Here is a 222,007-nt window from a genome sequence, read left to right on the forward strand (position 1 = left end):
GTCCGTGCGGCTTGAAGCGAGGCACTCAGTGTTGGTCGTCGTGTTTTTCCGGGGCCGGGCTGCCAGCCTGGATACGCTTGAAGATTTCTTCGCGGTGCACCTGAACATCTTTCGGTGCATCGATGCCAATCCTCACCTGCATCCCTTTGACGCCCAGAATGGTGACTTTGATGTCATCGTTGATGACGATGCTTTCGCCAACCTTACGGGTGAGTATCAGCATGTAATTCTCCTTGGTGATGTAGAAATCCGCTTGGCCAGGTGCCATAGCGGTGGGAGCCTGTCCCTCTTCCTCTCATTAAAGACGCTTTCGGCGGATATTAATTCCCCGTAAGACAAATTCTGTTGTGTGTCTTTAGTTGCAGGTGCCGATTTAAACGCGCCTGGCGTGTCGGCGGAGGTGGTCGGTGGCAAGGATAGGGCGCTTCGGCCTTTATGGGAAATTTCTCTGCATGATTGGGTAGATAGTCGGGGTCAATCATCATCGGTGTTTTCAAGGGCCTGGAGAAACAACAGCAACGCCACTTCTTCGGTGTCCAGCCCTTTGCGTACGCGGCGCCCTGGCAGGGCGGCCAGGCGGCCCAATGCGTAATGCTCGAGCACGGCGGGATGAATGTAGCAGCGCCTGCACACTGCCGGTGTGTTGCCCAAGCGCTCGGCAACCTGCTTGACGATGGTTGCAACCTGGCGCTTGGCTTCGGTTTCCGGCTCCCAGGCCAAGGGCCTGAGAAGGCTCAGCGCCAGGCTGCTGCCCGCCCAGGTGCGGTAGTCCTTTGCAGTAAAATCGGCGCCGGTCAGTTGCTGGAGAAACTGATTGACCTCGCTGGAGCCCACGCTGTGCCGCTGGCCGTCCTCGTCCAGGTACTGGAACAGCGCCTGCCCGGGCAACTCCATGCAGCGCTTGAGCAGGTTGGCCAGGCGCCGGTCGCGCAGGGTGACGTTGTGTTCCACCCCACGCTTGCCGCGGAACTGGAAGCGGATGGTACTGCCCTCGACCTTCACATGCCGGTTGCGCAGGGTGGTCAGGCCATAGGACTTGTTGTCACGCAGGTAGCGTTGGTTGCCGATGCGGATCAGCGTGTGGTCCAGCAGGCTGACCACCAGCGCCATGACTTTTTCCCGGTCCAGACCAGGGCGCGCCAGGTGAGCTTCCAGCTGCGCACGCAGCTTGGGCAAGGCCTGGGCAAAGGCCAGCATGCGCCCGTACTTGTGCTGGTCGCGCAGTTCACGCCACTGGGCGTGATAGCGGTACTGCTTGCGGCCGCGGGCATCGAGCCCGGTGGCTTGCAGGTGACCTTGCGGGTCGGCGCAAATCCACACATCGGTGTAGGCCGGCGGGATCACCAGGGCGGCAATGCGCGCCAGGGTGTCGCTGTCGCGCACGCGTTGGCCTTGCGCATCAAGGTAGATGAAGCGGTCGCGCCAGCGGCGCCGGGTCAGGCCAGGCTGGCTGTCTTCAACGTAATGCAGGCTGGGCGGCAGGGTGCAGTCGAGCATTGCGGTGGGCCTCGATCAGGTTTCTGATCAATGGACAACGGCCGCACGGCCGATGCTCAGCCCAACAGCGCGACCGATTTGATCTGTGCGTACAAGGCCTGGCCCGGGTGCAGGCCAAGCTGGTCTGCCGAGAAGCGGGTGATGCGTGCCAGCAAGGCGTTGCCCCCGACGTCCAGGCTGACCAGCACATGTGCCGGGTTGTCCGCCGGGCGTGTTTCACGCACCCGTACCGCCAGCCGGTTGAGGATGCTCGAGGCGCTGTCTGCCGCCAGCGTCAAGCTCACATCGCGAGCCTGCACCTTTACCCGCAAGGTGCTGCCCATGCTGTGCGCAGGGTGGGCGATGCGCAGCAACGGTGCGTCGCCACCGGGCAGGCGCAGGTCGAGCAGGTCGTAACAAGGGTCGTGGCCGACCACTATGCCCTCGAACACAACGCCGGCATCCTCGCCCTGGGCCAGCGACAGGTCCAGCCGTGCAAGCGTCTCGCCAATCGGCCCGCTGGCCATGGCCTTGCCTTGCTCCAGCAATACCAGGTGGTCGGCCAGCCGCGCCACTTCGTCCTGGGCATGGCTTACATACACCAGCGGGATATCCAGCTCGTCGTGCAGGCGCTCGAGGTAAGGCAGGATTTCCCATTTGCGTGGCCCGTCGAGGGCGGCGAGTGGCTCATCCATCAACAGCAGGCGCGGGCTGCTGAGCAGCGCCCTGGCGATACCGACGCGCTGGGCCTCGCCGCCGGACAAGGTAGCCGGCCGGCGTTCGAGCAGGTGGCCGATGCCCAGCAACTGGCAGGCCTGGTCGAGGCTGACCTTGCGCGCGCCTGGCGCAATCCGCCGCCAGCCGAACTCCAGGTTGCCACGCACAGAAAGGTGCGCAAACAGGCTGGCCTCCTGAAACACGTAGCCCACCGGGCGCAGGTGCGGTGCCTGGAAATAGCCACGCGCACTGTCCTCCCACACCTCGCCATTGACTTCGACGTAGGCGCTGCCAGCCCGCTCCAGCCCGGCCAGGCAGCGCAGGCAGGAGGTTTTGCCCGAGCCTGAATGGCCGAACAATGCGCTGATGCCGCGGCCGGGTAACTGCAGGTCGACATCCAGGGTGAAGTCGTCGCGCGCCAGTTTCAGGCGCGCCACAATTGATCCAGTCATTTCAGCTCCAGCCAGCCTTGTCGCGGCGCCCGGCGTACAGCAGGAGCAGCACCAGGAACGAGAACACCAGCATGGCACCGGCCAGCCAGTGGGCTTGAGAATATTCCATGGCCTCGACGTGATCGAAGATTTGCACCGAAACCACGCGGGTCTTGTCGGGGATATTGCCACCGATCATCAGCACCACGCCGAATTCACCCACGGTATGGGCGAAGCCGAGGATGCTGGCGGTGACGAAGCCGGGGCGTGCCAGCGGCAGCACCACATGGACGAATGTGTCCCACGGGCTGGCGCGCAGGGTGGCGGCGACTTCCAGCGGGCGCTGGCCGATCGCGCCGAAAGCATTCTGCAGGGGCTGTACCACGAACGGCATGGAGTACACCGTCGATCCGATCACCAGGCCGGTGAAGCTGAACACCACGCTGCCCAGGCCCAATGCCTGGGTAGCCTGGCCCAGCCAGCCGTGCGGGCCAAGGGCGATCAGCAGGTAAAAGCCGATCACCGTAGGGGGCAGCACCAGCGGCAACGCCACCACTGCGCCCACCGGCCCGCGCAGCCAGGAGCGCGTGCGCGCCAGCCACCAGGCGATGGGGGTGCCGATGACCAGCAGAATCAAGGTGGTCAGGCTGGCCAGTTTGACGGTCAGCCAGATTGCACCCAGGTCACCGGCGTCCAGTGGCATCAGAGTTCATAGCCGTAAGATTTGATCACAGCAGCGGCTTTCGGGCCTTTGAGGTATTCCACCAGGGCTTTGGCAGCCGCGTTGTCCTTGCCTTTATTGAGGATCACGGCGTCCTGGCGGATGGGGTCGTGCAGGTTGGATGGCACGATCCAGGCCGAGCCGTTGGTTACCTTGCCGTCCTTGTAGATCTGCGACAGGGCAACGAAGCCCAGCTCGGCGTTGCCGGTGGAAACGAACTGGAAGGCCTGGGTGATGTTCTGGCCTTCCACGATCTTGCCCTTGGTGGCTTCGGTCAGTTTCAGCTTGTCCAGTACCTGCGTGGCGGCAAGGCCGTAAGGGGCGGCTTTAGGGTTGGCGATGGACAGGTGCTTGAAGTCGTTCCTCTTCAGGACTTCGCCCTTGGCATCTACGTAGCCTGCTTTGGCCGACCACAGGGCCAAGGTGCCGATGGCGTAGGTGAAGCGCGAACCGGGGACGATTTCCTTTTCATCTTCAAGCTTCTTCGGGGTGCTGTCGTCAGCGGCAAGGAACACCTCGAACGGGGCGCCGTTCTTGATCTGCGCGTAGAACTGCCCGGTGGCGCCGTAGGCTGCGACCAGCGTGTGGCCGGTGTCTTTCTCGAAGTCTTTGGCAATGGCCTGGATCGGCGCGGTGAAGTTGGCGGCGACCGCGACCTGCACCTCGTCGGCCCAGGCGCTGTTGAGGGAAATCAGGCTGACGAAGGCGGTGGTGGCCAGGTGGGGCAGACGGATGCGCATGAACACAGCTCCTTGAGGTTATCGTTATAGCGCCAACTATATAGCGATAGGCCATTGGCCGGGAAGGGGCTGCACAGGCTGGATCTTTTCAGCGCGTTATAAGCGCCAATGCGCTAGCGGCAATCTCTTCGGTCAGCTGCTGTGCAGGGGCATGCTTGCCCAGCCGCAACGCCTGGCCCGACCACAAATTGCTGTAGTCGCTAATGCCCTGTGGGTCAGTGATTGCCCGCAGCGGCATCAGCGCACCGCCGGCCAGCGGGAAGCGCGGTGCCAGCTCACTCATTGGCCCAAGATCCCGCATGATGCGGTTATTGATACCGCGTGCCGGCCGCCCGGTGAACAGGTTGGTCAGGGCTGTATCGCTGGCCGATGCGCTGTCCAGCGCATGGCGGTGGGCTGAAGATACCTTGGCCTCGGGGCAGAACAGGTAAGCGGTGCCGATCTGCACGGCGCTGGCACCCAGGGCCAGCGCCGCGACCAGGCCGCGATGGTCGGCGATGCCGCCTGCGGCGATCACCGGCAGGCCCACCGCGTCGGCGATTTGCGGTACCAGGGCAAACGTGCCGATCTGGCTGGTGATGTCTTCGCTTAGGAACATGCCGCGATGGCCGCCGGCCTCATAGCCCATTGCAATGATTGCGTCGCAGCCGTTGGCCTCGAGCCACAGTGCTTCCTCCACCGTGGTGGCGCTGGACAGCACCTTGGCACCGGTGGCCTTTACCCGTTGCAGCAATGCCGCCTCTGGCAGGCCAAAGTGAAAGCTCACCACCTCTGGGCGCAATTGCTCGACCAGCTGGCAGCTTTGCTCATCGAAAGGTGCGCGGTTGGAGACGGGGGTGGGGGCCTGGAAGTCGGCGCCGACTTCGTCGTAATAGGGCTTGAGCGCCTGTTTCCACCGCGCGTCGCGGTCGCTGTCCGGGGCGGGCGGCTGGTGGCAGAAGAAATTCAGGTTCAGCGGGCGGCCCGGGCAAGCGCTGCGAAAGGCGGCGATCTCGCCACGCACCTGATCGCCGGTGAGCATGGCGCAGGGCAGGGCGCCAAGGCCCCCGGCGGTGGCCACGGCGATGGCCATGGCCGAACCGCTGGCCCCGGCCATGGGCGCCTGGAGGATGGGCAACTCGATGCCCAGCAGATCGAGGATACGACGGTCGGGCCAGTTGCTCATGCAGTTCTCCTGGGCGCGCAGCCTTACAGTGCCTTGCTCACCTGAATGTCGCTGATCTTGTCGGCGTCGTCGCCGTGGATCTTGCGCAAGGCATCGAGGGCCTGCTCTTGCGAGGCGTCGGGCATGACGGCGAAATCCCAGCGGCGCTCGCCGTCGAGCTTGTATTTGATGACGTACTTGATGTTCTGGGTCATGGCAGTCTTATCTGAGTTTCGACGACGAGCGACGGATGATCTTGATCTTGTGGCTCAAGGTTGGCTTGCGCGTTACCGAGATCGGGCGGGTGGTCACGGTGTCGATGGTGATGTTCCAGAAACCGGTGCTGGGTACCGTGATCTTGGCCGGGAAGTCAACGAACTGGCCGCCGTGGTAGGTGTGGCGACCGCCATTTTTGAAGCTGCGGAAGTTGGCGTCGTTCATCAGGCGGATGTTGCAGCGCTGAGAACACTCGATGACGACGATGTCGTCCTCGTTGAGGTGCTCGCGCTGGTGTACGAATTTCATGGAGTGCTCCACAAGGTCTGGTTCTGCAAACGCAAACGATAACACGATGTCGGGTTTCGCTGCCGCGCCTGATGGCAAGGGGCTAGATAAATCTGCCAGTTCACGGAGCAAAATGGCCTGGCGGTGGTCCTATGCATTCTTGACAGCTGAGGTGCGGCAAATGAAGTGGATGGTAGCGGCGTTGTCCCTGGCGCTGGGTGGATGTGTCAGCGTTTCGGAGCTTGAGCAGTCGCATGAAACGCTGGATGTGATCTCTGGCAAGACGCCGCGCGAGTATGCCGACTGCGTCAAGAATGAACTGGCCGATACCCGCGACCCGCTGGTCGAAGAACAGCGTGACGACGGGCTGCGCCTGATCGTGCCGCAAAAGCTGACAGCTGGCGCCGGGCCGGCGGCACTGGTGGACATCGACAAGCGCGGCAGCGGCAGCAGCATCAAGCTGCACGAGCGCCTGAACAACTTCCCCCTGCGCCTGGGTGATGTACGCACGGCGGCGACCAAATGCATCTCCGGCAGTTGATCTGGCGCAAGTAAAACGCGGTTAACAGGCCTTTTGCCATCCCTTGGTCGGGGTTGGCGTTGTTGCGAATTGCCTTACACGGCTAGTATCCATTTGCTTATGTTTTTTAAGCCTAAGCTTATAACAAAAGAAATGGAGATTCGTGATGATCCTGTTGAGTCGAGTCGTGATCGGCAGCGCGCTGATCCTGGCCTGGCCCATCGCGCACGCCGCTGATGGCCAGAAGATTTTTACCCAGGGCGGGAGCAACCCCGCCGCCATGGCTTGCCTTGGCTGCCATGGCCCGGATGGCAAAGGTATCGCCGCCGCTGGCTTCCCGCGCCTGGCGGGCTTGCCGGCCGGCTACCTGAGCAAACAATTGCATGACTGGCGCACGGGCAGCCGCAAGCAGCCGGTCATGGAACCGCTGGCCAAAGCGCTGACAGACGACGAAATCATGGCGGTCAGCAGCTACCTGGCCAGCCTGCCGGGCGACCCTGCACCCAATCTGCGTCGTCAGCAGATCGCCAACGACCCCACCACGCGCCTGGCCCTGTACGGTGATTGGAGCCGGCAAATACCCGGTTGTGTGCAGTGCCATGGCCCAGGTGGCAGCGGTGTCGGTGAGCACTTTCCACCGCTGGCTGGGCAGCCTGCCAGTTACCTGGTGGCACAGCTCAACGGCTGGCGCGACGGTAGCCGCAGCAACGACCCCAACCAGCTGATGGTCGGTGTGGCCAAGGCCATGACCGACGATGAAGTCGTGGCGATCGCCGACTACTTCGCCAACCCCGCCAGCCCGGAGGTCAAGCCATGAAAGCCTGGATGCCGACTTTGCTGCTGTTAGCGGTGGGCAGTGCCCTCGCTGCGCCCATCACCATGGAAGACCAGTCGCAATTGACCGTTCCGCCCGCCCAGGCCCCGGCGCAATTCGCCCCGCCGGCCGAAGGCGAACTGCCGGACAACGCCTTCGGCAAGCTGGTTCGCGAAGGCCATGCGTTGTTCGTCGATACCCGCCGCTTGATGCCGGACGCTGTGGGCAACGGCATGAACTGCAGCAACTGCCACCTGGACCAGGGGCGCCTGGCCCATTCTGCGCCGATGTGGGGTGCTTACCCGATGTACCCGGCTTATCGCAAGAAAAACGACAAGGTCAACACCTATGCCGACCGCATTCAGGGCTGCTTCCAGTTCAGCATGAACGGCAAGCCGCCAGCGGCCGATAGCCCGCAGATGACGGCGCTGTCGGCATACGCCTACTGGCTGTCGACCAAGGCGCCTACAGGCGTGGAGCTTGCCGGGCGCGGGTACCCCGACGTGCCTCAGCCGCAGGGTGGCTATGACTTCAAGCGTGGCCAACAGGTTTACCGCGAACAGTGCGCCATTTGCCACGGCGACAAGGGTGAAGGCCAGAAAGTAGCCGGTGAATATGTGATGCCGCCGTTGTGGGGCAAGGATTCCTACAATTGGGGCGCCGGTATGCACCGTATCAACACGGCGGCTTCCTTCATCAAGCACAACATGCCGCTGGGCAAGTCGGGCAGCTTGAGTGACCAACAGGCCTGGGATGTGGCGGCCTGGATCAACCGCCATGAGCGTCCGCAAGACCCTCGGCTGGTGGAGGGCTCGGTCGAGAAGACCCGGTTGAAGTTCCATGCCAATGACGGGGTCAACCTGTATGGGCAGAAGGTCGAGGGTGTGGTGATCGGGCAGGGGACGGGTGGTTGACGGTGCATGCCGACAGTCGTCGAGGGTCGTAATATTTACGAACCCTCGGAACTATCTACACTGGGTTATCTCTATGATCCCATTGGTCGTCTGCAGGCGGGGCATTGTAAGGTGTCTTCCGCCTGATTAGACTGCGCCGAATTCCACAGTGTCTGCCTTATTTTAAGGACGTATATGATCAAGAAATGCTTGTTCCCGGCAGCCGGTTACGGCACTCGCTTCCTGCCTGCTACCAAAGCCATGCCCAAGGAAATGCTGCCGGTGGTCAACAAGCCACTGATCCAGTATGGCGTTGAAGAGGCCCTGGACGCTGGCCTGAACGAGATTTCCATCGTCACCGGCCGTGGCAAGCGCGCCCTGGAAGACCACTTCGACATCAGCTACGAGCTGGAAAACCAGATCAAGGGCACCGACAAGGAAAAATACCTGGTCGGTATCCGCCGCCTGCTGAACGAGTGCTCGTTCTCCTACACCCGCCAGACCGAAATGAAAGGCCTGGGCCACGCCATCCTGACCGGCCAGCCGCTGATCGGTGACGAGCCGTTCGCCGTGGTGCTGGCGGACGACCTGTGTGTCAACCCTGAAGGCGACGGCGTACTGACCCAGATGGTCAAGCTGTACAACCAGTTCCGCTGCTCGATCATCGCCATCCAGGAAGTCGACCCGCAGGAAACCAACAAATACGGCGTCATCGCCGGCGACATGATCCGCGACGACATCTTCCGTGTGACCAACATGGTCGAGAAACCCGCCCCGGAAGACGCCCCGTCGAACCTGGCGATCATTGGCCGTTACATCCTCACCCCGGACATCTTCGACATCATCCGCAACACCCCGCCGGGCAAAGGTGGCGAGATCCAGATCACCGACGCCCTGATGCAGCAGGCGCAGAACGGCTGCGTGATTGCCTACAAGTTCAAAGGCCAGCGCTTCGACTGCGGCGGCGCCGAAGGGTACATCGACGCGACCAACTTCTGCTTCGAAAACTACTACAAGACCGGCAAGGCGTACTGAATCGCCTCCGCAGGTCGACAAGCCACCCTTCGGGGTGGCTTTTTTGTTTGTGGCGGCCAACGGCGGTATGCTGAGCGCCAGCCAAGGAGACTGAATACATGGCCTACGATTTTGATCTGTTCGTGATTGGCGCCGGTTCCGGCGGTGTGCGCGCGGCGCGCTTTGCTGCGGGCTTTGGCGCGAAGGTGGCGGTAGCCGAAAGCCGCTACCTGGGCGGTACCTGCGTCAACGTTGGCTGCGTGCCGAAAAAGCTGCTGGTGTATGGCGCCCACGTTGCCGATGAGCTGGAGCAAGCCGCAGGCTTCGGCTGGACCCTGGAAGAGGGCCATTTCGATTGGGGCACCCTGATCGCCAACAAGAACCGCGAGATCGAGCGCCTCAACGGCATCTATCGCAACCTGCTGGTCAACAGCGGTGTGACCTTGCTGCAAGGCCATGCGCGCATCACCGGTGCCAACGAAGTGGAAGTGGAAGGCCAGCGCTACAGCGCCAGGCACATCCTCATCGCGACCGGCGGCTGGCCACAGGTGCCGGACATTCCGGGCAAGGAACTGGCCATCACCTCCAACGAAGCGTTCTACCTCAAGCAGCTGCCCCGCCGCGTGCTGGTAGTGGGCGGTGGGTACATCGCGGTGGAGTTTGCCGGCATTTTCCAGGGCCTGGGCGCCGACACCACGCTGCTGTATCGCGGCGACCTGTTCTTGCGCGGGTTCGACGGTTCGGTGCGGATCCACCTGAAGGAAGAACTGCAAAAGCGTGGCCTGGACCTGCAGTTCAACGCTGACATCCAGCGTATCGACAAGCTCGAAGACGGCAGCCTCAAGGCCACCCTCAAGGACGGCCGCGAGCTGCTTGCCGACTGCGTGTTCTACGCCACCGGCCGGCGCCCGATGCTCGACAATCTGGGCTTGGAGAACACCGGCGTGGAGCTTGACCCACGGGGCTTCATCCGCGTCGACGAGCAGTACCAGACCACCGCGCCGTCGATCCTCGCCATCGGCGACGTAATCGGCCGGGTGCAGCTCACCCCTGTTGCCCTGGCCGAAGGCATGGCGGTTGCACGTCGCCTGTTCAAACCCGAGCAGTACCGCCCGGTGGATTACCAGAACATCCCAACGGCGGTGTTCAGCCAGCCACCGATCGGCACCGTGGGCCTGACCGAGGAACAGGCGCTGGAGGCCGGGCACAAGGTGCAGATCTTCGAAAGCCGCTTCCGCGCCATGAAGCTCACCCTCACCGATATTCAGGAAAAGACCCTGATGAAGCTGGTGGTGGATGCCGAAACCGACAAAGTACTCGGCTGCCATATGGTCGGCCCTGACGCCGGCGAGATCATTCAGGGCCTGGGTATCGCGCTGAAAGCAGGCGCCACCAAGCAGCAGTTCGACGACACGATCGGCGTGCACCCGACGGCCGCCGAAGAGTTCGTCACCATGCGCACCGTTACGCGTTAAACCTCACCGGCCCTATCGCCGGCAAGCCGGCTCCCACAGGTATTGCACAAGTCCATGGGCCTGCGCTGTACCTGTGGGAGCTGGCTTGCCGGCGATGGGGCCAATGAATCCAGCGCAATCCTTTGCTCAGCCCAATCCCTTCTATTAATAAACCCTGCTTATAGCCAAAACCAATCGCAAGCATGAGCTTTGCCAATGAGCCTTCAGCGCAATGATTAGTTAGGATTCTATCCATCAACTGATTCCAACCCCATGAAGGAGCGTCTCTCATGCCTATCATCAACAGCCAGGTCAAACCGTTCAACGCCACCGCCTTCCACAACGGCGAATTCGTTCAGGTAAGCGAAGCCGACCTGAAAGGCAAGTGGTCTGTCGTGTTCTTCTACCCGGCCGACTTCACCTTCGTTTGCCCGACCGAGCTGGGTGACCTTGCTGACAACTACGCCGAGTTCCAGAAGCTGGGCGTGGAAATCTACGGCGTGTCCACCGACACCCACTTCACCCACAAAGCCTGGCACGACACTTCGGAAACCATCGGCAAGATCAAGTACCCGCTGATCGGTGACCCAACCCACGTCATCTCGCGCAACTTCGACGTGCTGATCGAAGAAGCCGGCCTGGCCGATCGCGGTACCTTCGTGATCAACCCGGAAGGCCAGATCAAGATCGTCGAAATCAACGACGGTGGTGTCGGCCGTGATGCCAGCGAGCTGCTGCGCAAGGTCAAAGCTGCCCAGTACGTTGCCGCTCACCCAGGCGAAGTCTGCCCGGCCAAGTGGAAAGAAGGCGAAGCCACTCTGGCGCCATCGCTGGACCTGGTCGGCAAGATCTAAGGCCATGCGTCAATCGTGGGCGGTGAGCAGCCGCCAAAGCTGACCTTCTCACTGCCCCGCCAAACGCCCGGGCGCTACTGCCTGGGCGTTTTTGTATCCGAAGTTTGAATAAGGAATCGCCCGTATGTTGGACGCCACGCTTAAATCGCAACTGAAAACCTACCTGGAGCGGGTCACCCAGCCGATCGAGATCGTAGCTTCCCTCGACGACGGCGCGAAGTCCCGCGAATTACACGACCTGCTGGTGGAAATCGCCGGCCTGTCGAACCTCATTACCCTGAGCGTGGACGGCACCGACAGCCGTCGCCCTTCGTTCTCGCTCAATCGCCCGGGGGCGGACATCAGCCTGCGGTTTGCCGGCATCCCCATGGGCCACGAATTCACCTCCCTGGTGCTGGCGCTGCTGCAAGTCGGCGGCCATCCGTCCAAGGCCAGTGCCGAAGTGATCGAACAGATCCAGGCGCTGGAAGGCGAGTTCACCTTCGAAACCTACTTCTCGCTGTCGTGCCAGAACTGCCCGGACGTGGTGCAAGCGCTGAACCTGATGGCGGTGCTCAACCCTAACGTGCGCCACGTGGCCATCGATGGTGCGCTGTTCCAGGATGAAGTCGAGTCGCGCAAGGTCATGGCGGTACCGAGCATCTACCTGAACGGTGAAGTGTTCGGCCAGGGCCGCATGGGTCTGGAAGAAATCCTCGGCAAGATCGACACCAGCGCTGGCGCCCGTCAGGCCGAGAAGATCAACGCCAAGGACGCCTTCGACGTGCTGGTGGTCGGCGGTGGCCCGGCCGGTGCATCGGCGGCCATCTATGCCGCGCGCAAAGGCATCCGCACCGGTGTCGCCGCCGAGCGCTTTGGCGGCCAGGTGCTCGATACCCTGGCCATCGAGAACTTCATCTCGGTGCAGGAAACCGAAGGGCCGAAGCTGGCCACAGCGCTGGAAGAGCACGTCAAGCAGTACGACGTCGACATCATGAACCTGCAGCGCGGCGAAGCGCTGATCCCGGCCACCGACGGCGGCCTGCATGAAGTGCGCCTCGCCGGCGGCGCCTCGCTCAAGGCCAAGACCGTGATCCTCGCCACCGGTGCCCGCTGGCGCGAAATGAACGTGCCAGGCGAGCAGGAGTACCGTTCCCGTGGCGTGGCCTACTGCCCGCACTGCGACGGCCCGCTGTTCAAGGGCAAGCGCGTGGCGGTAATCGGTGGCGGCAACTCGGGCGTGGAAGCGGCCATCGACCTGGCCGGCATCGTCGCCCAGGTGACGCTCATCGAGTTCGACAGCCAGCTGCGCGCCGACGCCGTGCTGCAGCGCAAGTTGCACAGCCTGCCGAACGTCAAGGTGATCACCAGTGCGCTGACCACTGAAGTGCTGGGCAACGGCGAAAAAGTCACCGGCCTGCGCTACAAGGACCGCACCAGCGACGAGCTGCATGACCTGGCGCTGGAAGGCATCTTCGTGCAGATCGGCCTGCTGCCGAACACCGATTGGCTCAAGGGTACGGTCGAGTTGTCACCGCGTGGCGAGATCATCGTCGACGCCAAGGGCGCGACCAATGTGCCGGGCGTGTTCGCGGCGGGTGATGTGACCACGGTGCCGTACAAGCAGATCGTCATCGCCGTGGGCGAGGGCGCCAAGGCCTCGCTGTCGGCCTTCGACCACCTCATCCGCACCTCGGCACCGGCGTAAGCTGCGTAAGCTGGACCGGCCTCATCGCGGGCAAGCCCGCTCCTACAGGTACCGTATCGTACGTGTAGGAGCGGGCTTGCCCGCGATGAGGCCGGTCATGCCCGCCCAATTCCGAAGGTGTCTATGATGAGTGCAGACACCCTCAGGAATCTCACCCATGACCCTGATCAGCCGCGAACCCTGGTGGCTAGTGCCGCCAAAGCCCGGGCAGAAAGAGCAGGACCTGCACTGGGGCTACCTGGAAATCTACGCCGACGGGCGCACCGTGTTCGTCGACCAGCGCCCCAGTGAGCGGGAACTGGCCGAACGCAAAAGCTGCCGCAACTTTCCCGAACCGGATCACTGAGTGGCCTAGCCTTCGAGCTCGGCCAGGCGCGCCTCCAGTGCTGCAATGCGTGCTTCCAGGGCTTCGATCCGCTCTTCCGAGACGCTGGCGCCACTGCTGCGTGCGCCACCTTCCTGCTGGCGCGCGGCAAGAATCGCCTCGATTTCAGCCGGGTCGCCCAGCGCGTGGGTATAGCGGTCTTCACGCTGGCCGGCCTGGCGCGGCAGGTGCAAGGCCAGCCCGCGGGAGATCAGGCGTTCGAGCTGGTGCTGGATCTGTTCGGTGTCGTCGAAATCGTGCAGGCGGTTGCTGCGGGTCAGCAGTTCGTTGAGGGTCTGTGGCCCGCGCAGGAACATCAGGCCCATCAGTATCAGTTGTGCCGGTACCAGCTCCAGGGCTTTGTCTACGCGCTGTTCCCAGCGGTCGGCGCGGCTGCCCATCTGCAGCCGCGTCATGTCCTGGCCCTCGAGGGCACGCAGAGCCTGCCCGACTTGGCCTTGGGTGAGGTTCATGACCGGCTCGCGGCTGGTCTTCTGGTTGCAGGCCAGCAGCAGGGCATTGAGGGTCAGCGGGTAGCTCTCAGGGCTGGTGGCCTGTTTTTCGATCAGCGAGCCGAGAATACGGATCTCGATAGCGGTGAAGCGGCCTTCGTCTGTGGTTTGGTCTTCTGACATGGCCCTGTCTCATTGCGAGGAAAAGGCCACTAGCGTAGGTAAAGCCGCCGTTCAAGGCAATCGGGACCGCGTTGCGGCCCCAATATATTCAAGCGCTACGCCGCTCTTCAGCCTCGCACGCCGCCGCCGTGAACAGCACATCGGTCGACGAATTCAGTGCAGTCTCTGCCGAATCCTGCAATACGCCGATGATGAAGCCCACGGCCACCACCTGCATGGCGATTTCGCTGGGAATGCCGAACAGGCTGCACGCCAGCGGAATCAGCAGCAGCGAGCCACCGGCCACACCCGATGCACCGCAGGCGCACACAGCCGCCACCACACTCAGCAGCACGGCCGTCGGCAGGTCGACCGGGATGCCCAGCGTGTGCACCGCGGCCAGGGTCAGCACGGTGATGGTGATGGCGGCGCCGGCCATGTTGATGGTCGCACCCAACGGAATCGACACCGAGTAGGTGTCCTCATGCAGCCCCAAACGCTCCGACAGCGCCAGGTTGACCGGAATGTTGGCGGCCGAACTGCGGGTGAAGAAGGCCGTGATACCGCTCTCGCGCAAGCACAGCAAGGTGAGTGGGTAAGGGTTGCGGCGAATCTTCCAGAACACGATCAGCGGGTTCATCACCAGTGCCACGAACAGCATGCAGCCGATCAGCACCCCCAGCAGGTGCAGATAACCCAGCAGGGCATCCAGGCCAGACTGGGCGAGGGTAGAGCTGACCAGGCCGAAGATGCCCAGCGGGGCGAAACGGATGACCACCCGCACCAGCAGGGTGACGCCATTGGACAGGTCGTCGACCATGGTGCGGGTGGTTTCGCTGGCGTGGCGCAGGGCCACGCCCAGGCCAATGGCCCAGGTCAGCACGCCGATGAAGTTGGCATTGACCAACGCGCTGACCGGGTTATCGACGGCGCTCAGCAGCAGGTTCTGCATCACTTCGACGATACCGCCCGGCGCACTCAGCGAAGCTTCACCTGTGCTCAGGGCCAGCGGTGAAGGGAACAGCATGCTGGCGACCACGGCTACCACTGCGGCTGCGAAGGTGCTCAGCAGGTACAGAAAGAGAATCGGGCGGATGTGGGTTTGCTGGCCGTGGCGATGGTTGGCGATCGAAGCCATGACCAGCACGAACACCAGCACCGGTGCTACCGCTTTCAGGGCGCTGACGAACACCTTGCCGAGGAACGCCAGGTCGCGGGCGATGGCCGGCGCCAGCAGGGCCAGGGCGATGCCGGCGATCAGGCCGATGACGATCTGGCTCACCAGGCTGGTGCGGTTGAGGATGCGCAGGATGGGGGACATGTGCAGCGGTATCTCGGTGTCTTCTAAAGCGCGCGACTTTACCATGTCACCAGTGAAACAACTCTTTTCTCGCACCTTCGGTAATGGCCACGATCCCGGGATGCTTGACCTTGCGCTCCACTGAAATGGCATAGAACGACTCATGCACGGCTTCGGTCTGGCCGATCAGCTCCACTGCATACTGGCGGCACACTTCCTCTGCAATCACGCTCGGGGCGACGAAAATGCCGCTGCCCGACTGGCCGAACGCCTGCATCAGGGCGCTGTCGTCGAACTCGCCGACGATTCGCGGCTGCACCTGCTGATCGCCCAGCCAGCGCAGCAGGCGGCTGCGTACCACGGTCTCCTGGCCGGGGATCAGCAACGGCGCATCGTGCAGGCAGGCGGGGAAGGCACCGGCATGGCGCTGCGCCAGGGCCTTCGTGGCGAAAAAACTCAGGCCGCATTCGCCGAGCTTCTGGCTGTAGCCCTTGATGTCCAGGTGGCTGGGCATCGGGCTGTCGGAAATCACCAGGTCCAGGCGCTGAATGGCAAGGTCGGCCAGCAACCGTTCCAGTTTGTCTTCCCGGCAGTTGATGCGCAGCACGTCGTCCAGCTCCATGGTGGGGGCGAGCAGGCGGTAGACGATCGACTTGGGCACCACGTCGGCCACGCCAACGCGGAACAGGATCTGCTCCTGCGGGCCTGCGCGCAGCATGGCCTCCAGCTCACCGCCAAGCTGGAACATCTGCTCGGCATAGGCCAAGGTTTGCCGGCCGGTCTCGGTCAGCTCCAACTGGCGGCCGACCCGCTGGAACAGCTCCAGGCCATAGGTCTGCTCAAACAGGCTGATCTGGCCGCTGATGGTTTGCGGGGTCAGGTTGAGCTGCTCACTGGCGCGGGCAATGCTGCCGGTCTTGGCCACGGCCCAGAAGTAATGCAGCTGACGGTAGTTGAGCATCGACGCGTTCTCGATTCGTAAAAACCGAAGTATAACCCCTGAAAATACGAATTTTCCTGATGTATCGGCGTCTTTAGAATTCGACCCCATCAGGCGCATTGCGCGCCGTCGGGATATCGACAAGCGAGGACCCCATGCTGCAATTCAAATCCATCGGCACGCCACTGGTGCTAGCCTTGGCCCTGTTCACCCTGGCCGGTTGCGACCAGGCCGAGAAATCCGCCCAGCAGATGTTGGACCAGGCGGCCAAATCGGCCAAGCAAGCCATCGATGACACCAACAAGGCGGCGCAGAACGCGTTGAGCGACGCCATCGGCACCGAAGGGCAGAAGCCCGAGGGTGACGACCAGCAAGACAAGACCCAGGACATCTGACCCAGAACCGTTGCAGGACTGAAAAATGGAATATCTGCTGGAACTCGCCGCAAGCCCCACCGCCTGGGTCGCCCTTGCCACGTTGGTGGCGATGGAAGTCGTACTGGGCATCGATAACCTGATCTTCATCTCGATCCTGACCAACAAGTTGCCGGTCGAATACCGCTCCAAGGCGCGCCGTATCGGTATCAGCGTGGCCTTGGTCATGCGCCTGGCGTTGCTCAGCACGGTGGCCTGGATCGTTCAGTTGACCGACCCGGTGTTCGAGGTGTTCGGTAATGCCTTCTCCTGGAAGGACGTGATCCTGATTGCCGGTGGCCTGTTCCTGCTGTGGAAGGCAACCAAGGAAATCCACGAGAGTGTCGACCCGCACGGCGCCAAGGAAGAGGCCAAGGTGTCCTCCACGGTTACCTTGGGCTTCGCTGCAGCGATCTTCCAGATCCTGCTGCTGGACATCGTGTTCTCGGTCGACAGCATCATCACCGCCGTGGGCATGACCGAGCACCTGCCGATCATGATCATCGCCGTGATCGCCGCCGTGATCGTGATGATGGTGGCCGCCGACCCGCTGGCCAACTTCATCAACGACAACCCGACCGTGGTGATGTTGGCCCTGGGCTTCCTGATCATGATCGGCATGACGCTGATCGCCGAAGGTTTCGGTGCCCACGTGCCGAAGGGTTATGTGTATGCGGCGATGGCCTTCTCGACCGTGATCGAGATCCTCAACATTCTGTCGCGCCGGGCACGGATGAAGCGCGAAGCTGCCGAAGGTTGATGCAGGGCGGGGGCGCATAGCGCCCCATTCGCCGGCAAGCCGGCTTCCACAAGTACCGTACTGTTATTGAAGCAGTGCAGTACCTGTGGAAGCCGGCTTGCCGGCGACTGAGTTTAAAGATCTGAGAATCAATGCACCCCGGCATGCCGCCGTGCACGGCTGACCGGCCTTGGTTTGGGCGCAACCTGCGGTGGCAGGGGATGCTGTGAATGACGCCGTACGATACGCAGAACACCCCATAACATGGCGGCTGCAACGCTAAGCCACATACCCACCAGCATGAGAATTGCCATTGTCAGGCTCATGTGTGCCTCCTTCTCTCGGGCTGGCCCACGGCTCGCCCTCCAGACACTGCTTTAGTCTAGCTCCGGCTGTGTGACGTTCAATTGATCTAAGGTCTATTGCTTGGTTCGTTTGGTTCCAAGCCAGCGCCGGGCTATACCCGGGCGGCGCCGCACCCTATCATCGTTGGCCAGAGCCAGGCGCTGCCAGCCTGGCGCCAGAACAAGCGAGTGTCCATGGAGCAAATTTCCTTCAAGTCTTTGGCTGCCGGCCCACGGCGGCTCATGCTTGCCTGCCTGCTGGCGGCGACCGTGGCCGGTTGCGCGAGCACGCCACCCGCCACGCTCAAGGGCTTGCCACAGCGGGTGGAGATCAGCAGCGTGCCGTTCTACCGCGGCAATGCCAACCACAGCGGCGCCATGGCCCTGGCGGCACTGCTCTCGCAGCAGGGCGCGCCGATCACCCCAGGGCTGCTGGACAAACCGTTGAACCTGCCACAGGGCGCCGAGGCGCTGGGCACCAGCATCCCCCGCGTGGCCCGCGATTACGGCATGGTGGTCTACCCGCTGGACAAACAGCTTGATGCCTTGTTGACACAAGTGGCCGCTGGCAACCCGGTGCTGCTGCGTTATGAGGAAGGTTCGGCGTGGTGGAGTGAGCCGCGCTATGCGCTGCTGATCGGCTATGACCACTACAAGCAGCGGGTGCTGCTGCGCTCCGGCATGCACCGGCGGCAAATGATGGCCTTTGACGATTTCGCTTCGGCGTGGGCGCAGGAGGGGAGTTGGGCGGTACTGGTGCAGCCGCCGCGGCAACTGCCAGCCCAGGTGGACCGGCAGCGCTGGCTGCAGGCTGCCGACGAACTGGCCCGGGCGGGCCAGGAAGTGGCGGCAAAGCAGGCAGTGACCAGCCTGGGCCGGTAGCCCTGCCAGCGCCGGCCCTCATGCGGGCCGGCGCTGTTTGCATCAGAAGCCCAGGCGATCGCGCAGGCTGTAGTACCAGGCACCGATGGCGCTGAACGGCACACGCAGCATCTGGCCACCCGGGAACGGGTAGTGCGGCAGGCCGGCGAACGCGTCGAAACGTTCGGCCTGGCCGCGCAGCGCTTCGGCCAACACCTTGCCTGCCAGGTGGGTGTAGGTGACACCGTGGCCCGAGCAACCCTGCGAGTAATAGATGTTGTCGCCGATGCGGCCAACCTGAGGCAGGCGCGACAGGGTCAGCAGGAAGTTGCCGGTCCAGGCGTAGTCGATCTTCACGTCCTTCAGTTGCGGGAAGGCCTTGAGCATCTTCGGGCGGATGATCGCTTCGATGTTGGCCGGGTCGCGTGCACCGTACACCACGCCACCGCCGAAGATCAGGCGCTTGTCGCTGGTCAGGCGGTAGTAGTCGAGCAGGTAGTTGCAGTCCTCGACGCAATAGTCCTGCGGCAGCAGGGTGCGGGCCAGTTCTTCGCTCAGCGGCTCGGTGGTGATCACCTGGGTGCCGCATGGCATCGACTTGGAAGCCAGCTCTGGCACCAGGTTGCCCAGGTAGGCGTTGCCGGCGACGATGATGAACTTGGCGCGCACCTTGCCCTGCGGGGTATGCACGACCGGGTTGGCGCCACGCTCGATGCGGATGGCCGGGGTCTGCTCATAAATGATGCCGCCCAGCGACTCGACCGCGGCAGCTTCGCCCAGGGCCAGGTTCAGCGGGTGGATGTGGCCACCGCTCATGTCCAGCATGCCGCCGATGTAGCTGTCGCAGGCAACCACTTCACGGATGCGCTTCTGGTCCATCAGCTCCAGCTGGTTGTGGCCGAAGCGTTCCCACAGGCGCTTTTGCGATTCCAGGTGGCCCATTTGCTTGGACGTGAGCGCTGCAAACACACCGCCGTCTTTCAGGTCGCACTGGATGTTGTACTTGGCAACGCGCTCACGGATGATGCGGCCGCCTTCAAAGGCCATGTGGCCCAGCAGTTGCGCCTGCTTTGGGCCGACGGTGCGTTCGATGACGTCGATGTCGCGGCTATAGCTGTTGACGATCTGGCCGCCGTTGCGGCCCGACGCGCCAAAGCCGACCTTGGCCGCTTCGACGATGCTCACCTTGAAGCCGTTTTCCAGCAGGAACAGTGCGCTGGACAGGCCGGTGTAGCCGGCGCCGATGATGCACACATCGGTTTCCACCTCACCCTGCAGCGCCGGACGTGGCGGCACCGGGTTGGCCGAGGCGGCGTAGTAGGACTGGGGGTAGGGGGTATTGGCCATGCTCGAGAAACCTCGTGTTTTATATTTTTAACGAATGTACCGATGCTATCAATAATAATAAACACCCGCTAGTCGTCCGTTGAAAATCCTTTACCGGCCCCTGGCTGGCCCTTCTCTATAAAGGGGTTAAGATTCAGTGGGTTAGCGCGAAAAAAAGTGTTGACACCGGTTTTGGAATGCGTAGAATGCGCACCACACGACAGGCACATAGCTCAGTTGGTTAGAGCACCACCTTGACATGGTGGGGGTCGTTGGTTCGAGTCCAATTGTGCCTACCAAACTTCAGAAGGGGCGATCCGAAAGGGTCGCCCTTTTTGCATTCTGCGCGTCGCCAAAGCGCTGCGCTGCAGAAGCGGCAGGGTTCTGAAAGTTTTTGATTTTTTTGAAAAAAAACGCTTTACAGGTGTGCTTTCGATGACTAATATGCGCACCACACGACAGGCACATAGCTCAGTTGGTTAGAGCACCACCTTGACATGGTGGGGGTCGTTGGTTCGAGTCCAATTGTGCCTACCAAACATCAGAAAGGGCGATCCGAAGGGATCGCCCTTTTTGCATTTGCGCGCTCGGCGGCCGGGCGGTATGTAGCAAGGTGTAACGTATGGTCGCGGTTCGGGCCAGGGGCCGCCATGCTAGAATCCGCCGCTTCGAAACTGGAGGTACACGCGTGCGCAAACTGGCAGTGGTAATGGCAGTGCTGGCCCTGGCGGGCTGTGAGAACGAGGTCGAGGGTGTGCACAAGCAGGTTGCCGAGCACCTGCCTAACCCGAAAACCGCCAAGTTCGGCAACGTGCGGATCGACACCAAGGGCACCATCTGTGGCCAGGTGCGTGGCAAGGACGCTGCCGGGCAGTACGAGGCCTACCGCAGCTATGTGGCCGTCAAGCGCGACGATGGCCAGTACGACATCATTGTCGACGACAGCGGCAACAACCTGCGTATCCGTGAGCTGTGCGGCGGCGCCGACCTGCAGCGCCGTGCCGAGGCCCTGGCCGATCAGCCAGCCCCGCAAGGCTGGGATGTCGAAGTGATTCAGGGCGCCAACATGGGCGCACTGACCGACATGACCGCACGCCTGATCGAGAAGGGCATTCCATCTTCGGTCGATTACCGCAACGGCAAGCCAGTGGTGCTGTTGGGGCCATTCCCCACCAAAGAAGAAGCCGAGGCGCGCAAGGCCGAGGTCATGGCCAAGCTGGGCACCGATTCGGTGGTGATTCAGCACGGTGTGGAGCGCTAGTCCCTTAGCGGCTTTCCTACAAGCGAAAAGGCCGGTTCAGACGCCCTGTCATCTACAGGCTGACCCGGCTATGCTTGCCTTGGGAGATGGCTGAACGGGGAGGGCCTCATGTCTACACTGGAACGGGCCATCGTTGTGGCCGCCAGGGCGCATGAAGGGCAATACGACAAGGGTGGCGCAGCTTATATCCTGCATCCATTGCGGGTGATGATGCGGGTTGCCACGCCGGAGCAGCGGATTGTCGCTGTGCTTCATGACGTGATCGAAGACACACCACTTACACTTTCGGACCTCGCCCGTGAGGGCTTCACGTTGAAGATCCTTGCCGCCTTGCTGGCCTTGAGCCGGCGTGAAGGCGAGAGCTACGAGGATTTCGTCGTCCGCGTGGGGGATGACCCGCTGGCCCGTACCGTGAAAATGGCGGACCTTGCGGACAACAGTGACCTTACGCGCATTGCCAGCCCAGGCCCGGCCGATCTGGCGCGCCTGGCCCGTTACCGCCAGGCCAGCGCCTACCTGCAGGCGCTGGCCTAGGCCTTAGCCGCAGGCCTTGAGGTCTACCGGCCCGACAAAGTCATTGCCGCGCCCCATCACGCACGCCACCTGCTGGTTGCGCTGCCGCTCCCAGACCTGTGGCGGGTAGGTCTTGTTCCAGGCGTTGAACAGCTGCTGGTCCTGTTTGGACAGGCGCAGGTTGTACTGCTTGCTCATGTAGAAGTAAGTGCGCGCGATCATGCCGCGAATCGACGGGCGCGGCATGACCTTCTTGGCCTTGAAGTCGACCTGAGTCAGGCAGCTGCCATATTGGCCCTGTTGCACCGGCAGCCAGCCGAAGCTGAAGTTGCTGCGGTCGCCGTTGACCTCGCCGATGCTGGGCACCAGGTTGTGCAGGTCGGCTTCGGCGCGCTTGTACACGGCATCATGGCGCGAGCACTGCTTGCGACCACCCTCCTGCCAGCACTGGCGCTGATGGCCTATCTGCCACGCCGGCACGATGTGTTCCCACTCGATGCGCGCAGCACGCTGGGCATTCTTGCGTGGCGCATAGCCGCAGGATGCCAGGTCGACCTTGTTGCCCTTGTATTTGCAGCCGCAATAGAACTCCGTCGATTGCGGTGCGTAGAGCTTCCAGGCGACCTTCTTGGCTTCCTGGAAGGTGCGCGGCGCATCGGCGTGGGCGAGGGGGGTAAGCAGCAGCAGGCAGGCACTTGCGAAAAGCGAAACTCTCATGCGCGGTCAGTCTTCCTTCGGCACCGTCCAGAAAATCTGCACGCCGCCATCGTCGCGGTGGGCGATCGTGACGTTATCGTTTTCGGCGATTTCCTCGAGCAGGGTTTCCCAATCGTCAGGGGACTCCTGTTCCAGGCGAAAGATCAGGGCGGCGCGGCTGCGCTGAGCGGTGGGGCCGTTGATGATTTTCTGGATGCGCATACCCAGTTGTTCATAACTGCTCGGCGTTGCGGAGGCGGTACTGGCCACGGTGCTTTTCCTTGTTTTGCTGTATGCGCATACAGTATTTCACTGTAAGGCATTTCGCAACTGGGTGTGAGGTGAAAAGCTCGCACAAGTAAGTATGCTCACAAGAAAGGCCGGCGCACCCAGCGCACCGGCCTTTTCAGACTGCGATCAGTACTCCCAGAAAATCCGCTGCAGCTCTTTGCTGTCCTGGGTCTTGGTCATTGCCACCATCGCCAGGATGCGTGCCTTTTGCGGGTTCAGGTCATGGGCCACGACCCAGTCGTTCTTGTCATCCGGCTGTTCGGCGTTACGCAGCACAAAGCCGCCTTGGTTGACATGCGAAGAGCGAATGATCTGCACGCCGTTCTTGCGCAGCTCCTGCAGCGCAGGCACTACCCGCGACGACACCGAGCCATTGCCGGTGCCGGCATGGATGATCGCCTTCGCGCCGTTTTGTGCCAGTGCCTTGTAGGCGGTATCAGTCACATTGCCGTAGCCATAGGCGATGTCCACCTGGGGCAAGCTGCTGATCTGCTTGATGTCGAACTCCGACTGGGTGGTATGGCGCTTGGCCGGCAGGCGGAACCAGTACGATTTACCTTCCACCACCATGCCCATCGGGCCCCAGGCGCTCTTGAACGCTTCGGTCTTGATGTTGACCGACTTGCTCACGTCACGGCCGGACTGGATCTCGTCGTTCATGGTTACCAGGACGCCCTTGCCGCGCGACTGCTTGTCGCCGGCCACGGCTACGGCGTTGTACAGGTTGAGCATGCCGTCAGCGGACATTGCGGTGCCTGGGCGCATGGAGCCCACTACCACGATCGGCTTGTCGGTCTTTTCTACCAGGTTGAGGAAGTAGGCGGTCTCTTCCAGGGTGTCGGTGCCGTGGGTGATGACGATGCCGTCGACGTCGTTGCTGTCGGCCAGCTCGGCGACGCGCTTGCCCAGCTTGAGCAGGTCATCATTGGTGATGCTTTCGGAGGCGATCTGCATCACCTGCTCACCGCGCACGTTGGCGATGTCGGCCAGTTCCGGCACGCCGGCAATCAGTTTGTCGATGCCGAGTTTAGCGGCCTGGTAGGTGGCGCTGTTGGCAGCGCTGGCGCCGGCGCCGGCAATGGTGCCACCGGTGGCGAGGATGACCACGTTGGCCAGCTTCTGCTGGGTTTCGACCTCTTTCGCCGAAGCAGGGGTTGGCAGGATCAGCAGCAGCGCCAGGGCGCTGGGGGCGAAAGTCTTCAGTGCAGCATTCATAATTATTCTTCTCTCTTCCTAATGAGATTTTGCTGTGTCGCACAGAGGGCAAGGCAGGTTTCGTACCATCCGCTGTACCAACCCCTGATTGCGCGCCGACACCAATGCCTGTAGGAGCGGGCTTGCCCGCGATTGGGCCGCATAGCGGCCCCATACGTTCGCTCCACCGAACAAGCATAGGAAAAACCGTTCGGTTTTTCGGATAAATCTCGGATAATCTTCGCCAAGAGCGACTAGCACCCTGCAGCGAAACGGATTTGACAAAAGCACGTCCTGTTTCCATAGTTAGCCAACGCAAACGTTTGCGATCCGATAAAAACCACAAGATTCGGAGTCATCTCCCATGAAACTGCCGTTCCCCGGTCGTCTGCTGGCGCTCGCCGTCATTTCGTCGCTGTCACTCGCCCTGCCTTTGTCTGCTGCCCATGCAGAAGAAAAACCCAAGGTCGCCCTGGTCATGAAGTCGTTGGCCAACGAATTTTTCCGCACCATGGAAGACGGCGCCAAGGCCTACCAGAAAGACCACGCCAACGATTTCGACCTGGTTGCCAATGGCATCAAGGACGAGACCGACACCGGCAACCAGATCCGCATCGTTGAACAGATGATCGCCACAGGTGCCAAGGCCCTGATCATCGCGCCGGCCGATTCCAAAGCGCTGGTGCCTGTCATCAAGAAGGCCATGGACGCTGGTATCACGGTGGTCAACATCGACAACCGCCTTGACCCCGACGTGCTCAAGAGCAAAAACATCAGCGTACCCTTCGTAGGCCCCGACAACCGCAAGGGCGCGCGCCTGGTGGGTGATTACCTGGCCAAGCAGAAGCTCAAGGCCGGTGACCAGGTCGGCATCATCGAAGGTGTGCCGACCACCACCAACGCCCAGCAGCGTACCGCAGGGTTCAAGGACGCCATGGAGGCGGCGCAGATGAAGATCGTTTCGGTGCAGTCCGGCAACTGGGAAATTGACAAGGGCAACGCCGTCGCCGCCTCGATGCTCAACGAATACCCCGACCTCAAGGCCCTGCTGGCCGGCAACGACAGCATGGCCCTGGGCGCTGTGTCGGCCGTGCGCGCCGCTGGCAAGACCGGTCAGGTGCAAGTGGTGGGCTACGACAACATCAATGCCATCAAACCGATGCTCAAGGATGGCCGCGTGCTCGCCACCCTCGACCAGGCTGCCAGCCAGCAGGCGGTGTATGGCATCCAGGCGGCGCTGAAGATGCTCAAGGGCGAGAAGCCGGACGTGGACGCCGACAACGTCATCCAGACCCCGGTCGAACTCATCACCAAGCCTTGACGGCCAGGAGACATGGCCATGCCTGTAACGGCCAATGAAGTACTGCTCGCCGCCAACGGCCTGGGTAAAAGCTACGCGCAACCGGTGCTGGGCGATGTCAGCCTGGCCCTGCGCGCCGGTGAAGTACTGGCCCTGACCGGGGAGAACGGCGCGGGCAAGAGCACGCTTTCCAAGCTGATCAGCGGCCTGGAAACGCCTACCACCGGGCACATGAGCTTCCGCGGCCAAGCCTACGCGCCTGGCAGCCGCAGCGAGGCCGAACGCCTGGGTGTGCGTATGGTCATGCAGGAGCTCAACCTGCTGCCGACCCTGACCGTCGCCGAAAACCTGTTTCTCGATAACCTGCCCAGCCGCTTTGGCTGGGTCAACCAGAAGCGCCTGCGCCAGCTGGCCACGGCCGCCATGGCCCAGGTTGGCCTCGATGCCATCGACCCGGACACCCCGGTTGGCGAGCTGGGCATTGGCCACCAGCAGATGGTCGAGATCGCCCGCAACCTGATCGGCGACTGCCATGTACTGATCTTCGACGAACCCACGGCCATGCTCACCGCCCGCGAGGTGGAGCTGCTGTTCACCCAGATCGAACGCCTGCGCCAGCGCGGCGTGGCCATCGTCTACATTTCCCATCGCCTCGAAGAGCTCCAGCGCGTGGCCCAGCGCATCGTGGTGCTGCGCGACGGCAAGCTGGTGTGCGACGAGCCGATACAGCGTTACAGCAGCAACGAGCTGGTCAACCTGATGGTCGGCCGCGAACTGGGCGAGCACATCGACCTGGGCCGCCGGCAGATTGGCGCGCCATTGCTCAAGGTCGACCGGTTGTGCCGCGGCGATAAAGTGCGCGACGTGTCGCTGCAGGTCAGGGCAGGGGAGATCTTCGGCATCTCCGGGTTGATCGGCGCCGGGCGCACCGAGCTGCTGCGGCTGATTTTCGGTGCGGACCGCGCCGACAGCGGCAGCATCGAAATCGGCCAGCCGCTGGTAAAGGTGGCCATCGATTCGCCCAAGGCAGCGGTCAAGGCCGGTATTGCCCTGATCACCGAGGACCGCAAGGGCGAAGGCTTGCTGCTGTCGCAGTCGATCAGTGCCAACATCGCCCTGGGCAACCTCGCTGCGCTGTCCCGCGTCGGGGTGGTCGATGGCGAAGCGGAAAGGGCCTTGGCCGAACGCCAGATCAACGCCATGCGTATCCGCAGCGCCAATGCCGCGCAAACGGTCGGCGAGCTGTCCGGCGGCAACCAGCAAAAGGTGGTGATCGGCCGCTGGCTGGAGCGCGACTGCCAAGTGCTGCTGTTCGATGAGCCAACCCGCGGCATCGACGTCGGCGCCAAGTTCGACATCTATGGCCTGCTGGCCGAACTTGCGCGCCAGGGCAAGGCCCTGGTGGTGGTGTCCAGCGACCTGCGCGAGCTGATGCTGATCTGCGACCGCATTGCCGTACTGTCCGCCGGCCGCCTGATCGACACCTTCGAGCGTGACCACTGGAGCCAGGACCAGCTCCTCGCCGCCGCGTTCGCCGGCTACCAGAAACGTGATGCCTTGCTGCACGACGCAGCCCCCAGGATGGATGCATGAAAACCACACCTCTCGACACCCCGGCCGCCACACCTGCGCGCCGCAGCGGCACCTACTTCGGCATCGGTACCTACCTGGGCCTGGCGGGCGCCTTGCTGGCCATGATCGTGCTGTTCTCGCTGCTCAGCAGCCACTTCTGGTCGTACGCGACGTTCAGCACCATCGCCAACCAGATCCCCGACCTGATGGTGCTGGCGGTGGGCATGACCTTCGTGCTGATCATTGGCGGCATCGACCTGTCGGTCGGCTCGGTGCTGGCGCTGGCCGCCTCCACGGTCAGCGTGGCGATCCTTGGCTGGGGCTGGGGCGTGCTGCCCGCTGCCTTGCTTGGCATGGCCATCGCCGCACTGGCTGGCAGCATCACCGGCGCGGTCACCGTGGCCTGGCGCATCCCGTCGTTCATCGTTTCGCTCGGTGTGCTGGAGATGGCCCGCGGCCTGGCCTACCAGTTCACCGACTCGCGCACTGCCTACATCGGTGATGCCTACGCCTGGTTCTCCAACCCGATCGCCTTCGGCATTTCGCCGGCGTTCATCATCGCCCTGCTGGTGATCATCCTCGCCCAGCTGGTGCTGACCCGCACCGTGTTCGGCCGCTACCTGATCGGCATCGGCACCAACGAAGAAGCCGTGCGCCTGGCCGGCATCGACCCACGCCCTTACAAGGTGCTGGTGTTCGCCCTGATGGGCCTGCTGGCAGGCCTGGCCGCGCTGTTCCAGATCTCGCGCCTTGAAGCGGCTGACCCCAACGCAGGCTCCGGCATGGAGCTGCAGGTGATCGCCGCCGTGGTCATCGGCGGCACCAGCCTGATGGGCGGGCGCGGGTCGGTGATCAGCACCTTCTTCGGCGTGCTGATCATTTCGGTGCTGGCCGCAGGCCTTGCGCAGATCGGCGCATCGGAACCCACAAAACGCATTATCACCGGGGCGGTCATCGTCATCGCCGTGGTGCTCGACACCTACCGTAGCCGGCGTGCAGGCCGGCGGAACTGATAAAAACATGGCAACCATCAAAGACGTCGCGGCACTCGCGGGTATTTCCTACACCACGGTGTCCCATGTACTGAACAAGACCCGCCCGGTCAGCGAACAGGTGCGGCTGAAAGTCGAAGCGGCCATCGTCGAGCTCGATTATGTGCCCAGCGCCGTGGCCCGCTCGCTCAAGGCGCGCACCACCGCCACCATCGGCTTGCTGGTGCCCAACAGCGTCAACCCGTACTTCGCCGAGCTGGCGCGGGGTATCGAGGACGCCTGTGAGCGCAACGGCTACTGCGTGATCTTGTGCAATTCCGACGACAACCCGCAGAAGCAGCGCAGCTACCTGCGCGTGCTGCTGGAAAAGCGCATCGACGGCCTGGTGGTTGCCTCGGTGGGCGAGGACAGCGACCTGCTGCAAAGCCTGGCCGGGGTGCGTACGCCGATGGTCATCGTCGACCGCGAACTGGAGGGCGTCGACGCCGACCTGGTGCGCATCGATCACGAGCACGGCGCGTATCTGGCCACCCAGCACCTGCTGCAGCTTGGCCACCGCGATATCGCCTATATCGGCGGCCCCGCCGAAACCGGCGTGAGCCAGCTGCGCCTGGCCGGCTTCCACCGCGCCATGGCCGAAGCGCAGGTGGCTGTAGAGGGCGATCACGTTCTGCACTGCGACTTCACCAGCCCTGGCGGCCATAGGGCGGCTGCGCAGCTGCTCGACGGCAAGCGGCCCACGGCGATCTTCGCCGGTAACGACATGATTGGCTTCGGCGTGTTGCGTGCCGCCGCCGAGCGCAACATCAGCGTGCCCGGCGAACTGTCGGTGATCGGTTTTGACGATATCGAGCTGAGCCGCTACGTGTACCCGCCGCTGACCACCGTGGGCCAGTCGATCCGTGAGCTTGGCGAAAGCGCTGCGGCGCTGCTGCTGTCGCGCATCAGCACGCCCCGGCGTGATGCCGCCGAGCAGCGCATCGTCGCCCCGCGCATCGTGCTGCGCGAATCCACCGGGCCACGCCCGGACCTGTTCAACGATTACCGCTAAGGAATGTTCATGAGTGCCAAGGTAGTAGTGGTTGGTAGCCTCAACATGGACCTGGTGGCCCGCGCCGAGCGGCTGCCACGTGCGGGAGAAACACTGGCCGGCGAAAGCTTTTTCACAGTGCCCGGCGGCAAGGGCGCCAACCAGGCCGTGGCCGTGGCGCGCTTGGGCGCTGATGTGGCGATGGTGGGTAACGTGGGGGATGACGCCTACGGCGAGCAGCTGCGCAAGGCCTTGGAGGTGGAAGGCATCGATTGCCAGGCGGTGGGCGTATGCGCAGGTGTTTCCAGTGGCGTGGCGCTGATTACCGTGGATGCCGCCAGCCAGAACTGCATCGTCATCATCCCGGGCGGAAACGGCCAGCTCGCGCCGGCTTGCGTGCAGCGTTTCGATGCATTGCTGCAGGCGGCAGAGGTGATTATCTGCCAGTTGGAAGTGCCAGCCGATACAGTGGCGTGGGCCCTCGCCCGGGGGCGTGAACTGGGCAAGACAGTCATTCTCAACCCAGCGCCGGCCACCGGCCCGCTGCCGGCGCAATGGTTCGCTCACATCGACTACCTCATCCCCAACGAGAGCGAAGCCGAAGCACTGACGGGCCATCCGGTCAACGACCTGGCCAGCGCCGGCCGTGCCGCTGAGCGCCTGCTGCAGCTGGGTGCCGGCAAGGTAATCGTCACGCTGGGTGCCCAGGGCGCGCTGTTCGTCAGCCGCGATGGCAGCCGGCATTTCCCGGCGCCACAGGTAAAGGCGCTGGACACCACAGCGGCGGGCGACACCTTCGTCGGCGGCTTCGCGGCAGCGCTGGTGCGGGGCTTGGAAGAGGGCGAAGCGATCACCTTTGGCCAGCGCGCCGCCGCGCTGTCCGTGACCCGCGCCGGTGCCCAGCCATCGATCCCGACCCTGGCGGAGCTGACCCCATGAAAAAGACCGCGCTGTTGAATATCGCGTTGTCGCGGACCATCGCCGGTTTGGGCCATGGCGACATTCTGGTCATCGGCGATGCCGGGCTGCCGGTGCCGCCAGGTGTGGAGATGATCGATCTTGCGTTGACCCCGGGCATCCCCGATTTCGCCAGCGTGCTGCGCGCCGTGCTCAGCGAAATGCAGGTGGAGCGGCATGTGCTGGCCGAAGAGATGCAAAAGGTGGTGCCGCCCGCGCTGGTCGAGATCGAGCGGCTGCGCGGCAAGCTGGGCAAGCGTGAATGGCTGAGCCACGAGGCATTCAAAGAGCTGTCACGCAGCGCCCGTGCCGTGGTGCGTACCGGCGAATGCCAGCCCTACAGCAATATTGCCCTGATTTCCGGGGTGACTTTCTAGAGCCGAGGGCTGCCGCCCTCGATCGCCGGCAAGCCAGCTCCTACAGGTGCACCGCTACCGGCAGGCCTGTACCGCACCTGTAGGAGCCGGCTTGCCGGCGATGGGCCGCAACGCGGCCCCAATGGATCCACAACCAAGGCAACAGGAGTGCCCCATGCTCAAACCCCTGCTACAAGGACTCACCCTCATGGCCGCAGCCGCCACCACCACGCTCCAGGCCGCCCCGCGTGAGCTGATCATCGACACCGACCCTGGCGCCGACGATGTGGTCGCCTTGTTCCTGGCCATGGCCTCGCCGGACGAACTCAACATACGCGCCATCACCACCGTCGCCGGCAACGTGCGCCTGGACAAGACCTCGCGCAACGCCCGCCTGGCCCGCGAATGGGCCGGCCGCGAAGACATCCCGGTATACGCCGGGGCAGGGCGCCCGTTGGTGCGCGCGCCCATCTACGCAGCCGAAGTACACGGTGAGGAAGGCTTGACCGGCGTCCCCGTGCATGAGCCGAAACAGCCCCTGGCCCAAGGCAACGCCGTGCAATACCTGGTCGACACCCTGGGCGCCGCCAAACCGAACAGCGTCACCATCGCCATGCTCGGCCCACAGACCAACCTGGCCCTGGCCCTCATCCAGCGCCCGGAAATCGCCAAAGGCATCAAGGAAGTCGTAGTGATGGGTGGTGCGCACTTCAACGGTGGCAACATCACCCCGGCAGCGGAGTTCAACCTCTACGCCGACCCGCATGCCGCCGAAGTCGTGCTGGCCAGCGGCGTGCCGCTGACCTACCTGCCGCTGGACGTCACCCACAAGCTGTTGACCAGCGACGCCCGCCTCAAGCAGTTGGCAGCCGTGAACAACCAGGCCAGCAAGCGGGTGGTGGATATCCTGAATGCGTACATCAAGCACGACATGGCGCTGTACGGCCTGCCCGGTGGCCCGGTGCATGACGCCAGCGTCATCGCTTACCTGCTCAAGCCCGAGCTGTTCAGTGGCAAGCGTATCCACATGAGCGTCGACAGCCGCGAAGGCCCGACCTTCGGGCAGACCGTCGCCGACTGGTACGGCGTGCTCAAGCAGCCGGCCAATGTCACGTGGGTAGGCGAGGGGGACGCACAGGGCTTTTTCGACCTGCTCAGCGCGCGCCTGGCTCGACTGCAATAGCGGGGTGCGGCGCGTAGCGCTCGAATACCTGGTCGATGAAACTGCGCGCCGCCTCGCTGCCGCGGTCGCGCACCAGCAGGTCCATGGCGATCAAAAGCAGTTCTTCTGGCGTGCTGGGGCTATAGGCGCTCTGGCCCTCGTCCCATTTGACCTTGATATCGGCGTCGATGTGGTGGTTCATGAAAGGCTCTCGTGTGCGGCCCGGGGCGGAGGGGCGAACACCTGACCCTGGTGTTCGAAGCAGGCATTATGCCTTCACTTCTTAAAGTAAATCATGACTTTGCGTCAATGGGTGTGCGACTTAAGCATAAAAAAACCTGCGAAGCTAACCAGGCATCAGGGCCTACTCGCAAAATCCAGTCACGATTGGCTTGCGCCTGTGCCGGCCAGTTCAGGCAGACTTGAGCGGTTTTGCAACGAATTCATGCGGGAAGTGTCCGATCAAGGCAGTTCCCAGATCGATTTTAGGAGGATTCATGTTCCGTACCCGTGCTTCCCTGGCAACCTTGCTGGTCGCTGCTGTGCTGGCTGGTTGCAGCACTGGTGGCAAATCTGATGGTGGCAGCGCCGCGGCGGCGCCCGCTGGCAATGACGGCCGCTGCGAGGCCAGTGGCGCCGATTTTGCCATCGGCAAGCAGGGCAGTGCCGACCTGCTCGAGCAGGCGCGCAAGGCCAGTGGCTCGCAGATGGCGCGTATCCTCAAGCCGCACGACGTGGTAACCCTGGAATACCGCTCGGAGCGCTTGAACCTGAACGTGAATGAGCAGGGTGTAGTGACGCGCGTCAACTGCGGTTGATCGTTAATCTGCGCCCATAAAAAAACCCGCCACCAGGGCGGGTTTTTTTACAGCTTCCGAATTACTCCGGACGAACCTGTGCAGCCTGCATGCCCTTCTGGCCGCGCTCGGCGACGAAGGAAACTTGCTGACCTTCTTTCAGGCTCTTGAAGCCGTCAGATTCGATGGCCTTGAAGTGAACGAACAGGTCGTCGCCGCCGCCTTGTGGGGTGATGAAGCCGAAGCCTTTCTCATCATTGAACCATTTGACGGTGCCGGTTTGGCGATTGGACATGGGATGAATCTCCAGAAACTTGATATTTTTCGAAGTGCCACAGACGCCTGAGCTGCCTGGCACAGGTGACATCATAGTCTAATTCTGCGGATCTAGCGCCTTTTACATTCGATAGATGATGATCTAGCGCAAATAAAGGCGCACAACCCCCGGTTTCAGGGCCTCAGCTATTTTGGTTTGCAGCTTTGCTGCACCACGGTCTGGGCCTTTTGCATCAGTTTGGCGTCAACGCCGTCCTTGCTGTCGAGGTCTTCGATCTCCTTATCGGTAAAATTCTTTTTGATGGCCTGTGCGCCACAGCTGCAGTGTTTTTGCGCGGTCGCGGCGTCGACGCCTTGAGCGCCCGCCACTTGCTGGCATTGAGCCATGTAGGCACCCTCCTTGCCGGCAGGGAAGTTGCCAGCGGTCGCAGCCACAGGCAGCAGCAGGGCGCCAGCGGCCGCCAGGGCCAGAAGAGACTGAACTCGCATAACCGGTTACTCCTTGGGTCAAGGTCTCAACAAGAGTAGGTTGCTTCCCAAAGTCTGATCGGAATTTTTCCGCGTAAGTTCACCGCCAGCATGTAATTTCCAAATATTTCTGCGCCCGGGTGCAACCCGCGTGCTAGCATGCCCGGCTTGCACCTGCACTGTTGCAGCGTGCAGCTATCTTTTTACTTTCCAGTCACTCAGGTCCCCCTGGCAAGCCGAAAGGCTTCTGCCACTGTGAGGCAGGCTTCTCTATAAAGAAGGCAGGTCGGATCTTGTACTGGCTCATCCCAACCCACGTGACCTTTGGTAGGGGTCACCACTAGGAGAGGAGGCGCCATGCCCATTATTACTCTTCCCGATGGCAGTCAACGCGCGTTTGATCACGCGGTATCCGTAGCCGATGTTGCCGCTTCGATCGGCGCCGGCCTGGCCAAGGCCACCCTGGCCGGCAAGGTCGATGGCAAACTGGTCGATGCCTGCGACCTGATCACCCACGACGCCAAGCTGCAGATCATCACCCCTAAAGATGAAGAGGGACTGGAGATCATCCGTCACTCGTGCGCCCACCTGATCGGCCATGCGGTGAAGCAGCTGTACCCGACCGCCAAGATGGTGATCGGCCCGGTGATCGACGAAGGCTTCTATTACGACATCGCCTACGAGCGTCCTTTCACGCCTGACGACCTGGCGGCCATCGAAAAGCGCATGCAGCAGCTGATCGAGAAGGACTACGACGTCGTCAAGAAGATGACCCCGCGCGCCGAAGTCATCGATGTGTTCCAGAGCCGTGGCGAAGACTACAAGCTGCGCCTGGTCGAGGACATGCCCGACGAGCAGGCCATGGGCCTGTACTACCACGAAGAATACGTCGACATGTGCCGCGGTCCGCACGTGCCGAACACGCGTTTCCTGAAGGCATTCAAGCTGACCAAGCTGTCCGGCGCCTACTGGCGCGGCGATGCCAAGAACGAGCAGCTGCAGCGTGTGTATGGCACCGCCTGGGCTGACAAGAAGCAGCTGGCCGCCTACATCCAGCGCATCGAAGAAGCCGAAAAGCGCGACCACCGCAAGATCGGCAAGCAGCTCGACCTGTTCCACCTGCAGGAAGAAGCCCCGGGCATGGTGTTCTGGCATGCCAACGGCTGGACCGTGTACCAGGTGCTCGAGCAGTACATGCGTCAGGTCCAGCGCGAAAACGGCTACTCGGAAATCAAGACCCCGCAGGTCGTCGACCGTATCCTCTGGGAGCGTTCCGGCCACTGGTCCAACTACGCCGAGAACATGTTCACCACCTCGTCGGAAAGCCGCGATTTTGCGGTAAAACCGATGAACTGCCCGTGCCACGTGCAGGTGTTCAACCAGGGCCTGAAGTCGTACCGCGACCTGCCGCTGCGCCTGGCCGAATTCGGTGCCTGCCACCGTAACGAGCCATCCGGCGCCCTGCACGGCATCATGCGTGTACGTGGCTTCGTGCAGGACGACGCGCACATCTTCTGCACCGAAGATCAGGTGAAGAAAGAAGCCGCCGACTTCATCAAGCTGACCCTGGACGTGTACAAGGACTTCGGTTTCACCGACGTCGCCATGAAGCTGTCGACCCGCCCGGCCAAGCGCGTGGGCTCTGAAGAGCTGTGGGACCGTGCCGAAGGTGCACTGGCCGACGCCCTGAACGAATCCGGCCTGGAGTGGGAATACCAGCCAGGCGAGGGCGCGTTCTACGGCCCGAAGATCGAGTTCACCCTGCGCGACTGCCTCGGCCGTAACTGGCAGTGCGGTACCCTGCAGTACGACCCGAACCTGCCAGAGCGCCTGGACGCCAGCTACATTGCCGAAGACAACGCGCGCAAGCGCCCGGTAATGCTGCACCGCGCCATCCTCGGCTCGTTCGAACGCTTCATCGGCATGCTCATCGAACACTACGCGGGCGTGTTCCCGGCGTGGCTGGCACCGACCCAGGCGGTGATCATGAATATCACCGACAAACAGGCCGATTTCGCCCTTGAGGTTGAGAAATCTCTGAACGGTAGCGGTTTCCGTGCCAAGTCGGACTTGAGAAATGAGAAGATCGGCTTTAAAATCCGCGAGCATACTTTGCTCAAGGTCCCGTATCTTTTGGTTATAGGGGACCGCGAAGTCGAAACGCAAACCGTCGCTGTGCGTACTCGCGAAGGCGCAGACCTGGGCTCCATGCCCGTCGCCCAATTCGCTGAGCTTCTGACACAAGCGGTTTCCCGGCGTGGTCGCCAAGAATCGGAGTAATGACTATTAAGCGTGAAATGAGAAACGATAAGCGTGCTGTACCGAAGGCCCCGATCAACGAGAATATCTCGGCCCGCGAGGTTCGGTTAATTGGCGCAGACGGCGAGCAGGTTGGCATCGTCTCGATTGATGAAGCGCTGCGTATCGCTGATGAAGCGAAGCTGGATCTGGTAGAAATCTCTGCAGACGCGGTACCACCGGTCTGCAAGGTCATGGACTACGGCAAGCACCTCTTCGAAAAGAAGAAGCAGGCTAACGAAGCCAAGAAAAACCAGAAGCAGATCCAGATCAAAGAAATCAAGTTTCGTCCAGGGACGGAGGATGGGGATTACCAGGTAAAACTACGCAACCTGGTACGTTTCCTTACCGATGGGGACAAGGCCAAGATCTCTCTGAGATTCCGTGGTCGTGAGATGGCCCACCAGGAGCTGGGCATGGAGCTGTTGAAGCGGGTCGAAGCTGACCTCGCCGAATACGGCACCGTTGAGCAGCATCCTAAGATGGAAGGACGCCAGCTTATGATGGTCATCGCCCCCAAGAAAAAGAAGTAATCTCCCGGGCACGGCAGGCCTGATGATTATGTGTAATTTTATCGAATGCGGAGTTCCAACATGCCAAAAATGAAAACCAAGAGCGGTGCTGCGAAGCGTTTCCTGAAAACGGCAACCGGCTTCAAGCACAAGCACGCTTTCAAGAGCCACATCCTGACCAAAATGTCGACCAAGCGTAAGCGTCAACTGCGTGGTAGCAGCCTGCTGCACCCGTCCGACGTCGCAAAAGTCGCGCGCATGCTGCGCGTTCGTTAATTCTGGTCAAAGATAGAGGAAGTTACTCATGGCTCGTGTAAAGCGCGGCGTTATCGCTCGTAAGCGTCACAAAAAAATTCTGAAACTGGCTAAAGGTTACTACGGTGCACGCTCGCGCGTATTCCGCGTAGCCAAGCAGGCAGTCATCAAGGCAGGCCAATACGCCTACCGCGACCGTCGCCAGAAGAAGCGTCAGTTCCGCGCACTGTGGATCGCTCGTATCAACGCCGGTGCCCGCACCAACGGTCTGTCTTACAGCCGTCTGATTGCTGGCCTGAAAAAGGCGTCGATCGAAATCGACCGTAAGGTTCTGGCTGACCTGGCAGTGAACGAAAAAGCGGCGTTTGCTGCAATTGTCGAGAAAGCTAAAGCCGTTCTGGCTTAAGTACCCACGACAATCATCCGGCGGCGCGTTGTGCTGCCGGGTGTAAAACGTCATCGATAGGGGAAGAGCCTTCAAAGCTCTTCCCCTATTTTCGTATCTGGAGTCTGTACATGGAAAACCTGGACGCGCTGGTCTCCCAAGCCCTTGAGGCAGTGGAGCGCGCTGAAGACATCAATGCCCTGGAACAGATCCGGGTTCAGTATCTCGGCAAGAAAGGCGAACTGACCCAGGTGATGAAGACCCTGGGCAACCTGCCAGCCGAAGAGCGGCCGAAAGTCGGCGCGCTGATCAACGACGCCAAAGAGCGCGTCACCGAAGTGCTCAACGCACGCAAGGCAGGCTTTGAAGAGGCCGAGCTCAGCGCTCGCCTGGCCGCCGAATGCATTGATGTGACCTTGCCAGGCCGTGGCCAGACCACCGGTGGCCTGCACCCGATCACCCGTACTCTCGAGCGCATCGAGCAGTTCTTCACCCACATCGGCTACGGCATTGCCGAAGGCCCAGAGGTCGAAGACGACTACCACAACTTCGAAGCGCTCAACATCCCAGGCCACCACCCGGCCCGGGCGATGCACGATACCTTCTACTTCAATGCCAACATGCTGCTGCGCACCCACACCTCGCCGGTGCAGGTGCGGACCATGGAGTCCACCCAGCCGCCCATCCGCATTGTCTGCCCAGGCCGTGTATACCGCTGCGACTCGGATATCACCCACTCGCCAATGTTCCACCAGGTCGAAGGCCTGCTGATCGACCGTGATATCAACTTTGCCGACCTCAAGGGCACCATCGAAGAATTCCTGCGCGTGTTCTTCGAAAAAGAACTGGAAGTGCGCTTCCGCCCATCGTTCTTCCCCTTCACCGAGCCGTCCGCCGAAGTCGATATCCAGTGCGTGATGTGCTCCGGCAAAGGCTGCCGCGTGTGCAAGCAGACCGGCTGGCTGGAAGTGCTGGGCTGCGGCATGGTGCACCCGGACGTGCTGCGCATGTCTGGCATCGACCCGGAAGAGTTCCAGGGCTTCGCCTTCGGCATGGGCGCCGAGCGCCTGGCCATGCTGCGCTATGGCGTCAACGATTTGCGTCTGTTCTTCGACAACGACCTGCGGTTCTTAGCCCAATTCCGCTAGGCCCAATCGACGCAACTTCTAGGAGAACAGCATGAAATTCAGTGAACAGTGGCTGCGCGGTTGGGTAAACCCGCAAGTCTCCCGTGACGAACTGGTTGCCCGCCTGTCCATGGCCGGCCTCGAAGTCGACAGCGTAACCCCTGCTGCCGGCCAGTTCAGCGGCATCGTCGTTGGCGAAATCCTCGCCACCGAACAACACCCGGACGCCGACAAGCTGCGCGTCTGCCAGGTGAGCAGCGGCCAGGAAACCTTCCAGGTGGTGTGCGGCGCCCCCAATGCGCGCCCGGGCATCAAAATCCCGTTCGCCATGATCGGCGCCGAACTGCCTGGCGACTTCAAGATCAAGAAAGCCAAACTGCGCGGCGTCGAGTCTTTCGGCATGCTGTGCTCGGCGGCTGAGCTGCAGATCAGCGAAGAAAACGACGGCCTGCTGGAGCTGGCCGCCGACGCCCCGGTTGGCGAAGACATTCGCAAGTACCTGAGCCTGGACGACGCCAGCATCGAGATCGGCCTGACCCCGAACCGCGGTGACTGCCTGTCCCTGGCTGGCCTGGCCCGCGATGTCAGCGCCCTGTACAACGTCCCGGTCACCCGCCCGGTGGTCCCGGCCGTAGCGCCTGCCCATGACGAAGTGCGCCCGGTCGAAGTTTCTGCCCCGGCCGTGTGCCCACGTTACCTGGGCCGGGTCATCCGCAACGTCGACCTCAGCAAGCCGACCCCGCTGTGGATGGTCGAGCGCCTGCGCCGCAGCGACGTGCGCAGCATCGACGCCGCCGTCGACATCACCAACTACGTGATGCTCGAACTCGGCCAGCCGATGCACGCCTTCGACCTCGCCGAAATCAACGGCGGCATCCGCGTGCGCATGGCTGAAGAGGGCGAGAAACTCGTCCTGCTCGACGGCCAGGAAGTGGCCCTGCGTGCCGACACCCTGGTCATCGCCGACCACACCCGCGCCCTGGCCATTGCTGGCGTGATGGGTGGCGAGCACAGCGGCGTCAACACCGAAAAAACCCGCGACCTGTTCCTCGAAAGCGCCTTCTTCGAGCCGATCGCCGTTGCCGGCAAGGCCCGCTCCTACGGCCTGCACACCGATGCCTCGCACCGCTACGAGCGCGGCGTCGACTCGCAGCTGGCCCGCGAAGCCATGGAGCGCGCCACCGCGCTGGTCCTCGAGATCGTCGGCGGCGAAGCCGGCCCCATCGTCGAAGCCGTCAGCCAGCAGCACCTGCCGCAAGTCGCCCCGGTGACCCTGCGCGCCGAACGCATCACCCAGATGCTCGGCATGGAACTGGACGCCGCCCAGGTCGAGCAGATGCTCAATGCCCTGGAGCTGACCACCACAGCAGACGGGGCAGGGCAGTGGACCGTCAAGGTTCCAAGCCACCGCTTCGACATCAGCCTGGAAGTCGACCTGATCGAAGAGCTGGCCCGCCTGTACGGCTACAACAGCCTGCCGGTCCGCTACCCGCAGGCGCGCCTGGCCCCCACCGCCAAGCCAGAAACCCGCGGCGAGCTGCCCAACCTGCGCCGCCTGCTGGTCGCGCGCGGCTACCAGGAAGCCATCACCTACAGTTTCATCGACCCGAAGCTGTTCGAACTGTTCAGCCCAGGCGTAGAGCCGCTGCTGCTGGCCAACCCGATCTCCAGCGACATGGCCGCCATGCGCGCCTCGCTGTGGCCGGGCCTGGTCAAAGCCATGCAGCACAACCTCAACCGCCAGCAAGACCGCGTGCGCCTGTTCGAAAGCGGCCTGCGCTTCGTCGGCCAGCTCGGCGACCTGAAGCAGCAGCCAATGATCGCCGGTGTCGTCACCGGCAGCCGCCTGCCAGAAGGCTGGGCGAACGGTCGCGACAGCATCGACTTCTTCGATGTGAAAGCTGACGTGGAAGCCCTGCTGGGCTACTCCGGCGCCCTGAGCGACTTCACCTTTACCGCCGGCAAACACCCAGCCCTGCACCCCGGCCAGACCGCTGTGATCCAGCGCGACGGCAAGGATGTCGGCTACCTCGGTGCCCTTCACCCAGAGGTCGCCAAGGCCCTGGACCTGGACCGCCCGGTGTTCGTCTTCGAGCTGGTGCTCGCTGAGGTGGTCGAAGGCCGCCTGCCGAAATTCAGCGAACTCTCCAAGTTCCCGGAAACCCGTCGTGACCTGGCGTTGATCGCAGGACGTGATGTCGCTTCTAACGCGGTGCTTGAAGTAATTCGTGACAATGCAGGCGAATGGCTCACAGACCTCAGGCTGTTTGACGTCTACCAAGGTAAAGGTATTGATCCTGATAGAAAAAGCCTGGCCGTCGGCTTGACCTGGCAGCATCCATCGCGCACTCTTAACGACGATGAGGTGAACACTACCCTGCAAAACATCCTCACCTCGCTCGAACAAAGGTTGAACACCACGTTAAGGAAATAACGGCATGGGTGCTCTGACGAAAGCTGAGATGGCCGAAAGGCTGTACGAGGAGCTGGGGCTTAACAAGCGTGAGGCCAAGGAGTTGGTCGAGCTGTTTTTTGAAGAAATTCGGCACGCACTTGAAGAGAACGAGCAGGTCAAGTTGTCCGGTTTCGGCAACTTCGACCTTCGCGACAAACGCCAGCGGCCGGGCCGCAACCCCAAAACCGGGGAAGAGATCCCGATCACCGCTCGCCGCGTCGTCACCTTTCGTCCAGGGCAGAAGTTGAAGGCCCGGGTTGAGGCCTATGCTGGAACCAAGCCATAACGACGAACTGCCCCCCATACCGGGCAAACGCTACTTCACCATTGGTGAAGTCAGCGAGTTGTGTGCCGTAAAGCCACACGTGCTGCGGTACTGGGAGCAGGAGTTCCCGCAGTTGAACCCTGTGAAGCGGCGGGGCAATCGGCGGTATTACCAGCGCCAGGACGTGCTGATGATCCGCCAGATCCGCGCGCTACTGTATGACCAGGGGTTCACCATTGGCGGGGCGCGGTTGCGGCTCTCCAGTGATGAGGTGAAGGATGAGTCAAGCCAGTACAAGCAGCTGATTCGGCAGATGATTGTCGAGTTGGAGGATGTGTTGGTGGTGTTGAAGAAGTAGGCTTTTCCGATGAGTGGAATTTTTTGAAAAAAAAGGTTCCATTTATCAAAAGGTTAGGGTACATTCTTCAACGTTCTCGGCAACATTGAGAACATGCTTCAAAGCCCAGTCGGGGCGTAGCGCAGCCCGGTAGCGCACTTGCATGGGGTGCAAGGGGTCGAGTGTTCGAATCACTCCGTCCCGACCATTATTTAAACGATTAAGCCACCTTCGGGTGGCTTTTTTGTTTCTTGGATTGAGCAATTTCGAAGGCGTGCTATTTAACAGCTAAATCAGAGACGCGCGGTGATTATTGCTTCTGCAATGCCGTATAGGCAGGAAGAGGGTTGCTGCAGAGGGGCTGGCCAAGCAGTGAGTCATCAGGAAATCTCCTAGATCCGAGTTGTTCTCTTGTTATTTATCTGTAGGAAATTTCCTTTTTTTTGATAGGCTTTTGCCATCAAGTAAAGAGGAAAATGTGATGCCCACCGTAATCGCCGAGAACGATACATCGCAGTGGGAGGACCAAACAGGCGCTGTCTACCATTTTCCCAAGCGCTACCTACGCTGGCTCGGTGAGGGAACCGAGGTGATCTACTACAAAGGGCGGATTACGGACAAATCTTTTGCCGCAGTCCGCCTCAGTCCCCGCCCGCATTATTTTGGTAAGGCACGCATCGGCAAGGTCTACGCCGACTCGAAAAGTGACAAGGGAGACCTTTATGCACTTATCGAAAACTTCACGCCGTTTGAAGGCGCAGTCCCCTCAAAAATTGGGGGAGCGTATCTGGAAACCATACCCGCCAGTCGCGTGAAAAACTATTGGCGTGACGGAGTTCGGCCCATTTCCCAAGCGGACTTCGACGCCATCTTAAACCACGCGATGCTTCCCGACGAGGGTCATTCAGCAGTTTCGGATATTGAAGGCGATCCATTCATCTTTGAGTCGGCCAATGAGGGCAGCAAGTCCAGCTACTTTGGAACTCGCTACGAGCGCCGCAAAGACCTGAGGATGAAGGCCATCGCCATCCACGGGCTTGACTGCAAGGGATGTGGGTTTGATTTCGAACAGGCGTACGGCGAACACGCCAAAGGCTTCATTCACGTTCATCATGTGGTACCGATTTCTGAGTTCGGTGGCGAGAAAGCTGTGAACCCTGAAACGGACCTCGTCACGTTATGCGCTAACTGTCACGCGGTTGTCCATCGTAAGCGGGACATGACTCTCAGCATGGCTGAGCTTAAAGGAATGGTGCGCGGGCGATGGGTATTCAGCTACTAAGTGCACACCCACGACTAGCGATAGTTATCAGGCAACCCAGCGCTACAGCGGTTTATCCAGCAACCCAACCCCACACAACTGCATCTACCCCTTGCAGCAGCGGCCGGCGGTGGAGGCCTACTCCCAACCGCCGGCAATAAGGACGGTTACTCCACGCTACAAACCCAGCGATGGTTATGCCGGTATGGCGCTCTGGTAAATGCGACGTCTGTTACAAGGGTCATGCCGCGCTCTTGAAGGGCTTCGGTCAGTTGAGCGAGTGTCTCTGCTTCGATAGTCATTGCTGTTACCTCGTCAGATTTACTGCGTTCATAATTCCTGACCGGTTGGGCAACCGCGGGATTCAATTTTTTTGATCGCGGCTTCGATCTACGCGGCTACTCGTGGGACAGTGAGAGCGCGCTCACGATGCAGATTGAGCCGTCGTCTGCTGCAGTGGCGTCGGTGTAATCAACCTGGTTGTAGACGCCGCCATGGAAGTTCAGCAGCGATGAGCGCCACGAACTGTCCATGTGTAGGCTGCCGGACGATCCGGCCTTGCCATTGCAACTGGCGGTCACGGTCAAGGCACCCGAGGCGAGCACGCGGAGGGTGACGGTGAACTTCGCACCCAGGGGCACGCCTTTGAGCAGCGTGGTGTTGACCGGGGTGGACTGGTTGAACGTTTCGCGGAACCCCAGGGTGATGTTGCCTTTGCTCCAGAAGACCTTCACTGGCGGGCTGTCATCGTCCTTCACGTGCAGTTGCGAGATCACCACTTTCTGCGCGGAGTTGACTTTGGTCAGCGTCATTTCCTGCATGTTGATGTGCTCGGCTGCGCTGGCCAGTAACCAGTAGTTGGGCTCTTTCCATTCGCAGCGCGTGCGGTGGGTGCTTTTACTCGACGCGCCTTTGGTTGGCGCCGAAAACTGGACCGAGCCATCGGCCAGGGCAGTCACCACGTCTAGGTAACGTGCGAGCGCTTCGGCCCCGCTGAGCTCGAGGGCTACGGGGTTGGTAGGTGAAGTGGCCACAGGGGTCGTGATCGTTAGATTGCTGATGTTCACGGTCATGGGTAGGTCTCCTGACGATAAAAATCCTGGTCAGTGCATGCGCCTGCTCGTGCCGGGGTAAAGCCTTTGGATTTCAGGGCAAGCGCTCGCGAATACTTTAGACAGTGCACCGTCAGCGTCAATCAACCCAGCGCCACAGCGGCTCGTCTAATAGCCCAACCCCGCTAAGCTGGGTCTGGCCCTGAATCTTCTCCAGCTCCAGCACATCGCACCCGTCACACGCTGACAGCGCCTCAATCAACGGGGCGCTGTGCGATACCACCCAAACCTGGCTACGTTGCGAGGCGCGTATGATCAGCCGCGCCAACGCAGGCAGCAGGTCAGCATGCAAACTGGTTTCCGGCTCGTTAAGCACCATCAGCGACGGCGGCCGTGGCGTCAGCAGTGCGGCCATCAACAACAGGTAACGCAAGGTGCCATCCGACAGCTCCGCACCACCCAACGGCCGCAACAGCCCATGCTGATGCAGGCGTACGCTGAACAACCCACCCGGCGGCGCATCGATCTCCAGGCGGCTACCCGAGAACGCGTCATCCAGTGCTGCTACGAGGTCTTCAACTTCGCCAATCTCGATGATGGTCTGCAACGCCGAGGCAAGGTTGCGGCCATCGTGATGCAGCACTGGCGAGCGCGTGCCCAACTGCGGTTGGCGACAGGGCGCGTCGCGGTCGATGCGAAAGTGATCGTAGAACCGCCAGCTGTTGATGAACGCGCGCAGCTCGCCGATCTCCGGTGCCTGGCGGGGCCGGCCGACGATGTTGAAAAAGCTCTCGCAACTATCGGCATGCTGATCCAGCACCGTCCAGCTGTTGCCCTCTCGGGCACGAACCATCGCGTTTTTACGTTCAACCAACAGGGACGCTGGCCGGTACGCACCGGCGCCCCAGATGGCTTCGGTTTTGATCTCGGGGTCGAGCATGAACGCGGTGGGATAGGGCAGGGGAATCGGCAGGCCGAGGGAGATAGCAAAGCCGAAATCTTCTGTGGCGAAGCCGAGGCGCAAGCGTTTGGCTTCGCTTGGGTGCTGGCCTTGGATGGGCACTTCGCCGCGTTTCATGCGGGCGCTGGCCTGGGGGCCGGCCCACCAGGTCGAATCCAGGCCGCCTTCGCGGGCGAGCGCTTCGATCACGCCGCCTTGGGCGGTTTCGGCGAGCAGGCGCAGGGCCTTGTAGAGGTTGGATTTGCCGCTGCCGTTGGCACCCGTCACCAGGTTGAGTTGGCCTAACGGCAGCACGAGGTGGTTGATCGAGCGGTAGTTGCCGATGGCGAGGGTGGTGAGCATGTGGTGCGTCCCAGCTTGAACTGAGTGGCCGATTGTGGCGGAACTGGGGCTCGCTTACTACCGATCAAGATGACTTCGGCAGTGGGGGGCGGTCGCCTTCGAGCTGGTCCAACAGGGCGCGAACCATCGTGTTCAGGTGATGGGACGCGGCGACCATGCGCTGGTCGCCTAGCATGACGCCCGTGTGGTTGAGATGGCGGGCACAGTCCATCAGTTTTGTGGCTTGGGCTTTGGCTACCGTGCCAGGTGTTCCCGGGATGACGGTGAACAGGGGTTGGCTTAGCCCGTAGCGGTGGTCTGGATTGCCTGGATTTGCGCTGGTTGGGAGGGTGTCATTTGGCATGGATGCCTTCTCTCAGGGGCTTGAGTTGCTGGGGCCGCTGTGCGGCCCTTCGCGGGCAAGCCCGCTCCTACAATGACGGTGCTGGCCCGCGAGGGTCGTTACCGTTCAGGTTTTCATCATGCCCAGTTCAGCATCGTCGAGCAGGGCCTTGGCCAGGGCGCAGAGGTAGTGGGAGGCCCACAGCAACTGCGGTTTGTCTTCCATCAGGCCGTCGATGGACAGGTCGCGGGCGTAGCCCATCAGTTCGGAGGCTTGTTCGCGGGCGTTCTGGCAGGGGATGCCGGGTTCGATGCGGAACAAAGGGTGGGTGTGGTTTTCACCTTGGTAGAAGGTGGTTTTGCCGACGGTGAAGTGGGTTTCTTCGGTGGCCATTGATTGATCTCCCTGAAGTTGTAGATGCCTGGGCTGACCGCTGGAAGTGGCAGGCCAGGCAGATCATGCTGCGGGCTAGTGCATTGGCTGCGGGGCGGCTGGTTTTTGTATTTGAACCAGCGCGGACTCGAGCAATTTGCGCAGTGTTTCCAGCTCGTGCATTGAGGCCATGATCAACAAGGACACGGGGGATCTGGGCTGCATCAGCATCGCCTGCTGGGCAACGACTTCCGCGCAGAGTGCGTAGTCGGCGGCCATTATCAGCGTGTCTTCGAGGGAGTGGAGATAGTGGGGTGGATCGGGAACGATCTTCAGCATGGTGTGGCTCCTGTCGTAGTGGAGCAACCACCAACCGCGGCTAAACGAATGGGTGGCAGCTGTACGCGGGTTAGCCGACCGGGACGTCAGGCACCCGGCGCACCCGAAGGTGCCCCACGCACAGCCGCCATAAAGGCGCTAATGCCGATTGCTCGGTATTGCACGGCTGTTGTGTCCGACGATTTTTTGGGCGGCTAACCCAGTCGTTGAGTGACAACGACGGGCCGACACTAAAGTCCACTTTTAGCGGGTGCAACGAAAAACAGGCGTCGGCAGTATCTTTGGGAAATGCCCTACAAGAAAGGGGTCTAATCTGATTTTCTTAGCCGGTGGCTGTAACAGGATATTAGGGAAATTCAACGCGCGGTTGAGCATGTCCCAGCTTGAACTGAGTGGCCGATTGTGGCGGAACCGGGGCTCGCTTACTACCGATCAGATGACTTCGGCAGTGGGGGACGGCCGCCTTCGAGCTGGTCCAACAGGGCACGAACCATCGTGTTCAGGAGATGGGACGCGGCGACCATGCGCTGGTCGCCTAGCATGACGCCCGTGTGGTTGAGATGGCGGGCACAGTCCATCAGTTTTGTGGCTTGGGCTTTGGCTACCGTGCCAGGTGTTCCCGGGATGACGGTGAACAGGGGTTGGCTTAGCCCGTAGCGGTGGTCTGGATTGCCTGGATTTGCGCTGGTTGGGAGGGTGTCATTTGGCATGGATGCCTTCTCTCAGGGGCTTGAGTTGCTGGGGCCGCTGTGCGGCCCTTCGCGGGCAAGCCCGCTCCTACAATGACGGTGCTGGCCCGCGAGGGTCGTTACCGTTCAGGTTTTCATCATGCCCAGTTCAGCATCGTCGAGCAGGGCCTTGGCCAGGGCGCAGAGGTAGTGGGAGGCCCACAGCAACTGCGGTTTGTCTTCCATCAGGCCGTCGATGGACAGGTCGCGGGCGTAGCCCATCAGTTCGGAGGCTTGTTCGCGGGCGTTCTGGCAGGGGATGCCGGGTTCGATGCGGAACAAAGGGTGGGTGTGGTTTTCACCTTGGTAGAAGGTGGTTTTGCCGACGGTGAAGTGGGTTTCTTCGGTGGCCATTGATTGATCTCCCTGAAGTTGTAGATGCCTGGGCTGACCGCTGGAAGTGGCAGGCCAGGCAGATCATGCTGCGGGCTAGTGCATTGGCTGCGGGGCGGCTGGTTTTTGTATTTGAACCAGCGCGGACTCGAGCAATTTGCGCAGTGTTTCCAGCTCGTGCATTGAGGCCATGATCAACAAGGACACGGGGGATCTGGGCTGCATCAGTATCGCCTGCTGGGCAACGACTTCCGCGCAGAGTGCGTAGTCGGCGGCCATTATCAGCGTGTCTTCGAGGGAGTGGAGATTGTGGGGTGGATCGGGGACTACTTTCAGCATAAACCCTCTCAGTGCCGTCAAGGGCTGCCGCACTCCCGCTGTCAAACGGAAGGGTGGCAGCTGTTCGTGGGTTGACAGACCGAGGGCACTGAGAATCCCGGCGCACACAAAGGTGCCCCACGTACAGCTGCCATAACTGGCATTGCACATGCACTCAGTGACTCACGGTCTGTCAAAACCGTATCGCTGATTAGTAGCGATTGGCCGAGACTATGATTCACGTTTTGCGGGTGCAACGAAAAACAGGCGTCGGCAGTATCTTTGGGAAATGCCCTACAAGAAAGGGGCTTAATCTGATTTTCTTAGCCGTTGGCTGTAACAGTGGATTACTGCTTCGTAACTCCCAATAATTTTGCTATAACTTCGGGCCCCTCAATGGACTGAGCCTGATGATGTTTCGCGAATCCCTTCTTCTCATTGCCACCGCTGTCCTCCTGACGGCCTGTGGCGACGATGCTACCCGCTATGCAGTCTCCGATGAGCACTGCCAACCCGACTACCTGAAGACACTACCTGCCGATGGCGCGCGGGATTCGCTGGTCGAAAAGTGCATGGCTCGATAGCGGGTCAACTTGCTCCAACCGCAAGACATGGAAGCGGCCACCCTACGTGGTCCTTTTACTAATGGACGTTTTGAAGACAGAGGTCTCTATGCTCGCCAAGAAAATGCTGTTCGCAGGTCTGATCGCCACGCTCGCCGGGTGCGGGACGATTGGTAACAATGTCGTTTCGGATGCAGAACTTGCCCGCAAGGCCGCCTTTGCCCTGGATACCACGGCCGACCAGGTCACCATTTCCGATCGCTCCGGCGAAGTCTCCGGCGCCATCAACTTCGTTGCCGCTACCCGTGGCCGCAAGCACCAGTGCTATATCACCACAGTGATGGGCGCAGTGAGCTCCAGCGCCATCTGCTCGGGTGCCAATTCGGTAAACAGTGCCAACGCCGGTTCCAGTGCCGGTAACAGCAACTGCAATGCGCTGCAGAGTGCCGCTGGGCAATGCCGCTGAACTGACGCTCTCGCCAGCTCTGCACGAGGGCTGGCGGGAGAACGCGTGAGTGTGAATCTTTTTTTGTCCGCTGGGTCAAGTAATGAGTCCCTTCCGTCCGAGAGGTTCTCATGCACGCTTACACCGTACGTTATGTACTCAACGGCACTCCCTCCATTCACACCTTCGAACTCAAGCAGCCCAGCCTTGCCCTTCACGAGGCGGCGCTCCACTTGATGGTGCTGCACTTCGGCGATGGCGAGAACAGCCTGGTCATGCCGCCTGCCGATGCGGCCCCTGAAGAAATCCTGGCCCAAGCCGAGGTGCTCGGTTTGTCACAGATCGAGGTGGGCTGATCCTTTCCGTCGTCACAGGCGTTGGGTCCGCTTGGCAAAGCAGGCCCGCGTCTTCAGACTGGTGTGCGCAGTGCATCCCCTCGGCATGATGGCCAGCTGATTCGCTCTCGGCTGCGGTTGGAAACTCATAACTAAGGAAGGTCATGGCCTACCCGAGATGCATTAAATCGCTCAGCCTGTTGCTAGCCGCGACCACGCTAGCCGCCTGCGTCCCCTGGAAGCGCGAGCGCGCCGCCTACGCCGACCTGTGCCAATCCGAATTCCAGTTCAAAGTCCCCGGCCCCAAAGGCGAAAGCACCCTCTACCTGGAAACCTACCTCTACGACCACGCCGCCCTATGGGGCGAGAAGCGGTACGAACAAGCCCTGTACGTTCAATACCCGGGCGAGAAATACCCACGCCCCGAGTTCTACGTCCAGCTCATCGCCTACAACACAGACCGCCAACGCCCTTCAACCAACTCCAGCGGTGGCGAGCCGCCAATCCCGATCGTCTACGACAGTCGCCAGGCCTACATCACCTTCGAAGACGGCTCCCGCCTGAACGCGCGGCCCGAGCTTTACCTGGGCATCAACGAAACCTACGACTTTCCGGTCGTGTACGCACCGGCCGCACGCCCATCGCCTTACGACATCAACAGCGACGAAGTACACCGCAACATCCCCAAGATGACCAACAACAAGCGCTACGGCTCTGCCTATGTGATTTTCCAGACCGACAAGTTCGATGCCGATTCCAAATGGACCATCCACCTGGGCGCGCTCGAGGTGCAAGGCCAGAAGCTACCGATACCACCGCTGGAACTCTGCTACCACCCCGTGAAGAAGTGGATGGGTATCGAGCCTTTGATGCGGCCATGAGCTGATGGAATGTCCCAAAAATGACGATTGAAGCCTTCGCCCCGTACCAGCATCTTGCCGCCGAGCTGCTGAAGCATCTGCCAAGCGGGCAGCAGGACGGCTCCCACGACCTGTCCCACATCCATCGCGTATGGGTCAACGCTCAGCGAATCCGACAGGTAGAGGGCGGCGACCTTGAAGTGCTGTTCGCGGCCACGGTGCTGCACGATTGCGTGGCCGTGGAGAAGGATTCGCCGCTTCGCGGGCAGGCATCGACGCTGTCGGCAGAAAAGGCCGCTTCAGTCCTGGCTGCCATGGGCTGGCCCGTGCGGCGTATCGAGCAGGTGGCGCATGCGGTCAAAACCCACAGCTATTCGGCTGGCTTCGAGCCTTTGACGCTGGAGGCCAGAATTCTGCAAGACAGCGACCGCCTCGATGCAATCGGGGCGGTGGGTATCGCCCGGTGCTTCTATGTGGCGGGGCGCATGGGTTCGTCGCTGTACGATTGCACCAACCCCAGCGCGCAGGGCAGGGCGTATCAGGACACAACCTTCGCCATCGAGCACTTTCATACCAAGCTGCTGCAGCTTGCGTCAGGGTTCCAGACCGGCGAAGGGGCGCGGCTTGCGGCCTTACGCCATGCGAGGCTCCAAGCGTATCTCGACGATTTCATGGATGAGGTCGGTACGCTCGGCAATCTCGCTTGAACTGCCCAACAACAGGTGTGCCTAACGAACATCACCCAGAGGGCAGCACCATGACCGAGCAGAAAGACGACCCCAAACAAAGCCAGGTACCGGCGCATTCCACGGAAGAGGAAAAGGCCAAGCTCAAGGACAGGAACAAGGACGGCATCCCGCCGGGCGCCGAGTGAAGCTCGCACCCTGAACCCTAAGCGCAACTGGAGAACGATCATGGCAATCGATCACAATGGCCCCGATGCCCCTTACCCCGGCCCCGCCGAGGGCGCACCCGATACTGGCGCAGGCCACGGCTCGGGGCTGGAGCAAGCCGAGTCCGAACCCAAGCAAGGCGTTGGTGAGAAATGGTCGCAGAACCGGCCCGAAGACTGGAACCCGCCACCTGGCAACCCCGGGTCGGATCAGGATGCCCAGGTCGAGCGGGATAACGGCACCGCGCGCACAGACGAGGACAAACTGCAGCAGCGCGGGAGCAGGGAAGGCGAAGTGCCGCTGCCTGCCGACGACCAGTCGCCGGTAGATGAAGAGATGAGGGATGTGGACGCCAACAATTCGGTCTCCAGCGAGCACCCGAAATCCCGCTGAGCAACGAGGGATGCAGCGATGAACATCGAGCAAACCGTAGCAGGTGGCAGCGACCGCGACATGCCCCCTTCACCCGACCCGGCAGTGGACCCTGACCACCCCACGGTCCCTGATCCGGATGACGATCCGCTGATGAATGAGGAAGAGGGCGGCGACCGGCAGGGGGCTGATGATGACGCACAAACGGTCAGGCAAAGCGTCGAGCAACCTTACGATTATCAGCCGCCGGGTAACAAATAAAGAGTTCGGTGATGGGCCTGTGGAAGCGGCCTTGTGTCGCGAAAGGGCTGCTCCCACACACATACACACGCACATCCACAAAGCCTCATCCAGCTCAAAGCGCTTGAGTCATCCGATTGAACGTTTCAGCACCCCACGCCGTCGGTACTTCCAAGTCTTTCGCATTTGGAGGCAATCCCCATGAAGTACCGCGCACTCGGCAACACCGGCCTGCTCGTTTCCGAACTGGTCATCGGCACCGTCCCATTCGGTGGGCGGGGGGCGTTCGAAAAGACCGGTAGCGTCGATGTCACCCAAGCCAGGCGCATGTTCGACATGGCCTTCGACGCCGGGGTGAACCTGGTCGACACCGCAGACCTTTACTCACAGGGCCTGGCCGAGGAAATCGTCGGCCAGGCCCTGGGCCAGCGGCGCGATTCGATCATCCTGGCCAGCAAGGCGCGCAGCCCGATGGGCGACAACCCCAACGACAGCGGCGCCTCGCGCTACCACCTGGTCCGCGCCTGCGAAGCCAGCCTCAAGCGCCTGGGCACTGACCATATCGACCTCTACCAGATCCACAACTGGGACGGCATCACGCCGGTGGAAGAAACGCTGTCGGCCCTGGACAACCTGGTGCAAAGCGGCAAAATCCGCTACTTCGGCAGCTCCAACTACACCGCCTGGCAAATGATGAAAACCCTCGGCAGCGCCCAGCTCAACGGCTGGCAGCAACCCGTTTCCCAGCAGATCTACTACACCCCTGAAGCCCGCGAGGCCGAGTACGAGCTGCTGCCCATGGCGCTGGACCAGGGCTTCGCCACCCTGGTGTGGGGGCCGTTGGGGGAGGGGTTGTTGACCGGCAAGGTGCGGCGCGGGCACAAGACGCCGGCCGGTACGCGTCAGGGCAATGACTGGCCAGAGCCCTACGTGCACGACAAAGAGCGTGCGTACGACATCATCGAAGCGCTGATCGAGGTTGGCCAGCGCCACGGCTGTTCGCCGGCGCGGGTGTGCCTGGCCTGGCTCAAGGACCGGCCGGGCATTACCAGTGTGATCACCGCCGGGCGCACGGTAGAGCAGTTGCAAGACAACCTGCAGGCGGTGGAGCTGGTGCTGACGGCTGAAGACCAGCAGCAGATCGAGCGGGTGACGCGGATTGCGCCCCAGTACCCGTACTGGCACCGGATTGCGGCGGGCATGGACCGGATCGACCCGGCAGAGGCGCCGTTCATCGAGCTGCACCGGCAGACGATGAAGCTGCAATCGGAGTAAAAGTCTGAAGCGGCGGGGCGGCGCTTGTCATTCAAGGCTGCCCCGTGCCCGCCGTATCAGGCACCGCCGCGGAAACAGCTCACGCCCCATGCCGTAAGCTTGAACGGCAGATGAAAGTGCTCCCGGGTATCGCCAATGCCAAATCGGTAAATCAGCTCGTCCATGAAAGGCATGTCGGGCAGTGCAGTACCCCGCGCCCGATAAAACGCCGCTACCTGAAGGCGCACCTCGTAAACACCCACAGCAAACCGCTCGCTGAGCTCATCCAGTTGCGGCAGCAGCCCGCGCTCGTCCACGTAACCTTCAAGCATGGGCGCTTGCCCGACCGCGCCGATACTCACCGCCATACCCTGCGCCACGCGCCCGCTGGCAATATCGACGACATGGATCGAAACACCCCCGTTCATTTCCAGAACCCGTCATGCGCGGTGGCCGCCTCGTCCTCAAGCATCGGGCCGTGCACGCACACATCCCGCTGGCCACGGGCAAACACCTCGCGGCACGGCAGGGAGAATGTCGGGTTCTCCGGATGCGCGCCGGTCAAGCCCAGCAGCGTGTGTTCCGACAGCGCGTACACCACGCGGCCGATGCCAGTCCAATAGACGGCGCCGGCACACATGCAGCAAGGCTCGGCACTGGTATAGAGCGTGCACTCGGCCAGCGCCTCCGGCGGCAGCGCTTTGGCGGCCAGGGCGGCGGCGACCAGTTCGGCGTGCTGGGTGGGGTCGCCTTCGGGTGGCATGGAGTTGTTGCCGGCGCTGGCGATCACCCGGCCGCTGGCATCGGCGACGATCGCCGCAAAAGGGTGTCGCCCGCGTTCGCGGGATTGCTCCGACAGGCGAATCGACTGGCGCAGCAGGTCCAGGTCGAGGGCGCTAACGCCGCTGGCAGCAGGCTGGTTGGAAGTAGTCATGACGGCTCCTTGGGTAGGCAGGTGGTAAGCGCGCCGTTGGGCGCGCAGCAAAACGGGTCACTTGGCCACGCTGGCATTGGCGGCGTGCGGGCCAGTGGCCTTGTCGTTGTTGAGCAGCAGGTTGAGGGTGATGGCGGCGATGGCGCCGAGGAAGATGCCGCTTTCCAGCACCAGCTTCAGCGGGCCGCTCAGGTGGTGGAACAGCGCGGGGAACGACATCGGCAACACACCGATACTCACCGACACGGCGACGATGATGCCGTTGCGGGTGCCTTCGAAGCGCACGCGTGACAGCTCCTGGATGCCCGCCACGGTGGTCATGCCGAACATGACGATGGCGCAGCCGCCCAGCACCGGCGTGGGCACGGCGGCGATCAGTGCGCCGAGTTTCGGGAACAGGCCCATCAACACCATGATCGCGCCAGCGGCGGCCACCACGAAGCGGCTCTTGACGTTGGAAAGGGCGATCAGCCCGGTGTTCTGGGTGAAGGCGTTGTACGGGAAGCTGTTGAACAGGCCGCCGAGCATGGTCGAAAACCCGTCGGCGCGGAACGCGTTGCCGAGCGTGGCCTGGTCGGTGGGCTTGCCAACCAGTTTGCCGATGGCCAGGCAGTTGCCGGTGGTCTCGGCCATGATCACCAGCATCGCCAGCAGCATGATCAGGATCGGTACGCTGGAGAACTGCGGCGCACCAAAGGCCATCGGCGGGCTGAGTTCGAACCACGCGGCTTGGCCGACGTTGCCGAAGTGCGTCATGCCGAAGGCCGCCGCCAGCAGGCTGCCGCACACCAGGCCGATCAGTACGCTGAGGTTGCCGATGAAGCCTGAAAAGCGTGCGTACACCACCAGCGTGATGGCCACGGTCGCCATGCCCAGCAGCAAGTTGGCGGGCTTGCCGAAGTCCGGCGCGTCCGGGTTGCCGCCACCCAGCCAGATGGCTGCTGCGGGCATCAGCGAGATGCCGATGATGGTGATCAGGCTGCCGATTACCACGGGCGGAAAGAACCGCAGCAGCCGGCTGAACAAGGGGGCGATGGCGATGGTGATGGCCCCCGCGGCGATCACTGCGCCAAACACCTCCTGCAGGCCGAACTGCTTGCCGATCATGATCATCGGCGCCAAAGCGATGAACGAGCAGCCCTGAATCAACGGCAGCCGCGCGCCGAAGCGCCAGAAGCCGAGGGTCTGGATCAGTGTGGCGATGCCGGAGGTGAACAGGTTGGCGTTGATCAGCGTGACGACCTGCGCCTGGGTCAGGCCCAGCGCGCCGCCGAGGATGAGCGGGACGGCGACGGCGCCGGCATACATCACCAGCACGTGCTGCAGGCCAAAGGTGAACAGCTGCCGCAGCGGTAGCACTTCGTCCACAGCGTGGACCGGGGTGGGGCTCATGGCGAGAATCTCCTGTAGGTGCGGCTCTTTTCGTTGTTTTCGGCGCCTGGAGTGACACGCAGTGCAGAGAGGCACGGGCAGCTGCCAGCGTTGTCGAGGGTGATAATCCTGCGAAACAAGCGATGGAACAAATGAGTAACCATCGTTAGCATCGATGGTTCACGTCACCATGCGGGGTTGGAGATGCGCTTTTCGCTGGAGCAATTGCAGGTGTTCGTCGCAGCGGTGCAGGCGGGGTCATTTTCCGCCGCAGCCAGGCGGCTGGGGCGTACTCAGTCGACGGTCAGTGCGGCGATCAGCAACCTGGAGGCGGACCTGGGCGTGGAGCTGTTCGACCGCAGCAGCCGCATCCCCGCATTGACTGCGGCTGGCCATAAATTGTTGTTGCGGGCGGAAGGTATTCTTGAGCGTTGCTATGCCCTGGAGGGCAGCGCCGACAGCTTGGCGGAACAGGCGGAACCCGCGCTCACGCTGGCCATCGAGGTGCCTTACGGCTCGCTGATCCCGGCGCTGAAAGCGTTTGACGAGGCCTTCCCTTTTGTCGACCTGCTGATTCGCCACCCCGTGCACGGCGATGTGAGCGAAATGGTGCACAAGGGCGAGGCAGACCTGGGCATCGCTTTTTCCCAGCCGGGTTACCCGCCGACGCTGGCCTTCCAGCAGTTGGGCAAGCTGATCATGGCCCACGTCTGCCACGCCAGGCATCCATTGGCGCAGCTACAAACCTGCCCCTTCGCCGCCCTGCATGCCCACCGCCGCCTGGCGTTCTTCGGCCACGCCCAAAAGCTGCCCAGCAGCGAATACCTGCGCGCCGCGCAGGTGTGGCAGGCCGAGAGTTACCTGGCGCTGGTGGAGATGGTGCGCGGTGGCTTGGGCTGGGCGACGTTGCCGCGGCAGTTGGTGCAGCGCGAGCTTGATTCGGGGGAGCTCATCGAGCTGCAGCTGGAGGCCTATCCGCATACTGACTGGCTGGTGGGCGTGGACCTGCTGTGGCACCAGAAGCGCCGACCGGGCAGGGCGGCGCAGTGGTTGCGGGACTGCCTGCGGCAAACCAAGGTGTACGAGCTGGACCGGCGAGGTATGCCTACCACGCTGTAGGCCGCGCTTTATGTCTTCGCTGTCGTCTATATTTCAACGTACATCGCATATCGCAAGGGATGCTCGTATGGCCAACTTCAAAGCGTTGATTGCGCTATTCACGTCGGCTGCCCTGATAGTGGCGTCTGGTACTGCCTTGGCCGACCCAGGTAACGGCAAGGGCAATGACAAAGGGCAGGGGCAGGGCAAGGGCCAGGCTCAGCACGGCCATGGGCAAGGTAATGCGGGGGGTAAAAAGTCCGGTTCTGGCGATGCGGATTGGCATGGCGGGCCGTCCATCGATCGGGGGGATGTGCTCGGTATCCTCGGCGGTCACCGCAGCTACTGGAGCCCAGGCCCCGCCTTGCCACCTGGTATCCAGAAAAACCTGGCGCGGGGTAAGCCACTGCCACCCGGTATCGCCAAGAAGCTCGATGGCCGGCTGCTGGGGCAACTGCCTCACTATGACGGCTACGAGTGGATGCAGGCCGGGGTGGACCTGATACTCGTGGCAGTTGCGACCGGGATCATCTACGAGGTCGTCAATGGGGCGTTCGATTGAGGCGCCCAGATTGTAAAGTGTTGGAAAAGCTCCCACAGGCTGGCCGTCAGCGCATCTAGAATCCGCGCGCTGCCCAACCTGGCGTCAGGCAGGCAGCCGATCTTGCCTTTGGAGTTTTTCGATGAAGTTGAAACACGTTGCCCGCGCAGCCCTTGTCGCGGCTTTGGTATCTACCCTGTCGGGTTGCTGGATGTTCATGCCGCCGGGCGGCGGTGGCGGTGGTGGTGGGCACGGCGGTGGCCATGGCGGCTTTGGCATGGGTGGCCACGGCGGCGGCCCTCGCTGATTTCCGACCTTCAGCCTGTGTAATCGTGCAAAGGAGAATGGGCGCAATGCGTTGCTGACTGTGTGGGAGCCGGCTTGCCGGCGATGCAGGCGCCGCAGTGTTTGGCACCGGCTTCGCCGGTGATCGCTGGCAAGCCAGCTCCCACAGTGATTGCGCAGGCTATGCTGTTGTTTTACAAGCTCCCGCTGGCGCTGGTGCTGCTCACCGGCCTGGCTGGCTGCAAGGAAAGCGCCTGAAGCCTGCTACGGAGCGGGCTTGCCCGCACCAGCCGCCACCAGCCCCAGTTTCACCACCCGCTCCTTGTGGGCCCGGTTCGCCACCCCAAACGGCACATGCACCATCGGCAAATCCCCTGCGGCCGACATCAGGTGGCTGCGCTGGTCATCGAAGAACATGTGCGGCTTGAGAATCGACAGCACCCGGTCCTTCTCCATCCCGCCCAGGAAGAACGACTCATCCGGCGAAACGCCCCAGTTCTTCAACGTCGTCACCACCCGCTCATGGGACGGTGCATTCCGCGCGGTGACGATGGCAATCCGCAGAATGCGCTTGTAGTCCGGGTCTTGCGCCAGCTTGCGATCCTCCAACTGGCGAATCAGCGACAGCTTGCGATAAAGGTCTGCCAGCGGCCCCGGCTGGTGCGGGATGGCCTTGTGCGCATGCTCATGGGCCTGAAATTCATTCAGGTCCTGGCGCTGCTTGTACACGCTCTCTGCCTCGTCATCGGCAATTACCCCATCGAAGTCGAAGGCCACGCGCAGTTCGGTGTCGATCTCGTCATCGTAGATCTTGCTCGGCAATACAAGGCCTGCGGGGTAGTCCGCGTCAATGGCGCGCTGCACGTCGCCTTCGTGGGCGCTGAGGAACAGTGACGCGTTGAATGCGGGAATGTACTCGTAGGGCGAACGGCCGGACATGAACGCCGCGCGGCTGATGTCCAGGCCGTAATGGTCGATCGAGCGGAACACCCGCAGGCCGGTCTCGGGTGAGTTGCGCGAGAGCAGCACCACTTCCACCGGCAGCTGCTCCGGGAAGGCCTTGTTGATGCTCAGGAAGCGGCGGATGAAGGGGAAGGCGACGCCCTTGGGAAAGGGCACATCGAGGTTGGCTTCCTGGTGCAGGCGGTAGGCTTCTACACCATCGGTCTGGTAGATGTCGTCGGACACGGTCAGGTCGAACAAGGCGCTGGAGGCGACGCCGACGACGAGTTTCTGTTCGATGGGGTAGGGCATGGGCGGCTTCCCTGAGTAAGTGGGGCTTAGCAAAACACAGCTGCAAGGCAAAAGCGACGTGGCCAGACCGCAAGCCGCAAGCTTTTGTTGATGGCCTATTGCCTTTAAACTTGAGGCAGGCCATTTACAGTCCTGAAGCTCTCCCCGCAGGGCTTGGGGCCCACCAGGCTCTGCCAGAAAAGGAAGTTAAACGTACACCTCAACGGGCGAAAAGTGAGGTGGCGATTATTTCGAAAACTGCCCTCAGCAGGCAGGTAAACCACAATGATACAAGGAAAGTCCATGCAATCCGGTGATGCCCAGCTTCATAAGTTCGGTGAGGTGCTTGAGCAATACAGCTTCTCAATTCCAGATTACCAACGAGGGTACTCGTGGGGGGAAGTGCAGTGGGAAGCCCTTTGGCGAGACATGAAGAACGTCGCTGGCAGCGGCGCTGAGCAACATTTCACGGGCATGATGCTACTTCGTAAAGGCGCCCTAAAGAGGGGCGTTCAGCTGGCCGAGGTGGTCGACGGTCAGCAGCGGCTACTAACAGTGATGTTGCTCGCCAATGCCCTGCGTGTGCGGACGGGGGCAAAACCTACGCGCTATGCATTGTGCTTCCAGGATAACAAGGAGTTCCAGGCATACTTTGATTTCTATGTATTGTGTGATGCACGGGCAGAGGCGCAGTTGACGCGTGAGCCCTCCAGTTACGCGCTAAATCTGAAGTCGGCATCGGAGTACTTCAACAGGGCAGTCGGTGAGCTGTCGAAGGAAGAAGCTGCGCACCTGCTCGATGTGCTGCTCGGTAAGTTTTGCCTGTTCATCCTGGCGGTGTCGCCGTCGTTTGATATTCATGTGGCTTTTGAAACGCTCAATAACCGCGGGCGGCTTCTTTCCAAGATGGAGCTGCTGAAGAACAGGCTTATCTACCTCACCACGGTCGTTGCCCAGCCGGGTGATGATGCGGAGGCGCTCCGTCATCAAATTCACCGCGCTTGGAAAGGGGTTTATCGGGCGCTGGGGCGCAGCGATAAAACCCAGCACCAGGATGATGAGTTCCTCATGGCCCACTCAACCGCTTATTTCAAACGTAAGCGTGACGCGAACTGGCTGGAAACGGTGTTGTTTCATGAAGTGTTTGCCCCCGGTGTCAAACAGACGACGTTTGGGTTTATCCGTAAGTACATCCACAGCTTGGAGTGTGCGGCGATCTGGTGGTCGCATATTCATGCGCCCGCACTTATGCCGCCGGCCCATCAGCAGCAATTAAGCCGGCTTGAGCATTGCGGCTTCGCATTTTTCAAACCGTTGATTTTGTCGGCGTATTTGCGCGCCTCTGCGAATGTGCTGGGAGCCACGAGCGCGCCGCAGGAGCATGCTCAATCGTTATCCTCCGTGGAAAAGCTGCTCGGGGAAGTAGAGCGGTTCGTCGTGGTAATCTTGAGGTTGTCGGGGGGCAGGGCAACATTGGGGAGAGCCGACATGGAGTCCGCAGCCTACACGCTGTTGGAGCCTGGCAGGGACGGTTTTCTGGTAGAAGAATATGGCATGGACGAACTGGATGATCATGCTGCAATTGACCTGGTAGCGCGATTGGTCAGAGCGTGGGTCAGTAACGACGAAACAGCGCAAGGGGGTTACGATGACGACGATTTCCCATGGCTGGGCTTGTTCAGTCACTCGGAGCTTCAAACCAATATTGATCGCCGCTTCCAGAACGGGGACGGCTTTTATAAATGGGACTTCACACGTTTAGCGCTCTATGAGTACGAGGCCAGCTTCCATAATAATGGCAACAACCCGTTGAAACTGGCGTGGTCCGATTTCCATTTTGATGAAACCGTTGAACACATCTTTCCGCAAAATCCCTCGGGGCAGGGCGAGGCATACTGGGGGCAGAGGTTCTATGTGGATGGCCGTTCCGATGTGAATAAGCGCATCACAAAAGCACTGCAAAACTCACTCGGTAATTTGCTGCTTTTGTCTCGTAGCGCGAACGGTGCGGCTTCCAATGAGGCCTATACCATCAAGTTGGGGCGAACGGAGAAAGGCAAGCGGTCACGGTATGAAAACTGCAGTTATTCTGCCACTGAGGTTGCCCAGGTCTTTCGAGAGTGGGACGCGCAGAATATCGCCGTCCGCGGTGTGGCGCTGTTGAAGTTCGTTGAAAAGCGCTGGGATATTAAATTGTCAACCACGCCTGATGATTTGAAGAGTTACCTGGCGCTGTGTTTTGGTCAGCAAGCACAGGCCATACGGGAGGGCAAGGCCGGCGCGTTTTCTACGAGAAGCCTGAAGCCCAGCCTTTCGGCCAAGCGGGTGAGTGTGAGAGCGTGATTCTCGCTTGTGGAAAACCTTGAGCGTTCACGCACGAAGTGAAAGTTCGTTATTGCTTTGATCTTGCTAAAGCAAGCTTGCCCTCGCGGGCAAGCTTGCTGAGCACGGCGTTAAGTGCAATGGGATTGAAGGGCCTCGCACACCTCAAGGTTAAGCTTCACAAACACATCCCATTCATAGGTGCGCGAATAATGCAGCTCATACTGCCGATCAACCCGACAGATCTCTGGCCTGTCGGCGTAAATCGCGCAGCGCTTGCTCGCCACGTCATGATGCCTGCACGTACCGTCCCCCCGGTCGAGAAAGCGCGTTTCCTCGGCGAGGTGTACATTTCGGCAGCACAGCCCGCACTGGTTACAGGGGAAAGGCTGCATCGCCTAAACCAGCGACGCTAGCCATTTGCGAGAGCTTGCACTATTGCCCATTTCGAAGGGCAGTTCGATATTGCGTTTGGCCACTTCTTCTTTCAGCACGCTGCCACGCTGAAGTTCGCTGTTGCAGGCGGCCAGCGTCAGGGAGAACTCCAGCAACTCGTCTGCATCCAGGTTGAATTCGAGCTGGCTGAGCTCGGTCAGGTAACGGTCCAGTTCCGCATTCACCGACTCGAAGTGTTTAACCACTCCGGCATGGGGCATGATCGACTCGATGAAAGCCCACAGCTTCAGCGCCAAAGGGCTGTGCAGCAGGAAGTAGTTCAGGCCCAGCGTGACCACACCGGTGATTAACGCACTGGCGAACGCTACCAGTTCACCCCCGAACGGGAAGCTGCACAGCGGTAGTAATTGCGCATGCACCATGGTCCCCACGACGGTGGCGGCCCCTAAGGACATCAAACTGGTAACGGCCTTGCACAGGTCAACGAAGGCCAGTTTCTCAGGGTTGAAGATCATCAGTTTTACGGCCTGGACCAACTGGCTCCAGACTTCGCGGATAATCTTGATCGCCATAACCTTGGTGGTGGCGAACACATTGAACAGTGTGGCAGTGGCGCTGGCCATGACGCCTGCGAAAACACCGTCCTTGAAACCGACGAGAAAGTCCGTGAAACGGGCTTTCACGCGTTCCCAGATGCCTTTGAGGGTAGCGTTGACGCTGTCGATGAAGGCTTCGAAGTCGAACTTGTGCTTGATCTTCTCAAGCAATACCGGCACCTGTGTGCGTAATTCGAACCAGACCTCGGCCAACACCAGGCCAAGCATCTGGCGAGTACCCATTTTCAGTCCTGCATCCAGCGATGCAGACGCACTCTGCTTCCAGAATTTGCTGCTGGTGTAGTAAGTGCGGTTGATCTGCTCGTTGTAGGGGGCCCTGGCAGCCTCGTCGCGTTTACGCATCTCTTCAGGGTCGATGGCCTTCAAGGCTTCGATCTTGTTCTCGTCTTTGCGAATCTGGTCTTCCAGTACGCGCGCATTATGCTGCTGTTGTGGGGTGTCACGCGGCAGTGAGGCCAAGCGTGCCCGATCTTTCACCAATTTGGTTTCGCTCTTGTTAATGAGCGTGGGCAGTTGGTTCAAGTAGTCGTTGATTGGCGTTTGGCCTTTGGACTTGTTGACGCTCTCGTGTGTCGTTTGCAGGTTACTGCTCTGGTTGGCCAGTTCAACACCGCTCAGGCCGGCTAGCACACGGCCTGCATCGTCATCAATTTCCTTGGCGCTGATAACGTGATCGAGGTTGCGCTTTTGCGCTGTGCTCAAGGTTGTATTGCGGTATGGGTCGTGAAGCTCGCCAGCCTGGTGGGTGGCCTTGTCCCGTCGGCCCGTGTCGATGTAGTTCTGATGCTGATGGTATGGATCCGGATTGTAGTCGCCGCGTTGTTCATAGCGCTGCTGCTCTTGCTCAGTCGCCCAAACGCCGTTGCGGGCATTGTGAACAGTGTCCACATTCCCGCCGTGTTTGTCCTGAAACAAGAGAAAGTCCAGGCCAAAGCTGGTGGTCAAGCTATTGACTACGGTCTTTTCGAGCTCTTCAGCCCAGGGATAGTCTCGCGCTGCTGCGTGCATATTCGGATCCATGAAAAACGGATGGAAGAGGAGGGGAAGGTGGCCCTTCCCCTTGAAGCATCAAGCCGCTTCGACTTTCGAAGCTTCTGCGCCGGCATTGACCATCACTTTGTCGAGTTCGCTCTCGTTGAGAATCATCGAGCCGTCGCTGTCCAGTTCCATGGTCGGTACGCCTTCTTTGTTTTTGGCGACCTCTCCGTTGACCTTCTTGAGCTTGAAGATCGGGGTGGTGATGACGTTCACCAGGATGCTGGCCAGGGCGTAGCCGTTTTCGATGGTGCTTACGATCGAGTCGTTGAATTTAGCCAGCTCTGCTTGAGCGTCGACGTTGCGACCTTTGAGGTCTTGAAGGAAGGCGTCGATATCTTTGAGGTTGTCGAAGTACTGGTTGAACTGGGCATAAATGGACATCAACGAGCGGCGGATCTTGCGTACATAGTGTTCGGTTTCACCGAGCAACTCAGTGGCTTGGGTGAGTTTGCCGATGGCAGCCGTTACTTCCTGGTCAGCCTTGTGGGCATTCTTCAGTGCTTCCTCGCCATGGCTGTTGTACGCCCAGCCAGCAATGGCCAGGACCGGTGCAGCCACCGCAGCGCCGAGGATGGCGGTGCCGCCCGCCATGCCCAGGCCGCCCGTGGCCAACGAACCACCGCCAATGGCTGCAAGGGTAGCGTTGGTGGCAGCGACGCCTGCCAGCGACGAGATCGCAGTGCCGGTCGACGCTGCGCCCAAGGCCATCACGCCGCCGTAGACGGCGAAGCCAGCCGCAGCGCCTGCGGTGCCAGCACTGGCCACGGTACCCAGTACACCCACCGCAGTGAAGCTGTAGTTATCAACCTTCTGCAGGTTGTGCTTTGGAATATTGACTTCCAGTTTGTGCTGGCGGCCGGTATTCATCTGCTGCAGCAGTTTGTCGGCAAGGACCTTGAACTCGGCAAAGCTCTGACCGATTTCGAGTTCTTTTTTACCCAGATTATCGAGTGCGGACGTGGTCTTGGTTTCCTGTTCCTCAAAGACGTCCTTCTTCGCCTCGTAGCGATCTTGGGCAGCTTTGACAATATCGTCGGCTTCCGAATGACGTTGATACCCGTCGTAGCCTTTTTTGGCACCGTAGGCTGCGGTAACCAGGGCGGCGGCACCGAGGATGAGAGGAAGCGGCATGGCAATGTCCTTTTGGTAGGTTCGATAACTATCGATGACTGAGTGCAGCTTAATAACGGTAAAGGGGTAATGGGTCAGGCCGGACAAGGTTCAAGGTAGAACGCATGCATTGAACGCAAGCGCTGACGGATCTCATCGACCCAGACTTGCGGGGCGTGCACACGGATGTTGTCGTTGAGCCCGAAGATCCACCACAGCGTCTCGCGGTCTAACGGCACCTTGGCGTGCAATCTTTTCCAGTCTTGGGAGGGAAGGTCGCTCAAGACTTGGTCATGGCTCAGTGGTGTCTCGCGCAGCAGGGTGGCAATCTGGGGATCGACATCGGCGACCAGTTCCACCTGCGCATTGGCTTGGCGCAAGTTGAACACGCCGCTGGCGATGTATTCGTCGACATCAAAGGCACTGTGCAACTCGGCAGGCTCGTCCATCACTTCAATGTGCTGAATGCGATGCAGCGCAAACTGGCGCAGGTCGCTGTAGTTACCCACTGTCGCGATCAAGTAGCTGATTGCATGGCGCGAAACCAGCCCTGCAGGGTGCAGGCGGAACTGCTTGATGGCCTCTTTGCTGCGGCTTCGATAGCTCACCTGAAGTTGTCGACGCTCAAGTAGCGCACGGGAAACGTCTGCCCAGACTTGAGGCGATAAAGAGGCCGGAAGCAAGGTTTTGCCGTTGGGAAGTGCGCGTACGCGCCGAGCCCAATCGGCCAACCCGTTGCCGCCCACCCCATGCAGATAATTACGGGCACGGCGGAATTGTGGCCCTAGTTGGTCCAGAACAGTTTGAGGCAGCAAGGCATTGAGATGGTTTTCCGACAGGTAAAGCGCTAATGCCGTGGGGGCGTCCATGTCTTGCAGTTGCAAGGGGGCATTGCGAGTAAAACTCCAGCGGAAGGGTGTCTCGCTGCTGTCACACACTAAAGAGAAGGGGATGGAGAGCCGATTCAAGTCACGTTGAATTGAGCGAAGCGTCACTGAGAAACCGCGATCGCGCAGTTTTTCCAGCAGCGTTGTTGTAGCGATGCGCTGTGGCTCTGTCGGAATAAGCCGAAGCAGGGCGAACAGTCTTAGCAGCGTGTCCTTCGCTTGTGACATGAAAAACGACCTTGTTTTTGATTACCGGGTTACCCGGTACGACGTCTGGCGGTGCGAATCGTACCGTTGAATGGTGGCGTTATGCTAGTGATTGATGGCGGTTTAATGGCGCCAGCTCACTGCCGCTGCTGTTTCTCGCGCTTAAGTTCGCTGTACTCCCGGTACCACTCATATCCTTTTTTGAGCACAACGGCGAAGCCGATTACGGCAAACAGGTTTTTCATCAGGTGCTTCTCTTGGGCTGTGCGAGCAGTTTTGGCCATGAGGGCGTCAATCTGTGTCGCTTGCAGTGGGTCGCAATTACCGCTGCCAATACGGCTGTCAAAGCGCAGCAGGGGGCTGCAGAGCAGTGAGGCCCTTACGGGCCTCATGGCGGGGAGGGAGAGGGAGCTGCTGGGTTGATGCTCGCTTAAGTCATTCTTTGGTAGCGGTGCAACCCTTACTCATAAAGCCAAGGTTTCAGCGCTTCCAGGTTCTTCACCACAATCTGCTGCGCGGACGCCTTGGGCTCCAGCTTGTTCGGGTCGATCTGATACCGTTGCAGCACATACCCGACCAACGCACATCGTGTCGGGATCACCAGCTCTCCACCTTCCATGCCAAAGTCGATCTCAATGATTGCCTTCTGCGCAGGCTTGAGCCGCGAATCCGGTTCGATGACCACATCCACCCGCGTATTCCAGTCGTCGTCGGCATCGATCAGGTTCTCGCTCATGCGCTCGAACTCGGGCTCGCCCCTGAACCGGCTCAACACGAAGTCCCGGTATTTACGGTTCTTCTCGCAGTAAGCCCGCACATGCCAGCGCATGCCGGTGTAGACCAGCGTGTGCGGCGAGATCAGGCGTGTTTCCGGCACTGGGTTGGCCAGCGACACATACTCGATGGATATCACTTCACCGTTGCGGCATGCCTTGAGCAGCGGGCGTAGCACGGCGGGGCGGATGGTCCGGTCCGGCACCTCCAGCACCTTGGTATGGGCATAGGCCAGCGCCAAACCTTCGACATGCGGTGCCCGCGAGTGCGTCTGGTTCAGCAGCTGCAAATAGGCATTGGCGCTGTCATCGATGAACAGTGGCGTGAAGTGCTTGCCGGGTACATAACCTTTCAGCTGCTTGTCATATGTAAGGTTTTTAGGCGCATGCTCGCTGATGTAGGTGTTGATGTCCTTGGAGGCTTGCTGGCGGCTGATGCCGAAGCTCTGCATCAGGTGCCCCGTGGTCAGGCGGCCTTCCCACCAGGCGACGGTTTCGATCAAACGATAGCGAAGTGCCAGGTCCCAGCGGACCTGGTTGATTTGCTGGGTGCGTTTCATGGCCCGTCCATGTGCGTGATTTGTTTACCTGTACAAGTCTACAATCTATACGTGTAAAAAATCACTACATATCCTTTGGCTGTCTTCGCAACAAACTGACCTGGCTAAAAGGATTGAACATGACTACGACGGATATGATCTCGGCAGCGGCGCTTTTGATGATGGTGGTGATTGCAGTGCTGCTTTTGGTCCAGTACCTCAAGCTGCAGGAAGTGTGGACAACCATCGTCAATTGCCGCTCGGCCCTGCGTTGGGCGCGCATTCAAGAGTCCGAAAACAGGGAGCTTCGCTCGGCGCTGCGTGCGGAGAAGGCGCACGTGAGCCAGCTCCAGCGCAAGGTGAGTGTGCTGCAAGAGCTGCTGCCTGAAGGCAAGTAGACACAGGCGTTTTATTCCACCGCGCAGTCGGGGTCGGCAACGTGCGCAGGTTCAGTCGTTGCCTACATCACGTTGATTTTGCCATCCAGATTGCATTCGCGGTCACCTCCACCCATCCCATCGGGGAAAAATGCCGAGAGATCATAAGGCAGCAGCACTGTATCCAGTGCCAACGAGAAGGGCACGTCTACCAGGCCTATCCAGGCGCCTTCGTTGCGGATGGCGAAATTCCAGCCAAAACGCGTGCCCGGATACACACAGCGCTCGCCATCAAGGTGGGTCAACAGGCTCCAGCAGCCGCTCAGCATCAGTGCCAACGCCAGCACTAAGCCTCTGGCAATCCATCGCATCATAGGTCGAACTTCCGTTTCATCGTTTTGGTCATCCTGTCGGCGTCCTTGACGGCCGGCAGTGTACCTTACCGGTCGCTGATCTGAATCAACCCCGTCCACCAATCCACCACTATGCTGAAGCCTTCAACCCACGCTCAATCAGGTCAACAAGGAGGCCTCCATGAAAGCTGCAGTTGTTGCCAAAGGGCAGCGCGTCGACGTGGTGGAAAAGACCCTGCGCCCGCTCGCGCACGGCGAAGCGCTGTTGAAGATGCAGTGCTGTGGCGTGTGCCACACCGACCTGCACGTCAAGAACGGCGATTTCGGTGACAAGACCGGCGTGATCCTCGGCCACGAGGGCATTGGCGTGGTCGTGGAAGTGGGGCCGGGCGTCACCTCGCTCAAGCCGGGGGACCGGGCCAGTGTGGCGTGGTTTTTCCAGGGCTGCGGGCATTGCGAATATTGCAACAGCGGTAACGAAACGCTGTGCCGCGAGGTGAAGAACTCCGGGTACACCGTCGACGGCGGCATGGCCGAGGCCTGCATCGTGGTGGCCGACTACGCGGTAAAAGTGCCGGACGGGCTCGACTCGGCGGCGGCCAGCAGCATCACCTGCGCGGGTGTGACCACCTACAAGGCGGTGAAGTCGTCGAACATCCGGCCTGGGCAGTGGATTGCCATCTATGGCCTCGGCGGCCTGGGCAACCTGGCGCTGCAGTATGCGAAAAATGTGTTCAACGCGCGGGTCATCGCGATTGATGTCAATGATGAGCAGCTGGCGTTCGCCAATGAAATGGGCGCCGACCTGGTGGTCAATGCGCGCACTGAAGATGTGGCCAAAGTGATCCAGGCTAAAACCGGTGGCGCACATGCTGCCGTGGTAACGGCGGTGTCGAAAAGCGCCTTCAACTCGGCGGTCGATGCGCTGCGTGCCGGTGGCCGGTTGGTGGCTGTCGGCTTGCCGCCAGAGGCCATGAGCCTGGACATTCCACGCCTGGTACTCGACGGCATCGAGGTGGTCGGCTCGCTGGTCGGTACCCGGCAGGATCTGGCGGAGGCCTTCGAGTTTGCGGCGCAAGGCAAGGTGGTGCCGAAAGTGACACTGCGGCCGATCGAAGACATCAACGACATCTTCGAGGAAATGCTTGAAGGGAAGATCAAGGGCCGCATGGTGATCAACTTCGCGGATTGAGGTAGCGGCACCCCCCTCAACACTCGTGTGGGAGCGGGCTTGCCCCGCGAAGGGGCCCGGCCAGGCACTGGTGGTGTATGGCCAGGGCTTCGCCCTGGTTCGCGGGGCAAGCCCGCTCCCACAAAATCAGCACTGAGCCCGCGCAGATAGTGTGGGAGCCGGCTTGCCGGCGATCACCGGTGGAGCCGGTGCCATCCAATGAGGCACCTCCTTCGCCGGCAAGCTGGCGCCCACAAAGCGAAAGCCCAGCCTACTGCGCCTGCCCGCGGTCCAGCGCCTGCGCCACGGCATTCACGAACACCGCCTGCTCGTCATACAGCGAGCTCGGCGTTTCGGCATTCTTCCAGGTCGACCACTGCACCACCACCAGATGCTCGGCGGGGTTGATGGCAATGGTCTGGCCGAAGATCCCCAACGCCCAGAACGTCTGGTCGCTGTGCGCCGTTTTCTTCGGCTCGGCCTTGGCATCCGGCGCGGGCGCGTTGTACCACCACTGGTAGCCGTATTGCCCGTTCGGCGCTGCGGCGGTCACCGAGCCTTTGGCCTGGGTCCAGTGGGTAGAGCGCGCAATCCAGTCATCCGGCAACAGCTTCTCACCGCCCGGCAACTGGCCGCCGCTCAGCACGAACTGGCCGAACCGGCCCCAGTCGCGCAGGGTAGCGTTGAAACCGTGGCCGCCCATGTCGACCTTGCCGGGCACTAGCGCGTGCCACACGCCGTCCTGTTGCATGGCATAGCGGCTCCAGACTTGCTTCTCCAGGTACTGGGCGATGGTCTGGCCGGTGGCGTTTTCCAGCACGCGGCCCACCAGCCAGGCGCCACCCGTGTTGTACGACCAGACCTCGCCAGGCTTGACCCCCGGCTTGCGCTTCACCGAGCGCACCAGGTTGAGTACGCACTGGTACGGGTCGGGCTTTGCTTCGCACTGGGTCATGTGCGAGAAGTCGGAATCCTTCGACGCGTAGTTCTCGTCCCAGACCACCCCGGAGGTGTGTTGCATGAGCTGGTGCAGGGTCACGTCTGCCCAGGCACTGCCTTTGAGTTCGGGGACGTACTGGGTAATCTTGTCGTCCACCGACTTGATCTTGCCTTCCTTGATGGCCACGCCCACCAGCACGCTGACCACCGACTTGGCCACCGAGCGTGAGGTCCACAACGTCTGCGCGGTATTGCCTTGCGCATAATGCTCATAGGCCACCTTGCCATCCTTGAGCACCAGCAGGCCGGTCACGCTTTGGTTATGCAGGTAGTCGGCCAGGCCTTGGGGCTTGCCATCCAGGGTGTAGCGCACGTCGGCGAGCTTGTGGTCGGCTTCGGGCAGCGGGTAGGGCTTGGCGCCGTGGGTGGCGAAGACGTCACCGCCGTACAGGCGGTAGGTGTTGCGAAAACCGACCACGCGGGTGGCCTGGTCCCAGGTGAGCATGTCCTTGGCGGCGGGCAGCACCTTGTCGAAGGGTTGCGGGCACGCCTGCAGCCCGGGCACGCCGCACGGCCCCTTGGCGTCGTCGGCATGCACCGCGCCGGTCATGGCGGCCAGCACGGACAACACGGTGAAGGATCGTTTTATTGTTGGTATCGCCAGCATGGGCGGCTCCTCGTTGGGCGTGGAAGTACGCCTTGCGAGTGTCGAGAACTTGCGGCACGCGGAAAAGCACAATAAATTTTCAGCCACTATTAAAAAAACTGACAGCCCAAGGACGTTCAACCATGACGATTGACCGGCTGCCACCGCTGAATGCGGTGCGCGCCTTCGAAGCGGCTGCGCGTTTGGGCAGTTACGTGGCGGCGGCCCGCGCGTTGCACGTCACCCAGCCAGCGATTGGTCGGCATGTGAAAATCCTCGAAGACTGGCTGGGCGTGCGCCTGCTCGACCGTTCGCCGCGTGGCGTCAGCCTGACCCAGGACGGTGCGCACTATTACCAGGCGGTGGCCGAGTCGCTGCAGCTGCTGGCAGACGCCGGCATGCGCTGCGGGCGGCGCAGTGCCGAGCGCTGGTTGCGCATCATGTGTGTGCCGGCGTTCGCGTCGCGCTGGCTGACGCCACGGATAGAAGCGCTGCGTGCACTGCGCCCGGAACTGAAGATTGCCATTGAACCCAACGCCACTTTCACCAGCGTCGATGCCCGCCAGGCCGACCTTGGGATTGCCTATGGCCTGCCTGGGGAGTTGGCCGGCGTGCGCGAGGTGTTGATCCGCCCGCAAGTGTTTGCCGTGTGTTCCCCAAACTACCGGGCGCAGTTGCCCGCGCAACTGTCCGTTCGCGACTTGCCCCGCTGCAAGCTCATCCATGTCGACGACGGCAACTGGTGGAGCAGCTGGTTTGCCGCCCAGGGCATTCGGGTGAGGGCCAAGGCCGATACTTCGCACATGAGCAATGACATCGTGCTGAACCTGGCGCAAAGCGGGCACGGGATTGCCTTGGCCACCGACGTGCTGGTCGGGCGCGAATTGGCGGCGGGGAGCCTGGTGCGCTGTGTGGAGCAGGGCGTACCGCTGGAGAGTTACCAGGTGCTCGCACCTTCGCCAATGCTGGGTGAGGATGCGTTGTGGTTCATCGAATGGCTGAGGGCGAGCCTGCGCGAGGCTTACCCCGCAGCTGTGGTATGAGGCAATTGTCACCAGGTGATTGGCTGGCCATCCCACGCCCAGAAGCTGCCACTGTCCGCCGGCCCATGGCGGGCAATCTGTTCAAGGATGCACTGCGCGGCAAAGGCAGGCTCGAACAGTTGTTCAGCGGGCACGTTCGCCTGAAACGGCTGCGACAGGCCGGTATCGGTGGTGCCGGGGTGAAGTAACAGCACCGTGGACGCTGGGTTGAGGCGTTTGAGCTCGATGCTCGCGGTGTGCAGCAACTGGTTCAGCGCCGCTTTGCTGGCGCGGTAGCTGTACCAGCCGCCCAGGCGATTGTCACCGATCGAACCCACGCGCGCTGAAAGGGCGGCGAAGGTGCAAGGTTGCTTGCGCAACAATGGCAGCAGGTGTTTGAGCAACAGGACCGGCGCGAAGGCGTTGGTGGCGAAGCTGGCCTGCAGGCTTGCCAGATCAAGTTGCGCCAGGGCCTTTTCCGCTTTGGCGCCGCCCTGCTGCAGAATCCCCAAGGTGCAGATCACCCAATCAAGGTGGGTACAGTGTCGGCCAACTTCCTGCGCAAGCGCGGCGAGCGACGGTTCGCTGCGGGCGTCGCAATCCAGCCGAATCAGGCGCTCGCCATGGGTCGAGGCGAGGGCTGCCAGCGACGCCTCGCCGCTGGCCTGGCGCGATACCGCCCACACCTGCCCCACGTCGGCACGGGCAAGCAGCTGCGTACAGAGCGCCAAGCCGATGCCCTGGCTGGCACCACAGATGAGTACATTCAGCGCCATGGCGCTGTGCCTACTCGCGCTCGAGCCGCTTGAGCAGCGCCTTGGCCACACCCTCCGAGGAGGCAGGGTTCTGCCCGGTGATCAAGTGGCCGTCCTCCACCACGTAGCTTGCCCAGTCTGCAGCCTTGGAATACTCGCCGCCTTTGCTCTTGAGCATGTCTTCGACCAGAAACGGCACCACCTGGGTAAGCCCGACGGCGTCTTCCTCGCTGTTGGCGAACCCGGTCACCTGCTTACCCTTGACCACGGGGTGGCCGTCCGGTGCGTTGACGTGCTTGAACACGCCCGGTGCATGGCAGACGGCGGCAATCGGCTTGTTGGAGGCGTAAAAGGCTTCCAGCAGCGTTTTGGAATCCTTGTCCTCGGCCAGGTCCCACAGCGGCCCATGGCCACCGGGGTAGAACACGGCGTCGAAGTTGTAAGGGTCGATTTCGCTCAGCGGCACTGTGTCGGCCAGCGCCATTTGCCCTTCGGTGTCGGTGCGAAAACGCCGGGTGGCGTCGGTCTGCGCGTCGTCCTCGTCGCTCTTTGGGTCCAGGGGTGGCTGGCCGCCCTTTGGCGAGGCCAGGGTGACGTCGGCGTTGGCGTCGATGAACACATAGTAGGGAGCGGCGAACTCTTCCAGCCAGAAGCCGGTTTTTTTGCCGGTATCACCCAACTGATCGTGGGATGTCAGCACCATCAGGATCTTTTTCATCAGAGCCAGTCCTCCAAGCGTGAATGGGCAGCGCGCCGTTCGCCCTGCATTACTGTGGGAGGCCGCAGCAGGGCAGACGTTCCCTGCGCGGGGTATTTCAGGTGGACTATCAACGCTGCCGCGTGGCCATGTGTCATGCCAGCACCAGCGGCCACCCCTGGTGATTGGCAACCATGAAGTCCACGAACACCCGCACGCGTGCCGGCATTGCTGGGCCGCCGACGAACACGGCGTGGATCGGCTCCCGGTCGCCGGGGTTGTAAGCCTCCAGCAGCGGCACCAGTTCGCCGCTTCGCAGCTCGTCGGCCACGGTGAAGGTACCGATCCGCGCAATGCCGGCCCCCACCTTGGCCATTTGCGCCAGCGCCTCGCCGCTGCTGCACTCGATGTTGCCGGCCACCTTTAGCGAAAACGCCTGCCCCTCGCGAACGAACGGCCATTCGGACACCGCACGGCGGAAGTTGAAACGCAGGCAGTTGTGCCGGGCCAGGTCTTCAGGTTGCTGGGGGGCACCGCAGCGTTCGAGGTACGCGGGCGAGGCGACGATGACTTCGCCGGTGTCGCCAATGAAGCGAGCACTCAGCGAGCTGTCCGGCAGATGGCCGAAGCGCAAGGCGACATCGGCCTGGCCGCCGAGAATGTCGGTGACCTCGTCACTCAGCGTCAGGTCGACCAGCACTTGCGGGTACAGGGCGCTGAACGCGGCCACTAGCGGCACCACGGTCTGCCTGCCGTGGCCAAGCGCGGCGCTGACCCTCAGCCGGCCCCGGGGCACGCCTTGGTCGGTGATGGCTTCTTCGACTTCGACCAGGTCGGCCAGGATGCGCCGTGCCCCGTGCAGGTAGGCGTCGCCCTCGGCGGTCAGGGTGATCGCCCGGGTGGTGCGCAACAGCAGGCGCGTGCCCAGGCGTTGCTCGGTGCGGGCGATGATGCGGCTGACGGCCGACGGTGTCAGGCCGAGTACACGCGCGGCTGCCGACAGGCTGCCTTCGTCCACCACCTTGGCAAATACCTCCATCTCGCCGGAGCGGCCGTTGTAGTCCATTTGTGCCTCTTGCGCAAAGGTGGTTGCCAGAAAAGCGGTCTAGTGCTTTGAAAGCTCGAATCGTAGCATTCCACGCACAGATTAGGAGCTTTGCCATGCGTATCAATCCACCTCTCGTCGCACTCTCCGTCGGTGCCTTCGGCATCGGCGTCACCGAGTTCGCACCCATGGGCATGTTGCCCAGTATCGCCGCCGACCTCGGCGTATCGATCCCCGCTGCGGGGCTGCTCGTCAGCGCCTACGCCATTGGCGTGCTGATCGGCGCTCCGCTGATGACTTTGGCCACCGGCAAGATCCCGCGGCGGTATCTGCTGATCGGGCTGATGGCGATTTTCACCTTGGGCAACCTGATGTCGGCGCTGGCCACCGATTACCAGAGCCTGCTGATCGCCCGCGTGGTCACATCGCTCAACCATGGCGCGTTCTTTGGCGTCGGCTCTATCGTCGCGGCCAGCCTGGTGGCGCCGGAAAAACGCGCCGGGGCCGTGGCGGCAATGTTCATGGGGCTGACACTGGCCACCATTGGCGGCGTGCCGATGGCGACCTGGTTCGGCGAGCTGATGGGCTGGCGTACCGCGTTCTGGGGCATTGCCGGCCTTGGCCTGGTGACGATGGTGGCGCTGTGGTTTGCCTTGCCCAACCTGAAACTGCCTGCCAGCGATGGCGCGCTGGCCGAAATCCGCGTGCTGGCCCGCGGGCCTGTGCTGTCGGCGCTGGCGCTGACGGTGGTGGGCTCCAGTGCGATGTTCACGGTGTTCACCTATATCGCGCCTATCCTGCACAGCGAGGCCGGCGCCTCGACCACCTTCATCACGGCCATGCTGGTGCTGTTCGGTGTCGGCCTGACCTTGGGCAACGTGTGGGGTGGCAAGGCAGCGGACCGTTCGGTCGACCGCACCTTGATCGTCTCGCTGGCGGTGCTGATTGCAGTGTTGCTGGTGTTCCCGCTGGTGCTGGGCTGGCCGCTGCCGACTGCCGTGGCGATCCTGGTCTGGGGCGCGGCCAGCTTCGCCCTGGTGCCGCCGCTGCAGATGCGTGTGATGGAAGCCGCCAAGGACGCGCCTAACCTGGCGTCGGCGGTGAACATCGGTGCGTTCAACCTGGGCAATGCCATCGGGGCTGCATTGGGTGGTGCGGTGATCAATGCGGGGTTGGGTTATCCGGCGATTGCCGTCGCAGGGGCGACGATGGCGGGGCTGGGGCTGCTGATGACGGTGGCCTGGCGTGCACGGCCGCAAACGCTGGCGAACCAGCTGTCATAGGTCTTCACAAACCTTACAGAGGTAGCAGAGGACATTGTGGGAGCCGGCTTGCCGGCGATGCAGGCACCGCGGTGCATGGCACCGGCCTTGCCGGTGATCGCCGGCAAGCCGGCTCCCACAGAGGTCCCGTCTAGGTTGCAGAACCGTGTTTGTGCCTCGGTGCCAAGTAGCCCGCCGCACACTTGAGCGCAAACCCCAGCACAACCGCTACCCCCGCACTGACGAATATCGTCTCGCGCCCCGCGCTCTGCTGCTGCACTGCCACGAACGCAGGCGCCAATGCTGCCGCGCCCATCTGCAGAATACTCACCCAGGGTGTCAGCGTGCCCTTCGGGTCGTTGGTGGCTATCGCCCCCATGTAATACGTCAGCGCCAGCACCCAGCCAAAGTTCATCAGGAACAACGCCCCGCACAGCTGCTCTGCTTCATGGGAATAGCGTGCCAGCAGCACGATCGACAGCAGCACCAGCAGCGAGCCGAAACCGATCATCGGCCCCCGCCTTACCCGTGCCCCCAGCAGGCTCGGCAGCGCGCCGCCAGGCAGGCCACCGAGTATTCCCAAGCCGAAGGCCCAGCCCACATCCACCGGCCCGATCCCACGCTCACGCGCCAGTTGGTCGACAAACCCCCAGATGCAATAGATGGCCAGCTGCAGGCATAGCATCCCCAGCAACGCATAGCGCCCGAGCAGTGCCGAGCCGCCACCGCACTGTGCCAGCTGCTGCGGCGCCTGGTGATGCAGCCGGGAGGGGATCACCAGCGCAGCCGCGGCAATCAGCACGAACCAAAAGCCAATGGAGGCGATCGCCCCGCGGTTGCCAATCAGCGCTGCCAACTGCGGCATGCACGTGGCGTACAGCGCGAACACTGCCGTCTGGATCAGCAGCGACAGCCCGTACGAGCGATCCTGCCCGGGCATGCGCCCCAGCCCACTGATCGCCCCTGCGTACAACAGCCCAGCGGCCATGCCGCAGGCCAGGCGGCAGACGATCAGCGCCGTCAGCGAATCCAGCGCGCCGCTCAGCAAGTTCAGTGCGCCAGCCACCAGTGCGGCGGCAAGGTACAGGCCGCGGCCAGGGCACCGCCGCCCCACCACAGGCAGCAGCAAGCTGCCCAGCAAGGTGCCGGCCATTTCGACGGAAAGAATCCAGCCTTGCTGGCTTAGGTTCAGGTTCAGCCGCTCGCTCACCAGGCCGATGAAGATCGGTTGCACGCCAATGATGATCAGCGCCGTGGCGGCGATGTAAATCAGGGCGGCACGCAGAAGCAGGGTGTTTTTATTGTTGTGCATTGGAGGGTCCCGGGTGCAGCAAGGTGTGCGGCCCGCAGGCCGCGGCGGTCAGGTCAGGCGTGGGGAAGGGTGCCTGCGTCGTGGGTAATGCGGCCGTTCATCAGCGTCAGCGCCACCTCGGTCTTGCCGATCTGGTAGCGGTCCAGCTCGAACAAGTCCTGCTCGAGGATGATGATGTCCGCCCGCTTGCCCTCGGTGATCGAGCCGATCTCCTTTTCCAGGCCCAGTTGATAGGCACCGTTGAGGGTATAGGCGGCAATCAGCTGCGGAATGCTCAGGCGTTCGTCGGCATCGGGCATCACCGGCGCACCGGGCTCGCCGCTGAGCTGGCGGGTGTGGCCCGACTCGATATGCTCCACGGGTTTGTGCTGGCAGCGGCACTGGCACACCAGCCCGTCCATGCCGATGGACACGGTCACGCCCTGGTCGATGAAACTGCGGAACTTGTACATCGAGGCCCAGCGCTTGAAACCGTACGATTGCTGAATGGCCTCGGCATAGGCATCGACCACGCCCCATTGCAGCTGGGTGTTGGCCATGACACCGATGCGGCGAAAGCGCGGGATGTCGTCGGGGTGAGTGAGGAAGGCGTGAGTGATGACGTGGCGGCGGTCGCGCGGCGGGTTGCAGGCAAAGGTGCGCTCGAACACGTCCAGGGCCATGCGCACGGCGGCATCACCCACCGCGTGCACCATCACGTCGATGCCGTTGGCGTCGGCGTTGCGCACATGGTTTTCGAACACGGCTTGCGGCATGGTCGTCGAGCCGCAGCTGTGCGGTTTGTCGCAATAGGGTTCCAGCAGGTAGGCGGTGTGGTTCAGTTCGGTGCCATCGAGCATCAGCTTGAGGGTCTGTGCCTTGACCAGCGGCGAGGCATAGCGGGCGCGCAGGTCCTGCAGGCAGGCAACCGGGTCATCCTCGGTGCCCGTGTTGATGTAGCTGCCCACCACACGCAGTTTCAGGCGCTGCTCGCGCTCCAGTTGCTGCAGGGTTTCGTAGAGCAGGGCTTGGTCGCCGGCGGGGTCGAGAAAGCCTGCATCGAACACGGTGGTGATGCCAGCCGCCACCAGCTTTTCTTGCCAGAACGGGATGGAGCGCAGGTACAGGTCGATGCCTGTGGGCAGGTAACCGGCTTCGCTCAGGCGCTGCATCAGCAACGAATAGGCAGCGCAATCGATGATGATGCCGGTGGGCTCGCCCGTCACCTGGTCTTTCTCGAACCAGCTGGCGCCTTCTTCAACTGGCGGGGTGTCGCGGTCGATGCCGGCGGCTTTCAGGGCGAAGGTGTTGACCCACATGGTGTGGTAATCGGTGGACAACAGGCACACCGGCTTGTCCGGGCAGATTTCGTCCAGCACTTCGCGGCGCAGCCATTCGGCGGGCATCAGCGGCTGGATCCAGCCCATGCCGGTGATGGCCTTCTCGGTCGGGTTGGCCTCGACATAACGCTTGAGCAGGGCCAGCACTTCGCGCGGGTCTTCATGGTTGACCAGCGCCTGGAAAGCGAAGGCGGTGCTCGAGAAGTGCCAGTGCGACTCGACGAAGCCCGGCAGCACCAGCTTGCCGTCGGCATCTACCAGCCGTGTGGCGGGGCCGGCGTGGGCCATGACACTGGCGTGGTCGCCCACGCAGACGATGCGTTCACCGTGCACCGCCACGGCGTTGGCCCAGGGCCGGTGCGGGTCGACGGTATAGATGCGGGCGTTATGGATGATGAGGTCTGCAGCGGTGCGCATGGCGGCTCCCTGGGTCAAAATGCCGCGCTAGTTTTGCGTCGATAAAAAGTTTTAGTCAATAAAATATTTTTACGAATATGGCGATGTTGTATGCTGGCCATCCCGACCGGTTCGGTTCGACAAAGGTAGTGACGTGAGCGGATTACGCGAACAGCAAAAGGCCCAGCGCCGGGAAACCATCAGCCGTACTGCGCTTGGCCTGTTCGAGGCGCAGGGCTACCAGACCACCACCATGGAACAGATCGCCCGCCTGGCCGCGGTGTCGGTGCCCACGGTGTTTGCCTACTTCGGCAGCAAGCAGGAGATCCTCCTGGAAAAGCTGCGCGAAGCCGACCACCGCGCCGTCACCCAGGCCCGCCGCCGCTTGCCCGAGTTCGAGGATGCGCTGGATGCCTTGTGCTGTTACGAGGAGCACCTCACCGACTATGCGTTCGCGGTGCTACCTGCACCGCTGTGGCGCGAGATGCTGCCGCCCTTGTTGCCGCTGCTGGGCGGTGAGCAGCGCGATCTGCCTGCAGCGTACAAGCGGGTCAACGACGCGCTGGTCGATGAGCTTAAGCATTTGCTGCAAGACTTGTGCGACAGCGGCAAGCTGCGGGCGGACCTGGATGTGGGCTATGCGGCGTTCCTGATCAACGACTACGGGCATCTGCAGCTGCTGCGCCTGTGCAACTGCCAGACGCTGGACATGCCCTCGCACCGCGCGCAGGTGCGCAGGTTCATGGCCATGCTGCTGGCCGGCATGCGTGGTTGAGAGCACCTTCATGGCACTGACCCTACGGCCTGAAGCCACTCCGGAGCAGGTGTAGACTTGTCGCCCTCCCTTCGTCGATAAGGACATCGTCATGCAGCCCGACAAGGCCTGTGCAGTGGTTCTTTCAAGCACTACACCCCCCAGAATCCTTCTGTTTCGCCATCCCCAGGCGGGGGTGCAACTGGTCAAAGGCAGCCTGCAACCGGGCGAAGCACCGAGTGCGGCCGCGCTGCGGGAGCTGCGCGAGGAGTCAGGCATCAGCACCGCTGTGATCAAGCGGGATCTGGGTAACTGGGAGGCGGGTTATCAAGGGCAGGTGTGGTCGTTGCAATTGTGTGAAACCGACGAGGCTTTACCTGAGCAGTGGTCGCATCAGACGCTCGATGATCATGGCCATGTGTTCTCGTTTTTCTGGGCGTTTTTCGATGAGTTGCCTTATGCAGATTGCCACCCGGTGTATCAGCGCGCATTGGCCCATTTGGACCGGATCCTGCCCATGTACGGCTACACGTTGTTGATGCCGCAGCCGGCCGATGTCGACGCGCTGCTGGATTTCCTGCCTCTTCTGTACCCAGGCGAAATACCTATCAAGACCTACACCGTAGAGGGCAGCAACACTTGGCCGACCTATGCGGCTGTGGTTGACGACTTTTATCGCGAAGCGGGCAAGGCATGCTGGACCCAATCCGATTATCGGCGCGGTGGCACTGAAGGCCTGCTGAGCAACCCCTCTGCCATCGAGCAGGCCAGCCTGGCCGAGATCCAGCGCATGCTGACCTACTGCGTGAGGGGCGAGCGCTTTTGCGATGGGCACTGGGGGGCAATGATCGAGCAGGGCCACGTGTTGCACATACTGAATCGACTGAAGCGCCTGAGCGAACGTCCCTAAATCCGCGTCTCGGCGGCGGCCAGTGCCCGACGGTATCCAGGCACAAACCTCTTGGATTTGAGTGCCTGCGTAAAATAGAATCACTAGCATTTACGCCATTGCAGGGTATTCCCATGAGCGACGCCGCGACGCCCCCGGAGCACAGCCTGCCCGCCCTGTACCGTGATCACCGTGGCTGGCTGGAAGCCTGGCTGCGCCGGCGCATGGGCAATGCCTGGGATGCGGCCGACCTGAGCCAGGACACCTTCCTCAAAGTGCTGGCCAGCGCCCAGCCGCTGGCAGAAATCCGCGAACCGCGCGCCTACTTGCTGACGGTAGGCAAGCGCCTGCTGAGCAACTTCCACAAGCGTCGGAGCCTGGAGCAGGCCTACCTGGACGCCTTGGCGCAACTCCCCGAACACAGCCTGCCGTCGCCGGAGCAGCGCTGGATACTGCTGGAAACCCTGCAAGCACTCGACGAATTGCTCGATGGCCTCCAGGCCCCGGTACGCAAGGCGTTCCTCTGGAGCCAGCTGGAAGGCCTGACCTACCGCGAAATTGCCGAGCGCCTAGACATTTGCGAACGCACCGTAAAACGCTACATGGCGCAGGCCTACGAGCACTGCCTGCTGGCGCAGCTGTAATGGCTGCACCTTGCGTAGAGGCCCGCGAAGTGGTGCGTGCCGCAGCGCGCTGGCTGGCGCTGCTGGAGTCGGGCGATGCCACTGAGGGCGACCTCCAGCGCCTGGCGCAATGGCGCGCCAGCAGCAGCCTTAACGAAAGCGCCTGGCAAAAGGCCCAGTTGCTGCGCCAGCGCTTCGCTCAGCTGCCGGGCGAACTGGCAATGGCGACGCTGGACCGCCCGGATGCCGGGCGCCGTGCCCTGCTCAAGCAGGCGCTTGGGGTGGCCGCAGTGGTCCCGGCCGCCTGGTTGCTTGGCCGGCAGGTGCCGTTGGAGGCGTGGGCTGCCGACGTGCACACTGCTGTGGGTGAGCGCAGGCGATTGCTGTTGAACGATGGCACCGCCTTGCAGTTGAACACCGACAGTGCAGTCAACATCGATCTGGCTGCACGAAGGCTGACGCTGGTACGCGGCGAGGTTGCTATCACGGTTCCCACCGGCGTCAGCATGATGGTGCAGGTGCCCTTTGGCCGCGTTGCCGTCAGCGCTGGCGAGGCCTGTATTCGCCTGTTCGATCAGGCCTGCCAGGTTGCGGTGATCCACGGCACGGCCAGCTTGCAACCGCTGCGCGGGGTAGCCTTGGCGTTGCAGGCAGGGCAGCAGGCCAGCCTGCAAGCCACAGGCGTTGGCACTGTAACGGTGCTGGATGATCTGCTGCTGGGCTGGCGTGACGGTGTGCTAAGGCTGGACGACCGGCCATTGGGCGACCTGCTGCGCGAATTGCGCAGGTACCGCGCCGGTGTGCTGCGTTGGCAGCCGGCGCTGGAAACCCTGCGCGTTACCGGCACCTTCCGCCTCGACGACACCGACCGCGTGCTGGCATTGCTGGCTGCCAGCCTGCCACTGGAGGTGCATGCACGTACCCGTTACTGGGTTACGCTAGCGGCGCGAGAAAATCGCGCGTGAGGCTGTCCCCTTTTTCCTACTCGCCGGTCATCAGCAGTAGGAAACAATAACGGGAGCCTCGTTCGATGCCTGCAGTACTGCCTTGCCGCCCACGCCCATGGATGCACCTCGGGTTCACCCTGAGCCTGCTGTTGAGCTCACCCGCCTGGGCCGATGACCTTGCCCGGCGCGCCTACCAAGTGCCCGCGGGCAGCCTGGGCGCCGCGTTAACCCGCTTTGCCGACCAGGCAGGTGTTAGCCTCTCGCTGGACCCGGCGTTGCTCAACGGCCGGCAGAGTCAGGGGCTGTCTGGCAGCTACAGCGTGGCCGAAGGCTTCCTGCAGTTATTGCAGGGCAGTGGCCTGCAACTGCAGCAGGTAGGCGAGGGCGCTTACACCCTGGTACCTGCACCGCAGGGCGGCGATGCGCTGGAACTCGCGCCCACCAGCATCGTGGGGGGAGCTGTGGCTGGCGGCGACGCTCAGCCCTATGCCGGCGGCCAGGTGGCACGCCGAGGCGCGCAAGGCCTGCTCGGTTCGCGCGACTTCATGGACACGCCGTTCAGCATCACCACCTACACCAGCGAACTGGTGAAGAACCAGCAGGCGCGCACCCTGGGCGACCTGATTGCCAGCGACCCGTCGGTGCGCGCCACCAACCCGGCAGGTGGGCGTTTCGAGCAGTTCACCATTCGCGGCTTCAGCCTGTTCAACAGCGATGTGGCCTACAACGGCCTGTACGGCATCCTGCCGACGTATTCCATCGACATGGAAATGGCCGACCGGGTCGACATCATCAAAGGCCCGAGCCAGCTGATCAATGGCATCTCGCCCCGTGGCAGCGTGGGCGGCGGCATCAACGTGGTGCCCAAGCGCGCGGGCGAGATGGCCATCACCGAGTTCACCGGCAGCTATGCCTCGAACAGCCAGGCGGGCGGCGCGGTGGATATTGGCCGGCGCTTTGGCGAAGGCGACCGGTTCGGCGTGCGCTTCAACGGGGTGAAGCAGGCGGGCGATACCGAGTGGGACCACCAGCGCGTCGAGCGCGAAATGGCCGTGCTAGGCCTGGACTTTCGCGGTGAGCGCCTGCGCCTTTCGGCCGACCTTGGCCACACCGAACGCGACACCGATGCGCCGCAGGAACGGGTGCTGGTCAGCGCCAATGCCAAGGTCCCGACCGCCGACGACGTGCGTCACAACTACGCCCAGGCCTGGAGCCAGTCGCGCACCAACGACACCTTCGGTGCGCTGAATGCCGAGTACGACATCAGCGATTCATTGCTGGCGTATGGTGCGGTCGGTGCGCGAAAGAGCAACCATGATTTCCTGCGGCATAACGTATCGATCATCAACGATGCCGGCGACTTCACCGTGCAGCCGCGTGACTTCACCCGCGATGAATCGGTGCGCACCGCCATGGCCGGGCTGCGCAACTGGTTCCGCACCGGCCCGGTCAGCCATGAGCTGAACCTGTCGGCCAGCTACTTCTACATGGACTTCGAAAACGGCGGCGCGCGCTATGCCTCCGCGCCCAGCAACCTCTACGACCCGGTCGCGACACCCACGCCAGGCACGCCCACGCGCATCGACCCCAAGGTGTATACGGAAAACCGCTTCAGCGGGCTGGCGCTGGCCGACACCCTTGGGTTTTTCGACGACCGCCTATTGCTGACACTCGGAGCCCGCTGGCAGCGGGTGCAGGTAGATGACTGGAGCGACGGCGTCAAAGGTGACACCGCTTATGACGAGGAGAAGGTTTCGCCTTCGGGCGGTGCGCTGCTCAAGGTGACCGACCAGCTGTCGCTGTACGCCAACTACATGGAGGGCCTGAGCCAGGGCAAGATCGCCCCGTCGACCTCGGTCAACGAAGACCAGATCTTCCCGCCGTTCACCAGCCGCCAGGTCGAGGTCGGGGCCAAGTACGACCTGGGCCGGGTCGCCTTCACCGCCAGCGCCTTTCGCATTCGCCAGCCCGCCTACGAGACCAACGCCCAATCACGGGTGTTCGGCCCCAACGGCAAGCGCGACAACCGCGGCATCGAGCTCAGCGTATTCGGCGAACCCCTCAAAGGCGTTCGCCTGCTGGGTGGGCTGATGTATATCGACAGCGAGCTGACCAACACCGTGGGCGGCACCTTTGACGGCAACCGTGCACCGGCGACGCCTGAGTACAACGTCAACCTTGGCGCCGAATGGGATGTACCCGGGCTGGCCGGGCTGACCTTGACCGCGCGCGGCATTCACTCCAGCTCGCAGTACCTTGACCAGGGCAACAGCAAGCAGATTGACGGCTGGGAGCGCTTCGACCTCGGCGCGCGGTATGCCTTCAAGGTCGATGCCACCCAGGTCACCCTGCGTGCCAGTGTCGAGAACGTGCTGGATGAGCGCTACTGGGCATCAGCCGGAGCCTCGGATGACAGCGAGCCGGGGCTGACGCTGTCCACGCCCCGGACCTGGCTGCTGTCGGCGACCCTGGGCTTTTGACCTGAAAGCGGTCGCAATCACCCGCGCCTTGTCTGGCACTGCGCAGATACCGGTTTTACGACTGCTGCGCAGCCGATCGCAGGCAAGCCAGCTCCTACAGGGCAAAGCGTACGGCGTACCATCGCGTCCGTGCAGCACAACCCCCCGACCTGGCTGCTGTCGGCGACCCTGGGCTTTTGACCAAAGTCTGAAAGTGATCGCAATCCCTGTAGGAGCTGGCTTGCCTGCGATCGGCTGCGAAGCAGTCGTAAATGCTGCATCCGCGCCTTGTCTGGCACAGCGCGGATACCGGCTTTACGACTGCTACGCAGCCGATCGCAGGCAAGCCAGCTCCTACAGACAAACCCTAAGGTGTACCATTGCGTCCGTGCAGCACAAACCCTGGCCGGTCCGTCAGGCGCTTGAAATATTCACTGACCGCCGGCAACGGCGGGTGCTCGAAGGGCGTTTCGAACCAGCGGTTGACCGACAGCCCGATGGGGATGTCCGCCAGGGTGAAGCGGTCCCCGGCGACGTAGGCGCCGGTTGCGGCCAACTGCTGGTCGAGGATGCCCATGTACCGCGACCAGTCGGCGCACCCTGCGGCGAGCGCCTGGGCGTCCTGATGCGCAGGCGAATGCCGTACCAGCGACATGAACGCGTAGCTCCATGACCGGTTCAGGTCCGAGGCCTGCCAGTCGATCCACTGATCCACGCGAGCCCTGGCTTTCGCCTCGGTCGGGTACACCGCCGCATCGCTGTAACGCGTGGCCAGGTAGCGGATGATGGTGTTGGATTCCCACAGCGTGAAGTCGCCGTCCTGAATCACCGGGACCATGGCGTTGGGGTTCAACGCCAGGAACTGCGGGGCGTCGGTCGCCTGAAAGCCCGTGCCCCAGTCTTCGCGTTCAAAAGGGATATCGAATTCGCTGCAGGCCCACAGGACCTTGCGCACGTTGATGGAAGACGCCCTGCCCAATATCCGTAACATGCTGTCAGTCCTTTACCGGGAAGCGCCGATCGTCAACCACGGCCCTTCCTCGGTCAAGCGCAAAAACAGCGGTCAGTAACGCACCTCCACCCCCACGTACGCCCCGACCCCGTCGCCCGGCCAGAAGGCCGCCGTGTCCTGCCCGCCTGCGTTGTACACCGGCGTGATGGCCGTCACATAGGCCTTGTTGGCGAGGTTCTTCAGGTCCAGCGAGACCTTCCAGTTACCCTTGGGCGCTTCATAGCCCAGGTTCGCCCCCCAGATGGTGTAGGACGGGGCGTACAGGCTGTTGGCGTAGTCCGCTGCGGTGCGCGACGCCGACTGCACATTCACCCCGGTGTACCAGCCACTATGGTCCTGGTATTGCAGCTCGCCCTGGTAGATATGCTTGGGCACGCCCGGTAGCTGGTTGTCGCCGAAGGTCTCGTCGTGGCGGTAGTAGAAATCGTTGTAGGTGTACACCTGACGCCAGCGCACCAGGTCGCCCTGGCCGTTTTCCCACAAGCGCGTATTAAGGCCGGCCTCGACGCCCTGGTGGATGGTCGGCGAGGCGTTGAACGCGCCAGTGACTGCGGCGGCGGTGGAGGTGGCGGGGATGATCTGCACGTTCAGCAGCTCGTCGTGGATCCACGAGCGGTACAGCGCCAGGCTACCGTCGAAGATGCCATGCGAGCCCTTGATGCCCACCTCGAAGGTGTTGGCCTTCTGTTCGACCAGCGGGCGGATGTACGGCAGGGCAGGGCCGGAGCCGGAGTATTCCCACGAGGCAGGTGGGTCGATGCTGCGGCTGAAGTTGGTGAACAGCTGCAGGTTGGGGCTGAACTCGTAGCGCAGGCCGATACGTGGGGCCACGCTCCAGTTGTCGTAGTCCACGTGCTGCGGGAAGGCCGTGGTGTTGGGGTTGACCGCGTGGTCGATGTCGACCTTGCGCCGCACGTTGACGAACGACACGCCGCTGGTAAGCCACAGGTTGTCGACCAGGTTGAGGTCGTTGCCCAGCGCGATCACCCGGTCGAACGAGTCCTTGTAGTCGACTTTCTTCAGCGACACTTTGTCGTCGTTGGCCGAGTTCACCCCGCCACGCAGGTGCTGGGTGGAGGTGAAGGCGATGTTGCTGCGGCTTTCATGGCCGAACAGGGTATCGACGCGGTCGTAGCCCAGCAGCAGGCCGAGGTCGTGCCAGTCCCAGTAGCTGGGGTTGCTCGGGCTGCGCGGGCTGTTGGTGTGGCGGTAGTCGTGGTACGACAGGCCGACGGTCAGGCGGGCGTCATCGTCGAAGGTGTAGGTGGTCTTGCTGCCCAGCCAGATACTGCCCGGGCGGCGCGCACCGGCACCGCTGCTTTCGGCGGTGGCGCTGGCACGGCGGCTGTGGTGCAGGGCGCCATCGAGCGTGGTGGCGCTGGGGTCGTTGTGGCTTTCGTCGCGGTAGCGCAGCAGCAGGCGGGTTTCCAGTTTCGGGCTGAAGCGGTAACCGGCGTTGGCAACGATGCCCGAGCTCTTCGACAAGCTGTAGTCGCGGTAGCCTTCGTTGCGGTAATTGTCGGCTTGCAGGTAGTAGTCCAGGTCGCCTTCGACACCGCCGTAGCTGATGCTTTGCTTCTGGTAGTGGTAGCTGCCGGCCTCGGCGCGCACGCGCAGGCCGGGGGCGCTGTAGCCGCTGTGGTTGACGAAGTTCACCGCGCCGCCCAGGGTCAGCGCGCCGTACTGGAAGGCGTTGGCGCCACGCAGTATCTCGGTGTAGTTGACACCGCTGGTGTTGAGGAACTCGTAGGGCGTACCGCCCGGGCCGGTCAGCGGCAGGCCGTCGAAGAGGAACTTGATGCCCTCGCGAAAGTAACCCGGCGAGGTGTTGGCACCCGAGCCGCGGATCGAGATTTTCGCCGCATCGTTGCCGCCGGTGGACTGTACGAACACACCGGGCTGGTAGGCAAGGGTGTCCTGCAGGGTGGCGGTGCGGCCCTTGGCGACTTCTTCGCTGTCGACCACGCTGGTGCCGCCGGGCACTTCGGCCAGTGCGCTGGCGGCCTGTTGCACTTCGGTCTGCTTGTTGCCCTGCACGGTCACCGTGCCCAGGGCCTGGTCAGCCGCCAGTACCGTGACCGGGGCCAGCAGGGCCGTGGCCACGGTGGCCAGGGCGGCCTGGCGGATGGCCAGGCGCAGTGGATGGGGTTGAATCGCACGCATCGTCGTATTCCTTGAAAGTCATCGTAGGTCCTCGGCGTTCTATGGGAATAGTCAGGCCTGTCACCAAGTGCAGGAGCAGTTTTTGTGCCAGATGGCAAAGTGCCGGAAGTTGTGGGGTTGGTCGGTTGTTACAAATAACCCAGTGAACAAAACAACAAGTTTTTGTTGCGCGGATGTTGGCGGCTGAACAGTTGTTGTTATATGCAAATTACCAAATCAAAGCCTTGCCCCAGAGGGCCTGCGTCACGGCTGATGTTCGCTCTGCAACAGGCAATGAACAGTTTGTGTGGCATCACAACTTGCCACCCTGGAAAAGCCCAGCAAATAGGCGGCAAAAGGCTGGCACGACTACTGCAATACCCTTTGCAAAGCAGTTTGGCGATCTTCGCAACCGTCGCGAATATCAGCCTTATATATAAAGGGAGTATGTGCAGTGCGTGCGAAAGTTCGACCCTACAGTCACTCGCTGGCCACGGCCGCCAGCCTGCCGGTGTTGCTGACGCTGCTCTGCCCAGCCGTGGTAGCCGAGGCGGCGGAGTCTACCCTGCAAACCGTGACGGTCACCGGCGCAGCGGCCACCGGCGCGCAGCAGGACCAGAAGCGCCTGCAGAAGGTTGCCGGCAACACGGCGGTGGTCGACAACCGCCAGGTCGAACAAGGCCGTGCGGCCAACGCCGAGGACGTACTGGCGATGCAACCGGGCGTGTTCGCCCAAGGCACCAGCGGTACTGCAGCGAACAAGATCTCCATCCGCGGCTCGGGCCTGAACACCTTCTACCAAGGCTATGTGCTGGGCACCAAGTTCCTCTTCGACGGCCTGCCGATCACCGGCCCCGGCGGTACCCAGGAAGACTTCCTCGACATGCAGGCGGTGGACCACACCGAAGTGCTCTACGGCGCCAACGCCTACGAATACGCCGCGTTGTCGCTGGGCGGGGCGATCAACATGGTCAGCAAGACCGGGCGCACCGACCCGGGCAACTACGCCCGCTTCGAGGTGGGCAGCTACGGCTACCGCAAGCAGCAGTTGAGCACCGGGGGCGTGGTCGGCGACAGCGACTACTACATCAACGTGCTGCACAACGAACGCGACGGCTACCAGGACCATGCCAGCAACGAGGGCCGTGGCCTCGCCGCCAACTTCGGCCACGTGTTCAGCCCCAAGCTTCAGACGCGGTTGTTCGTCAAATACCGTGAAGAGCAGTTGATCAATGGCAACACCCTGACCCGCCAGCAGCTCAAGCACGACCCGCGCAGCAACGTCGCTCCCACCGGCCGGCGCAAGGACGGCACCACCTTCGTCGGCAACAAGACCACCTACACCTTCGATGACGGCAACCAGCTCGAAGTGGGCGCTTCGTACAACAACTACCCGCTGCTCAACGGCTGGCGCTACGCCGTGGCGCCGCAAGACTGGCGGTCCAAGGACATCAGCCTGAGCCTGCGCTACCTGCGCACCGGTGACCGCTTTCTCGGCCTGCCCAGCAACAGCAGCATCATCTTCAGCAACACCCGCGCATACCTCGCCGACGTAAAGGCCCATAGCCGCGCCACGGGCGCGAAAATTCAGGAAACCAACTACACCGGGTCGCGCGACACCGTGCTGACCTTTGCCAACGAGCTGCAACTGGCGGACGACCTGTGGCTGTCGTCCGGGTTGTCGTTCATCAATATCCGCCGCAAGGCCGAGATCGAAGGCACCACCCTCACAACGGCCAACCCCAGCAACCTCCCCACCGGTATCGAGTACGTAGAGAACGACCTGGCCCCGCGCCTGGGCCTGCGCTACCAGATCAACCCCGACTTCACCGTGTTCAGCAACGTCAGCCGCAGCATCGACCCGCCGGTAACCTGGCAGCTGGGCTCCACCAGCAACCCGTTCCTGTACGACGTGCGGCCGCAGAAGGCGACCACGTTCGAGGTGGGTGTGCGTGGCAGCCACGGTATCTTCGACGGCAGCCTGACGCTGTACCGCTCGTGGGTGCAAAAGGAGCTGCTCACCGTGGTGGTGCGCCAGGCCTCCGCCACCCAGGACCAGCTCACCGCCACCTCCAACGCCAGCCCGACCATTCACCAAGGCATCGAAGCCGGGCTCAGCGCCTTGCTCTGGGCTGGCGCCAACGGCGATACCCTGGACCTGCGCCAGGCCTACACGCTCAACGACTTCCACTACCGCCACGACGACACCTTCGGCGGCAACGAACTGCCCAGTCTGCCGCGCCAGGTGTACCAAGCCGAGCTGGCCTACCGCCAGGCCAGCGGCTTCTACGCCTCGCTCAACCTGCGCACCGCCAGCAGCTACTACATCGACTACGCCAACACCTGGCAGGCACCGTCATACGTGTTGTGGGGCGCCAAGGTCGGTTACCAGGCGCCGAGCAAGCGGTGGGAGGTGTTCGCCGACCTGCGCAACCTCACCGACGAGCGCTACGCCAGCGCGGCCAACACCGCCTACAACGCCAATGGCGGTGACTCGGCCAACTTCTACCCGGGGGACGCCTTTTCGGTGACCACCGGCGTGGCGTTCCGATTCTGATGCGCGCGCCGCTGCAGCACCTCATCCCATTGGCCGGCGCGCTGTTGCTGGCCGCCTGCTCGCCGCCGACGCCAGCGGACACCGCCAGCACCCTCAAGGGTGAAACGGTGCGCGACGTGGGCGGGGTACTGCGCTACGCGCCGGGTGATTTTGTCGAACAGCAGCCGGGCCGGCGCGGCGGCACCTTGCGCGTGTCTGCCGCAGGCGACGCTGGCAGCTTCGACATACATGCGCTGTCGCACGGCAACATTGCCTGGATGGGCCGGGTATTGTTCGACTGCCTGGTCTACCAGACCGAAGACGGCACCCTGACGCCGTGGCTGGCAAAAAGCTGGGACATCAGCGCCGATGGCCTGACCTACACCTTTCACCTGCGCGACGACGTCACCTTCAGCGACGGCGAGCGCTTCAATGCCGAAGCGGTACGGGTCAACCTGGAACACATGCGCGACCCGAAGACCAAGTCGCCGCTGGCCGCCGCCTATATCGCGCCGTACCTGAAGGGCCGCGTGGTCGATGAGTTCACCTTCGAGGCCACTTTGCGCGAGCCTTATGCGCCGTTCCTCGATGTGCTGTCGCAAGGCTGGCTGGGGATGATTTCGCCGCGGCAAATCCTCGAGGCGCCCGCGACCATCGCCAGCAAACCCATCGGCAGCGGCCCGTTCGTGCTCACCCGTTGGGTGCGTGTGCAGGGCGCCACCTTCGAGCGCCGCCGTGGCTACAACTGGGCGCCGCCCGCCACGCACCACCAGGGCGAGGCCTACCTTGACCGCATAGAGCTGAGCTACGTGCCCGAAGCCATGATCCGCTACACCTCGCTGGAGGCCGGCGACAGCGACATGGCCCTGGATGCACCGGCGCAAAATGCCGAGGCAATCCGCGCCAACCCCGACCTGGTGTTGCGCAGCCGCATCCGCAAGGGCATCCCGTTTCGCAGCATCACCTTCAATGTCGAGCGCGCGCCGTTCGATGACGTGCGCGTGCGTCAGGCCGTGGCCAAGGCCATCGACCGCCAGGGCCTGGCGTGGATTTCCGGTTTTGGCGAATACCTGGCCAACGACGGCTTCCTGGCCGTCAACACACCCGGCTACGACCCGACGGCCCAGGCGGCACTGGCGTTCGACCCGGCAGCGGCCAACCGCCTGCTCGATGCTGCCGGCTGGACCGGCCGAGATGACCAAGGCTTTCGTAGCCGCAACGGCCAGCGCCTGGCCGCGACCCTGCTGACCTACGACAACCCGGCATTCCCCGCCAACGTCGCCGTCGCCACCCAGGCCGACCTGCGCAAGGTCGGTTTCGACCTGGATATCCAGTTGCTGCCCATCACCCGGGTTTCCGAGCTGCGCTATGCCGGCGACTTCGATGCGCTCGGCGGTGGCTACTGGCACACCAACACCGCCGATGGGCTGTACATCCTCTACCACAGCCAGTCGATCCCGAGCGCCCGCATGCTTGGGCAGAACGTTGGCCATTTCCGCGATGCGCAGGTTGACCAGCTGCTGGGCGAGGCCCGCGGCAGTACCGACCCGGCGCGCCGCCAGCAGCTGTACCGCGAGGCCCAGCAACGCCTTGCCCAGACCATGCCGTCGGTGCCCTCGGTGGAGGCGCAGATGCTGCTGGCCTACCGCAAGGCCGTCGGCGGTGTGCTGTTCGACGGTTCGCACAACGTTCCCCTGTTCACCGGCGTGTGGCTGGCCAAGGAGCAACCATGAAACTGCTGCCAACCTTGCTGCGCCGCCTGCGTGACGGCGTGATCGTGCTGTGGGCTGCCGCCACTCTGACCTTCATCGCCGTGCAGCAGAGTGCCGGCGATACCGCGCTGGCCATCCTCGGCGGGCCGGACGCCATGCCCACACCAGCGATGCTCGCCCAGGTGCGTGCCGATTACGGCCTCGATGAACCGCTGTGGGTGCAATACGGCCACTACCTGGCGCGGCTGGCGCAGGGCGACCTGGGCGAGTCGTACCGCTTGCGCATCCCGGTCAGCCAGGCCATCGGCGAGCAGGTGGGTGCCACCTTGGCCCTGGCCAGCACCGCGGCGCTGCTGGCGGTGCTGTTGGCGCTGGTGTCGGCGCTGCTCACCGCCAACCGCGGCCGGCGCCTGCGCGCGTTGGTGTCGGGTGTGGAACTGGTGCTGTCGTCGACCCCTAACTTCGTCATCGGCACCTTGCTGCTGCTGGCCTTCGCCTTCTACTTCCATGTGCTGCCGCCCTCAGGTTCCAGCGGTTGGCGCTCGCTGGTGCTGCCGACCCTGGCCCTGGCGTTGCCGATTGCCGCAGTGCTGGCCCAGGTGCTGCGCCAGTCGCTGGAGCAGGTGCTGGAGCAACCCTTCATCACCCAGGCCCGGGCGCGCGGCATGTCCGACACCGCCGTACGCCTGCGCCATGCCCTGCGCCACGCACTGGTACCGCTGGTAACCCTGGCCGGCTACGTGTTCGCCAGCCTGCTGGGCGGCGCGGTGGTGCTCGAACTGCTGTTCGGCCGCCAGGGCATCGGCCGGCTGATGCTCGAAGCCACCGGCAACAAGGACGTGCCCCTGGTACTGGGCGTGACCCTGCTGGCGGCGGCCATCTACGTGCTGGTGAACCTGCTGGTGGACCTGCTGACCCAGGCCATCGACCCGCGCACTGCGCGCCGCTGAATTCAACAGAAAGGAACCTTCATGAGTCAAACACCCCTTACCGACGCCGAACTGGATGCACGCTTCGCGCCTGTGTATGCCCGCATCGCCGGGGGCGCTGTGGAACGTGAACAGCAGCGCACCCTGGCCTTCGAGCCCGTCGCCTGGTTACGCGAGGCGGGCCTGGGGGCCTTGCGTGTGCCGCGCAGCCACGGTGGCCTCGGTGTTAGCCTGGCGCAGTTGCTGCGCCAGCTGGTGCGCCTGGGCCAGGCCGATTCCAACCTGCCGCAGATCTTCCGTGCCCACTTCGGCTTCGTCGAAGGGCGCCTGGCGTCCAACGATGCCGCCTCGCAGGACTACTGGTTTGCCCGCGTGGCAGCCGGTGAGCTGTGGGGCGCGGCCATGGCCGAACGCACCGACAGCACCGGCAACACCGTGCAGCTCAGCGACGCTGACGACGGCTATCGCCTGGACGGCGAGAAGTACTACTGCACCGGCACCCTGTACGCCGACTGGGTGGCAGCGGTGGCCAACCATGGCGATGATTTCGTCAGCCTGGCGGTGCCCACCCGTGCTGCGGGGGTGGAGCGGGCCGATGACTGGGACGGTTTCGGCCAGCGCCTGACCGGCAGCGGCACCACGCGCTTTACCCAGGTGGCGGTGCAACCGCAGCACCTGCTGCGGCGCTTCGCCAAGGGCGAACTGCGCGCCGAATCCTACCTCACGGCGTTCTACCAGGCTGTGCACCTGGCCACCCTGGCCGGCATCGGCCGCGCCGTGTTGGCCGATGCCGTGGCCTTCGTTCAGGGCCGCACCCGTGCCTTCGGCGTGCCGGGCCAGTCGCAGCCGGCCGAAGACCCACTGGTGCAAGCGGTGATCGGGCGCCTGGCAAGCCTGGCCTTCGCCGCCGAAGCGCAGGTAACGGCGGTGGGCCAGAGCCTGCAGGCCGTGTTCGAAGCCGGGCAGGCGGGCGAGGTGCCGGAGCAGCTGTACACCGATGCCGAGATCCACACCTTCCAGGCCCAGCAAATCGTGCTGCCGCAGGTGCTGCAGGCCAGCACCTTGCTGTTTGAAGTCGGCGGCGCTTCGGCCACCAGCAATGCCCGGCGCCTCGACCGCCACTGGCGCAACGCCCGCACCCTGGCCTCGCACAACCCGGCCATCTACCGCGAGCAGGCCTTGGGCAACTACTACCTCAACGGCATCAGCCCGGCCCAGGCCTGGCGTGCCCGCCAGGCCGCCGCCAGCGAAGGGCAGGGCAGCGGCGACGAAGCCAGCGCGGTCTGAACAGGAGAACCACCATGAGCAACAAACCCGCACAGATGAGCCTGGGCATGAACATCCTCGGCTTCGGCTCGCACGCCGGCGCCTGGCGCCAGGGCGAGGCGGCGATCGACGCCTACATCGACGTCAACTACTACCGCGACATTGCCCGTTTGTCCGAGCGTGGCTGCCTGGATGCGATCTTCCTCGCCGATGGCCCGGCACTGCCGCCGGATGTTTCCAGCCAGCCCGGCGGGCGCCTGGAACCGACCGTGCTGCTGACCGCAGTGGCCGCCGCCACCGATCGCATCGGTGTAATCGCCACCTGTTCAAGCACCTACAACGAGCCGTTCAACCTGGCCCGGCGCATCGCCTCGCTGGACCACATCAGCGGTGGCCGCGCGGCCTGGAACGTGGTCACCAATGCCGGTGACGCGGCGGCGCAGAACTTCGGCCTGGCGGGTGCGCCGTTGCATGTGGACCGCTATGGCCGTGCCGAAGAGTTTGTCGATGTGACGCTGAAGCTGTGGGACAGCTGGGAGGATGACGCGGTGATTGGTGACCGCGCCGGCGGGCGCTTTGCCGACCCGCGCAAGGTCCACACCCTGGACTTTCAGGGCAAGCACTTTCAGGTCAAGGGCCCGCTGAACCTGCCGCGCTCGCCGCAAGGCCGGCCAGTGGTGGTGCAGGCAGGCTCGTCCGAAGGCGGCAAGGCGCTGGGTTCGCGCTACGCCGATGCGATCTTCACCACCCAGACCACCCTGGCCGACGGGCTGGCCTTTTATCAGGAAATGAAAGCCCGGGCCAAGGCCTGGGGGCGTAACCCGCAGCACCTGAAGATCATGCCAGGGCTGTCGACGGTGATCGGCAGTACCGAAGCCGAAGCGCATGCGCGGTTCGACGAGCTCAACGCCTGGCATGGCGAGCATGGCCTGCTGCAGCAAGTGGCCGGGCGCATCGGCATCGATGCCAGCCAGCTGGACCCGGACGCGCCGCTGCCCTGGGCGAAGATTGGCGCGGTGGCGGATTTCGAGCGCGGTTCGCACGGGTTCCTGGAGGCCCAACTGAACCTCGCGCGCAGCGAGAACCTGACCATTCGCCAGCTGTCGCGGCGGATTCTGGTTGGCCACCGGTTGGCGGTGGGCACCCCGGAGCAGGTCGCCGACACCCTTGCCGAGTGGTTCCTGGCGGGCGCGGGCGATGGCTTCAACATCATGCCCGACATGTTCCCCTCGGGCGCCCGGGTGTTTGTCGAGGAGGTGGTGCCGTTGCTGCAAAAACGCGGGCTGTTCCGCACCGAGTACAGCGGCACGACGTTGCGCGAGCACCTGGGGTTGCCCAAGGCGGTGAACCAGTTTGCCGAGGCCAGGCGCGAGACAGCGCCGGCTGTTTAAGGGGGGCGCTGCGCACCCCATTCGCGGGGCAAGCCCGCTCCCACAGAGATCACCACCGGCCCACCCTTCACCCCATCACCCAAGGATTCACACCATGCTCTATCGCCCACTAGGCCACACCGACCTGCAAGTCAGCCTGCTCAGCCTCGGCACCATGACCTGGGGCCACCAGAACACTGAACAGGACGCCCACCAGCAACTGGACGCCGCCATCGCTGCCGGTATCAATTTCATCGACACTGCCGAGATGTACCCCACCCCCACCCGCGCTGAAACCTGGACCACCACCGAGCGTTACATCGGCACCTGGCTGGCCGCCCGGGGCCAGCGCGACCAGGTGCTGCTGGCCAGCAAGATCGCCGGCCCCGCCCGCGACCCAGGGGCCCAGGCGCACATCCGCGATGGCCTGTCGCACCACGACCGCAAGAACATCGTCGCCGCGCTGGAGGGCAGCCTGCGCCGCTTGCAGACCGATTACCTGGACCTCTACCAACTGCATTGGCCCGACCGCAGCAGCAACTTCTTCGGCATCCGCGAATACCCCTATGCCGATGACCACCCGCAAACCGCTGCCATCGAAGAAACCCTCGCCGTGCTCGACGAGCAGGTCAAAGCCGGCAAGGTGCGCCACATTGGCGTGTCCAACGAAACGCCATGGGGCGTGGCGCGTTTCCTGCGCCACAGCGAGGACCAGCACCTTGCGCGCATTGCCAGCATCCAGAACCCCTACAGCCTGCTCAACCGCCAGTACGAGAACGGCCTGTCGGAGTTCAGCCACCGCGAGGGCATCAGCCTGCTGGCCTACTCGCCGCTGGCCTTCGGCGCGCTCACCGGCAAATACCTGAACGGCGCACGGCCAGAAGGCTCACGGCTGTCGTCGGTGTACCGCACCTTCAACCGCTACGGCAGCGAGGAGGCCAACAGCGCCATCGCCAGCTATGTGCAGATAGCCCGCGCGCACGGCCTGACGCCGGCGCAGCTGGCCCTGGCCTTCGTCATCTGCCAGCCGTTCGTGGCCAGCGCTATAACCGGGCAAACCACCTTGGCGCAGTTGCAGGAAAACCTCAGTGCGCTGGACGTGCAGCTCAGTGACGACGTGCTGGCCGAGATCCAGGCCGTGCACCGGCGCATCCCCAACCCTTCGCCGTGAGGTGAATGGCAAGGGCTTCGCCCTTGTTCGCGGGCTTGCCCCGCGAAGCGGCCGGCCCAGGCACCACAAAAAAGGACTGACATGACCGCAATTGCACTCACCCCTCCAGCCTCGATCAGCCGCTCCATCTGGCCATCCCGCCCCGGCCTGTGGCTGGCCTGGGCCATGCTCGGCCTGTTGCTGCTGGCTGTGGCGCTGCCCAGCTGGCTCTCCCCAGCCGACCCGCTGGCCGCCGACGCGCGGCTGGCGTATCAACCGCCCAGCAGCACCTTCTGGCTAGGCACCGACGAAAACGGCCGGGACCTGCTCAGCCGCCTTGTCCACGGCGCCCGGCCATCACTGTTCATCGGCCTGGCCGCCACCCTGGTCGGCCTGGGCCTGGGCACATTGCTCGGCCTGCTGGCGGGGCTTAGCCCGCACTGGCTGGACAACCTGCTGATGCGCGCCGTGGACGTGCTGCTGGCGTTCCCCGACCTGCTACTGGCGCTGGTGATCATCACCCTGTTCGGCCAGGGCACCACCAACCTGATCCTCGCCGTGGGGGTCGCTTCGGTGCCGCGCTATGCCCGGCTGGTGCGTGCGCAAACCCTGACCATCCGCCATGCCGGTTTCGTCGAGGCGGCAGTGGCCCTGGGCCGCAGGCCTGTGGCGGTGGTACTGACCCACGTGCTGCCCAACGCCGTGCAGCCCGTGCTGATCCTCGCCTGTATCGGCCTTGGTGGCGCGATCACCGCCGCCGCCGCCCTGAGCTTTCTCGGTTTTGGCGCACCACCACCGGCAGCCGAGTGGGGCGCGATGATGGCCGTGGCCCGCAACTTCATGGCCAACGCGCCCTGGCTGATGGCCTGGCCGGCGCTGGCGATCACCTTGACTGTCATTTCCATCAGCGTCATCGGCCGTGACTGGCTGCGGCGCAGTGAGGGTAGAAGCGTATGAACAACGTCGACACACAGCCACCGCTGGTGGATATTCGCGACCTACGGGTGGGCTTCAAGGGCGTACCGGTGGTGCGCGGCGTCAACCTGCAGCTGCACGCCGGGCAGTGCCTGGCGCTGGTGGGCGAATCCGGCTCGGGCAAGAGCGTGACCGCGCGCACCTTGGTTGGCCTGACCGGCCCGGGGGCTGACGTGCAGGCGCAACGGTTGGCCTTTGCCGGGCAAGACCTGCGCGGGCTTGACGAGGCCGCGTGGCAGCGCCTGCGTGGCGGGCGCATCGGTTTTGTCATGCAGGACGCGCTGGGCTCGCTCGACCCCCTATGCCGCGTGGGCGCCGAGATCGAGGAGCCGCTGTACCTGCACACCCGGCTAGGCGCCGAGCAGCGCCGCCTGCACGTGCTGGAGCTGTTGCGGCAAGTGGGTGTGCCAGAGCCGCAGGTGCGGGCACGGCAGTACCCGTGGCAACTGTCGGGCGGCTTGCGCCAGCGTGCGCTGATTGCCTCGGCCATCGCCTGCCAGCCACGGCTGCTGATTGCCGACGAGCCGACCACCGCGCTCGACGCCACGGTGCAGGCGCAGATCCTCGACCTGCTGGAGCAGCTGCGTGCCCGTGACAACAGCTTGCTGATGGTCAGCCATGACCTGGCGGTGGTTGCACGCCTGGCCGACTGGGTCGCGGTGATGCGCCATGGCGAAGTGGTCGAGCAGGGCAGCGTCGAACAGATTCTGCAGGACCCCCAGGACCCTTATACCCAGCGCCTGCTGAGCGCGGCGCGGGCGGTGCATTTCCAGCGCCCTGCGACGGCTGCACTGGCGCTGGTGGAGGAAGACGTGAATCCGCAACCAGCGCTGCTGCAAGCCCGTGGCTTGAGCAAAGCCTTCGTTGGCCCGGATGGCCGGCCCCGCCAGGTGCTGGACGACGTGTCACTGCAATTGCGTGCCGGGCAGACCTTGGGTGTGGTGGGTGAATCCGGCTCCGGCAAGAGCACCCTGGGCCGCATCCTGCTCGGCCTGGAGCGCCCGGAGCAGGGCAGTGTGCAGTTTGCCGGGCAGGACTGGCTGGCGCTTTCTGCCGAGCAACAGCGCCAGGCCCGCCAAGGCATCCAGGTGGTGTTCCAGGACCCACTGGCCTCGTTCGACCCGCGTTACACCGTGCTGCGGGTGTTGTCCGAGGCGCTGGCCCAGGCCGGTGTGCCGCGTGGGCTGCGGCGTACCGAGGCGGCGGCGCTGCTGGAGCGGGTGCAACTGCCGGCGAGTGTGCTTGACCGCCGCCCGCTGGAGCTGTCTGGCGGGCAACGCCAGCGCATCGCCATCGCTCGGGCACTGGCGATGAAACCGAGGGTGCTGGTGCTGGATGAGCCGGTGTCGGCGCTGGATGTGTCGGTGCAGGCGCGGATCCTGGCGTTGCTGGCCGAGCTCAAGGCCGAGCTGAATCTGGCGTGCGTGTTCATCTCGCATGATTTGGGTGTGGTCGAGCAGGTCAGCGATCAGGTGTTGGTGATGCAGGGCGGCAAGGTGGTGGAGCAGGGCGCTGCGGCGCAGGTGCTGGGGCAGCCGCGTCATGCCTACACTCGCGCCCTGCTCGATGCCGTGCCCGGCCTGCCGGCCGCGCGGCCCAGCTGGGTCAGCCGGATTGCAGTGTGATCTGCCTGGCCGCCGTTGTTTTCAAGTACAGCGGCGAGCCAGTAATCCTGACCCTTCGACCAACAGCGCGCTTCCCCCCAACCCCCCACTCACGGATAATCCCACCCAAATCCAATAAATACCCCGTGAGCACTCATGAGCCACCCCGTAGCCCCCCTCGACCAGCCCGAGACCGAAGGGACACGCAAATCGCGCAAGAACAACCCCGAGAAAACCCGCGAGGACATCCTCCAGGTGGCCATCAACGAGTTCGTCCAGCAAGGCCTGGCCGGCGCGCGGGTGGACGCCATTGCCGAGCGCACGGCCACCTCCAAGCGCATGATCTACTACTACTTCGGCAGCAAGGAGCAGCTGTACGTCGAGTGCCTGGTCAAGCTGTACGGTGACATCCGCAAGACCGAGCACCGCCTGGACCTTGAGTCGCTGCCGGCCGTGCAGGCGATCCAGCGCCTGACCGAGTTCACCTTCGACCACCACGACCGCAATGTCGACTTCGTGCGCATGGTCTGCACCGAGAACATCCACTACGGCGAGTACGTCAAGAAAACCCCGGCCATCCGCGAGATGAGCAGCCTGGTGCTGCAAGCCTTGGGCCGCACGCTGGAGCGCGGTGTGGCGGAGGGCGTGTTCCGCCCTGGCATCGAGGTCATCGACTTGCACATGCTGATGAGCGCGTTCTGCTTCTATCGGGTATCGAACCGCCACACCTTTGGCGATATCTTCCAGATCGATCTGCTCGACGAGCAGGTCAAGCTGCGCCACAAGGCGATGATTTGCGAAGCGGTGCTACGCTACATCCAGGCCTGACCGCCGTTCACTCGCCCAGCCGTTGCTCGCGCGACGGCGGGTAGCCGAAGTAGGCCGCGTAGCACTTGCTGAAGTGCGACACCGACACGAAGCCGCAGGCCACCGCCACTTCCATCACCGACAGGTCGGAGTATTGCAGCAGGCGGCGGCTCTTGGTGATGCGCAGCTCCATGTAGTAGCGCCGCGGCGAGGTGCCCAACTGAGCCTGGAACAGGCGGTCGATCTGCCGGCGTGAACGGCCGCTGTAGGCGGCCAGCTGGTCGAGGCTGAGGGTTTCTTCGAGGTTGTTTTCCATCAGCTCGACGATGGTGCGCAGGTGCAGGCTCATCGACTTCTTCGCCCCGGGCCCGACCTGGCGGTAACGTGCGCCGGAGAACGACAGGATTTCTTCGACACCTTCGGCCAGGCCGTCACCGTACAGGCGGCGGACCAGGCCTAGCATCAGCTCCATGGCGCCGTTGGGGCTGGCGGCACTGAGGCGGTCGCGGTCGAGGGTGAAGCTGGCCGGGGTGATGCGGGTTTGCGGGCTGCGCTCGGACAGGCTGGCGCGCTGCTCGGGGTGGATGCTGCAGCCGTAGTCATCCAGTGCCCCCGCGCGGCCGAGGAACCACGCGCCATTCCATAGCCCACCCAGGGCCATGCCGTGGGCGGCGCAGTCACCCAGCATGCGGTCGAGTTCCGGGTACTTGAGCGGTGTGCGCAGGCCGCCGCAGACGATCAACAGGTCAAGGCCCTTGAGGTCGCCAGCAGTAAGCTCGGTGGCCACCAGCTCCAGGCCCAGGTCGCTCAGCACCCGGTCGCCGTCCAGCGACAACGGGGTGAACTGGAAACTGTCGGCGCGCAGCAGGTTGGCGGTGACCAGCACGTCCAGGGCCACGGTGAAGCTGGCCATCGAGAAGTGCTCGAGCAGCACGAAGTCGACCCGGTAGGGCGCCTGCGGGCTGCCGGCGGCGCTCTTGAGGCGCAGCATGTTGCTGGTGCTGGTCTTCTTGCTGAACTGACGTGGGCTGGGCACTCTGGACTCCGCTTCCTGGCTGGCCGGGAGAGTGTGGCGGGTGGCCGGTGGAAAGACAATCGCCAGGGGGGCGCGTGTCGTAGTGAAGGTCGTATCGAGGCAAGTGGGCGGTGCAGTGGCGGATACGCAGGCGCAGTGCTTCAATCCGAATTGAACCCTTACCGCTGCGAGCTACCCAACCCAGTACATGCCAACGGGAGAGTGCTTATGGAAATCGGAACGATGTGGATCATTGTCGCGGCCTTGGTCATCCTGCTGGAGATTTTCGCCATCTGGCACATCATCGGCAGCGAGCGACGCGCCGAGCGCAAGATGCTGTGGATCGTCTTCGTCGTCTATGCACCAATCCCTGGCTTGCTGTTCTGGATGTGGCGCGGGCCGCGCGCGGTGAAGGGCAGGTCGGTATTGCAAGAGAAATGACAGGGGGGCATCAGGGGCGAGGCGCCTGATGCCGTCGAAAGTGGTAATGCGCAAGGGGCAAACAAACGCGGTGTTGATGCGCAGCCGCGTATGCCGGGAAAAAGCCTACGACTGCCCTTGACCTCGACTTGACTCGAGGTTGCAGACTCGGGCGCTCAATCACACGATGGAGCGCCCAATGCCCCCTGCCTTCAAGCTGTTCAACCCGCAAGGTCTTTACGACCCCAGTGCCAATGCCTATTCCCATGTTGCCGAGGTGCGCGCCGGTAGCCGGCTGCTGTTCGTTGCCGGGCAAGGGGGTGAAGATGCCGCGGGCCGATTGTCGCCGCGCTTCGCCGAGCAGGCGCGTCAGGCGTTGGCCAACGTCCAGGCTGCCCTTGCCGCCAGTGGGGCCAGGCTTGACCAGGTGTGCAAGCTGACGTTGTTGATCGTCGACCACAGCGAGGAACGCCTGCGCGAGTGGGTGGCCGAGGCTGATCGTGCCTGGGGGGAGCATATGAAGCCCACCTGTACGCTGATCCCGGTGCCGCGCTTGGCACTGGAGGGCATGTTGGTCGAGATTGAGGCGGTTGCAGCGGTGGTGTGAGCCATAATTGTGGGTGGCAGTACCGGCCTCTCGCGGGCTTGCCTGCGAAGAGCCCGGTACCTTCAATACAGAACCCTTAGAATGACCCCTTTGCCCGAGCCCAACCATGCTGCCCATCGAACTGCTCCCGACCACCGCCGACCAGGCCGAACTGATCCGCAACCTGTATCAGTTCTATGCCTACGAGTCTTCCGACTGGGAACAGGAAGACGTCGAGGTGGACGGGCGCTTCTATGTCCATGAAGAGCACCTGCAGCGTTACTGGGCGTGCGAAGGCTGGAGCGCCAACCTGGTGCTGGTGGACGGTTTCATCGCAGGCTTCGTGCTGGTCGAGCGCAGCGAGCTGCCAGGCATCGACGCCAGTGAACTGGCCGACCTGTTCATCCTCAAGCGTTACCGTCGCCAGGGTATCGGCCGGGCCGTGGCGCAGCAGATGCTCACGGGCCCGGGCGACTGGCTGTTGCGTTGCTATGCGCTGGACCCGGTAGCCGTGGCCTTCTGCAAGGCCGTCGTGGCCAACCTGCCGCGGCGGGTGCAGCAGCTGGTGCTGGACGATGACCCGGACCTGCTCAACTACAAGGTCACTTCCTCACTGCATTGAGTGGCCCCTTGAAGCAAAATTTTGTGAGCCACTTCACAAAATTCACTCGCACGGCATAATGCCAGCACGTCAAATCAAGACCCAGCCGCTCTGGCCTGGGGTTCCTTTTCGTGCGCGTCGCAGGTTCAGGGAAATTTCATGTCGCTAGTCGCAAGCCCCGACATCATGTACCGGCTGTTGATCCAGAGCGTGGTGGACTATGCCATCTACCTGCTCACCCCCGACGGTATCGTCGCCAACTGGAACCCCGGCGCCCAGCGGGCCAAGGGTTACCTCGCCGATGAAATCGTCGGCAAGCATTATTCGCTGTTCTACAGCGAGACCGAGCGCGCCGCCGGGCTGCCGCAGCAGAACCTTGAGCAGGCACGCAACACCGGCCGCTTCGAGGAGGTCGGCTTGCGCCTGCGCAAGGACGGCTCTGCCTTCCACGCCCATGTGGTGATCGATGCCGTGCGCGACGACAGTGGCAACCTGGTCGGCTTCGCCAAGGTCACCCGCGACATCTCCGAGCGCCGCCAGCAGGAGCTCGAGCTGCTGCAGGCCAAGGAGCTGGCGGAGCAGTACAGCCAGGAAATGGCCAAACTGTCGCAGTTTCTGGACTCGGTGATCGCCAATATCCCGGCCAGCGTCATCGTTCAGGACCTGGAAACCCAGCGCATTCTGTTGGCCAACCAGCAGGCCGAGCGCCTGTTCGGCGGGGGCGGCAGCAGCATGATCGGCCAGCTGCCCGGCGCCTGCCTGGCACCGGCTGCCGCCGACTACCTGGAGCAGCAGCTCAGCCGGGGTGCGCGCAACGCCAAAGGCTACGCCGCCGAAACCCGGGTGGACACCGCCTGCGGCCCGCGCACCCTGCGCAGCCGCGCGTTGCTCAGCCAGCACCGCAAGGGCCAGGCCGACTACGTGCTGTTCGTGGCCGAAGACGCCACCGAGGAGCTGGCGGCCCATGCCCAGATCCACCACATGGCGCACCACGACGCACTGACCGGCCTGCCCAACCGCACGCTGTTCAACGAGCGCCTCAAGCAAGCGCTGGTGCGTGGCCACGAGGACGAAAAACTGACCGCTGCGTTGTGCCTGGACCTGGACAACTTCAAGAACATCAACGACTCCCTCGGCCACGCCTTCGGCGACAAGCTGCTGCGCGCCCTGGGCAAGCGGCTGCGCCGCGAGCTGCGTGAGCACGACACCCTGGCGCGGCTGGGCGGTGATGAGTTCGCCGTGGTCCTGACCCGGCTGGACAGCCGTGAGGCAGCTTGCAGTACCGCACAGCGCCTGATCGATGCGATCAGCCCGCCGTTCCAGATCGAGGGCCACCAGTTCACGGTGGGCGTAAGCATCGGTATCGCGCTGGCCCCGGATGACAATGAACAGGCCGAACAGCTGCTCGGTTATGCCGACATGGCGCTGTATGAGGCCAAGCGCAACGGGCGTAACCGTTATGAGTGCTTCCATGTCGAGCTGGATGTCGCCGCCCGTCAGCGCCGCCTGGTGGAAACCGACCTGCGCACCGCGCTGCATCTGGGCCAGCTGCACCTGCATTACCAGCCGGTGGTGGACCAGCTGACCAGCAGCGTGACCGGTTACGAGGCGCTGCTGCGTTGGCAGCACCCGACCCGCGGCATGGTCATGCCGATGGACTTCATCCCCATTGCCGAAGAGACCGGGCTGATTCACGAACTGGGCATCCGCGCGCTGAACCTGGCGTGCCAGGAAGCGGCCACCTGGGACAGTGAGCAGACGGTGTCGGTCAACCTGTCGCCGGTGCAGTTCAAGAACGCCAACCTGGTGCACACCGTGTCGCTGGCCTTGGCCGACTCCGGCCTGCCGGCCCGGCGCCTGGAGCTGGAAATCACCGAATCGGTACTGCTGGGGAACAGTGAAGAGAACGTGCGCACCTTGCGAGCGCTGAAAGACCTGGGGGTGTCGATTTCGCTGGACGATTTCGGCACCGGCTATTCCTCGCTGGGCTACCTGCGCTCGTTCCCGTTCGACCGGATCAAGATCGACAAATCGTTCGTGCATGACATGTGCGATAGCCGTGAAGCGATGTCGATCATCCGTGCAATCACCGAGCTGTCCAACAGCCTGATGATCAAGACCACCGCCGAAGGGGTGGAGTCGGAGGAGCAGATGCTGCGCCTGAGGGCGGAGGGGTGCTCACACTTCCAGGGGTATCTGTATGGCCGGCCGGTGCCGGCGGACGAGCGGTTGAAGCAGGTGGCTGCTGCGGTGGGTTGAAGCGGGCTGCAGTGCAGCCCATCGCCGGCAAGCCGGCTCCCACAGGTACGGCAGCGTGCGGCCGTTGTGGCAGCCGGCTTGGCGGCGCTGGCGAGTATCAGCTGTTCCAGTCCGGGGCGAAGTCCGGGTTTACCACCCGCTGATCCTTCGGCAAGCCGGCAATCAGCGCACGGTCTTGGTCATCCAGGCGCACGTCCAGCGCCGCCAGGTTGCTCAGTTGGTTCTCGCGGCTGCTGGCCTTGGGGATCACCGCGACGCCATCCTGGTCCAGCAGCCACTTCAGCGCCACCTGGCTCGGCAACACACCGTGCTTGCGGGCAATTTCCTGGATCACCGGCTGTTGCGCCGCTTGCCCGCGGGCCAGCGGCGTGTAGGCGGTGAGCAGCAGGTCGTGCTGGCGGGCGTAATCGAGCAGCGGTTGCTGGCCAAGCAGCACGTGGTATTCGACCTGGATCGCCGACAACGGCGCACCCAGCTGCTCGATCACCTGGCGCAGCAGGCCGAGCGGGAAGTTGGCCACGCCGATGCTGCGCACCTTACCCTCGTCACGCAGTGCCACCAGGGTCTCGATGCTGCGGGCCAGGTCCCAGTCCTTGCCGGGCCAATGGATGTGGAACAGGTCGACCTGCTCGGTGCCCAGCGCTCGCAGGCTGTCTTCCAGTGACTGGCGCATGGCATCAGGGGCCAGGCGGTCCCACCACACCTTGGTGGTCAGGTGGATCTGATCGCGTGGCACGCTGCTGTCGCGCAGGGCTTGGCCGACGGCGGCTTCGTTGTTGTAGGCGGTGGCGGTGTCGATGTGCCGGTAACCCAGCTCCAGCGCCTGGTGGACTGCACGTGTGCACTCGGCGCCGGTCATCGGCCAGGTGCCCAGGCCGATGCTGGGCAGGTCGAGGCCGTTGCGGGTGGTGAGCCTATGCATGAAAACTCCTTGTTCGGGTTCGAGGGTCCATGGCCGATGGTGCGCGTTTCGCCTGGCAGGGGCTATGCGCGGGGCGCAGAAAGTGGTCGATCAGCGAACGGAAAATGCAATGCCCCGAATGGACGCGGCAATTGGCCTTCCTCAAGTCGTCGTATCTCTTCTAGAATCTCTGCTGGTCACACCTGCCTTCACCTGGCGCAGCATGCCGCCGCGCCGCCATCGAGAACGCCATGAGTTCCAGCACACCGCTGTCCGGAGTCAACCACCCCTTGCGCGGCATCGTCCTGGTGGTGGTGGCGACGTTCCTGTTCGCCAGCCACGATGCCTTGTCCAAATTCCTCGGCGGGCTGTACCCGATCATCATGGTGGTATGGGCGCGTTATGTGGTGCACACCTTGCTGATGGCCGGGATCTTCCTGCCCAAGTCGGGCCTCAACGTGCTGCGCACCCGGCGCCCGGTGCTGCAGACCTTGCGTGCGCTGAGCCTGCTCAGCACCAGCCTGCTGTTCACAACCGGCTTGCAGTACCTGCCGCTGGCCGAGGCGACTTCGGTCAACTTCCTGGCCCCGGTACTGGTCACCGCGTTGTCGGCGCCGCTGCTCAAGGAGCGGGTCACGGCCGGGCAATGGGTGGCGGTGGTGCTGGGCTTCATCGGCGTGCTGGTGGTAGTGCACCCGGGCGGCGCGATGTTCACGCCGGCGATTCTGTACCCGTTCGGTTCGGCGCTGGGGTTCTGCTTCTATCAGTTGCTGACGCGCATCCTCGCCGCCTATGACAGCCCGACCACCAGCAACTTTTACGCCGGGCTGTGCAACACCCTGGTGATGAGTGCGCTGGTGCCGTTTTTCTGGGAAGTACCGCGCTGGGACCATGCGCTGCTGATGCTGGCGCTGGGCGGTTTTGGCATGAGTGCGCACCTGCTGCTGACCCAGGCCTTCCGCCACGCCGCGCCTGCGCTGCTGGCGCCGTTCAGTTACTGCCAGATCGTGTTTGCGGGGTTGCTGGGGCTGTTGATCTACGGGCAGGTGCCCGACAGCGCGAGCCTGGTGGGGATCGCTATCATCTGTTTGAGTGGGTTGGGGGCGGCTTGGATGCAGCGGAGGAAGTGAGGATCTTGGGGGGCGATAGGGGCGCTTGCCTTGAGATCTTCAGCGCCCTTGAGATCGAGCGCCGCCCGCGCGGCGCTTCGCGGGGCAAGCCCGCTCCCACATTTGTTGCAACGCGCCGTTCCAGTCAGGCCATGGTTGTTCGCCTTGGTGCATGGCTGAAGACAGGCGGGGCTCCGGCAGCGCCACCCGAAATATCTCGGCGGGCCAACAAGGCTGACAACTATGGCCTATCAGGCCATGGCACGTTGCAACAAATGTGGGAGCGGGCTTGCCCCGCGAAGCGCCGCGCGGGCGGCGCTCGATCTCATTACCGCAATAAATCTCCAGGCATGCGCTTGGCGGCCCGCCCCACCTCATTGCCCCAGAAAACCAACGCCTCTCAAAACCCTACCTCGCCATAAACTGCATGATCCGCTCCCGCAACCAACGCTCGGCTGGGTCATTATCCTGGGCGCCGCTCCAGACCATCGACAACTCCGCTTCGGTGATCTCGAACGGCGCCGGGTCGGCGCGCAGGCTGCCATCGTCGGCCAGGGCGCAGGCGGCATAGTCCGGTACAGTGGCGATCATCTCGGTGTTGCGCAGCAAGGCGCGCAGGCTGCCGAACTGCGGCACCGCCAGCACCACCTTGCGGCAACGGCCGATACGCGCCAGGTCGAGGTCGATGTTGCCGCTCATGTCACCGGAGAACGACACCATCACATGCGGCCTGGCGCAGTATTCGTCCAGGGTCAGCGGGCCTGGGCGGTCGTCAGCGCGCAGCACGCGCACGCCGATGTCGCGCAATTTGCGGCGTTTGGCGGTGGCCGGCAGGTCGGTGGTGTAGCTGACGCCGACCGAGATCTCGCCGCTGGCCAGCAAGCTCGGCATCAGCAAGAAGTTCGCCCGGCGTACCACCACGCTGATCTCCGGGGCCTCTTCGCGCAGGGCTTGCAGCAAGGCGGGGAACAGCCCGAACTCGGCATCGTCGGACAGCCCCAGGCGGAACACGTTGCAGCTGTTGGCCGGGTCGAACTCCCGGGCGCGGCTGATGGCCGACGAGATCACGTCCATCGCCGGGCCCAGCTCGGCGAAAATCTGCATCGCCCGAGGGGTGGGCTCCATGGTGCGCCCGCTGCGGATCAGCAGCGGGTCGTCGAACAGCTCGCGCAGGCGGGCGAGGGCGGCGCTGACGGTGGACTGGGTGATGAACAGCTTTTCGCCGACGCGGGTGAGGTTGCGTTCGATCATCAGGGCTTCGAAAAGCACCAGCAGGTTCATGTCGACGCGGCGCAGGTCATTGCGGTTCATGGGGCTTGGCTCACGGAGGGTGATGGCTTGGCGTTGTATTGAAGCACGGCGCAGGCGCTCGTGCCTTGTACAGATGTGCCGGCCTGAGCGCAGGGCAAGCCCGCTGCCACAAGAGCCAATCTATCAGCCGCCAATAGCCACTCTATTAGAAGTCTGCCCAAGCTCGACTAGTCTTGACCGTGGCCCCGCGAAACCGCGTGCGGGCGGCGCTCGAACAGCTTCATGCGCCGCGCAGTGACAGCTTCGCAAGCCCCGTGTCGGAACGTGACCGACAGGACCTGATGAGGGGTAGGCATGAGCCCATGTGCTCGGCTGAAAGAACACCTGGCATAGACCGGAAATCTGGATAACCGACCCAAAGGTAACCGCAGATGTCGAACGAATCGAAATGCCCGTTCCATCAAACCGCAGGTGGCGGCACCACCAACCGTGATTGGTGGCCCGACCAGCTCAACCTCAGGATTCTCCACCAACACTCGTCCAAGTCCAGCCCCGACCCGGACTTCGACTACGCCAAGGCGTTCAAGAGCCTCGACTTCCAGGCCCTGAAAAATGACCTGACCGCCTTGATGACCGACTCCCAGGACTGGTGGCCGGCCGACTTCGGCCACTATGGCCCGCTGTTCATCCGCATGGCCTGGCACAGCGCCGGCACCTACCGCATCGGTGATGGCCGCGGTGGCGCAGGCTCCGGCCAGCAACGCTTCGCCCCGCTCAACAGCTGGCCAGACAACGTCAGCCTGGACAAGGCCCGGCGCCTGCTGTGGCCGATCAAGCAGAAGTACGGCAACAAGATCTCCTGGGCCGACCTGATCGTGCTCACCGGCAACGTCGCCCTGGAGTCCATGGGCTTCAAGACTTTCGGTTTTTCTGGCGGCCGCGCGGATGTGTGGGAGCCGGACGAAGACGTGTACTGGGGGTCGGAAAAGGTCTGGCTGGGCGGCGACACCCGCTACGGCAAGGAGCAGGTCAAGGCCCAGCCACCCGGGCAGGGCGACCTGGTGGCCGAACCCGCCAAGCACGGCGAAGAGCAGAACCGCGACCTGTCCGCCGAGCGCAACCTGGAAAACCCCCTGGCTGCGGTGCAGATGGGCCTGATCTACGTCAACCCCGAAGGCCCGGAAGGCAACCCAGACCCGGTGGCTTCGGGCAGGGATATCCGTGAGACTTTCGGCCGCATGGCCATGAACGATGAAGAAACCGTGGCGCTGATCGCCGGTGGCCATGCCTTTGGCAAAACCCACGGTGCCGGCCCGGCCGACAACGTCGGCGCCGAACCGGAAGCCGCCGGGCTGGAGCTGCAAGGCCTGGGCTGGCCCAACAAGTTCGGCACCGGCAAGGGGGGCGATACCATCACCAGCGGCCTGGAAGTGACCTGGACCTCGACCCCGACCCGCTGGAGCAACGAGTACCTCAACAACCTGTTCAACTTCGAGTGGGAGCTGACCAAGAGCCCGGCCGGTGCCCACCAATGGCGGCCCAAAGAGGGCAAAGGCGCAGGCACCGTGCCGGATGCCCACGACCCGAGCAAAACCCACGCACCGTCGATGCTCACCTCCGACCTGGCCCTGCGTTTCGACCCCCTCTACGAGCCGATCGCCCGGCGCTTCAAAGACAACCCCGAGCAGTTGGCGGACGCCTTCGCCCGTGCCTGGTACAAGCTGATCCACCGTGACATGGGCCCGCTGGCGCGTTACCTCGGGCCGGAAATGCCCAATGAAGAACTGCTGTGGCAAGACCCGCTGCCCAAAGCCGAGCCCTCGTCACTCGATGACCGGGATATCGCCGCGCTCAAGAGCAAGATCCTTGCCTCAGGGTTGAGCGTGGGGGAGCTGGTGTCCACCGCCTGGGCCTCGGCCTCGACCTTCCGTGGCTCCGACAAGCGCGGCGGTGCCAATGGCGCCCGCCTGCGCCTGGCGCCGCAGAAGGGCTGGGCTGCCAACCAGGGCGTGGACAAGGTGCTGGCGGCGCTGGAGAACATCCAGCGCGAGTTCAGCAATGGTGGCAAGCAGGTTTCGCTGGCCGACCTGATCGTACTGGCCGGCACCGCAGCCGTGGAAAAAGCCGCCAAGGACGCAGGTTTCACCGGCAGCGTGGGCTTCCGCCCGGGCCGCGTCGATGCCACGCAGGAACAGACCGACGTCGAGTCGTTTGCCGTGCTCGAACCGTTGGCCGACGGCTTCCGCAATTTCACCAAGGACCGTTACAGCGTCAAGGCCGAGAAGCTGCTGCTGGACAAAGCCCAGTTGCTGACCCTCACCGCGCCCGAGCTGACCGTACTGATCGGCGGCCTGCGGGTGCTGGGCGCCAACCATGGCGGCAGCAAGGACGGGGTGTTCACCGACAAGCCTGGCACCTTGAGCAACGACTTCTTCCGCAACCTGCTGGACATGGGTGTGGAATGGAAGCCGACCTCGGCCGACAACGAAGCCTTCGAAGGGCGCGACCGCAAGACCGGGCAGGTGAAGTGGACGGGCAGCCGGGTTGACCTGGTGTTCGGCTCGCATGCCCAGTTGCGGGCACTGAGTGAGGTGTATGGCAGCAGCGATGGCAACGACAAGTTCGTCAAAGACTTCGTTGCCGCCTGGGTGAAGGTCATGGAACTGGACCGTTTCGACTTGAAACAAATGTAATCCCTGCGGCTGCTGTGCAGCCGGTCCGCAAGCAAGCCCGCCCCCGCAGGTGACTGTGGGGGTGGGCTTGCGCGTATCTGCTTCAATGGTTGCTGGACCATTGCGCTGTTCCTGTGCAAGCTGAGGCATTCAGGAATGGACCTCGATGCAGACAGAAGGTGAACCCACGTGAACCCCGAATCCATGCTGGCGGCGCTGCCAGGTTTCGCCATTGCGCCGGAGGCGATCCAGGTATTGCCCGATGCCGCGGCCTACCGTGCCTGCCTGCTCGAGCGCATCGCCGCAGCCACCCGGCGCATCGTCATCGTCGCCCTGTACCTGCAGGAGGACGAGGCCGGGCAGGAAGTGCTCGACGCCCTGTACCAGGCCAAGGCGGCGCGGCCGGGGCTGGAGATCGTCATCGTGGTCGACTGGTTCCGCGCCCGGCGTGGCTTGCTGGGGGCCGGGCGCCAGCCTGGCAATGCCGCCTGGTACCAGGCCCAGCGCCAGCTGCGCGGCCTGGACGTTGTGATTCATGGCGTGCCGGTGCAAACCCGCGAGCTGTTTGGCGTGCTGCACCTGAAGGGCAGTGTGATCGATGATTGCGTGATCTACACCGGCGCCAGCCTCAACAATGTCTACCTGCACCGGTTCGACCGCTACCGCCTGGACCGCTACCACCTATTCGAATCGCCCGCGCTGGCCGAGGCCATGGTCGACCTGGTGCGGCGCCTGCTGCACCACACCGCCACGCCGCGCCTGGACCTGCCTGCGCCACCGGAAACGCGCAACCTGCGCGGTGATATCCGCCGCCTGCGCGCCCGGCTGCGGCGCATGGCCTATGACGCACCGGCCGCCGCGCCGGGGCAGGGCCTGCGGGTGGTGCCGCTGCTGGGTGTCGGCCGTGGCAACCCGCTCAACCGTGCCCTGTGCGCGCTGCTGGCCGCCGCCCGCTCGCAGATCATCATCAGCACGCCGTACTTCAACCCGCCACGGGTGGTGATGCGCGAAATCGACCATGCCCTGGACCGCGGCGTGCGGGTAGAGCTGATTGTCGGCCACCGTACCGCCAACGACTTCTACATCGCCCCCGGCGAGCCGTTCAGCGCCAGCGGCGCCTTGCCTTACCTGTACGAAGACAACCTGCGCGCCTTTGCCCGGCGCCGCCATGCCGGCATCACCAGCGGCCAGCTCAGCGTGCGCATCTGGAACGACCCCGGGCATACCTTTCATGCCAAAGGCGTGTGGATTGACCAGCGCTATTCGCTGCTGACCGGCAACAACCTCAACCCGCGCGGGTTCAACCTGGACCTGGAGAACGGGCTGCTGATCGATGACCCGCAGGGGCAGTGGATCGTGCCGCGTGAGGTGGAGCTGGAGGGCATCCGCCGGCATGCGCCGCAGATCAGTTCTGCCGAAGAACTGGGGGTCAAGGCCGAGCACCCCAAGGAAGTGCGCAAGTTCCTGCGGCGCTTGCGCTACAGCCGCCTTGAACCGTTGATCAAACGGGTGCTTTAAGGGCTCTCATACCTCTCTGAAAAGTCATGGCAAACGAATACAATCAGCCGTTTTCCACGTTAACCAGATAGGCCAATCCATTCATGGCGCTTGACCCACCCACGATGCTGACCATCACCATCGCCCTGGCTGCCGCCGCAGCCCTCTACCTGGCGATCGAGTGGCGCAGCGTTCGCGAACCCTCGCTGCTGTTCTGGAGCGCGGGTTTCGCCACCATCACCGTCGGCTCCACCCTGGCCCTGCTGCGCGGGATCGGCCTGTTGCTGATCGGCATCTGGTTTGCCAACGGCTTGCTGGTGGTGGCGCATGCGTTTTTCCTGATGGGCGTGTTGCGCTTTACCCAGGCCCGGCTGTCACGGGCCTGGCTGCTGCTTGTGCCGCTGTGGTGTGCCTTGCTGCTGTTACCCGCAGGGCCGCAGTGGTCGAAGATCATGCTGATGGTCAATTCGCTGCTGGTGGCGCTGCTCACCCTCAAGGCCAGCCTGCTGTTGCGCCCGCACGGCAAGTCGCTGAGTGTGGGGGCGGTGCAGCTGCGCTATGTGCTGCTCATTCACGGCCTGTTCTATGTGGCCAAGGCGATCATCGCGGTGGCCCCCGGCACGTTGATCGACCTGGCAACCTTTGGTGGCCTGATCATCCAGATTTCCTTGGTGGAAGGGGCCATGGCGATCATGCTGATCGCCCTGTCGATGACCGGCACTGTGCGCTACCGGCGCGAAGAGCGGATTGCCCGGTTGGCCGCGCGGGATCCCCTGACGGCGTTGTACAACCGCCGCGCGCTGGAAGTTCGCGCCGTGCACCTGTTCAAGGGCGTGAGCCCAGCCCGCCCGGGGGCGCTGCTGCTGATCGACATCGACAACTTCAAGCTGGTCAACGACCTGCACGGCCACGCAGCCGGTGACCGCCTGCTGGTCACGCTCAGCGAGATGATCCGTGCGGTGCTGCCGGAACGTTCACTGGCGGCGCGGCTGGGCGGCGATGAATTCGTCATCCTGCTTGGCGATGCCAGCAGCGAGCGTGTGGTGGAGCTGGGCAGCCTGTTGCGGGGCCAGTTCCAGCAATTTGCCGAACAAGCCATGCCAACCCCGCAGGCGGTGACCCTGAGTATTGGCGCCAACCTGTTCGACCAACCACCGGCCAGCCTGGCGGCGTTGATCGAGCAGGGGGATGTGGCGCTGTATCAGTCCAAGCGTGGCGGGCGTAACAGTATCCGCCTGGTTGACCGCACCGACGTGAGCCCGGTCAGGTAGGGGGGAGGAAACTGGGGGCCGCGAAGCGGCCCCAAAGGTTCAGGTCACAACCTGATAGCAAGGCACGTACGCCGCGCCACCCGGCAGCTTCATCCGGTGCTGGTCGACAAACGCCTGCAACAGGCGCCCCAACGGCTCCAGAACCGCACTGTCACCGCGGATCTGGTACGGCCCGTGTTCTTCGATCAGGCGGATGCCCTTGTCCTTGACGTTGCCCGCAACGATCCCGGAAAACGCCCGGCGCAGGTTGGCGGCCAGCTCATGCGGCGGCAGCTCGCGGCGCAGGGCCAGTTCGGCCATGTTGGCGTGGGTCGGGTCGAACGGGTGCTGGAAGCCCTCGTCGATCTTAAGCAGCCAGTTGAAGTGGAAGGCGTCGTTGCGCTCGCGGCGGAACTGCTTCACCTCCTTGAGCCCTTCGACCATCTGCCGTGCTACTTCGGCCGGGTCATCGATGATGATCTGGTAGTGACGCTGGGCGGCTTCGCCGAGGGTGGCGCCGACGAAGGCGTGCAGCTGCAGCAGGAACGGCTCGGCACTGCGCGGCCCGGTCAGCACCACCGGGAAGGGCAGGTCCTGGTTGTCCGGGTGCATGAGGATGCCGAGCAGGTAGAGGAACTCTTCGGCCGTGCCAGCGCCGCCGGGGAAAATGATGATGCCGTGGCCGACACGCACGAAGGCTTCCAGGCGCTTCTCGATGTCCGGCAGGATCACCAGCTCGTTGACGATCGGGTTCGGCGCCTCGGCGGCGATGATGCCCGGCTCGGTAAGGCCCAGGTAACGGCTGCCGTGCATGCGCTGCTTGGCATGGGCGATGGTCGCGCCCTTCATCGGGCCTTTCATCACGCCCGGGCCGCAACCGGTGCACACGTCCAGCTTGCGCAGGCCCAGCTCATGGCCGACCTTCTTGGTGTACTGGTATTCCTCGGTGCTGATCGAATGGCCGCCCCAGCACACCACCATCTTCGGCTCCACGCCCGGGCGCAGGGTGCGGGCGTTGCGCAGCAGGTGGAAGACGTAGTCGGTGATGCCCTGGGAGCTTTCCAGGTCGATGCGCTGGCTGGCCAGCTCGCTTTCGGTGTAGACGATATCGCGCAGGGCGCTGAACAGCATTTCGCGGGTGCTGGCGATCATTTCGCCATCGACGAAGGCGTCGGCTGGGGCGTTCAGCAGCTCCAGGCGCACACCACGGTCTTGCTGGTGGATACGCACCTCGAAGTCCCGGTAGGCTTCGAGGATGGTCTTGGCATTGTCGACATGCGCGCCGGTGTTGAGGATGGCCAGGGCGCACTGGCGGAACAGGGTATAGAGGCTACCGGTACCGACTTCGCTCAGTTGCTGGACTTCACGTTGCGACAGCGTCTCCAGGCTGCCTTTGGGGCTGACGGATGCATTGATGACATGGCGTTGGGGCATCTAAGTCTTTCCTGTGCAGGTAAAACATCCTTCTCAGACAACACCATAAGTCATGCGAAGAGCTTTTGCACACCCAGCGTAATCGCCATCCCGCCGCCCACCAGCCACAGGTTGAGAATGGCCCCGGTGACCAACGCCCGTGGCCCGGCCTGGCGAATCTGGCTGAAGCGGGTTTCCATGCCCAGCGCGGTCATGGCCATGGTCAGGGCGAAGGTGTCCAGGCCGTTGACCGCCTGGGTCACGCTGCCCGGCAGCACCTGCAGCGAATTCACCAGCACCAGGCCCAGGAAGCCGAAGGCGAACCAGGGCATGGCGATACGGCCATTGCCTTGCGCCTGGCCCGGCTGGCGCGAACGGCTGATCCACAGGCCCACCACCAGCAGCACCGGTACCAGCAGCATCACCCGGGTCATCTTGACGATGGTGGCGATGTGCGTGGCTTCGGGGCTGACGTTGCTGGCCGCGCCCACCACCTGGGCCACCTCGTGAACGGTGCCGCCAAGGAACAGGCCGGCGCCCAGGGTATCCAGCGGTAGCCAGCCGGCATTGATCGCCAGCGGGTAGAGGAACATCGACAGGGTACCGAACAGCACCACGCTGCCTACGGCCATGGCGCTCTTGTGTGGCGCGCTGCGCAGGGCCGATTCGAATGCCAGCACCGCAGCGGCGCCACAGATGGCGCTACCGGCGGCGGTCAGCAGAGCCGTGTCGCGGTCCAGCTTGAGCAGCTTCATGCCACACCACAGGCCGATCAGCAGGGTGCTGACTACCACCAGCAGCGACACGGTCAGCCCGGACCAGCCGACTTCGGCAATTTCCTGCAGGCTCACGCGCAGGCCGAAGAACGCCACGGCAATGCGCAGCAGCCCACGGGCAGAGAAGTTGATGCCCGCCGCCCAGCTGGCCGGCACGCCGTCACGCAGGGCATTGCCGTACAAGGCGCCGGCGACGATACCGACAATCAGTGGGCTGATGCCCAGGTTGGCGATGGCAGGCAACGCCGCCAGCTGAGTGACGGCGAGTGCGAACAGCGCGACGAACAGGATGCCATTGAGCCGCCCTCGGGTGGAGAGGGTAGGGGCAAACGCAGGGTTGGACGGAACCGTGGCCATGTGAGTCCTCCGGGAAAAGTGTTTCGACAGGGACTACTTTATTTTGGTTATAAGCTTATAAAAAATCGTAATTCAGGATGCCAAGTATCCGTTTAGCTGATACTTTTGCAAAATGACCCCGGAACAGCTGATAACCTTCGCCACCGTTGCCGAGCACGGCAACATCAGCCATGCGGCCTTGGCCCTGCATTTGTCGCAGCCGGCTGTCTCCGGCCAGCTCAAATTGCTGCAGGAGGCGTTTGGCGAGCCCCTTTACCAGCGCGCCGGGCGGGGCGTGCGGCTGACGGCTGCAGGTGAACAACTGCTGGCCCATGCCGAGCGCCTGCGCGAAACCTTCCGCCAGGCCCAGGTGCTGCGCGAAGCCATGCGCGGGCTGGAGCGCGGCACCCTGCGAATTGGCGCGAGCACGACCCCCGCAAGCTACCTGCTGCCTTACCTGATCGCCGACTTCCATGCCCGTTATCCCGATGTGCTGGTTACCACCTCCCATGGCAACACGGCGGAAATCGTCGCAGCGCTGGACAGTGTCGATATCGCCCTGATCGAAGGCCCGCCTGGCCAGGAGTTGCCGCTCGGCACCGGCGTTACCCCTTGGCGTGAGGACGAAATCGTTGCCATCGTGCCCAGCGGCCATCCGTTGCTGGCGGATCAGCAGCAACCGCTGGAAGCACTGGGCAGCTACCCGTTGGTGTTGCGCGAGAGCGGCTCGGGGGTGCGGCAGATCGTCGAGCGGGCGTTTGCCCGCAGTGGTGTGGCGATGCGCGTGGCGCTGGAGATCGCTGGGGTGGAAGGGGTAAAGGAAGCGGTGCGGGCGGGGATGGGCATTGGCTTTGTGTCGGCGATGTCGATCCGGCATGAAGATGGCGCGCTGCGGCGTCTGCACATTGCGCCGCAGCCTTTGGTACGGCGCTTTTCGATCCTGCTGCCGCATGCCGCCACCCCATCGCGGGCGGCGGCGCGGTTCATGGAGCTGTGTGTCGGCGCGTCAAAACCCTGAAGACTTGCCCCTTGCCTACCGGCGCCTGATGAAGCAGGGCCGCGGCGGTTTGCTGAGCAAATCAGGGCGCATAGGTACAAGTTGCTCATAACGGTAATGGCTTATACAGTTTTCGTTGTTGCGCCCAAGCGATGGGCGGTGATAAACGAGAGCCACTAGGCTTTGTATGAAGAACCCCGTGTAGGAGCTGGCTTGCCTGCGATCGGCTGCGAAGCAGTCGTAAAATCGGTATCTGCGCAGTACCAGACAGAATGCGGATAGAGGATTTACGACTGCTTCGCAGCCGATCGCAGGCAAGCCAGCTCCTACACGGGGAGCGCGATATGCGATATTTCGTACAGCGCCTGGCGAGCGGCACGCCCAACAGCCCTGGAAGATTCCCATGCAAGAGTTGCCTCCTGACGAGACAATCCGCGCGGCATTGCGCAAGTCCCATGCTCGGCTGCACAAGCAGCACGAGCTGGTGGTTGAGTACGGGGTGAAGTCATTGAAGTCGACGGATCTCGATGCCTTGCTGACCCACGCCTGTGAAGTGGTCGCGCAGGGCATGCAGACCCGCTTCGCCAAGGTGCTGACTCCGGTACCCGACAGCGATACGTTCCTGTTGTCCCACGGCGTCGGTTGGGATGAGGCGGATATCGGCAGTGCCACCGTCGGCGCCGACGAAGCCAGCCCTGCGGGGTATGCCATTGCCACCTACCGGCCCGTGCTGTCCAACCACCTGGGGCAGGAGCACCGTTTTCGCACGCCAGAATTGCTCAAGAAGTACGGCATCGAGCGGGCTATCAACGTCCCTATCAGGGGGGCGTTGACGCCGTTTGGCGTGCTTGAGGCGGACAGCAGCAATGGCGACGACTTCATCGAAAGCGATCTGGTCTTTCTCGAGGGCATTTCCAACGTCATCTCCATGGCCCTTGAGCGGCTGGCATCCGATGCCGATGCCGAGTTGCCCAACCCCTATTCGGAAAGCATGCTCAATGCCAGCCCGGATTGCGTGAAGGTGTTGTCCACCAGCGGTGCAATCGAGTTCATGAATGATGCCGGGCTCTGCCTGATGCATATCGACGAACTTGCGCAGGTGCAAGGGTTGCCGTGGGCGCAACTCTGGCCCGACGAGTCCAGGCCGGTCGTGCTGGAGGCCCTCGACAAGGTGGTCGCTGGCGAGTCCACCCGGTTCGAGGCTTTGTGCCCGACCGGGCCGACTGAACCGAAATGGTGGGATGTCACGGTGGCGCCCATTCTGGGCGCGGATGGCCGCGTAGAAAAGCTCATCGCCGTATCCCGGGATATCACCGAGCGCCATCATCACGAAGCCCGGTTGCTGTCACTGATCGAAGCACAGAATTCCCGGCTCGATAGAAGTGACCTGCATCTGGAAGAAATCCACCACCGCGTCAAGAACAGCCTGCACCTGGTGAACACGCTACTGCTGCTGCAGGCCAACCTGACGCCAGACGAAGCTGTGAGGATTCAACTGGAGACGGCGGCGGGGCGGGTGGTGACCATCGCCAGTGTCCATGAACGGCTTTATCAAACCGCTGAGGAACGGGACGTACTTGTCACCGACTACCTGAGCGCCTTGCTGGCGGACCTGGGTAAAGCCCTGGCCGATCGCAAGATTACGCTTGAAGCCGATGCGTTCATCCTGCCCCCCGGCCGGATGGCACCGTTGGGCATGGTGATTTCAGAACTGATCACCAACGCCTTGAAGTATGGCAAGGGCACCATCGCAGTCCGTGTGGAAGACGCGGATGATCATGCGCTGATTTCGGTGACCGATGAGGGAGAAGGGTTCCCTGAGAACTATCCCAAGCCGACGGGGACCGGGCTCGGCATGCGGCTTGTCAAAAGCTACTCGGGTTACGGCAGCACGGCGATTTCGGTGGACAGGCAGCTTGAAAAAAGCACTATTCACGTACGCTTCAAGCTGTGAAGTGAAAGGGCCAGGGATGTTCCATCAACCCTGGCCCGAGGCAATCAGCGATCGTCTTTGTTCATTCCACTGTCTTCTTCATCATCAAGCTCGGTGCCAGGGTCCGTGCCCTGTTCACGGTCGCCGTCCGAACGGCTTCCCGCGCCATGGCCACCCATTCCGCCTTGTTGTCCCGCGCCGCCAGAGCGCTGCGGGTCGTTTGCCCATTTGTCATCTGGGGTTTGGCCACCTTGCTGGCCAGGCTCGGACGTATGCTGTGGATCGTCCTTGCCAGCGGATTGCCCACCTTGCCCACCTTGGCGGCCAGATTCCCAGGCCTGGTTCGGATCGTTGGTGACCTGGTCCGGGTTCTGTTGCGGCATGCCGCCTTGTTGTCCGCCTTTACCTTGATCGTTAGCCATGATCGTGCACCTCGTGAAGTTCACACAGAAAGGCTGTGTTCAATTCCGACGCTGGGGGCGAACGGCTTGCTCCCCTAACTTTCGTATTAACGGACGGAGTGCACGAAAGAACTGAAAGCCGGACGTATTGCGCCGTAAAAGCCTCCAGCCCAACAAGCCGGGCGGGGTATATGGCGTGTGGCTCAGGCCACCTTGAATACATGCTTCAGGTACGCCACGAAGTTTTCGTCACGGCACTGGGTCTTGCCCGGGCTGTCGCTGATCTTCGCCACGGGGGCGCCGTTGCAGGCGGTCATCTTGATCACGATGTTCATCGGCTCGACACCGGGAATATCACACGTCAGGTTGGTGCCGATGCCAAAGCTCACGTTGATCCGCCCGTGCAGGGCACGGTACAGCCCCAACGCCTTGGCAAAATCCAACCCATCGGAAAAGATCAGCGTCTTGCTGCGCGGGTCGATCCCCAGCCGTTCATAGTGGGCAATGGCCTTTTCAGCCCACGCCAGGGGGTCACCTGAGTCGTGGCGCAGGCCATCGAACAGCTTGCCGAAGTACAGGTCGAAATCGGCCATGAACGCCTCCATGGTGATGCAGTCGGTCAGCGCGATACCCAGCAAGCCGCGGTATTCCCGTACCCAGCATTCCAGCGCGGCAACCTGGCTGTCGACCAGCCGCGGGCCGAGCTGCTGGTGGGCCATGAACCATTCGTGGGCCATGGTGCCGATGGGTTTGAGTTCATACTCGCGGGCCAGGTGCACGTTGCTGGTGCCGACGAAGCGGCCTGGGAAGTCGCGCTTGAGGGTGTGCACCACTGCTTCCTGCACCCGGTACGAAAAGCGCCGCCGCGTGCCGAAATCGGCCAGCTGGAAGCCCGCCAGCTCATCGGGGCTGGCTTCGGCCTTGAGCCAGTCGAGCTTCTGGTACAGCCGCTCGCCCACCTGCTCCATCACTACCTCGCGGTAGCGGTAGCGGTTGCGCACTTCGCTGATGATCGCCAGCAGCGGGATCTCGTAGAGAATCACATGCAGCCACGGCCCGCGCACGCGGATCGCCAGTTGCCCGGCGTCATCCAGGCCAACCTGGACGTAGCGCAGGTTGAAGCGGAACAGGCTGAGGAAGCGGATGAAGTCCGGCTTGATGAACGGGATCTTCTCCAGGTACGCCAGCTGGTCGTGGGTGACCGTGACCTCGGCCAGTTGCTCCACCTGGTAGCGGATTTCGGCCAGGTAAGGGGCGAGGTCCTCGCCATTGCGGCAGCGAAATTCCCATTCCACCTCGGCATTGGGGTAGTTGTGCAGCACCGCCTGCATCATGGTGATCTTGTAGAAGTCGGTGTCCAGCAGGTTCTGGATGATCCGTGGGCCGAAAACGCTGTCGCTCATGGGCGGGCTTCCTTGATCAGAGAGAGCTGGTAGTCGAGCGCGGCCTCGTCGCCGCAGAGGATAACCCCTTCGGCAGCCAGCGCTCCGCAGGCGGTGATTGCGCCTTGCTGGGTCAGCGCGCGGCAGGCGGGCAAGTACAGCAGCACCTGGAAGCCTGCCTGGCGCAGTTGCTGGGCGGTGGTCTTGACACAGTAATCCAGGGCCAGGCCGCCAACGATCACCGCGCCTACCTGCTGCACCTTGAGGTACTCGATGACACCGGTGGAACGCCGTTCGGCCAGGTCGTGGTAGCACGCGCCGTAGGGGTGCAGGTCCGGTTCGACGCCTTTCCACACGAAGTAGTCGTAGTCGATGGGGGCCGGCAGCCCAGGCAGCAGTTCGAAACCCGGGGTGCCTGGCACGCAGTGGCTGACCCAGGTCAGGTCGGCGTTGGGCAGGGCCAGCGGCTGCAGCATTTGCGTAGGTTCTGACACCACCCAGGCGGCATTGGCCGGGTGTGCGTCCTTGCTGCCCAGGCGCAAGTCGGCGCGCAAGGCCATGGTGTTGAGGTCGGCGGCGATCTCATGGCCCTCGGGTACCGGCAGTTCCTGCGGGGCGTTGGCGGTGAAGCCGTTTTGCGCGTCGACATCGAAACTGGCGATTTTCATGGGGCATTCCTCGCTGGATTTGCTACATAATTCATCTGGTGTAGTAAGTGTGTCAAGCACAATCTACAGCGCAGTTCGAGCTTGCATTACTTAAACGCTCTGGTGGATTATTGCGACATTCAACTGTGGAGGCTCCTGGTGAGTACAGCCGAAGTCCTGGCCAGCGTCGATATCGTCGCCTTGCGCCTGGCCCCCGAAGCCCAACACCTGCAAGTGTTGTTGCACCGCCGCGAGCGTGAGCCACATGCCGCCCAATGGGCGCTGCCCGGCGTGATCGTCAACGGCCGCACCCCGGACACCAGCCTGGAGGCCGCTGCCGAGCGGGCCTTGTGTGAAAAGGCCCAGGTGTTGCCGCGTTACCTTGAGCAGGTCGGTACCGAAGGCAATGCCTTCCGAGACCCGCGCGGCTGGTCATTGAGCACCTACTACCTGGCTTTGCTTGACCCCCAGCAGCAGGTCGAGGGTGACACGTTGGCTTTTTTCGACCTGGACAGTGTGTTGGGCCGCAAAGTGCTGCTGCCGTTCGATCACAACCTGCTGGTGGAGCGCGCCCGCGAACGGTTGGCGAGCAAGACGGTGTACAGCAGCTTGCCGCTGAATCTGCTGGGCGAAAAATTTACCGTGCTGGACGCGTTGGGGGCAGTGCAGGCGTGCCTGGGGCAAGCGGTGAACAGCACCTCGCTGCGCAAGCGCCTGGAACGCTTGCGTGAGCTGGGCTGGGTGCGCGATACCGGCGAGAAGAACCAGCCTCGGCTCGGCCGGCCGCAGCAGCTGTATCAGTACACACCGCCAGGCGAGCGGCCGTTCATGTTCGACCGCAGCCTGTTGCCGGAAGGGGTGTGAGGGCGGGTTGCTCACGCAGTGCGTTTCGCCATGCAGGCGCGTTGCGGATGCGTGCGCATTCTGCATCTCATGACAGTTGATCAGCTTTTTGTACCAAACGGTACATTCTGCGCGTAGAATCGCCGGCAACCGGCAATTGTCCTACAAAACTATTCAGCGGAGTTCTGAGTTGATGCGCGCGGACCCGAGTCGCCTGACCGCAATCGAGCACAAAATGCTGCTCGAGGACCTCAGCAGCAGCTCCACCCAAATTGAAGACCTTCTGGAACACATCGTTTGCGGGCAATCCACTTTGGTTGAGCTTGTGAATCTGCTCGGCCCTTTTGCGCAATGCGAGGCTCAAGGTGATGTGCAATTACCCCTGTGGAAGTTTTTTTACACAGAGCGCGGCTTTGAGCTGAGCGATCCACAAGTATTGTCGGTGGCTATCGATGTGAAGGGCTGCGTCAGCGATTTTGCTCTGGTTTAGTTAAAAAAGACTTGGTCGCCCCTAAGAAGTCCGCTTTCCCAGAATTCGGTCTCTGCAGACGCTGAGCACTTCATCGGCCAGTGGCGAATGGCGTAGTGGCTGGTGGCGGCAATTACCGGCGGCCACCCACTTGACTCCACCCGCTACACGCCGACTTCCAAGGGCCGGGTGTGATTAGCGCACATTTCCCCGTATTTTCTCGCGCAAGCTGTGTTCGTAGCCGTCCTGGAGTTTCACCTTCTCAGCCAGGTTCGGCAGCAAGCTGCGGGCAATCACGATGATGCCGTCGCGGTCACCAATAATCGCATCACCTGGGTAGCAAACGACATTACCGCAGGCAACTGGGACGCCGACCTGCCCTGGGCCCCATTTTGAGGGGCCGGCTGGGTTCACCGCACGGGCATAGATAGGCAGCCCCATGCTGTCGAGTTCTTCAATGTCACGTACCGCGCCATCGATGACGACCGCAGCAACCTGCTTTGCCAGGCAGATCTCCCCGAGCAGGTCACCGAAAACAGAGCGGTTCACTTCACTGTTGCCGTTGATCACCAGCACATCGCCTGGCTGCGCTTCGTCCAGCGCACGATGAATCGCGAGGTTGTCACCCTCGCGAGTGTTGAGCGGCAGGATGGTGCCGTAAAACGCAGGCTTGCCTGCGGTGTGGCGAATGGCCGAAGCCATCATGCCCATCCGGTGGAGTACGTCGCCGATGAGTGCTACTGGGTAATGCGAGATTTCCTCGATCAACGCCAGGCCAGCTCGCTCCCAGGTCGCGTTAACACTGATCGAGTCATCGGACACATTGATGAACATAGGATACCTCCAGTATCGGAAAAAGGCTTAGCTGAACGACTTCGGCACAGGCTGGTTAACTGGGTGGGCAGGTGCTCCGCCCTTCAACACGGCGGCAATCGCCTCCAGTGCGCTCATGCCAACGCGTAACAGCGACTCATCGGTCTGGCCGGCGACGTGGGCCGTGACGATCAGGTTGGGCGTATTCGCGATATCTGGAGTGGCATGGTCGAATGGCTTGATCATGTCGATGTTCTCGGCGGCGAGGACGTCAGCCCCTGCACCAGCCAGCTTTCCACGCTTGAGTGCATCGACCAGTGCCTGCTCGTCCACAACGCCGCCACGGCTGGTGTTGATCAGGATTGCGCCATCTTTCATCTCGGCGAACTCAGGTGCGCCGATCAGGTTGCGAGTGGTTTCCAACAGCGGGACATGCAGACTGACGACGTCAGCTGTGGACAGGAGGGTGCCAAAGTCCACCCAACGGCTGTCCGAGCTCGGGTCGATGGCTGGGTCGGTAAAAATCACTTTCATACCGAAGGCCTCAGCTACAGGTGCGACGCTGGAGCCAATGTTGCCGAACCCTACCAGGCCCAAAGTACGTCCTTCGAGCTCGATGCCGGTCAGCGAGAGGCGGTCTTCTGCCCAGACGCGGTTGCGGGTTTGCTCAGATGCCAGCGGCAGCTTGCGACACAGCGACAAGAGCAGTGCGAAGACATGCTCGATCACGCTGCGCTGGTTTGCACCTGGAGTATTAGTGACCCAGACGCCGTGTTCGGCTGCTGCTTTGTAGTCGACGTTGTCATAGCCGGCGCCATGGCGAGCCACGATCCGCAGTTTTGGCGAGGCAGCGATCATTTCAGCGCTGATGTGGCCACCGCGTAAAAACACGGCGTCCACCTGATTGCGGATTTCTTCATATCCAACGGCATTGGGGCCGTAGCCTAGGCGCACCTCGCCGATCTGCGAAAGCCGGGAAAGGATTGTTTCGTGAATGGGGCTGGTGACGTAAATGAGAGACATGCTGTGGTACTCAGGCGAATTGATGTTTTTTGTCGTCGGCGGCTGCTTGGCTGCGAACAGTCCACAGTACGATCAGGCCTAGAACGCCGGCAGCGCTCAGGATGAAAGCAGGGGCCGTTTGGTTGCCGGTGGCGCCGATCAGCCAGGTCGCCATGAAAGGACCGATACCGCCGCCGATCACGGCACCAACGCTGTGGCCAAACGCGACGCCGGTGTGGCGAACGTGGGTAGGGAAAAACTCAGGCATGACCGAGTAGGTGCCCGCCAGGCAGAGCGCATAGGGGATCATCCCCAGCGCCAGGCCGGCCATGGCCATGCTGACCTGACCTTGCTGCATCAGCAGGAACGATGGGACAGAGAGCACGGCGTAGCCGAGATAGGCCAGGCGGAGCACGGCTTTGCTGCCGATGATCGAGCCGAGGTGACCTGCCAATGGGATCATCAGGGCTGCGAAGCTGACTGCAACCAGAACGATGGTGGAGGCCTGTCCCTTCGAATAGCCGAGAATCGAGCTGAAGTACGCGGCGATGAAGACGGTGCCGATATAGGTGCCGATGTTCTGCACCAGCGAAATCATCATGACCTTGGTCAGCGGGCGCATATAGTCGCGCACGAGCTCAGCGAAAGGTGCGCTTTGATCTATGCCTTCTTCAGCCTTTTTCGACTCGAATTCCGGACTGTCTTCGATGCCCAGGCGCATCCACAGGCCGATTATGCCCAGCGGCAGCGCCAGCAGGAACGGAATACGCCACCCCCAATCAGCCATCTGCGGGTCGGTCAGCCATGCGGCTGCAAGGCCGGCGATGGCTGCTGCGAGCCCTTTACCGAATTGGGCAATCGACGGCAGGAAAGAGATGTACAGCGAGCGACGGTTGGCGGGTGCCCACTCGCGGATATAACTGGCCGCGCCGCCGATTTCACCACCGGCAGAGAAACCCTGCAGCATGCGCAGTGCGACGAGCAGGATAGGGGCCCAGACGCCGATTTGCGCATAACCAGGCAAGAGGCCGATGAGCGTCGCAGCCGCCCCCATCAGGGTGATGCTCGCGATCAGGCTTGCGCGGCGGCCTACCTTGTCCCCGAGCCAGCCGAAGGCTACTGCGCCTATCGGGCGGACAAGGAATGCCGAGCCGAAGACCAGAAAGGTGTTGAGCAGGCCCGTGGTGGGGTCGTCCGACGGGAAGAAGACCAGGGCGAGAGTTGCCGCAAGGTATCCGTAGACGCTGAAGTCGTAGTACTCGACGAACGTACCGAAGACAGCTGCAGCCGTAGCTTTCTTGGCTTTCGTCCTGCGTTCAGTACCTGGCTCAGGCATGGCGACGGACTCCGTCAACGTATTGTTGTTATTCATAGGTCACTCCACTTTGTAGATCACGTCCACTTTTAAAAAATGGGACAGCGTCCTGTTTTGTTTTTCAAGAATCCTCGCGCTCAGCCTGGTTGTCAACAGGCGGCGATTGCTCTGCAGCTTGAAACCGGCACAAAATGGGGACTTCCCACATGCTCAGCAAGTCGATTAAATGCCTAACGCGCCCACTGAAAATGCGGCTTCCAAAGCCCCCGCAGCTACCTCCAGCCACGGCCGATTGATTGAGGTGCTGGATGCTTTGGTCAGACGAGCGGATGGCGAAGCGTGGGGCGTCAGAGAGCTGGCTAGTGACCTGAGTGAAAGCCGAAGCACCATCAACCGCATCTTGGTGGCTTTGGTTGACCGAGATTTTGCGGTTGAGGATGGGGTCGGAAAGTATCGAGTGGGGCCGCGCTTCAGGGTTCTGATGCACGCTTTGAATCATCGCAGTCTTCTGTTGAAGACGGCTCGGCATCTTCTCGACGGCTTGGCGGAGGGGGCGAAGCAGGCGGCCTTGTTGTCGGTGTATGCACCGCATTTGAACGGCTACTACGTCCTGCACTGTGGCGAGGCCCCGGCCACTTTGTTCTTCAGGCCCAAGAGCGGAAATCCTTTCCCCTTGGCGTTCGGAGACATCGGTAGAGCGTTCAGTGAGTACCTTCGACAGCATCCCTCTTTAGATGAAATCTCACCTCGCCAAACATCGATTGAACCGCCGCAGGGCATTTCTGAGACCGAGTTTCCCCCAGCTGTTTCGATGGTGGTGAGGCAGTTGGCACCGGGGTTGCTGATCTCGGTGTCGCTTCACGATCTTGGAGGTATCGATGGCAAGGTTCGGGACTCTGCCCGGGCGACCCTCAATGAGATAGCCGAGCGGCTATCACAGGCATTTGGGGTGTCTGACAGCTTCGGTCGTGAGGTGGTCAACGATGGCGACAGTTCTATCGTCGCCCGGCTAGAGGGGCTGCTGCAGTTGGCCTGCGCTGAGCCAAATGGTTACAGGTGCAGATTGGGCATGGCTGCTCAGTTGCAATGCAATGCGGCAACGGCCAAGAAAATCATTGGCTCTGCCACTCTGGAACGCTTGATACACATCGATGGTCAGGTGATCTATCCAGGTGCCCGTCTGTATCAATGGGCTGCGCTGCTGAGCAATGAAACCTACTCCCCGGTGAAACTCTGCAAGGCCATCGTTGACGCGCTCGTGAAGGAAACGGGAGAGACAATTGCGTACCTCTCGTTTGACGGGGCAACTTCCAAAGCCCAGTTCCTTGAGGTTATTCAAGGCTGGCGGCCTATCCAGTACAAGCTGGAGACTGGCGTGGAAGTTCCCCTATATGCCGGGGGCGCCGGCAAGGCCGTACTAGCCCATCTGCCGGCAGATTTTGCTGATGGTTTGAAGCTGGAGAAACTCACCGCGGCCACCATCACTTCGCACGCCAAGCTCCGTGCTGATCTTCAATCGATCAGAGAGCGGGGATGGTCGGTGGGTGACGGCGAGCGGGTTCTGGGGGCCTTTGGTATCGGCGTTCCATTCTTTATCGATGGGGAGGTGGCGGGCTCTATCTCTGCAACGATACCCCAATATCGAAAGGAAGATTGTGACGTCCCCTCGCTGATTGAACGCATGAAACTGGCTTCTAAGCGCATTAGCCAATTGCTGTCTCTGGGTGCAAGGGGCGTTGATTCCTAGCGGAGCTGCGCCTGCGACTCTCTGCTCGGCCTCTCAACTGAATTTTTCCAGCAGTAGACACCTCCATAATCCATCAACCGGGCAGGGGCTCTTGTATCAGCACTCCCACTGTACGTCATCGACAATGGAGATCAGCGGGCCGGAACCGGAGTTCACAACTCAGCCTATTGATTTCAAGAAGTTTGCTGAAGGGTCAGGTGGCGCGTAGCGCCATGCAGATCAAACTGGAGGTTAGCTATGCAACCTAAGACTGAGGGCCCGGAAGAAAAAGGGCCAAGCGATGTCCCATTTATCAACGACCCTGAAAAGCCCACATCGCCGCCTCTGAATGATGCCGATGCTACGGACGCAGCAGAGGCGGAGGAAGGCATTCAAGACGACGCAGAGTCGATCTAGAGCCTAGGAGCTACGCATGGATACCTATCACCTGAGCCCAACCGCCGATGGTTGGGAACTCAAAAAAGCCGGCGCTGAACGTGCTTCGAAGCGTGCCGCCACCAAGCAAGAACTGGTTAGCTCACTGTCCGACTTCTTTCACGGCAAAACAGCATCGGTGAAGATCCACAAGGCGGCTGGCACCATCGAAGAAGAACGCACCTACCCGCGTTCTGCTGATCCGAGGCGTTCAAAAGGGTGACGCCTATCACTGCAGCCGAGCTTGGTATCGATGTCAGCGACCCGAGCGGCCACGGGCTGTACAAGTGGCTGCTCGCGAGCTTTTTGATCGGGAAGAGGATTCGTTCCTCTGTCGCGTTTGAAGCGTACCGAAATTTGGTTGATCGCCATGGGTTGGATACGCCTGAAAAATTGGCTGGCTGCTCCCATCGGGATCTCGTCAGGCTCTTGGGCCAGGCAGGTTATGCGCGGTACGACGAATCCACTGCGACCCGATTGCACGAGTTAGGTGTTGGCCTGGCTGCCGAGCTGGAATCTCGAACGAATGCTGTAGAGAGCGGGTCAATGAAGTCAGCTGAGTTCGACGCGTGGCTGCTCAGCTTCAAGGGCATAGGGCCGAAGACATTGGAAATCTTCAAGCGTGAAACTGTTCTGGGAGAAAAGTAATGCGTGTAGTTGGATGGCTTCTTACCGCGCTTGGCAGCGTTGGACTTTTGGTGGCTATGGGGCTGCTGGCCTTGTCCATGATGGGTAGCATTACAAACCCTGGACAACAGTTAATGGTGCCCCTGTGCACCGGTGCTTTCTCCGGCATATTAATCTTGGCGGTGAGACATCTCCGGTCTCGAAGTAAGCCACTCCTCCCAATTCTTCTTGCATCCTGACGGTTATCGCCTCAACGTTGCCAGGGCGATATGCCCCTCGTGTCAGCTCAATACGGCTGGCCGTATGCTTTACGAGGTGGTCTATCGGACTTCGGAGCAAGGAAGAGGGGCATGCCGAACCAAAATAGAGATCAAGCTGAGCAGTTGATAGCCGAGGTGCTAGCGGCGGCCTGCCTTGTGGTTGAAAGCGATGGAGGCTCTGCAAAAGATCGATGCCTCGTTCGGCGCGTCCTGCGATGTACGGATGATGTCCTACGCGCTCAGAAAATCACTGTGCATAGTCAAGCTGATGCTAGAGATCTTCAGTTGCCGAGCGCGGCGCAACAGGGCTACAGCGCCCTCGCAGTTCGAAAAGTAGTGATGAGAAGACGTGGCCGGCAGGTGGTGCTAGATCTAGCCCGCCTCCGTTCGTATAGAGACCTCATGAACGTGGGCAGATGGTGCAAATCCGCACTCCGAAGCAACCTTCTGAAGGCCTTCAAAATTCTTGGACAACCTGAGCTCTGCTGAGCCAGTCCGCCGTTAACCTGAATCACGGGGCACATCCCGTCATATAAGGGGTCGATAATCCGCTCGCCGGTGATGGCTTTGCCGCTTCGCTGCGCTATGGTGAGAACACCCCACAAATAAGACTAAAGTCGTAGGAGGTCGGCATGCGGATTCGCGGTGACGTTTTCTGGAAATGGGCAGACCCCCACGTATTGAAGTCGGCGTATAGCGGGTGGAATCACCTGGGTGGCGGCCAATAGGTCACCACCACCACCTTTTTGATCGGAGCTTTACGCTACCTGCCGTTCAGCAGGCTGCTGAGAGCAATTCCCTCGCCGAATCGGCGTCCCAGCTGCCCTTGGTGCGGGGTACGACCTCTACGACACCCATGGCAAAACACGACTGGCCTTGAACTACCCCACCCGGGCGGAAGCGGAGTACGACTGTGCAAGTCGAAATAGCCAGGAAGGCGCTAGCGGCGCTAGCTTAGTAGGATGTGGATAGCGAACCTGTCCCTGCTAAATAGCCTGCTGCTGCCATGCCTGAGGTGTCATCCCTACAGATCTCATAAACGTCCGACAGAAATGCGGCTGGTCGTAGAAGCCGCACTCTAGGGCGATCTCGGCGAGCATCATCGTCGATGCCTCCAGCAATTCTTTACTCTTCCTGAGCCGCTGCTCACGCAACCACTGTTGCGGAGAGACATGCGTGGATTCCTTGAACATTCGCGAGAAATGGCTGCGTGACAAGCCGCAGGCTTCGGCCAGTGCAGTGACCGTTATACCTATATCCAGATGATCCAACATCATTTGCTTGGCAGTGGTCACCTGCCAAGGTTTGAGCCGTCCCGTCCATTGAATCGCGACGGTGGCTATCACGATACCGTTAGCACTGTTCATGAGGATCAATTCATCCTGAAAATTTGGAGGTGGTTGATCCGGGCAGCGCGGTTCGCTGAAGCCTCTTCTATGGCTTCAGAATATTCCGTCTCGATGGTCTAGCCCGGATCAGCTGATTCCAGCCCCTGGTTGTCGATCAGAAACCAAGCCTGGGGCTGATAAGGTCTCAGATCGGCGCGGCCACGGGTGCCAAGGTGGGGCCGTGCTGAACGCGCTCTGGCGCTTTGTGCACCATGGTGTAGGCGTAGTCGACGCCCATGCCGTAAGCGCCTGAGTGTTCCTTGACCAGCTCCATCACCGCATCGTAGGTGTCACGGTTTTTCCAGTCGCGCTGCCACTCCAGCAGCACCTGTTGCCAGGTCACCGGCACCACACCTGCCTGGATCATGCGCTGCATGGCGTAGTCGTGGGCATCCTTGGTCGTGCCACCGGAAGCGTCGGCAACCATGTAGATCTCATAGCCTGCATCGTGCATGGCCGACAGTGCGAAGGTGGTGTTGCAGACCTCAGTCCACAGGCCCGAAACGATAATCTTGTTTCGACCGTTCTTCTTCAGCGCATCACGCACTTTCTGATCGTCCCAGGAGTTCATGGACGTGCGCTCAAGCAATGGAGCGTCAGGGAAGACCGCGAGCAGCTCGGGGTAGGTATGGCCGGAAAAACTCTCGGTTTCGACCGTGGTAAAGGTGGTCGGCACATTGAAGATCTTGGCTGCTTTGGCCAGGCCCACGGTGTTGTTTTTCAACGTCTGCCGGTCGATGCTCTGCACGCCAAAAGCCATTTGCGGTTGCTGATCAATGAAGATCAGCTGGCTGTTGAGCGGGGTCAAGACTTCAGTGTGTGGATTGCTCATTGTTCTTCCCTTTTGCTGAACGGTAGCGAGAGTTTTTCGGCGGGTCGTCGCCGAGTGCCATCACAAGATAGCGAAACACTCAGCGAAGCGGTGGCGCACTTTTGCGCCTTTGGAATCGCATTAATGCACCACAGAAAGCGTCCAATCCGGTGCTAGGATCTCGGCCAGTCGGATCACGTCGATCCATTTTTCGCCGAGGAGAAACCAATGGCTGCTTCACGACCTTTCAACGACGACACCGCCTACTGGGGCGTTTCATGGGAAGAGGCCTATGGCTATCCGCAAGCGCGACGAGTTGGGAACGAGATCTTCATCTCGGGACAGTTCAACCATGACGAAGAGGGCAATCTGGTAGCACCCGCGCCACTGGATGCTGACGGTCGTCCGAGCGATTTCTCGTCGATGGGCGAACAGATGCGGGTGTCCTACGACAACATTGCCAAGTTGTTGGCCTTGTATGGCGCCACGATGCAGGACGTCGTTGAAGAGACGCTGTATGTATTGGACATGGATGCAGCCTTTGCCGTTGTCGGCAAGGTGCGCAAGGCGGCGTATGGCACCGAGCGCCCGCAGGCGGCCAGCAATATCATCGGCGTATCGCGGCTCGCTCAGCGTCCACAACTGATCGAGATTGTGTGCCGTGCGGTGATCGGTGCCCAAGCCAAGTGACCTGCGCTCCGGGTTTCAGCTATGAAGCCGGGATGGCCTGCTGACCTTCGACCAGCGGTTTGAGGTCGGCCACAGCAGCCGCACAAAATGTCATGAATGCCTTCACCCGCCAGGACTTCCTGATGTCCTGGTGGGTAAGCAGCCAAAGCTCGTCCTGAAGCTCTTGCACCACTGGGCCTGCCCGAACCAACCCAGGGGTCATATCGCCCAGCATGCAGGGGAGGAAACCAAAACCGAGGCCCGCCGCAATTGCAGCGCTCGCTGCTGCGACCGAATCGGTGCGATAAGAGATTTGCTCCGGGGGCACCCGACATTCGACGTAGCTCGTTGCCTTCAAACCGCACAGGCCTCCCGAGTAGGACACCCACGGCTGGCCCTCAGCGAAAGGATCGGCAATTGCCGCCTGCTTGACGCTGCCATATGGCGCCCAGGCGATGTTGGCGAGCTTGCGACCCACAAGGGCATCTGCCGGTTTCTTGGTCGCGCGCACCGCGATGTCCGACTCGTCTCTCGCCAGGCTCAACGTCTGGTTGCCGACCAGCACTTCAATCGTGATCCCCTCATTGGCGGCTTTGAAGTCCGCGATGATCGGCGTAAGAAAGTACAGCAGCAGCGAGTCGCTGGTGGTAATTCGCAGTTTCCCCAAGGGGCCTTGGCCGGCACGAGAAACCCTGCGAGTGACGCTGACGATGTCCAGCTCAACGCGCTCGGCCAGTGCACGCAGCTCTGCACCTTCGGCGGTTAGCAAATACCCCGCCTTGCGATGATCGAACAGCGCAACCCCCAGCGTCTTCTCAACCTGCGCAACCCGCCGCGAGACGGTGGAGACATTGATGCCGAGCCTCTTGGCGGTAGCGGCGCGATTGCTACAGTCGCTCAGCGTTTTGATGATCCGCAAGTCGTCCCAAGACAGCTGGCTGACAGCTTCACCGACATCCCACTTAGGGCCATTGGCATTTGCAGGGACAGGCTGGGCACTTCCAGGTGACGGCTTCACGTAAATCATTCCGGGTAGGGAGGGCTGATGATACGAGAAGGGGCTTAGCCAACCAAGGTGTAACTTGGGGCATGTCAGGGGGGAAAAAGAAAACCCGCCGCTAGGCCTGTGCGAGCAGCGGATTATCAACCTTGCCCATACCCTCGCGGTGAGATGCCCCGTCGCTTTAATGCCTCCCTACACAAATCATCAGCAGGTTGACTGAGGCACCGCCTAAGACCGGAGCCAGGTAGAGTGCTTCGGCAGCCTCGGTAATCGAGGCTTTCGATCCTCTCGAATGGCCGGGCGCAGATTGGAGCGCAGGCTCGATTGAAAACCCTTCTCACACGTACAATCAAAAAAATTCAGAAGAGATGCTTGACCAGGGAGAACGACCGTTCTACTCTGGCTACATGGATAAGCCAATGACCGATACACGTGAAAAAATTCTGGCTACTGCCGAAAAGCTGATTTACGAAAATGGGATCCACGCCACTGGCATGGATCTCCTGGTAAAGACCTCTGGCGTAGCGCGTAAAAGTATTTATCGCTATTTCGCGAATAAAGACGATGTCGCAGCAGCGGCACTGAATGCGCGTGATGTACGCTGGATGCAGTGGTTCAGGAGTGAATGCGAAAAGGCGCAAACTCCACAAGAACGCATTCTTAGCATTTTTGATGTTTTAAAGTCCTGGTTTGAGTCTGAAGGTTTTCGCGGCTGTGCTTTTATTAACACTGCCGGAGAAGTGGGCGATGCAGATGACCCTATTCGGCAAATCGCAAAGCTGCATAAACAAAAGCTACTTGACTACACGCTAGAGCTTACTAAAGATTTAGGCGTCAAAGATCCGATTGTTTTGGCTAAGCAGTTTTTCGTGCTTATAGAGGGCACTATAACCGTGGCCCGGGTAATGGGTGATTTCACCGCCCTGGATAGTGCTAAAGAAATCGCTAACATTTTGCTCAAAGAAGTACCGCGCACAAGCGCTTAACGTTCCAGAACCGCTAATTCCACTGAACGATCCAAATGATTGGAGGCACCCTCATGTCCAACGAAACTGCTCGTCCGCCACTTCCTCCGTTCACTCGCGAATCGGCCATTGAAAAAGTCCGACTCGCTGAGGATGGTTGGAATACCCGCGAGCCCGAAAAAATCGCGCTCGCCTACACGCTGGACACCCAATGGCGAAACCGCGCCGAGTTTGCGACCAATCGCGAAGAAGCCCAGGGTTTCCTCACTCGTAAGTGGAAGAAGGAGCTGGACTACCGTCTGATCAAAGAGCTTTGGGCCTTCACCGACAACCGCATCGCCGTCCGTTATGCCTACGAGTGGCACGACGATTCGGGCAACTGGTTCCGCTCCTACGGCAACGAAAACTGGGAGTTTGAGGCAGATGGCTTGATGCATCGCCGCTTCGCCTGCATCAACGACATGCCCATCAAGGAAAGCGAGCGCAAGTTCCACTGGCCACTTGGGCGCCGTCCGGATGATCACCCAGGTCTGACTGAACTGGGTCTGTAATCGCTACACCTGCTTCAATATTGTAATAAGCCATTAGTGCAGGAATGTTATTTCTGATGCTAAGGGTGGTTTTCAGTCGCTCTCTTTTAATTCGTTTCACGTCTTTGAATATCGCGTCAGGCGGGCCTGGCTTCATTGGCCTGATTTAACGTCCTGCAATCGAATATGTTTATCCACTTAATTTGGAGGCATCACCATGTCCAACGCACAAGTTCGCCCGCCACTTCCTCCTTTTACTCGCGAATCGGCGATTGAAAAAGTCCGGCTCGCTGAAGATGGCTGGAATACCCGCGAGCCTGAAAAAATTGCGCTCGCCTATACCCTGGACACCCAATGGCGTAACCGCGCCGAGTTTGCAAACAATCGCGAAGAAGCCCAGGGTTTCCTAACTCGCAAATGGAAGAAGGAGCTGGACTACCGTCTGATCAAAGAACTCTGGGCATTCACCGACAACCGCATCGCCGTCCGTTACGCCTACGAGTGGCACGATGATTCAGGCAACTGGTTCCGCTCCTACGGCAACGAAAACTGGGAGTTTGAGGCAGATGGTCTGATGCACCGCCGCTTTGCCTGCATCAACGATATGCCTATCAAGGAAAGCGAGCGCAAGTTCCACTGGCCACTGGGTCGCCGGCCAGATGATCACCCAGGTTTGACTGAACTGGGTCTCTGAGCCGTGCAGAACCTGATCCTTCATAGCGGAAGGATCAGGTTTTTTGCTTCCCCACGGTGTCGACATGGTAGTCGCGCCGAAACCCACCGCAAGTGCCGTCTCCCTTCCCTGAGCGCCGAGCCGCGCCATCAGCCCGCGGGGCTATCTCACCCATCAAGACCGCTGGACACTTCTTTAGCCAGCTCGATGAAAACCCCCACCGCTGCACTCAGATAGGCTTCCTTTCGCCGTAAAAGAACGGCAGTTCGCTGCAAACGTTCTGGCTCCAGGGTGATGGCCACTAGGTCGTCATGAGCCAACGCAATTCTGGCAGGCAGCAACGTCGAAAGATGCGTTCGTCGAACGATCTCAATCACTGCCCCAAGAGCATTGACCTCCATCTGCACCTGAGGGCGAATCGCGTGTTTGCGGCAGTAGCGGTCGATTTGGTCACGAGTGGCAAACTCTGTACTGAGCAGAACCAGAGACTCAACACTCAGGCCTTTCGATGTAATTGCCCGCTCCTCGGCCAAACGGTGTTTTCGGTTCACCACTAGAGCGAGCGTTTCGTTCAGCAAGGGGATGGCTTCAATGTCCGGTGTATTTATTTCATCGAACGCGATCCCTACGTCCAGTTCTCCTGCCAAAAGCAATTCCTCGATGCGCTCTTGGGAGATCTCTTTCAGGTTGACGGTGATTTTGGGATGCCTGGAGTGAAATGCCTCGATCAGCGGCCCCACCAGATAGGTCGTGAATGTTGGCGTTACGGCAATGCGTAATGAGCCACGGCTGAGGTCGCTCACGTCATGGATAGCGTTCTTAGCTTCCCGCAACTCCTGATGCGCACGGCGTGCATAGAGAAGGTAGACATCGCCTGCGTCTGTCAGCCGCGTTGTGCGCCCTGAGCGGTCGAACAATTGGGCTCCAAGACTTTCTTCCAACTGCCTTACTTGCTGCGAAAGGGCCGGCTGAGAGACATGCAGAGCCGCTGCAGCTTTCGTGAAACTGAGATGTTCAGCAACCGCCAGGAAATACTGGATGTGTCGAGCGAGCATAAGTTGATCCATAAGATTATCTGATCTACTGCATAATAAATGAGACTTTTACCTTATGTCATGTGTTGCTTAATCTTTGTCTCACACCCAGCGACATTGAGACAGCAACCATGAAAGCGATCATCGACGGTTTTCTGAAATTCCAGCAAAACGCCTTTCCTGAGCGAGTCAAACTGTTCAAGGACTTGGCCAACCAGCAGAGCCCGAAGGCGCTGTTCATCTCCTGCTCAGACAGCCGACTGGTGCCTGAACTGGTCACTCAGCGCGAGCCAGGCGATCTGTTTGTAATTCGTAACGCCGGCAACATCGTGCCGTCGTATGGCCCAGAGCCTGGCGGCGTTTCGGCCTCGGTCGAATACGCGGTGGCCGGACTCGACGTCGCAGACATCGTGATCTGCGGTCACTCGGACTGCGGAGCGATGACCGCTATCGCAACCTGCAAGTGCCTGGATCACATGCCTGCTGTAGCCGGTTGGTTGCGTTACGCCGACTCGGCCAAGGTGGTTAACGAAGCCCGTCAGCACCTCGATAAGCCCAGCAAAGTCGCTTCCATGGTGCGCGAAAACGTCATCGCACAACTGGCCAACATTCAGACCCACCCATCCGTTCGCCTGGCGCTCGAAGAAGGTCGCGTCACGCTGCATGGCTGGATCTATGACATCGAAACCGGGCGTATCGATGCCTTTGATGGCAGCACCGGCACCTTCGTGTCTCTCGCCGAAAACCCTGAAGTTCACGCCGTATCCCAACAAGCCAGGCACGTTGCCTGAAACCTATACCTGCACCTTTACCTACCCAGGAGATTCACCATGATCCAGACTCAAGCTACTCGCACCGCTCGCCAGGAACTGACCGAAATCATCATCCTGGCCAAGGCCCGCAAGGATCTTTCCTTCGCCGAAATCGTTGATGGCACCGGCCTGTCCGAAGCCTTCGTCACTGCAGCCCTGCTTGGCCAGCACCCACTGCCTGAAAGCGCCGCCAAGGTCGTAGGTGAAAAGCTCGACCTGGATGCTGATCAAGTCACTCTGCTGCAATCGATGCCAATTCGTGGCAGCTTCTTCGACGGCGTACCGAGCGATCCGACCATCTACCGCTTCTACGAGATGATGTCGGTGTACGGCACCACCCTCAAAGCGCTGGTTCACGAGAAGTTCGGTGACGGCATCATCAGCGCCATCAACTTTAAGCTGGATATCAAGAAAGTCGAAGACCCGGACGGTGGCCACCGCGCTGTGATCACCCTGGACGGCAAGTACCTGCCTACCAAGCCTTTCTGATGCCACTCAGCCCGGCGTCAGAACTGCGCCGGGCTAGCCCCCAACCCTTTACTCCGACCGAGCGCCGTATGAGTGCGCTGGCCTCCTTACGCCCCCAATACAGGTGATTGCTATGAAGCTGTTACTCGTTTTGTTCCTCGGCTGCCTTGGTTCTGTCGCTATGGCCGACGACCAGGTTACTCAGACTGCGCAGCTTACAGTGGAGCCCTATCGCTACGCTCAGCACCTCGATATCGCGCACGTTGTGGCTGTTACCCCGGTACCTAATGTCTGCGATGTGGTGCCAATGCAGCTGACTTACGACGATTCCAAAGGCGACCGTCACATCATGGAGTACCGCGTTATAGGGAATGGTTGTTCCAACAACTAACCCACGACCCACCGACTACCGGCCCATCGCCAAGGAACTTGAACCATGAAGTTGTCACGCACACTCACCGCCGGCCTTCTTGCCATTGCCGTTAACAGTGCATTCGCTGCGGGTGGCCCTGGTGTCGAAACCACCACCCAGGCCTTTCTTCAAGCCCTGGAAGCAGGCGGTGGTAAACCGCTGGAAACCCTCTCGCCGAAAAACGCACGCGCCGTGCTGAGCGGTGCCCAGGCCAGCGTGAAGGTAGATCTCGCGGGTATCCAGGTCGAGCGTCGGAGCATCGAGGTAGAGGGCAGAAGCCTGGATATTCGGGTTATACGTCCAGAAGGGGCAGAGGGTGACTTGCCTGTGTTCATGTTCTTCCATGGCGGGGGTTGGGTGCTTGGTGATTATCCCACCCATGAACGCCTGATCCACGACCTGGTAGTAGGGTCTGGTGCGGCAGCGGTTTACGTCGACTACACGCCGTCGCCGGAAGCGAAGTTCACCACAGCGATCAATCAAGCTTACGGCGCCACACGCTGGGTTGCCGAACACGGTAAGCAGATTGGTGTCGATGGAAGCCGTCTCGCGGTTGTGGGAAATAGTGTCGGTGGGAACATGGCCGCTGTGGTTGCGATCAAGGCCAAAGAGGCCGGCACCCCCAAACTGCGTTTCCAGGCGCTCTTGTGGCCGGTGACGGATGCAGACTTCAGCAGCGGCTCTTACAACCGCTTCGCCGAAGGTCACTTCCTTACTCGTGGCATGATGAAATGGTTCTGGGACAACTACACCACCGATCCGGAACAGCGACGCGACATACACGCCTCACCACTGCGCGCTACCTTGGAGCAGCTGCAAGGCCTACCACCAGCTTTGGTACAGACTGCCGAAATGGATGTACTGCGGGACGAGGGTGAAGCTTACGCCCGTAAGCTCAATGCGGCAGGCGTGCCGGTTACTGCCGTTCGATACAACGGCATGATCCATGACTACGGCCTACTCAACGTACTCGCCCAGGTACCCAGTGTCCGCGATGCGATGAATCAAGCCGCGCTGGCGATCAAGCAGCACCTGAAGTAATCGCAAAACCAGTCGAAGACAGCCAGTCAGATAGCGAATGCTACTGCTCCGCTTGGCCTCCATATGTGAACTAGGCAGTAAGCGGAGCGCACCGGCCCCGGAGGGGTCAGAGGCGTGCGGAGGGAAGCCCGGAGGGCCGCAACCTTGCGGTTTACGACAGCCGTCCCATCACGAGCACGTCCAGTCTCGTCTTCCTGTTGTAGCCATGCGTATTGAACCTCTACCACCTTTGCAGACGCTTATCGCGTTTGAAGCGGCTGAGGAGACCTCATACCCATGGCTGTGCCACATCGCCATTTCGTTGGCATCCACCCTGGTGATTCCACTCGCGTACATCGACTTCAGAACCCAGGAAAGGCGCGCCAAGTCACTTCTGAAGTCGCTCAACGCATCGGGGCTCTGAACCCATTCCGTCAGTCATACGATCATCATCGGTCGGGTAACGGGGCAGGGGGGACTTGCTGTTTAAGCAGGGCGGCTCTTTGCCTCCAAAGCGCCCGATACGCGTTCAACTCGGAAATTTCATTGACCAAGGTAATGCACCACTCAGATCCCAATGAGTGCTGACTCTGCCGCACTGGATTGCCCCTCTGTCAGCAAGTGCGCATATTCTTCATGTGCCGCAGGCCAGGATCTCTCTACTAATTTCTACAGGAATATACATCTATAGCTGCAAGTTGTTTCTTGATTGCACCTAACTTGGCACAGTATTCCCAGTCAGGCTACGAACTTGGATTTGCCAGCCCGAGATTTTTTTCACATGAAATTTTTGTAAAATGACCAATAGCTCAACCTAGTGCATGAACTTGGGGCGTCATAAAAGGGTGCCCACGTGCCGTCGCGTAGCTTACATAACTCCGCGTCGGTCGGGTGGGCTGCTGGAGCTCCAACCTATTGCGAATCTCGAATTTCGTTGGTTACTAACGCAAGACACTCAGATAGCAATCGAGTGGTATCGGAAACTCTGTAGCTGAGGATGATGGGGGACACCGCTTCGGGCTCGGTTATAGGGCAGAATGTGATGTCTTCACGCTTCTGATGTTGTACGGATGCTGGAACTAAAGTTATTCCGAGACCGGCTGCTACCAAGCCGATAGCCGTCTGAAGCTCATTGGCCCACTGGCCGACTTCAATAGCCAGCCCGTGATTGGAAAACAATGCCATCACGTGATCCGCGTAACTGGGCCTGGGGGACGCTGGATAGAGAACAAAAGGATATTGCGCAAGCTCTACAAGGCTTACCGCGTCACCTGACAAAGGGTGTCCGGTTGGCAGCACTGCAACTAATGGCTCCTCTCTAAGCACCTCTTGGTGAATGGCTGGATCATTGACTCTTATGCGACCAAAGCCTAGATCAATCCTTCCTGCCTTTAAAGCCTCAAGCTGCTCCAAAGTGGTCATCTCTACCAAGCTGACCTCCAAGTCACTATTTTTTCTTAGCGTCCTAATAAGGCCAGGAAGCTTGTCAAATAGAGTTGACGGTGCAAAGCCGATGCCTATCCATCGTTTTTGACCATCGCCTATTCGTCTAGTTTGGATTGCGAGGTTCTCGAGTTGTCTGAGGAGCACTGAGCTCTGCTCATAAAAAAAACGACCAGCATCGGTCAGCCTCAAGGGGCGTTCTCGAATGACAAGCTGGGTATCGAGCATCTCTTCAAGCTGAATGATCTGACGGCTGAGGGGTGGCTGAGCGATATTGAGTTGTTCTGCAGCACGAGTGAAATTTAACGTTTGAGCCAGCGCGATGAAGTAGCGAAGGTGACGGAGCTCCATGATACCTCCAGGGTATGATCGAAGACGGAAACGATATTGGACTATAAGCGGGCAAAAGCGCAAGGTCGACTAAGCCGTTCGCGCGAGGATGTGTATCGCGGGACAATATTAAGCATGCCTAGAGAAATTGCTATGAGCCTGGCTTCAATCGAAAAAATCGAAGCGATACTTATCGACCTTCCGACTATCAGGCCGCACAAGCTGGCGATGCATACGATGCAGAAGCAGACCTTAGTGATAATCCGTATCGTCTGCTCTGATGGTGTCGTAGGCGTCGGTGAGTCTACAACCATTGGTGGACTTTCATATGGATACGAAAGTCCTGAAAGTATTAAGAAAAATATCGATACCTACCTCGGCCCTGCTTTGGTCGGCATGGATGCTGGAAACGTTAACGCAGCAATGCTGCATCTGGATAAAATTGCCAAAGGAAACACGTTCGCAAAATCAGGATTGGAAACGGCCTTGTTGGATGCATTGGGGAAGCGAGTTGGGATGCCAGTGAGTGAGCTTCTCGGGGGAAGAGTTCGCGACTCACTCGAAGTGGCTTGGACACTGGCAAGCGGAAACACTGCCCAAGACATCGCCGAAGCGGAGACGATGCTTGAAAAGCGACGGCATCGGATATTCAAGATCAAGATCGGCGCTAATGCTGTTGATCACGATCTTCGCCATGTTATTGCGATTAAGCGCGAGCTAGGTGAGCGGGCTAGCGTCCGTGTAGATGTTAACCAATATTGGGACGAATCTCAGGCAGTCCGCGCATGCGGGATACTTGGCGATAACGGCATTGACCTCATCGAACAACCTATTTCTCGCGCTAATACTTCAGGTCAAGTACGCCTGAATAGATCAAGCCCTGTGCCAATCATGGCGGATGAATCCATAGAGAGTGTTGATGATGCTTTTAAGCTAGCATCCCAGGGTGCTGCTAGCGTGTTCGCGTTAAAAATTGCAAAGAATGGCGGGCCACGTGCTGTGCTGCGAACGGCTCAAATTGCAGAGGCCGCGGGAATTGCGCTATATGGCGGCACTATGCTGGAAGGCTCTATAGGTACGATAGCCTCTGCACATGCTTTTCTGACGTTGCGCCAACTTACGTGGTCTACTGAACTATTTGGCCCGTTATTACTGACGGAAGATATCATCCAGTCACCACTTGAATTCCGAGATTTTGAATTGCACGTACCGCGTACGCCGGGGCTTGGTATTGCCCTTGACGAGGAGCGGCTCGCTAGATTTGCTCGCCAATAAACCGGAGAAAGAAATGCTTTTTCACGTAAAGATGATCGTGCAATTACCCCAAAGCATGGCTCCAGAGAAAGCAGCCCAGTTAAAGGCTTCAGAAAAGGAGTTGGCTCAGCGCTTGCAGCGCGAAGGAAAGTGGCGACACCTTTGGAGGATTGCTGGGCAGTACGCAAACTTCAGTGTATTTGATGTGTCCAGTATTGATGAGCTACACGACACGTTGATGCAGTTACCATTGTTTCCATACATGGTAATCGAAATAGATGCGATGTGTCGGCATCCGTCTTCAGTTCGTGATGATGATAAATAGAAACTAATAAAAATAGAGGTGGCAATATGAGCACTAAGATCTCGCAAACTGCTGAAGTCCAGTCATTTTTCAAACAAGTGGTTGGTCTCGATAACGACGCCGGCAGTCCGAGGATGAAGCAGGTTCTGCTTCGCGTATTACAGGACTGTGCGACGTTGATCGAGGACTTGAAGGTTACAGACGACGAGTTTTGGAAGGCGGTTGATTATCTGAATCGCATGGGTACAAATCAGGAGGCGGGGCTGCTGGTGGCTGGGCTTGGCTTGGAGCACTTCCTCGATCTCCTGCAGGATGCTCGCGACCATGAGGCTGGCGCAGCTGGAGGAACGCCTCGGACGATTGAGGGGCCTCTCTACGTCGCCGGCGCTCCCAAGAGTGAAGGCTTCGCCCGGATGGATGATGGTACGGATCCTGGAACCGTAATGATGCTACACGGACAAGTGACAGATACCGAGGGTACGCCGATCGCGGGTGCTACCGTTGACGTTTGGCATGCAAGTACGAAGGGTACGTACTCATACTTCGATCAAGCCCAGTCCGACTACAACCTGCGTCGAAGAATAGTCACCGACGAGAGTGGATACTATAAAGCGCGTAGCATTGTGCCCAGTGGCTACGGCTGCCCAGAGCAAGGTACGACCCAAGAGGTGTTGAACTACCTTGGCCGTCACGGGAATCGACCAGCGCATATCCACTTCTTCATATCGGCGCCTGGTCATAGGCATTTGACAACGCAAATTAACTTCCAAGGTGACGAGTATCTGTGGGATGATTTTGCATATGCAACTCGAGAGGGATTAATTGGCGAGCTGCGATTTATCGACGATAGCAGTCGGGCTAAGGAATTCGCGCTTGACGTAGAAAAGTTTGCAGAGCTAAAGTTTGATTTTCAGGTGCTGAAAGTTACCGAGTCTGAATCCGAGCAGCGCAGCAAGCGCCCACGGGCACTGCAGCAGGTGTAAGATCTTCAGCTGCCGCAATGCGCAGTCATGAAGAAATCCGGGGAGCCACCACGCATGTGCTCCCCGGGTTTTTAATTAATAAAATGCACTGTAATCTCGGGTGCCGTACCTCGCTGAGTGTTAGTAAGTGCTGGTGATCGGTATTACGTTAATTGATATATTATAACGTAGGTTTTTTGTATTCTGTCGCTTGGTGAGTAATGTTTATCCACCTGTCCCCCTGTAGCTTCCAGGCTCTTGTGAATCTCGCGTATTTAGTTGGCTGAGGTACACCGTGCACCACGATGTCATTGTGGTAGTCGCCGGAAGCTATGGCTATGTTACCTTCAGCGATCACTTCAATTCGGTCAATTACGAAGCTATTGAACCTGTAATCAGAGTCGATAAGCCCTTGTAGAAATTGCTCGCGGGTCCTGAGTTTCCCATTGCTCTCAATGTGGATGTAGTCTGGAGCGGTCATCTTTCTCAATCTGCCAACATCCACTTTTACCAACGCTTCTGAGCGAGCTGCCTCAGCAGCGAGCACTTGCATCTCTACCTGACGATTTGAATTTTCCATACTAGCGGCTGTTGTAATAATCAATGAAGCAGCAAGCCCAGTCGAAAGGTGCACTCGACGAGATTTGTAAAACCTAAACATGATTGCTCCAAGAGAGGATAATGGGCCAAGCGTTCAGATATTAGAGGCTTGATTAGCCAGTCTTGAGCGCCGATTTAAATTGAGGGGTGCAGAGATATTACATTTAGTGACTGAGTGTCACCTGGAGAGGAAATGGGGGCTAGCAGCGGACTATAGGATCGTATAGTTGGTGAGCTGTAGTGGTCAGCCCAATCCTTGGGCATCGACCACATATGACTAACTACGTTTTTTAAAAACGGAAGACTGCCTGCAGCCAAAGCTTATCACCTTCAGCCCTGTTTACAACACTAGACTCATGTTGCCATTTGGCTACAAATCCCCAAGCAGGAGTTTGATATTTAATCGCAGGGCCGATGGCAAATGCGCGGCCTTTGTTACCCTCATTTTGCCCGGTATAGTTGTCTTGGTCATCACCGGTGATTTGCTTATAGAAATAACCACTGACGCCCACCTGCAGCGTGGGGGTAATGTTGTACCCGATGTTGTAGTCGACGTTAAATTCATCACCCGATTTGTAATGCGTCGCGCTGTTCTCCTTGTTGATAATGTACAGCGCCTTGGCGCTGACTTCCAGGTTCTTGATCGGATAGGCGGTAATACCGTACCAAGGAGCGAACGACCAGTAATTTCGGCCGGGGTTGAATAGCCGATCCTCATCGTAGGATCCGGTAGGGGTAAAGATATCGACGGCCACAATTTGGCTGAGACCTGGTGAGCTCCAGCCCAGGAGCAAAGGTACAAGGGTGATGTCGCCGATACCTTCCTGTTTGTCGCTGCGGTGCACACGTCCGGCAGGGGTATCTACATCGAAGCTCACCTTACCCTTCACAAAGGGTACGATGAAACGGCTAGAGAGCGTCGCACCCAACAGCGAATAATCCGAATAGACGTAGTCAAAACGCATGGAGAGCGCTTTTACGTTCAAGTCGAAATCGTGGATGTTAGGTTTTTCCGAACCGTCATTTCCCATCGTCTTATCCGCTTTGTATTCGGATACATAGATGAAGTTCGTGAGCCCTGGAGGCGGCAGTTTTCCGGACAGTACGGTGTTTACGCCCAATGGATAGGTTGAGCCACCACCTTCTGTGGCATGTGCGGGCGCAGATGTGACGATCAAACCAAGAGCTAGACCTACAGGCGTGAGAATGCGCTGTGCAACACAAGGTATGTGTTTCATTGTTATGCCCTACATATGTTTGTTTTTATTTTAAAGCAGAGTCTGATAGAGCTTTATGGTGCGAGTTAACGCGGGTCTAAGCCCGCGCATTTTTTTAAACGATTTTGTTTTCGAGCGTGCCTAACCCTTCAATCCAAACGGTGAATACGTCTCCGCGTTGAATGAAGGTTTGTTTTTCCATACCTACCCCGGCGGGGGTGCCGGTCAAAATGATGTCGCCAGGGAAGAGCTCGATACGCTGACTGATGTACGCAATCTGGTCAGCAATCGTATAGAGATGATTTGAGGTATTTGAATCTTGCTGGATCTCACCGTTTCGCCAAAGCTTGATGGCAAGATTTTCAGGGGATTCAACAAACTGTGCAGGCGTCAACAGAGGGCCTACAGGGCAGGAACCGTTGAAGGTCTTATGTCCGATCCAATCGAAGCGGAAAGGTGAGCTCTCGTCTACTTGCGGGCGTTTCAAGTGATCGCGAGCTGAGAGATCGTTCGCGCAGCTATAGCCGGCAACGTGGTCAAGCGCCTCCTCCACCGATACCTTGTCAGCACGCTTGCCAATGAAGACCGCCAGTTCAGCCTCCCAGTCGAGCATGTGGGTGTTTGAAGGGAAGTCGATGACTTGGGCGTGTGCAGCCAACGAACCTCGGCTTGCCTTGATGAAATGCCAAGGTGGAATGCCCTCACTTTTCGGATCCGCGCAAAGGTTCATGTTAAGCGCTTTAGCCATCGCTTCCACATGATCACGGTAGTTGGCGCCAGCTCCGTAAATCGTGCCCGGGCGTGTCAGCAGCGGGGCGTAACGGAGTTTTATAGGCGGGATTTCATGAGCTACATAACCCTGAGGCCATCCAGTAATATCCTTGGCGAGTGAGCCGAGCCAAAGATTGGCTTCCTCCCAGCGCTCAAGAATTTCATCCAGCGTGACGTTTGCTGCAGACGAGCAAGCGCCCTGGAGATCATATGCGGCATCCCCCACCACGATGCCGGGAGCGACAGTGGCGCCGTCTGTGAAATAATTGAATAGTTGATATTTCATATGTCAGGCCTTACGTATATTGAACATGCTGATTGGAGAGCGTGACGTGGACGTCAAAACTGCCCTCCATAAACAACCATTTCTGGATGGTAAAGGTGTAAACACCGTCAGTAATGAAGGGGTCTTGTTTAATAATCAACTCTGCGTGAGCTAAGTCATTTGCCCGGACGATACTCATACCTCCCGCCGAGCCGGGTGGTGAGTCATCCTTTATGAATGGGCCGGAGGCAAACAACTCGCCTTTATGTTCAGCTGCGATTGCCCACTTCAAATGTTCACTTAGAAGGTCTGGCAATTTGCTCAAGTCTAAAGGGTGGCGTAACACCACATACAGCGGAAGATTGAGCATCCGCTGCAGCAAGTTGACTGTCTCTTGTGATACAGGCATCTTAGTTCCGCTCCTCAAAATTCTCGATAAACTCAGGAGGCGGAGGAGTGGTCGCCCATACTGCAGTAAGTTCCTGAGGTGACGCATTCAGAGGTTCCCACTCAGAATCGTCTTCCGTGATGACGTCAATATCCCAAAAATACTCAACCAGGCTATTCCAAGGGTCGCGGATGTAATGGAAGTAATTAGAGCCTGCGACATGGCGGCCAAGACCAAACGCGCTGTTGTAACCCAGGTTGATTAGGTGTTGAGCACCCATCTGGATTTCGTCGATGTCCATCACCTCGAAGCTCAGATGGTGCAGACCACTGTGGCTGCTCTTCGCCAGGCCTAAGACGTGGTGATCGCCCCCAGAACCGCAACGCAGGAAAGCAAGGACATCGCCTGCCTGATCGGAGACCTTCATCCCCAGTGCCTCGGTGTAGAACTCAACCGAGCGGGTGACGTCTGGAGTGAACTTGATAAGATGGCCTAACCGCAGCGGAGTTGCTTTTTTGCTCTGCGAAGCGGGGGTGCACGCACGCTCGTTGACGCGGCGATACCGCCCCGGGGTGTTGATTTCCGGAACCTCTTTAGCCTTAACGGATGCAGATTCGGCGATAGTGACGTGCACCCAGTCATTACTGGGATCTTTGAACCAGATACCAGAAGAATCGATTTCAAAAGGTGCCGATTCAATAGGCACGCCCAACCGCTCCAGGTTATCGAGGACGCTTTTGAAGCCTTTCGAGTCGGTGCCAAACGCCACATAGCTAAGCTGCTTTGGGCTGCCTGGCATTAAACGAATTTGATCCTGATCGCGCCCTTTGCAACGCAGCACAAGATCATGGCCCGCAATTTTCGCTTCAAGGCCGAAAGCCTCATAAAACGTTCTACCAATACCCAGATTGGGTACGGTCATGCCGACGTGATGCAATGACTTGATCATGAAAATGCTCCGTCAACGGATAGGTGAAAAACTCGCACCGCTGAGAATTTCGGCGTGTTGCGCTGTGACAAAGCCACCTGCTTTGCCCAAGAACTCTCGCCATTTTGGATTTGCAGACAGAGCGGCTCGACGCGAGTTACGATCTTCCAGGCTTTCAAAACCCCAGAGATGGATAACGCGGTTCAGGTCGCCCGTCTGTGGTTGGAAGTACCCAATTAGATTTCCCAGAGCCTCAGATTGAATGGCCAGGCCTTCGAGTTCGTAGATTTTGAGAAACTCATGAAGAGAGCCTGGCTTGAGGTGATAAACGCGCTGTTCAATGAGCATATGATTGTTTCCTTGCTGCTTGTGGGGCGGAATCGGCATCGATCAGTTCAAGTACCGCAGCGATGTCTTGTTCGCCACGGCCTTCCTGCAATGCACGCATGAAGTAAGGTTGAGCTGCTGAGAAAAGAGGAGTCGCACATCCGAGATTCTGTGCGAGATCCCCTGACATATGGATGTACTTCTCTAGTGTGCAGAAGGGCCCAGGCGCTGGGGTGTAGTTGCGGCTGACCATCAAAGGCCCGCGCACGCTGAACATTGCCGAGGCGCCTGCACCTTGACTGATAACATCAAAAATCTTTTGGGGGTCGTAGCCCGCACGTATGCCAAGATTCATCGCTTCGGCAGCTGCAAGCGTATGGATCGTGACGAGGTAATTGGCGATCAATTTCATCGTGACGGCTGAGCCAAATTCACCGATGTGGATTTGAATTCGGCTGATGGCGTTCAAGACCTCACGGCAATGATCAATCAGCTCTTCAGAGCCACCGAGCAGCAGTGCAGCCTTACCCTGTGCAACCATTGGCGGAGAGCCGCTAACCTCGGACTCCAGCACTTGGGCACCCGTTTGCTGGATGCGGTGCTGAAGGCTCAACTTGAAATCGCGATCGTATGTGCCCATCTCGATGAGGGTGTGGGAGGTAGTCAGCGTGCCGAGTAGCCCCGCGCTCCCCTCCATCACTTCTAGCTGGGCAGATTCGCTGGGAAGGCATGTCAGGATGAAATCAGCCTGGTCGGCGACTTCGGCAGGAGTATTCAGGGCAACCCCGCCAAGAGAAACGAACGCTTCACGATCAGTTCGGCGGTAGCCGACGACTCGAAAGCCTGCATTGATGAGCTTGGTAGCGATGGGGAGCCCGAGCTGCCCAATACCTACCATGCCTACTGTTAAATTAGGCATACTGAAAATCTCTTTTTGTCTTTATTTTTGAGGAACTGCTATAAGCCAACCGTAAGGCGAATGGGATTGCCAGGCAAACACTGTCAGTTATGCGTTGCTAGCATTCTTCGTTGTAGTTCGATGGCTTTAACTGAAATCCTGTCTCTGGTTTAAACGCCAGATCATCGGATATCACACGTACTCGTCGGTTTAGCATGATTCTCAAGGCGCAAAGAAGTTCTAGGCCTGCGAGCCACAGGCCTAGAGCTATAAGGTGCAGAAATTGATTAATCCGATTGGAAGGCGCGCTTTTCAGATGGCGCCTTCATAGCTTTGGAGGCGCCTGCTAACGCATGGGCTATTAGCTCATCACCATGCCGCCGTCGACGTGGTAAGAACCTCCCGTCATCGAGCCGGATTCTTTGGCGGCCAGGAACGTTACGACTCGCGCGATATCGGCGGGAGTTTGGGCGCGGCCTTGGGGCACATTCGATAAAAAGTTTGAAAGTGCGGCCTGGAATGAAATTCCTTGCGCCTCTGCCATTTCTGCGACGATTTGGTCGTGCAGGGGTGTCATTACAATACCTGGGCAGACTGAGTTTACGGTCACGCCAGTCTTCGCCAACTCGATCGCCAAGCTCTGCGACAGACCAAGGACAGCAAATTTAGAAGCGCAGTAGTGGGAGAATTCTGGATAGCCTTTCTTCCCGACCACCGAAGACATATTTATGATCCTTCCGTAAGCCCGCTCGAGCATGAAGGGGAGTACGGCTTTGATCGTGAAGAATGTACCCTTCAAATTTATATCCATGACGCGATCCCACTCATACTCGTCCATGTCGAGTACCGGGACGCGCTTTGACACTCCCGCGTTGTTGACGAGAACCGAAATTGGCCCTAGTGAGGCTTCTACCTCGCTCGCCATGGAGAGGGACGACTCAGCGTTGGTGACGTCGTGAAAATAGGCAGCTGCGGTGCCACCTTCCTCCTGAATCTTGCTAATTATGGCTTTTGCTTTGTCTGGGCTGATATCTGTGATCGCTACCTTGGCGCCTTGCCTGGCGAGCTCTGCAGCAATCTCAGCTCCGATACCCATTGCACCACCGGTAACAATCGCAACCTGCCCGTTCAGAGTGTTCATGAGTCACCTTTTCCGATAATTTGCGGCCCGAGCCGGCACAAGCCTACCCGGGCGATTCCAAAGTGCGTGAATACGCTCTTTGTACCTGTGATGGTTATGCGTAGGAGGGCTTAACTGCGAGGCGGGCTTCGGCACCCAGATCGTAATTCCAGATCCAGTTCATGCGGCTTTCAAGCAAAGCCTTCAATTTGGTCGTATCGCTCTCAACGCCAGGCGTTCTGTATTCATAGAGCTCACCTGCCTCGCGGGAGGTCAGCTGAACCTTTGAGGCACGCCCCCTACGAACCTCGTCATATACCTCCAGAAGAGCAGGTACGTCGCTGGCTTCGTGAAGAGGGTTGCCGAGCAACTCAGCCATGAAGTAAGCATCCTCAAGGCCCTGGCCTGCGCCCGCACCCTGGTGGGGGAGCATCGCATGTGCAGCATCGCCAATCAGAGCGACTCGGCCATGCACGTAAGTTGGCAGAGGGTCAAAATCATGAAGTGCCCAGAGAGTCGGGCTCTTGATGCTGGTGAGGAGCGTCTTGACCGCCTGCCCAGCACCCGCGAATCGGTGCAGCATTTCATCTGTTGTTGCAGGACGAACCCAGGGTTGGTCAGATGGCCACTGCGGCTTGGCAACACTGCGATCAGATACGAACGCTACGATGTTGATCAGTTTGCCTTTCTTCACTGGGAAGGTCAGTACATGGCCGTCTTCGATCAAGTACATTTGCGGAACGTTCAGCAAATGCTCATCCAGTGATGCGGCTCGGTAGGCTTCACGAAGGGTAGAGGTCTCTACTAGACCTCGGTAAGCAGATGTCCCAGTGAACTGCGGGTGGACGGCATCGTGGCCAGCGGTACGCAGGAGCGTATTTCGAATGGAAGACTTGATCCCGTCTGCAGCGATGGCTACGTCGGCGGTGTAGGTGCTCCCATCAGCAAAATTGAGAGTCACACTTTCGTCGTTCTCGGTGTAGTCAACGACGTGCTTGCCTAGGGAGGCGATGCCGGCAGGCAAACGCTTTTCGAGCATGTCGATGAAGTCCGCACGATGGATGGAGGACTGTCCGATCCCAGGCGCTAAGGTGGCGCCAACGAGCGATGCATCATGGGCGTGTCGCCATTCGAACCAGATGTCTTGCCAAGGGGCCGGGGTGCTGTCGGCAACACTCTTGTAGAGTTCGCCGATGCCCAATCGTTGGATAGCTTCTACGGCGTTGACGCCGAAAGAAACGCCGGCTCCAATTTCGCCAAAGGCAGGGGCAGTTTCAAACAGTTGGACATTGACGTGAGAGCATTTGCTGAGGCCCAGTGCCAGGGCAGTACCAGCGATGCCTCCGCCAATGACTGCTACACGCAGGGGAGATTTGCTCATGGGGCACCATTTGTTTTGTGATTGTCGGTGGCCAATTTTTCGCAGCGTAAGTCCGGTACGTCCAAGACTTTATACCTATCTATCATAGCTTGCAGGCTATAGTATCTGGGTAGGTTGATGAGGGGAACGCTGTGGAGATACGCCAGCTAAAACGATTTATCGCAGTTGCCCAGACGCAAAATTTCACTCGCGCGGCTGAATTACTACATGTGGCTCAGCCTTCGTTGAGCAAGCAGATCCTGCTATTGGAGGAGGAGTTGGGGTTTGCCTTATTCAAGCGCGAGACCCGTCCAGTCCAGCTAACTGAGGCTGGAAGGCGTTTCTACGAGGACTCAATGGCTGTCATTGGTCGTGTTGAGCAGATGGCTCACAACGCCAGAAGGGTGGCGTTGGGGGAGCGTGAGAAGCTCACGATAGGATTCGTCGCATCAGCCCTCTATGCGGCACTTCCCACAGTGATCCGAAGGCTGAGAAGAGTCCGTCCAGACCTGGATTTCAAGTGGGTGGAAATGACGTCGGGAGAGCAGATCCTTGCGCTCAAGGAAGGCAGGATCGACGTAGGATTTGGCCGTGTGTACACGGAGACGACGGAGGTCTGTCGAACAGTGCTGCGGGAGGAGAGATTGCTTGCCGCATTTCCAGCCACGTTTGCATTGGCTGCAGAAGCGTCACCGATCTCTCTGTCGGAGCTCGGTGATCTGCCTGTTATCGTTTACCCAGCGCACATTCATCCAAGCTTTGCTGACCAGGTCACGAATTTGCTTCGAGCACATGGTTCGGTTGCTTCGGAAATTCATGCTGTTGGGGATCTTCAAACGGCGCTGGGATTGGCATCTGCTGAATCGGGCTACTGTATCATTCCTGCCTCTGCCAGGCACCTTAGGCCCGAGTTGACCTATCGACTGATCAGCGAACCGGAGGCGGTTTCTCCACTCATCATGAGCTACAGACCAGAGGAAGAGTCCGGTCTTGTAGCGACGATCAAGCAGCTGACACGAGAGCTTTATTCCGAGGGGCCGTCCTGGTTGGAAGCGGAATACAACAAGATTTTCAAATTCTAGGTTGTATGCCTTCGAGGGAGAGGATGCACGACCCGATGAGCCGCGCAGAATGGGCACATGGAATTTGGCGTCCATGTATCAAGGCATGTAGGTCAAGCCGATAACTGACTCCTTTAGCGCCCGGCCAACCGTTTCCCTGAGCCATTTGTTTTCGGGATCCCTATGATAGCGATCATGCCAGTACATCGCGATTTCGAAGGGCGGAATATCCAAGGGCAGTGGGCGAATGCAAATGGGCAGATTTTTCTCAAACGTTTTGGCAAGCGCCTCTGGTGCGACCCATATCAGGTTTGTAGTGAGAAGCAGATGAGGCGCTGCTAATGACTGAGCGATTCTGAGCTGAACGCTTTCCTTTCCACAGTAGTCAACCAACGCCTTTTCTAAGGCAAAGTGTCCGCTGCCGACAGCATCGACGCACAGAAGCTTTTGAGCAAGGAATGTCTCAAAAGTGAGTTCTTGCTTTTCCAGAGGATGCCCTTTTCTGAAAACGCAAACATACTTCTGTTTGAAAACATTCGAGTAATGAATGTCAGTCTGAAGCTGTGGTAGAAAGCCGATCGCCAAATCAATTCGTCCGGTAGAAAGTCCTTGAAGTGTGTCTTCGAGGGAGCCGGCTTCAGTTTCGATCTTGCTTTCTGGTGCCGAACTGAGGACGTGTTCCAGGATCGAAGGTAAGCAAACAACTTCACCAATATCGCGCATGCGAAGTTTAAATTTTTTTCTGCAAGTTGAAGGGTCGAAATTAACCGTGTGAATTTTCGCTGCCCGTGCTAACTCGAGTGATTGTAAGAGTAATGGAGCAATCTCGATTGCAAAAGGCGTCGGCTCCATACGGCGTCCGACCACTGTGAATAACTTGTCACCAAAATCTTGTCGCAGGCGTTTCAGGGCAGCGCTAACTCCTGCCTGGGTTACTCCCAGATTTTCTGCGGCTACAGAGGCGGAATGATCACGCCACAGGGCTTCGAAAGTATACAGCAGATTAAGATCTTTCAATTGGATACCCTGATATTCTTATTTTCATGGTTTCGCGACCTAAACATAGATCGACGTGTCGGGAGAGGGCGGGGAGTCGCGCCCCGCCTCAGACCATTACCGGAAAACCTTCTGCAACGCCAGGAGGCAAAAGAATGCAGCAGCAATCAGGATGATAGCCCAGAAATAGTCGATACCTGCCAGCAAGGTAGCCTGGCGGCTAACCTCCTGGCTTTGCAGGAGCAAAGCAGCACCAGTGGACGAACTGATCGAGGGTTCGAGAGCGAGGATGGATGACAGTGTGGCAGTTTGGCTCTCGTACGTGGGGTTACCCGGCACCAAGTTAACATTGATATTTCCGTAGTGTACGGTAGAGCGGTATTGAAGAAAAATAGTCGCTATACTGGTTCCAATAGCCATGGCGATCTGCCCCAACATGTTCTTCACTTGTTGGGCGTGAGTAAATAGCTCCTCCTCGTGTGCAACATCCCGGAATGTCTGCATAGCGGTGGTTGCTAGTACTAGCATTATGAAACACCCGTTAAGAGCCAATGCGGGCAGGATATCCTTCCACATGTTTGCGCTGGGAGTTACAGACATCAGCATCCAACCGTAGGCCGCTAGTGATGCGAAACCCACCATGAAGTATTTTTTGGGGCTGGGATACTTCGGCAGCAGCCGCATCATGATCAGCCAGGTCAAAATGGTCGAAGTCAAGCCTATGGCCTGAAAGTGACCGATGGTCTCCCAGGAAAATCCAAGTCCTGTTTGCAAAAACGACGGCAGCACATAGTTGTTCGCACCCAAAACGATGTAACAGAAGGAGAACATCGCCACACCATAAATGTAACGTGAGCTATTTAGGCGACCAATTTTGATGAGAGGACTGCTTTTTCGATGCTCAAGGCGGAAGAAGCTATAGAGTGCGAAGATTCCAAGTAGCGCAAAAATAACCATGATTTCTGCGTTGGCGTAGAAGTCGTAATAGGATTTCTGCAGGATGTAAAGTATGAAGAAGGATGCTGTTGCAAGAGTGAGAATAGTCCAAGGGCTCGAGCGTGTTAACTTTTCTTTCTCCGGTGGCGTCTTGGGAAGGTTGAAAATGGCCAACGCTGCGGCAATCATGCTTAGGCCGATTAGGATCCAGAAGATTGCCTGCCAATGATCGTGGGCCACCGCGAATGACGCAACGAAGGGGGCCGCGGCAGTTCCGGCAGCCAGACCTGTAGCGAACACCTTGATTCCTGTGAACCTGGCCGGGCCTGGTGGAATTAGGTTTATGAGCACGCGGGATGTCGTCATGAAAGAGGCGCCGCCGAGACACATGACCAGCCTGCCTACGGTGAACTCGGTCAGCGTGCTGCTCACGCTACATAGTGCTGCGCCTGTTACAAAGAGGGCGAGGGAGCTCAGCACTTGTTTTCGCCATCCGAAGCGCTCCGTGATCCAGTGGAGCTTGGCGATAACAACAACGGCAAGGCACGCGTAAAGGGCCGCGACCAGACTGTACTCTTCCGGGCTCGCCTCGATCTCTCCACGGATCGGTGCGGAGGCGAACGCAAGCATTCCACTTTGAAGAAATTCAAGTGCACATAAGATGAACACTATGGTGAAGAGCGGGAAATACTTGCTGTTCATGATCTCACCTTTCACCTGCTGGCTTGGCGCCACTGCCTTCGTTTGCTCGAATTACCGATTCGACAATTTCCGCCGCATCCTTCAGCTCGCCGCTGAATACGTCTGTGGAGTACGTATTATCAGGTGATACGCCGGGAGAGATTACAAGACCGGTACGGTCGTGTGTGTCGACTGAAACGCGCATGGAAAGACCAACCCTAAGCGGATGTTTTTTGATTTCGGATTGGTCTAACGCGATCCGTACAGGAACGCGCTGTGTCACCTTGATCCAATTGCCTGTAGCGTTCTGAGCAGGGAGCAGAGCGAAAGCGCTACCTGTGCCGGCGTCAAGGCCTTCGATGTGTCCCTTGTACTCGACGTTACGACCATAGAGGTCGGCAGTGAGGGTAACCGGCTGGCCTATTCTCAGGTTCTGGAGTTGTGATTCTTTGAAATTGGCGTTCACCCATACGCGATTCAGCGGTACCACCGACATGAGGGAGCTGCCCGGGTTAATACGTTGACCTACTTGCACATTACGCTTGGTTACGGTGCCATCTATAGGCGCTGCAATTGTGGTTCGACGAAGGGCGATGTAGGCATCTTTCAAGTCGGAGGCTGCTGTAAGAATGTCTGGATGTGTCCTCAGCTCGGTGCCTTCCACCATTGCCTTTCGCTGCGCAAGCTGCTCATTGACAGCTGTGAGGCCTGCTAGTGCACTGTTCAGCGCATCCTGGGCATGACTGACCTCTTCCCTCGATACGGCGCCGGTGGAGGCGAGGCGCAAGCGACGGTTGAGGTCTGCCCTCGCCTTGGTTACGTCGCTGGCCCTGACGTCAACTTCAGCCTGGATTTGTCTGACCTGGGCATATTGAATTCTCACCTCACGGGTTGCTTTAGCAAGACGCGCCTTGGCTCTTTCGAAGCCTACCGATTGATCAACATTGCTGAGCTCGACCAGTCCATGTCCAGCTTGAACATGATCGGTGTTGTCGGCAGAAATCTTTGTCACAGTCCCGCCAATCTGTGCTGTCACCTGGACGATGTTCCCTTCTACATAGGCGTCTTCGGTTGTGACGGTGGTACTGGGCAAAAACACCCAAACGAGTGCACTGATCAGCCCAGCGCCTGCGACAACCATGAGCACCTTTTCAGCCGTCCACTTAGGCTTGGCCGCATCTGGAGAATTTTGTTTGTCAGTATTCATGTTCGAACCTGTTATTACTGGGTGTTAGTTTCAGACGTTGCAAAGGGGGAGTAACCGCCGCCGAGTGCGCGACTTAATTCCGCGTGGAGCAGCAGGCCTCTAGCCTTAAGTTGCGCGAGCGCCCGCTGTTGACTGATTTCTTGATCCTGCGCGTATAGGACATCAATGTATGAAGCAAGGCCCTCGCTATATCTTTGCTCGGCGAGCGATGCGGCTTCAGTTGCTGTTTCAACGCCAAGGCGCTGCTGGGAATATCTTTCAGAAAACCATTTGAGTGACGTAAGTTGGTCTGATATGTCTTTGATCGCATCAAGGATCGTTTGATTGTAAGTTTCTACCGCTTCATCATAGTTGGCATTTTGAAGCGCTAGGTTGGATCTCAGTCTTCCGCCCTCAAAGATCGGCAAACTCAGTGCGGGGGCAACGCCCAGAACTCGACTACTGCCATTTGCGAACACGTCAAAACCGAGACTTTGGAGTCCCACAAAGCTTGTTAGGCTTACATTTGGGTAGAAGCGTGATTTTGCTTCTCTAATGTCGTTTCCAGTAGCTTCAACTCGCCAACGTTGGGCTACGACATCTGGCCTGCGACCGATCAGCTCGGCGGTGAGCTGACTGGGTAAACCAAAGGTGCCAGGCGTTTTAAGCTTAGGGCTTGTTATGTTGAGTCCCGCTGAAGCGCCCTCGCCAGTTAGCGTGGCGAGCTTGGTCTTGATCAGTTCCTGATTTTCTCTCAGCTCGGCAATACGTGATCTACTAGCGGGGATGCTCGCTTCAACCTGTTTCACATTGACCTGTGAGTCTAGCTGCGACGCAAATCGTTTGTTTGTTAGATCAAGAACCTTCAGATGATTGTTTAAGGCTGCATTCTCCAGATCCAGTTCATCGTTGTTTAGCTTTAAATTGATATAGGTTGAGACGACTGCTGTTGCTAGAGCCAAACTCCTAGCTTGAGCCTCAACCTCCGATGCGTGAGTTCTCCCAACGGCGGCTTGCAGAGCGGCTTCATTCTTACCCCAGAAGTCGATTTCATAGCTGAGGTTTATGCTTCCCTGGTTCAGCCACTGCCAGGTACCTGCCACGGGAGGTGGTGTCGTACCGTTGGCACTGAATCTCTCTCTGGTGCTTGACAGCGTGCCGTCGACTTTGGGCAGAAGGGTGGCCGCTTGAATTCCTTCCACAGCTTGAGCTTGCCTGATTTTCGCGGCTGCTGCCTTCATTGATGGGCTGTTGGTAAGGGCTTTGTTAACAAGCGCGTTAAGTTGTGGATCTCCAAATGCCCTCCACCAGTCTGCGGTTGGCCAGTTCGCGGCAGAGAGTTTCACCTGCGAGTCTAGCGGAACCGTAAGATCTTCCGCTGGGATCAGATGCGACATCGGCTTAAGGTCGTTGAATGAACATCCTAGCTGGCTCACTGCAGCAACCAGAACAAAACCCAGTGTGCCGAGGCTGCGTACGCTATACACGAGGGAGAAAATTCCCGAAGGATTTTTAGATAGGCCCATGATTTCACCGGCTTAACAATAAATAAAAAACTTTTGGTGCCAAGAGGTGCATTTCCTAAAGCTGACTCGCTTCGGTGGTGTCATCTGGCTGAATGGGATAATTTGCCAATGACAGCATCGCTCTGCACATATCAATGAAACTGTCCAGTTTTTGTGTTTTTAGCTCACTTAGAAACTCATTCATGCTCAAGTTAACCGCCTCTCTCGCCGCGGCGGCTACTGTTTTGCCTTCCTGGTTGATCTGTATCCACACAAAGCGACGGTCGTTATTGTCGTATTGTCGGCTAATCAATCTCAGCTTCTCTAGAGCGTCAATCTGCTTTGTCATGCTCGAACTTTCTATGGAAAGTTGACGAGCGCAATATGACGGGTTCAGCCTGTCGCTAGTGCTTAAGATCTGAAGGAGTCGGTACTGAGGGTATCTGATGCCATATGAAAAAAGTGCGTTATTTACCACGCTCGTGAGCTTCGTTTGAAGCTTCATTATCAAAGGCAGCAATTGGATGTCGCTATCCAGATTCAAATTTTTCATGATAGAGCCTTCACCATTTGATTTCATGAGTTTGATGCAGCAAAGGTCTACGCTAAGACACTCTTCATAAGCGGGGCGCTGGACAACCCAGCACCCGAGCTAGCCTTAATCAATCAAAGAGGCCAGGCTTAACGCCAGCGCGGTTGAAGATGTTATTTCTGGATTCAGTGATTGCTGCAGTGAGACGCGGGATGTCCACCCCAATCAAATGACCTTTCCATTTTTTGATTCGTCCGTCGACAATTACGGTGTCGACGTTATTTCTTTCCATCAGGCTGACCACAGCCCCAGGTACATTATTAAGCGGTGCAACATTCAGTGCTTCGGAGTCGAGGAGAAGAATGTCAGCAGCCTTCCCCACCGAAAGGGAGCCCACGCGATGGCCCAGGCCCAGTGCTTCAGCGCCACCCATCGTTGCAAATCGAATCACATCACGCGCTGTGAGCAGAGCAGGTAAATTTTGCTCACCCGCCAGGGCGCGCTCATGGATCTGGCCTCGTTGGAGCGTTAGTGCCGAGCGCATCTGGGTAAAGAAATCGGCAGTGAGTGTGCATTCAACATCGCTGCTGAAGGAAGGCAGCATTCCCATTTCCAAAGTTTTCTGAATTGGAGGAGTGCCGTGACGCATAGTCATCTCGATCGGGACAGCGAGAGAGACTTTAGAGCCTGCATCCCGCGCAGCGGCCCAAGTCACATCGCTCATGCCTGTCATGTGAATCAGAAGGTGGCGATCAGTCAGAAGACCTGCGGTGGCGATGTTTTCCATGTGCTCCGCCATCCCCATGCTACCAACCACATGTAAGGCTACACTTAGGTCGAGGTCTTTAGCGATCTGCCAAGCGCGCTCCCAGGTCGGCAAGTACACCTCGCCACCCATTGCCATCGTCACAAGTTGATCGTCGGAAGCGAAATACCGTTCACGCACACGGTAAGCGTCTTCAGGATATTGATAGCCTTCGCCGCGTCCTTCAAAGTAGCCCAGAACGCTGCGCCGCCCTGCATCTTTCAATGCTTCCACCGCTGCATCGGTATGTTCTGGAGAATGATGAATTTGAGAAACGTCGAGTACAGTCGTGACGCCGGCGTCCAGTTGGCTTAATGAGCCGAACAGCTCACTCGTATAAACGTCTTCTGGGCGATAAACCGGAGCGAAATTACCGAGAATATGGGAAAGATAATTGATTTTGCCTTGTTCGGTGCCGTCGTCTACCAGCATCCCGTTGACCAGAGTACTACGCAGGGCGGTCTCAAATTGGTGATGATGGGTGTCGATGAAACCGGGCATAACGATCTTGCCTTTCGCATCGATGATTTCAGCACCTGTAGCATTGAGGTTGTGGCCGATAGCCACAATCTTATTACCCTCGATGAGCAGGTCGCCACCCACAAAATCGCCTAATTGATCATCCATCGTGAGGATATTCCCACCCCGGATCAGCACTTTGCTGCCTACTTTACCAGCGTTCGCTGGCATTTCGATCGATTGTTTCAAGGGCTGGTGAGCGCTGGCGGTCAGGCTATGAATCCAGGCCTGACCTGCGTTGCTCTGATTAAGTATCGACTGTTGGCTATTGCGGATGGTGTCACAAATTTTGCACATGATTTTTCCTTATTCAACTTGTATACAGGGTTGTATTGATGTTCATCGTAAAGGCATAAGTCGCCCCATTTCACCTTTGCGATACCTGTCAAGTGCTTCGGTTATTTCGCTCTCGGAGTTCATTATGAAAGTCCCATAACTCGCGATTTCTTCATTAGGGTCGCTTCCTGATAAAAGCAGGAGTCGACTAGGTTTATTTGCACCGATTGTTACGCTTTCATGGGCGCGTTCGAGCTTTCCAGCTATCGCCTCATATTGCTTGATGCTTGTTAAGTTTCCCAGTCGATTTATTTGTACGTCGCCCTCTAAAACATAAATAAGAAAGTTGTTGTTATTTCGCGGCGTGTATTCAAATTCGTTAGAGATTGCGACGTCCAATAGATCGAATGGCTCCGCTTGTTCGATCGCACCGGATGTGTCAAGGTATCTTCCGCAGAGAATTTTGATTTCACTTCCCAAATTATCGGCAACAGTGGGTATCATTTCAGCATTTACCCACGAAACCTCTGGAGGTCTCCGCTTATTGAAACTCTTGAGGTTTACGCAGATTTGTAAAGCCTCTACTGTGTGACCAGGTCGTGCAGGATACTCATCATGAATCAAGCCTGATGACGCCTGACTCCACAGTAAATCACCAGGCTCTAGTGTGAGATCGTTATTAAGGGAGTCTCTGCACCTCAATGCCCCTTTGGATGTGTTTAATACGTAGGAAATTAGTGCGTAACCTGCGTGCGGACTCGGCGAGAACGTCTTGCCGGACATTCTATAATGATCAAAGCGCATTACAGGTCGGCTGAGTAATCCCAGGCTCTCCAGGTTGAGTCTGCGCGTTGAGAAATGACCAACCGGCTTAACGGCCACAGCCTCTACAACTGAAGACATCTGAATGTCGGTCATCGAATGCACCCTTAAAAACTTTGTACCTAATTTACTATTCACCTCGCGTTGCGTTAAGATCATAAATCGCAAAGGGCTGTTGCAGCTGTGCAACACTGAGGGGTCATGGATAACGTCAATGATTTAGTTTTTTTTGCATCAGTCGTTGAATACGGTGGTTTTTCAGCAGCAGCAAGGGCTACCGGAATCGATAAAACGCGTCTGAGCAGGCGACTCTCTTCATTGGAGGAGCGATTGGGCGTTCGCCTGCTGCAACGCAATACGCGAAGCATCGCTTTAACAGAGGCGGGGCAGCATCTTTACGTCCACGCCAGGGAGCTGATGAATTCTGCTAACAGTGCTTTCGAAAGCGTTGCCGCTTTGCGAGCGGAACCCAGTGGTACTGTGCGTTTAAGTTGCCCACAAATCCTGGCTCAGTCCTATTTAGCACCTATCCTACCTGGCTATTTGGCAACACATCCAAAGGTTAAGATTGAGCTGGACGCTACAGATGTCGACGTTGATCTCTTGAAAGAACGCTACGATCTGGCCTTGCGTGCTAATGTAACTATTCAAGATCATGCTGGTTTGGTTGCGAGAGAGCTGGGTACTGCTAAGCGTGTCTTAGTCGCTAGTCCGGCTTTTCTGGATTCGTTTGGCAGGCCAAAATCTCCATCTGACATAACCGAACTAGATACATTGTGTCGTCCAGTTGATGTCGTCGATGGTATTGCCCGCTGGACACTAAGCGCGATGGGCCAGGATCCGTTGACAGTTATGCACTCACCAAGGTTGTCGTCGAATGATTTACGGCTTCAATTGGAATCGGCAATTCATGGTATCGGGGTAGCGCTTCTTCCAGAGCCTATTGTTTCTGCCTCTATCCAGGCCGGAGTGTTGGAAATGGTACTACCTGGCTGGTCTGCACCCGCACATAAGATCCACATTGTTTATCCTCCGCCTCGTGGTATGTTGCCGTCAGTTAGAAGTCTGATTGATTATCTGATATTTCACCTTCCTGCGAGCATTCAAGAGCGCAGCATTTAAGCATTTAAAAGACAAATTTGATCGGAGGCGCACAGGCCTCCGATACATTCTTAATTATTTAGCTGTAACTGGATGTTCAGTCGCCCGATCATGTGCAATCACAGCAGGACTGGAGGGCATACGGGTCAAAACCACTGCAGAAATCACGAAGAAGCCGGCGCAAACCATAAGCCCAGCTGCCAAGCTGTAATAGCTCGCAATGCCGCTGAGCAGAATGGGTGCGAATGCAGCTAGGCCTCTGCCTGCATTGAAGCAAAACCCTGTGCCCAGGGTTCTTACGCGGGTTGGGTACAACTCGCTGAAGTAAGAACCGAAAAGGCCGGCGAATGCGATAAAGAATGCGTAAATCGGCCCGATCCAGAAGAGGCTCTGACTGTCGGAGCTGTAGACGTATACGGGTACCATTATTGCTGTTAGGAGAAGGGTGGTAATGATGGTGTTTCGCTTTCCAATCTTGTCAGCCAAATATCCAAAAAAATTCATGCCCAAGAAGTTTCCAAAGTTCAAGATCGCCATGAATCCTGCCATTGCACCGAGGCTTAAACCTCGCTCTTGAACTAAATAGCTTGGGAGCCACGTGCTTGCCCCCCAGTAACCTAATAGAGCCAAGCTTGCTGCTGTTGTCCCCAGAATCGTAGTCTTCTGAAGCTCGGTAGAGAAAATTTCTTTAATCGAAACATTTCCCTGGTCGACTGCAGCTTCCTTCTGTTTTCTCCAGCTCTGTGATTCAGGCACAAAAAACAGAATGTAGGCGATGGGCAGTACTACCGCGATACCAGAGTACAAGAACAATGTACGCCATTCTGGAAGCATATATTTGGCAGTCATTGCGGCCAGGATGGCGCCGATGGGGAACGCGCTTATGACAAACGCTGTTGCACGCGCTCGCTGCTGAGGAGGCCAGGTTTCGGCAATGTACGCTGAAACAATACTCCAAACGCCACCGAGACCTAGTCCCGATACGAACCGAAGAAGTAAAAGCATGTAAAGTTCGCTTGCATAGGCGATAGCAGCCGTTAGTGTGCCAAAGACGAGCAAGGATGCGATGAGTGCTTTGCGTCGTCCGTAGTTGTCAGAGTACCATCCTGTCACAATACTACTGGCACCGATTCCAAGCAGCGTGGCTGTGGCCAGCGCTCCCGCTTCATTAATACTAAGCCCAAGATCCTGTCGAATGACAGGGAGGGCAATAGATAGTAGAATAATCTCCATTGCGTCAAATAGATAGGCGATGAAGCCACCTATGAGAACGTGCCATTTGGTTTTTGTGTTCATCTTTAGCGCCTATCTTATTGTAGATTCTTATTTGCCGAGGCGTATCTTTGTTAGGGCTTGCAGCGGGTGGGTTTTTTGGTTTCGTGTTCGATCCCTTTTCCTCGCTGTTGTCAACATAAGGAAAGATACTTTCCTTGGCAATAAACTATGGTTGTTGGCACCTACCACTGTTGCTTATAAGTCGATTTGAAAAATTGAGCTGGTTAAGTCTTGAAGCGGTTATGATTGCCTTCAATCAATTGGCAATTGTTGACCGCACGGTTCAGAAACCTCAGTGCTACGATTCACGTCGTAGGTTTCCTAATTTGATACGCCTAGTGGTTCTCTCCGGCGAGCGGGCGGGGATTCAACCCCGATTGCGCCTGCCGGTCTGCGCCCTCTCCTGCGAGAAAGGGGGGGCACCAACAGTGACCGGTGTGGCTCGGTAAGGATGTCCGGTGCAATGCGAGGATATTAGGCAGCTAAGAATCGCGCGTGGCTTATGACGTCGGCTGATAGGAGGGGCTGATTGTGAATTTTTTGCTCAAGGGATGCATTTTGAGCAGGCCGTAGGAGCGAATTCGAAGGAAAAAAAATGAATAGACATGAGTTACGGAAGGCTGACATCAATCTCATGATCGTTTTCGAGACACTGATGCAGGAGCGTAATCTGACACGTGCCGCTGAAAAGTTGTTTATCACTCAACCCACGGTGAGTTCAGCGTTGTCACGGCTTCGAGCATTGTTCAACGATCCGCTATTTGTCCGCGTCGGGAATCGTATGGAGCCTTCGGCCCGTGCTCTAGAGGCCTTAGAATATCTGTCACCCGCCTTGGATGCGATGTCTATAGCTCTCAGCCTAACTCGTGATTTTGACCCCTTCACAAGCACGATTACCTTCAGAATCGGCTTGTCAGATGATGTGGAGTCAGGGTTGCTTCCACCTTTTCTGCAAGCATTGAGAACAGAAGCGCCCAATGTGGTCGTCGTCGTTCCGCAGGTCGACTACTGGCGGCTTCCTGAGCTTCTGGTATCTGGAGAAGTCACCGTAGGGGTGAGTCAGACCAAGGCGCTGCCCGCTAATGCGCGGCGTAAGGTACTTCGCTCCATGCGAGGTCGGGTTTTACGTTCCGGCACTTCGCATCATCCCCTGACTCTCGACGAGTTTTGTGATCGTCCTCATGTGCAAGTTTTACCCACCGGCAAGGTCGAGGGAGTAGTCGACGATTGGTTAAGAGCGATTGGTCGATCTCGCAATGTCGTCTTGTCCGTTCCCCAGTTCAGTTCCCTGCCAGGACTTCTGACCGGCACTGATCTACTGGCTTGCAGTCCCGATTTTGCAGCCCAAGCTCTCATCGGTTCTGGAGCGGTGATGACAGAAGCGCTGCCGTTTGAGCCTGATTCTATCGAACTAGCTATGGTCTGGCTCAGTACTACAGATAACGACCCAGCAGAGCGATGGCTGAGGGGAGTCCTGGAAAAATTTATGGGCAGCGCAAATGGTCGCGAGGGATAGCTTATCAGGGGGCGGATAGACGCTTCGCTAAAAACTCAGCCAGTGTGGCACCTACTGTGTAGCTCATTGCCTGTGCCTGTCTGCCTGGGACATTGGTGCTTCAGTGCACCAAGCTTTGGTGTTTTTGGGTATATGACATGGGCTGCTCGGTGAATATGGTGGCGTAACACATACCCCCAAGAGTGAGACCATGAGTAATCTTAACGATCGAAATATCATCATTACTGGCGCATCTGGCGGAATTGGGCGTGCCTCTGCGTTGTTGTTTGCTAAAGCAGGTGCGCGAGTCGTCTTGCTTGATCGGGATGTTCCTGGGATCGAAGAAACGGCAGGCCTTGTGACGGGAGGCGGTGGAAAGGCGTATTTGATTCCTTGCGACATCACTGATGAAGATGCTGTCTCGCACGCAGTGAACGATGTGGTGAAACAGTTCGGGCGGCTGCACGGCGCATTTAATAACGCGGGCGTTGAACACACGAATTTGCCTCTTCATGAGCTTTCAGCAGCTGCTTGGGATCGTGTGTTGAAAATCGATCTTACCGGCGTGTTCTACTGTATGAAGCATCAAATTAGGGCTATGTTGGAAAGCGGAGGCGGCTCCATTGTGAATACTGCCTCAGCTTTAGGTACAGTTGCGATATCTGCAGCTTCTGATTACGTAGCGGCAAAGCATGGGGTAATCGGCATAACGAAGGGGGCTGCTGTTGATTACGGTACACAGAATATCCGTGTGAACGCGATTATGCCTGGAATCGTAGAAACACCAATGGTCGCGAGGGTTAGCGCCGAACCTCATTTTGCCAAACAATATCAGGCGTTACGAGAGCGGCATCCTATTGGTCGCTTTGGCAAACCGGAAGAAATTGCGAAAGCTGCAATTTGGTTGCTATCGGACGACTCCAGTTTTGTTACCGGCACTGCTCTAGCTGTAGACGGTGGTTACCTCTCAATCTGACCGGAGTCGACAGGGTCACCTTGCTATCCCGGTCGTCAGATCCACTAGGCATGGACTAAAGCATGATCAATGTAAGTCGTCGCTTAAAAGTTAATGATTCCTCAGATGCTGGCAAAGCCCATTTGACACGTGCTCAATTGTGGGAGGGGCTTGTTGGCAAGGCTCGAAATGCGGTGCCCTATGTAGATGCCATTACTGAGTGCATCATCGTTGAAGATAAAGGTGAGAAATTCATCCGCGAAATTGTCTTGAATAATGAGCGCTTGCAGGAATTGGTGACATTAACGGAGGAGCAGAGTGTAGAATTTGTTCGGCTTTCTGGGAGTGCGCGAGGTGTTATAAAAAATTTAATTGAGGAAGAAGCAGGTGTGCTTTACCTGCGGTTCGTCTTCGATTTTTCGCTAGATGACTCTACTGGTGACGAGCAAGAAAAGGTGTTTGCTCAGAACATGGAGGCGTCTTACCTTGGAGCAGTCCATACTACAATTAACGCAATTCGTAGGCGACTGCTCGAACAGGCTGAGATATCGAACTGATGCTGCGCAGTTACCTAAAACTATAAAAATGAGAGGTGTGCAATGAATACTGAGCAGGAAGAAATGTTTCGCAAGATTGATATGATGTCAGCCGATGGGTTTGTGAGCTATTTAGCAGGTGATGTTAAATTTCGCTTCGGCAATGCCCCTGAACTCGTCGGCAGGGATAGCGTGCAAGCAGCCATCGAATCATTTTTTTCTAACATTGCGGGTCTTAAACATGTCCTTTTAGACGAGTGGAATGAGCGCGGCACTACTATTCTGCGTTTTGATACTCACTACACCAAGCATGACCGCAGTGTATTTGTAGCACCTTGCTGCGCCGTTCTTCGATACGACACCCAAGGGCTTATTGATGATTACAGGATTTATGCTGATGTGAGCCCGCTTTATTCGAGTTCTCTGGGCAATGAGGCTCGTCTAGCTTCGTAGTCTTATTGCACTCGGATTCCTTGAACGGTAGCCGAGTGCAATACTTGAGCGTATCGACTATTCTTGCTGGATGCATGGATAGTTAACCCTATCCTGGCTGATCAATGACTATGCTGCGCTCTTGAATGCTCTTGGGGAGGTTGTCAGAGAGGTAGTTGATCAGGCTGCGTACTGAAGGCAGCATTCCTTTGGGCTTCGGATACAGCAAGTGCACGATGTGAGTAGCGCCTGTCCAATCCGGTAGCACAATTTCCAATCCTCCGCAGTGGATCGAAGCGGATGCGATAGGTTCAGGTAGTAAGGCCACGCCTAACCCATTTACTGCCGCTTCTAACTGCATTCGAAGGTCATCGGAAACAAAGCGCGGCTTATGGTGGATCATGAGGTCTTCACTGTCCGCGGTGCGCAACATCCAGCGCCCCATGCCGTCATAGACATCTCCAGGCCGGGTGAGAGTGTCCAAGCTAGTTAGGGCTTTGATTGTCATAGGGCGGCCTACTCGATTTAGGTATCGAGGGCTTGCCACAAGGATCTGCCGCGCCCAGCCAATGTCCTTAGCGACCAGTCCGGCAGTTTCTTGAATATTTGAGCGCGCTCGTAACGCGACGTCGAAGCGCTCTTCAAATATGTCAACTTCTCTGTCGACCGAATTTAATTCGAGCCGTACCTTTGGATACTTTTCCATGTAGCCAGGCAGTATGGGTGCAAGGTAACTCTGCGCCATCACCTGCGGGCAACTTAGTCTAACCAGTCCGCCGGGCTCATGTTGCAATTGCTCAACACTTTCGTATGCCGTATGAACGCCCTCAATAACAGGTTGGCTCAGGGAAAAGAAGTTTTGGCCGGCTTCCGTTAATGACACGTGGCGCGTCGTCCGATGCAAAAGGCGAACGCCTAAGCGTTTCTCCAGATTTGCGATGTGTCTGCTGAGTAACGTTTTTTCTATCCCTGTCGCGCGCGCAGCCGCAGAAAATCCACCGTGCTTAACCACTAACACAAAATAATAAAGGTCATTAAGATCTTTCACTGTTATTCGCCTGTACTTGTGTTCGGGGTGGTCTCCAGTGTTGAATATATAAACAACAGCCTTGATAGGCAAGTGTGCAGGCGGGATTGACGGATCAAGAGCGCGTTCAGCAGTTCTATATGTTGATCGATTGATTCACTCCGGAGCTATTGGTGCATATTTGCACTATTCCTTGGTTTTTTTGACTGTAGTCAAGCGCCGTCGATGCTAGCTACATTCCGCTCAGGCTCGCAAGATCTTCCCGAGTTAGCTTGCTGTCGTGATACTCCAAAAATAATAAATAAGGAATGTCCATGTCGTTGCGTTTGAATAATAAAGTTTGCATCATCACTGGTACTGGCGGCTCGATGGGGCGCGCAGCAGCCCTGCTCTTTGCTAAGCAGGGTGCCAAAGTGGTTGGATGTGACATCAATCCTTGCGCTACAGAGGAAACGTTGGCACTGGTTACTCAGCAAGGCGGTGATATGGTCTCCATGAGCCCATGCGACCTGACCGATCCTGCAAATTGCGCTGGGCTGGTTGATTTGGCACTGTCGAGTTACGGTCGAGTCGATGTGCTTTTTAACAACGCTGCGATGGCTTATTTCGGTTGGGTTGACGAGATAAGTGACGAGGACTGGTACCGTACGATTGATCAGGAAGTTAATCTTGTCTTCCATATGGTCAGGGCCGCTTGGCCAGCATTAATCAAGGCTCCGGGCGCCTCCATTATCAACACTGCTTCAGTGTCCGCCTGGGCGAGCTATAAGTTGCTTCCTGGTATCGCTCACTCGGCTGCAAAAGGCGCAGTACTGTCTATGACCCGACAGTTGGCTATGGAAGGCCGTGTTCATGGGCTTAGAGCAAATAGCATTTCTCCAGGCCTCATCGAGAGCAACCAGACCAGGCCTCTGCTAAAAGACCCTGTCTGGTCTGAGACAATGCTGGACAAAATCATGCTTGGCCGCATGGGCACACCTGAAGAGGTTGCGTCAGCCGCGTTGTTTTTCGCTTCAGATGAAAGCTCATTTATTACCGCTGCCGACCTCCGCGTCGACGGTGGCACCTCCTCTTGGTAGCACCACAGTTTGAATGCGTAATCTATCTGGCGGTATTTAACTGCTCCGAGCTCTTCCTTTTTGTCAAGGTCTCCCAGGCCACTTGACGGGTTTGGTTTCCAGGCCGAGACAGTTGCAAGAGCTTCGTAAATCACAATAATAATATTTACGAGACGTAGGCCATGATGCGTGTCCCCTCTGTGTTTCCTTTTAGACGTTATGGTATTTGCGCAGCGATAGCCTTGCTGCTTGCCTCGAATGTTCAAGCTGTGGAATCTAACAGTACGGCTTACCCCCTGGGCTTGGATACTGTGCTGGCGGGGCGTATACCTCCTCCTGGATTTAACGCTTTCCTCTACAGTACGGCATACAAGGCAACTGAAGCGCGCGATCAAGATGGTCATCAACAAGGTGGACTTGACGATTTCAAACTTAGTTACGAGGCCGTTGCATTATGCATGTACTATGTCTATTCCGATTTTAGGTTCCTCGGTGCCACTGTTGCCAGTCGGGCTGCTCAAACCTATATCGATGGTCAAGTTAGCTGGTATGCTAACACCCCACAGGGGCGAGTGCGTTATAGCGGAAAAGATGAAGGATTGGGTAACCTCGCTTTTACACCTGTATTCCTGGGATGGGACGCTCCAGGCTTGTACCAGATGGTCGGCCTTGATCTTTATGCCCCGACAGGCGGGTATGACAAGGAAAAGTTGTTCAACGTTGGAAATAATGTGTGGTCATTTTCTCCCTGGTACTCATTCACTGCCTATCCGACAGATAAACTGGAGGTGAGTGCAAAGTTTATCTACATGATCAATCAGCGCAATTCAGATACTGACTATCGTTCAGGTCGAGAAGTAAATATTGATTATCATGTGGCTTATGATGTATCCGATAACTGGCAGGCAGGAATCAGTGGCTATGCATACAAGCAGGTTAGCGATGACGAAGTTCACGGTGTGAGCGTGGCTAATAACGGCAATCGTGGTCAGGTTTTTGGTTTCGGCCCTTCGGTGAAATTCCACAATGAGAATATGACTCTTGTTCTCAAGTGGCAGCATGAAGCGTTGGTGGAGAACCGAGCGCAGGGAGATCGTGTGTGGTTTCAGGCTGTATTGCCTTTTTAGCTGGTGATCTCATCAGGGTGCACTTCTGTAGCATGGCTACCTGCGAGGGCGGATTGCTAGGCGGATCGCGCCCTCTCTCTACACGCCGTGTCGAGAGCAGGGCGGCCTTACGAAGCACATACCCTAGTGACCGCGACAATGTTCGACTCTACCTGACCTACTAACTCTATTTATGGTGATTATTGTAAGGTCTAACAACCCTCAGAGAGGCGGATAATGCTCAAGCCAACGGGCCAAAATCGATAGGTAATTGCGCGAAAAAGAAAGCCCGCTGCTAGTCGGGCTAATGGGAGCTTCTATCACACGTAGGGATAGGACGAGTGTTGCCTAGGTGTCGTGAAAATTGGGTAAAGGAAAAGTCCCGACAATGTCATCACAGGGATCCTCTCAGCGCCTGGCCAGTCATATGTGCGTGATCTGCGACGGGGATTTGCGACGGTTCACGTCGTTGAATCTTGTGGTCAAATGGCAAGCGGAGCGCGCCGGCCCAAAGGGCCAGAGGCGTGAGGATGGAAGCCCGTTAGGGCCGACCCCTGGGGACGCCAGGGATCGGTTCACGACAGCCGTCCTAAGACCTATTCCCCCCGTCGGAAATCTCTTGAAGCGTCTCACCTCTTGATACTACGGCAGGCAGTGCGGCCGGTGGCCATGCCTAAGCTTTTGCGCTTAGCCTTGCGGCGTATTCAGGAGGGATGACTGCAACCAGGTTGGCGCATCAGCTCTAGGTCGAACGCCCCCCATCACTGACCGCTTTTGACCCATAGCGGACACTTTATCCGGTGTAGACCCAGTTCAATCTCATTTGAACGGCCTAGCAAGGCGCGCTGAATAAAAGGTCGCCCTCGGGCGACCTTTTATTCATCAGCAGGTGACCAGGTTAATCCTTGGTGACTGCGTCCTTTACTTCACCGACTACCTGCTGCGCTTCGCCCTTTTTCTCCTGCAGTTTACCTTTCAACTCCAGTTCCGTGTTCCCGGTGGCCTTGCCTACGGCTTGCTTGACCTTGCCGACAGCTTCGTTAGCCATGCCTTTTACTTTGTCCGAAGTGCTACTCATGGTTTTCTCCTTCGACAATCATCAGTGAAACATTGGTTGGATGAGACATGCGTGCATCGATTGAATTGCGTGTCACTCAGCAATGACAGGGATCTTGCGTGAAGACAACGCGAAGCGGCCTACTGCAAAGCTCAAGGCGGCGCCGATCAGCAGCGTTACCAAGGTGCCCCAGGCTGCTTTCGAAACATTGCTGGCGGCGACCTGAGCCGCTTCGCGTGCCTGCTGTTCTGCCTGTTCCTTCAGAGCCTGAACCTGCTCGGCGGCTTGTTTATAGGCACGGGCGTAGTTATCGACCACTTGCTCGGCCTCCTGTTGGCTCTTGCCGGTACGCGCAGCAACGATGTTGACCAAGGCTTCCTTGTCTGCCGCGCTTAGGGCAGGCTCACCCGCCTTGCGTACCCGATCGAACCACTGCTTGAGCTGGTCGATCGCCAGGGGCGGGTTTTCGGCCGCGACCTGGCCTGCCGACTCACCTTGAGCCTGAACCTGATCGGCCTTGTGCTCCAAGGTCGAGGGATTCAGCTCGGCCTTGCCGGACTGCTCCAGTGTTTTGTTCAACTCAGCTTCCAGGCTGTCCCAGTCGAGCGAGATACCCCGCTTGTTCAGTTGCTCCTTGATGCCTTGGCCTACACCTGGAGCGGCTGCAGCGACGCCATTGGCGGCGAGCGAGAGGCCTTTGCCGGCAATGTTCCCAGCGGTACCAACCACGCTGCCGGCTAACGAGGCCAGCAGCCAGGTAGCCATCAGCGTGGTCACTGTCCAACTCAGCAGACCATGCAGGCCCCCCCGGGTAGGTGCGGTACGGCCGGCCACCCAGGCACCGGCAACCACGGAGAGCAGCGTGCTGATGAACAACCACACCCCCGCGCCCGTACCAAAGCCGCGCAAGGGGTTGCCTTCAGCCATCGGATCCACGACGCCGGCGCCGATGGCCGTTCCCAGCACACTGAGTAGCAGGTAGCTGGCCAAGGCGATGGCGCCACCTGCGAACACGGCGCTCCAGGATACCCGCAGCGTGCTGACAGCATTGGCTGGGGCGGTCACATACGATTCAGTCATCTATGCATCCTCGTGAGTTGAGACTGGCAGCACCAGCAATTGATACCTCTGGTGCAACGTCAAGGCCAGTTTGCAGGTCACATGCAAGGCTGTATTGGCGCATCTGCACCTGATCGATTAGTGCATCCGCACCACCCTTGGCCTGCCTGCAGCAATTAAGCTTCAGGTAAAAACTACATGCGCGATGGAGAACCGCCATGAGCGACGCCGTGCTCGCACGAGAGACCAACCGCCGCCAACTTCAGCAGATCATCGCCGGATTGTCCGATGGTGTGATCCTGCTGGAAGTCGACCAATCGATCATCTGGGCGAACGAAGCGGCCCTGCGCATGCATGACGTCGACAGCCTGGAGCTATTGGGTAGCAACGCTGAGGCTTATCGCGAGCGCTTCGCCCTGCGCTACCGCAACAACCACCCGCTTGAAGCCGAGCAGTACCCTATTGCTCGTGTGGCTGCTGGGGAAGTGTTCAGCGACGTGGTGATTGAGGTTACGCCCGTTGGCGATGAGGAGGCGCGCAGCCGGGTACACCGGGTGCGCAGCATGGTGCTGACGGACAGCAAGGGCGAGGCTGAATCGCTGGTGCTGATTATCGCCGATGCCACTGAATGGGCCAGCGCCGAACAGCGCTTCGAAAAAACCTTCAACGCCAACCCGGCCCCTGCAGTCATCTGCCGGCTTAGCGATCTTCGCTTCATCAAAGTCAATCAAGGTTTTCTCGAGATGACCGGCCATGTCCGGGAGAACGTCATCGGCAGGACTGTCTATGAGGTGGATGTGCTGGAAAACGCCGAGCGCAAGGAGCTGGCGATCGAGCGACTCATAGAGGGTGCGACCATCCCGCAGATGCAGGCCGAATTGCGCTTGCCGGATGGCGGCACAAAGCTGGTCATCGTGGCCGGGCAACCTCTGGACATGCATGAGGAAGATTGCATGTTGTTCTCTTTCACCGACCTTGAGCCCAGGCGCAAGGCGGAAAATGCCCTGCGTCAGAGCGAGGAACGCTTTGCCAAGGCGTTTCGCCTGAGCCCGGTGCCTACCCTGTTGTGCAGCGCCGACAGGCAGCAGCTTATTGATGCCAACGAAGCATTTCTAGACACGCTGGGTTACACCGCTCAGGAACTGATCGGCAAAACGGTGGCTGAAATAGATTTCATGGACGATCGGCGCGTCATGTCGCAGGTATGCGACGTGCTGGAAAAGACAGGCCGTATCGAAGCGCTAGACCTCAAACTGCGCAAAAAAAACGACGAACGACTCGACTGTGTCCTGCAGGCCGACAGCGTTAGCCTGCAAGACTCGCCCTGCTATCTGCTCGTACTGATGGATATCACCGAGCGCAAGCGTTCAGAACTGGAGTTGGTCGAGGCGATCGAGACGGTCATGCAGGATGCGTCGTGGTTCAGCCAAACCCTGATAGAGAAATTGGCCAACGCGAAACGAATGAATACCGGTCGTTTGCCGAATGCATCGTTTACCGACCTTACGCGCCGAGAGCGTGACGTGCTGGCGCTCATCTGCGAAGGCCTTGCCGACAAAGAAATCGCAGCGCGGCTGAACCTGGCGCTCAACACCATTCGCAACCATGTATCCACCGTTTATTCCAAACTCGACGTCCATAGTCGTAGTGAGGCAATAGTCTGGGCTCGGGAGCGAAGGTTGTTTGCAGGGTAACCGTCGTGGTCTGGCGCCCAACAGCCGCAGGAGCTTGGCTTAACCTCATGGAGGAACTCAACATCTAGTCCGCGTTCATCCACTCCAAGGTGCCAGGAAACCTCGCTACGAAGCGCGTGCCGGACGCAGACGTAGAGGTGACTGATAGCGTCCCGTTGTGACCCGTCACAATCTGAGAGGCGATATACAAACCAAGCCCCAGGCCCTCTCCGCGACCACCACCAGCCGACCTCTTGAACGGCTGGAACAGTAGCGGTAACAAAATGTCGGGAATCTCTGGGCCATGGTTCATCACTGACAGGACTATATGATTTTCTTGCATGCTCGCGATGACTTCTATCGGCTGATCACGCGCACCGTGAGCAACTGCATTGCCCAACAGGTTCGAGAGCAACTGCCCCATTCTCCCGGCATCACAGAAGACCCCAGGTGAAATCCTCACCTGTTGATGGATTTTGACGGTGGGATGACTCGTCATGATTTCATTGATGACGGCAATAAAGACGTCACCCAGGTTGTCCACCAACGTCCGCTTGACCGGAATACCTCCCCCCAACTTTCCTCGGGAGAAATCCAGGACATCTTCAATCAAGTTATTCATCCGCTGCGAGCTTTGTCGTATAGCAGTGGCCAGCTTCTGCTCGCGACCGGCGGGAAGCTTAGCCTCCAACAGGTCGGCGCTCATTCTGATAGCGCTCAGCGGCGAGCGGAGGTCATGTCCCAGTACGGCAATGAACTGCTCGCGGACGATGCCCGTCTCAGCTGCATCGGCCAGTTCGATGGCTTTGGTCTCTAGCTCCGCCACAACGTCTAGTTGAACAGCTATCAACTGGGCAAAAAGCGTTAGCGTTTTGCACACCGCATCTTCATCAAAAAGGGCCGGAACCTCATCGATCGCACAGAGCGTTCCGAAGAAATCTCCGTTTGTCCGGGTGATCGGAATGGAGACGTAGCTTTCCAGGCCGTAGGTCTGAGGGGTGTGGTGGGTGGAGTACACCGGATGCTCACTGGCATATTTGAATAGAACGGGTTGGCGATGCTGACGAATTTCATGGCAAATCGTCGTTTCCAGCACTAACTCGCCGCCAGGTAGCAGCCCAAAATCAATGGAGTCGTCGACGGCGCAGGCCACCCATTTCGTCTCGGTAACACGCGCAATCGCCGCAAAGCGCATGCCGGTAATATGCTTCACCATATTGAGAATAAGCGGCACAGCCTCGATCTTGGCAATCGTACTGATATCGAGTGAAAGGTCAGACGGATAAGGCATCAATGTCGCCGGTTGGATGACTGTCAAATTGGAATTAAAGCGTAAGCGCCCGGTTTTAACAATGAATCTGGGAGCTAGGTAGGTGAACGCCAGCTTGACCATTTCGCTCGCCATCGACCCACCACAGCTTCGGGTCGATTGCGCTGTTCCGCCAAACCACGATTCGTGGCATCGCCGTGGCGCCACGTTCGTCTTTTGATCACATTAATGCATTCTTGGATGAGCACCAGATCCGTCACGTTATCGATCAGACCTACTCGTTCAACGACGTAGACAAAGCGCTCGAACATCTGGCACGAGACGCATCCGGCAAAGTAGTCATCAACGTCTTCTGACGCGTTGGAACACACTTCGGATGCCCCGGATCCGAGTCTGATAGACTAGGCATGACCGGATCCTTTGCTTGCCGAAGTTTTCCTGCGCAGAGGGCAGCTTCGGGTCGAAAGCTGCCAGTCGCGAATTGCCGCTATCGACCCATAGCGGCCGGTCACAGTAAACAACAACCGGCGAGAAGCATTCAGTCGAGACCGGTAGCTATCGCAACCCAAAGCTGACAGAAAAGTATTCTGGCCTCGCCCTACCGTAAAACTCACAAACCGAGCGTCAACGCTGCAAGCTTCGCCACCTCAAGGGGGCATGCGGCTCAATGTCGTCCTCGAGCATCCAGGCTGCTGACAACCCGGCCCATGCGAGTACCCACTGCAACAACCTGTGGCGATCTATTTCGGCGGCGTGTGCCACGACCCCTATCCGGTGCTCGAAACGGCCTGGAGCCAAAGCGCTTTTGTTATCTGGATTGAAGAAAATATTCGCGTAATCGAAGCCACGCTCACCGTATAGTCCCTTAGGATCGATAGCGAGCCATCCCTTGGCACCAAAGTCCAAGACATTGCCGTGATGGATGTCGCCATGCAGTACCCTGACTTCGCGAGGGGAACCCAAAAGTTGGTGGGCGGTTTCTGCGCATTGTTCAAAGATCCCTCTGTGCGTTGCCGCAGCGCTCCATAAGGCTTCGAACCGTTCAACAAGGGGGACTAAAGCAGGCAGCGGTTTTGTACGTGGCATGTGGAGGCGGCGGATCACTGCACAGATAATACGAGTAGCCTCGTCGTCCTGGCCGCGACTCACCATGTGCGCAAGGGAGCCCGAGCCGTTCGCACGCTCCATTAGTAAGGCCTCACCATCATGTGCCAGCACGGGAGCTGCTCCCTCACCGTCCCACCAAGCCATGAGCAGGGTGCCTGCTTGCTCTTCTAGCTCTTGCGAAATTTTGAGCATGGCGGGTAGGCCGTGGTGACGAACTGGCAGTAGATATCCATTCAGCGAGGCGAAAGCATCACCGTCGATAGTCAGCTCCCATCGTTTCAAGTATTGATCAAACATAAAATCATTAAATTTCGCACATTCCTGAGCAAGCATTATGAATGATTGAAACATAAGGCTAAACGTTTGCTTTTGGCGGGCTGCTGCCTTCTCCGGCAGGCTGCTTTGGGTCGAAAGCAGCCAGCCGTGACAGTGCTGCTTGGATCACAGTAGCTCCTAAGAACACCGCAAGTGGCCAACCGCTGTCAACGCTGCCGCTACGCGTTGCCTCCATTTGTGAACAATGAAGCAAGCGGAGCGCGCCGGCCCACTGGGCCAGAGGCGTGAGGATGGAAGCCCGTTAGGGCCGACCCCTGGCGACGCCAGGGATCGGTTCACGACAGCCGTCCCCTATGAGGGGCACGCCCAGTGGCATCATTGCATCAAGCGACCTTCCCGCAGGTCTGAAGCTACCGTCTGGGTCGCATTTACGATGCCAATCGGATGCCACTAGGGTGGGGGACTTCTTCCAAGCGAGGTAAGCCACCATTACGCTCCAGGCTCTCAATTTCCAAGCGAAGATCATCGATAAGCTCCGCTGAGGATCTGCCAGATTCCAAGCTTAAGGTCAGTGTCAGCAGCGTCAGTGAGCTTACCTCCAGCCGCTGACTTACCTGCTCGAGCTTATCCAGTGTCAGGCTGGACTTACCGCCTTCGAGCTTTGAAAGAAACGTCCTACTCGTGTCACCAAAGTCCCGCTGCGTGATGTTTCGCTGACTGCGTAGCGCCCGAAGGACGATGGCGAAAGACGATTTCAGTGACATATGCGATCTCTCCGCTTGAGCGTGTCTCCGGTGAAATCCACGTGGGATTTCCGCGCAGCCTCGAAGCCTGTGGGCTGGCCTAGCCCTGCGGTCAGGAGGAGCTACCGTTTCGTCGATACACTGTTGATGCATCCAGTATATCTCGCTAAGCTCGTGAGGAGAACATTTGTACTACTCGCGGTGATGAGCGTTATGAACAAGCCAGACCAGACCCCTGATGATCGCTTTACGTTTTTCTCGCGCGAGGAGCTGCTCGAGCAGCAGTGCCTGTTGCTTGAGAGCGAGTTGGCGGTGATGGGCGAGGAATTGACGGCCTCTCGCGAAAAGATCGCCACGTTGGTGTTGATGTGGACGGGGGTCAAAGCTGAGCTGCAGAAGGCTGAGACGGAGTTGCTTCGGGCGAGGTATCAGCTTCAGGTGGGCAGCGCTCACTGAGGAGGTAACGGCATTGCTAAATCACTTGCGTAGGTTATTGATGAGGCTTGCGCACGATCACATTGATCCGGTGCCAATTCACAGCTCCAGAGTCGATGACCATGGATAATTCAGATTCACGCAGCAGGACAATCTCGAATCCTTCGCTTAGCCTCCGAATGTCATCCACGCTATGGAATGACATCTGCTCCTCGCTTGCCCAGCTGTGCCTCAATCCAAAGAAATGACCTACGAATACACCACCCGGGACTAGAGCGGTGCGAATCTGGCTCCAAAGGTTGGGAAATCTGTTAGGCCTGCAGAAGGGAAGAGCTAGTCCTGCGTGAATCAAAGCAGACGTTGGAAGGTGGGCCAAATGCTCAAAATCTGCGACTACAGCGGTGAGTCGACGAGCATCGTCCATGGAGCACTTGCGGATCGTTCGCGCGATTGCTTCTGGTTCTTTGTCAATTGCAAAGACCTGCCACCCGCCTTGAATGAGCTGCCAAGCCTCATTGCCTGACCCACATCCCAGGTCGATTGCATGGCGAGAATATAGATTTCTGACGTGATCAATCGCACAACTGAGAAGCGGAGAGGGGGCTCGGGTTTCTGTACGTTCGTAAAAAGCGTTCCAACTCGTCATGGATGAAGCGTCCTTACCAGTCCATGTCTTTAAGGCTCAAGGGCCATTGTGGGAAATCTTACCTCACTGGATCGATACGGACGCTCGGGTAATGTTTCCCCAGATTACCTAGCGGGGAAAGTGGGGTCGTGCGAAACGGACGACACGCGTTTGCTGACAAAGACAGCGCAGGAGGAAATGGAGCGGGTGTACCGGGAAGGTTTTCGCTACAGCAAGGCAGAGGTGCTGCTGCTGCTCGACCTTAGCCCACCGAACGAAATCACCGGTGACCTGTTCGCGGGGCTCAGCCAGTGGCGAGTGAGATACTGTCGGGCGTGACGGAGGCAGTGAACGGCAGATGGGGTAGGGGAACGATGAGGCTTGCGAGCGTGCCTGTCGATCCCGCTTGGGGCATGCGGGGAGATGATGAGTCAGGTTTTCACGACAAGGGTTTATGAGCTCTGGACTGTTTACTGCAAATGATCTCGGCAACAGTCCAGAGCATGCGCGAACGAGTTTAACTGACAGGGTATAGCTTGCTCGCCATCGCTAGGTGGGGAGCACGGTCAGGGTGACCCGAGAGGGTTTTTCGCTGCTCATATGAACCGTATTCCGAGCTACACGCTTGTTTGCGGCCAGACCTTCAGGCTCACCGCTATTTGGGTTCACATCGAAGCGGGGGAAATTGCTGCTCGCAATATCAATGCGAAGGCGATGGCCTTCCTTGAAGCGATTGCAGGTGGCAAATGGAGTGATCGATACTTTGAAGCACTGGCCAGGCACGGTGGGTGAAGGTTCACTCCAGGACTCGTGGTAGCGGGCACGGATAATACCGTCTGTGATGTTCATGGCGAAGCCGTCTGGGTAATCAATGCTCGGCGGGTACACGTCAACGAGCTTTGCGGTGAAGTCGGTGTCGAAGCCATCTGTCTCCACCCAGAGCTCGAACTCGATGCTACCGGCAACCACAAGGTCAGAAGTCAGGGGCTCGGTTTCAAAGCTGAGTACATCAGCCCTTGCGTTCAATGGGCGGTTATCACCTCGGGTGCCAAAAAAACGGGGCGACTCGCGTTGGTCGTATGCGCCACCGACAAATACAGGAGCACCTGAAGTAAGCGCCCCACCGATGGTTGGCACCGGGCTCAGGGGATCTGCCAGGTAGGTCTGGTTGGCAGGTGTTGCAGGCAAAGCCTCTCGCAGCACGCCGTCAGAGTGGAAGTGCAGCACCATTTGCTCGCTACCGGGTAACGGCCAATGGTTGGCCGTCAACCACTCTCCGCCATGGTCGATTCGCTGGTTCTCGTCCCTGCGACCCGACCCGCCTCCCATGATGAACACCTGTACCTTTTGAGACAAACGCAGTGCCGAAGCTGATTGAAGCAGGTGGGTTTCAAACCACTGTAAGCGGCAAGCTAACCAGTCGTCCTCTACATGGCCATCGAATGCTGCTGTTAATCCGTACTCGGCGTCACCGCTGTGAGTGATATTCCTGTCGCCGTGAAGCCATGGCCCCATGATCAAGCGCTGGGGCGCGCTACCGTGGAGGGTGAAAGCATGAAAGTTGTCCAGCGTGGAACTGACGTAGGCGTCGTACCAGCTGGACATGTGGAGAACCGGGATATCCGGAATTCTGGCGCGATAGTGATCGGCGCAGATACCCAGTTGCTTCCAGTAAGTGTCGAAGCTGCCGCGTCGCCACTGGTCTAGAAGGTAATCCTCGTACTCGGGTGAATGGCGTAAAGGGGAGTGCCCTGTTTGCCATGGCATGTTGGCGAACCACGCATGTATGTCTTCCTTCTCGAGCGATGCTCGCAAGAGCGGGTCGGCCTTAGCTGCCGGGCTTTCCTTGGCCTGCTTATACGCCCAGGTCGCCTGCTTGAGTTCAAAGGCGCCACCCTGGCGAATGCCGCATTGGAAAGCGTTGGCGAAACCACCCGAGTCGAGCACCATGGTGCAGAGACCTGGTGGGTTGAGGCAGGCCATGGCCAGCTGAGTATGTGCCGCGTAGGAGAGACCCATGCTGCCGACTCGGCCATTGCACCAAGGCTGCTCGACTAACCAGGCGAGTGTGTCGTAACCGTCCTCACCCTCGTTAATGTACTTAACAAACTCACCCTCAGATCCATATCTTCCACGACAATCTTGGAACACCGTCACGAAGCCCTTGGAGGCAAACGCAGCAGCCATCTCCTCTCGACCGAGGTGGTGTCCGTCAAGACGCTTCTCCGAACGGGACGGCATGGATTTGTTGTAGGGCGTTCGTTCAATGATTACAGGAAGCGGATTGCTCAGGGCGTCGGGCAAGTAAATGTCCGTGGCCAGCCGAACACCATCGCGCATCGGCACCATCAGGTTCTTCATAACATGCATGTTTGCGACTCTGATTGCGGGGCTGACAGGGCAGCCCGGAATTAGTAACCGACGAAGACGGCGATGCTGAGAAGTATCAGCGCAATAGCGGTGAAGATGAGGAAGAGAGGCCAGATGAAGCGCGCCCACTGCCCCCAGCCCACTTGTGCAGTTGCCAGCAGAACTAGCAAGCCACTAGAAGTAGGGGTGATAAGGTTGGTCAGCCCGTTGCCGAGCAAGAAGGCATAAACGGTGGTTTGCGGTGTGACACCCGACAGTTGGCCGAGCGGGCCGAATATCGGCATGGTTACAGCGGCCTGGCCGGAGGTGGAAGGGATCAGAACATCTAGCCCCAGTTGAGCGAAAAACATGCCGAAGGCGGAGACTAAAGGCCCATGGTCGCCGACCAGTTCCGAAAGGTGATTGACGATAGTGTCGAGCACTTGGCCCGTACTCAGGATTATCTCCACCGCTGTGGCAAGGCCGATTAGTACTCCGGCCATCAATACCTTTTTCATGCCGTCGACAAAGGCACCCGCAGCTTCACTGGCTCCTATGCCCGCAACGAGAGTGAAGACCATGCTTAGGGCCAGATAGTACGCGGACAGCTCTGGATACTTCCAATGCCACTGGTTTGAGGCATACACCAGAAACCCCACACCGAGTGCCAGTAGGATGAGATTGGCAGCGTGACGTGGGTGAAGGCGTGATTGCTTGAAGTCAAACTGAGCTGTGCTATCGAAACCGTGGCGGCGAATGCTGAACAGCACGAAAGCGATACCGACCACCAGGAAGGTCAGGTACGTCACCACCCGCATGTTGAGGCCGCTGAACATGGGCACGCCAACCAGAGGCTGAGCAACTGCCAATGCCACGGGGTTGGTAATCGAACCGAGGTAGCCGACCTTGACCGATATCGCGACTATCGCCAAACCGATGATGTTGGGAAGACCGAGCCTGTTAGCCATCGCAACCATCAGCGGCACGATCAGGATGAATTCCTTTGCCAGACCCATGAAGGTGCTCCCGGCAGAGAACACCAGCATCAGGCAGGGAACGAGAACGTAGATGTTCCCCTTCGTAAGGCCCAGGATCCTCTCAAGGCCTGCGTCGATAGCGCCAGCCTTGTTCAGGACACCGAACATCCCACCAATGAACAACACCATGAAAATAAGTCCGGCGCGTTTCTCGATGCCCTGCGGGATCGCCATGAAGGCTTCTACCAAGGAAACAGGTCGTGCCACCTCTGCACCCGCAACTCGTGGTTCGACAGAGAACAATTGTGTGAAGCCAGAATCTTTCTGCAGGGTCTGGTATGAGCCAGGGATTACGGCAATGTCTTTACGCTCAAACTGGCCGGAGTCCACGAAATAAGTGAACGCAAGTGCCATAAAGACGATACTCAGCAGGATCAATGCAGGGTTGAGCTGTTTAGAAGGCTTAATGGAAGCGGGGCTGGAAGGTGCAGCCTCATCAACCTGTTCGGCTATGGCCGACGTAGTGTGGGAGCGGTTCATAGTGCGCATTCTCGATTGTTGTTCTTGGGGTGCCCAGGCGTTATGGCGGCACACTAGATCAACCCATCGTGTTCGCTCAATCTTATGAATGATCCGGGTTGCCCTATGCGTTATCTGTCATTCGAGATCGCTCGAAGGCGCTCGCTCATGTGATTTGCAAACGCCTCGACCAGTCGGGAGCGCGGTTGATCTTTGCGGAAAATCAGACCGAACCGGTACGGCAGCGTTGGTCGAAGGGGCCTTATCAAGAGCGGCAGCCCCCCCGTGTCTCGGGCCAGTAATCCGTTGATGATCGAGACGCCCATCCCCTCTGCAACGAATGCACAGGCTGCACTGACGGAGTGAACCTCGACCCGCACCTGCGGGGTGACACGCGCCTCGCGAAAACGTTGATCCAGTTCCGAGCGCAGATTGCGTTGCCGCCCCAACAGCACCAGGGGAACCTCTCGAAGATGATCAACAGTGACCTCGGACAGTTCTGCCAAAGGATGTCCCTCAGGCATCACACAGACGCCCTCGGTCTCCAGCACCGGTTGTACCTCGAAATCTGGAAGCTCTGCAGGCAACCGGACAAACGCGAAATCCGCACTGCGGTCTAGAACAGCACGTTCCAAGGTGTCGTAGCCCCCGGTAAGGATTTCAACCACGACGTCCTCCCGCTCGCGCAGGAACTCAGCCACGATGCTGGGTAGCAAGTGATGAGTCATGCTGGTCGGTACTGCCACCCGAAGCAGGCTTCGCTGTGAGCGACCTACCCTAAGTTCGTCTGCCAAACGCTGGACACGCTGGAGATTGTCGACGAGCGCGGAGACCTGGCCCAGCAACTCCTGTGCCTCAGGTGTCGCCATCAATCGACCTTTTCGACGCAGGAAAAGCGAGAAGCCTAAATGCTCTTCCAACTGTGTGAGAAGCCGACTGACAGCTGACTGGGATAGATCCATCCTGGTAGCGGCTCCAATGGTAGAGCCGGTCGCCATGATGGCTTGAAAAGCTTCGAGCTGCTTGAGGTTCACGTCCTGCTCCCAACGATGTGACCAGGAGCGTGCGCATAGGGTAATGCGCATCGCTCATAACGTTGTGACTTGGTTCACAGGGCGGTAGTGTCCGCCGCACGAACACGTTGAGTCCAGTCTTTACGATATTAAGGCTTGCTGCTTCCAGCTGTTCGATTGCCAATCTGCCAACAATCACAACACATAGCAGAGACTTCCAATGCGCATGCTTTTGAGCACGAGCACCCTCGCTTGCGCGGGTGTGATGACCAGCCTCGTTCCTAATTTGGCAGTTGCTGAATTCTTCAAAGATTCCCAAGCCCGTTTGCAGCTTCGCAATTACTACTTCAACGATGACTATCGCGACGGCGGCAATGACCGAAGAGAGTGGGCTCAAGGTTTCATTCTCAAAGCACAGTCAGGCTTTACCGAGGGTACGGTCGGGTTCGGGATGGAGGCATTGGGGCTTTCAGGAATACGGTTGGATTCAAACCGGACTCACTCAGGGACGGGGCTTCTTCCTGTTCATGATGATGGCCGAGCTGCTAGCGAATACTCCAGCCTTGGGATCACTGCCAAGCTTCGCTGGCAAGATACGCTACTCAGCACCGGCACTTTGTTGCCCAAGATTCCAGTGCTCGTTTACAACGATGGGCGCCTCTTACCTCAGACTTTCCAGGGCACTCAAATTGAGTACACCGGTATCGATCGGCTTTACGCCCATGCTGGTCATCTAGACAAGCTCAAGGCGCGAAACTCCACCGATAGCGTTGATATCTTCCCGCAAGGTTACACAGGGAGCGAAGGCACCGACTTCGACTTCGCCGGGCTGCGCTACGACCTCCGCAAGCAGCTCAGCATGAGCACCTACTACGGTGAGCTTCGCGATTTCTATCGGCAGCAATTCTACGGCCTGGTGTACACAGTGCCTTTGGGGGTAGGAACGCTGACGAGCGATCTTAGGTACTTCATCAGTGACGACGCAGGAGCTGCTCGAAATGGCGTCGTCGATGCCGACATGTTCAGTGGGCTGTTCACCTATGGTCGAGGAGGACACTCTTTTGGTTTCGGTTACCAAAAGGTCGATGGGGGCACAGCTCTGCCATATGTGAGCGTGAGTACGGTGTACTCATTCAGTAACGCCAGCGTTGGGAAATTCATCCAACCTGGTGAGCGTACCTGGATGCTCCGTTATGACTTCGATTTTGCCAGCGTCGGCGTGCCTGGCTTGGCCTTCATGACCCGTTACTACAATGGTCGCGGCGGCGAGTATCGTGGGATGGATGCAAGAGAGCATGAGACTAATACGCAGCTGAAGTATGTTATTCAGGATGGATTTTTCAAGGGGGTGGGTGCTGAACTCCGACACGCTATTTCACGAAGCAACTACGCTAGTGACCGCGACAATGTTCGACTCTATCTGACCTACGAACTCTATTTATGGTGATGATTGTAAGGTCTAGTAACCCTCAGAGGGGCGGACATCGCTCAAGACAAACGGCCTGGGTCGATGACGACTTCGAGGCAAAAGAAAGTCCGCTGCTAGGCGGGCTAGCGAGCTTCTATCACACGTAGGGATAGGGCGAGTGTCGCCTAGGTGTCGTGAAAATTGGGTAAAGGAAAAGTCCCGACAATGTCATCACAGGGATCCTCTCAGCACCTGGCCAGTCATATGTGCGTGATCTGCGACGGGGATTTGCGACGGTTCACGTCGTTGAATCTTGTGGTCAAATGGCAAGCGGAGCGCGCCGGCCCACTGGGCCAGAGGCGTGAGGATGGAAGCCCGTTAGGGCCGAACCAGGGCTACGCTAGGGGTCGGTTCACGACAGCCTCCCTGAGACCTACTCTCTCCGTGGGAACCTCTTGAAGCGTCTCACCTCTTGATACCACGGCAGGCAGTGCGGCCGGTGGCCATGCCTAAGCTTTTGCGCTTAGCTTTGCGGCGTATTCGGGAGGGATGACTGCAACGAGGTTGGCGCAACAGTTCTAGGTCGTACGGCCCCCATCACTGACAGCTTTCGACTTATTGCGGACGTCCGCCAGAGGCTGCTTTCGGCTCATACCCGTCGTTCGGAGGGGCGGCAATGGGCTGAAACAGACTGTAAGCGATACTAGGGCCCTCTCTGAAGTATTGCGTTTGCATGTTGGTCACTAGGTCATCACGTTTTAGCAGCAGGTTTAAGTCGGAAGCTTACTCCCATACGGTTGAAAGCGTTCATTGCGGCAATGGCCGCTGTCAGGTCGACAAGATCCTTTTCTGCAAACATCGCTGATGCTGCTACTTAAGCTCCGTCGGATACGCTTGAAGTCGATCTTGGTCTTGAAGCGGGCTGCAGACTTGATCCACTTTATGGCTATCCCTACCAAAGAACGCCTTCACCTCACCGTACCCTGTTTCCCTATCAGTATTCAGTGACTCCACCCCCTTGGCGGTACCTTCAACGGTGAAGTAATTCACGTGATTGAGACCGATGGTGGCGAGGACGGCGGACAGGTAGGGGCGTAGAAAGTCGGGCTGACGGGCACGTTGGCCGCTGATGTAGCCCCCGCTAGCTATTGCGACGTAAACCGGACGATCCGTCAGCGTTCCGACTTTGCCTTTGGCGGTGCCCAGAAACGTTTTGCCCACGCGTACCACCTGGTCGATCCACATCTTGAGTGGGGCGGGCACGCTGTAGTTGTGCATCGGCGTGGCAATAAGCAGTACGTCGCATGCCTGCAGTTGGTCGATCATCTCATCGGAACGGCTCAACGTACCCTTCTGCCCGCTTGCTATGACTACGCGCTGATTGGCTAACGCCTGGGCGTAAGGCGCATCGACTGGGGCCAAGGTGTTGAGGTCTAAATCGGTTAACTCGATACCCCTTCTGCCGGCCTGACTGGCCAAGGCAAACAGGATCTGCTGGGACAGTTTCAGACTTTCCGAAGAGTCTGCATTGGCGCTGGCGACCAGGCGAAGAATGCGCAAAGGAGCAAGTGGCTGCTGGGACGATGTCATGAGGTTTGCCTCCTTGAATGTGCGTGCGGGTTATGGCGTATCGAATTGTTTTTGAAAGCGCAGTGCACCCGTCAACAGGCCTTCACGGAAGTAGAAACGTTGCGCGCGGGCGTTGGCCAAGCCCGTGTCGAGCACCAGGCGTGCACAACCGCTGGCGCGGCCCAGTCGTTCCAAGGCTTGCAATAAGCGCGACCCCCACTGGCCACCCCGCTGCGCCTCGGCGGTTACAAGGTCATCGACATACAGGAATGCGCCGTAGACCAAGTTTTCCTGTAAGCGGTAACCAGCCAGTGCGACAAGAACGCCTGAGTCATAAGCACCAATCAGGCGATAGCCTTCAACGCGCATACGCTCGATGCGGCTGACGAAGTCGGCTTCGCTCGTCAGATGAGGGCGCAATTGCTGCATTACCGAGAATGCGCTGCACAGGTCATGGGTGCTGTCCAGGGGACGCAGGGCCGGGTCGGCCAGGTCGAGCACGCTGGGTATGAAGTTGTGCAAAGTGAATGTCATGGGAGTTGCCCTCATGAGTAGGTGATAGCGCTATATTGGACTAGCATTGACCCACTTGATTGAGCCAAGAAATGGGGTATGAACTAGGCCATGATGACCTTCCCAAAGTCGCCTTTTGCTCCCTTGGAAGAGCAGTCCGGCTTGCCCCTGTATCGTCAGCTGTACAACCGAGTGCTGGCCGCCGTTGCCGCTGGCACGTTGAGCCCCGGTGACCGCTTGCCGTCGGCGCGCGCCATGGCCAAGGAGCTGGGGGTGGCCCGTGGCACCGTCGAACTGGCCTATTCGCTGCTGGCCAGCGAGGGTTACCTCCTGGCGCTCGGGCAGAAAGGCACCCTAATCAATCCTGAACTGCAGAAGCCCGTGTCGGCGGCCACCGCATTACCAGTCAGTAGCCAAGTGATCGAAGACACCCCTGATTCGCTCTGGCGTCCACCGCAGCTGTTGCCATTCCAGATGGGGGTACCGGCGTTGGATGCATTTCCGCGCAAGATATGGGCGCGTCTCGGTGCTCGGTATCTACGCGGGATGCGTCTGGGAGATCTGGACTATCCGGCTCCCCACGGCCTGGCAGCGTTGCGCAGCGCCATTGCCTCGTATCTGCAGGTGTCCCGAGGTATCGATTGCGGTGCCCACCAGGTGTTCATCACCAGCGGTTGGCGCAATAGCCTGTCGTTGGTCGCTCATACCTTGTTGCAGCCAGGCGAGTGCGCCTGTGTGGAAGACCCGGGCTATCCCACTACGCGCCAGGTGCTTCGCCAGTTTGGCCTGGAGCTGGAAGCGGTGCCGGTTGATGCCGATGGCATGAATGTAGAACACGCCATCGCGGGTTCTCGGGCTGCCCAGGTCGCCATGGTGACACCGGGGCATCAGAGCCCGCTGTCGATGGCACTGTCGCTGCCACGCCGACAACTGCTACTGGATTGGGCTGCCCGCACCGGTGCCTGGATTGTCGAGGACGATTACGACGGCGAGTATCGCTATGTCAGCCGTCCACTTCCAGCGCTGGCCAGCCTGGATCGCCATGGCCGCGTGCTGTATGCCGGCACCTTCAGCAAGGTGCTGTTTCCCGGTATTCGCCTGGCTTATCTGGTGGTGCCGCAGGCGCAGGTGGCAGCGTTCGAGCGCATCGGCCGGGCCTTGTTTGCTGCCGGGTCACCGTCAATTACCCAGGCCTTGGTGGCGGAGTTCGTTGCCGAGGGACACTTCGCTCGGCATATCCAACGCATGCGCCGCCTCTACAACGAGCGACGGGCAATGACCATCGAAGCACTGGAGCGGAGTTTGCCGAAGGGTATGCAGGTGGAACGCTCGCCAGGCGGCATGCACCTGGTACTGCGTTTGCCGGAGGACGTAAGCGACACCGCCCTGGCCGAGCAGGTGCTGGCCAGGGGCATGTCGGTACAAGCGTTGTCGCGCTGGGCTGCCTCATCGCAGCGTCAGTCAGGTCTGCTCCTGAGTTTTACCAACTGCGCCACGACTGCTCCAGGCGAGCAGCTTGGCGCGTTGATCAGCAAGTTGCTCAGTTGAGGTTGGCCTTGTTCAGGCCGAACAGCTCATCGGACGAGCCCGGGATCGCCTGGAAAGCCACATTGAGGCGATTCCAGCCATTGATGGCGACGATTAGGAACGACAAGTCCGAGAGATCCTGCTCGGAAAACTGCTCGCGCGCACTCGCATACAGGCTGTTGGAGATACCATGAGGCGGCAGTTGGGTGAGGGCTTCAGTCCACTCCAGCGCCGCTCGCTCCACTGGCGAAAACAGCTGCGACTCACGCCAGACGGCGACGTGGTGAAGACGCAGCTCGCGCTCGCCATGGATCTTGGCCTCTTTCACATGCATATCCACGCAGAACGCACAGCCGTTGAGCTGCGAAGCGCGCAGCATGATCAGGTGGGCAAGCTCGGCCAGTAGCGGCTTCTTGCTCAGTTGCAGGGTGAGCTCCACCAGTTTGTTGGACGCTTGGGGAGACAGCTTGAAGTGATCAAGGCGGTTGTTCATGGGTAGTTGCTCGCAGTGGGTGGATGTTTGTTGGAGCCCACTGTAGCTACGCTTGGACTAGCCCTACAGGGCCAAGATGTTAACTTCGAACTGGGCCATGTCTGTATCGAAGTGCGCCATGATCACTCATCGGGCGATAGGGTCGAAGGGGCGCTATGGGCCGTTTATTGCCCTCCGCGAATGTAGATTGTGACGTCCCCTCGCTGGTTGAACGCATGAAACTGGCTTCAACGCGGATTAGCCAACTGCTGTCTCTGGGTGCAAGGGGCATTGAGTTCTAGCAGAGCTGCCCCTGCGACTCGCCGCTCGGCCTTTCAACTGAATTTTTCCAGCAGTAGACACCTCCATAAATCATCAACCAGGGAGGGGGTCTTGTGTCCGCACTTCAACTGTACGTTATCGACAATGGAGATCAGCGGGCCGGAGCCGGAGTTCATAACTCTACCTGTTGATTTCAAGAGGTTCGCTGAAGGGGCGGGTGGCGCATAGCCCCACGCCGATCAATTCTGGAGAGTAAGTATGCAACCCAAGACTGAGGGCTCGGAAGAAAAAGGGCCTAGCAATATTCCATTTATCAACGACCCGCAAAAGCCTACGTCGCCGCCTATGAATGATGCCGATGCTACGGATGCAGCAGAGGCGGAAGAAGACATTCAAGACGACGCAGAGTCGATCTAGGCCGAGTGACGCATGAATACCTGACACTTGAACCCAACCGCTGATAGCTGGAACTCAAAAAGCCGGTGCGGCACGTGCTTCGAAGCGTGCCGCCACCAAGCTCAGTCTGGTCAGCTTCGGCCTGGACGTTCTCTCCGGTTTATTAAAGATAATCGGAATTTCGAGGTGCCGCTGAACTCTCAGTCAACGGTATGCGCGTTGTTTTCCCAGCTCCAATCCTCCCAACCAACAAGACCAACAGGGGGTTTTTATGACGTGTCTGATTTGCGCAGGGCATGCGCACACCGTGGAATGTGCGACGGGGTGGGAAGAGCGGCATTGTTCGGAGTGCGGCGGCTATCGCATGTCCCAAACCCTCATTCTGGCGATGATGGAGCAGGGGCAGATCTTCGACACCCCTAAAATGCGAGCATGGCTGAGCACCCGGCGGGACGTGGTGCCAATACCCACAATCGAGTCCCACCACGCCATTCTCGTCAGGTGAATTGGCGGTGCGCCGCACCCGTTTCCTTCAGGCGCGCTCCCCTCGAAGCCAGCGCTCGTGATAATGCATCAGGCGGGTCAGCCCATAGACGGCGCCGTCGTGCATGACTTGCGCTCGCTCTCCAAAAAAACGCTGGGTACGGGTGAACACGGCAATCGGCTCGCCGGCAAAAGCCCACGCAAAGCACAGCGTGCCGGGTAACACCCCTGATGTTGGGCTTGGCCCCGCTACACCGGTAGTTGCAATAACGACGTTGGCATCGCTGTCCTTCAACGCCCCCAAGGCCATCTCCCAGGCGACGGGTTCGCTAGTCAGCCCGTACCGTTCGATGGTTTGCGCGCTTACACCTAGCAGGCGCTTCTTGGCGGAGGGCGAATACACCACGTAGCCGCTTTCGAGTACCTCCCCTGTACCGGGGAAGGCCGCTAGCAGAGCCACCATGCAGCCTGCAGTGCAGGATTCGGCAGTGGTCAGTACCAGATGGTGGTCTTTGAGGTAGCCGAGCACGGCCAATACGGGATCACTTGCCATGTTCATGTCGACTCGTTGTTCTTTTGCGGTGGACGTTTCGGCTATGTAAATGGTTCACCGGTTTAGTGCAGCTTCGATGCGCAGCGGCCGGATGGTGCGTCAGGCACTGATCATGAGCTCATCCAGACGCAGTGATGCCTGCCACGGTCGTGTGCCGCTCATACCACTCATGCTGGTCTGCTGAACCTCTGAGGCATTGACGACTCAACCGGGCATCGACGTATGGGGCAGGCTGATGCGAACGTTTGAGAAAGACCTTTCTGTACCTCAATTGTTGAAGCTCAATTACCTGGCCCGGTGGTTTCAGGTATTTGAGGACAGAGCATTGCGTATGGAGTCGCCGGACGATTATCACGAGGAACTGCTTCGCCAGGCCGATGAACTGGATCGTCAAGGGCTGATCTCTTGGCAGGAGTGGCGTGATCTTCGTCTAGAGGCTGACGCTGCTTACCTCAGAGCGGTAGCAGGGGATGATTACCCGTCAGGGTTTGTGTCGGGATCGATGTAGGGGATTGCGCTAAGGTGCGTCGAAATCCTGCATCAGGATGAAGTGGGTACGTGGGCCTGTTGATCCAGGCCGGTCAACCCAGCACCGGCCAAGAAGCGCTGCGGCAGGCCAGCATTGGCCACGAATGCCTGGGGCCGCTTTGCGGCCCATCGCCGGCAAGCGCGGCTCCCACAGGTACTGCGCTGGCCCGGAGACTGGTTAAATCTCTGTGGGAGCCGGCTTGCCGGCGATGAGGCCGGTACTGACTACACAACCTTGGTGCAGGGCAGCAGTTACCGGCCGCCACCCAAGTGATTCCACTCGCTGTACGCCGACTTCAAAACGTGGGGAAGGCGAGGCAGCTCTCGTCTGATTTCGCTCAACGCGTCAGGGCTTCGAATCCATTCCGTCAGCCACGCGATCAGCATCGGTCGGGTAGTGGGGCAGGGGGCGACCTGGTGTTCAAGCTCGTCGGCTATTTGTCCCAGAAGCTCCAGATACGCGTCCAACTCGGCAATTTGATCGACCATGGTATGCGACCTCTCTCAGCTTTGGATGAGTGCTGGCTCTGTTGCCCTCACTGCTCCAATGTCAGCAAGCGCGCGTCCTCTTCCCGCGCCCCAGGCCATGGCCCTCGTAGTCGTCTCGCCGGGCCGCCTGGCGTAAGCCTCTTCAACCCGGGCCAGGCCTGAAGGTTCGTAAATCCCGATGAACAACTGGGTGTCGCCTGTGCGGGCTAACCTGGCCTGAACATCAAGCCGTGCACCGTCCGCCAGCACCTCCTCATGGGAATGGTGTTGCAGGCTTGGATCGGCCCAAGCCCAGAATACTGCTCCACGATGTCGCATCCTTGCCTCCTGATCAGATCTTCCTCAACAGAGCCTAGCCCTTGTGGTCTTTTTTACCTGCCCCAATCATTTCTGAACATTCCAATGCCAGCTCGACCAAGAGTTGCCTTGATGCTTTTACATAGCCGGACTAATACTAAAGAACTGCCAAGAAGAGGGATGATCATGCAGACACGCTTCGTTGTGATTCCCGCGTTACCTCTGCAAAAAGAACTGTTCCCTCGCCGCATCGGCGTTCCTGCTGCCTTGGCGGCCGGGTATGACCTGTACGACACCCACTGCAAGATGCGGCTGTGCCTCGGCTATCCCACCCGTGCCGAGGCGGATTACCAGTGTATGTGCCGCAACAGCCAGGAACTAGCAGGCGGTTCCTGCGTCGCTGCGCAAGCATAAAGCAGAGCTATCCGCCCAGTCGCTGCTACACCCTGACCCCCAGCCTATTGACTGGAACGGCTGTTGGTATTCGCTGGAGTTGAGGTGGAGGGACGGTGCAGATGGGTACCGGTTGGATCGGTGATCTGGATGACCTTTCCATGCCGCCAGCCATCCGCACCAGCATCAGCAGGGGGAATCGGGATATCTGCACGTTGAGCCCTCGTCTTCGCAGGGTCCACCCCCAGACGCCGATTGCGCTGCTCGACCATCTTTGGATCAGCCTGGCCATCCGCTGTGAACCCCATCATCAACTGCGGAACGCCCACAGGTAGGGCTTTGTCCTGGTCGGTGTGCCACGTGTGCCATGTTTTCCCGTAGGTATGGGCAAGCCGCTCCATCAACGCATGTTCAGCAACCGCTGGTATGCCTGGTGCGATCAACTGCCCGGAAGACACCTCATACCCATGGCTGTGCCACATCGCCTTTTCGTTGGCCGGCAGTCCGGCAAACAGCTTCTCGTCAATGATGTACTCGACGCCCATGATCTTCGCGTCCTTGGTATTGCCGTCGAAGATTACGCACTGGATTACATCCTCGTTGAGGATGGAGCAGTAGTGATGCGCCTCCATCTGAACGCCGGGGTGACCGTTATAGAAATGGAAACCATCCAGATACGCGTTGATGGCATCAATTGGCGGTTTGGACTGCAATGCCGCCGCGCCGGCTTCCAGCATCTGGGTCTTGGCTGATTCAGGCCTGCCGGGTGTCTCCATCGGCGACTTCGTCTCAGTAGCAGAGCACGCCCACAGAAAACTACAGGCCAGGGGAAGGGTTACGAGTCGGATAAGTTGTGGCATCAGAGTGGCTCTAGCGGGTGTCCTCAAGGGACAGCCTGGGCCGGTAAAGCGAACCATGCAGCAGACGAACGGCCGGGGGGCGACGAATGCCAGGCAAAAGAAAGCCCGCTGCTAGACGGGCTAATGGGAGCTTCTATCACTCGTAGGGATAAGGCGAGTGTCGCCCGGGAGTCGTGAAAATTGGGTGAAAGAAAAGTCCCGACAATGTCATCACGGGTGCGAGTATTTTAAATGAGCATGATCCCAAGATCTGCTGACGCGATTGCCGGCACAGGCTAGCCAGTGAAATTGAGCAGCTGCGGCCGCAGCTGCAGAGGGACTGGCAGTAGGTAATCCCTATAGGAAATTAATATGCTAACTGACCGCGGCTCCCCGCAGGCTGCCTGGCAGTTGGCCGTTTGCCTGTGTGAGTTTTTCTCTCTTTTGCGCGAGATTTTATCCATTGCGCTAAGGCCCCGGCGACTCTAGCCTTCAGCGATCCGACAAGCCTCGGGCGATCAATAAAAAGAGAGGTTTCAATGAAGTACGCAGACAAGAAAATCGCTGTGGTCACGGGCGGTGCGATGGGTATCGGTGCCGAAGCTGCCGCTTCATTGGCAAAGGACGGTCATCACGTGGTCATTTGCGACATCAACGTTGATGCGGCGCAGCGTTTCTCGCGACAGCTTCGGGAGCAGGGTTTCACAGCAGATGCTCGTCAGGTTGACGTAGCATCGGTGGAGTCCGTGTCGGACGCATTTTCCTGGATCGATAGCGAGTTCGGCAGGTGCGATGTACTGGTGAATTCCGCAGGTATCGCCAAGACAATGCCATTCCTGGAATTTGATCTCGACGTTTTCAACAAGACCTTGCACATCAATGTCACTGGTACGTTCATGTGCTGTCAGGCTGCCGCCCGAATCATGCAAAAAAATGCTTTCGGCAGGATCATCAATATCGCGTCGGTCGCCGGGATGCGTGCAGTGGGCAAGGGCCGAACTGCGTACGGCACCTCTAAAGGTGCAGTCATTGCGCTGACCCGGCAGATGGCTGTGGAGCTCAGCGAGTATGGTATCACTGCTAATGCCATCGCACCGGGCCCGGTCGATACGCCCATGACCCAAGAACTGCACAGCGACAGCTTCCGCCAAGCCTATAGCAATGCTATCCCAGCCAGGCGATACGGCACGACTCAAGAGATTGCCGGCGCAGTCAGCTACCTCGCATCTGACGTCGCCGCTTACGTGAATGGTATTGTTCTGCCTGTCGATGGTGGATTCATGGCCTGGGGCGCAGGCGACTTGTAAGCGGCAAGATAACAAGCGCCCGTGCGGGCGCCTTTCTAGCTTTGAGCCATTTCTTTGGTTATCCACTTTTGCAAATCGGCGGTATCAGCGCGTAGCCGTGCGTTGGGTGAAACCCACAGAACCAACTTTGCTGCCCCTTGCGCAAAGCCAAACGGGGCCACCAAGGCGCCACTCTCAAGCTCTGCCTCCACCAGCATGCGGGGTACACAGGCAAATCCCAAACCAAGTTTTGCTGCCTGGATCAGTAAGTAGAAATGCTCGAAATACTCCATCTCAAGCAGCGCACCTGGTGCTTGCTCAATAGACGCGTACCAGTCTACCCAGGCGTGCGGTCGAGTCTTGGTGGTCAACAAGCGCTCTTTACTCAAGTCGCTGATGTACCGCACGCCGGATGCTGCCAGATACGCAGGCGAACAGATGGCACCTATCCATTCATTGGTCAAAGGTATCGGCTCAATCCCTGGCGGTGGTGGGATGCTGTCGAGACGTATGGCGACGCTTACACCTTCATGAGCGAAATCAATCGGGCCGTGACCTGTTTTCAAGCCCAATTCCATGGTGGGAAAGCTGCTATGCAACTTGGCCAGTCGAGGCAGCAGCCAGTGCATCATGATCGAAGCCGAACAGGAAAGCTCAAGCGGGCGAGGGCGTACTTCATCGATACTTTCTTGTATCAAGGCAAATGCTCTGGCCAGGCCCGACGCAAGTCGTGATCCCTCGGGGGTCAGTTTGGTGCCGTGCGCGTTACGGGTGAGCAAAATCACACCTAACGACTCCTCCAGGCTACGGACATGGCGGCTAATGGCTCCATGCGTCACGCAAAGAGCATCCGCCGCATCGCTGAACGACCCCTTGCGCGCGATCATTTCAAACGCTCGCAGAGCATTGAGCGAAGGCCTGACGGGTGACGTCATTCAAACATCTCCATAAGGCTGAAGCCTTGATCTCTAATGTGAGTTTTTCTCACGCTCGGCGGAAATCATATCGGTTGGATTGATGCAGGGTCAATGTATATTGATTTGAAACTGCATCGAGGCAGTTCGGGCAGATTCACAATAAAAAATAGATTTGAGGCAACCATCATGGTCGATCATAAGGCCGGGCGAGAGGAGTTTACTGCCCGATTTTTTGTGGAGAGCAACTATCCGATCGAGCGGGTTGGCGAGGTCATCGCAGGGGAGCAATCCAGCGGTACTTTCCTCTCCCTTCCAGGCGAGTCGGCTGAACTCAAAGAGCGCTCGCGTGCTCGAGTGGTAGGCATTGAACCGCTGCCATCCGTTTCGAGCCCTTCCTTGCACAGCGAATACCTCGCCCGCCATAACCCCTCAGGGCCTTTTCATCGAGGTGAGGTCACTATCGCGTTCCCCACAGCCAACATCGGCACCAATATCCCAGCGTTGCTCACCACAATCGCTGGCAATCTTTTCGAACTTGGTGAGGTCACCGGGCTGCGGGTTCTGGACCTGCAACTCCCCGAACGATTCGCCTCCGGATTCATCGGCCCTCGATTCGGGATCGAAGGCACCCGGGCGTTAGCGGGCGTTCATGATCGGCCAATCATAGGCACCATCGTCAAGCCGAGCATCGGCCTTACCCCAGAGCAGACGGCTTCTGTGGTCGATGAACTCTGCGCTGGCGGTATTGATTTCATCAAGGATGATGAACTGCTTATCGATCCTTCCTACGCTTCGTTTGATGCCCGTCTGAGCGCTGTGATGCCGGTGCTTCACAAGCATGCAGATCGCCTTGGACGCATGCCCATGTACGCTATCAATATCTCCGGCAGCATCGACGAGATGATGCGCCGCCAGGACGCAGTACTTGAGGCGGGTGGTACCTGCGTGATGCTTTGCCTGAACTGGGTTGGGCACTCGGCGGTTGAGCACATCCGAAAGCATGCCCAGTTGCCAATCCACGGCCACCGCAACGGTTGGGGAGCCATGACTCGTTACCCCCAGCTAGGGTTCTCGTTCGAGGTGTATCAGAAGGTATGGCGGTTGGCCGGGGTCGACCATCTGCACGTCAATGGTCTTCAGAGCAAATTCCATGAGACGGACGATTCGGTAATCTCGTCGGCCAAAAGCTGCCTGGCTCCCTTTGCCGGCATGCGCCCATTGATGCCTGTGTTCTCTTCAGGGCAATGGGCAGTTCAGGCGCCGGTGCTGTTCAACAGGCTTCAGTCTGTTGACCTGATGCACCTCGCGGGCGGCGGCATCATTGGCCATCCGATGGGTATCCAGGCAGGCGTTCAAAGCATGCGCGAAGGTTGGGAGGCCGCTGTCCAGCAAGTGCCTCTGGAGCGTTATGCAGAGGGTAGGCCAGCGCTTTCGGCTGCCCTGCAGAAGTTCGGAGGCAAATAAGTCATGAGCTTCCCACAAAGCTCCAAACTCCCGTTGGTCTTTTATGGCGACGACTTCACCGGCTCGACTGATGCCCTCGAGGTTCTAACGGCAGCTGGGCTCAAGTGTGCTCTGTTCCTTGCGCCTCCAAGCCCGGAGCTGCTGGCGGAACTGGGCGGATTTGATGCCATCGGCATCGCAGGTGACAGCCGTGCTTTATCAAACGTAGAAATGGATGCGGTGCTGCCTGACATTTTCGAGAGCATCAAGCGGCTGTCACCCGCAATGATTCACTACAAGGTCTGTTCCACGTTTGATAGCGGCGACGCTGTGGGCAGTATCGGCCATGTGATTGAGCTGGCGTCCCGCATCTATGGCGTCAAAGGCGTTCCGATCATCGCGGGCAACCCTGCGCTCGGTCGCTACTGCGTTTTCGGCAACCTTTACGCCTTGTCCAAGACGGATGACAAGGTTCACAGGATTGACCGGCACCCGATCATGCGTGCCCACCCAATCACGCCGATGCATGAAGCGGACTTGAGTATTCATATCGGCAAGCAAAAGAATTTGTCGATCGGCAAGATTGATATTCGCCAACTCGAAAGTGATACAGCGATCAGCTGCTGGGTCGAGGCGATGTCACGGCAGCACGATGCGGTGTTGTTCGATGGTTCCTGTGAGTCTCATATGACCACCGCTGGCCAAGCGTTGACCGAGCTCTCGTCAGCGGCAGCTCCGCTATTTATCGTCGGCTCATCCGGTGTGGAGTATGGCCTCACACAATACTGGCGTACCGCTGGGGTGTTTCCGGCACGAGCGTCGCTGGCCGCACCTCTTGAACCTACCGATCAGGTACTGGTGATCTCAGGCAGTGCTTCGCCGTTGAGTCGGACCCAGATCGAAACGGCGATTGATTACGGTTTTGTGGAGCTTGAAGTCGATGCTGCCGCATTGATTACCGAGTCCCGAAAAAGCGCCGCGATACGAGATGTGGTCATGGCCGCGGTATCGCACCTCGAAGAGGGGCGGTCGGTGCTGATTCACACTGCCAAAGGCCCTGATGACGCTCGGATCGAGCAGATGATCGAGGCAATGCGGCAAAAAGGTTTACCTCGGGATGAAGCAAGGGTTCAGGGAGGTAAGCAGCTTGCCATGGAAGTGGGCCAGGTTGCGCTTGAAATCCTCAAAGCAGTCCCTTTGAAACGATTGGTGGTCTCCGGTGGGGACACATCGAGCCAAGTAACCAAAGTGCTTGCGCCCGATGCTTTGGTTATCAAGTCTGATATTTCTCCTGGTGCCCCTTTGTGTCAAATCCACGCCCGTGAGCCGTACCTGAAAGATGTTGAGATTGCGCTCAAAGGTGGGCAGATGGGGGATCGAGATTATTTCGTCAAAGCGCTCAGAGGTATGCGATGAGCGCTGAGGATTTTTAGCTCCTAAATACGTGCCTACCTACAATAACAAAAGGTGAAACCATGCAGACCACTCTATCGAGCCCTGTCGAAAGTGACCTCGATCACAGGGATGATGGCGAAAACAAATCCATGAAAAATGTTGTGGCCGGAAGCCTGTTCGGAACAGCGTTGGAGACCTACGACCTTTACCTCTATGGCACTGCCGCTGCCCTGATTTTTGGCCCTCTTTTTTTCCCTGGCACTGACGAGACAGTTTCCCGGCTCGCCTCACTTGCGTCATTCGCGATTTCATTCGTCGCACGCCCGTTGGGTTCGCTTGTCCTTGGCCATTTCGGAGACAGGATTGGCCGCAAGAAGTTGCTTTACCTCACCCTCATAATCATGGGTTTGAGCACCGTAGGTATTGGCCTGCTGCCCACCTACGCGAGCATTGGCATTTGGGCGCCCGTCATGCTCTGTGTGCTCCGCTTCATCCAAGGCTTTGCATTTGCGGGGGAATACAGCGGCGCTGTGCTGATGCTGTTGGAGCATGCGCCAAGAAAGAGGAGGGGCTTCTTTGCGGCGATCAACAACATCGGCCCGGTCTTTGGCTTCATTGCATCGGCTGGCATGCTTCTGGTTGTCAGCGCGTTGCTCTCCGAAGAAGACTTTACCGCTTGGGGATGGCGGATTCCCTTCATAGCAAGCCTTGCATTGCTGGTGGTTGGGGTTTTTGTCCGCTCCAAAGTGCCCGAGTCTCCTGTGTTCGAAAAGACTGCTGAGAAGCGGGCTGCCATGCCTGGCGAATCGCAATCGCCCGCGCTGCGCTTGTTCACTCGCTATCCAAAGCAACTGCTGTTGGTAGCAGGCGCTAATATCTGCCACTTCTCGACTTTCTATCTCTTCACTGTATTCGCACTGAGCTATGGCCAGCGAGAGCTAGGCCTCTCCAATGCTTTTGTGCTGTCAGTCGCGATGGTTGCAATTTGCACCCATTTGGTTGTCGTACCCCTTGCCGGTGCGTGGGCAGATCGTATTGGCCGCCGCACTATGATGTTGATCGGGTTTGGGGTGACCGCGCTCGCCGCTTTTCCGTTCTGGCATCTTTTTTCCACCGGCGAGTTCTGGCCAATGGTCGCCGGGTCATGCTTGTTCATGACTGGGTATGGGGTGGTCTACGGCGCAGTGCCATCTTTCACGGGCGAAGCCTTCGGGCCGAGCGCTCGCTTCACCGGTTTCGCGATGTCTACTAACGTGGGTGGAATCGTAGGCGGTGGTACTGCCCCGATCGTGGGGGCATTCCTCCTGAGCCATTTCGGAACACCTTATGCGATCTCCCTGCTCACGGTAGCGCTCGCGGTGTTTTCTGGGCTCTGTGTGTACCTGTCTGCTGAGACAAAAGACCTGGACATCGTCGACGAGTGATTCAGGATGAGCAGGTCCGCACGCGCCGGCAAGCCAGCGCCTGCAGTGCCGGTCGATAACGAATTTCGGGCAAAAGAAAGCCCGCTGCCAGGCGGGCTCCCATAACGCACGGCTTAACCCGAAAGAGGCGGGGATCAGTCCGTTTTTTGCTCCACGGCAGGGGCACCGGCTGCTGCGCCGGCATTTGATTTCGCCCGACCGCGGCCGCCTTTGCCGCGCTGTAGCGAGGCTTGGTGTTTCGCATACCTCGCCTGAGCGGCGGTCACAACACCTGCTACCTGGCCGTTCAAATCCAGGCGAGGCGCATCCTCCACCATGCTTGCCCAGTACCGAGCGCCTCGGCACCAGGTAGAAATGCCAAGCTTGAGCTGTTCGCGAGTCAACCCAAGCAGCTCCAGGTGTTGCTCGGCATCCGTGAAAATGCCCTCCTTGAGCGGGACCTTTGGCGCCGGATTGACAGGAAACGCCAACGGAAAATGCTTCTGGAGTGGCCAGATGGCAGCCACCGCTGGATCCTGCTCACGGGGTTTGGGATGTGAGGAGGGCTTGCGCTCAGCGCGCTTGGCGCCAGGGGCCTTTGCCTGATCCTTCTCAGCCCGCAGGCGGTCACGTAGTCCAGCTAGTTGTTCAAAACCCATCGTTAAATTCACTGCTTCGGAAATGATTGCGTGGTGCAAGGATAAGCTATATAGCGTCTGGGGGCAGCACCAAACCGGACAAATTGCCGATGGCTTCGTCTGCAGGCTAGCGGTGCTTTATCTGAAATCGCGGGATCTGCCGCGCTTGGCCGGGCTCAACGGTGGCTCACTGAACCTACCGACAACTTCAATTACCCCGCTTTGAGCTGCTGCTTGAGCTGGGCCAGCAGGCGCAAGCCTGCGGCCTCGACCAGATCGCCGTGTTGGCTGAGGGCACCACAGCTTCTGCAGGTGATCAGTGATTTGCGATGCAGTCTGGTGGGCTGAACGAGCTGCTCGCCATCGCATTTCAGGCAGCGCAGTGTGAGGCTCATGGTTCCTTCTCCTTGGAAATGTCGCGAGGGCTGCCCCCGTTCCTTGCGAGGGCGTTACATTGAGTGGAGAAGGGGGAAATCGTTCAGTCGGAAAATCACCCCGGGCGATCTATTGGAACGAACATGGGCCTGTGCCGCGACAGCGGACAGGCCCAACGGATCCAACAATCGGGGCTGCCAGGCAGCCCCTTTCTCAGGCGGCAGCCGCCAATTTGGCACTGGTCTGACGACGACGATACGCACTGTCGCGGCTCGCCAGCCACCAGTACAGCGGCGACGTGATCAACAGCCCCACCAGCCACGACAGGTCGGCCCCGTTGATGTGCTCGGAGATCGGCCCTACATACAGCGGCGTGTTCATGAACGGGATCTGCACCAGAATACCCACGGCATAGGCGGTCAGGGCCTGCGGGTTGTAGCGCCCGTAGATGCCGCCATCGACCTTGAAGATCGACTGGATGTCGTAGTCGCCCTTGTGGATCACGTAGAAGTCGATCAGGTTGATCGCCGTCCACGGCACCAGCACCACCAGCAGCACCAGCACCATGTCGACGAAGTGGCCGATGAAGTCCGCCGAGGCGAACACCGCCACCACGCAGCAGGCTGCGAGCACGATCAGCGACAGCACCGCGCGGCTCTTGGCGGTGGGGATCCAGCGGTAGGCGAAGGTCTGAATCAGGGTGATGATCGACAGCACCGCGCCATACAGGTTGAGGGCGTTGTGGCTGATCACGCTAAGCAGGAACAGCACCAGCATGACCGGGCCGAGGGTGCCGGTGGCGAGCTTCACTGCGTCCATGGTGTCCATGCCAGCCGGGATGGCCAGTACCGCCACGGCGCCGAAGATGAACGACAGGCTCGAACCCAGGGCCGAGCCCAGGTAAGTGGTCCAGAAGGTCGACGAGACTTTCACGTCGGCCGGCAGGTAGCGCGAGTAATCCGAAACATACGGGGCGAAGGCGATTTGCCAGAGCGCCGCCAGCGACACGGTCGCCAGCCAGCCGGCCAGGTTGAAGTTGCCGCGGGTGAGGAAGTCATCGCTCTGCACGTGGCTGAAGATGTAGCCAAAGCCGACCACGATACCGATGCCCAGCACCCAGGTGCCGATGCGGTTGAGCACGTGGATGAAGCGGTAGCCGATGATGCCGATGATCCCCGAACCCAGCGCGCCGATCACGATGCCGACCGGTACCGGCACGGCATCGACCACGCCATGCAGCGACTTGCCGGCCAAAACGATGTTGGAGGCGAAGAAGCCGATGTACATCACGCCTGCGATCACCACCACCAGCAGCGCCCCCAGCGTGCCGAACTGGGCACGGCTCTGGATCATCTGCGGGATGCCCATTTGCGGGCCCTGGGCTGAGTGCAGCGCCATCAGTACCCCGCCGACCAGGTGGCCAACCAGGATGGCGACGATGCCCCACACCAGGTTCAGGTGAAACAGCTGCACGCCCAGCGCGCCGGTGACGATGGGCAGCGGCGCGATGTTGCCGCCGAACCACAGCGTGAACAGATCCCTTACCTTTCCATGGCGGTCTTGCGGGGGCACATAGCCGATCGTGTGTTTTTCTATGAGGGGTGCCGAATTGGCTGCACTGGTCATGACTGACTCCAAGGCAAGGTGGGGCATCGGGTGCTGCCCGGGTGCGTGCCGGCGAAGGGCGACGCGTTCTTGTTGGAGCGATGATGGGGTGTGCGCAGGGAACGAGAAATTAGTAAATATGTGCCCATAAACCTTAAAAAACCTAAGGCTGACAAAAGGTTAAGGGACGAGTGGTAGCAAAGAGCGGGCCACCGGGCTGTAAGGCCCGGGTTTGGAAGGTTTGAGTGGGCATTGTGGCAAATGGGTGTGCCGCTATGGTGCGGGGTGCTCAATTGAAGTGCGGGTATCAGCCAGGTAGACAGTTGCGGATATCTGACATTTTTATGGGCTAGTCCCAGCAACCCCTGCAAGGCGAACCCTAAAAGGGGAATGCTGTTCACTCAGGTTATCCGTCGCCTGTATGGGGGCCGCTTTGCGGCCCATCGCGACACACGGCCGCTGCCACAGGGTCGGCGCATGGCAGTAGCTACATCGGCAGCATGCGGTCTTGAATGACCTCCTTCATTACCAGGGTGGAGCTCAGCCGTTTCACATTGGGAATGCTGGTCAGCTGCTCGTCATACAGCTGTTGAAACGCCGGCAGGTCCTTGGCCACCACATGCAGCAGGTAGTCCGGGTCGCCGAACAGCCGCTGCGCCTCGACGATCTGCGGTATGTCGCCCAGTGCTGCCTCGAAGTCCGCCACCGGCTGGCGGGTGACTTCGCGCAGGGTGACGAACACCAGCGCGGCAAAGTTCAGCCCCAGTGCCGCCGGTGCCAGGCGCGCGTGGTAACCGAGGATGGCGCCGGCGTCTTCCAATGCCTTGAGCCGCCGATGGCAGGGCGACAGGCTCAGGCCTACACGGTCGGCGAGCTCGGTGACCGATAGGCGCCCGTCTTTTTGCAGCTCGGCAAGGATCTTTCGGTCAGTTCTGTCCACTGAGAAGAATCTTCCAATAATCAGGGTTGAAGGGGAAATATACGAAAGATAATCCCCCGATGGAATCCGTACGCTTTCTTCATCCCGAAATCGTCTGAAGGAAGACTCAAGTGGCAATCAGTGTGCTGACGGCGTTCTGGGCCGTGTCGTTGCTGTTCGTGATCACCCCCGGTGCCGACTGGGCCTACGCCATCTCGGCGGGTATGCGCGGGCGCTGGGTGATGCCGGCGGTGGCCGGCATGTTGTCCGGGCATTTGCTGGCAACCCTGGTGGTGGCGGCGGGGGTGGGCAGCCTGATGGCCGGGCACCCGCTGGCGCTTATGTTGCTGACGCTGGCCGGTTGCACCTACCTGCTGTGGCTGGGTGGCAACCTGTTGCTTCGCCCCGCCGTACCGCAAGCCGGGCAGGGCGGTGTTGGCGACAGCGGTTCACGCTGGGCCTTCAAAGGCTTTTGCGTGAGCGGGCTCAACCCCAAGGTGTTTCTGCTGTTCCTGGCCTTGCTGCCGCAGTTCACCGACCCGCATTCAAGCTGGCCGGTGCCGCTGCAGATCGTCCTGCTGGGCCTGGTGCACCTGTGCAGTTCGCTGGTGGTCTATACGCTGGTGGGCTATGGCGCCAAGCTAGTACTGGGCTCCCGACCAGGGGCGGCGAGAATGGTCGGAAGGCTGTCAGGTGTGGCGATGATTGCGGTGGCCATGCTGTTGGTTGTCGGTCAGTTCGCCAAATGATCACTGCCTGAAGGGCGCCGTTGATCGACCGGTAAAAACCTGCGGAACGAACCGTTGATTGCACACCTCCTATCCTCAGATAGCTGGCAATGTGCCCGGGACTTCCCAGACATGAACGTGTTTCAACCCCGCAAAAACGATACGCCGCCCCTGCACTTTCTGCTCAACGGCGGCACCATCGGCAGCCTGCTGCAGTCGATGGACTGGAGCGATTCGCCGCTGGGCCCGCCAGAGGCCTGGTCACCGCATTTGCAGGCGGTCATTGCCACTTTGCTACCGGCGCAGACGCAGTTCGTGCTGTTCTGGGGTGAAGCGTTGGTTGCCCTGTACAACGATGCCTATGCGCCGACCATCGGCAGCAAGCACCCACGGGCGCTGGGGCGGCCGGCCGAGGAGAACTGGCGTGAGTTGTGGGGCGACCTTGAGCCCCTGCTGCGCGGCGTGCGCGAAACTGGCCAGACGTTTTCGGCCAAGGATCGGCCGTTCTACATAGAACGCCGCGGCGTCGGCGAAACCGTGTATTTCGACGTGTCCTATTCCGCCGTGCGTGAGGCCGATGGCAGCGTTGGAGGGGTACTGTGCCTGGTCACCGAGACCACCGAGCGCGTGCGCTTTCAGCAGCGTCAGGCGTTTCTGCTGGAACTGGGCCGGACCTTGCCCGGGCTGGGTGAGGCGGAGCGCATGGAGGCCTATGCGGTCAGCCGCCTTGCGCAGCACCTGGGTGCAGCCCAGGTGTACTTCGGCGAAGACCAAGGCGATGGCGCAGGTTTCAAGGTCACCCATGAGTGGGCCGACGGTGTGCCCTCGATGGTCGGCCACCACCGCTATGCGACTTACGGGGCAACGCTGCGCGAGCAACTGGCCGCCGGCCAGGTGGTGCAGCAGGCGTTTGAGTGTGCTGCCACGCCGCAGGGGGGCGCGTCCGCCACGCTGCACGTGCCAGTGCTGCGCGCCGGCCGCCTGGAGGCGGTGCTCGGCGTGCACATGCGCAGCCCACATGCGTGCCTTGAAGACGATTGCCAGCTGGTGGACGACGCCGCCAAGCAAGCCTGGGCAGCCATTACCCATGCCCGTGCGGAGCGTGCCCTGCACCTGCTCAATGAAAGCCTGGAAGAACGCGTGGCGGCCGTGCTGGCCGAGCGCGAAGCGGCCATGCTGCAACTGCACGAAGCGCACAAGCTGGAGATGATCGGGCAGTTGACCGGTGGCATTGCCCATGACCTCAACAACATGCTCACGCCGATCATCGCCTCGTTCGAGCTGATGCGCCGCAACCCGCAGTCCGAGCGCGCCCCGCGCCTGATCGACGGTGGCCTGCAGGCCGCGGAGCGGGCGCGCAACCTGGTCGGGCGCCTGCTCAGCTTTGCCCGCCGGCAGACCCTCAAACCCCAGGCCGTGTCGCTGGCGGCCCTGGTGGAGGACATGCGCGAGCTGATGGCGCGCTCGCTGGGGCCGACCATCGCCGTGCAGGTGCAGATCGACCCTGCGCTGCCCGCGGTAGTGGTCGACCCGCATCAGCTGGAGCTGGCCGTGCTCAACCTGGTGGTCAATGCCCGCGACGCCATGGCCGACGGCGGTGCCTTGCGCATCATTGCCGGGCGCGATGCCGACGGCCCGCCGAGGCCAGCGGGGGTAGCCGCCGCGCGGTTGGTGTGGCTGCAGGTTCGCGACAGTGGTGGCGGCATGAGCGAGGAGCAGCTGCGTCGCTGCATCGAACCGTTCTACTCCACCAAGGGCGTGGGCAAAGGCACCGGCCTTGGCCTGCCGATGGTCCAGGGCCTGGCAGTACAATCGGGCGGCGGTTTCGAGATTCGCTCCCAGCAAGGGGAGGGCACCGTCGCCACCTTGTGGCTACCGATCAGCGATGTCCCGGCCGTGTGCCGTGATCATGAAATGGCCGACGTGCCGCAGGCTGACCGCCCAAGCCAGGTGCTGCTGGTGGACGACGAGGAGATCGTCCGCCATGCCACGGCCTTGCAGTTGCGCGATCTGGGCTACGAAGTGACAGAAGCCGCCAGTGCAGCGGCCGCAATGGCGCTGATGGAGCGGGGCTGGCTGCCGGATGTGTTGGTGACCGACCACGTGATGGCCGACATGACCGGGGTGCGCTTTGCCCAGCAGATGCGCGAGCGCCAGGCAGACTTGCCGGTGTTGATCATCACCGGCTACGCCAACCTGACACCGCGCGAGCTCAAGGGCTTCGAGGTGTTGCGCAAGCCCTACCGGCGCGCCGAGCTGGCGCAGAGTGTGGCGCGGTTGCTGGCAGCTCGGTATTGATGGCTATTCAAGGGGCCAGCACCTTGGCAAGCATCTGGCACACTTGCTCGGCCGAGTACGGTTTGGCAAGAAACGCAAAGCCTTGATGGCCGCCCTCGGCGATTGCGTCGCTGTAACCGGAGGTCAGAATCACCGGCAATTGCGGGCGCAGGCGCTGCAGCTCGTGGGCCAGCGCCAAGCCGCCCATGCCAGGCATCACCACATCGGAAAACACCGCATCGAACTCGCCAGCCGGGCCGGCCAGCGCTGCCAGGGCCTCTTCTGCCGAGCTCACCCAGCTGATGCGGTAGCCATGATCTTCGAGAATCTGCGCGGTGAAAGCACCCAGATCGGGGTTGTCCTCGACCACCAGAATTCGTCGTTGCGCACCGCCCTCCTCGGCTTGGGGGAGGGCGGCGGCATCGGCGTGCTCGGGGGGCGTGGTTTCCTGGGGCAGGTACAGGGTAAAGGTCGTACCCTGACCTTCGACGCTGTTAACCTCCACATCGCCTTCGGACTGCTTGGCAAAACCGAACACCTGGGACAGGCCAAGCCCTGTTCCTTCACCGGGCGCCTTGGTGGTGAAGAACGGGTCGAATATGCGATCGAGCAGTTCGGCGGCGATGCCGACGCCACTGTCCACCACGGAAATAGCCGCGAACGGCCCCGCATGCGCAGTTTGCCCGCGCAGGCCTGGCATGCGCTGGTTGGCCTGCAGGCGCAAGCGCAACGTGCCTTCGCCGGCCATGGCGTCGCGGCCGTTGAGCATCAGGTTGATCACTGCGGTCTCGAGTTGGCTGAGGTCGGCGCGGATGTGACACGGCACCTCTGGCAGCTCCAGCTGCACCTGAATCCTTGCCCCCGTGGCGGTATCGAGCATTTCGGCCATGGCCTGCAGGCGGGGGCCAGCTTCGAAAACCTGCGGGCTCAAGGCCTGTCGACGGGCAAACGCGAGCAGCTGCCCGGTCAGTTTGGCGCCGCGGTCGACGGTGTCGGCCATGGTCTTCAGGTAACGCTCGCGGCGGGCCTCGTCGAGGTTTGGGCGCTGCAGAAAGTGCAGCGACGAGCGGATAATGGTCAAAAGGTTGTTGAAGTCATGGGCCACGCCACCGGTCAACTGGCCGATGGCTTCGAGCTTCTGCGCCTGGCGCAGCACGGCTTCGGTGTGCAGCAGCTGGGTGGTGCGCTCTTCGACGCGGTGCTCCAGGGTGGCGTTGAGCGCCTCCAGCGCGGCCATCGCCTCGCGCACTTCAGCGTGGGCCTGGACCCGCTGGATATGGGACCAGCAGCGCTCCGTCACCTCGCCGATCAGCCGCAGTTCATAGCCAGTCCACACGCGTGGCGCCTTGTCGTGGATGGCCATCAGTGCGGTCAGGCGACCCTCTTTGATCAAGGGCATGCAGATGGTCGCAGTGATGCCGATGGCCTGAAACGTTGCGGCTTCTTCGGCGGCCAGTTCGCTGAGGTTGTCGTTGATCACCAGCGCTTCGCCGGCGCGCAGGCGGCTGACGGCCAGGCGGCCGAAGTCGGCCAGGCGGTACTGCCCGATCAACCGAGGCGAACCAGGGGCCACGGCGTCACCACAAATGTTGAACCCGTCCTGGTCGGCGTCCATCACGGCATAGGCACAACTGGACAGCTGCAAGTGTTCAACCAGCATGCGCGTGGTGATGGCCATGATCAGCTCAGGATCGGTGGCGTTGGCCACTTGGCGGCCCAGGTTGTCGAGAAAGCTCAGGCGTTGGCTGTTGACCACGTTGGTGGTGGTTTCGGTCACCGTGTCGAGCATGCCCAGCACGCGGCCGTCCTCGCCACGGACCGGGCTGTAGCAGAAGGTGAAATACGCGCGCTCGGGGCCACCGTTGCGGTCGATGACCAGTGGGAAGTTTTCGATGTACACCGCCTCGCCGGCCATGGCTCGGTCGGCCATGGCACTGATTTCGCTCCAGGCTTCCTGCCACACCTCGCTGAACGGCCGCCCCAAGGCCAGCGGCTTGCTGCCGAGGATCTGCACGAAGGCATCGTTGTACAGGGTGGTCAGCTGGTCGCCCCAGAGCACGGCTTGCGGGAAGCGCGAGCCCAGGCACAGCGCGACCGTGGTCTTGAGTACGCCGGGCCAGGCCTCCAGCGGGCCAAGCGGGGTGCTGCTCCAATCGTGGTGGCGGATGCGTTCGGCCATCAGCCCGCCGCCGTCTAGCCATTTTGCCATGTGTGCTGCCAATCCTTTTGCCTGGAGCGCTCAGGGTGCACCGAGACGGCGAAATTGGCGAGGGATTTGTGTTGTAGGGCGGGCCTCCCGGGGGGAACCCGCTGGAAAGCCGCACTGGCTCAGCGAATGAAATGCACCTTGCCGGTATCGTCATTGCCCATGTAGATCCCATACACCCCGGCCTGCCGCTCGAGGATGTAGCGCTCGAGGATCTGCCGGATCGCCGGGTAGTAGATTTCTTCCCAGGGGATTTCGTCCGGCGCGAAGAACTTGTAGGCCAGCGTCTCCGGCCCGTATTGGCCGGTTTCTTCGGTGGCGATGGCGCGGAAGATGATGTACACCTCGGAGATTGTAGGCACGCTGAAGATCGAGTAGGGCGAGACGATCTCGCCGCGTACGCCGCTTTCTTCCCACACCTCGCGCAGCGCCGCCTGCTCGGTGGTTTCACCCGCCTCCATGAACCCGGCCGGCAAGGTCCAGGTGCCTGGGCGCGGCGGGATCGCGCGCTGGCACAGCAGGTACTTGCCATCGCGCTCGATGATGCAGCCGGCGATGATCTTCGGGTTGATGTAGTGGATATAGCCGCAGCCGGGGCAGTGCAGGCGTTCGTGGGTGTCGCCTGTGGGAACGCCCCGGGCCAGTTCCGTGGTGCAGTGCGGGCAGTAGCGCGGGGCGTTGGGCATGGTCAGCGGCCTATGCGAGGTTCCTTGAGGGCCAGGGGCTCGACGATGTCGCGCACCTTGGTGTTGTCGTCCTGCTTCTGGCGCAGGTAGTCCAGGGCCACCTTGGCGGCAGCGCGGACGTGATCGACCGAAGCCTGATGGGCCACCAGCGGGTCGCCGCCCTTGATCGCTTCGACGATCTTTTCCATCTCGCGGTTGCTGGCGCCGCGGCGGTTTTCCTGCGACACCGAGGTGGCGCGCAGGTAGCTGATACGGGCCTGCAGCTGGCGCAGCTGCTGCGCCGCGACCTGGTTGCCGGAGCCTTCCAGCAGCACGTCGTAGAAGCCTTGCACCGAGTCCAGCACCTGTTGCAGCTCACCTTCTTCGAGGGCCTCGCGGTTGACCTCCAGCGCCCGTTCCAGGGCACGGATGTCCTTGGCCTTGGCGTTGAGGGTGAACAGCTGAACGATCAGGCCTTCGAGCACGCAACGCAGCTCATAGATGTCGCGGGCGTCTTCCAGGGTGATGATGGCCACGCGCGGGCCCTTGGCGTCGGCGAACTCCACCAGGCCTTCCGACTCCAGGTGGCGCAGGGCTTCACGCACCGAGGTGCGGCTGACGCCGAGGCGGTCGCAGAGGTCGCGCTCGACCAGGCGGTCGCCCGGGAGCAGGTGGAAGTTCATGATCGCGCCGCGCAGCTTGTCGAGCACGATTTCACGCAGAGTAACGGGGTTGCGGTTGACCTTGAAGCTGTCGTCGAGTGGCTGGCGTTTCATCAGGTGCGCTCTTTATGAGGCTGTTGCGCCAACATCACGGAGCCCCCTGAACCGAGGCACTCCTTGCAGTGGTTCGAACAGCCCGTTGTTAACGGGTTGACTCCGCATCGGCTTCTGCGAATGCCTCGCGGGCCAGGCGGAAACTGTCCACCGCCGCGGGCACGCCGCAATAAATGCCGACCTGGAGCAGGATCTCGCGAATCTGTTCTCGGCTCAGGCCATTACGCAATGCGCCGCGAATGTGCAGCTTGAGCTCGTGGGGCCGGTTGAGCGCGGAAATCATGGCCAAGTTTATCATGCTGCGCTCTTTGAGCGACAAGCCATCACGGCCCCACACATGGCCCCAGCAGTACTCGGTGACCAGCTCCTGCAACGGCTTGGTGAACTCGTCGGCGTTCTGGATGGAACGGTTGACGTATTCCTCGCCCAGCACCTGGGTGCGGATCTGCAGGCCTTTCTCGTACTTTTCGTTGCTCATGCGCAGTACTCCGGAACAAAACAGGGGCCGCAACCGAGGGTGAGACGATTAGCGCGGCCCCTGGAAAATAGGGACATCGGTGCGGGCTTCTTCGCGGGGCAAGCCCGCTCCCACAGGTAGACTGGCCCTCACTGTGGGAGCGGGCTTGCCCCGCGAAGAAACCAACACCGATTTCAAGGTGTATCAACCCAGCGGGGGCAGGGCGCCCAGCTTGCCTTTGTGGTAGACCATCGGGGTAACCGGCTGCTCGGGCAGCACCAGGTTCTTCACCGCGCCGACGATGATCGCGTGATCACCGCCGTCGTACTCGCGCCAGAGTTCGCACTCGATGATCGCCGTGGCCTTGGCCAGCAACGGGTTGCCCAGCTCGCTCAGGTGCCAGTCGATACCGGCAGCCTTGTCCTTGCCCTTGCCGGCGAAGGCATACGCCTCGGCGGTCTGGTCGGCGGACAGCAGGTGGATCGCGAACTGCTTGCTGTCCCGCAGGATCGGGTAGGTGTCGGAGGCGTAGTTGGGGCAGAACAGCACCAGTGCCGGCTCGATCGACAGCGCGCTGAACGCGCTGGCGGTGATGCCGACGATGCCGCCGTCGGCGTCCAGGGTGGTGACCACCGTGACCCCGGACGGAAACGAGCCCATCACGTCTTTGTAGATGCCTGGTTCGATCATCTTGTGCTACCTCTCAACGCATCACAAACGGGTCGGGCATCGGCGCGGTGGACAGGTTGATCCACACGGTCTTCAGCTCGGTATAGGCCAGCACCGAATCGATGCCGCTTTCACGGCCGTAGCCGCTGTTCTTGAAACCGCCGATCGGCGCCATGGCCGACACGGCGCGGTAGGTGTTGACCCAGATGATCCCCGAACGCACGTCGCGGGCCAGGCGGTGGGCACGGCCCAGGTCGCGGGTCCAGATGCCGGCGGCCAGGCCGAACTGCGAGTCGTTGGCGATTTCCAGCGCTTCTTCCTCGGTCTTGAAGCGGATCACCGCAGCAACCGGGCCGAACACTTCTTCCTGCATGATGGTCATCGAGTTGCTGTCGCACTCGAACAGGGTCGGCTCATAGAACCAGCCGTCACCCTCGACCTCGGCACGCTTGCCGCCCATGTGCAGTTTGGCGCCTTCGGCCTTGGCGGCAGCCACCAGGCCCTCGACCACGGCCAGTTGCTGGGCGGTGGCCATGGGGCCCATTTCGCTGGCGTCGTCCTGCGGGTTGCCGATGCGGATGCGTTTGGCGCGCTCGACCAGGCGGGCGACGAATTCGTCGAAGATCTCGTCCTGCACCAGCAGCCGGGAACCTGCCACGCAGCTTTGCCCGGAGGCGGCGTAGATTCCGGCCACTGCACCGTTGATGGCGCTGTCCAGGTCGGCGTCGGCAAAGATGATGTTCGGCGACTTGCCGCCCAGCTCCAGCGACAGCTTGGCGAAGTTCTCGGCGCTGCTGCGCACCACGTGCCGCGCGGTGGCGGCGCCGCCGGTGAAGGCGATCTTGCGCACCAGCGGGTGGCGGGTGAGTGCTGCGCCGGTGCTTGGGCCGTAGCCGGTAACCACGTTGACCACGCCCGGCGGGAAGCCGGCCTCGAGGGCCAGGCGGGCCAGCTCGAGGATGGTCGCCGAGGCGTGTTCGGATGGCTTGAGCACGATGGTGTTGCCGGCCGCCAGGGCCGGGGCCAGCTTGATCGCGGTGAGGTACAGCGGGCTGTTCCACGGGATGATCCCGGCCACCACGCCGATCGGCTCGTGCACGGTGTAGGCGAACAGGTCCGGCTTGTCGAGGGGCAGGGTGCCGCCCTCGAGCTTGTCGGCCAGGCCTGCGGTGTAATGGAAGAACTCCGGCAGGTAGCCGACCTGGCCGCGGGTTTCGCGGATCAGCTTGCCGTTGTCACGGCTTTCCAGCTGGGCCAGGTGCTCTTTGTTCTCGGTAATCAGGTCACCCAGGCGGCGCAGCAGTTTGCCCCGCGCAGTGGCGCTGATGCTGCGCCAGGCCTTGCTTTCGAAAGCGCGCTGGGCGGCCTGCACGGCCAGCTCCACATCGGCTTCGTCGGCGTCGGGCAGTTGCGCCCAGGCCTGGGCGGTGGCCGGGTTGAGGCTGTCGAAGGTCTTGCCGCTCTGGGCATCGAGCCATTGGCCGTCGATGCACATCTGGAAACGAACGAGGGTCATGCAACAATCCCCTTGGCGGATTCGGTGAGGGTGCGGGCTTCCTTGAGGAAGTCCAGCAGCATCTTGTTGACTTCACGGGGTGCTTCCACCGGCATCATATGCCGTTGCTCGGCGAGGACCACGCTTTGCGCACCCGGAATGCTGGCGGCAAGCTGGCGGGTCATGGCCGGGGTGGAGCCCGAGTCGAGTTCGCCGGTGGCGATCAGCGTCGGCACCTGGATGCTGCCCAGGTCGCCTGCGCGGTACATGTCCTGGGTGGCGAACAGCGAATAGGTGGTGTGGTAGCCCTGCGGGTCGTTGCTCGCCAGCACCTGGCGAATCGCCGCAACCTGCGCGGGGTTGGCAGCCTTGTATTCACGGCTGAACCAGCGGTCGAGGGCGGCATCGACGTTGGCGTCGGGGCCCAGTTCGGCAGCCTGGGCGGCACGGGCGATAACGCCGGCGCTCTGCTCTGGGGTGCGGTTGAACACGCTGTTGAGCACCACCAGCGCTGACAGGCGCTGCGGGTATTCGAGGGCGAAGGCCCGCGCCACCAGGCCACCCATGGAGAAGCCGATCACGGTCGCCTGGGCGATCTGCAGGTGATCGAGCAATTCGGCCAGTTGTGCGGCATAGCCTTCCAGGCCGGTGTCGGCGGCAGGCAGTGCGCTCTGGCCGTGGCCGAGCATGTCGTAGGCGATGACGCGGTAGTCGTTGGCCAGGCCGACAAACTGCCCGCCCCACATTTCCTTGTTCAGGCCTACGCCGTGGATCAGCACCACGGCTTGGCCCTGGCCTTGCACCAGGTAACTGGTGCCGGCCGGTGTACGTTCAGCGACAGGCTGAATCATGGAGGGCGCTCCTTGAAGGTCGGGCGCGGCGGGTATTCACGCCACGCCCAGGCCCGTCTTGGTTGTTGTTATTGAGCGTTGGCTTTTTCGGCAGCCAGTTCTTCCAGGTCGATGTAGCGGTTACCGATGCGTGGGTGCAGGCGGCCACCGTCGGCAGCACCCAGCACCACGACGATTTCGTCGGCACGCGGCGCGTCTTCGATCTGCATTTCCAGGGTGATGTAGTGCGAACGCAGGCCTTCGTCGTCCTTTTGCATCATCGGGATCTGGATCGAAGTGCCCGGGCCGCCGCGCTTGTTGGTGAAGCTCAGGTAGCTCTTGGCCTGTACCGCTTCGCGGTAGTGGTTGCCGAAGCGCAGGGTGTGGATTACCGCCGAGGCGTGTTCGATTTCACCGTCGGCACCCACCACGGCAGCCTTGCCGTAGGCTTCGATCTTGTCGGCACCACCGATGGCGGCGGTCAGGCGCTCGACCATCAGTGCACCCAGCTCGGAGCAGTTGGCGCGAATTTCCGGCTTCAGATCTTCAACGAAACCGCGACCGGCCCATGGGTTCTTGATGACCACGGCCAGGCCGACCATGGTCACCGGCTTGTCGGTGGCCTTGCCGCCTTCGATGCGGGTCTCTTCGGAGTAGGTGACGATCTTGCGGATTTCGAAACTCATGGGTGGCTCCTGGTGAGGGTTATCAGCTCTTGTTGTCTGATGGTATACCATAATATTTGTTGTGCAAGAGGCCGCTTGAAATTTCTCTGGAGAGGAGACGAAAGGTGTATGCCTTGAGTGTTGTGGGGTGTGTGAGATCGAGCGCCGCCCGCGCGGCGCATCGCGGGCAAGCCCGCTCCTACATTCGTTTCGGGCCAGTTATTTCTGAGGCATTGGCGCGTGCGCTCTTGGCGCCCGCCTCGATGTTGCGTCTTACAGACAAAAGGGCGCGCGCCTATATAACAGGACTCACTGGCCCGAAACGGATGTAGGAGCGGGCTTGCCCGCGATGCGCCGCGCGGGCGGCGCTCGATCTCACAGGCGCTACAGAACCCAAGACAAGCACCAAAAAATGCCCGCTCGCGAAGGCCATGACGGCCCCCGGGAGCGGGCTGATCCCGCAACGACTTCAGGCAATGGGAATTCAGGCGAACGCCGGCACCACTTCCTTGATGAACAGCTCGAGCGACTTCTTCTTCTCGGCGTGGGGCAGGCTGTTGTCGCACCAGAAGCTGAACTCGTCGACGCCCAGTTCCTGGTAGTACTTGATGCGCGCGATGATTTCTTCCGGGGTGCCGATCATGGTGTTCTTGCGGATGTTCTCCAGCTGGAACGCTGGCACTTCGGCGAACTTGGACTCCGGGCTTGGCTCCAGGAAGCCGTTGACCGGCACGGTCTTGTTGCCGAACCAGGCATCGAAGGTGCGGTAGAAGCGCGAGATGGCCTGGGCGCCGACTTTCCAGCCTTCAGGCTCCGACGGGCTGTGCACGTGGGTGTGGCGCAGCACCATCAGTTGCGGGCGCGGCACATCCGGGTTGTTGTCCAGCGCGGCCTGGAACTTGTTCTTCAGGTCCAGCACTTCTTCGTCGCCCTTCATCAGCGGGGTGACCATGACGTTGCAGCCGTTGGCCACGGCGAAGTTGTGCGAATCCGGGTCGCGGGCGGCGATCCACATCGGCGGCGTGGCGTTGAACGGCTTCGGCACGCTGGTGGAGGTGGGGAACTTGTACACCTCGCCTTCATGGGCGTAGTCGCCTTCCCACAGTTTGCGCACCACCGGGACCATTTCACGCAGGGCCTTGCCACCGTCGGTGGCTGGCATGCCATTGGCCATGCGGTCGAACTCGAACTGGTAGGCGCCACGGGCCAGGCCCACTTCCATGCGGCCGTTGCTGATCACATCGAGCAAGGCGCATTCGCCGGCCACGCGGATCGGGTTCCAGAACGGCGCAATGATGGTGCCGGCGCCCAGGCGGATCTTCTCGGTGCGTGCGGCGAGGTAGGCCAGCAGCGGCATCGGGCTTGGCGAGATGGTGTATTCCATGGCGTGGTGTTCGCCGATCCACACGGTGCTGAAACCGCCGTTCTCGGCCATCAGGGTCAGTTCGGTGAGGTCTTCGAACAGCTGGCGGTGGCTGACCTGTTCATCCCAACGTTCCATGTGCACGAACAACGAAAATTTCATGGGGCTTTCCTCGGAGCTTGAAAGTCTCGCCTGGCGCGCCAGGCGTCAGTAATAAGGCTAGGCGCTTCAGGCGAAGGCGGGCAGGCTGGCCATCTTGCCGCGGCAGTAGATCATCGGCCGTGGGGCCTGCTCGGGGACGATCAGGTTGTGCACCTTGCCGACCATGATGGCGTGGTCGCCACCTTCATATTCGCGCCACAATTCGCATTCGATCACCGCGGTGGCGCCGGCCAGGATAGGGTTGCCCAGAGCGCTCAAGCTCCACTCGATGCCGGCCGCCTTGTCCTTGCCCTTCTTGGCGAAGGCGTAGGCCTCGGCCTGCTGTTCACCAGAGAGCAGGTGAATGGCGAAGCGCTTGTTCTTGATCAGCACAGGGTAGGAGTCGGAGCTGTAGTTGGGGCAGAACAGCACCAGCGGCGGTTCCATCGACAGGGACGAGAAGGCGCTGGCAGTGAGGCCGACGATCGAGCCGTCGTCGTCCAGGGTGGTGATGACGGTAACGCCGGACGGGAAGGAGCCCAGCACGTTCTTGTAGACGGTTGCGTCGATCATGGCGTGAACCTCGAATTGGGGCAGCGGTGGACCGCTTTTTATCGTTGATGTGTCTGATGGTATACCGTAATACTCGATTTGCAAGCGGAATTTTCAGCCACGGCAAATTCACGATGAGTGGCGCAAAGCCGCATGGATATTGGGCTCTGAGAAATTTAAGGGCTTTGGGCCGGGTTGCTGAACCGGATCAGTTACAGTTTTTTAAGCCGAATCAGTGTTGTCAAAAGTTTGGAATACCATAATATGGTCCGCAGCTGAGAGGCCGCCTAGATGCGGTTTCCTTACAAAGATAAAAACGACCTTTCGAGCTGAAAACCATGTCCCAACCGTCATCGCAACACCAGTTTGTCGAGAATCACACGGTCGATTACGTTCCACCTGCCGAGCGCCATGGGAAGGCGCGCGACCTGTTCACCCTCTGGTTCAGCACCAACATTGCGCCACTGCCCATCGTCACCGGCGCCATGGTGGTCCAGGTGTTCCACCTGAACCTGTTGTGGGGCCTGATCGCCATCGCCTTGGGGCATCTTGTCGGGGGCGTGGTCATCGCCCTGGCCTCTGCGCAGGGACCGCAGCTGGGCATCCCGCAGATGGTGCAGAGCCGCGGCCAGTTCGGCCGTTACGGCGCCTTGCTGATCGTGTTCTTCACCGCGCTGATCTATGTTGGCTTCTTCATCTCCAACATTGTCCTGGCGGGCAAGTCGATCCACGGCATCGCACCGAGTGTGCCAATGCCCACGGCGATCGTCATCGGTGCCCTCAGCGCCACCGCCATCGGCGTCATCGGTTACCGCTTCATTCATGGCCTGAACCGTATTGGTACCTGGGTGATGGGCTCGGCGCTGCTGGCCGGCTTCATCATGATGTTCGTCCAGGATCTGCCGGCCGACTTCTTCAGCCGCGGCGCCTTCAACCTGTCCGGCTTCATCGCCACCGTGTCGCTGGGCACCATCTGGCAGATCAGCTTCTCGCCTTACACCTCCGACTACTCGCGCTACCTGCCCAAGGAAGTCGGCATTGCCAAGCCGTTCTGGGCCACGTACTTCGGCGCTACCCTGGGCACCATCCTGTGCTTCAGCTTTGGTGCGGTGGCGGTGCTGTGCGTGCCGGAAGGCACCGATGCGATGGACGCGGTCAAGCAGGCCACTGGCTGGCTGGGGCCGATCCTGATGGTGTTGTTCCTGCTCAACATCATCAGCCACAACGCCCTCAACCTGTATGGCGCGGTGCTGTCGATCGTCACGGCGATCCAGACCTTCGTCGCCGAGTGGACACCGAGCGTCAAGGTGCGTGTGATGCTGGCGGCAGTCATCCTGGTGGCGTGCGGCATGGTCGCCCTGAATGCCTCGGCGGACTTCATTGGCCACTTCATCGGGCTGATCCTGGCGCTGCTGCTGGTGCTGGTGCCGTGGGCTTCGATCAACCTGATCGACTTCTACCTGATCAAGAAAGGCCAGTACGACATTGCCTCGATCTTCCGCGCTGATGGCGGGATCTACGGGCGCTTCAACCATCACGCGATCATTGCCTATGCGTGCGGCATCCTGGTGCAGCTGCCGTTTGCCAATACGTCGCTGTACGTGGGGCCGTACTCGAACATTGTCGAAGGGGCTGACCTGTCGTGGCTGGTCGGCTTGGTCGTGACGGTGCCGCTGTATTACTGCCTGGCTACGCGCGGCAAGGCCGAGAGGGCTGTGCGGGCCGTCAGCGTTAACGATTGATCTGAGAACAGGGGCTGCTTTGCAGCCCATCGCAGGCAAGCCAGCGCCTACAGGAATCGCACAAGACACGAGGCTTGCGTGGTATCGGTAGGAGCTGGCTTGCCGGCGATGGACCGCAAAGCGGCCCCGGCTGTTTCAGATCACACCTTGAACTGCGCCACCATGCCGTTCAAATCCACCGCCAGCCTGGACAAGTCCTGCGCTGCCGCACTGGTCTGATTGGCCCCTGCCGATGTCTGCATCGCCAGGTCGCGAATATTGACCAGGTTGCGATCCACCTCCCGGGCCACCTGCGCCTGCTCTTCCGAAGCACTGGCAATCACCAGGTTGCGCTGGTTGATCGATCCGATCGCCTCGGCAATCACCTCCAGCGCCTGCCCGGCACCTTGCGCCACCTCCAGCGTGCCGGCGGCACGCCCCTGGCTGCTGTGCATGGCTGTCACTGCCCGCTCGGTGCCGTTCTGGATACCGGCAATCATCTGCTCGATCTCCGCCGTGGACTGCTGGGTGCGGTGGGCGAGGGCGCGCACTTCATCGGCGACCACGGCAAAGCCACGGCCAGCCTCACCGGCACGCGCGGCCTCGATGGCAGCGTTAAGGGCCAGCAGGTTGGTCTGCCCGGCAATCGCGCCGATTACATCGAGCACCCGGCTGATCTCGTTGGCATTGTTGGCCAACTGCTCGATTTCTGCAGAGGTGCCGGTGACGTCATCGACCAGATGCCGGATCGACGCCAGTGCCAGGTTCACCTGCTCACGGCCATCGCGGGTGGTGCGGTCGGCGCCCTGGGAGGCGTCGGCGGTGCTCACGGCGTTGTTGGCCACTTCCTCGACGGCAGCGGTCATCTGGTTGACGGCGGTGGCCGCCTGGTCGATCTCTGCGCTTTGCTGGTGCAGGCCGCGGCTGGTGTCTTCGGTGACGGTGTGCAGTTCTTCCGAGGCCGAGGCTAACTGGTCGGAAGACGCGGCGATCTTGCGAAGGGTGTCGCGCAGGCTTGCCTGCATTCGGCTCAGGGCGCGCAGCAGCAAGGCGGGCTCATCCTTGCCGGTGACCTTGATGTCATGGGTCAGGTCGCCGGTCGCCACACGTTCGGCCACGGCCACGGCGTCGGCCAGCGGCACGACGATGCTGCGGGTGAGGGCGGTGGCGATGGCGGCCAGGGCGAGCATGATCACCAGCAGCGCGCTGATGATCGCGGTAAAGGCTTCATCGGCTACATCGCTGCTGCGCTGCGAGGCCTGCTCGGCACCCTCGCTGTTGTAGCTGATCAGCGCCGTCATGGCTTTCATCATGCTGTCGGCAGCCTGGGTAAGCGGGCCGGTGATCTGCTGCTTGGCCTCGACCATGCGCCCGGCGGCGATGTCCTGCAGCACTCGCGCTTGCAGGGCGAGGTACTGTTGATGTGCGGTATCGAAGGTGTTGAACAGGGCGCGGTCATCGGCAGCGATGATGGTGGCTTCATAGTCCTTGAGGCCGCCGTCGAGCTGTTCGTTGATGCCTTTGAGCAGGTCGATGTTGCGCTGGCGCTCCTCCGGGCTGTCATCCAGTGCGGCGCGCAGGGTGACGGCGCGGGCGCGGCCCAGGTTGGTGCTGATTTCACTGAGGGCGACCACGGCAGGCATCCAGGTCACGCGGATTTCATCCGTGGCCTTGTCCATCTGGCGGGTTTCATAGAGTGCGGTAAGGCCCATGACCAGGACCAGAATGCCCAACAGGGCGAATACGCTTGCCGCGCGAATGCCGATCTTCATATTCCGTAACAGCATGGAATGCTCCTTGACGGTGGCGTGCAGGCGTCAAGAGCATGGACGGAAGGCCGGGCCACCGGGTGGTGGTGCCAGGCTCTCGATGCGCTGCGGATTTAAGTGTGTGTCTCACCCTCTTGCATGTTTTTTTGTTTGAATGATGCCATATAGCCATCATTATTGACCAGTCATTCAATGTAACTACGTGTGCTGATAAATCCGTCATTTATTGACGGATTTATCAGGAATTTGCACTCAAACGATGGCGATCGCCGGGTCGGCAGCGGCCAGCGCGACGGCACGATCAGCAACCGGCGGGTAGATCCATACTCCGTTGATGTTGCGCTTGAGCGCCTTGCCTTCCTGGCCCTGCAACTTCAGTTCACGCTCCCAACCTTCGCTGAATGCCGCACCCCAGTCCCCGAGGTCCAGGCACGTCACGTACTTGGGTTGACGGTAGATGACCGGCTGTTCGCCGAGCAGGTCAGCCATGGCGTTGTTGCCACAGTGGCGGCCCATGGGAATGGCATGCTGGCAGGTCATCAGCGCGTGGTTGCCCATGTCGTCGACGGCAGCCCAGGCGGTGTCGCCGGTGGCATAGATGTGCGCCTGGCCAACGACTTTGAGGTGGTCGTCGACCTTGAGGCGGCCGAATGGGTCACGCTCGCCAGCCACGTGTGCAGTCAGCGGGCTGGCCTGGACGCCCACGGTCCAGATCACGGTCTTGCTGGCAATGTACTCGCCGTTGTCCAGCGTAACGCCACCGGCATCGACGGCCACCACTGACGTACCCGCCAGCCACTCGACACCCGCCTGTTCGCAGGCGGCAACGATCGACGGTGTAATGCCTGCGCCCAGCGCCGCGCCCACCTTGGCACCGCGGTCGACTACCAGCACGCGTACCGTAGCGTCACCGAGTACGGCGCGCAGGCGGGCAGGCATTTCGGTGGCGGTCTCGATGCCGGTGAAGCCGCCGCCGCACACCACCACGGTGTTGCGTGCCGGCGAGGCGGGCAGGGCAGCCAGAGATGCCAGGTGCTGCTCCAAGTGCATGGCCGATTCCATCTGGTCGACATCGAAGGTGTGTTCGCCCAGCCCCGGGACTGCCGGGCGTGCCACCTGGCTACCGGCGGCCAGGATCAGCCGGTCATAGGCGATCTGCTGCGGTTGGCCATTGGCGCCGGTGAAGCTGACGCTGCGCCCCTGGGCGTCGATGCCTTGCGCATGGCCTTCGATGAACTGCACACCCACCGCGTCGAACAGTTCGCCTAGCGGCGCCTTCATGCCATGCACGTCGGCTTCGTAGAAGCGCGGGCGGATGCGCAGTTCGGGCTGCGGCGCCAGCACGCTGATGCTCAGGTCGTCACGCTTGGCTCTGTCCAGCAGGCGGGCGGCGCTCAGGGCACTCCAGACACCGGCAAAGCCGGCACCAATGATCAGGATGTTGGTTTTCATGCAGCTGCTCCGCGAATGTGATTACGGGAAAAGGTGGCTTCGATCACACCCAGGGTGCCTCTCGAATAACTACGACTCTATTGGTCGTAGTTTGTCTTTGCAAGTTTTTTCTACACCCCTGTGGGTCTGCTCATCGGGTGAGCTATCCAACGCTTCAAGGCGAGCCTTTTGCAGTGCACGCGCTACCCGCGTATGATTTGCGACAAAGTTGGTCGGAGATACACATGTCGCTCTACAGTGCTGGCGTCGAATACGGCATCCATTGCCTGCTGTACCTCGTGGACGAGCGCGGCGATACGCGCGATGCCAGCGTGCGCGACCTGGCCGAGCTGCAGGGCGTACCGCAGGAGTACCTGGCCAAGGTCTTCACCAAGCTGGCCCGCGCCAAGCTGGTGGTCGCCACCGAGGGCGTGCGGGGCGGCTTTCGCCTGGCCCGGCCTTCGGACGAGATCACCGTGCTGGACATCGTCAACGCCATCGACGGGCCGAAGAAGATTTTCGACTGCCGCGAGATTCGCGAGCGCTGCACGCTGTTCGACGGCTCGCCACCCGGCTGGGCGACTGAAGGCACCTGTGCGATTCACGCCGTGATGCTGGGGGCGCAGAAGCGTATGGAAGAGGCGCTGGCGCAGCAGACCATCCTCGACCTGGCGCGCCGGTTCGGGCGCAAGGCACCGGCGGAGTTTGGCCAGCAGGTCAATGACTGGATGGGCGAGCGGCGGATCCCGACGAGTCAGGCGTAAGGCGGGTGTTTCGCCCGCGGGGCCTCAACGCCCTTCATGCTGGCGACGGTACGCCCCCGGCTGCACGCCCACCGCCTTGGCGAACGCCCGGGTAAACGCCGCCACCGACTGATACCCCACCTGCGCGCCCACCTGCTCCACGGTATTGCCCGCCTGCAGCAACTGGCAGGCATGGCGCATGCGCAAGGCCAGCAGCACCTGCCCTGGTGACTGCCCGGCCAGTTCGTTGAAGCGTTTGAAAAACGCCGACCGCGAAAGCCCCGTGCACGCGGCCATGGTTTCCAGTGTCCAGGCCTGGCCGGGTTGCTCGATCAGTTGCGCCAGCAACCCAGCGAACGCCGGCTGCCGGGCCAGCGCTACCAAGCCACCGAGTGGTTGCCCGGCGTGCACCTGCTGGCGCAGCACATACAGGAACAGCAAGTGCGTCAGCCGCTCCAACAACGTTTGCGACGGTGCTGGCAGGCGCTCGCACTCTTCAAGAATCAGCCCGAACAGCGCCCGCGCCGCATGCCCGGCGGGCTCGTCGGCGCGCAGCACGATCCAGTCGGCCAGGCCCTCGACAATCAGTGACGACAGCCCCGGGCGAAAGTGGAAGAACCCGCACACCAGGCCCACCCCGTCATTGGCATGGGCATTCAGCGCCTGCATGGCCTGGCGCGGCTGGGCGCAGGCGCTCACCGGGTCCTGGTCGCCCGACAACCGGTAAGCCAGGTCTCGCAGCAAAAACACCGCATCCCCGGCCTCAAGGCGCACGGCTTCGGCTTGCCCGTCGATGTGCAGCCAGCAATGCCCCTGGACTACCAGGTGAAAACTGGCCCGGCCCATGCCCTGGGTGCTGGCGTGCCAGCCACCGCAATAGCGGCCCACGTGGAACAGGCTGGCGTCGAGCTGGAGGCCTTCTAATAACCAATCGACAAGATGGCTGGATGAAATCATCTAATGCAAACACTCAGGAGCAAGGAAAGGCGACTGATGAATATGGAGGGTAATTCTTATAACCAACAGACTGTATGCACACCCATCAAAGGAGTCCACTCCATGTCCTCGCGCATTACGCTACACACGCTGCAGAGCGCCCCGGAAGCAGCCCGCCCGTTCCTCGAAAATGCCCAGAAGAACTCCGGTTTCATCCCCAACCTGCTCGGCGTGCTGGCCAACGCCCCAGCAGCGCTGGAAACCTACGTAACCGTGTCGGCCCTGAACGGCAAGGCCGAACTGACCCTGGCCGAACGTGAAGTGGTGCAGCTGATTGCTGCTACCCAGCACGGTTGCGACTTCTGTGTGGCCGGCCACACCGCCGTGGCGCTGAACAAGGCCAAGCTGCCGCAGGAAGTGGTCGACGCCCTGCGCGCCCGTGGCGAACTGCCTGACGCCCGCTATGAGACCCTGGCCGCGTTCGCCCGTGAGGTCATCGCCACCCGCGGCAATGTCAGCGAAGCGACTTACCAGGCGTTCCGGGCTGCCGGTTTCACCGAGGGCAACGCCCTGGAAGTGATTCTTGGCGTCAGCCTCGCAACCTTGTGCAACTTTGCTAATGTGTTCGCCCAAACGCCGCTCAACGACGAGCTGAGCAAGTACCGCTGGCAGCCTGCGTAATCCGCACAGGGCGCCGCGGCGCCTGCTTATCAAAAGGAGTAGGGATATGCTTGATGCTGGATTTGCGCAGTGGCTGGATGCCAATGCCGAAGCAATCGACCAAGGCCAGTGCGACCCGCATCGGGTGCTGGCGCACATCGCCGAATCGCAGCTGCTGCGCGTCGGTGTCGACCCGGCGCTGGGCGGCAGCGGCGGCGCCGTGACCCATGCGGTCGAAGCCATTGCCGCCATCGCCAGCCGTTCACTGGCCGCAGCCTTCGTCAGCTGGGGCCAGCGCGCCTTCATCGAATACCTGTTGCAAAGCCCGAACCAGGCGCTGCGTGAGCGCCTGTTGCCCGGCTTGTTGACCGGGGAACTGGCCGGTGCCACGGGGCTTTCCAATGCCATGAAGTTCCTTTCCGGCATCGAAGCGTTGCAAGTGCGCGGCCGCCCGCAGGCCGACGGCTGGGCCCTCGACGGCCGCCTGCACTGGGTGACCAACCTGCGCAAGAGCGGTTTCGTGGTGGCTGCAGCCATTGAAGACGATGCAGGCGGCGCGCCGTTCGTGCTGGCGATCCCATCCGATGCCCAGGGCCTGGAACGCTCCGACGACTTGCAGCTGATGGGCCTGCAATCGAGCAATACGGCTGCCCTGGCGTTCCATCAGGTCGAACTGAAGCGCGAGTGGCTGCTGCACGACAACGCCCGCGAGTTCCTGCCAACGGTGCGCCCGGCATTCCTTGGATTGCAGTGCGGTATGGCCATCGGCCTGGCGCGGCGTGCGCTGGATGAAGTGCAGGCGCACATGAACGGCCGCATCTCGTTCCTTGAAGAAGCCCGCCAGGTGCTCAAGGAGCGCCTGGAAAACACCGTGGCCGAGCTCAAGCAAGGCCTGCTCGAAGGGCGCTTCCTGAGCCAACCGGCAGCGCTGTTCAAACTGCGCATCACCCTGGCCGAAAGCGCCGCCGACGCAGTGCAGCTGGAACTGCAGGCCAGCGGTGGCAAGGCTTACCTGAGCGAATACGGCCAAGGTTTCGCCCGCCGCTGGCGGGAGTCGGCATTCGTGCCGATCGTGACCCCGAGCCTGGTGCAGCTGCGCGCCGAATTGCACCGCCAGGCGGCCAACGCATGAGCCAAGTGTTGCTCGAAGCCCGGGAGATCAGCCTGGGCTACCCGCGCGATGGCGGCTGGCAGGAGGTGCTGGCGCGCTTCGACCTGCAGCTGGCGCCGGGCGAGGTGGTGACCATCCTCGGCCCCAGTGGTGTCGGCAAATCCAGCTTGTTGCGGGTACTGGCCGGGTTGCAGCAGCCGCGTGGCGGCAGCGTCAGCCTGCAGGGCGAACCGCTGCAGGGCCCGCACCCGCGTCTGGCGGTGGCCTTCCAGGACCCGAGCCTGCTGCCGTGGCTTAGCCTGGAAAAGAACGTCGCCTTTGGCCTGGATTTCGCCCGCCAGCCCAAGCTGGCCGCCGTCGAGCGCCGTGCGCGCATCGACCAGGCGATCGCCGCTGTGGGCCTGGCCCATGCGCGCAGCCACTACCCGGCGCAGTTGTCGGGCGGCATGGCCCAGCGCACCGCGCTGGCCCGCTGCCTGGCCCGCCAGCCCGAAGTCTTGCTGCTGGATGAACCCTTCGGTGCGCTGGATGAGGTAACCCGTGCCGACATGCAGCAACTGCTGCTGCAACTGATCGCCACGCACAAGACCGCGGCGGTGCTGATTACCCACGATATCGACGAAGCCTTGCTGTTGTCCGACCGGGTCCTGCTACTGGGCGACCACCCAGCGCATGTTCTCGGCCAATGGCACATCGACCTGCCGCAACCGCGCACGCACCGGGTCGAAGCGTTGGGCGCGCTGCGTATCGACATCGTCAAAACCCTTCGGCGGGCAAGCCGCACAGCCCAACCTTCATCTCCCTCATTGCCCTCGGAGGCTGTCCATGTGCATGGATGACTGCTGTTCCTCTTCGTCGCGTCGCGATTTCCTCAAGCTCAGCGCCATGCTCACCGCCGCCGGTGCCGTGCCGCTGCTGGCCAGCCTGCAGGCGCGCGCAGCCGCAGAGCCGGACGCGCCGGTGCGCATCGGCTACCTGCCGATCACCGACGCCACGCCATTGCTGGTGGCGCACAACAACGGCCTGTTCGAGGCCGAAGGCCTCAAGGCCGAGCGCCCGGTGCTGCTGCGCAGCTGGGCCCAGGTGATCGAGGCGTTCATCTCTGGCCAGGTCAATGTGATCCACCTGCTGTCGCCTATGACGGTGTGGGCGCGCTACGCCAGCAAGGTGCCAGCCAAGGTGGTGGCCTGGAACCACGTGGGTGGCTCGGGCCTGACGGTGGCGCCGGACATCACCGATATGAAGCAGTTGGGCGGCAAGACCGTGGCCATCCCGTTCTGGTACTCGATCCACAACGTGGTGCTGCAACAGATGCTCAACGACAACGGCCTGACGCCGGTGTCCAGGCCCGCCAACGCCCAGTTGGCCGCCAACGAGGTCAACCTCTTGGTGCTGCCACCGTCGGACATGCCGCCGGCCCTGGCCAGCAAGCGCATTGCCGGCTACATCGTCGCCGAGCCGTTCAACGCCCTGGCCGAAAACCTCGAGGTCGGCCGTGTGCAGCGCTTCACCGGTGACGTGTGGCGCAACCACGCCTGCTGCGTGGTGTTCATGCACGAGCACGACTTGAACAACCGCCCCGAGTGGTCGCAGAAGGTCGTCAACGCC

General features: G+C 60.1%; 222 protein-coding genes, 3 tRNA genes and 5 pseudogenes (1 of these 230 only partly in view). 121 read left to right on the plus strand and 109 right to left on the minus strand.

Features of this window, described 5'->3' with window-relative positions; genetic code table 11:
- Window positions 1-25: 25 nt before the first annotated feature.
- The 8 genes from csrA to ABEH27_RS03165 all read right to left on the minus strand — a co-directional run bounded on the left by csrA (window position 26) and on the right by ABEH27_RS03165 (window position 5,754).
- Window positions 26-223 (minus strand): carbon storage regulator CsrA, encoded by a 198-nt coding sequence (csrA, locus tag ABEH27_RS03130; protein WP_012315047.1) that lies wholly within the window; start codon window positions 221-223, stop codon window positions 26-28.
- Window positions 224-474: 251 nt separating this feature from the next.
- A complete protein-coding gene (locus ABEH27_RS03135; protein ID WP_346612165.1) occupies window positions 475-1,497 on the minus strand; it encodes a DNA topoisomerase IB in 1,023 nt (340 codons plus the stop codon).
- Between the two features lie 56 nt (window positions 1,498-1,553).
- Window positions 1,554-2,645, minus strand: coding sequence for a molybdenum ABC transporter ATP-binding protein (gene modC, locus ABEH27_RS03140; protein WP_346612166.1), 1,092 nt, complete (start codon window positions 2,643-2,645; stop codon window positions 1,554-1,556).
- 1 nt (window position 2,646) lies between these two features.
- Entirely contained in the window at window positions 2,647-3,327 is a 681-nt protein-coding gene (modB, locus tag ABEH27_RS03145; RefSeq protein ID WP_346612167.1) for a molybdate ABC transporter permease subunit, read from the minus strand.
- Window positions 3,327-4,085, minus strand: coding sequence for a molybdate ABC transporter substrate-binding protein (gene modA / locus ABEH27_RS03150; protein ID WP_346612168.1), 759 nt, complete (start codon window positions 4,083-4,085; stop codon window positions 3,327-3,329). Before modA ends, modB begins: the two co-directional genes overlap by 1 nt.
- 88 nt (window positions 4,086-4,173) lie before the next feature.
- Window positions 4,174-5,250: a nitronate monooxygenase gene (locus tag ABEH27_RS03155; RefSeq protein WP_346612169.1), complete on the minus strand. Its 1,077-nt coding sequence runs from the start codon at window positions 5,248-5,250 to the stop codon at window positions 4,174-4,176.
- A 23-nt stretch (window positions 5,251-5,273) separates the two neighbouring features.
- Window positions 5,274-5,444: a hypothetical protein gene (locus tag ABEH27_RS03160; RefSeq protein ID WP_095115567.1), complete on the minus strand. Its 171-nt coding sequence runs from the start codon at window positions 5,442-5,444 to the stop codon at window positions 5,274-5,276.
- A gap of 7 nt (window positions 5,445-5,451) precedes the next feature.
- Window positions 5,452-5,754, minus strand: coding sequence for a DUF1883 domain-containing protein (locus ABEH27_RS03165; RefSeq protein WP_016487931.1), 303 nt, complete (start codon window positions 5,752-5,754; stop codon window positions 5,452-5,454).
- A gap of 160 nt (window positions 5,755-5,914) precedes the next feature.
- Between ABEH27_RS03165 and ABEH27_RS03170 the strand changes: the two genes are divergently transcribed.
- The 8 genes from ABEH27_RS03170 (at window position 5,915) to ABEH27_RS03205 (ending at window position 13,315) form a co-directional block, all read left to right on the plus strand.
- Window positions 5,915-6,274: a hypothetical protein gene (locus ABEH27_RS03170; RefSeq protein ID WP_346612170.1), complete on the plus strand. Its 360-nt coding sequence runs from the start codon at window positions 5,915-5,917 to the stop codon at window positions 6,272-6,274.
- A 145-nt stretch (window positions 6,275-6,419) separates the two neighbouring features.
- Window positions 6,420-7,070, plus strand: coding sequence for a c-type cytochrome (locus ABEH27_RS03175; protein WP_346612171.1), 651 nt, complete (start codon window positions 6,420-6,422; stop codon window positions 7,068-7,070).
- A complete protein-coding gene (locus ABEH27_RS03180) occupies window positions 7,067-7,981 on the plus strand; it encodes a c-type cytochrome (RefSeq protein ID WP_346612172.1) in 915 nt (304 codons plus the stop codon). Before ABEH27_RS03175 ends, ABEH27_RS03180 begins: the two co-directional genes overlap by 4 nt.
- 174 nt (window positions 7,982-8,155) lie before the next feature.
- Window positions 8,156-8,995 (plus strand): UTP--glucose-1-phosphate uridylyltransferase GalU, encoded by an 840-nt coding sequence (gene galU, locus ABEH27_RS03185; protein WP_012315035.1) that lies wholly within the window; start codon window positions 8,156-8,158, stop codon window positions 8,993-8,995.
- Between the two features lie 98 nt (window positions 8,996-9,093).
- Window positions 9,094-10,449: a glutathione-disulfide reductase gene (gorA, locus tag ABEH27_RS03190; RefSeq protein ID WP_346612173.1), complete on the plus strand. Its 1,356-nt coding sequence runs from the start codon at window positions 9,094-9,096 to the stop codon at window positions 10,447-10,449.
- Between the two features lie 269 nt (window positions 10,450-10,718).
- The gene (gene ahpC / locus ABEH27_RS03195; protein WP_033696855.1) at window positions 10,719-11,282 is read left to right on the plus strand and encodes an alkyl hydroperoxide reductase subunit C; all 564 of its coding nucleotides are present in this window, start codon (window positions 10,719-10,721) and stop codon (window positions 11,280-11,282) included.
- A gap of 124 nt (window positions 11,283-11,406) precedes the next feature.
- Window positions 11,407-12,969, plus strand: a complete 1,563-nt coding sequence (gene ahpF / locus ABEH27_RS03200; protein ID WP_346612174.1) for an alkyl hydroperoxide reductase subunit F — start codon at window positions 11,407-11,409, stop codon at window positions 12,967-12,969.
- A gap of 157 nt (window positions 12,970-13,126) precedes the next feature.
- A complete protein-coding gene (locus tag ABEH27_RS03205) occupies window positions 13,127-13,315 on the plus strand; it encodes a hypothetical protein (protein ID WP_346612175.1) in 189 nt (62 codons plus the stop codon).
- Window positions 13,316-13,320: 5 nt separating this feature from the next.
- Here ABEH27_RS03205 and ABEH27_RS03210 read toward each other — a convergent pair whose 3' ends face one another.
- The 3 genes from ABEH27_RS03210 to nhaR form a co-directional block, all read right to left on the minus strand.
- The gene (locus ABEH27_RS03210; protein WP_346612176.1) at window positions 13,321-13,968 is read right to left on the minus strand and encodes a DUF480 domain-containing protein; all 648 of its coding nucleotides are present in this window, start codon (window positions 13,966-13,968) and stop codon (window positions 13,321-13,323) included.
- 88 nt (window positions 13,969-14,056) lie between these two features.
- Window positions 14,057-15,268: a serine/threonine transporter SstT gene (gene sstT / locus ABEH27_RS03215; RefSeq protein WP_346612177.1), complete on the minus strand. Its 1,212-nt coding sequence runs from the start codon at window positions 15,266-15,268 to the stop codon at window positions 14,057-14,059.
- A 46-nt stretch (window positions 15,269-15,314) separates the two neighbouring features.
- Window positions 15,315-16,208 carry a transcriptional activator NhaR gene (nhaR, locus tag ABEH27_RS03220; protein ID WP_346612178.1) on the minus strand — a complete coding sequence of 298 codons (894 nt, stop codon included), beginning with the start codon at window positions 16,206-16,208 and terminating at the stop codon, window positions 15,315-15,317.
- Between the two features lie 134 nt (window positions 16,209-16,342).
- Between nhaR and ABEH27_RS03225 the strand changes: the two genes are divergently transcribed.
- The 3 genes from ABEH27_RS03225 to ABEH27_RS03235 all read left to right on the plus strand — a co-directional run bounded on the left by ABEH27_RS03225 (window position 16,343) and on the right by ABEH27_RS03235 (window position 18,565).
- Entirely contained in the window at window positions 16,343-16,582 is a 240-nt protein-coding gene (locus tag ABEH27_RS03225) for a hypothetical protein (protein WP_346612179.1), read from the plus strand.
- 25 nt (window positions 16,583-16,607) lie between these two features.
- A complete protein-coding gene (locus ABEH27_RS03230; protein ID WP_346612180.1) occupies window positions 16,608-17,360 on the plus strand; it encodes a TerC family protein in 753 nt (250 codons plus the stop codon).
- A gap of 461 nt (window positions 17,361-17,821) precedes the next feature.
- Window positions 17,822-18,565 (plus strand): peptidase C39 family protein, encoded by a 744-nt coding sequence (locus ABEH27_RS03235; protein WP_346612527.1) that lies wholly within the window; start codon window positions 17,822-17,824, stop codon window positions 18,563-18,565.
- 42 nt (window positions 18,566-18,607) lie between these two features.
- Here the strand turns inward: ABEH27_RS03235 and ABEH27_RS03240 are convergent, their stop codons facing one another.
- Window positions 18,608-19,891 carry an FAD-binding oxidoreductase gene (locus ABEH27_RS03240; RefSeq protein WP_346612181.1) on the minus strand — a complete coding sequence of 428 codons (1,284 nt, stop codon included), beginning with the start codon at window positions 19,889-19,891 and terminating at the stop codon, window positions 18,608-18,610.
- A gap of 201 nt (window positions 19,892-20,092) precedes the next feature.
- On the opposite strand from ABEH27_RS03240, the gene ABEH27_RS03245 reads away from it, so the two are divergent.
- The 4 genes from ABEH27_RS03245 to ABEH27_RS03260 all read left to right on the plus strand — a co-directional run bounded on the left by ABEH27_RS03245 (window position 20,093) and on the right by ABEH27_RS03260 (window position 21,665).
- Window positions 20,093-20,169, plus strand: a tRNA-Val gene (locus ABEH27_RS03245).
- A 161-nt stretch (window positions 20,170-20,330) separates the two neighbouring features.
- A tRNA-Val gene (locus ABEH27_RS03250) sits at window positions 20,331-20,407 on the plus strand.
- 151 nt (window positions 20,408-20,558) lie between these two features.
- A complete protein-coding gene (locus tag ABEH27_RS03255) occupies window positions 20,559-21,131 on the plus strand; it encodes an SPOR domain-containing protein (protein WP_346612182.1) in 573 nt (190 codons plus the stop codon).
- 108 nt (window positions 21,132-21,239) lie between these two features.
- Complete coding sequence (locus tag ABEH27_RS03260; RefSeq protein ID WP_346612183.1) at window positions 21,240-21,665, plus strand: GTP pyrophosphokinase; 426 nt, start codon at window positions 21,240-21,242, stop codon at window positions 21,663-21,665.
- Window positions 21,666-21,668: 3 nt separating this feature from the next.
- Here ABEH27_RS03260 and ABEH27_RS03265 read toward each other — a convergent pair whose 3' ends face one another.
- From ABEH27_RS03265 to ABEH27_RS03275, 3 genes are all read right to left on the minus strand, one after another.
- Window positions 21,669-22,361 carry an endonuclease I family protein gene (locus ABEH27_RS03265; RefSeq protein ID WP_346612184.1) on the minus strand — a complete coding sequence of 231 codons (693 nt, stop codon included), beginning with the start codon at window positions 22,359-22,361 and terminating at the stop codon, window positions 21,669-21,671.
- 6 nt (window positions 22,362-22,367) lie between these two features.
- Window positions 22,368-22,610 carry a DUF1654 domain-containing protein gene (locus ABEH27_RS03270; protein ID WP_346612185.1) on the minus strand — a complete coding sequence of 81 codons (243 nt, stop codon included), beginning with the start codon at window positions 22,608-22,610 and terminating at the stop codon, window positions 22,368-22,370.
- A 147-nt stretch (window positions 22,611-22,757) separates the two neighbouring features.
- Window positions 22,758-23,846: an asparaginase gene (locus tag ABEH27_RS03275; RefSeq protein ID WP_346612186.1), complete on the minus strand. Its 1,089-nt coding sequence runs from the start codon at window positions 23,844-23,846 to the stop codon at window positions 22,758-22,760.
- A gap of 343 nt (window positions 23,847-24,189) precedes the next feature.
- On the opposite strand from ABEH27_RS03275, the gene ABEH27_RS03280 reads away from it, so the two are divergent.
- The 7 genes from ABEH27_RS03280 (at window position 24,190) to ABEH27_RS03310 (ending at window position 31,215) form a co-directional block, all read left to right on the plus strand.
- Window positions 24,190-25,146, plus strand: coding sequence for a sugar ABC transporter substrate-binding protein (locus ABEH27_RS03280; protein ID WP_346612187.1), 957 nt, complete (start codon window positions 24,190-24,192; stop codon window positions 25,144-25,146).
- An 18-nt stretch (window positions 25,147-25,164) separates the two neighbouring features.
- Complete coding sequence (locus ABEH27_RS03285) at window positions 25,165-26,718, plus strand: sugar ABC transporter ATP-binding protein (protein ID WP_346612188.1); 1,554 nt, start codon at window positions 25,165-25,167, stop codon at window positions 26,716-26,718.
- A complete protein-coding gene (locus ABEH27_RS03290; protein ID WP_346612189.1) occupies window positions 26,715-27,710 on the plus strand; it encodes an ABC transporter permease in 996 nt (331 codons plus the stop codon). Before ABEH27_RS03285 ends, ABEH27_RS03290 begins: the two co-directional genes overlap by 4 nt.
- 7 nt (window positions 27,711-27,717) lie before the next feature.
- On the plus strand, window positions 27,718-28,740 hold the full coding sequence (locus tag ABEH27_RS03295) for a LacI family DNA-binding transcriptional regulator (RefSeq protein ID WP_346612190.1): 1,023 nt from the start codon (window positions 27,718-27,720) through the stop codon (window positions 28,738-28,740).
- 9 nt (window positions 28,741-28,749) lie between these two features.
- A complete protein-coding gene (rbsK, locus tag ABEH27_RS03300) occupies window positions 28,750-29,658 on the plus strand; it encodes a ribokinase (RefSeq protein WP_346612191.1) in 909 nt (302 codons plus the stop codon).
- On the plus strand, window positions 29,655-30,053 hold the full coding sequence (rbsD, locus tag ABEH27_RS03305; protein ID WP_346612192.1) for a D-ribose pyranase: 399 nt from the start codon (window positions 29,655-29,657) through the stop codon (window positions 30,051-30,053). Before rbsK ends, rbsD begins: the two co-directional genes overlap by 4 nt.
- 154 nt (window positions 30,054-30,207) lie before the next feature.
- Entirely contained in the window at window positions 30,208-31,215 is a 1,008-nt protein-coding gene (locus tag ABEH27_RS03310; protein WP_346612193.1) for a nucleoside hydrolase, read from the plus strand.
- On the opposite strand, the gene ABEH27_RS03315 is transcribed toward ABEH27_RS03310, so the two are convergent.
- Entirely contained in the window at window positions 31,187-31,396 is a 210-nt protein-coding gene (locus ABEH27_RS03315; protein WP_346612194.1) for a hypothetical protein, read from the minus strand. The genes ABEH27_RS03310 and ABEH27_RS03315 overlap by 29 nt on opposite strands.
- A gap of 295 nt (window positions 31,397-31,691) precedes the next feature.
- Between ABEH27_RS03315 and ABEH27_RS03320 the strand changes: the two genes are divergently transcribed.
- Window positions 31,692-32,012: an I78 family peptidase inhibitor gene (locus ABEH27_RS03320; protein ID WP_346612195.1), complete on the plus strand. Its 321-nt coding sequence runs from the start codon at window positions 31,692-31,694 to the stop codon at window positions 32,010-32,012.
- Between the two features lie 61 nt (window positions 32,013-32,073).
- Here the strand turns inward: ABEH27_RS03320 and ABEH27_RS03325 are convergent, their stop codons facing one another.
- The gene (locus ABEH27_RS03325; RefSeq protein ID WP_016499013.1) at window positions 32,074-32,286 is read right to left on the minus strand and encodes a cold-shock protein; all 213 of its coding nucleotides are present in this window, start codon (window positions 32,284-32,286) and stop codon (window positions 32,074-32,076) included.
- 167 nt (window positions 32,287-32,453) lie between these two features.
- On the minus strand, window positions 32,454-32,756 hold the full coding sequence (locus ABEH27_RS03330) for a hypothetical protein (RefSeq protein ID WP_346612196.1): 303 nt from the start codon (window positions 32,754-32,756) through the stop codon (window positions 32,454-32,456).
- Window positions 32,757-33,092: 336 nt separating this feature from the next.
- On the opposite strand from ABEH27_RS03330, the gene thrS reads away from it, so the two are divergent.
- From thrS to ABEH27_RS03380, 10 genes are all read left to right on the plus strand, one after another.
- Window positions 33,093-35,015, plus strand: coding sequence for a threonine--tRNA ligase (gene thrS, locus ABEH27_RS03335; RefSeq protein ID WP_346612197.1), 1,923 nt, complete (start codon window positions 33,093-33,095; stop codon window positions 35,013-35,015).
- On the plus strand, window positions 35,015-35,566 hold the full coding sequence (gene infC, locus ABEH27_RS03340; protein WP_012052879.1) for a translation initiation factor IF-3: 552 nt from the start codon (window positions 35,015-35,017) through the stop codon (window positions 35,564-35,566). The genes thrS and infC overlap by 1 nt, the downstream gene beginning before the upstream one ends.
- 60 nt (window positions 35,567-35,626) lie before the next feature.
- A complete protein-coding gene (rpmI, locus tag ABEH27_RS03345; RefSeq protein WP_012313865.1) occupies window positions 35,627-35,821 on the plus strand; it encodes a 50S ribosomal protein L35 in 195 nt (64 codons plus the stop codon).
- A 28-nt stretch (window positions 35,822-35,849) separates the two neighbouring features.
- Window positions 35,850-36,206, plus strand: a complete 357-nt coding sequence (gene rplT / locus ABEH27_RS03350) for a 50S ribosomal protein L20 (RefSeq protein ID WP_003250671.1) — start codon at window positions 35,850-35,852, stop codon at window positions 36,204-36,206.
- 110 nt (window positions 36,207-36,316) lie between these two features.
- The gene (pheS, locus tag ABEH27_RS03355) at window positions 36,317-37,333 is read left to right on the plus strand and encodes a phenylalanine--tRNA ligase subunit alpha (RefSeq protein ID WP_346612198.1); all 1,017 of its coding nucleotides are present in this window, start codon (window positions 36,317-36,319) and stop codon (window positions 37,331-37,333) included.
- A 31-nt stretch (window positions 37,334-37,364) separates the two neighbouring features.
- The gene (gene pheT / locus ABEH27_RS03360; protein ID WP_346612199.1) at window positions 37,365-39,746 is read left to right on the plus strand and encodes a phenylalanine--tRNA ligase subunit beta; all 2,382 of its coding nucleotides are present in this window, start codon (window positions 37,365-37,367) and stop codon (window positions 39,744-39,746) included.
- Window positions 39,747-39,750: 4 nt separating this feature from the next.
- Complete coding sequence (gene ihfA / locus ABEH27_RS03365; RefSeq protein WP_003250679.1) at window positions 39,751-40,053, plus strand: integration host factor subunit alpha; 303 nt, start codon at window positions 39,751-39,753, stop codon at window positions 40,051-40,053.
- Entirely contained in the window at window positions 40,034-40,390 is a 357-nt protein-coding gene (locus ABEH27_RS03370) for a MerR family transcriptional regulator (protein ID WP_008100384.1), read from the plus strand. The genes ihfA and ABEH27_RS03370 overlap by 20 nt, the downstream gene beginning before the upstream one ends.
- A 110-nt stretch (window positions 40,391-40,500) precedes the next feature.
- Window positions 40,501-40,577 (plus strand) — tRNA-Pro (locus ABEH27_RS03375).
- Window positions 40,578-40,850: 273 nt separating this feature from the next.
- Window positions 40,851-41,651: an HNH endonuclease gene (locus ABEH27_RS03380; RefSeq protein ID WP_346612200.1), complete on the plus strand. Its 801-nt coding sequence runs from the start codon at window positions 40,851-40,853 to the stop codon at window positions 41,649-41,651.
- A 377-nt stretch (window positions 41,652-42,028) separates the two neighbouring features.
- Here ABEH27_RS03380 and ABEH27_RS03385 read toward each other — a convergent pair whose 3' ends face one another.
- The 6 genes from ABEH27_RS03385 to ABEH27_RS03410 form a co-directional block, all read right to left on the minus strand.
- A complete protein-coding gene (locus tag ABEH27_RS03385) occupies window positions 42,029-42,703 on the minus strand; it encodes a polysaccharide lyase family 7 protein (RefSeq protein ID WP_346612201.1) in 675 nt (224 codons plus the stop codon).
- 118 nt (window positions 42,704-42,821) lie between these two features.
- Window positions 42,822-43,985 (minus strand): AAA family ATPase, encoded by a 1,164-nt coding sequence (locus ABEH27_RS03390; protein ID WP_346612202.1) that lies wholly within the window; start codon window positions 43,983-43,985, stop codon window positions 42,822-42,824.
- Window positions 43,986-44,433: 448 nt separating this feature from the next.
- Window positions 44,434-44,700, minus strand: a complete 267-nt coding sequence (locus tag ABEH27_RS03395) for a DUF3077 domain-containing protein (RefSeq protein ID WP_346612203.1) — start codon at window positions 44,698-44,700, stop codon at window positions 44,434-44,436.
- 75 nt (window positions 44,701-44,775) lie between these two features.
- Window positions 44,776-45,018: a hypothetical protein gene (locus ABEH27_RS03400; protein ID WP_346612204.1), complete on the minus strand. Its 243-nt coding sequence runs from the start codon at window positions 45,016-45,018 to the stop codon at window positions 44,776-44,778.
- A gap of 815 nt (window positions 45,019-45,833) precedes the next feature.
- Window positions 45,834-46,100: a DUF3077 domain-containing protein gene (locus ABEH27_RS03405; protein WP_346612203.1), complete on the minus strand. Its 267-nt coding sequence runs from the start codon at window positions 46,098-46,100 to the stop codon at window positions 45,834-45,836.
- 75 nt (window positions 46,101-46,175) lie between these two features.
- Window positions 46,176-46,418 (minus strand): hypothetical protein, encoded by a 243-nt coding sequence (locus ABEH27_RS03410; RefSeq protein WP_346612205.1) that lies wholly within the window; start codon window positions 46,416-46,418, stop codon window positions 46,176-46,178.
- Window positions 46,419-46,810: 392 nt separating this feature from the next.
- On the opposite strand from ABEH27_RS03410, the gene trbK reads away from it, so the two are divergent.
- From trbK to ABEH27_RS03450, 8 genes are all read left to right on the plus strand, one after another.
- Entirely contained in the window at window positions 46,811-46,981 is a 171-nt protein-coding gene (gene trbK, locus ABEH27_RS03415) for an entry exclusion lipoprotein TrbK (protein ID WP_346612528.1), read from the plus strand.
- An 88-nt stretch (window positions 46,982-47,069) separates the two neighbouring features.
- Window positions 47,070-47,426, plus strand: a complete 357-nt coding sequence (locus tag ABEH27_RS03420) for a hypothetical protein (RefSeq protein WP_346612206.1) — start codon at window positions 47,070-47,072, stop codon at window positions 47,424-47,426.
- A 110-nt stretch (window positions 47,427-47,536) separates the two neighbouring features.
- Window positions 47,537-47,761, plus strand: a complete 225-nt coding sequence (locus ABEH27_RS03425; RefSeq protein ID WP_346612207.1) for a hypothetical protein — start codon at window positions 47,537-47,539, stop codon at window positions 47,759-47,761.
- A gap of 143 nt (window positions 47,762-47,904) precedes the next feature.
- Window positions 47,905-48,621, plus strand: a complete 717-nt coding sequence (locus tag ABEH27_RS03430; protein WP_346612208.1) for a hypothetical protein — start codon at window positions 47,905-47,907, stop codon at window positions 48,619-48,621.
- A 20-nt stretch (window positions 48,622-48,641) separates the two neighbouring features.
- Window positions 48,642-49,307, plus strand: coding sequence for an HD domain-containing protein (locus ABEH27_RS03435; protein ID WP_346612209.1), 666 nt, complete (start codon window positions 48,642-48,644; stop codon window positions 49,305-49,307).
- Window positions 49,308-49,514: 207 nt separating this feature from the next.
- Window positions 49,515-49,886 (plus strand): hypothetical protein, encoded by a 372-nt coding sequence (locus tag ABEH27_RS03440; RefSeq protein WP_346612210.1) that lies wholly within the window; start codon window positions 49,515-49,517, stop codon window positions 49,884-49,886.
- 18 nt (window positions 49,887-49,904) lie between these two features.
- Window positions 49,905-50,126, plus strand: coding sequence for a hypothetical protein (locus ABEH27_RS03445; RefSeq protein WP_346612211.1), 222 nt, complete (start codon window positions 49,905-49,907; stop codon window positions 50,124-50,126).
- A gap of 180 nt (window positions 50,127-50,306) precedes the next feature.
- Window positions 50,307-51,380: an aldo/keto reductase gene (locus ABEH27_RS03450; RefSeq protein WP_346612212.1), complete on the plus strand. Its 1,074-nt coding sequence runs from the start codon at window positions 50,307-50,309 to the stop codon at window positions 51,378-51,380.
- Window positions 51,381-51,436: 56 nt separating this feature from the next.
- Here ABEH27_RS03450 and ABEH27_RS03455 read toward each other — a convergent pair whose 3' ends face one another.
- The 3 genes from ABEH27_RS03455 to ABEH27_RS03465 are packed head-to-tail and all read right to left on the minus strand — an operon-like array spanning window position 51,437 to window position 53,685.
- Window positions 51,437-51,787 (minus strand): hydroxyisourate hydrolase, encoded by a 351-nt coding sequence (locus tag ABEH27_RS03455; protein WP_346612213.1) that lies wholly within the window; start codon window positions 51,785-51,787, stop codon window positions 51,437-51,439.
- Window positions 51,784-52,293 (minus strand): nucleoside deaminase, encoded by a 510-nt coding sequence (locus ABEH27_RS03460; RefSeq protein ID WP_258652939.1) that lies wholly within the window; start codon window positions 52,291-52,293, stop codon window positions 51,784-51,786. The genes ABEH27_RS03455 and ABEH27_RS03460 overlap by 4 nt, the downstream gene beginning before the upstream one ends.
- Window positions 52,294-52,350: 57 nt before the next feature.
- Window positions 52,351-53,685: a nucleobase:cation symporter-2 family protein gene (locus ABEH27_RS03465; protein WP_346612214.1), complete on the minus strand. Its 1,335-nt coding sequence runs from the start codon at window positions 53,683-53,685 to the stop codon at window positions 52,351-52,353.
- Window positions 53,686-53,868: 183 nt separating this feature from the next.
- Here ABEH27_RS03465 and ABEH27_RS03470 point away from each other — a divergent pair, with 183 nt between their 5' ends.
- From ABEH27_RS03470 to ABEH27_RS03485, 4 genes are all read left to right on the plus strand, one after another.
- Window positions 53,869-54,783: a LysR family transcriptional regulator gene (locus ABEH27_RS03470; protein WP_346612215.1), complete on the plus strand. Its 915-nt coding sequence runs from the start codon at window positions 53,869-53,871 to the stop codon at window positions 54,781-54,783.
- Between the two features lie 67 nt (window positions 54,784-54,850).
- Window positions 54,851-55,324, plus strand: a complete 474-nt coding sequence (locus ABEH27_RS03475; RefSeq protein ID WP_346612216.1) for an anti-virulence regulator CigR family protein — start codon at window positions 54,851-54,853, stop codon at window positions 55,322-55,324.
- Between the two features lie 121 nt (window positions 55,325-55,445).
- The gene (locus ABEH27_RS03480) at window positions 55,446-55,610 is read left to right on the plus strand and encodes a hypothetical protein (RefSeq protein WP_346612217.1); all 165 of its coding nucleotides are present in this window, start codon (window positions 55,446-55,448) and stop codon (window positions 55,608-55,610) included.
- Window positions 55,611-55,684: 74 nt separating this feature from the next.
- Window positions 55,685-55,846 (plus strand): hypothetical protein, encoded by a 162-nt coding sequence (locus ABEH27_RS03485; protein WP_346612218.1) that lies wholly within the window; start codon window positions 55,685-55,687, stop codon window positions 55,844-55,846.
- A gap of 6 nt (window positions 55,847-55,852) precedes the next feature.
- On the opposite strand, the gene ABEH27_RS03490 is transcribed toward ABEH27_RS03485, so the two are convergent.
- Complete coding sequence (locus ABEH27_RS03490) at window positions 55,853-56,842, minus strand: 5'-nucleotidase (protein ID WP_346612219.1); 990 nt, start codon at window positions 56,840-56,842, stop codon at window positions 55,853-55,855.
- A 282-nt stretch (window positions 56,843-57,124) separates the two neighbouring features.
- Here ABEH27_RS03490 and ABEH27_RS03495 point away from each other — a divergent pair, with 282 nt between their 5' ends.
- Entirely contained in the window at window positions 57,125-59,164 is a 2,040-nt protein-coding gene (locus ABEH27_RS03495; protein WP_346612220.1) for a DUF262 domain-containing protein, read from the plus strand.
- 110 nt (window positions 59,165-59,274) lie between these two features.
- On the opposite strand, the gene ABEH27_RS03500 is transcribed toward ABEH27_RS03495, so the two are convergent.
- The 5 genes from ABEH27_RS03500 to ABEH27_RS03520 all read right to left on the minus strand — a co-directional run bounded on the left by ABEH27_RS03500 (window position 59,275) and on the right by ABEH27_RS03520 (window position 64,731).
- Window positions 59,275-59,538 carry a YkgJ family cysteine cluster protein gene (locus ABEH27_RS03500; RefSeq protein WP_346612221.1) on the minus strand — a complete coding sequence of 88 codons (264 nt, stop codon included), beginning with the start codon at window positions 59,536-59,538 and terminating at the stop codon, window positions 59,275-59,277.
- 3 nt (window positions 59,539-59,541) lie between these two features.
- Window positions 59,542-61,164 carry a hypothetical protein gene (locus tag ABEH27_RS03505; protein ID WP_346612222.1) on the minus strand — a complete coding sequence of 541 codons (1,623 nt, stop codon included), beginning with the start codon at window positions 61,162-61,164 and terminating at the stop codon, window positions 59,542-59,544.
- A gap of 60 nt (window positions 61,165-61,224) precedes the next feature.
- Window positions 61,225-62,412, minus strand: coding sequence for a hypothetical protein (locus ABEH27_RS03510; RefSeq protein WP_346612223.1), 1,188 nt, complete (start codon window positions 62,410-62,412; stop codon window positions 61,225-61,227).
- Complete coding sequence (locus ABEH27_RS03515; protein ID WP_346612224.1) at window positions 62,400-63,419, minus strand: WYL domain-containing protein; 1,020 nt, start codon at window positions 63,417-63,419, stop codon at window positions 62,400-62,402. Before ABEH27_RS03515 ends, ABEH27_RS03510 begins: the two co-directional genes overlap by 13 nt.
- 439 nt (window positions 63,420-63,858) lie before the next feature.
- The gene (locus ABEH27_RS03520) at window positions 63,859-64,731 is read right to left on the minus strand and encodes a WYL domain-containing protein (RefSeq protein WP_346612225.1); all 873 of its coding nucleotides are present in this window, start codon (window positions 64,729-64,731) and stop codon (window positions 63,859-63,861) included.
- A 119-nt stretch (window positions 64,732-64,850) separates the two neighbouring features.
- Here ABEH27_RS03520 and ABEH27_RS03525 point away from each other — a divergent pair, with 119 nt between their 5' ends.
- Window positions 64,851-65,108 (plus strand): hypothetical protein, encoded by a 258-nt coding sequence (locus tag ABEH27_RS03525; RefSeq protein WP_346612226.1) that lies wholly within the window; start codon window positions 64,851-64,853, stop codon window positions 65,106-65,108.
- A gap of 62 nt (window positions 65,109-65,170) precedes the next feature.
- Here the strand turns inward: ABEH27_RS03525 and ABEH27_RS03530 are convergent, their stop codons facing one another.
- Window positions 65,171-65,461 carry a YceK/YidQ family lipoprotein gene (locus ABEH27_RS03530; RefSeq protein ID WP_346612227.1) on the minus strand — a complete coding sequence of 97 codons (291 nt, stop codon included), beginning with the start codon at window positions 65,459-65,461 and terminating at the stop codon, window positions 65,171-65,173.
- A 160-nt stretch (window positions 65,462-65,621) separates the two neighbouring features.
- Here ABEH27_RS03530 and adhP point away from each other — a divergent pair, with 160 nt between their 5' ends.
- Window positions 65,622-66,632 (plus strand): alcohol dehydrogenase AdhP, encoded by a 1,011-nt coding sequence (adhP, locus tag ABEH27_RS03535; protein ID WP_346612228.1) that lies wholly within the window; start codon window positions 65,622-65,624, stop codon window positions 66,630-66,632.
- A gap of 250 nt (window positions 66,633-66,882) precedes the next feature.
- Here the strand turns inward: adhP and ABEH27_RS03540 are convergent, their stop codons facing one another.
- Window positions 66,883-68,217: a serine hydrolase gene (locus ABEH27_RS03540; RefSeq protein ID WP_346612229.1), complete on the minus strand. Its 1,335-nt coding sequence runs from the start codon at window positions 68,215-68,217 to the stop codon at window positions 66,883-66,885.
- Between the two features lie 122 nt (window positions 68,218-68,339).
- Here ABEH27_RS03540 and ABEH27_RS03545 point away from each other — a divergent pair, with 122 nt between their 5' ends.
- A complete protein-coding gene (locus ABEH27_RS03545) occupies window positions 68,340-69,239 on the plus strand; it encodes a LysR substrate-binding domain-containing protein (RefSeq protein ID WP_346612230.1) in 900 nt (299 codons plus the stop codon).
- Between the two features lie 8 nt (window positions 69,240-69,247).
- Here the strand turns inward: ABEH27_RS03545 and ABEH27_RS03550 are convergent, their stop codons facing one another.
- The 3 genes from ABEH27_RS03550 to ABEH27_RS03560 form a co-directional block, all read right to left on the minus strand.
- On the minus strand, window positions 69,248-69,994 hold the full coding sequence (locus tag ABEH27_RS03550) for an SDR family NAD(P)-dependent oxidoreductase (protein ID WP_346612231.1): 747 nt from the start codon (window positions 69,992-69,994) through the stop codon (window positions 69,248-69,250).
- Between the two features lie 10 nt (window positions 69,995-70,004).
- On the minus strand, window positions 70,005-70,691 hold the full coding sequence (locus ABEH27_RS03555; protein ID WP_346612232.1) for a type 1 glutamine amidotransferase domain-containing protein: 687 nt from the start codon (window positions 70,689-70,691) through the stop codon (window positions 70,005-70,007).
- A gap of 133 nt (window positions 70,692-70,824) precedes the next feature.
- Window positions 70,825-71,736, minus strand: a complete 912-nt coding sequence (locus tag ABEH27_RS03560) for a LysR family transcriptional regulator (protein ID WP_346612233.1) — start codon at window positions 71,734-71,736, stop codon at window positions 70,825-70,827.
- A 95-nt stretch (window positions 71,737-71,831) separates the two neighbouring features.
- Between ABEH27_RS03560 and ABEH27_RS03565 the strand changes: the two genes are divergently transcribed.
- Window positions 71,832-72,998, plus strand: coding sequence for an MFS transporter (locus ABEH27_RS03565; RefSeq protein ID WP_346612234.1), 1,167 nt, complete (start codon window positions 71,832-71,834; stop codon window positions 72,996-72,998).
- A 130-nt stretch (window positions 72,999-73,128) separates the two neighbouring features.
- On the opposite strand, the gene ABEH27_RS03570 is transcribed toward ABEH27_RS03565, so the two are convergent.
- Together ABEH27_RS03570 and ABEH27_RS03575 are read right to left on the minus strand one after the other, a co-directional pair.
- On the minus strand, window positions 73,129-74,289 hold the full coding sequence (locus tag ABEH27_RS03570) for an MFS transporter (protein WP_346612235.1): 1,161 nt from the start codon (window positions 74,287-74,289) through the stop codon (window positions 73,129-73,131).
- Between the two features lie 53 nt (window positions 74,290-74,342).
- Window positions 74,343-76,025 carry an amidohydrolase gene (locus tag ABEH27_RS03575; protein WP_346612236.1) on the minus strand — a complete coding sequence of 561 codons (1,683 nt, stop codon included), beginning with the start codon at window positions 76,023-76,025 and terminating at the stop codon, window positions 74,343-74,345.
- A 133-nt stretch (window positions 76,026-76,158) separates the two neighbouring features.
- Between ABEH27_RS03575 and ABEH27_RS03580 the strand changes: the two genes are divergently transcribed.
- The 6 genes and pseudogenes from ABEH27_RS03580 (at window position 76,159) to ABEH27_RS03605 (ending at window position 81,697) form a co-directional block, all read left to right on the plus strand.
- Entirely contained in the window at window positions 76,159-76,779 is a 621-nt protein-coding gene (locus ABEH27_RS03580; RefSeq protein ID WP_346612237.1) for a helix-turn-helix domain-containing protein, read from the plus strand.
- 91 nt (window positions 76,780-76,870) lie between these two features.
- A pseudogene (locus ABEH27_RS03585) lies at window positions 76,871-77,251 on the plus strand (NUDIX domain-containing protein); the annotation flags it as partial.
- Between the two features lie 66 nt (window positions 77,252-77,317).
- A pseudogene (locus ABEH27_RS03590) lies at window positions 77,318-77,668 on the plus strand (DUF6508 domain-containing protein); the annotation flags it as partial.
- Window positions 77,669-77,781: 113 nt separating this feature from the next.
- Window positions 77,782-78,291: a sigma-70 family RNA polymerase sigma factor gene (locus ABEH27_RS03595; protein ID WP_346612238.1), complete on the plus strand. Its 510-nt coding sequence runs from the start codon at window positions 77,782-77,784 to the stop codon at window positions 78,289-78,291.
- Window positions 78,291-79,235, plus strand: coding sequence for a FecR domain-containing protein (locus ABEH27_RS03600; RefSeq protein ID WP_346612239.1), 945 nt, complete (start codon window positions 78,291-78,293; stop codon window positions 79,233-79,235). Before ABEH27_RS03595 ends, ABEH27_RS03600 begins: the two co-directional genes overlap by 1 nt.
- Before the next feature lie 65 nt (window positions 79,236-79,300).
- Window positions 79,301-81,697, plus strand: a complete 2,397-nt coding sequence (locus ABEH27_RS03605) for a TonB-dependent receptor (RefSeq protein ID WP_346612240.1) — start codon at window positions 79,301-79,303, stop codon at window positions 81,695-81,697.
- 346 nt (window positions 81,698-82,043) lie between these two features.
- Here ABEH27_RS03605 and ABEH27_RS03610 read toward each other — a convergent pair whose 3' ends face one another.
- On the minus strand, window positions 82,044-82,667 hold the full coding sequence (locus tag ABEH27_RS03610) for a glutathione S-transferase (RefSeq protein WP_346612241.1): 624 nt from the start codon (window positions 82,665-82,667) through the stop codon (window positions 82,044-82,046).
- 72 nt (window positions 82,668-82,739) lie between these two features.
- Window positions 82,740-84,851, minus strand: a complete 2,112-nt coding sequence (locus ABEH27_RS03615; protein ID WP_346612242.1) for a TonB-dependent receptor — start codon at window positions 84,849-84,851, stop codon at window positions 82,740-82,742.
- A 433-nt stretch (window positions 84,852-85,284) separates the two neighbouring features.
- Between ABEH27_RS03615 and ABEH27_RS03620 the strand changes: the two genes are divergently transcribed.
- The 9 genes from ABEH27_RS03620 (at window position 85,285) to ABEH27_RS03660 (ending at window position 97,200) form a co-directional block, all read left to right on the plus strand.
- Window positions 85,285-87,387 carry a TonB-dependent receptor gene (locus ABEH27_RS03620; RefSeq protein ID WP_346612243.1) on the plus strand — a complete coding sequence of 701 codons (2,103 nt, stop codon included), beginning with the start codon at window positions 85,285-85,287 and terminating at the stop codon, window positions 87,385-87,387.
- Window positions 87,387-89,099, plus strand: coding sequence for an ABC transporter substrate-binding protein (locus ABEH27_RS03625; protein ID WP_346612244.1), 1,713 nt, complete (start codon window positions 87,387-87,389; stop codon window positions 89,097-89,099). Before ABEH27_RS03620 ends, ABEH27_RS03625 begins: the two co-directional genes overlap by 1 nt.
- Window positions 89,096-90,028 carry an ABC transporter permease gene (locus ABEH27_RS03630; protein WP_346612245.1) on the plus strand — a complete coding sequence of 311 codons (933 nt, stop codon included), beginning with the start codon at window positions 89,096-89,098 and terminating at the stop codon, window positions 90,026-90,028. The genes ABEH27_RS03625 and ABEH27_RS03630 overlap by 4 nt, the downstream gene beginning before the upstream one ends.
- A 21-nt stretch (window positions 90,029-90,049) precedes the next feature.
- On the plus strand, window positions 90,050-91,294 hold the full coding sequence (locus tag ABEH27_RS03635; RefSeq protein WP_346612246.1) for an acyl-CoA dehydrogenase family protein: 1,245 nt from the start codon (window positions 90,050-90,052) through the stop codon (window positions 91,292-91,294).
- Window positions 91,295-91,308: 14 nt separating this feature from the next.
- Window positions 91,309-92,664: an LLM class flavin-dependent oxidoreductase gene (locus ABEH27_RS03640; RefSeq protein WP_346612247.1), complete on the plus strand. Its 1,356-nt coding sequence runs from the start codon at window positions 91,309-91,311 to the stop codon at window positions 92,662-92,664.
- Between the two features lie 94 nt (window positions 92,665-92,758).
- Window positions 92,759-93,814 (plus strand): NADP(H)-dependent aldo-keto reductase, encoded by a 1,056-nt coding sequence (locus tag ABEH27_RS03645; RefSeq protein WP_346612248.1) that lies wholly within the window; start codon window positions 92,759-92,761, stop codon window positions 93,812-93,814.
- Between the two features lie 81 nt (window positions 93,815-93,895).
- Window positions 93,896-94,750, plus strand: a complete 855-nt coding sequence (locus tag ABEH27_RS03650; protein ID WP_346612249.1) for an ABC transporter permease — start codon at window positions 93,896-93,898, stop codon at window positions 94,748-94,750.
- Entirely contained in the window at window positions 94,747-96,393 is a 1,647-nt protein-coding gene (locus tag ABEH27_RS03655) for an ABC transporter ATP-binding protein (protein ID WP_346612250.1), read from the plus strand. The genes ABEH27_RS03650 and ABEH27_RS03655 overlap by 4 nt, the downstream gene beginning before the upstream one ends.
- A 135-nt stretch (window positions 96,394-96,528) precedes the next feature.
- A complete protein-coding gene (locus ABEH27_RS03660) occupies window positions 96,529-97,200 on the plus strand; it encodes a TetR/AcrR family transcriptional regulator (RefSeq protein ID WP_346612251.1) in 672 nt (223 codons plus the stop codon).
- A 7-nt stretch (window positions 97,201-97,207) separates the two neighbouring features.
- On the opposite strand, the gene ABEH27_RS03665 is transcribed toward ABEH27_RS03660, so the two are convergent.
- A complete protein-coding gene (locus ABEH27_RS03665) occupies window positions 97,208-98,215 on the minus strand; it encodes a GlxA family transcriptional regulator (protein ID WP_346612252.1) in 1,008 nt (335 codons plus the stop codon).
- A gap of 207 nt (window positions 98,216-98,422) precedes the next feature.
- Between ABEH27_RS03665 and ABEH27_RS03670 the strand changes: the two genes are divergently transcribed.
- The 4 genes from ABEH27_RS03670 to ABEH27_RS03685 all read left to right on the plus strand — a co-directional run bounded on the left by ABEH27_RS03670 (window position 98,423) and on the right by ABEH27_RS03685 (window position 102,060).
- Window positions 98,423-98,635, plus strand: a complete 213-nt coding sequence (locus tag ABEH27_RS03670) for a PLDc N-terminal domain-containing protein (RefSeq protein ID WP_346612253.1) — start codon at window positions 98,423-98,425, stop codon at window positions 98,633-98,635.
- A gap of 178 nt (window positions 98,636-98,813) precedes the next feature.
- Window positions 98,814-99,221, plus strand: coding sequence for a RidA family protein (locus tag ABEH27_RS03675; RefSeq protein WP_346612254.1), 408 nt, complete (start codon window positions 98,814-98,816; stop codon window positions 99,219-99,221).
- A 106-nt stretch (window positions 99,222-99,327) separates the two neighbouring features.
- Window positions 99,328-99,822, plus strand: coding sequence for a GNAT family N-acetyltransferase (locus ABEH27_RS03680; protein ID WP_346612255.1), 495 nt, complete (start codon window positions 99,328-99,330; stop codon window positions 99,820-99,822).
- Between the two features lie 138 nt (window positions 99,823-99,960).
- Window positions 99,961-102,060, plus strand: a complete 2,100-nt coding sequence (locus tag ABEH27_RS03685) for an EAL domain-containing protein (protein ID WP_346612256.1) — start codon at window positions 99,961-99,963, stop codon at window positions 102,058-102,060.
- Window positions 102,061-102,157: 97 nt separating this feature from the next.
- Here the strand turns inward: ABEH27_RS03685 and ABEH27_RS03690 are convergent, their stop codons facing one another.
- Window positions 102,158-102,982, minus strand: a complete 825-nt coding sequence (locus tag ABEH27_RS03690) for an aldo/keto reductase (RefSeq protein WP_346612257.1) — start codon at window positions 102,980-102,982, stop codon at window positions 102,158-102,160.
- A gap of 230 nt (window positions 102,983-103,212) precedes the next feature.
- Here ABEH27_RS03690 and ABEH27_RS03695 point away from each other — a divergent pair, with 230 nt between their 5' ends.
- Complete coding sequence (locus ABEH27_RS03695; RefSeq protein ID WP_346612258.1) at window positions 103,213-104,091, plus strand: DMT family transporter; 879 nt, start codon at window positions 103,213-103,215, stop codon at window positions 104,089-104,091.
- 387 nt (window positions 104,092-104,478) lie between these two features.
- Here the strand turns inward: ABEH27_RS03695 and ABEH27_RS03700 are convergent, their stop codons facing one another.
- On the minus strand, window positions 104,479-105,381 hold the full coding sequence (locus tag ABEH27_RS03700; protein WP_346612259.1) for a LysR family transcriptional regulator: 903 nt from the start codon (window positions 105,379-105,381) through the stop codon (window positions 104,479-104,481).
- A gap of 371 nt (window positions 105,382-105,752) precedes the next feature.
- Here ABEH27_RS03700 and katG point away from each other — a divergent pair, with 371 nt between their 5' ends.
- The 3 genes from katG to ABEH27_RS03715 all read left to right on the plus strand — a co-directional run bounded on the left by katG (window position 105,753) and on the right by ABEH27_RS03715 (window position 110,761).
- On the plus strand, window positions 105,753-108,014 hold the full coding sequence (katG, locus tag ABEH27_RS03705; protein ID WP_346612260.1) for a catalase/peroxidase HPI: 2,262 nt from the start codon (window positions 105,753-105,755) through the stop codon (window positions 108,012-108,014).
- Window positions 108,015-108,182: 168 nt separating this feature from the next.
- Window positions 108,183-109,511 carry a CDP-diacylglycerol--serine O-phosphatidyltransferase gene (gene pssA / locus ABEH27_RS03710; protein WP_346612261.1) on the plus strand — a complete coding sequence of 443 codons (1,329 nt, stop codon included), beginning with the start codon at window positions 108,183-108,185 and terminating at the stop codon, window positions 109,509-109,511.
- Between the two features lie 83 nt (window positions 109,512-109,594).
- The gene (locus ABEH27_RS03715; RefSeq protein WP_346612262.1) at window positions 109,595-110,761 is read left to right on the plus strand and encodes a GGDEF domain-containing protein; all 1,167 of its coding nucleotides are present in this window, start codon (window positions 109,595-109,597) and stop codon (window positions 110,759-110,761) included.
- A 39-nt stretch (window positions 110,762-110,800) separates the two neighbouring features.
- Here the strand turns inward: ABEH27_RS03715 and ppnN are convergent, their stop codons facing one another.
- Window positions 110,801-112,174, minus strand: a complete 1,374-nt coding sequence (ppnN, locus tag ABEH27_RS03720) for a nucleotide 5'-monophosphate nucleosidase PpnN (RefSeq protein ID WP_346612263.1) — start codon at window positions 112,172-112,174, stop codon at window positions 110,801-110,803.
- A gap of 50 nt (window positions 112,175-112,224) precedes the next feature.
- Window positions 112,225-113,286, minus strand: a complete 1,062-nt coding sequence (locus tag ABEH27_RS03725; protein ID WP_346612264.1) for a YeiH family protein — start codon at window positions 113,284-113,286, stop codon at window positions 112,225-112,227.
- 112 nt (window positions 113,287-113,398) lie between these two features.
- Here ABEH27_RS03725 and ABEH27_RS03730 point away from each other — a divergent pair, with 112 nt between their 5' ends.
- Both ABEH27_RS03730 and ABEH27_RS03735 read left to right on the plus strand, forming a co-directional pair.
- A complete protein-coding gene (locus tag ABEH27_RS03730; protein ID WP_346612265.1) occupies window positions 113,399-114,283 on the plus strand; it encodes a LysR family transcriptional regulator in 885 nt (294 codons plus the stop codon).
- Window positions 114,284-114,665: 382 nt separating this feature from the next.
- Complete coding sequence (locus ABEH27_RS03735) at window positions 114,666-116,216, plus strand: PAS domain-containing protein (RefSeq protein WP_346612266.1); 1,551 nt, start codon at window positions 114,666-114,668, stop codon at window positions 116,214-116,216.
- Window positions 116,217-116,260: 44 nt separating this feature from the next.
- On the opposite strand, the gene ABEH27_RS03740 is transcribed toward ABEH27_RS03735, so the two are convergent.
- The 3 genes from ABEH27_RS03740 to ABEH27_RS03750 form a co-directional block, all read right to left on the minus strand.
- A complete protein-coding gene (locus ABEH27_RS03740) occupies window positions 116,261-116,617 on the minus strand; it encodes a stress-induced protein (protein WP_346612267.1) in 357 nt (118 codons plus the stop codon).
- 182 nt (window positions 116,618-116,799) lie between these two features.
- Entirely contained in the window at window positions 116,800-117,999 is a 1,200-nt protein-coding gene (pncB, locus tag ABEH27_RS03745) for a nicotinate phosphoribosyltransferase (protein ID WP_346612268.1), read from the minus strand.
- On the minus strand, window positions 117,996-118,646 hold the full coding sequence (locus tag ABEH27_RS03750; RefSeq protein ID WP_346612269.1) for a nicotinamidase: 651 nt from the start codon (window positions 118,644-118,646) through the stop codon (window positions 117,996-117,998). The genes pncB and ABEH27_RS03750 overlap by 4 nt, the downstream gene beginning before the upstream one ends.
- Before the next feature lie 138 nt (window positions 118,647-118,784).
- Between ABEH27_RS03750 and ABEH27_RS03755 the strand changes: the two genes are divergently transcribed.
- Together ABEH27_RS03755 and ABEH27_RS03760 are read left to right on the plus strand one after the other, a co-directional pair.
- Window positions 118,785-119,489, plus strand: coding sequence for an NUDIX domain-containing protein (locus tag ABEH27_RS03755; protein ID WP_346612270.1), 705 nt, complete (start codon window positions 118,785-118,787; stop codon window positions 119,487-119,489).
- A gap of 172 nt (window positions 119,490-119,661) precedes the next feature.
- Entirely contained in the window at window positions 119,662-119,958 is a 297-nt protein-coding gene (locus ABEH27_RS03760) for a hypothetical protein (RefSeq protein WP_346612271.1), read from the plus strand.
- A gap of 174 nt (window positions 119,959-120,132) precedes the next feature.
- On the opposite strand, the gene ABEH27_RS03765 is transcribed toward ABEH27_RS03760, so the two are convergent.
- Genes ABEH27_RS03765 through ABEH27_RS03775 form a run of 3 tightly spaced genes read right to left on the minus strand, consistent with a single transcriptional unit; the run spans window position 120,133 to window position 123,124 of the window.
- Entirely contained in the window at window positions 120,133-120,771 is a 639-nt protein-coding gene (locus tag ABEH27_RS03765) for an RraA family protein (RefSeq protein ID WP_346612272.1), read from the minus strand.
- A 27-nt stretch (window positions 120,772-120,798) separates the two neighbouring features.
- A complete protein-coding gene (locus ABEH27_RS03770) occupies window positions 120,799-121,773 on the minus strand; it encodes a hydroxyacid dehydrogenase (protein WP_346612273.1) in 975 nt (324 codons plus the stop codon).
- A gap of 10 nt (window positions 121,774-121,783) precedes the next feature.
- Complete coding sequence (locus ABEH27_RS03775) at window positions 121,784-123,124, minus strand: MFS transporter (protein WP_346612274.1); 1,341 nt, start codon at window positions 123,122-123,124, stop codon at window positions 121,784-121,786.
- A gap of 169 nt (window positions 123,125-123,293) precedes the next feature.
- On the opposite strand from ABEH27_RS03775, the gene ABEH27_RS03780 reads away from it, so the two are divergent.
- From ABEH27_RS03780 to ABEH27_RS03790, 3 genes are all read left to right on the plus strand, one after another.
- On the plus strand, window positions 123,294-124,814 hold the full coding sequence (locus ABEH27_RS03780; RefSeq protein ID WP_346612275.1) for an IclR family transcriptional regulator C-terminal domain-containing protein: 1,521 nt from the start codon (window positions 123,294-123,296) through the stop codon (window positions 124,812-124,814).
- Window positions 124,815-125,226: 412 nt separating this feature from the next.
- On the plus strand, window positions 125,227-125,451 hold the full coding sequence (locus tag ABEH27_RS03785) for a DUF2188 domain-containing protein (RefSeq protein WP_346612276.1): 225 nt from the start codon (window positions 125,227-125,229) through the stop codon (window positions 125,449-125,451).
- Entirely contained in the window at window positions 125,448-125,876 is a 429-nt protein-coding gene (locus ABEH27_RS03790) for a DNA methylase (protein ID WP_346612277.1), read from the plus strand. The genes ABEH27_RS03785 and ABEH27_RS03790 overlap by 4 nt, the downstream gene beginning before the upstream one ends.
- Before the next feature lie 1,225 nt (window positions 125,877-127,101).
- Here the strand turns inward: ABEH27_RS03790 and ABEH27_RS03795 are convergent.
- Both ABEH27_RS03795 and ABEH27_RS03800 read right to left on the minus strand, forming a co-directional pair.
- Entirely contained in the window at window positions 127,102-127,482 is a 381-nt protein-coding gene (locus ABEH27_RS03795) for an AraC family transcriptional regulator (protein ID WP_346612278.1), read from the minus strand.
- 166 nt (window positions 127,483-127,648) lie between these two features.
- Complete coding sequence (locus ABEH27_RS03800; protein WP_346612279.1) at window positions 127,649-128,335, minus strand: hydrolase; 687 nt, start codon at window positions 128,333-128,335, stop codon at window positions 127,649-127,651.
- Window positions 128,336-128,542: 207 nt separating this feature from the next.
- On the opposite strand from ABEH27_RS03800, the gene ABEH27_RS03805 reads away from it, so the two are divergent.
- Window positions 128,543-129,004 carry a RidA family protein gene (locus tag ABEH27_RS03805; protein ID WP_019471974.1) on the plus strand — a complete coding sequence of 154 codons (462 nt, stop codon included), beginning with the start codon at window positions 128,543-128,545 and terminating at the stop codon, window positions 129,002-129,004.
- 19 nt (window positions 129,005-129,023) lie between these two features.
- On the opposite strand, the gene ABEH27_RS03810 is transcribed toward ABEH27_RS03805, so the two are convergent.
- Window positions 129,024-130,010 carry a LysR family transcriptional regulator gene (locus ABEH27_RS03810; protein ID WP_258908900.1) on the minus strand — a complete coding sequence of 329 codons (987 nt, stop codon included), beginning with the start codon at window positions 130,008-130,010 and terminating at the stop codon, window positions 129,024-129,026.
- A 395-nt stretch (window positions 130,011-130,405) separates the two neighbouring features.
- On the opposite strand from ABEH27_RS03810, the gene ABEH27_RS03815 reads away from it, so the two are divergent.
- From ABEH27_RS03815 to ABEH27_RS03825, 3 genes are all read left to right on the plus strand, one after another.
- Window positions 130,406-130,972 carry a TetR family transcriptional regulator gene (locus ABEH27_RS03815; RefSeq protein WP_207911607.1) on the plus strand — a complete coding sequence of 189 codons (567 nt, stop codon included), beginning with the start codon at window positions 130,406-130,408 and terminating at the stop codon, window positions 130,970-130,972.
- Window positions 130,973-131,025: 53 nt separating this feature from the next.
- On the plus strand, window positions 131,026-131,502 hold the full coding sequence (locus ABEH27_RS03820) for a nuclear transport factor 2 family protein (RefSeq protein WP_132841733.1): 477 nt from the start codon (window positions 131,026-131,028) through the stop codon (window positions 131,500-131,502).
- 196 nt (window positions 131,503-131,698) lie between these two features.
- Complete coding sequence (locus ABEH27_RS03825; protein WP_019471978.1) at window positions 131,699-132,175, plus strand: nuclear transport factor 2 family protein; 477 nt, start codon at window positions 131,699-131,701, stop codon at window positions 132,173-132,175.
- Between the two features lie 146 nt (window positions 132,176-132,321).
- On the opposite strand, the gene cynR is transcribed toward ABEH27_RS03825, so the two are convergent.
- Complete coding sequence (cynR, locus tag ABEH27_RS03830) at window positions 132,322-133,209, minus strand: transcriptional regulator CynR (RefSeq protein WP_346612280.1); 888 nt, start codon at window positions 133,207-133,209, stop codon at window positions 132,322-132,324.
- A 110-nt stretch (window positions 133,210-133,319) separates the two neighbouring features.
- Between cynR and ABEH27_RS03835 the strand changes: the two genes are divergently transcribed.
- The 4 genes from ABEH27_RS03835 (at window position 133,320) to ABEH27_RS03850 (ending at window position 135,921) form a co-directional block, all read left to right on the plus strand.
- Window positions 133,320-133,979 carry a carbonic anhydrase gene (locus ABEH27_RS03835; RefSeq protein ID WP_346612281.1) on the plus strand — a complete coding sequence of 220 codons (660 nt, stop codon included), beginning with the start codon at window positions 133,320-133,322 and terminating at the stop codon, window positions 133,977-133,979.
- 39 nt (window positions 133,980-134,018) lie between these two features.
- Window positions 134,019-134,489, plus strand: coding sequence for a cyanase (cynS, locus tag ABEH27_RS03840; RefSeq protein ID WP_019471981.1), 471 nt, complete (start codon window positions 134,019-134,021; stop codon window positions 134,487-134,489).
- Between the two features lie 112 nt (window positions 134,490-134,601).
- Window positions 134,602-134,859 carry a DUF2790 domain-containing protein gene (locus tag ABEH27_RS03845; protein ID WP_132841725.1) on the plus strand — a complete coding sequence of 86 codons (258 nt, stop codon included), beginning with the start codon at window positions 134,602-134,604 and terminating at the stop codon, window positions 134,857-134,859.
- A gap of 45 nt (window positions 134,860-134,904) precedes the next feature.
- Entirely contained in the window at window positions 134,905-135,921 is a 1,017-nt protein-coding gene (locus tag ABEH27_RS03850; protein WP_346612282.1) for an alpha/beta hydrolase, read from the plus strand.
- 891 nt (window positions 135,922-136,812) lie between these two features.
- Here ABEH27_RS03850 and ABEH27_RS03855 read toward each other — a convergent pair.
- The gene (locus ABEH27_RS03855; RefSeq protein ID WP_346612283.1) at window positions 136,813-137,694 is read right to left on the minus strand and encodes a LysR family transcriptional regulator; all 882 of its coding nucleotides are present in this window, start codon (window positions 137,692-137,694) and stop codon (window positions 136,813-136,815) included.
- Between the two features lie 132 nt (window positions 137,695-137,826).
- On the opposite strand from ABEH27_RS03855, the gene ABEH27_RS03860 reads away from it, so the two are divergent.
- From ABEH27_RS03860 to catA, 3 genes are read left to right on the plus strand one after another with little or no spacing between them, the layout of a single operon-like run.
- Complete coding sequence (locus ABEH27_RS03860) at window positions 137,827-138,948, plus strand: muconate cycloisomerase family protein (RefSeq protein ID WP_346612529.1); 1,122 nt, start codon at window positions 137,827-137,829, stop codon at window positions 138,946-138,948.
- Window positions 138,949-138,961: 13 nt separating this feature from the next.
- On the plus strand, window positions 138,962-139,252 hold the full coding sequence (gene catC / locus ABEH27_RS03865) for a muconolactone Delta-isomerase (protein ID WP_346612284.1): 291 nt from the start codon (window positions 138,962-138,964) through the stop codon (window positions 139,250-139,252).
- Between the two features lie 26 nt (window positions 139,253-139,278).
- Complete coding sequence (gene catA, locus ABEH27_RS03870; RefSeq protein ID WP_346612285.1) at window positions 139,279-140,214, plus strand: catechol 1,2-dioxygenase; 936 nt, start codon at window positions 139,279-139,281, stop codon at window positions 140,212-140,214.
- A 160-nt stretch (window positions 140,215-140,374) separates the two neighbouring features.
- Here the strand turns inward: catA and ABEH27_RS03875 are convergent, their stop codons facing one another.
- The 9 genes from ABEH27_RS03875 to salA all read right to left on the minus strand — a co-directional run bounded on the left by ABEH27_RS03875 (window position 140,375) and on the right by salA (window position 148,088).
- Window positions 140,375-140,854, minus strand: coding sequence for a nuclear transport factor 2 family protein (locus ABEH27_RS03875; RefSeq protein ID WP_346612286.1), 480 nt, complete (start codon window positions 140,852-140,854; stop codon window positions 140,375-140,377).
- Window positions 140,855-141,083: 229 nt separating this feature from the next.
- Window positions 141,084-142,031: a transporter gene (locus ABEH27_RS03880; protein ID WP_346612287.1), complete on the minus strand. Its 948-nt coding sequence runs from the start codon at window positions 142,029-142,031 to the stop codon at window positions 141,084-141,086.
- Between the two features lie 94 nt (window positions 142,032-142,125).
- Window positions 142,126-143,067 (minus strand): fumarylacetoacetate hydrolase family protein, encoded by a 942-nt coding sequence (locus ABEH27_RS03885; protein WP_346612288.1) that lies wholly within the window; start codon window positions 143,065-143,067, stop codon window positions 142,126-142,128.
- Between the two features lie 10 nt (window positions 143,068-143,077).
- Window positions 143,078-143,455 carry a YciI family protein gene (locus ABEH27_RS03890; RefSeq protein WP_346612289.1) on the minus strand — a complete coding sequence of 126 codons (378 nt, stop codon included), beginning with the start codon at window positions 143,453-143,455 and terminating at the stop codon, window positions 143,078-143,080.
- 1 nt (window position 143,456) lies between these two features.
- A complete protein-coding gene (locus ABEH27_RS03895) occupies window positions 143,457-144,383 on the minus strand; it encodes a VOC family protein (RefSeq protein WP_346612290.1) in 927 nt (308 codons plus the stop codon).
- Window positions 144,384-144,395: 12 nt separating this feature from the next.
- Window positions 144,396-144,710, minus strand: coding sequence for an NIPSNAP family protein (locus tag ABEH27_RS03900; protein WP_047933042.1), 315 nt, complete (start codon window positions 144,708-144,710; stop codon window positions 144,396-144,398).
- On the minus strand, window positions 144,700-145,608 hold the full coding sequence (locus ABEH27_RS03905; RefSeq protein WP_346612291.1) for an NAD(P)-dependent oxidoreductase: 909 nt from the start codon (window positions 145,606-145,608) through the stop codon (window positions 144,700-144,702). Before ABEH27_RS03905 ends, ABEH27_RS03900 begins: the two co-directional genes overlap by 11 nt.
- A gap of 340 nt (window positions 145,609-145,948) precedes the next feature.
- Window positions 145,949-146,728, minus strand: coding sequence for an SDR family NAD(P)-dependent oxidoreductase (locus ABEH27_RS03910; RefSeq protein ID WP_346612292.1), 780 nt, complete (start codon window positions 146,726-146,728; stop codon window positions 145,949-145,951).
- A gap of 94 nt (window positions 146,729-146,822) precedes the next feature.
- The gene (gene salA, locus ABEH27_RS03915) at window positions 146,823-148,088 is read right to left on the minus strand and encodes a salicylate 1-monooxygenase (protein ID WP_346612293.1); all 1,266 of its coding nucleotides are present in this window, start codon (window positions 148,086-148,088) and stop codon (window positions 146,823-146,825) included.
- A gap of 131 nt (window positions 148,089-148,219) precedes the next feature.
- Here salA and ABEH27_RS03920 point away from each other — a divergent pair, with 131 nt between their 5' ends.
- Window positions 148,220-149,149, plus strand: a complete 930-nt coding sequence (locus ABEH27_RS03920; protein WP_346612294.1) for a LysR family transcriptional regulator — start codon at window positions 148,220-148,222, stop codon at window positions 149,147-149,149.
- Between the two features lie 78 nt (window positions 149,150-149,227).
- Here the strand turns inward: ABEH27_RS03920 and ABEH27_RS03925 are convergent, their stop codons facing one another.
- The 7 genes from ABEH27_RS03925 to ABEH27_RS03955 all read right to left on the minus strand — a co-directional run bounded on the left by ABEH27_RS03925 (window position 149,228) and on the right by ABEH27_RS03955 (window position 157,482).
- Window positions 149,228-150,145 carry a LysR family transcriptional regulator gene (locus tag ABEH27_RS03925; protein ID WP_346612295.1) on the minus strand — a complete coding sequence of 306 codons (918 nt, stop codon included), beginning with the start codon at window positions 150,143-150,145 and terminating at the stop codon, window positions 149,228-149,230.
- Window positions 150,146-150,241: 96 nt separating this feature from the next.
- Window positions 150,242-151,762, minus strand: a complete 1,521-nt coding sequence (locus ABEH27_RS03930; RefSeq protein WP_346612296.1) for an MFS transporter — start codon at window positions 151,760-151,762, stop codon at window positions 150,242-150,244.
- Window positions 151,763-151,766: 4 nt separating this feature from the next.
- Window positions 151,767-152,948: an efflux RND transporter periplasmic adaptor subunit gene (locus ABEH27_RS03935; protein ID WP_346612297.1), complete on the minus strand. Its 1,182-nt coding sequence runs from the start codon at window positions 152,946-152,948 to the stop codon at window positions 151,767-151,769.
- Between the two features lie 14 nt (window positions 152,949-152,962).
- Window positions 152,963-154,453 (minus strand): efflux transporter outer membrane subunit, encoded by a 1,491-nt coding sequence (locus ABEH27_RS03940; protein WP_346612298.1) that lies wholly within the window; start codon window positions 154,451-154,453, stop codon window positions 152,963-152,965.
- 55 nt (window positions 154,454-154,508) lie between these two features.
- Complete coding sequence (locus ABEH27_RS03945; RefSeq protein ID WP_346612299.1) at window positions 154,509-155,012, minus strand: MarR family transcriptional regulator; 504 nt, start codon at window positions 155,010-155,012, stop codon at window positions 154,509-154,511.
- Window positions 155,013-155,094: 82 nt separating this feature from the next.
- On the minus strand, window positions 155,095-156,585 hold the full coding sequence (locus tag ABEH27_RS03950; RefSeq protein WP_346612300.1) for an amidohydrolase family protein: 1,491 nt from the start codon (window positions 156,583-156,585) through the stop codon (window positions 155,095-155,097).
- 42 nt (window positions 156,586-156,627) lie between these two features.
- Window positions 156,628-157,482, minus strand: coding sequence for a pirin-like C-terminal cupin domain-containing protein (locus tag ABEH27_RS03955; RefSeq protein WP_346612301.1), 855 nt, complete (start codon window positions 157,480-157,482; stop codon window positions 156,628-156,630).
- A 105-nt stretch (window positions 157,483-157,587) separates the two neighbouring features.
- On the opposite strand from ABEH27_RS03955, the gene ABEH27_RS03960 reads away from it, so the two are divergent.
- Entirely contained in the window at window positions 157,588-158,508 is a 921-nt protein-coding gene (locus ABEH27_RS03960) for a LysR substrate-binding domain-containing protein (RefSeq protein ID WP_346612302.1), read from the plus strand.
- A 54-nt stretch (window positions 158,509-158,562) separates the two neighbouring features.
- Here the strand turns inward: ABEH27_RS03960 and ABEH27_RS03965 are convergent, their stop codons facing one another.
- Window positions 158,563-159,783, minus strand: coding sequence for an MFS transporter (locus tag ABEH27_RS03965; RefSeq protein WP_346612303.1), 1,221 nt, complete (start codon window positions 159,781-159,783; stop codon window positions 158,563-158,565).
- Window positions 159,784-160,357: 574 nt separating this feature from the next.
- Between ABEH27_RS03965 and ABEH27_RS03970 the strand changes: the two genes are divergently transcribed.
- From ABEH27_RS03970 to ABEH27_RS03985, 4 genes are all read left to right on the plus strand, one after another.
- The gene (locus ABEH27_RS03970) at window positions 160,358-161,278 is read left to right on the plus strand and encodes a LysR substrate-binding domain-containing protein (protein ID WP_346612304.1); all 921 of its coding nucleotides are present in this window, start codon (window positions 160,358-160,360) and stop codon (window positions 161,276-161,278) included.
- A 190-nt stretch (window positions 161,279-161,468) separates the two neighbouring features.
- Window positions 161,469-162,233: an SDR family oxidoreductase gene (locus tag ABEH27_RS03975; RefSeq protein ID WP_346612305.1), complete on the plus strand. Its 765-nt coding sequence runs from the start codon at window positions 161,469-161,471 to the stop codon at window positions 162,231-162,233.
- Window positions 162,234-162,295: 62 nt separating this feature from the next.
- On the plus strand, window positions 162,296-162,769 hold the full coding sequence (locus ABEH27_RS03980; protein ID WP_346612306.1) for an SRPBCC family protein: 474 nt from the start codon (window positions 162,296-162,298) through the stop codon (window positions 162,767-162,769).
- Between the two features lie 42 nt (window positions 162,770-162,811).
- Window positions 162,812-163,201: a nuclear transport factor 2 family protein gene (locus tag ABEH27_RS03985; protein WP_346612307.1), complete on the plus strand. Its 390-nt coding sequence runs from the start codon at window positions 162,812-162,814 to the stop codon at window positions 163,199-163,201.
- 88 nt (window positions 163,202-163,289) lie between these two features.
- On the opposite strand, the gene ABEH27_RS03990 is transcribed toward ABEH27_RS03985, so the two are convergent.
- On the minus strand, window positions 163,290-164,228 hold the full coding sequence (locus ABEH27_RS03990) for a LysR family transcriptional regulator (RefSeq protein WP_346612308.1): 939 nt from the start codon (window positions 164,226-164,228) through the stop codon (window positions 163,290-163,292).
- 293 nt (window positions 164,229-164,521) lie between these two features.
- On the opposite strand from ABEH27_RS03990, the gene ABEH27_RS03995 reads away from it, so the two are divergent.
- Both ABEH27_RS03995 and ABEH27_RS04000 read left to right on the plus strand, forming a co-directional pair.
- Window positions 164,522-165,286, plus strand: a complete 765-nt coding sequence (locus ABEH27_RS03995) for an SDR family NAD(P)-dependent oxidoreductase (RefSeq protein ID WP_346612309.1) — start codon at window positions 164,522-164,524, stop codon at window positions 165,284-165,286.
- Window positions 165,287-165,447: 161 nt separating this feature from the next.
- Entirely contained in the window at window positions 165,448-166,392 is a 945-nt protein-coding gene (locus ABEH27_RS04000; RefSeq protein ID WP_346612310.1) for a transporter, read from the plus strand.
- An 877-nt stretch (window positions 166,393-167,269) separates the two neighbouring features.
- Here the strand turns inward: ABEH27_RS04000 and ABEH27_RS04005 are convergent.
- Together ABEH27_RS04005 and ABEH27_RS04010 are read right to left on the minus strand one after the other, a co-directional pair.
- On the minus strand, window positions 167,270-167,449 hold the full coding sequence (locus ABEH27_RS04005) for a CsbD family protein (RefSeq protein WP_027919235.1): 180 nt from the start codon (window positions 167,447-167,449) through the stop codon (window positions 167,270-167,272).
- Window positions 167,450-167,521: 72 nt separating this feature from the next.
- Entirely contained in the window at window positions 167,522-168,508 is a 987-nt protein-coding gene (locus ABEH27_RS04010) for a hypothetical protein (RefSeq protein ID WP_346612311.1), read from the minus strand.
- A 197-nt stretch (window positions 168,509-168,705) separates the two neighbouring features.
- On the opposite strand from ABEH27_RS04010, the gene ABEH27_RS04015 reads away from it, so the two are divergent.
- Window positions 168,706-170,181, plus strand: a complete 1,476-nt coding sequence (locus tag ABEH27_RS04015; RefSeq protein ID WP_346612312.1) for a PAS domain S-box protein — start codon at window positions 168,706-168,708, stop codon at window positions 170,179-170,181.
- 64 nt (window positions 170,182-170,245) lie between these two features.
- On the opposite strand, the gene ABEH27_RS04020 is transcribed toward ABEH27_RS04015, so the two are convergent.
- Window positions 170,246-171,565, minus strand: a complete 1,320-nt coding sequence (locus tag ABEH27_RS04020; RefSeq protein ID WP_346612313.1) for a GAF domain-containing sensor histidine kinase — start codon at window positions 171,563-171,565, stop codon at window positions 170,246-170,248.
- Window positions 171,566-171,594: 29 nt separating this feature from the next.
- Between ABEH27_RS04020 and ABEH27_RS04025 the strand changes: the two are divergent.
- Window positions 171,595-171,786, plus strand: a pseudogene (locus ABEH27_RS04025) (hypothetical protein); the annotation flags it as partial.
- A 268-nt stretch (window positions 171,787-172,054) separates the two neighbouring features.
- Here ABEH27_RS04025 and ABEH27_RS04030 read toward each other — a convergent pair.
- Window positions 172,055-172,888, minus strand: a complete 834-nt coding sequence (locus ABEH27_RS04030) for an aminoglycoside phosphotransferase family protein (protein WP_346612314.1) — start codon at window positions 172,886-172,888, stop codon at window positions 172,055-172,057.
- An 881-nt stretch (window positions 172,889-173,769) separates the two neighbouring features.
- Here ABEH27_RS04030 and ABEH27_RS04035 point away from each other — a divergent pair.
- A complete protein-coding gene (locus tag ABEH27_RS04035) occupies window positions 173,770-174,012 on the plus strand; it encodes a hypothetical protein (RefSeq protein WP_346612315.1) in 243 nt (80 codons plus the stop codon).
- A gap of 34 nt (window positions 174,013-174,046) precedes the next feature.
- Here ABEH27_RS04035 and ABEH27_RS04040 read toward each other — a convergent pair whose 3' ends face one another.
- Window positions 174,047-174,637, minus strand: a complete 591-nt coding sequence (locus tag ABEH27_RS04040; RefSeq protein WP_346612316.1) for a class I SAM-dependent methyltransferase — start codon at window positions 174,635-174,637, stop codon at window positions 174,047-174,049.
- A gap of 150 nt (window positions 174,638-174,787) precedes the next feature.
- Here ABEH27_RS04040 and ABEH27_RS04045 point away from each other — a divergent pair, with 150 nt between their 5' ends.
- Together ABEH27_RS04045 and ABEH27_RS04050 are read left to right on the plus strand one after the other, a co-directional pair.
- Window positions 174,788-174,955 (plus strand): hypothetical protein, encoded by a 168-nt coding sequence (locus tag ABEH27_RS04045; RefSeq protein ID WP_346612317.1) that lies wholly within the window; start codon window positions 174,788-174,790, stop codon window positions 174,953-174,955.
- 8 nt (window positions 174,956-174,963) lie between these two features.
- Window positions 174,964-175,074 carry a hypothetical protein gene (locus ABEH27_RS04050; protein WP_346612318.1) on the plus strand — a complete coding sequence of 37 codons (111 nt, stop codon included), beginning with the start codon at window positions 174,964-174,966 and terminating at the stop codon, window positions 175,072-175,074.
- Between the two features lie 91 nt (window positions 175,075-175,165).
- Here ABEH27_RS04050 and ABEH27_RS04055 read toward each other — a convergent pair whose 3' ends face one another.
- The 3 genes from ABEH27_RS04055 to ABEH27_RS04065 form a co-directional block, all read right to left on the minus strand.
- Entirely contained in the window at window positions 175,166-176,986 is a 1,821-nt protein-coding gene (locus ABEH27_RS04055; protein WP_346612319.1) for a CocE/NonD family hydrolase, read from the minus strand.
- 41 nt (window positions 176,987-177,027) lie between these two features.
- Complete coding sequence (locus ABEH27_RS04060; RefSeq protein WP_346612320.1) at window positions 177,028-178,482, minus strand: Na+/H+ antiporter NhaC family protein; 1,455 nt, start codon at window positions 178,480-178,482, stop codon at window positions 177,028-177,030.
- A gap of 110 nt (window positions 178,483-178,592) precedes the next feature.
- Window positions 178,593-179,495 carry a LysR family transcriptional regulator gene (locus ABEH27_RS04065; protein WP_346612321.1) on the minus strand — a complete coding sequence of 301 codons (903 nt, stop codon included), beginning with the start codon at window positions 179,493-179,495 and terminating at the stop codon, window positions 178,593-178,595.
- A 199-nt stretch (window positions 179,496-179,694) separates the two neighbouring features.
- On the opposite strand from ABEH27_RS04065, the gene ABEH27_RS04070 reads away from it, so the two are divergent.
- Complete coding sequence (locus tag ABEH27_RS04070; protein ID WP_346612322.1) at window positions 179,695-180,921, plus strand: OprD family porin; 1,227 nt, start codon at window positions 179,695-179,697, stop codon at window positions 180,919-180,921.
- Window positions 180,922-181,633: 712 nt separating this feature from the next.
- On the opposite strand, the pseudogene ABEH27_RS04075 reads toward ABEH27_RS04070, so the two are convergent.
- The 3 genes and pseudogenes from ABEH27_RS04075 to ABEH27_RS04085 all read right to left on the minus strand — a co-directional run.
- Window positions 181,634-181,780 (minus strand): annotated as a pseudogene (locus tag ABEH27_RS04075) (carboxymuconolactone decarboxylase family protein); the annotation flags it as partial.
- 101 nt (window positions 181,781-181,881) lie between these two features.
- A pseudogene (locus ABEH27_RS04080) lies at window positions 181,882-182,472 on the minus strand (NAD(P)H-dependent oxidoreductase); the annotation flags it as partial.
- Between the two features lie 30 nt (window positions 182,473-182,502).
- Entirely contained in the window at window positions 182,503-182,985 is a 483-nt protein-coding gene (locus ABEH27_RS04085) for a GNAT family N-acetyltransferase (RefSeq protein ID WP_346612323.1), read from the minus strand.
- Between the two features lie 90 nt (window positions 182,986-183,075).
- Between ABEH27_RS04085 and ABEH27_RS04090 the strand changes: the two genes are divergently transcribed.
- Entirely contained in the window at window positions 183,076-184,512 is a 1,437-nt protein-coding gene (locus ABEH27_RS04090; RefSeq protein ID WP_346612324.1) for a PLP-dependent aminotransferase family protein, read from the plus strand.
- Here the strand turns inward: ABEH27_RS04090 and ABEH27_RS04095 are convergent.
- Window positions 184,505-184,984 (minus strand): carboxymuconolactone decarboxylase family protein, encoded by a 480-nt coding sequence (locus tag ABEH27_RS04095; protein WP_346612325.1) that lies wholly within the window; start codon window positions 184,982-184,984, stop codon window positions 184,505-184,507. The genes ABEH27_RS04090 and ABEH27_RS04095 overlap by 8 nt on opposite strands.
- Before the next feature lie 519 nt (window positions 184,985-185,503).
- On the opposite strand from ABEH27_RS04095, the gene ABEH27_RS04100 reads away from it, so the two are divergent.
- Entirely contained in the window at window positions 185,504-185,662 is a 159-nt protein-coding gene (locus ABEH27_RS04100; protein WP_346612326.1) for a hypothetical protein, read from the plus strand.
- A 511-nt stretch (window positions 185,663-186,173) separates the two neighbouring features.
- On the opposite strand, the gene ABEH27_RS04105 is transcribed toward ABEH27_RS04100, so the two are convergent.
- Window positions 186,174-186,677 (minus strand): CinA family protein, encoded by a 504-nt coding sequence (locus tag ABEH27_RS04105; protein ID WP_346612530.1) that lies wholly within the window; start codon window positions 186,675-186,677, stop codon window positions 186,174-186,176.
- Window positions 186,678-186,912: 235 nt separating this feature from the next.
- On the opposite strand from ABEH27_RS04105, the gene ABEH27_RS04110 reads away from it, so the two are divergent.
- On the plus strand, window positions 186,913-187,185 hold the full coding sequence (locus ABEH27_RS04110; RefSeq protein ID WP_346612327.1) for a hypothetical protein: 273 nt from the start codon (window positions 186,913-186,915) through the stop codon (window positions 187,183-187,185).
- Between the two features lie 524 nt (window positions 187,186-187,709).
- Here ABEH27_RS04110 and ABEH27_RS04115 read toward each other — a convergent pair.
- The gene (locus ABEH27_RS04115) at window positions 187,710-188,012 is read right to left on the minus strand and encodes a hypothetical protein (RefSeq protein ID WP_346612328.1); all 303 of its coding nucleotides are present in this window, start codon (window positions 188,010-188,012) and stop codon (window positions 187,710-187,712) included.
- A 159-nt stretch (window positions 188,013-188,171) separates the two neighbouring features.
- Between ABEH27_RS04115 and ABEH27_RS04120 the strand changes: the two genes are divergently transcribed.
- Window positions 188,172-188,405 (plus strand): hypothetical protein, encoded by a 234-nt coding sequence (locus tag ABEH27_RS04120; RefSeq protein WP_346612329.1) that lies wholly within the window; start codon window positions 188,172-188,174, stop codon window positions 188,403-188,405.
- Between the two features lie 44 nt (window positions 188,406-188,449).
- On the opposite strand, the gene ABEH27_RS04125 is transcribed toward ABEH27_RS04120, so the two are convergent.
- Window positions 188,450-189,244, minus strand: coding sequence for an OBAP family protein (locus tag ABEH27_RS04125; protein WP_346612330.1), 795 nt, complete (start codon window positions 189,242-189,244; stop codon window positions 188,450-188,452).
- Between the two features lie 518 nt (window positions 189,245-189,762).
- Here ABEH27_RS04125 and ABEH27_RS04130 point away from each other — a divergent pair.
- Window positions 189,763-190,530 (plus strand): 3-oxoacyl-ACP reductase family protein, encoded by a 768-nt coding sequence (locus ABEH27_RS04130; RefSeq protein WP_346612331.1) that lies wholly within the window; start codon window positions 189,763-189,765, stop codon window positions 190,528-190,530.
- Between the two features lie 35 nt (window positions 190,531-190,565).
- Here ABEH27_RS04130 and ABEH27_RS04135 read toward each other — a convergent pair whose 3' ends face one another.
- Complete coding sequence (locus ABEH27_RS04135; RefSeq protein WP_346612332.1) at window positions 190,566-191,444, minus strand: LysR substrate-binding domain-containing protein; 879 nt, start codon at window positions 191,442-191,444, stop codon at window positions 190,566-190,568.
- Between the two features lie 168 nt (window positions 191,445-191,612).
- On the opposite strand from ABEH27_RS04135, the gene ABEH27_RS04140 reads away from it, so the two are divergent.
- From ABEH27_RS04140 to ABEH27_RS04150, 3 genes are read left to right on the plus strand one after another with little or no spacing between them, the layout of a single operon-like run.
- Window positions 191,613-192,890, plus strand: a complete 1,278-nt coding sequence (locus tag ABEH27_RS04140) for a ribulose-bisphosphate carboxylase large subunit family protein (RefSeq protein ID WP_346612333.1) — start codon at window positions 191,613-191,615, stop codon at window positions 192,888-192,890.
- 3 nt (window positions 192,891-192,893) lie between these two features.
- Window positions 192,894-194,285 (plus strand): four-carbon acid sugar kinase family protein, encoded by a 1,392-nt coding sequence (locus ABEH27_RS04145; protein WP_346612334.1) that lies wholly within the window; start codon window positions 192,894-192,896, stop codon window positions 194,283-194,285.
- A gap of 59 nt (window positions 194,286-194,344) precedes the next feature.
- Window positions 194,345-195,688, plus strand: coding sequence for an MFS transporter (locus ABEH27_RS04150; protein WP_346612335.1), 1,344 nt, complete (start codon window positions 194,345-194,347; stop codon window positions 195,686-195,688).
- 134 nt (window positions 195,689-195,822) lie between these two features.
- Here ABEH27_RS04150 and ABEH27_RS04155 read toward each other — a convergent pair whose 3' ends face one another.
- The 4 genes from ABEH27_RS04155 to ABEH27_RS04170 all read right to left on the minus strand — a co-directional run bounded on the left by ABEH27_RS04155 (window position 195,823) and on the right by ABEH27_RS04170 (window position 199,225).
- Entirely contained in the window at window positions 195,823-196,326 is a 504-nt protein-coding gene (locus ABEH27_RS04155; RefSeq protein ID WP_346612336.1) for a ProQ/FinO family protein, read from the minus strand.
- Between the two features lie 191 nt (window positions 196,327-196,517).
- Window positions 196,518-196,700 carry a hypothetical protein gene (locus ABEH27_RS04160; protein WP_346612337.1) on the minus strand — a complete coding sequence of 61 codons (183 nt, stop codon included), beginning with the start codon at window positions 196,698-196,700 and terminating at the stop codon, window positions 196,518-196,520.
- Between the two features lie 193 nt (window positions 196,701-196,893).
- Window positions 196,894-198,306 (minus strand): cytosine permease, encoded by a 1,413-nt coding sequence (locus tag ABEH27_RS04165; RefSeq protein WP_346612338.1) that lies wholly within the window; start codon window positions 198,304-198,306, stop codon window positions 196,894-196,896.
- A 466-nt stretch (window positions 198,307-198,772) separates the two neighbouring features.
- The gene (locus ABEH27_RS04170; protein WP_346612339.1) at window positions 198,773-199,225 is read right to left on the minus strand and encodes an Lrp/AsnC family transcriptional regulator; all 453 of its coding nucleotides are present in this window, start codon (window positions 199,223-199,225) and stop codon (window positions 198,773-198,775) included.
- A gap of 110 nt (window positions 199,226-199,335) precedes the next feature.
- Between ABEH27_RS04170 and ABEH27_RS04175 the strand changes: the two genes are divergently transcribed.
- Window positions 199,336-199,953: a LysE family translocator gene (locus ABEH27_RS04175; protein WP_346612340.1), complete on the plus strand. Its 618-nt coding sequence runs from the start codon at window positions 199,336-199,338 to the stop codon at window positions 199,951-199,953.
- A 111-nt stretch (window positions 199,954-200,064) separates the two neighbouring features.
- A complete protein-coding gene (locus tag ABEH27_RS04180) occupies window positions 200,065-202,230 on the plus strand; it encodes a response regulator (RefSeq protein ID WP_346612341.1) in 2,166 nt (721 codons plus the stop codon).
- Between the two features lie 7 nt (window positions 202,231-202,237).
- Here the strand turns inward: ABEH27_RS04180 and ABEH27_RS04185 are convergent, their stop codons facing one another.
- From ABEH27_RS04185 to ABEH27_RS04230, 10 genes are all read right to left on the minus strand, one after another.
- The gene (locus ABEH27_RS04185; protein WP_346612342.1) at window positions 202,238-204,418 is read right to left on the minus strand and encodes an ATP-binding protein; all 2,181 of its coding nucleotides are present in this window, start codon (window positions 204,416-204,418) and stop codon (window positions 202,238-202,240) included.
- Between the two features lie 119 nt (window positions 204,419-204,537).
- On the minus strand, window positions 204,538-205,101 hold the full coding sequence (locus tag ABEH27_RS04190; protein ID WP_346612343.1) for an NUDIX hydrolase: 564 nt from the start codon (window positions 205,099-205,101) through the stop codon (window positions 204,538-204,540).
- A gap of 2 nt (window positions 205,102-205,103) precedes the next feature.
- Window positions 205,104-205,856, minus strand: coding sequence for a GntR family transcriptional regulator (locus tag ABEH27_RS04195; RefSeq protein ID WP_167062359.1), 753 nt, complete (start codon window positions 205,854-205,856; stop codon window positions 205,104-205,106).
- An 88-nt stretch (window positions 205,857-205,944) separates the two neighbouring features.
- Window positions 205,945-206,334 carry a carboxymuconolactone decarboxylase family protein gene (locus ABEH27_RS04200; RefSeq protein ID WP_033697320.1) on the minus strand — a complete coding sequence of 130 codons (390 nt, stop codon included), beginning with the start codon at window positions 206,332-206,334 and terminating at the stop codon, window positions 205,945-205,947.
- Window positions 206,335-206,517: 183 nt separating this feature from the next.
- Window positions 206,518-207,003 carry a flavin reductase family protein gene (locus tag ABEH27_RS04205; RefSeq protein WP_346612344.1) on the minus strand — a complete coding sequence of 162 codons (486 nt, stop codon included), beginning with the start codon at window positions 207,001-207,003 and terminating at the stop codon, window positions 206,518-206,520.
- 13 nt (window positions 207,004-207,016) lie between these two features.
- Complete coding sequence (locus ABEH27_RS04210) at window positions 207,017-208,498, minus strand: aldehyde dehydrogenase (protein WP_346612345.1); 1,482 nt, start codon at window positions 208,496-208,498, stop codon at window positions 207,017-207,019.
- Window positions 208,495-209,328 (minus strand): alpha/beta fold hydrolase, encoded by an 834-nt coding sequence (locus ABEH27_RS04215; protein ID WP_346612346.1) that lies wholly within the window; start codon window positions 209,326-209,328, stop codon window positions 208,495-208,497. Before ABEH27_RS04215 ends, ABEH27_RS04210 begins: the two co-directional genes overlap by 4 nt.
- A gap of 68 nt (window positions 209,329-209,396) precedes the next feature.
- The gene (locus tag ABEH27_RS04220; RefSeq protein ID WP_003256068.1) at window positions 209,397-209,993 is read right to left on the minus strand and encodes an amino acid synthesis family protein; all 597 of its coding nucleotides are present in this window, start codon (window positions 209,991-209,993) and stop codon (window positions 209,397-209,399) included.
- Between the two features lie 463 nt (window positions 209,994-210,456).
- The gene (locus tag ABEH27_RS04225; protein ID WP_346612347.1) at window positions 210,457-211,497 is read right to left on the minus strand and encodes an LLM class flavin-dependent oxidoreductase; all 1,041 of its coding nucleotides are present in this window, start codon (window positions 211,495-211,497) and stop codon (window positions 210,457-210,459) included.
- A gap of 66 nt (window positions 211,498-211,563) precedes the next feature.
- Window positions 211,564-212,049 (minus strand): flavin reductase family protein, encoded by a 486-nt coding sequence (locus ABEH27_RS04230; RefSeq protein WP_346612348.1) that lies wholly within the window; start codon window positions 212,047-212,049, stop codon window positions 211,564-211,566.
- A gap of 317 nt (window positions 212,050-212,366) precedes the next feature.
- Here ABEH27_RS04230 and ABEH27_RS04235 point away from each other — a divergent pair, with 317 nt between their 5' ends.
- Complete coding sequence (locus ABEH27_RS04235; RefSeq protein WP_346612349.1) at window positions 212,367-213,770, plus strand: cytosine permease; 1,404 nt, start codon at window positions 212,367-212,369, stop codon at window positions 213,768-213,770.
- A 140-nt stretch (window positions 213,771-213,910) separates the two neighbouring features.
- On the opposite strand, the gene ABEH27_RS04240 is transcribed toward ABEH27_RS04235, so the two are convergent.
- Window positions 213,911-215,536, minus strand: a complete 1,626-nt coding sequence (locus ABEH27_RS04240; RefSeq protein ID WP_346612350.1) for a methyl-accepting chemotaxis protein — start codon at window positions 215,534-215,536, stop codon at window positions 213,911-213,913.
- A 234-nt stretch (window positions 215,537-215,770) separates the two neighbouring features.
- Entirely contained in the window at window positions 215,771-216,970 is a 1,200-nt protein-coding gene (locus ABEH27_RS04245; protein ID WP_346612351.1) for an NAD(P)/FAD-dependent oxidoreductase, read from the minus strand.
- A gap of 224 nt (window positions 216,971-217,194) precedes the next feature.
- Between ABEH27_RS04245 and ABEH27_RS04250 the strand changes: the two genes are divergently transcribed.
- Window positions 217,195-217,713 carry an Rrf2 family transcriptional regulator gene (locus ABEH27_RS04250; RefSeq protein ID WP_346612352.1) on the plus strand — a complete coding sequence of 173 codons (519 nt, stop codon included), beginning with the start codon at window positions 217,195-217,197 and terminating at the stop codon, window positions 217,711-217,713.
- A gap of 24 nt (window positions 217,714-217,737) precedes the next feature.
- On the opposite strand, the gene ABEH27_RS04255 is transcribed toward ABEH27_RS04250, so the two are convergent.
- Complete coding sequence (locus ABEH27_RS04255; RefSeq protein ID WP_346612353.1) at window positions 217,738-218,649, minus strand: AraC family transcriptional regulator; 912 nt, start codon at window positions 218,647-218,649, stop codon at window positions 217,738-217,740.
- A gap of 102 nt (window positions 218,650-218,751) precedes the next feature.
- Between ABEH27_RS04255 and ABEH27_RS04260 the strand changes: the two genes are divergently transcribed.
- The 4 genes in view from ABEH27_RS04260 to ABEH27_RS04275 are tightly spaced (at most 46 nt apart) and all read left to right on the plus strand, a layout consistent with a single transcriptional unit that may run on beyond the window.
- Window positions 218,752-219,309: a carboxymuconolactone decarboxylase family protein gene (locus ABEH27_RS04260; protein WP_346612354.1), complete on the plus strand. Its 558-nt coding sequence runs from the start codon at window positions 218,752-218,754 to the stop codon at window positions 219,307-219,309.
- 46 nt (window positions 219,310-219,355) lie between these two features.
- Window positions 219,356-220,420, plus strand: a complete 1,065-nt coding sequence (locus ABEH27_RS04265; RefSeq protein WP_346612355.1) for an acyl-CoA dehydrogenase family protein — start codon at window positions 219,356-219,358, stop codon at window positions 220,418-220,420.
- Window positions 220,417-221,238 carry an ABC transporter ATP-binding protein gene (locus ABEH27_RS04270; RefSeq protein WP_346612356.1) on the plus strand — a complete coding sequence of 274 codons (822 nt, stop codon included), beginning with the start codon at window positions 220,417-220,419 and terminating at the stop codon, window positions 221,236-221,238. Before ABEH27_RS04265 ends, ABEH27_RS04270 begins: the two co-directional genes overlap by 4 nt.
- Window positions 221,225-222,007, plus strand: partial view of an ABC transporter substrate-binding protein gene (locus ABEH27_RS04275; RefSeq protein ID WP_346612357.1) — the 5' portion only. 423 nt of this gene lie beyond the right edge of the window; 783 of the gene's 1,206 nt are visible here — the first part of the coding sequence; its start codon is at window positions 221,225-221,227; its stop codon lies beyond the right edge, outside the window. Before ABEH27_RS04270 ends, ABEH27_RS04275 begins: the two co-directional genes overlap by 14 nt.

It is taken from the genome of Pseudomonas sp. P39-UII1, from assembly GCF_039672635.1.
GTDB lineage: Bacteria > Pseudomonadota > Gammaproteobacteria > Pseudomonadales > Pseudomonadaceae > Aquipseudomonas.

Bases quoted from the DNA above. Each gene is read 5' to 3' on its own strand.
- csrA (WP_012315047.1), bottom strand. From the start codon at position 223: ATGCTGATACTCACCCGTAAGGTTGGCGAAAGCATCGTCATCAACGAT.
- ABEH27_RS03135 (WP_346612165.1), bottom strand. From the start codon at position 1,497: ATGCTCGACTGCACCCTGCCGCCCAGCCTGCATTACGTTGAAGACAGC.
- modC (WP_346612166.1), bottom strand. From the start codon at position 2,645: ATGACTGGATCAATTGTGGCGCGCCTGAAACTGGCGCGCGACGACTTC.
- modB (WP_346612167.1), bottom strand. From the start codon at position 3,327: ATGCCACTGGACGCCGGTGACCTGGGTGCAATCTGGCTGACCGTCAAA.
- modA (WP_346612168.1), bottom strand. From the start codon at position 4,085: ATGCGCATCCGTCTGCCCCACCTGGCCACCACCGCCTTCGTCAGCCTG.
- ABEH27_RS03155 (WP_346612169.1), bottom strand. From the start codon at position 5,250: ATGAGCAACTGGCCCGACCGTCGTATCCTCGATCTGCTGGGCATCGAG.
- ABEH27_RS03160 (WP_095115567.1), bottom strand. From the start codon at position 5,444: ATGACCCAGAACATCAAGTACGTCATCAAATACAAGCTCGACGGCGAG.
- ABEH27_RS03165 (WP_016487931.1), bottom strand. From the start codon at position 5,754: ATGAAATTCGTACACCAGCGCGAGCACCTCAACGAGGACGACATCGTC.
- ABEH27_RS03170 (WP_346612170.1), top strand. From the start codon at position 5,915: ATGAAGTGGATGGTAGCGGCGTTGTCCCTGGCGCTGGGTGGATGTGTC.
- ABEH27_RS03175 (WP_346612171.1), top strand. From the start codon at position 6,420: ATGATCCTGTTGAGTCGAGTCGTGATCGGCAGCGCGCTGATCCTGGCC.
- ABEH27_RS03180 (WP_346612172.1), top strand. From the start codon at position 7,067: ATGAAAGCCTGGATGCCGACTTTGCTGCTGTTAGCGGTGGGCAGTGCC.
- galU (WP_012315035.1), top strand. From the start codon at position 8,156: ATGATCAAGAAATGCTTGTTCCCGGCAGCCGGTTACGGCACTCGCTTC.
- gorA (WP_346612173.1), top strand. From the start codon at position 9,094: ATGGCCTACGATTTTGATCTGTTCGTGATTGGCGCCGGTTCCGGCGGT.
- ahpC (WP_033696855.1), top strand. From the start codon at position 10,719: ATGCCTATCATCAACAGCCAGGTCAAACCGTTCAACGCCACCGCCTTC.
- ahpF (WP_346612174.1), top strand. From the start codon at position 11,407: ATGTTGGACGCCACGCTTAAATCGCAACTGAAAACCTACCTGGAGCGG.
- ABEH27_RS03205 (WP_346612175.1), top strand. From the start codon at position 13,127: ATGACCCTGATCAGCCGCGAACCCTGGTGGCTAGTGCCGCCAAAGCCC.
- ABEH27_RS03210 (WP_346612176.1), bottom strand. From the start codon at position 13,968: ATGTCAGAAGACCAAACCACAGACGAAGGCCGCTTCACCGCTATCGAG.
- sstT (WP_346612177.1), bottom strand. From the start codon at position 15,268: ATGTCCCCCATCCTGCGCATCCTCAACCGCACCAGCCTGGTGAGCCAG.
- nhaR (WP_346612178.1), bottom strand. From the start codon at position 16,208: ATGCTCAACTACCGTCAGCTGCATTACTTCTGGGCCGTGGCCAAGACC.
- ABEH27_RS03225 (WP_346612179.1), top strand. From the start codon at position 16,343: ATGCTGCAATTCAAATCCATCGGCACGCCACTGGTGCTAGCCTTGGCC.
- ABEH27_RS03230 (WP_346612180.1), top strand. From the start codon at position 16,608: ATGGAATATCTGCTGGAACTCGCCGCAAGCCCCACCGCCTGGGTCGCC.
- ABEH27_RS03240 (WP_346612181.1), bottom strand. From the start codon at position 19,891: ATGGCCAATACCCCCTACCCCCAGTCCTACTACGCCGCCTCGGCCAAC.
- ABEH27_RS03260 (WP_346612183.1), top strand. From the start codon at position 21,240: ATGTCTACACTGGAACGGGCCATCGTTGTGGCCGCCAGGGCGCATGAA.
- ABEH27_RS03265 (WP_346612184.1), bottom strand. From the start codon at position 22,361: ATGAGAGTTTCGCTTTTCGCAAGTGCCTGCCTGCTGCTGCTTACCCCC.
- ABEH27_RS03275 (WP_346612186.1), bottom strand. From the start codon at position 23,846: ATGAATGCTGCACTGAAGACTTTCGCCCCCAGCGCCCTGGCGCTGCTG.
- ABEH27_RS03280 (WP_346612187.1), top strand. From the start codon at position 24,190: ATGAAACTGCCGTTCCCCGGTCGTCTGCTGGCGCTCGCCGTCATTTCG.
- ABEH27_RS03285 (WP_346612188.1), top strand. From the start codon at position 25,165: ATGCCTGTAACGGCCAATGAAGTACTGCTCGCCGCCAACGGCCTGGGT.
- ABEH27_RS03290 (WP_346612189.1), top strand. From the start codon at position 26,715: ATGAAAACCACACCTCTCGACACCCCGGCCGCCACACCTGCGCGCCGC.
- ABEH27_RS03295 (WP_346612190.1), top strand. From the start codon at position 27,718: ATGGCAACCATCAAAGACGTCGCGGCACTCGCGGGTATTTCCTACACC.
- rbsK (WP_346612191.1), top strand. From the start codon at position 28,750: ATGAGTGCCAAGGTAGTAGTGGTTGGTAGCCTCAACATGGACCTGGTG.
- rbsD (WP_346612192.1), top strand. From the start codon at position 29,655: ATGAAAAAGACCGCGCTGTTGAATATCGCGTTGTCGCGGACCATCGCC.
- ABEH27_RS03310 (WP_346612193.1), top strand. From the start codon at position 30,208: ATGCTCAAACCCCTGCTACAAGGACTCACCCTCATGGCCGCAGCCGCC.
- ABEH27_RS03315 (WP_346612194.1), bottom strand. From the start codon at position 31,396: ATGAACCACCACATCGACGCCGATATCAAGGTCAAATGGGACGAGGGC.
- ABEH27_RS03320 (WP_346612195.1), top strand. From the start codon at position 31,692: ATGTTCCGTACCCGTGCTTCCCTGGCAACCTTGCTGGTCGCTGCTGTG.
- ABEH27_RS03325 (WP_016499013.1), bottom strand. From the start codon at position 32,286: ATGTCCAATCGCCAAACCGGCACCGTCAAATGGTTCAATGATGAGAAA.
- ABEH27_RS03330 (WP_346612196.1), bottom strand. From the start codon at position 32,756: ATGCGAGTTCAGTCTCTTCTGGCCCTGGCGGCCGCTGGCGCCCTGCTG.
- thrS (WP_346612197.1), top strand. From the start codon at position 33,093: ATGCCCATTATTACTCTTCCCGATGGCAGTCAACGCGCGTTTGATCAC.
- infC (WP_012052879.1), top strand. From the start codon at position 35,015: ATGACTATTAAGCGTGAAATGAGAAACGATAAGCGTGCTGTACCGAAG.
- rpmI (WP_012313865.1), top strand. From the start codon at position 35,627: ATGCCAAAAATGAAAACCAAGAGCGGTGCTGCGAAGCGTTTCCTGAAA.
- rplT (WP_003250671.1), top strand. From the start codon at position 35,850: ATGGCTCGTGTAAAGCGCGGCGTTATCGCTCGTAAGCGTCACAAAAAA.
- pheS (WP_346612198.1), top strand. From the start codon at position 36,317: ATGGAAAACCTGGACGCGCTGGTCTCCCAAGCCCTTGAGGCAGTGGAG.
- pheT (WP_346612199.1), top strand. From the start codon at position 37,365: ATGAAATTCAGTGAACAGTGGCTGCGCGGTTGGGTAAACCCGCAAGTC.
- ihfA (WP_003250679.1), top strand. From the start codon at position 39,751: ATGGGTGCTCTGACGAAAGCTGAGATGGCCGAAAGGCTGTACGAGGAG.
- ABEH27_RS03370 (WP_008100384.1), top strand. From the start codon at position 40,034: ATGCTGGAACCAAGCCATAACGACGAACTGCCCCCCATACCGGGCAAA.
- ABEH27_RS03380 (WP_346612200.1), top strand. From the start codon at position 40,851: ATGCCCACCGTAATCGCCGAGAACGATACATCGCAGTGGGAGGACCAA.
- ABEH27_RS03385 (WP_346612201.1), bottom strand. From the start codon at position 42,703: ATGACCGTGAACATCAGCAATCTAACGATCACGACCCCTGTGGCCACT.
- ABEH27_RS03390 (WP_346612202.1), bottom strand. From the start codon at position 43,985: ATGCTCACCACCCTCGCCATCGGCAACTACCGCTCGATCAACCACCTC.
- ABEH27_RS03395 (WP_346612203.1), bottom strand. From the start codon at position 44,700: ATGGCCACCGAAGAAACCCACTTCACCGTCGGCAAAACCACCTTCTAC.
- ABEH27_RS03400 (WP_346612204.1), bottom strand. From the start codon at position 45,018: ATGCTGAAGATCGTTCCCGATCCACCCCACTATCTCCACTCCCTCGAA.
- ABEH27_RS03405 (WP_346612203.1), bottom strand. From the start codon at position 46,100: ATGGCCACCGAAGAAACCCACTTCACCGTCGGCAAAACCACCTTCTAC.
- ABEH27_RS03410 (WP_346612205.1), bottom strand. From the start codon at position 46,418: ATGCTGAAAGTAGTCCCCGATCCACCCCACAATCTCCACTCCCTCGAA.
- trbK (WP_346612528.1), top strand. From the start codon at position 46,811: ATGTTTCGCGAATCCCTTCTTCTCATTGCCACCGCTGTCCTCCTGACG.
- ABEH27_RS03420 (WP_346612206.1), top strand. From the start codon at position 47,070: ATGCTCGCCAAGAAAATGCTGTTCGCAGGTCTGATCGCCACGCTCGCC.
- ABEH27_RS03425 (WP_346612207.1), top strand. From the start codon at position 47,537: ATGCACGCTTACACCGTACGTTATGTACTCAACGGCACTCCCTCCATT.
- ABEH27_RS03430 (WP_346612208.1), top strand. From the start codon at position 47,905: ATGGCCTACCCGAGATGCATTAAATCGCTCAGCCTGTTGCTAGCCGCG.
- ABEH27_RS03435 (WP_346612209.1), top strand. From the start codon at position 48,642: ATGACGATTGAAGCCTTCGCCCCGTACCAGCATCTTGCCGCCGAGCTG.
- ABEH27_RS03440 (WP_346612210.1), top strand. From the start codon at position 49,515: ATGGCAATCGATCACAATGGCCCCGATGCCCCTTACCCCGGCCCCGCC.
- ABEH27_RS03445 (WP_346612211.1), top strand. From the start codon at position 49,905: ATGAACATCGAGCAAACCGTAGCAGGTGGCAGCGACCGCGACATGCCC.
- ABEH27_RS03450 (WP_346612212.1), top strand. From the start codon at position 50,307: ATGAAGTACCGCGCACTCGGCAACACCGGCCTGCTCGTTTCCGAACTG.
- ABEH27_RS03455 (WP_346612213.1), bottom strand. From the start codon at position 51,787: ATGAACGGGGGTGTTTCGATCCATGTCGTCGATATTGCCAGCGGGCGC.
- ABEH27_RS03460 (WP_258652939.1), bottom strand. From the start codon at position 52,293: ATGACTACTTCCAACCAGCCTGCTGCCAGCGGCGTTAGCGCCCTCGAC.
- ABEH27_RS03465 (WP_346612214.1), bottom strand. From the start codon at position 53,685: ATGAGCCCCACCCCGGTCCACGCTGTGGACGAAGTGCTACCGCTGCGG.
- ABEH27_RS03470 (WP_346612215.1), top strand. From the start codon at position 53,869: ATGCGCTTTTCGCTGGAGCAATTGCAGGTGTTCGTCGCAGCGGTGCAG.
- ABEH27_RS03475 (WP_346612216.1), top strand. From the start codon at position 54,851: ATGGCCAACTTCAAAGCGTTGATTGCGCTATTCACGTCGGCTGCCCTG.
- ABEH27_RS03480 (WP_346612217.1), top strand. From the start codon at position 55,446: ATGAAGTTGAAACACGTTGCCCGCGCAGCCCTTGTCGCGGCTTTGGTA.
- ABEH27_RS03490 (WP_346612219.1), bottom strand. From the start codon at position 56,842: ATGCCCTACCCCATCGAACAGAAACTCGTCGTCGGCGTCGCCTCCAGC.
- ABEH27_RS03495 (WP_346612220.1), top strand. From the start codon at position 57,125: ATGCAATCCGGTGATGCCCAGCTTCATAAGTTCGGTGAGGTGCTTGAG.
- ABEH27_RS03500 (WP_346612221.1), bottom strand. From the start codon at position 59,538: ATGCAGCCTTTCCCCTGTAACCAGTGCGGGCTGTGCTGCCGAAATGTA.
- ABEH27_RS03505 (WP_346612222.1), bottom strand. From the start codon at position 61,164: ATGCACGCAGCAGCGCGAGACTATCCCTGGGCTGAAGAGCTCGAAAAG.
- ABEH27_RS03515 (WP_346612224.1), bottom strand. From the start codon at position 63,419: ATGTCACAAGCGAAGGACACGCTGCTAAGACTGTTCGCCCTGCTTCGG.
- ABEH27_RS03520 (WP_346612225.1), bottom strand. From the start codon at position 64,731: ATGAAACGCACCCAGCAAATCAACCAGGTCCGCTGGGACCTGGCACTT.
- ABEH27_RS03525 (WP_346612226.1), top strand. From the start codon at position 64,851: ATGACTACGACGGATATGATCTCGGCAGCGGCGCTTTTGATGATGGTG.
- ABEH27_RS03530 (WP_346612227.1), bottom strand. From the start codon at position 65,461: ATGATGCGATGGATTGCCAGAGGCTTAGTGCTGGCGTTGGCACTGATG.
- adhP (WP_346612228.1), top strand. From the start codon at position 65,622: ATGAAAGCTGCAGTTGTTGCCAAAGGGCAGCGCGTCGACGTGGTGGAA.
- ABEH27_RS03540 (WP_346612229.1), bottom strand. From the start codon at position 68,217: ATGCTGGCGATACCAACAATAAAACGATCCTTCACCGTGTTGTCCGTG.
- ABEH27_RS03545 (WP_346612230.1), top strand. From the start codon at position 68,340: ATGACGATTGACCGGCTGCCACCGCTGAATGCGGTGCGCGCCTTCGAA.
- ABEH27_RS03550 (WP_346612231.1), bottom strand. From the start codon at position 69,994: ATGGCGCTGAATGTACTCATCTGTGGTGCCAGCCAGGGCATCGGCTTG.
- ABEH27_RS03555 (WP_346612232.1), bottom strand. From the start codon at position 70,691: ATGAAAAAGATCCTGATGGTGCTGACATCCCACGATCAGTTGGGTGAT.
- ABEH27_RS03560 (WP_346612233.1), bottom strand. From the start codon at position 71,736: ATGGACTACAACGGCCGCTCCGGCGAGATGGAGGTATTTGCCAAGGTG.
- ABEH27_RS03565 (WP_346612234.1), top strand. From the start codon at position 71,832: ATGCGTATCAATCCACCTCTCGTCGCACTCTCCGTCGGTGCCTTCGGC.
- ABEH27_RS03570 (WP_346612235.1), bottom strand. From the start codon at position 74,289: ATGCACAACAATAAAAACACCCTGCTTCTGCGTGCCGCCCTGATTTAC.
- ABEH27_RS03575 (WP_346612236.1), bottom strand. From the start codon at position 76,025: ATGCGCACCGCTGCAGACCTCATCATCCATAACGCCCGCATCTATACC.
- ABEH27_RS03595 (WP_346612238.1), top strand. From the start codon at position 77,782: ATGAGCGACGCCGCGACGCCCCCGGAGCACAGCCTGCCCGCCCTGTAC.
- ABEH27_RS03600 (WP_346612239.1), top strand. From the start codon at position 78,291: ATGGCTGCACCTTGCGTAGAGGCCCGCGAAGTGGTGCGTGCCGCAGCG.
- ABEH27_RS03605 (WP_346612240.1), top strand. From the start codon at position 79,301: ATGCCTGCAGTACTGCCTTGCCGCCCACGCCCATGGATGCACCTCGGG.
- ABEH27_RS03610 (WP_346612241.1), bottom strand. From the start codon at position 82,667: ATGTTACGGATATTGGGCAGGGCGTCTTCCATCAACGTGCGCAAGGTC.
- ABEH27_RS03615 (WP_346612242.1), bottom strand. From the start codon at position 84,851: ATGCGTGCGATTCAACCCCATCCACTGCGCCTGGCCATCCGCCAGGCC.
- ABEH27_RS03625 (WP_346612244.1), top strand. From the start codon at position 87,387: ATGCGCGCGCCGCTGCAGCACCTCATCCCATTGGCCGGCGCGCTGTTG.
- ABEH27_RS03630 (WP_346612245.1), top strand. From the start codon at position 89,096: ATGAAACTGCTGCCAACCTTGCTGCGCCGCCTGCGTGACGGCGTGATC.
- ABEH27_RS03635 (WP_346612246.1), top strand. From the start codon at position 90,050: ATGAGTCAAACACCCCTTACCGACGCCGAACTGGATGCACGCTTCGCG.
- ABEH27_RS03640 (WP_346612247.1), top strand. From the start codon at position 91,309: ATGAGCAACAAACCCGCACAGATGAGCCTGGGCATGAACATCCTCGGC.
- ABEH27_RS03645 (WP_346612248.1), top strand. From the start codon at position 92,759: ATGCTCTATCGCCCACTAGGCCACACCGACCTGCAAGTCAGCCTGCTC.
- ABEH27_RS03650 (WP_346612249.1), top strand. From the start codon at position 93,896: ATGACCGCAATTGCACTCACCCCTCCAGCCTCGATCAGCCGCTCCATC.
- ABEH27_RS03655 (WP_346612250.1), top strand. From the start codon at position 94,747: ATGAACAACGTCGACACACAGCCACCGCTGGTGGATATTCGCGACCTA.
- ABEH27_RS03660 (WP_346612251.1), top strand. From the start codon at position 96,529: ATGAGCCACCCCGTAGCCCCCCTCGACCAGCCCGAGACCGAAGGGACA.
- ABEH27_RS03670 (WP_346612253.1), top strand. From the start codon at position 98,423: ATGGAAATCGGAACGATGTGGATCATTGTCGCGGCCTTGGTCATCCTG.
- ABEH27_RS03675 (WP_346612254.1), top strand. From the start codon at position 98,814: ATGCCCCCTGCCTTCAAGCTGTTCAACCCGCAAGGTCTTTACGACCCC.
- ABEH27_RS03680 (WP_346612255.1), top strand. From the start codon at position 99,328: ATGCTGCCCATCGAACTGCTCCCGACCACCGCCGACCAGGCCGAACTG.
- ABEH27_RS03685 (WP_346612256.1), top strand. From the start codon at position 99,961: ATGTCGCTAGTCGCAAGCCCCGACATCATGTACCGGCTGTTGATCCAG.
- ABEH27_RS03690 (WP_346612257.1), bottom strand. From the start codon at position 102,982: ATGCATAGGCTCACCACCCGCAACGGCCTCGACCTGCCCAGCATCGGC.
- ABEH27_RS03695 (WP_346612258.1), top strand. From the start codon at position 103,213: ATGAGTTCCAGCACACCGCTGTCCGGAGTCAACCACCCCTTGCGCGGC.
- ABEH27_RS03700 (WP_346612259.1), bottom strand. From the start codon at position 105,381: ATGAACCGCAATGACCTGCGCCGCGTCGACATGAACCTGCTGGTGCTT.
- katG (WP_346612260.1), top strand. From the start codon at position 105,753: ATGTCGAACGAATCGAAATGCCCGTTCCATCAAACCGCAGGTGGCGGC.
- ABEH27_RS03715 (WP_346612262.1), top strand. From the start codon at position 109,595: ATGGCGCTTGACCCACCCACGATGCTGACCATCACCATCGCCCTGGCT.
- ppnN (WP_346612263.1), bottom strand. From the start codon at position 112,174: ATGCCCCAACGCCATGTCATCAATGCATCCGTCAGCCCCAAAGGCAGC.
- ABEH27_RS03725 (WP_346612264.1), bottom strand. From the start codon at position 113,286: ATGGCCACGGTTCCGTCCAACCCTGCGTTTGCCCCTACCCTCTCCACC.
- ABEH27_RS03730 (WP_346612265.1), top strand. From the start codon at position 113,399: ATGACCCCGGAACAGCTGATAACCTTCGCCACCGTTGCCGAGCACGGC.
- ABEH27_RS03735 (WP_346612266.1), top strand. From the start codon at position 114,666: ATGCAAGAGTTGCCTCCTGACGAGACAATCCGCGCGGCATTGCGCAAG.
- ABEH27_RS03740 (WP_346612267.1), bottom strand. From the start codon at position 116,617: ATGGCTAACGATCAAGGTAAAGGCGGACAACAAGGCGGCATGCCGCAA.
- pncB (WP_346612268.1), bottom strand. From the start codon at position 117,999: ATGAGCGACAGCGTTTTCGGCCCACGGATCATCCAGAACCTGCTGGAC.
- ABEH27_RS03750 (WP_346612269.1), bottom strand. From the start codon at position 118,646: ATGAAAATCGCCAGTTTCGATGTCGACGCGCAAAACGGCTTCACCGCC.
- ABEH27_RS03760 (WP_346612271.1), top strand. From the start codon at position 119,662: ATGCGCGCGGACCCGAGTCGCCTGACCGCAATCGAGCACAAAATGCTG.
- ABEH27_RS03765 (WP_346612272.1), bottom strand. From the start codon at position 120,771: ATGTTCATCAATGTGTCCGATGACTCGATCAGTGTTAACGCGACCTGG.
- ABEH27_RS03770 (WP_346612273.1), bottom strand. From the start codon at position 121,773: ATGTCTCTCATTTACGTCACCAGCCCCATTCACGAAACAATCCTTTCC.
- ABEH27_RS03775 (WP_346612274.1), bottom strand. From the start codon at position 123,124: ATGAATAACAACAATACGTTGACGGAGTCCGTCGCCATGCCTGAGCCA.
- ABEH27_RS03780 (WP_346612275.1), top strand. From the start codon at position 123,294: ATGCCTAACGCGCCCACTGAAAATGCGGCTTCCAAAGCCCCCGCAGCT.
- ABEH27_RS03785 (WP_346612276.1), top strand. From the start codon at position 125,227: ATGGATACCTATCACCTGAGCCCAACCGCCGATGGTTGGGAACTCAAA.
- ABEH27_RS03795 (WP_346612278.1), bottom strand. From the start codon at position 127,482: ATGAACAGTGCTAACGGTATCGTGATAGCCACCGTCGCGATTCAATGG.
- ABEH27_RS03800 (WP_346612279.1), bottom strand. From the start codon at position 128,335: ATGAGCAATCCACACACTGAAGTCTTGACCCCGCTCAACAGCCAGCTG.
- ABEH27_RS03805 (WP_019471974.1), top strand. From the start codon at position 128,543: ATGGCTGCTTCACGACCTTTCAACGACGACACCGCCTACTGGGGCGTT.
- ABEH27_RS03810 (WP_258908900.1), bottom strand. From the start codon at position 130,010: ATGATTTACGTGAAGCCGTCACCTGGAAGTGCCCAGCCTGTCCCTGCA.
- ABEH27_RS03815 (WP_207911607.1), top strand. From the start codon at position 130,406: ATGACCGATACACGTGAAAAAATTCTGGCTACTGCCGAAAAGCTGATT.
- ABEH27_RS03820 (WP_132841733.1), top strand. From the start codon at position 131,026: ATGTCCAACGAAACTGCTCGTCCGCCACTTCCTCCGTTCACTCGCGAA.
- ABEH27_RS03825 (WP_019471978.1), top strand. From the start codon at position 131,699: ATGTCCAACGCACAAGTTCGCCCGCCACTTCCTCCTTTTACTCGCGAA.
- cynR (WP_346612280.1), bottom strand. From the start codon at position 133,209: ATGCTCGCTCGACACATCCAGTATTTCCTGGCGGTTGCTGAACATCTC.
- ABEH27_RS03835 (WP_346612281.1), top strand. From the start codon at position 133,320: ATGAAAGCGATCATCGACGGTTTTCTGAAATTCCAGCAAAACGCCTTT.
- cynS (WP_019471981.1), top strand. From the start codon at position 134,019: ATGATCCAGACTCAAGCTACTCGCACCGCTCGCCAGGAACTGACCGAA.
- ABEH27_RS03845 (WP_132841725.1), top strand. From the start codon at position 134,602: ATGAAGCTGTTACTCGTTTTGTTCCTCGGCTGCCTTGGTTCTGTCGCT.
- ABEH27_RS03850 (WP_346612282.1), top strand. From the start codon at position 134,905: ATGAAGTTGTCACGCACACTCACCGCCGGCCTTCTTGCCATTGCCGTT.
- ABEH27_RS03855 (WP_346612283.1), bottom strand. From the start codon at position 137,694: ATGGAGCTCCGTCACCTTCGCTACTTCATCGCGCTGGCTCAAACGTTA.
- ABEH27_RS03860 (WP_346612529.1), top strand. From the start codon at position 137,827: ATGAGCCTGGCTTCAATCGAAAAAATCGAAGCGATACTTATCGACCTT.
- catC (WP_346612284.1), top strand. From the start codon at position 138,962: ATGCTTTTTCACGTAAAGATGATCGTGCAATTACCCCAAAGCATGGCT.
- catA (WP_346612285.1), top strand. From the start codon at position 139,279: ATGAGCACTAAGATCTCGCAAACTGCTGAAGTCCAGTCATTTTTCAAA.
- ABEH27_RS03875 (WP_346612286.1), bottom strand. From the start codon at position 140,854: ATGTTTAGGTTTTACAAATCTCGTCGAGTGCACCTTTCGACTGGGCTT.
- ABEH27_RS03880 (WP_346612287.1), bottom strand. From the start codon at position 142,031: ATGAAACACATACCTTGTGTTGCACAGCGCATTCTCACGCCTGTAGGT.
- ABEH27_RS03885 (WP_346612288.1), bottom strand. From the start codon at position 143,067: ATGAAATATCAACTATTCAATTATTTCACAGACGGCGCCACTGTCGCT.
- ABEH27_RS03890 (WP_346612289.1), bottom strand. From the start codon at position 143,455: ATGCCTGTATCACAAGAGACAGTCAACTTGCTGCAGCGGATGCTCAAT.
- ABEH27_RS03895 (WP_346612290.1), bottom strand. From the start codon at position 144,383: ATGATCAAGTCATTGCATCACGTCGGCATGACCGTACCCAATCTGGGT.
- ABEH27_RS03900 (WP_047933042.1), bottom strand. From the start codon at position 144,710: ATGCTCATTGAACAGCGCGTTTATCACCTCAAGCCAGGCTCTCTTCAT.
- ABEH27_RS03905 (WP_346612291.1), bottom strand. From the start codon at position 145,608: ATGCCTAATTTAACAGTAGGCATGGTAGGTATTGGGCAGCTCGGGCTC.
- ABEH27_RS03910 (WP_346612292.1), bottom strand. From the start codon at position 146,728: ATGAACACTCTGAACGGGCAGGTTGCGATTGTTACCGGTGGTGCAATG.
- salA (WP_346612293.1), bottom strand. From the start codon at position 148,088: ATGAGCAAATCTCCCCTGCGTGTAGCAGTCATTGGCGGAGGCATCGCT.
- ABEH27_RS03930 (WP_346612296.1), bottom strand. From the start codon at position 151,762: ATGAACAGCAAGTATTTCCCGCTCTTCACCATAGTGTTCATCTTATGT.
- ABEH27_RS03935 (WP_346612297.1), bottom strand. From the start codon at position 152,948: ATGAATACTGACAAACAAAATTCTCCAGATGCGGCCAAGCCTAAGTGG.
- ABEH27_RS03940 (WP_346612298.1), bottom strand. From the start codon at position 154,453: ATGGGCCTATCTAAAAATCCTTCGGGAATTTTCTCCCTCGTGTATAGC.
- ABEH27_RS03945 (WP_346612299.1), bottom strand. From the start codon at position 155,012: ATGAAATCAAATGGTGAAGGCTCTATCATGAAAAATTTGAATCTGGAT.
- ABEH27_RS03950 (WP_346612300.1), bottom strand. From the start codon at position 156,585: ATGTGCAAAATTTGTGACACCATCCGCAATAGCCAACAGTCGATACTT.
- ABEH27_RS03955 (WP_346612301.1), bottom strand. From the start codon at position 157,482: ATGACCGACATTCAGATGTCTTCAGTTGTAGAGGCTGTGGCCGTTAAG.
- ABEH27_RS03960 (WP_346612302.1), top strand. From the start codon at position 157,588: ATGGATAACGTCAATGATTTAGTTTTTTTTGCATCAGTCGTTGAATAC.
- ABEH27_RS03965 (WP_346612303.1), bottom strand. From the start codon at position 159,783: ATGAACACAAAAACCAAATGGCACGTTCTCATAGGTGGCTTCATCGCC.
- ABEH27_RS03970 (WP_346612304.1), top strand. From the start codon at position 160,358: ATGAATAGACATGAGTTACGGAAGGCTGACATCAATCTCATGATCGTT.
- ABEH27_RS03975 (WP_346612305.1), top strand. From the start codon at position 161,469: ATGAGTAATCTTAACGATCGAAATATCATCATTACTGGCGCATCTGGC.
- ABEH27_RS03980 (WP_346612306.1), top strand. From the start codon at position 162,296: ATGATCAATGTAAGTCGTCGCTTAAAAGTTAATGATTCCTCAGATGCT.
- ABEH27_RS03985 (WP_346612307.1), top strand. From the start codon at position 162,812: ATGAATACTGAGCAGGAAGAAATGTTTCGCAAGATTGATATGATGTCA.
- ABEH27_RS03995 (WP_346612309.1), top strand. From the start codon at position 164,522: ATGTCGTTGCGTTTGAATAATAAAGTTTGCATCATCACTGGTACTGGC.
- ABEH27_RS04000 (WP_346612310.1), top strand. From the start codon at position 165,448: ATGATGCGTGTCCCCTCTGTGTTTCCTTTTAGACGTTATGGTATTTGC.
- ABEH27_RS04005 (WP_027919235.1), bottom strand. From the start codon at position 167,449: ATGAGTAGCACTTCGGACAAAGTAAAAGGCATGGCTAACGAAGCTGTC.
- ABEH27_RS04010 (WP_346612311.1), bottom strand. From the start codon at position 168,508: ATGACTGAATCGTATGTGACCGCCCCAGCCAATGCTGTCAGCACGCTG.
- ABEH27_RS04015 (WP_346612312.1), top strand. From the start codon at position 168,706: ATGAGCGACGCCGTGCTCGCACGAGAGACCAACCGCCGCCAACTTCAG.
- ABEH27_RS04020 (WP_346612313.1), bottom strand. From the start codon at position 171,565: ATGGCGAGCGAAATGGTCAAGCTGGCGTTCACCTACCTAGCTCCCAGA.
- ABEH27_RS04030 (WP_346612314.1), bottom strand. From the start codon at position 172,888: ATGTTTCAATCATTCATAATGCTTGCTCAGGAATGTGCGAAATTTAAT.
- ABEH27_RS04035 (WP_346612315.1), top strand. From the start codon at position 173,770: ATGAACAAGCCAGACCAGACCCCTGATGATCGCTTTACGTTTTTCTCG.
- ABEH27_RS04040 (WP_346612316.1), bottom strand. From the start codon at position 174,637: ATGACGAGTTGGAACGCTTTTTACGAACGTACAGAAACCCGAGCCCCC.
- ABEH27_RS04055 (WP_346612319.1), bottom strand. From the start codon at position 176,986: ATGCATGTTATGAAGAACCTGATGGTGCCGATGCGCGATGGTGTTCGG.
- ABEH27_RS04060 (WP_346612320.1), bottom strand. From the start codon at position 178,482: ATGAACCGCTCCCACACTACGTCGGCCATAGCCGAACAGGTTGATGAG.
- ABEH27_RS04070 (WP_346612322.1), top strand. From the start codon at position 179,695: ATGCGCATGCTTTTGAGCACGAGCACCCTCGCTTGCGCGGGTGTGATG.
- ABEH27_RS04085 (WP_346612323.1), bottom strand. From the start codon at position 182,985: ATGACATTCACTTTGCACAACTTCATACCCAGCGTGCTCGACCTGGCC.
- ABEH27_RS04090 (WP_346612324.1), top strand. From the start codon at position 183,076: ATGATGACCTTCCCAAAGTCGCCTTTTGCTCCCTTGGAAGAGCAGTCC.
- ABEH27_RS04095 (WP_346612325.1), bottom strand. From the start codon at position 184,984: ATGAACAACCGCCTTGATCACTTCAAGCTGTCTCCCCAAGCGTCCAAC.
- ABEH27_RS04100 (WP_346612326.1), top strand. From the start codon at position 185,504: ATGCAACCCAAGACTGAGGGCTCGGAAGAAAAAGGGCCTAGCAATATT.
- ABEH27_RS04105 (WP_346612530.1), bottom strand. From the start codon at position 186,677: ATGGCAAGTGATCCCGTATTGGCCGTGCTCGGCTACCTCAAAGACCAC.
- ABEH27_RS04110 (WP_346612327.1), top strand. From the start codon at position 186,913: ATGCGAACGTTTGAGAAAGACCTTTCTGTACCTCAATTGTTGAAGCTC.
- ABEH27_RS04115 (WP_346612328.1), bottom strand. From the start codon at position 188,012: ATGCGACATCGTGGAGCAGTATTCTGGGCTTGGGCCGATCCAAGCCTG.
- ABEH27_RS04120 (WP_346612329.1), top strand. From the start codon at position 188,172: ATGATCATGCAGACACGCTTCGTTGTGATTCCCGCGTTACCTCTGCAA.
- ABEH27_RS04125 (WP_346612330.1), bottom strand. From the start codon at position 189,244: ATGCCACAACTTATCCGACTCGTAACCCTTCCCCTGGCCTGTAGTTTT.
- ABEH27_RS04130 (WP_346612331.1), top strand. From the start codon at position 189,763: ATGAAGTACGCAGACAAGAAAATCGCTGTGGTCACGGGCGGTGCGATG.
- ABEH27_RS04135 (WP_346612332.1), bottom strand. From the start codon at position 191,444: ATGACGTCACCCGTCAGGCCTTCGCTCAATGCTCTGCGAGCGTTTGAA.
- ABEH27_RS04140 (WP_346612333.1), top strand. From the start codon at position 191,613: ATGGTCGATCATAAGGCCGGGCGAGAGGAGTTTACTGCCCGATTTTTT.
- ABEH27_RS04145 (WP_346612334.1), top strand. From the start codon at position 192,894: ATGAGCTTCCCACAAAGCTCCAAACTCCCGTTGGTCTTTTATGGCGAC.
- ABEH27_RS04150 (WP_346612335.1), top strand. From the start codon at position 194,345: ATGCAGACCACTCTATCGAGCCCTGTCGAAAGTGACCTCGATCACAGG.
- ABEH27_RS04155 (WP_346612336.1), bottom strand. From the start codon at position 196,326: ATGGGTTTTGAACAACTAGCTGGACTACGTGACCGCCTGCGGGCTGAG.
- ABEH27_RS04160 (WP_346612337.1), bottom strand. From the start codon at position 196,700: ATGAGCCTCACACTGCGCTGCCTGAAATGCGATGGCGAGCAGCTCGTT.
- ABEH27_RS04165 (WP_346612338.1), bottom strand. From the start codon at position 198,306: ATGACCAGTGCAGCCAATTCGGCACCCCTCATAGAAAAACACACGATC.
- ABEH27_RS04180 (WP_346612341.1), top strand. From the start codon at position 200,065: ATGAACGTGTTTCAACCCCGCAAAAACGATACGCCGCCCCTGCACTTT.
- ABEH27_RS04185 (WP_346612342.1), bottom strand. From the start codon at position 204,418: ATGGCAAAATGGCTAGACGGCGGCGGGCTGATGGCCGAACGCATCCGC.
- ABEH27_RS04190 (WP_346612343.1), bottom strand. From the start codon at position 205,101: ATGCCCAACGCCCCGCGCTACTGCCCGCACTGCACCACGGAACTGGCC.
- ABEH27_RS04195 (WP_167062359.1), bottom strand. From the start codon at position 205,856: ATGAAACGCCAGCCACTCGACGACAGCTTCAAGGTCAACCGCAACCCC.
- ABEH27_RS04200 (WP_033697320.1), bottom strand. From the start codon at position 206,334: ATGAGCAACGAAAAGTACGAGAAAGGCCTGCAGATCCGCACCCAGGTG.
- ABEH27_RS04205 (WP_346612344.1), bottom strand. From the start codon at position 207,003: ATGATCGAACCAGGCATCTACAAAGACGTGATGGGCTCGTTTCCGTCC.
- ABEH27_RS04210 (WP_346612345.1), bottom strand. From the start codon at position 208,498: ATGACCCTCGTTCGTTTCCAGATGTGCATCGACGGCCAATGGCTCGAT.
- ABEH27_RS04215 (WP_346612346.1), bottom strand. From the start codon at position 209,328: ATGATTCAGCCTGTCGCTGAACGTACACCGGCCGGCACCAGTTACCTG.
- ABEH27_RS04220 (WP_003256068.1), bottom strand. From the start codon at position 209,993: ATGAGTTTCGAAATCCGCAAGATCGTCACCTACTCCGAAGAGACCCGC.
- ABEH27_RS04225 (WP_346612347.1), bottom strand. From the start codon at position 211,497: ATGAAATTTTCGTTGTTCGTGCACATGGAACGTTGGGATGAACAGGTC.
- ABEH27_RS04230 (WP_346612348.1), bottom strand. From the start codon at position 212,049: ATGATCGACGCAACCGTCTACAAGAACGTGCTGGGCTCCTTCCCGTCC.
- ABEH27_RS04235 (WP_346612349.1), top strand. From the start codon at position 212,367: ATGTCCCAACCGTCATCGCAACACCAGTTTGTCGAGAATCACACGGTC.
- ABEH27_RS04240 (WP_346612350.1), bottom strand. From the start codon at position 215,536: ATGCTGTTACGGAATATGAAGATCGGCATTCGCGCGGCAAGCGTATTC.
- ABEH27_RS04245 (WP_346612351.1), bottom strand. From the start codon at position 216,970: ATGAAAACCAACATCCTGATCATTGGTGCCGGCTTTGCCGGTGTCTGG.
- ABEH27_RS04250 (WP_346612352.1), top strand. From the start codon at position 217,195: ATGTCGCTCTACAGTGCTGGCGTCGAATACGGCATCCATTGCCTGCTG.
- ABEH27_RS04255 (WP_346612353.1), bottom strand. From the start codon at position 218,649: ATGATTTCATCCAGCCATCTTGTCGATTGGTTATTAGAAGGCCTCCAG.
- ABEH27_RS04260 (WP_346612354.1), top strand. From the start codon at position 218,752: ATGTCCTCGCGCATTACGCTACACACGCTGCAGAGCGCCCCGGAAGCA.
- ABEH27_RS04265 (WP_346612355.1), top strand. From the start codon at position 219,356: ATGCTTGATGCTGGATTTGCGCAGTGGCTGGATGCCAATGCCGAAGCA.
- ABEH27_RS04270 (WP_346612356.1), top strand. From the start codon at position 220,417: ATGAGCCAAGTGTTGCTCGAAGCCCGGGAGATCAGCCTGGGCTACCCG.